This window comes from Pseudomonas helmanticensis (genome assembly GCF_900182985.1).
In the GTDB taxonomy this organism is placed as follows: domain Bacteria; phylum Pseudomonadota; class Gammaproteobacteria; order Pseudomonadales; family Pseudomonadaceae; genus Aquipseudomonas; species Aquipseudomonas helmanticensis.
On record NZ_FXUY01000002.1, the window covers coordinates 1,026,401 to 1,257,086 of the forward strand.

At 58.9% G+C, this 230,686-nt stretch carries 182 protein-coding genes and 3 pseudogenes (2 of these 185 cut by a window edge); 103 read left to right on the plus strand and 82 right to left on the minus strand.

The genetic code is table 11. The features are described from left to right. Positions 1–10 carry the final stretch of a sensor histidine kinase gene (locus QOL84_RS27490; protein WP_129395239.1) on the plus strand. Its footprint begins 2,027 nt before the window's first position, so only the last 10 of its 2,037 coding nucleotides appear in the window; the start codon falls outside the window, past its left edge; its stop codon occupies positions 8–10. Between the two features lie 3 nt (positions 11–13). After that, positions 14–589 carry a cob(I)yrinic acid a,c-diamide adenosyltransferase gene (locus QOL84_RS27495; RefSeq protein ID WP_283439253.1) on the plus strand — a complete coding sequence of 192 codons (576 nt, stop codon included), beginning with the start codon at positions 14–16 and terminating at the stop codon, positions 587–589. A 120-nt stretch (positions 590–709) separates the two neighbouring features. Here QOL84_RS27495 and QOL84_RS27500 read toward each other — a convergent pair whose 3' ends face one another. The 4 genes from QOL84_RS27500 to secA form a co-directional block, all read right to left on the minus strand. Next, positions 710–1,657, minus strand: a complete 948-nt coding sequence (locus QOL84_RS27500; RefSeq protein WP_283439254.1) for a Nudix family hydrolase — start codon at positions 1,655–1,657, stop codon at positions 710–712. Then, positions 1,654–2,286, minus strand: a complete 633-nt coding sequence (locus tag QOL84_RS27505) for a glutathione S-transferase family protein (RefSeq protein ID WP_283439255.1) — start codon at positions 2,284–2,286, stop codon at positions 1,654–1,656. Before QOL84_RS27505 ends, QOL84_RS27500 begins: the two co-directional genes overlap by 4 nt. Before the next feature lie 148 nt (positions 2,287–2,434). After that, positions 2,435–3,652, minus strand: coding sequence for a bifunctional glutamate N-acetyltransferase/amino-acid acetyltransferase ArgJ (gene argJ / locus QOL84_RS27510; RefSeq protein ID WP_283439256.1), 1,218 nt, complete (start codon positions 3,650–3,652; stop codon positions 2,435–2,437). Positions 3,653–3,774: 122 nt separating this feature from the next. Next, complete coding sequence (secA, locus tag QOL84_RS27515; protein WP_129395244.1) at positions 3,775–6,510, minus strand: preprotein translocase subunit SecA; 2,736 nt, start codon at positions 6,508–6,510, stop codon at positions 3,775–3,777. Between the two features lie 308 nt (positions 6,511–6,818). On the opposite strand from secA, the gene QOL84_RS27520 reads away from it, so the two are divergent. Further along, complete coding sequence (locus QOL84_RS27520; RefSeq protein ID WP_129395245.1) at positions 6,819–7,274, plus strand: DUF721 domain-containing protein; 456 nt, start codon at positions 6,819–6,821, stop codon at positions 7,272–7,274. A gap of 80 nt (positions 7,275–7,354) precedes the next feature. On the opposite strand, the gene QOL84_RS27525 is transcribed toward QOL84_RS27520, so the two are convergent. Then, positions 7,355–8,842 carry a helicase HerA-like domain-containing protein gene (locus QOL84_RS27525; RefSeq protein ID WP_283439257.1) on the minus strand — a complete coding sequence of 496 codons (1,488 nt, stop codon included), beginning with the start codon at positions 8,840–8,842 and terminating at the stop codon, positions 7,355–7,357. Between the two features lie 189 nt (positions 8,843–9,031). On the opposite strand from QOL84_RS27525, the pseudogene QOL84_RS29630 reads away from it, so the two are divergent. From QOL84_RS29630 to gpgF, 5 genes and pseudogenes are all read left to right on the plus strand, one after another. After that, positions 9,032–10,063 (plus strand): annotated as a pseudogene (locus tag QOL84_RS29630) (HAMP domain-containing protein); the annotation flags it as partial. Positions 10,064–10,156: 93 nt separating this feature from the next. Next, entirely contained in the window at positions 10,157–10,921 is a 765-nt protein-coding gene (locus tag QOL84_RS29635; protein WP_372238489.1) for a methyl-accepting chemotaxis protein, read from the plus strand. Positions 10,922–11,209: 288 nt separating this feature from the next. Next, entirely contained in the window at positions 11,210–12,322 is a 1,113-nt protein-coding gene (gene gpgS / locus QOL84_RS27535; RefSeq protein ID WP_488168966.1) for an N-acetylglucosaminyl phosphatidylglycerol synthase, read from the plus strand. Beyond that, a complete protein-coding gene (gene gpgD, locus QOL84_RS27540) occupies positions 12,315–13,091 on the plus strand; it encodes an N-acetylglucosaminyl phosphatidylglycerol deacetylase (RefSeq protein ID WP_283439259.1) in 777 nt (258 codons plus the stop codon). The genes gpgS and gpgD overlap by 8 nt, the downstream gene beginning before the upstream one ends. After that, positions 13,088–14,083, plus strand: coding sequence for a glucosaminyl phosphatidylglycerol flippase (gpgF, locus tag QOL84_RS27545; protein ID WP_283439260.1), 996 nt, complete (start codon positions 13,088–13,090; stop codon positions 14,081–14,083). The genes gpgD and gpgF overlap by 4 nt, the downstream gene beginning before the upstream one ends. Positions 14,084–14,169: 86 nt before the next feature. Here gpgF and QOL84_RS27550 read toward each other — a convergent pair whose 3' ends face one another. Both QOL84_RS27550 and purU read right to left on the minus strand, forming a co-directional pair. Continuing rightward, positions 14,170–14,346, minus strand: a complete 177-nt coding sequence (locus QOL84_RS27550; RefSeq protein WP_283439261.1) for a hypothetical protein — start codon at positions 14,344–14,346, stop codon at positions 14,170–14,172. 84 nt (positions 14,347–14,430) lie between these two features. Further along, positions 14,431–15,279, minus strand: a complete 849-nt coding sequence (gene purU, locus QOL84_RS27555) for a formyltetrahydrofolate deformylase (protein WP_016983125.1) — start codon at positions 15,277–15,279, stop codon at positions 14,431–14,433. A gap of 336 nt (positions 15,280–15,615) precedes the next feature. Between purU and mvaT the strand changes: the two genes are divergently transcribed. Continuing rightward, positions 15,616–15,993, plus strand: coding sequence for a histone-like nucleoid-structuring protein MvaT (mvaT, locus tag QOL84_RS27560; RefSeq protein WP_064391821.1), 378 nt, complete (start codon positions 15,616–15,618; stop codon positions 15,991–15,993). 99 nt (positions 15,994–16,092) lie between these two features. On the opposite strand, the gene sbcB is transcribed toward mvaT, so the two are convergent. Then, on the minus strand, positions 16,093–17,523 hold the full coding sequence (gene sbcB, locus QOL84_RS27565; RefSeq protein ID WP_283439262.1) for an exodeoxyribonuclease I: 1,431 nt from the start codon (positions 17,521–17,523) through the stop codon (positions 16,093–16,095). 181 nt (positions 17,524–17,704) lie between these two features. On the opposite strand from sbcB, the gene QOL84_RS27570 reads away from it, so the two are divergent. Genes QOL84_RS27570 through QOL84_RS27595 form a run of 6 tightly spaced genes read left to right on the plus strand, consistent with a single transcriptional unit; the run spans position 17,705 to position 24,433 of the window. Continuing rightward, a complete protein-coding gene (locus QOL84_RS27570) occupies positions 17,705–18,430 on the plus strand; it encodes an RDD family protein (protein WP_283439263.1) in 726 nt (241 codons plus the stop codon). Continuing rightward, positions 18,427–19,404, plus strand: a complete 978-nt coding sequence (locus QOL84_RS27575) for a stage II sporulation protein M (RefSeq protein WP_283439264.1) — start codon at positions 18,427–18,429, stop codon at positions 19,402–19,404. Before QOL84_RS27570 ends, QOL84_RS27575 begins: the two co-directional genes overlap by 4 nt. Further along, complete coding sequence (locus QOL84_RS27580) at positions 19,391–20,947, plus strand: DUF4129 domain-containing protein (RefSeq protein WP_283439265.1); 1,557 nt, start codon at positions 19,391–19,393, stop codon at positions 20,945–20,947. Before QOL84_RS27575 ends, QOL84_RS27580 begins: the two co-directional genes overlap by 14 nt. Further along, positions 20,944–22,107 carry a DUF4350 domain-containing protein gene (locus QOL84_RS27585; RefSeq protein WP_283439266.1) on the plus strand — a complete coding sequence of 388 codons (1,164 nt, stop codon included), beginning with the start codon at positions 20,944–20,946 and terminating at the stop codon, positions 22,105–22,107. Before QOL84_RS27580 ends, QOL84_RS27585 begins: the two co-directional genes overlap by 4 nt. After that, positions 22,104–23,105: an AAA family ATPase gene (locus QOL84_RS27590; protein ID WP_283439267.1), complete on the plus strand. Its 1,002-nt coding sequence runs from the start codon at positions 22,104–22,106 to the stop codon at positions 23,103–23,105. The genes QOL84_RS27585 and QOL84_RS27590 overlap by 4 nt, the downstream gene beginning before the upstream one ends. Next, positions 23,102–24,433: a DUF58 domain-containing protein gene (locus QOL84_RS27595; RefSeq protein ID WP_283439268.1), complete on the plus strand. Its 1,332-nt coding sequence runs from the start codon at positions 23,102–23,104 to the stop codon at positions 24,431–24,433. Before QOL84_RS27590 ends, QOL84_RS27595 begins: the two co-directional genes overlap by 4 nt. A gap of 30 nt (positions 24,434–24,463) precedes the next feature. Here the strand turns inward: QOL84_RS27595 and QOL84_RS27600 are convergent, their stop codons facing one another. The 4 genes from QOL84_RS27600 to QOL84_RS27615 form a co-directional block, all read right to left on the minus strand. Then, on the minus strand, positions 24,464–28,756 hold the full coding sequence (locus tag QOL84_RS27600) for a hypothetical protein (RefSeq protein ID WP_283439269.1): 4,293 nt from the start codon (positions 28,754–28,756) through the stop codon (positions 24,464–24,466). Next, positions 28,749–32,807 (minus strand): Tc toxin subunit A-related protein, encoded by a 4,059-nt coding sequence (locus QOL84_RS27605; protein WP_283439270.1) that lies wholly within the window; start codon positions 32,805–32,807, stop codon positions 28,749–28,751. The genes QOL84_RS27600 and QOL84_RS27605 overlap by 8 nt, the downstream gene beginning before the upstream one ends. Positions 32,808–32,856: 49 nt before the next feature. Continuing rightward, positions 32,857–36,480, minus strand: a complete 3,624-nt coding sequence (locus QOL84_RS27610) for a Tc toxin subunit A (RefSeq protein WP_283439271.1) — start codon at positions 36,478–36,480, stop codon at positions 32,857–32,859. A gap of 144 nt (positions 36,481–36,624) precedes the next feature. Beyond that, positions 36,625–39,984, minus strand: coding sequence for an Ig-like domain-containing protein (locus QOL84_RS27615; protein WP_283439272.1), 3,360 nt, complete (start codon positions 39,982–39,984; stop codon positions 36,625–36,627). A gap of 287 nt (positions 39,985–40,271) precedes the next feature. Here QOL84_RS27615 and QOL84_RS27620 point away from each other — a divergent pair. Then, positions 40,272–40,458 (plus strand): annotated as a pseudogene (locus QOL84_RS27620) (DUF6124 family protein); the annotation flags it as partial. Positions 40,459–40,571: 113 nt separating this feature from the next. Here QOL84_RS27620 and QOL84_RS27625 read toward each other — a convergent pair. Then, positions 40,572–40,931 (minus strand): PilZ domain-containing protein, encoded by a 360-nt coding sequence (locus QOL84_RS27625; protein ID WP_283439273.1) that lies wholly within the window; start codon positions 40,929–40,931, stop codon positions 40,572–40,574. A 229-nt stretch (positions 40,932–41,160) separates the two neighbouring features. Next, positions 41,161–41,547 carry a tetratricopeptide repeat protein gene (locus tag QOL84_RS27630; protein WP_283439274.1) on the minus strand — a complete coding sequence of 129 codons (387 nt, stop codon included), beginning with the start codon at positions 41,545–41,547 and terminating at the stop codon, positions 41,161–41,163. A 172-nt stretch (positions 41,548–41,719) separates the two neighbouring features. Between QOL84_RS27630 and pyk the strand changes: the two genes are divergently transcribed. Beyond that, entirely contained in the window at positions 41,720–43,171 is a 1,452-nt protein-coding gene (gene pyk, locus QOL84_RS27635) for a pyruvate kinase (RefSeq protein ID WP_129395264.1), read from the plus strand. A gap of 269 nt (positions 43,172–43,440) precedes the next feature. Here pyk and QOL84_RS27640 read toward each other — a convergent pair whose 3' ends face one another. The 3 genes from QOL84_RS27640 to QOL84_RS27650 form a co-directional block, all read right to left on the minus strand. After that, the gene (locus QOL84_RS27640) at positions 43,441–44,190 is read right to left on the minus strand and encodes an enoyl-CoA hydratase-related protein (protein ID WP_283439275.1); all 750 of its coding nucleotides are present in this window, start codon (positions 44,188–44,190) and stop codon (positions 43,441–43,443) included. 163 nt (positions 44,191–44,353) lie between these two features. Continuing rightward, positions 44,354–45,289: an iron-sulfur-binding ferredoxin reductase gene (locus tag QOL84_RS27645; RefSeq protein ID WP_283439276.1), complete on the minus strand. Its 936-nt coding sequence runs from the start codon at positions 45,287–45,289 to the stop codon at positions 44,354–44,356. Next, positions 45,282–46,388, minus strand: coding sequence for a GGDEF domain-containing protein (locus QOL84_RS27650; protein WP_283439277.1), 1,107 nt, complete (start codon positions 46,386–46,388; stop codon positions 45,282–45,284). The genes QOL84_RS27645 and QOL84_RS27650 overlap by 8 nt, the downstream gene beginning before the upstream one ends. 620 nt (positions 46,389–47,008) lie before the next feature. Between QOL84_RS27650 and QOL84_RS27655 the strand changes: the two genes are divergently transcribed. The 8 genes from QOL84_RS27655 to QOL84_RS27685 all read left to right on the plus strand — a co-directional run bounded on the left by QOL84_RS27655 (position 47,009) and on the right by QOL84_RS27685 (position 63,627). After that, a complete protein-coding gene (locus tag QOL84_RS27655; protein WP_283439278.1) occupies positions 47,009–48,532 on the plus strand; it encodes a fumarate hydratase in 1,524 nt (507 codons plus the stop codon). A 206-nt stretch (positions 48,533–48,738) separates the two neighbouring features. Further along, the gene (locus QOL84_RS29430) at positions 48,739–50,040 is read left to right on the plus strand and encodes a SpvB/TcaC N-terminal domain-containing protein (RefSeq protein ID WP_346772246.1); all 1,302 of its coding nucleotides are present in this window, start codon (positions 48,739–48,741) and stop codon (positions 50,038–50,040) included. Positions 50,041–50,055: 15 nt separating this feature from the next. Further along, positions 50,056–53,211: a toxin TcdB middle/C-terminal domain-containing protein gene (locus QOL84_RS27660; RefSeq protein WP_346772247.1), complete on the plus strand. Its 3,156-nt coding sequence runs from the start codon at positions 50,056–50,058 to the stop codon at positions 53,209–53,211. Further along, positions 53,208–55,952 carry an RHS repeat-associated core domain-containing protein gene (locus tag QOL84_RS27665; protein WP_283439279.1) on the plus strand — a complete coding sequence of 915 codons (2,745 nt, stop codon included), beginning with the start codon at positions 53,208–53,210 and terminating at the stop codon, positions 55,950–55,952. Before QOL84_RS27660 ends, QOL84_RS27665 begins: the two co-directional genes overlap by 4 nt. A gap of 43 nt (positions 55,953–55,995) precedes the next feature. Then, positions 55,996–58,827 (plus strand): RHS repeat-associated core domain-containing protein, encoded by a 2,832-nt coding sequence (locus QOL84_RS27670; RefSeq protein ID WP_283439280.1) that lies wholly within the window; start codon positions 55,996–55,998, stop codon positions 58,825–58,827. Positions 58,828–58,905: 78 nt separating this feature from the next. After that, positions 58,906–60,666 carry an ATP-binding protein gene (locus tag QOL84_RS27675; RefSeq protein ID WP_283439281.1) on the plus strand — a complete coding sequence of 587 codons (1,761 nt, stop codon included), beginning with the start codon at positions 58,906–58,908 and terminating at the stop codon, positions 60,664–60,666. Next, complete coding sequence (locus tag QOL84_RS27680; protein ID WP_129395272.1) at positions 60,666–61,997, plus strand: sigma-54-dependent transcriptional regulator; 1,332 nt, start codon at positions 60,666–60,668, stop codon at positions 61,995–61,997. Before QOL84_RS27675 ends, QOL84_RS27680 begins: the two co-directional genes overlap by 1 nt. A 310-nt stretch (positions 61,998–62,307) precedes the next feature. Then, positions 62,308–63,627 (plus strand): MFS transporter, encoded by a 1,320-nt coding sequence (locus QOL84_RS27685; protein ID WP_129395273.1) that lies wholly within the window; start codon positions 62,308–62,310, stop codon positions 63,625–63,627. A gap of 121 nt (positions 63,628–63,748) precedes the next feature. Here QOL84_RS27685 and QOL84_RS27690 read toward each other — a convergent pair whose 3' ends face one another. Next, positions 63,749–64,504, minus strand: a complete 756-nt coding sequence (locus QOL84_RS27690) for a COG4705 family protein (RefSeq protein WP_129395274.1) — start codon at positions 64,502–64,504, stop codon at positions 63,749–63,751. Positions 64,505–64,845: 341 nt separating this feature from the next. Here QOL84_RS27690 and QOL84_RS27695 point away from each other — a divergent pair, with 341 nt between their 5' ends. Together QOL84_RS27695 and QOL84_RS27700 are read left to right on the plus strand one after the other, a co-directional pair. Then, positions 64,846–65,037: a hypothetical protein gene (locus QOL84_RS27695; protein WP_283439282.1), complete on the plus strand. Its 192-nt coding sequence runs from the start codon at positions 64,846–64,848 to the stop codon at positions 65,035–65,037. Between the two features lie 164 nt (positions 65,038–65,201). Next, the gene (locus QOL84_RS27700; RefSeq protein ID WP_129395276.1) at positions 65,202–65,831 is read left to right on the plus strand and encodes a flavin reductase family protein; all 630 of its coding nucleotides are present in this window, start codon (positions 65,202–65,204) and stop codon (positions 65,829–65,831) included. A gap of 4 nt (positions 65,832–65,835) precedes the next feature. On the opposite strand, the gene QOL84_RS27705 is transcribed toward QOL84_RS27700, so the two are convergent. Further along, the gene (locus QOL84_RS27705) at positions 65,836–66,078 is read right to left on the minus strand and encodes a hypothetical protein (RefSeq protein WP_129395277.1); all 243 of its coding nucleotides are present in this window, start codon (positions 66,076–66,078) and stop codon (positions 65,836–65,838) included. Between the two features lie 44 nt (positions 66,079–66,122). After that, positions 66,123–66,476, minus strand: coding sequence for an antibiotic biosynthesis monooxygenase family protein (locus QOL84_RS27710; RefSeq protein ID WP_129395278.1), 354 nt, complete (start codon positions 66,474–66,476; stop codon positions 66,123–66,125). A gap of 370 nt (positions 66,477–66,846) precedes the next feature. On the opposite strand from QOL84_RS27710, the gene QOL84_RS27715 reads away from it, so the two are divergent. Further along, entirely contained in the window at positions 66,847–67,776 is a 930-nt protein-coding gene (locus QOL84_RS27715) for an AraC family transcriptional regulator (RefSeq protein WP_283439283.1), read from the plus strand. Between the two features lie 209 nt (positions 67,777–67,985). Here the strand turns inward: QOL84_RS27715 and QOL84_RS27720 are convergent, their stop codons facing one another. Beyond that, positions 67,986–69,437: an aldehyde dehydrogenase family protein gene (locus tag QOL84_RS27720; protein WP_283439284.1), complete on the minus strand. Its 1,452-nt coding sequence runs from the start codon at positions 69,435–69,437 to the stop codon at positions 67,986–67,988. Beyond that, complete coding sequence (locus QOL84_RS27725; protein WP_283439285.1) at positions 69,434–71,071, minus strand: 5-guanidino-2-oxopentanoate decarboxylase; 1,638 nt, start codon at positions 71,069–71,071, stop codon at positions 69,434–69,436. Before QOL84_RS27725 ends, QOL84_RS27720 begins: the two co-directional genes overlap by 4 nt. A gap of 229 nt (positions 71,072–71,300) precedes the next feature. Here QOL84_RS27725 and QOL84_RS27730 point away from each other — a divergent pair, with 229 nt between their 5' ends. Further along, positions 71,301–72,182 carry a LysR substrate-binding domain-containing protein gene (locus QOL84_RS27730; protein WP_283439286.1) on the plus strand — a complete coding sequence of 294 codons (882 nt, stop codon included), beginning with the start codon at positions 71,301–71,303 and terminating at the stop codon, positions 72,180–72,182. A 110-nt stretch (positions 72,183–72,292) separates the two neighbouring features. Here the strand turns inward: QOL84_RS27730 and QOL84_RS27735 are convergent, their stop codons facing one another. Together QOL84_RS27735 and QOL84_RS27740 are read right to left on the minus strand one after the other, a co-directional pair. Further along, entirely contained in the window at positions 72,293–72,907 is a 615-nt protein-coding gene (locus QOL84_RS27735; RefSeq protein ID WP_283439287.1) for an NAD(P)-dependent oxidoreductase, read from the minus strand. 262 nt (positions 72,908–73,169) lie between these two features. After that, entirely contained in the window at positions 73,170–74,048 is an 879-nt protein-coding gene (locus tag QOL84_RS27740) for an MBL fold metallo-hydrolase (protein WP_283439288.1), read from the minus strand. A 114-nt stretch (positions 74,049–74,162) separates the two neighbouring features. On the opposite strand from QOL84_RS27740, the gene QOL84_RS27745 reads away from it, so the two are divergent. Together QOL84_RS27745 and QOL84_RS27750 are read left to right on the plus strand one after the other, a co-directional pair. Continuing rightward, positions 74,163–75,068, plus strand: coding sequence for a LysR family transcriptional regulator (locus QOL84_RS27745; protein WP_283439289.1), 906 nt, complete (start codon positions 74,163–74,165; stop codon positions 75,066–75,068). A gap of 106 nt (positions 75,069–75,174) precedes the next feature. Further along, a complete protein-coding gene (locus tag QOL84_RS27750; RefSeq protein ID WP_164979450.1) occupies positions 75,175–75,351 on the plus strand; it encodes a hypothetical protein in 177 nt (58 codons plus the stop codon). Between the two features lie 138 nt (positions 75,352–75,489). On the opposite strand, the gene QOL84_RS27755 is transcribed toward QOL84_RS27750, so the two are convergent. Beyond that, a complete protein-coding gene (locus QOL84_RS27755; protein WP_129395285.1) occupies positions 75,490–76,374 on the minus strand; it encodes a helix-turn-helix domain-containing protein in 885 nt (294 codons plus the stop codon). Between the two features lie 177 nt (positions 76,375–76,551). On the opposite strand from QOL84_RS27755, the gene pobA reads away from it, so the two are divergent. Together pobA and QOL84_RS27765 are read left to right on the plus strand one after the other, a co-directional pair. Further along, a complete protein-coding gene (pobA, locus tag QOL84_RS27760) occupies positions 76,552–77,745 on the plus strand; it encodes a 4-hydroxybenzoate 3-monooxygenase (protein WP_283439290.1) in 1,194 nt (397 codons plus the stop codon). A gap of 79 nt (positions 77,746–77,824) precedes the next feature. Further along, a complete protein-coding gene (locus QOL84_RS27765) occupies positions 77,825–79,342 on the plus strand; it encodes an MDR family MFS transporter (protein WP_283439291.1) in 1,518 nt (505 codons plus the stop codon). An 83-nt stretch (positions 79,343–79,425) separates the two neighbouring features. On the opposite strand, the gene QOL84_RS27770 is transcribed toward QOL84_RS27765, so the two are convergent. The 4 genes from QOL84_RS27770 to QOL84_RS27785 form a co-directional block, all read right to left on the minus strand. Further along, entirely contained in the window at positions 79,426–80,274 is an 849-nt protein-coding gene (locus tag QOL84_RS27770) for a cache domain-containing protein (RefSeq protein ID WP_283439292.1), read from the minus strand. Positions 80,275–80,510: 236 nt separating this feature from the next. Continuing rightward, positions 80,511–81,368 (minus strand): ATPase, encoded by an 858-nt coding sequence (locus QOL84_RS27775; protein ID WP_283439293.1) that lies wholly within the window; start codon positions 81,366–81,368, stop codon positions 80,511–80,513. 126 nt (positions 81,369–81,494) lie between these two features. Beyond that, the gene (locus QOL84_RS27780) at positions 81,495–82,487 is read right to left on the minus strand and encodes an NAD-dependent epimerase/dehydratase family protein (protein ID WP_283439294.1); all 993 of its coding nucleotides are present in this window, start codon (positions 82,485–82,487) and stop codon (positions 81,495–81,497) included. Between the two features lie 97 nt (positions 82,488–82,584). Beyond that, a complete protein-coding gene (locus tag QOL84_RS27785) occupies positions 82,585–83,484 on the minus strand; it encodes a LysR family transcriptional regulator ArgP (protein WP_283439295.1) in 900 nt (299 codons plus the stop codon). A 96-nt stretch (positions 83,485–83,580) separates the two neighbouring features. Here QOL84_RS27785 and QOL84_RS27790 point away from each other — a divergent pair, with 96 nt between their 5' ends. The 10 genes from QOL84_RS27790 to QOL84_RS27835 all read left to right on the plus strand — a co-directional run bounded on the left by QOL84_RS27790 (position 83,581) and on the right by QOL84_RS27835 (position 97,841). Next, positions 83,581–83,982 carry an ACT domain-containing protein gene (locus QOL84_RS27790; protein ID WP_129395292.1) on the plus strand — a complete coding sequence of 134 codons (402 nt, stop codon included), beginning with the start codon at positions 83,581–83,583 and terminating at the stop codon, positions 83,980–83,982. Positions 83,983–83,987: 5 nt separating this feature from the next. Beyond that, complete coding sequence (locus QOL84_RS27795; protein ID WP_283439296.1) at positions 83,988–84,590, plus strand: LysE/ArgO family amino acid transporter; 603 nt, start codon at positions 83,988–83,990, stop codon at positions 84,588–84,590. A gap of 176 nt (positions 84,591–84,766) precedes the next feature. Continuing rightward, on the plus strand, positions 84,767–85,363 hold the full coding sequence (locus QOL84_RS27800; protein WP_007918933.1) for a superoxide dismutase: 597 nt from the start codon (positions 84,767–84,769) through the stop codon (positions 85,361–85,363). 436 nt (positions 85,364–85,799) lie between these two features. Further along, positions 85,800–87,851, plus strand: coding sequence for a putative bifunctional diguanylate cyclase/phosphodiesterase (locus QOL84_RS27805; RefSeq protein ID WP_283439297.1), 2,052 nt, complete (start codon positions 85,800–85,802; stop codon positions 87,849–87,851). A gap of 227 nt (positions 87,852–88,078) precedes the next feature. Beyond that, a complete protein-coding gene (locus QOL84_RS27810) occupies positions 88,079–89,425 on the plus strand; it encodes an imelysin family protein (protein WP_129395296.1) in 1,347 nt (448 codons plus the stop codon). 319 nt (positions 89,426–89,744) lie between these two features. Beyond that, positions 89,745–91,172: a di-heme oxidoreductase family protein gene (locus QOL84_RS27815; protein ID WP_283439298.1), complete on the plus strand. Its 1,428-nt coding sequence runs from the start codon at positions 89,745–89,747 to the stop codon at positions 91,170–91,172. Between the two features lie 27 nt (positions 91,173–91,199). Continuing rightward, positions 91,200–92,264 (plus strand): imelysin family protein, encoded by a 1,065-nt coding sequence (locus tag QOL84_RS27820; protein ID WP_283439299.1) that lies wholly within the window; start codon positions 91,200–91,202, stop codon positions 92,262–92,264. Positions 92,265–92,278: 14 nt separating this feature from the next. Then, positions 92,279–93,379, plus strand: a complete 1,101-nt coding sequence (locus tag QOL84_RS27825) for a DUF1513 domain-containing protein (RefSeq protein ID WP_283439300.1) — start codon at positions 92,279–92,281, stop codon at positions 93,377–93,379. Positions 93,380–93,643: 264 nt separating this feature from the next. Next, positions 93,644–94,792, plus strand: coding sequence for an efflux RND transporter periplasmic adaptor subunit (locus QOL84_RS27830; protein ID WP_283439301.1), 1,149 nt, complete (start codon positions 93,644–93,646; stop codon positions 94,790–94,792). 13 nt (positions 94,793–94,805) lie between these two features. Continuing rightward, complete coding sequence (locus QOL84_RS27835) at positions 94,806–97,841, plus strand: multidrug efflux RND transporter permease subunit (protein ID WP_283439302.1); 3,036 nt, start codon at positions 94,806–94,808, stop codon at positions 97,839–97,841. 166 nt (positions 97,842–98,007) lie between these two features. Here the strand turns inward: QOL84_RS27835 and QOL84_RS27840 are convergent, their stop codons facing one another. The 5 genes from QOL84_RS27840 to colR all read right to left on the minus strand — a co-directional run bounded on the left by QOL84_RS27840 (position 98,008) and on the right by colR (position 101,734). Then, positions 98,008–98,235 (minus strand): hypothetical protein, encoded by a 228-nt coding sequence (locus QOL84_RS27840; protein WP_129395302.1) that lies wholly within the window; start codon positions 98,233–98,235, stop codon positions 98,008–98,010. Positions 98,236–98,237: 2 nt separating this feature from the next. Then, positions 98,238–98,951 (minus strand): lipopolysaccharide kinase InaA family protein, encoded by a 714-nt coding sequence (locus tag QOL84_RS27845; protein WP_283439303.1) that lies wholly within the window; start codon positions 98,949–98,951, stop codon positions 98,238–98,240. 4 nt (positions 98,952–98,955) lie between these two features. Beyond that, on the minus strand, positions 98,956–99,624 hold the full coding sequence (locus QOL84_RS27850; RefSeq protein WP_129395304.1) for a class I SAM-dependent methyltransferase: 669 nt from the start codon (positions 99,622–99,624) through the stop codon (positions 98,956–98,958). A gap of 162 nt (positions 99,625–99,786) precedes the next feature. Next, a complete protein-coding gene (locus QOL84_RS27855) occupies positions 99,787–101,061 on the minus strand; it encodes a sensor histidine kinase (protein WP_283439304.1) in 1,275 nt (424 codons plus the stop codon). Then, positions 101,051–101,734, minus strand: coding sequence for a two-component system response regulator ColR (gene colR, locus QOL84_RS27860; protein ID WP_129395306.1), 684 nt, complete (start codon positions 101,732–101,734; stop codon positions 101,051–101,053). The genes QOL84_RS27855 and colR overlap by 11 nt, the downstream gene beginning before the upstream one ends. Before the next feature lie 202 nt (positions 101,735–101,936). Here colR and QOL84_RS27865 point away from each other — a divergent pair, with 202 nt between their 5' ends. After that, the gene (locus QOL84_RS27865) at positions 101,937–103,886 is read left to right on the plus strand and encodes an LTA synthase family protein (protein ID WP_283439305.1); all 1,950 of its coding nucleotides are present in this window, start codon (positions 101,937–101,939) and stop codon (positions 103,884–103,886) included. A 54-nt stretch (positions 103,887–103,940) separates the two neighbouring features. Continuing rightward, positions 103,941–104,684 carry a phosphatase PAP2 family protein gene (locus tag QOL84_RS27870; protein WP_283439306.1) on the plus strand — a complete coding sequence of 248 codons (744 nt, stop codon included), beginning with the start codon at positions 103,941–103,943 and terminating at the stop codon, positions 104,682–104,684. Between the two features lie 190 nt (positions 104,685–104,874). On the opposite strand, the gene groL is transcribed toward QOL84_RS27870, so the two are convergent. The 4 genes from groL to QOL84_RS27890 all read right to left on the minus strand — a co-directional run bounded on the left by groL (position 104,875) and on the right by QOL84_RS27890 (position 108,400). Next, a complete protein-coding gene (gene groL / locus QOL84_RS27875) occupies positions 104,875–106,521 on the minus strand; it encodes a chaperonin GroEL (protein WP_053123383.1) in 1,647 nt (548 codons plus the stop codon). A 51-nt stretch (positions 106,522–106,572) separates the two neighbouring features. Beyond that, positions 106,573–106,866 carry a co-chaperone GroES gene (locus tag QOL84_RS27880; RefSeq protein WP_007916610.1) on the minus strand — a complete coding sequence of 98 codons (294 nt, stop codon included), beginning with the start codon at positions 106,864–106,866 and terminating at the stop codon, positions 106,573–106,575. Positions 106,867–107,126: 260 nt separating this feature from the next. Beyond that, positions 107,127–107,603 (minus strand): FxsA family protein, encoded by a 477-nt coding sequence (locus QOL84_RS27885; protein WP_283439307.1) that lies wholly within the window; start codon positions 107,601–107,603, stop codon positions 107,127–107,129. A 65-nt stretch (positions 107,604–107,668) separates the two neighbouring features. After that, a complete protein-coding gene (locus tag QOL84_RS27890; RefSeq protein WP_283439308.1) occupies positions 107,669–108,400 on the minus strand; it encodes a HugZ family pyridoxamine 5'-phosphate oxidase in 732 nt (243 codons plus the stop codon). A gap of 163 nt (positions 108,401–108,563) precedes the next feature. Between QOL84_RS27890 and QOL84_RS27895 the strand changes: the two genes are divergently transcribed. Next, positions 108,564–109,322, plus strand: a complete 759-nt coding sequence (locus QOL84_RS27895) for an SDR family oxidoreductase (protein WP_064391936.1) — start codon at positions 108,564–108,566, stop codon at positions 109,320–109,322. Positions 109,323–109,453: 131 nt separating this feature from the next. Here the strand turns inward: QOL84_RS27895 and apbC are convergent, their stop codons facing one another. Next, positions 109,454–110,548, minus strand: coding sequence for an iron-sulfur cluster carrier protein ApbC (apbC, locus tag QOL84_RS27900; RefSeq protein WP_283439309.1), 1,095 nt, complete (start codon positions 110,546–110,548; stop codon positions 109,454–109,456). Positions 110,549–110,870: 322 nt separating this feature from the next. On the opposite strand from apbC, the gene metG reads away from it, so the two are divergent. The 8 genes from metG (at position 110,871) to QOL84_RS27940 (ending at position 117,681) form a co-directional block, all read left to right on the plus strand. Beyond that, positions 110,871–112,922, plus strand: coding sequence for a methionine--tRNA ligase (gene metG / locus QOL84_RS27905; protein WP_283439310.1), 2,052 nt, complete (start codon positions 110,871–110,873; stop codon positions 112,920–112,922). Positions 112,923–113,036: 114 nt separating this feature from the next. After that, positions 113,037–113,606, plus strand: coding sequence for an electron transport complex protein RnfA (locus QOL84_RS27910; protein WP_129395314.1), 570 nt, complete (start codon positions 113,037–113,039; stop codon positions 113,604–113,606). Further along, entirely contained in the window at positions 113,603–114,610 is a 1,008-nt protein-coding gene (rsxB, locus tag QOL84_RS27915; RefSeq protein WP_283439311.1) for an electron transport complex subunit RsxB, read from the plus strand. Before QOL84_RS27910 ends, rsxB begins: the two co-directional genes overlap by 4 nt. Then, positions 114,597–115,580, plus strand: a complete 984-nt coding sequence (locus QOL84_RS27920) for an RnfABCDGE type electron transport complex subunit D (RefSeq protein ID WP_283439312.1) — start codon at positions 114,597–114,599, stop codon at positions 115,578–115,580. The genes rsxB and QOL84_RS27920 overlap by 14 nt, the downstream gene beginning before the upstream one ends. Further along, a complete protein-coding gene (locus QOL84_RS27925; protein WP_283439313.1) occupies positions 115,577–116,182 on the plus strand; it encodes an RnfABCDGE type electron transport complex subunit G in 606 nt (201 codons plus the stop codon). The genes QOL84_RS27920 and QOL84_RS27925 overlap by 4 nt, the downstream gene beginning before the upstream one ends. Further along, a complete protein-coding gene (locus tag QOL84_RS27930; protein WP_129395318.1) occupies positions 116,179–116,760 on the plus strand; it encodes an Rnf-Nqr domain containing protein in 582 nt (193 codons plus the stop codon). The genes QOL84_RS27925 and QOL84_RS27930 overlap by 4 nt, the downstream gene beginning before the upstream one ends. Beyond that, positions 116,757–117,395: an endonuclease III gene (nth, locus tag QOL84_RS27935; protein ID WP_129395319.1), complete on the plus strand. Its 639-nt coding sequence runs from the start codon at positions 116,757–116,759 to the stop codon at positions 117,393–117,395. Before QOL84_RS27930 ends, nth begins: the two co-directional genes overlap by 4 nt. Positions 117,396–117,501: 106 nt before the next feature. Next, a complete protein-coding gene (locus tag QOL84_RS27940) occupies positions 117,502–117,681 on the plus strand; it encodes a PA3496 family putative envelope integrity protein (protein WP_283439314.1) in 180 nt (59 codons plus the stop codon). Between the two features lie 87 nt (positions 117,682–117,768). Here QOL84_RS27940 and QOL84_RS27945 read toward each other — a convergent pair whose 3' ends face one another. Then, positions 117,769–118,395, minus strand: a complete 627-nt coding sequence (locus tag QOL84_RS27945; protein WP_064391960.1) for a response regulator transcription factor — start codon at positions 118,393–118,395, stop codon at positions 117,769–117,771. A gap of 462 nt (positions 118,396–118,857) precedes the next feature. Here QOL84_RS27945 and QOL84_RS27950 point away from each other — a divergent pair, with 462 nt between their 5' ends. After that, a complete protein-coding gene (locus tag QOL84_RS27950; protein WP_283439315.1) occupies positions 118,858–119,565 on the plus strand; it encodes a hypothetical protein in 708 nt (235 codons plus the stop codon). An 85-nt stretch (positions 119,566–119,650) separates the two neighbouring features. On the opposite strand, the gene QOL84_RS27955 is transcribed toward QOL84_RS27950, so the two are convergent. Both QOL84_RS27955 and QOL84_RS27960 read right to left on the minus strand, forming a co-directional pair. After that, positions 119,651–120,868 carry an argininosuccinate synthase gene (locus QOL84_RS27955; RefSeq protein WP_129395322.1) on the minus strand — a complete coding sequence of 406 codons (1,218 nt, stop codon included), beginning with the start codon at positions 120,866–120,868 and terminating at the stop codon, positions 119,651–119,653. A gap of 129 nt (positions 120,869–120,997) precedes the next feature. Beyond that, positions 120,998–121,906 (minus strand): flagellar protein MotY, encoded by a 909-nt coding sequence (locus QOL84_RS27960; RefSeq protein WP_283439316.1) that lies wholly within the window; start codon positions 121,904–121,906, stop codon positions 120,998–121,000. A 160-nt stretch (positions 121,907–122,066) separates the two neighbouring features. Between QOL84_RS27960 and pyrC the strand changes: the two genes are divergently transcribed. Next, positions 122,067–123,113, plus strand: a complete 1,047-nt coding sequence (pyrC, locus tag QOL84_RS27965) for a dihydroorotase (RefSeq protein ID WP_283439317.1) — start codon at positions 122,067–122,069, stop codon at positions 123,111–123,113. Then, positions 123,110–123,787, plus strand: coding sequence for a ribonuclease T (gene rnt, locus QOL84_RS27970; RefSeq protein ID WP_007916667.1), 678 nt, complete (start codon positions 123,110–123,112; stop codon positions 123,785–123,787). Before pyrC ends, rnt begins: the two co-directional genes overlap by 4 nt. 74 nt (positions 123,788–123,861) lie before the next feature. On the opposite strand, the gene QOL84_RS27975 is transcribed toward rnt, so the two are convergent. After that, positions 123,862–124,464 carry a peroxiredoxin gene (locus tag QOL84_RS27975; protein WP_003227723.1) on the minus strand — a complete coding sequence of 201 codons (603 nt, stop codon included), beginning with the start codon at positions 124,462–124,464 and terminating at the stop codon, positions 123,862–123,864. Between the two features lie 314 nt (positions 124,465–124,778). Here QOL84_RS27975 and QOL84_RS27980 point away from each other — a divergent pair, with 314 nt between their 5' ends. Further along, on the plus strand, positions 124,779–124,997 hold the full coding sequence (locus QOL84_RS27980) for a bacterioferritin-associated ferredoxin (protein WP_003227725.1): 219 nt from the start codon (positions 124,779–124,781) through the stop codon (positions 124,995–124,997). 200 nt (positions 124,998–125,197) lie between these two features. Continuing rightward, positions 125,198–125,671: a bacterioferritin gene (gene bfr / locus QOL84_RS27985; RefSeq protein ID WP_095123255.1), complete on the plus strand. Its 474-nt coding sequence runs from the start codon at positions 125,198–125,200 to the stop codon at positions 125,669–125,671. Between the two features lie 194 nt (positions 125,672–125,865). Here bfr and grxD read toward each other — a convergent pair whose 3' ends face one another. From grxD to QOL84_RS28000, 3 genes are all read right to left on the minus strand, one after another. Further along, positions 125,866–126,207 (minus strand): Grx4 family monothiol glutaredoxin, encoded by a 342-nt coding sequence (gene grxD / locus QOL84_RS27990; protein WP_129395324.1) that lies wholly within the window; start codon positions 126,205–126,207, stop codon positions 125,866–125,868. A gap of 97 nt (positions 126,208–126,304) precedes the next feature. After that, entirely contained in the window at positions 126,305–128,410 is a 2,106-nt protein-coding gene (locus tag QOL84_RS27995; protein ID WP_283439318.1) for a molybdopterin oxidoreductase family protein, read from the minus strand. 134 nt (positions 128,411–128,544) lie between these two features. Next, positions 128,545–128,835, minus strand: coding sequence for a hypothetical protein (locus QOL84_RS28000; RefSeq protein ID WP_038369077.1), 291 nt, complete (start codon positions 128,833–128,835; stop codon positions 128,545–128,547). A 403-nt stretch (positions 128,836–129,238) separates the two neighbouring features. On the opposite strand from QOL84_RS28000, the gene argF reads away from it, so the two are divergent. Both argF and QOL84_RS28010 read left to right on the plus strand, forming a co-directional pair. Continuing rightward, a complete protein-coding gene (gene argF, locus QOL84_RS28005) occupies positions 129,239–130,159 on the plus strand; it encodes an ornithine carbamoyltransferase (RefSeq protein ID WP_100845205.1) in 921 nt (306 codons plus the stop codon). Then, a complete protein-coding gene (locus QOL84_RS28010) occupies positions 130,156–131,265 on the plus strand; it encodes an ABC transporter ATP-binding protein (RefSeq protein ID WP_129395326.1) in 1,110 nt (369 codons plus the stop codon). Before argF ends, QOL84_RS28010 begins: the two co-directional genes overlap by 4 nt. 78 nt (positions 131,266–131,343) lie before the next feature. Here QOL84_RS28010 and QOL84_RS28015 read toward each other — a convergent pair whose 3' ends face one another. After that, positions 131,344–132,126, minus strand: a complete 783-nt coding sequence (locus QOL84_RS28015) for a PhzF family phenazine biosynthesis protein (RefSeq protein ID WP_283439319.1) — start codon at positions 132,124–132,126, stop codon at positions 131,344–131,346. Between the two features lie 97 nt (positions 132,127–132,223). Continuing rightward, positions 132,224–132,694 (minus strand): Cys-tRNA(Pro) deacylase, encoded by a 471-nt coding sequence (gene ybaK, locus QOL84_RS28020; RefSeq protein ID WP_129395328.1) that lies wholly within the window; start codon positions 132,692–132,694, stop codon positions 132,224–132,226. 362 nt (positions 132,695–133,056) lie between these two features. Here ybaK and QOL84_RS28025 point away from each other — a divergent pair, with 362 nt between their 5' ends. From QOL84_RS28025 to QOL84_RS28075, 11 genes are all read left to right on the plus strand, one after another. Continuing rightward, positions 133,057–133,908 (plus strand): MIP/aquaporin family protein, encoded by an 852-nt coding sequence (locus QOL84_RS28025; protein WP_007916695.1) that lies wholly within the window; start codon positions 133,057–133,059, stop codon positions 133,906–133,908. 77 nt (positions 133,909–133,985) lie between these two features. Further along, complete coding sequence (gene glpK, locus QOL84_RS28030; RefSeq protein WP_129395329.1) at positions 133,986–135,488, plus strand: glycerol kinase GlpK; 1,503 nt, start codon at positions 133,986–133,988, stop codon at positions 135,486–135,488. A gap of 238 nt (positions 135,489–135,726) precedes the next feature. Further along, the gene (locus tag QOL84_RS28035) at positions 135,727–136,482 is read left to right on the plus strand and encodes a DeoR/GlpR family transcriptional regulator (protein ID WP_007916700.1); all 756 of its coding nucleotides are present in this window, start codon (positions 135,727–135,729) and stop codon (positions 136,480–136,482) included. A 293-nt stretch (positions 136,483–136,775) separates the two neighbouring features. Then, positions 136,776–138,314 (plus strand): glycerol-3-phosphate dehydrogenase, encoded by a 1,539-nt coding sequence (glpD, locus tag QOL84_RS28040; RefSeq protein WP_283439320.1) that lies wholly within the window; start codon positions 136,776–136,778, stop codon positions 138,312–138,314. 524 nt (positions 138,315–138,838) lie between these two features. Next, a complete protein-coding gene (locus QOL84_RS28045) occupies positions 138,839–139,765 on the plus strand; it encodes a glutamate/aspartate ABC transporter substrate-binding protein (RefSeq protein ID WP_283439321.1) in 927 nt (308 codons plus the stop codon). A gap of 194 nt (positions 139,766–139,959) precedes the next feature. Beyond that, the gene (locus tag QOL84_RS28050) at positions 139,960–140,706 is read left to right on the plus strand and encodes an amino acid ABC transporter permease (protein ID WP_129395332.1); all 747 of its coding nucleotides are present in this window, start codon (positions 139,960–139,962) and stop codon (positions 140,704–140,706) included. Beyond that, positions 140,706–141,377 (plus strand): amino acid ABC transporter permease, encoded by a 672-nt coding sequence (locus QOL84_RS28055; protein ID WP_129395333.1) that lies wholly within the window; start codon positions 140,706–140,708, stop codon positions 141,375–141,377. Before QOL84_RS28050 ends, QOL84_RS28055 begins: the two co-directional genes overlap by 1 nt. Next, entirely contained in the window at positions 141,374–142,108 is a 735-nt protein-coding gene (locus QOL84_RS28060) for an amino acid ABC transporter ATP-binding protein (protein ID WP_283439322.1), read from the plus strand. The genes QOL84_RS28055 and QOL84_RS28060 overlap by 4 nt, the downstream gene beginning before the upstream one ends. Before the next feature lie 145 nt (positions 142,109–142,253). After that, positions 142,254–144,155 carry a two-component sensor histidine kinase AauS gene (gene aauS, locus QOL84_RS28065; protein WP_283439323.1) on the plus strand — a complete coding sequence of 634 codons (1,902 nt, stop codon included), beginning with the start codon at positions 142,254–142,256 and terminating at the stop codon, positions 144,153–144,155. Further along, entirely contained in the window at positions 144,152–145,480 is a 1,329-nt protein-coding gene (aauR, locus tag QOL84_RS28070; RefSeq protein WP_283439324.1) for a two-component response regulator AauR, read from the plus strand. The genes aauS and aauR overlap by 4 nt, the downstream gene beginning before the upstream one ends. 20 nt (positions 145,481–145,500) lie before the next feature. Continuing rightward, complete coding sequence (locus QOL84_RS28075; RefSeq protein WP_283439488.1) at positions 145,501–145,830, plus strand: GlpM family protein; 330 nt, start codon at positions 145,501–145,503, stop codon at positions 145,828–145,830. Positions 145,831–146,017: 187 nt separating this feature from the next. On the opposite strand, the gene QOL84_RS28080 is transcribed toward QOL84_RS28075, so the two are convergent. Both QOL84_RS28080 and QOL84_RS28085 read right to left on the minus strand, forming a co-directional pair. Continuing rightward, complete coding sequence (locus QOL84_RS28080) at positions 146,018–146,683, minus strand: DsbA family oxidoreductase (RefSeq protein WP_283439325.1); 666 nt, start codon at positions 146,681–146,683, stop codon at positions 146,018–146,020. Positions 146,684–146,880: 197 nt separating this feature from the next. Then, positions 146,881–147,900: an alpha/beta fold hydrolase gene (locus tag QOL84_RS28085; RefSeq protein WP_283439326.1), complete on the minus strand. Its 1,020-nt coding sequence runs from the start codon at positions 147,898–147,900 to the stop codon at positions 146,881–146,883. A gap of 264 nt (positions 147,901–148,164) precedes the next feature. Between QOL84_RS28085 and QOL84_RS28090 the strand changes: the two genes are divergently transcribed. The 3 genes from QOL84_RS28090 to QOL84_RS28100 all read left to right on the plus strand — a co-directional run bounded on the left by QOL84_RS28090 (position 148,165) and on the right by QOL84_RS28100 (position 155,824). Next, positions 148,165–153,363, plus strand: coding sequence for a dermonecrotic toxin domain-containing protein (locus QOL84_RS28090; protein WP_283439327.1), 5,199 nt, complete (start codon positions 148,165–148,167; stop codon positions 153,361–153,363). Positions 153,364–153,504: 141 nt separating this feature from the next. After that, positions 153,505–154,422 (plus strand): transcriptional regulator MetR, encoded by a 918-nt coding sequence (gene metR / locus QOL84_RS28095; protein ID WP_129395340.1) that lies wholly within the window; start codon positions 153,505–153,507, stop codon positions 154,420–154,422. A gap of 151 nt (positions 154,423–154,573) precedes the next feature. Beyond that, complete coding sequence (locus QOL84_RS28100; protein WP_283439328.1) at positions 154,574–155,824, plus strand: Ig-like domain-containing protein; 1,251 nt, start codon at positions 154,574–154,576, stop codon at positions 155,822–155,824. Here QOL84_RS28100 and QOL84_RS28105 read toward each other — a convergent pair whose 3' ends face one another. The 5 genes from QOL84_RS28105 to QOL84_RS28125 form a co-directional block, all read right to left on the minus strand. Further along, positions 155,825–156,373, minus strand: coding sequence for a GNAT family N-acetyltransferase (locus QOL84_RS28105; RefSeq protein WP_283439329.1), 549 nt, complete (start codon positions 156,371–156,373; stop codon positions 155,825–155,827). 2 nt (positions 156,374–156,375) lie between these two features. After that, a complete protein-coding gene (locus QOL84_RS28110; protein ID WP_283439330.1) occupies positions 156,376–157,014 on the minus strand; it encodes a LysE family translocator in 639 nt (212 codons plus the stop codon). Between the two features lie 23 nt (positions 157,015–157,037). Next, on the minus strand, positions 157,038–157,472 hold the full coding sequence (locus tag QOL84_RS28115; RefSeq protein WP_283439331.1) for an NUDIX hydrolase: 435 nt from the start codon (positions 157,470–157,472) through the stop codon (positions 157,038–157,040). Between the two features lie 77 nt (positions 157,473–157,549). After that, a complete protein-coding gene (locus QOL84_RS28120) occupies positions 157,550–158,875 on the minus strand; it encodes an APC family permease (protein ID WP_283439332.1) in 1,326 nt (441 codons plus the stop codon). A 332-nt stretch (positions 158,876–159,207) separates the two neighbouring features. Next, entirely contained in the window at positions 159,208–160,029 is an 822-nt protein-coding gene (locus tag QOL84_RS28125; RefSeq protein WP_283439333.1) for a carbon-nitrogen hydrolase family protein, read from the minus strand. A gap of 125 nt (positions 160,030–160,154) precedes the next feature. Here QOL84_RS28125 and QOL84_RS28130 point away from each other — a divergent pair, with 125 nt between their 5' ends. Then, positions 160,155–160,955, plus strand: a complete 801-nt coding sequence (locus QOL84_RS28130; RefSeq protein WP_129395346.1) for a helix-turn-helix transcriptional regulator — start codon at positions 160,155–160,157, stop codon at positions 160,953–160,955. A gap of 212 nt (positions 160,956–161,167) precedes the next feature. Continuing rightward, positions 161,168–162,787 (plus strand): FMN-binding glutamate synthase family protein, encoded by a 1,620-nt coding sequence (locus QOL84_RS28135; protein WP_283439334.1) that lies wholly within the window; start codon positions 161,168–161,170, stop codon positions 162,785–162,787. Here the strand turns inward: QOL84_RS28135 and QOL84_RS28140 are convergent. From QOL84_RS28140 to QOL84_RS28155, 4 genes are all read right to left on the minus strand, one after another. After that, a complete protein-coding gene (locus QOL84_RS28140) occupies positions 162,696–164,360 on the minus strand; it encodes a glycosyltransferase family 39 protein (protein WP_283439335.1) in 1,665 nt (554 codons plus the stop codon). The genes QOL84_RS28135 and QOL84_RS28140 overlap by 92 nt on opposite strands. Then, the gene (locus QOL84_RS28145) at positions 164,357–164,719 is read right to left on the minus strand and encodes a GtrA family protein (RefSeq protein ID WP_283439336.1); all 363 of its coding nucleotides are present in this window, start codon (positions 164,717–164,719) and stop codon (positions 164,357–164,359) included. The genes QOL84_RS28140 and QOL84_RS28145 overlap by 4 nt, the downstream gene beginning before the upstream one ends. A 117-nt stretch (positions 164,720–164,836) precedes the next feature. Then, positions 164,837–166,321, minus strand: a complete 1,485-nt coding sequence (locus QOL84_RS28150; protein ID WP_283439337.1) for a glucosyltransferase domain-containing protein — start codon at positions 166,319–166,321, stop codon at positions 164,837–164,839. Positions 166,322–166,508: 187 nt separating this feature from the next. Beyond that, the gene (locus QOL84_RS28155) at positions 166,509–167,930 is read right to left on the minus strand and encodes an amino acid permease (RefSeq protein ID WP_283439338.1); all 1,422 of its coding nucleotides are present in this window, start codon (positions 167,928–167,930) and stop codon (positions 166,509–166,511) included. A 627-nt stretch (positions 167,931–168,557) separates the two neighbouring features. On the opposite strand from QOL84_RS28155, the gene QOL84_RS28160 reads away from it, so the two are divergent. The 3 genes from QOL84_RS28160 to QOL84_RS28170 all read left to right on the plus strand — a co-directional run bounded on the left by QOL84_RS28160 (position 168,558) and on the right by QOL84_RS28170 (position 177,267). Then, a complete protein-coding gene (locus QOL84_RS28160; protein ID WP_283439339.1) occupies positions 168,558–169,016 on the plus strand; it encodes an REP-associated tyrosine transposase in 459 nt (152 codons plus the stop codon). Between the two features lie 289 nt (positions 169,017–169,305). After that, positions 169,306–172,419, plus strand: a complete 3,114-nt coding sequence (locus tag QOL84_RS28165; protein WP_283439340.1) for a transglycosylase domain-containing protein — start codon at positions 169,306–169,308, stop codon at positions 172,417–172,419. 165 nt (positions 172,420–172,584) lie between these two features. Then, positions 172,585–177,267: a dermonecrotic toxin domain-containing protein gene (locus QOL84_RS28170; protein WP_283439341.1), complete on the plus strand. Its 4,683-nt coding sequence runs from the start codon at positions 172,585–172,587 to the stop codon at positions 177,265–177,267. A 52-nt stretch (positions 177,268–177,319) separates the two neighbouring features. Here QOL84_RS28170 and QOL84_RS28175 read toward each other — a convergent pair whose 3' ends face one another. The 5 genes and pseudogenes from QOL84_RS28175 to QOL84_RS28195 all read right to left on the minus strand — a co-directional run bounded on the left by QOL84_RS28175 (position 177,320) and on the right by QOL84_RS28195 (position 183,030). Further along, positions 177,320–177,811 (minus strand): CS1 type fimbrial major subunit, encoded by a 492-nt coding sequence (locus QOL84_RS28175; RefSeq protein ID WP_283439342.1) that lies wholly within the window; start codon positions 177,809–177,811, stop codon positions 177,320–177,322. Further along, positions 177,808–178,572: a molecular chaperone gene (locus tag QOL84_RS28180; protein ID WP_283439343.1), complete on the minus strand. Its 765-nt coding sequence runs from the start codon at positions 178,570–178,572 to the stop codon at positions 177,808–177,810. Before QOL84_RS28180 ends, QOL84_RS28175 begins: the two co-directional genes overlap by 4 nt. A 59-nt stretch (positions 178,573–178,631) precedes the next feature. Further along, positions 178,632–179,892 (minus strand): annotated as a pseudogene (locus QOL84_RS28185) (hypothetical protein). A 30-nt stretch (positions 179,893–179,922) separates the two neighbouring features. After that, positions 179,923–182,445: a CS1-pili formation C-terminal domain-containing protein gene (locus tag QOL84_RS28190; protein ID WP_283439344.1), complete on the minus strand. Its 2,523-nt coding sequence runs from the start codon at positions 182,443–182,445 to the stop codon at positions 179,923–179,925. A gap of 108 nt (positions 182,446–182,553) precedes the next feature. Then, positions 182,554–183,030, minus strand: a complete 477-nt coding sequence (locus QOL84_RS28195; protein ID WP_283439345.1) for a CS1 type fimbrial major subunit — start codon at positions 183,028–183,030, stop codon at positions 182,554–182,556. 513 nt (positions 183,031–183,543) lie between these two features. Between QOL84_RS28195 and QOL84_RS28200 the strand changes: the two genes are divergently transcribed. Together QOL84_RS28200 and QOL84_RS28205 are read left to right on the plus strand one after the other, a co-directional pair. Beyond that, a complete protein-coding gene (locus tag QOL84_RS28200) occupies positions 183,544–184,119 on the plus strand; it encodes a PadR family transcriptional regulator (RefSeq protein ID WP_283439346.1) in 576 nt (191 codons plus the stop codon). Beyond that, a complete protein-coding gene (locus QOL84_RS28205) occupies positions 184,116–184,904 on the plus strand; it encodes a siderophore-interacting protein (RefSeq protein ID WP_283439347.1) in 789 nt (262 codons plus the stop codon). Before QOL84_RS28200 ends, QOL84_RS28205 begins: the two co-directional genes overlap by 4 nt. A 140-nt stretch (positions 184,905–185,044) precedes the next feature. Here the strand turns inward: QOL84_RS28205 and QOL84_RS28210 are convergent, their stop codons facing one another. After that, positions 185,045–185,674: a Pr6Pr family membrane protein gene (locus QOL84_RS28210; protein WP_283439348.1), complete on the minus strand. Its 630-nt coding sequence runs from the start codon at positions 185,672–185,674 to the stop codon at positions 185,045–185,047. A 1-nt stretch (position 185,675) separates the two neighbouring features. Then, entirely contained in the window at positions 185,676–185,906 is a 231-nt protein-coding gene (locus tag QOL84_RS28215) for a VF530 family protein (protein ID WP_129395362.1), read from the minus strand. Positions 185,907–186,239: 333 nt separating this feature from the next. On the opposite strand from QOL84_RS28215, the gene QOL84_RS28220 reads away from it, so the two are divergent. The 8 genes from QOL84_RS28220 to cmoB all read left to right on the plus strand — a co-directional run bounded on the left by QOL84_RS28220 (position 186,240) and on the right by cmoB (position 197,452). Beyond that, on the plus strand, positions 186,240–187,601 hold the full coding sequence (locus QOL84_RS28220) for a carbohydrate porin (protein ID WP_283439349.1): 1,362 nt from the start codon (positions 186,240–186,242) through the stop codon (positions 187,599–187,601). Between the two features lie 218 nt (positions 187,602–187,819). Then, on the plus strand, positions 187,820–190,231 hold the full coding sequence (locus QOL84_RS28225; protein ID WP_283439350.1) for a glucose/quinate/shikimate family membrane-bound PQQ-dependent dehydrogenase: 2,412 nt from the start codon (positions 187,820–187,822) through the stop codon (positions 190,229–190,231). A 548-nt stretch (positions 190,232–190,779) separates the two neighbouring features. Further along, positions 190,780–191,151, plus strand: coding sequence for a DUF6124 family protein (locus QOL84_RS28230; RefSeq protein WP_283439351.1), 372 nt, complete (start codon positions 190,780–190,782; stop codon positions 191,149–191,151). 682 nt (positions 191,152–191,833) lie between these two features. Continuing rightward, positions 191,834–194,251 carry an endopeptidase La gene (gene lon / locus QOL84_RS28235; RefSeq protein ID WP_283439352.1) on the plus strand — a complete coding sequence of 806 codons (2,418 nt, stop codon included), beginning with the start codon at positions 191,834–191,836 and terminating at the stop codon, positions 194,249–194,251. Between the two features lie 264 nt (positions 194,252–194,515). Further along, positions 194,516–194,908: a protease inhibitor I42 family protein gene (locus QOL84_RS28240; protein WP_283439353.1), complete on the plus strand. Its 393-nt coding sequence runs from the start codon at positions 194,516–194,518 to the stop codon at positions 194,906–194,908. Between the two features lie 2 nt (positions 194,909–194,910). Then, on the plus strand, positions 194,911–195,546 hold the full coding sequence (locus QOL84_RS28245) for a lysoplasmalogenase (RefSeq protein ID WP_283439489.1): 636 nt from the start codon (positions 194,911–194,913) through the stop codon (positions 195,544–195,546). 209 nt (positions 195,547–195,755) lie between these two features. Next, the gene (cmoA, locus tag QOL84_RS28250) at positions 195,756–196,499 is read left to right on the plus strand and encodes a carboxy-S-adenosyl-L-methionine synthase CmoA (protein ID WP_283439354.1); all 744 of its coding nucleotides are present in this window, start codon (positions 195,756–195,758) and stop codon (positions 196,497–196,499) included. After that, the gene (cmoB, locus tag QOL84_RS28255) at positions 196,496–197,452 is read left to right on the plus strand and encodes a tRNA 5-methoxyuridine(34)/uridine 5-oxyacetic acid(34) synthase CmoB (protein WP_283439355.1); all 957 of its coding nucleotides are present in this window, start codon (positions 196,496–196,498) and stop codon (positions 197,450–197,452) included. Before cmoA ends, cmoB begins: the two co-directional genes overlap by 4 nt. A gap of 181 nt (positions 197,453–197,633) precedes the next feature. Here the strand turns inward: cmoB and tadA are convergent, their stop codons facing one another. Both tadA and QOL84_RS28265 read right to left on the minus strand, forming a co-directional pair. Next, entirely contained in the window at positions 197,634–198,134 is a 501-nt protein-coding gene (gene tadA / locus QOL84_RS28260) for a tRNA adenosine(34) deaminase TadA (protein WP_129395371.1), read from the minus strand. Beyond that, positions 198,134–199,510 carry a multicopper oxidase family protein gene (locus QOL84_RS28265; RefSeq protein ID WP_283439356.1) on the minus strand — a complete coding sequence of 459 codons (1,377 nt, stop codon included), beginning with the start codon at positions 199,508–199,510 and terminating at the stop codon, positions 198,134–198,136. Before QOL84_RS28265 ends, tadA begins: the two co-directional genes overlap by 1 nt. A gap of 218 nt (positions 199,511–199,728) precedes the next feature. Here QOL84_RS28265 and QOL84_RS28270 point away from each other — a divergent pair, with 218 nt between their 5' ends. Both QOL84_RS28270 and QOL84_RS28275 read left to right on the plus strand, forming a co-directional pair. Further along, positions 199,729–201,594, plus strand: a complete 1,866-nt coding sequence (locus QOL84_RS28270) for a dermonecrotic toxin domain-containing protein (protein WP_283439357.1) — start codon at positions 199,729–199,731, stop codon at positions 201,592–201,594. Continuing rightward, positions 201,579–202,760 (plus strand): membrane-targeted effector domain-containing toxin, encoded by a 1,182-nt coding sequence (locus tag QOL84_RS28275; RefSeq protein WP_283439358.1) that lies wholly within the window; start codon positions 201,579–201,581, stop codon positions 202,758–202,760. The genes QOL84_RS28270 and QOL84_RS28275 overlap by 16 nt, the downstream gene beginning before the upstream one ends. Before the next feature lie 174 nt (positions 202,761–202,934). On the opposite strand, the gene QOL84_RS28280 is transcribed toward QOL84_RS28275, so the two are convergent. Continuing rightward, positions 202,935–203,138 carry a hypothetical protein gene (locus tag QOL84_RS28280; protein ID WP_283439359.1) on the minus strand — a complete coding sequence of 68 codons (204 nt, stop codon included), beginning with the start codon at positions 203,136–203,138 and terminating at the stop codon, positions 202,935–202,937. A 328-nt stretch (positions 203,139–203,466) separates the two neighbouring features. Between QOL84_RS28280 and QOL84_RS28285 the strand changes: the two genes are divergently transcribed. Beyond that, positions 203,467–205,791 (plus strand): patatin-like phospholipase family protein, encoded by a 2,325-nt coding sequence (locus QOL84_RS28285; RefSeq protein WP_283439360.1) that lies wholly within the window; start codon positions 203,467–203,469, stop codon positions 205,789–205,791. Between the two features lie 58 nt (positions 205,792–205,849). Here the strand turns inward: QOL84_RS28285 and QOL84_RS28290 are convergent, their stop codons facing one another. The 4 genes from QOL84_RS28290 to QOL84_RS28305 form a co-directional block, all read right to left on the minus strand. Beyond that, the gene (locus QOL84_RS28290; protein WP_283439361.1) at positions 205,850–206,488 is read right to left on the minus strand and encodes an Nmad2 family putative nucleotide modification protein; all 639 of its coding nucleotides are present in this window, start codon (positions 206,486–206,488) and stop codon (positions 205,850–205,852) included. 2 nt (positions 206,489–206,490) lie between these two features. Next, positions 206,491–206,988, minus strand: a complete 498-nt coding sequence (locus QOL84_RS28295; RefSeq protein WP_252886761.1) for a TIR domain-containing protein — start codon at positions 206,986–206,988, stop codon at positions 206,491–206,493. Between the two features lie 63 nt (positions 206,989–207,051). Then, entirely contained in the window at positions 207,052–207,951 is a 900-nt protein-coding gene (locus QOL84_RS28300) for a nucleoside triphosphate pyrophosphohydrolase family protein (RefSeq protein ID WP_283439362.1), read from the minus strand. A gap of 2 nt (positions 207,952–207,953) precedes the next feature. Continuing rightward, on the minus strand, positions 207,954–209,072 hold the full coding sequence (locus QOL84_RS28305) for a nucleotide kinase domain-containing protein (RefSeq protein WP_283439490.1): 1,119 nt from the start codon (positions 209,070–209,072) through the stop codon (positions 207,954–207,956). An 846-nt stretch (positions 209,073–209,918) separates the two neighbouring features. On the opposite strand from QOL84_RS28305, the gene QOL84_RS28310 reads away from it, so the two are divergent. The 5 genes from QOL84_RS28310 to QOL84_RS28330 all read left to right on the plus strand — a co-directional run bounded on the left by QOL84_RS28310 (position 209,919) and on the right by QOL84_RS28330 (position 214,655). Then, positions 209,919–210,281, plus strand: a complete 363-nt coding sequence (locus tag QOL84_RS28310; protein WP_283439363.1) for a hypothetical protein — start codon at positions 209,919–209,921, stop codon at positions 210,279–210,281. A gap of 178 nt (positions 210,282–210,459) precedes the next feature. Continuing rightward, positions 210,460–211,353, plus strand: coding sequence for a P-type conjugative transfer protein TrbJ (trbJ, locus tag QOL84_RS28315; RefSeq protein ID WP_430458739.1), 894 nt, complete (start codon positions 210,460–210,462; stop codon positions 211,351–211,353). Between the two features lie 190 nt (positions 211,354–211,543). Further along, positions 211,544–213,154, plus strand: a complete 1,611-nt coding sequence (gene trbL, locus QOL84_RS28320; protein WP_283439364.1) for a P-type conjugative transfer protein TrbL — start codon at positions 211,544–211,546, stop codon at positions 213,152–213,154. A gap of 2 nt (positions 213,155–213,156) precedes the next feature. After that, positions 213,157–213,477 carry a hypothetical protein gene (locus QOL84_RS28325; protein WP_283439365.1) on the plus strand — a complete coding sequence of 107 codons (321 nt, stop codon included), beginning with the start codon at positions 213,157–213,159 and terminating at the stop codon, positions 213,475–213,477. A gap of 719 nt (positions 213,478–214,196) precedes the next feature. Further along, entirely contained in the window at positions 214,197–214,655 is a 459-nt protein-coding gene (locus QOL84_RS28330; RefSeq protein ID WP_252886767.1) for a toll/interleukin-1 receptor domain-containing protein, read from the plus strand. Between the two features lie 342 nt (positions 214,656–214,997). Here QOL84_RS28330 and QOL84_RS28335 read toward each other — a convergent pair whose 3' ends face one another. Next, positions 214,998–216,299 carry a replication protein gene (locus QOL84_RS28335; RefSeq protein WP_283439366.1) on the minus strand — a complete coding sequence of 434 codons (1,302 nt, stop codon included), beginning with the start codon at positions 216,297–216,299 and terminating at the stop codon, positions 214,998–215,000. A 72-nt stretch (positions 216,300–216,371) separates the two neighbouring features. Further along, positions 216,372–216,593: a helix-turn-helix transcriptional regulator gene (locus QOL84_RS28340; RefSeq protein ID WP_058423359.1), complete on the minus strand. Its 222-nt coding sequence runs from the start codon at positions 216,591–216,593 to the stop codon at positions 216,372–216,374. 83 nt (positions 216,594–216,676) lie between these two features. Between QOL84_RS28340 and QOL84_RS28345 the strand changes: the two genes are divergently transcribed. Next, complete coding sequence (locus QOL84_RS28345) at positions 216,677–217,651, plus strand: sigma-70 family RNA polymerase sigma factor (RefSeq protein ID WP_283439367.1); 975 nt, start codon at positions 216,677–216,679, stop codon at positions 217,649–217,651. Positions 217,652–217,715: 64 nt separating this feature from the next. On the opposite strand, the gene QOL84_RS28350 is transcribed toward QOL84_RS28345, so the two are convergent. The 5 genes from QOL84_RS28350 to QOL84_RS28370 all read right to left on the minus strand — a co-directional run bounded on the left by QOL84_RS28350 (position 217,716) and on the right by QOL84_RS28370 (position 224,042). After that, entirely contained in the window at positions 217,716–218,924 is a 1,209-nt protein-coding gene (locus QOL84_RS28350; protein WP_283439492.1) for a tyrosine-type recombinase/integrase, read from the minus strand. Positions 218,925–219,232: 308 nt separating this feature from the next. After that, positions 219,233–220,810, minus strand: a complete 1,578-nt coding sequence (gene guaA, locus QOL84_RS28355) for a glutamine-hydrolyzing GMP synthase (protein ID WP_053123501.1) — start codon at positions 220,808–220,810, stop codon at positions 219,233–219,235. Between the two features lie 99 nt (positions 220,811–220,909). Then, positions 220,910–222,379 carry an IMP dehydrogenase gene (gene guaB / locus QOL84_RS28360; protein WP_053123503.1) on the minus strand — a complete coding sequence of 490 codons (1,470 nt, stop codon included), beginning with the start codon at positions 222,377–222,379 and terminating at the stop codon, positions 220,910–220,912. A 207-nt stretch (positions 222,380–222,586) separates the two neighbouring features. Further along, positions 222,587–223,135: a sugar ABC transporter ATPase gene (locus tag QOL84_RS28365; RefSeq protein WP_283439368.1), complete on the minus strand. Its 549-nt coding sequence runs from the start codon at positions 223,133–223,135 to the stop codon at positions 222,587–222,589. 139 nt (positions 223,136–223,274) lie between these two features. After that, positions 223,275–224,042: a sulfite exporter TauE/SafE family protein gene (locus QOL84_RS28370; protein WP_283439369.1), complete on the minus strand. Its 768-nt coding sequence runs from the start codon at positions 224,040–224,042 to the stop codon at positions 223,275–223,277. 99 nt (positions 224,043–224,141) lie between these two features. Here QOL84_RS28370 and QOL84_RS28375 point away from each other — a divergent pair, with 99 nt between their 5' ends. The 4 genes from QOL84_RS28375 to leuA all read left to right on the plus strand — a co-directional run bounded on the left by QOL84_RS28375 (position 224,142) and on the right by leuA (position 229,507). Continuing rightward, positions 224,142–225,029: a LysR family transcriptional regulator gene (locus QOL84_RS28375; RefSeq protein WP_283439370.1), complete on the plus strand. Its 888-nt coding sequence runs from the start codon at positions 224,142–224,144 to the stop codon at positions 225,027–225,029. Between the two features lie 130 nt (positions 225,030–225,159). Further along, a complete protein-coding gene (gene xseA, locus QOL84_RS28380) occupies positions 225,160–226,539 on the plus strand; it encodes an exodeoxyribonuclease VII large subunit (RefSeq protein ID WP_008082520.1) in 1,380 nt (459 codons plus the stop codon). 3 nt (positions 226,540–226,542) lie between these two features. Further along, positions 226,543–227,364: a M23 family metallopeptidase gene (locus QOL84_RS28385; RefSeq protein ID WP_283439371.1), complete on the plus strand. Its 822-nt coding sequence runs from the start codon at positions 226,543–226,545 to the stop codon at positions 227,362–227,364. A 463-nt stretch (positions 227,365–227,827) separates the two neighbouring features. Further along, positions 227,828–229,507, plus strand: a complete 1,680-nt coding sequence (leuA, locus tag QOL84_RS28390) for a 2-isopropylmalate synthase (RefSeq protein ID WP_053123514.1) — start codon at positions 227,828–227,830, stop codon at positions 229,505–229,507. A 163-nt stretch (positions 229,508–229,670) separates the two neighbouring features. On the opposite strand, the gene QOL84_RS28395 is transcribed toward leuA, so the two are convergent. Beyond that, positions 229,671–230,462: an amidohydrolase gene (locus tag QOL84_RS28395; RefSeq protein WP_283439372.1), complete on the minus strand. Its 792-nt coding sequence runs from the start codon at positions 230,460–230,462 to the stop codon at positions 229,671–229,673. Further along, positions 230,450–230,686, minus strand: partial view of a pyridoxal phosphate-dependent aminotransferase gene (locus QOL84_RS28400; RefSeq protein ID WP_283439373.1) — the end only. 912 nt of this gene lie beyond the right edge of the window; 237 of the gene's 1,149 nt are visible here — the last part of the coding sequence; the start codon falls outside the window, past its right edge; the stop codon is at positions 230,450–230,452. The genes QOL84_RS28395 and QOL84_RS28400 overlap by 13 nt, the downstream gene beginning before the upstream one ends.

Here is a 230,686-nt window from a genome sequence, read left to right on the forward strand (position 1 = left end):
ACCGAGGTAACCCATGGGCTTTCGCTTGTCGAAGATCTACACCCGCACCGGCGACAAAGGCGAAACCGGCCTGGGCGACGGCCGTCGCGTGCCAAAGGATCACCCGCGCATCGAGGCGATTGGCGAGGTCGATACGCTGAACAGTCAGGTCGGCGTGCTGTTGGCCGGATTGATTGCCGAGCGAGAGGCGTTTCCGGGACTGGATGAATTGATCGAGGTGCTGACGCCTTGTCAGCATCGGCTGTTCGATCTCGGTGGCGAGCTGGCGATGCCGGAGTATCAGGCGTTGAACGCGGCGGAAATCGAACGGCTGGAAGCAGCGATCGATGTCTGGAATGAAGAGCTGGGGCCGCTGGAGAATTTCATTTTGCCGGGTGGATCGATGCTGATTGCACAGGCGCATGTGTGTCGCAGCCTGGCGCGCAGTGCCGAGCGGCGCTGTCAGCATTTGAATGCGCTTGAGCCGCTGGCCGGGGTTGGCCTGGCGTACATCAATCGGTTGTCGGATTTGTTGTTTGTCGCGGCGCGGTTGATTGCGCGGCGGCAGGGGATTGCGGAGATTCTCTGGCAACCTGCTGCCAAGCCTTAGATTTGCAGTGATTTGAAGGACGCCTTCGCGAGCAGGCTCACTCTTACAGTTGACCGCATTCCATCAGAAGAAACACGGTCCCTGTAGGAGTGAGCCTGCTCGCGATGAGGCCAGCAGCCTTTACAGCGAATCAGGCCAGAACGCGCGAATCCCGGCTACACCTTGAGCGCCATGATTCCAGGCCTTCTCACACTCCGCCGGGCCAACCCCGCCCAACAGAAACACCGGTTTACTGAAGCCTTCAATCAACGTCCCGGCCTGCTCCCAGCCCAACGGCTGCGCATCCGGGTGCGTCAGGGTCGGCTGCACCGGCGACAGGGTTACAAAATCCACGCCCATCTGTTCCGCCAACGCCAATTCCTCAGCGTTGTGGCATGACGCCGCCAACCAGCGTTCCGCCGGCAACGGACGCCCCGCCGCTGCGTATTTACGCAACTGTGCAGAGGTGATGTGCCAACCAGCCGAAGGGAAATCGCCGAGCCACTCGAACGGCCCCTTGATCATCAGTTGCGCCTTGCCTGCGCACAGACCCGCAGCATCCACCGCCAGATCACGGTACTTGGGGTCGTAACCGTTCGGGGCGCGCAGCTGGATCAATTTGATCCCGCCAGCGATCGCCTTCTGGATACCGCGCAGCAACGCCGGGGTTTCCAGATCTTCCGGGGTGATCAGGTATTGCGCCGGCAAACGCGCGGCCGCCACGATCGGCTGATTGGCTGCCGGGAACTCGTAGCTCACCAGTTCCTTCGCCGTGACCCAGGCCAATGGCTGACCTTCAGCACCGTGGGGTTCGCCGGTGAATGCCGAGACTTCCCAGACATCCAGCAACACCTGCTTGTCGGGGTAATCGTGACGCACCTTGATCAGCGGTCGGGCAGCACCAACGACGATGCCCAACTCTTCGTGCAGCTCGCGGGCCAGCGCGGTTTCGACTGACTCGTCAGCCTCGACCTTGCCACCGGGAAATTCCCACAAGCCGCCCTGATGCTGGGTATCGGCACGGCGGGCGATGAGGATTTTGCCACTCTCGTCACGAATGACGGAAGCGGCGACGTGTACGCGTTTCACGGGTTCAACTCCTCAAGTCCGGCCTTCTGCCAGGCTTTGAAGGCCGGCCATTGGTAGACGGTTTCAACATAGGCTTGATCGGCGGCCGGCAGCTGTACCTGATAGGTGCGCAGGCGCACGGTGATCGGTGCGAAAAATGCGTCGGCCAGACTCACGCGACCAAACAGGTACGGCCCGGCTTCGGTGGCCGCAGCACGGCATTCGGCCCACAGCGTCAGCATGCGTTCGATATCGACCTTCACCTCCGGCGGCACCGGGCTAAGCGGCGCGTCGTGGCTGAGGTTGAACGGCATGTGATTTCGCATGGCGAAAAAGCCGCTGTGCATTTGTGCGCAGGCGGATCGCGCCTGGGCACGGGCGAAGATATCGCTCGGCCAGAGCTGCTCGGACGGAAATTGTTCGGCGAGGTATTCGGCGATGGCCAACGAGTCGGCAATGGTCCCGCGTGCGGTTTGCAGCAGCGGCACCTTGGCGGTCGGTGAATGTTTGAGCAAAAGCTCGCGGGTGTCGGGCTTGCCGAGCTTGATCAGTTCTTCCGTGTAGGGAGCACCGGTCAGTTCCACCGCCAGTGCCGCGCGCAGGGACCAGGAGGAAAGCAGTTTGTCGCCGATGATCAGGTGCAAGGACATGGTGTGGCGCCTTTTCGTCAGAGGAAAGCTTCAAAACTTGCTGTGTCTGAACCATCGCTTTCGCGAGCAAGCCCGCTCCCACAGAAGATCTGTGGCAACTGTAGGAGTGAGCCTGCTCGCGAAGGCAGCGACTCGGTCTCAGGTTAGATCAAGTGCGGTATTCGGCGTTGATCTTCACATACTCATGCGACAGGTCGGTGGTCCAGATGGTTTCGCTGCAATCGCCGCGACCCAACTCGATACGGATGGTGATTTCTTCCTGCTGCATCACCGCCGAACCCTGCGCTTCAGTGTAGGTTGCCGCACGCGCGCCACGGCTGGCGATGCACACGTCTCCGAGGAACACGTCGATCTTGCTCACGTCCAGATCCGGCACGCCGGCACGGCCGACGGCCGCGAGGATACGGCCCCAGTTCGGGTCGGAAGCAAACAGCGCAGTCTTGATCAACGGCGAGTGCGCCACGGTGTAGCCGACGTCCAGGCATTCCTGATGATTGCCGCCGCCATTCACTTCAACGGTGACGAACTTGGTTGCGCCTTCGCCGTCACGCACGATGGCCTGGGCGACATCCATGCACACTTCAAACACCGCCTGCTTCAGTTTGGCGAACAACTCGCCTTCAGCGCGGGTGATTTGCGGCAATGCAGCCTTGCCGGTGGCAATCAGCATGCAGCAGTCGTTGGTCGAGGTGTCGCCGTCGATGGTGATGCGGTTGAACGACTTGTTGGCGCCGTCGAGCATCAAGTTTTGCAGCACGTCGCGGGAGACTTTGGCGTCAGTGGCAATGTAACCGAGCATGGTCGCCATGTTCGGGCGGATCATGCCCGCGCCTTTGCTGATGCCGGTCACGGTGATGGTCACGCCGTCATGCTCGAACTGGCGGCTGGCGCCCTTCGGCAAGGTGTCGGTGGTCATGATCCCGGTGGCGGCCGCTGCCCAGTTGTTTTCCGAGAGGTCGTCCAGCGCGGCTTGCAGCGCGCCTTCGATCTTCTCGACCGGCAGTGGCTCGCCGATCACACCGGTGGAGTACGGCAGAATCTGCTCGGCAGCAACGCCGGTCAGCTCAGCCAGTTTCGCCGTGGTGCGCTCAGCGGCGGCCAGACCCGGCTCGCCGGTGCCGGCATTGGCGTTACCGGTGTTGGTCAGCAGGTAACGCACAGCGTTCTGCACGCGCTTCTTGGCCAGAATCACCGGTGCTGCACAAAAGGCGTTCAACGTGAACACGCCCGCCACGGTCGAACCTTCGGCGCAGCGCATCACCACGACATCTTTGCGCCCAGGACGCTTGATGCCGGCCGAGGCGATACCGAGTTCAAAACCGGCAACCGGGTGCAACGTTGGCAAAGGACCAAGACCAACAGCCATGAATGCGCTCCTTACTCAATGATGTCAGCACCGCCGCTCGCAGCGACGGTGGTTTAAATGGCAAAACGCCGCGACGGCAGGAGCCGGTCGCGGCGCGGGTATTTCAGCGATTGAAACGGGTTTTACTGGATCTGCCCGTGGCAATGCTTGAATTTCTTGCCCGAACCGCAGTAGCACAGTTCGTTGCGGCCCAGCTTCTGTTCATTGCGAACCGGGGCAGCGGCGAGGGCCACATCGACCTCTTCACCGAGCAGTTCCGGTTGCTCCAGGCCTGGCGCTTCAGCGTGTTCGAACTGCATGCGGGCGGCCAGTGCTTCGGCTTCCTGACGCAGGCGCTGCTCTTCGGCTTCCGGATCTTCGCGGCGAACCTGAACGTGCGACAGCACACGGATCGAGTCGCGCTTGATCGAATCGAGCAGCTCGGAGAACAGCGTGAACGACTCGCGCTTGTATTCCTGCTTCGGGTTCTTCTGCGCGTAGCCACGCAAGTGGATGCCGTGACGCAGGTGATCCATGGTCGACAGGTGGTCTTTCCACAGGTCGTCCAGCACGCGCAGAACGATTTGCTTCTCGAAGGAGCGCAGTGCCTCGGCACCCGCCTGGTCTTCTTTCTCGTTGTACGCGGCAATCAGCTCGGCCATCAGCTTCTCGCGCAGGGTTTCTTCGTACAGGTGATCGTCTTCGTCGAGCCATTGCTGGATCGGCAGTTTCACGCCGAAGTCGCTGGCAATCGTCGCTTCCAGACCGGCCACGTCCCACTGCTCTGGCAGCGATTGCGGTGGAATGTGCGCGCTGACGGTGGCGTTGAGCACGTCCTGACGGAAGTCGGCGATGGTCTCACCGATGTTGTCAGCAGCCAGCAACGTGTTACGCATGTGATAGATCACTTTACGCTGTTCGTTGTTGACGTCGTCGAACTCGAGCAGTTGCTTGCGAATGTCGAAGTTGCGGCCTTCAACCTTGCGCTGGGCCTTCTCGATCGCGTTGGTCACCATGCGGTGCTCGATCGCTTCGCCCGGCTGCATGCCCAGGGCTTTCATGAAGTTCTTCACCCGGTCAGAGGCGAAGATGCGCATCAGGCTGTCTTCCAGCGACAGGTAGAAGCGGCTCGAACCGGCATCGCCCTGACGGCCGGCACGGCCACGCAGCTGGTTGTCGATACGGCGCGATTCGTGACGCTCGGACGCGATCACTTGCAAACCGCCGGACTCCAGCACTTGCTGGTGACGCTTCTGCCAGTCGGCCTTGATCTGGGCAATCTGCTCAGGGGTCGGGTCTTCCAGCGAAGCGACTTCAACTTCCCAGTTGCCGCCCAAGAGGATGTCGGTACCACGACCGGCCATGTTGGTGGCGATGGTCAGCGCGCCCGGACGACCGGCCTGCGCAATGATCTCGGCTTCTTTTTCGTGGAACTTGGCGTTGAGAACCTTGTGTTCGATGCCTTCCTTCACGAGCAATGCGGACATGTGCTCGGAAGTTTCGATGGTCGCAGTACCCACCAGCACCGGACGGCCAGCGGCCATGCTTTCCTTGATGTCCGCGACAATCGCCGTGTACTTCTCTTCGGCGGTCAGGAACACCAGGTCATTGAAGTCTTTACGCGCCAACGGTTTGTTCGGCGGAATGACCATGACTTCCAGACCATAGATCTGGTGGAATTCGAACGCTTCGGTGTCGGCGGTACCGGTCATGCCGGACAGCTTGGTGTACAGACGGAAGTAGTTCTGGAACGTGGTCGATGCCAGGGTCTGGCTCTCGGCCTGAATATTCAGGCCTTCCTTGGCTTCGATGGCCTGGTGCAGGCCTTCGGACAGACGACGGCCCGGCATGGTACGACCGGTGTGTTCGTCGACCAGGACGACCTGGCCGTCCTGCACGATGTATTCAATGTTGCGGTTGAACAGCTTGTGCGCACGCAGACCGGCATAAACGTGGGTCAACAGACCGAGGTTATGCGCCGAGTACAGGCTCTCGCCTTCGGCCAGCAGGCCGACGCCGGTGAGCATGTCTTCGATGAACTGGTGACCGGCTTCGTTGAGTTCGACCTGACGGGTCTTCTCGTCAACGGTGTAGTGCCCGGCCTTGGTGACTTCGCCTTCGACTTCTTCGATGTGCAGTTCCAGCTGCGGGATCAGTTTATTGATCTCCATGTACAGCTTGGAGCTGTCCTCGGCCTGACCGGAAATGATCAGCGGGGTACGCGCTTCGTCGATGAGGATGGAGTCGACTTCGTCGATCACGGCAAAATTGAGTTCGCGCTGGAATTTTTCTTCCATGCTGAACGCCATGTTGTCGCGCAGGTAGTCGAAACCGAATTCGTTGTTGGTGCCGTAGGTGATGTCGGCGGCGTAAGCGATACGCTTCTCTTCCGGCGGCTGGAACGGCGTCACGACGCCGACGGTCAGGCCGAGGAATTCATACAGCGGACGCATCCAGTTGGCGTCACGACGGGCCAGGTAGTCGTTCACCGTCACAACGTGCACGCCCTTGCCGGACAGCGCGTTGAGGTAAACACCCAGGGTCGCCACGAGGGTTTTACCCTCACCGGTGCGCATTTCGGCGATCTTGCCTTCGTGCAAGGTCATGCCACCGACGAGTTGCACGTCGAAGTGGCGCATACCCATGATGCGCTTGCCGGCTTCGCGGGCGACCGCAAAGGCTTCTGGCAACAGCTTGTCGAGGGTTTCCCCTTTGGCGATGCGGGCCTTGAACTCATCGGTCTTGGCGCGCAATTGATCGTCCGAAAGGGCCACCATTTGCTCTTCGAAGGCATTGACGAGCTGCACCGTCTTGAGCATGCGTTTGACTTCACGCTCGTTCTTGCTTCCAAAAAGTTTCTTTAACAAAGGCGCAAACATATCGGCAGGATCTTCCACACTAAAGGGATGGAGGGCGGCCCCGTGAGCGTCGCCCGTGCAGCCCTCATGGCCGCATGCGAACGAGCATTCTACCCGGAAACGGAAGTGAGGAAAGTGGCGATATTCCACGATGCTGGCACTGCGCTTTGACGGGGCTCACTTAAAATAGGGGCGTTTTGCTCAACTTCAAGTCATACAAGGCAGAAGTTAGTCGTTGATTTAATGGGTAAAGCGGGGGCAAAAGCAATGGGCGAGTGAGTTTGGCCTTTCTGCTACCATGGCGATTCTGTTACTTCAGGTGTTCGATCATGGCATTTCGCCCTCTTACGGCCAAAGCACCCGCCGTTCTCTTGCGCGAAGCCAAGCCGCTCAAAGCCATCCTCGGCCATGCCCAGCGCCTGGGGCATTTGCAGCGTCTGCTCGAAAGCCAACTGCAGCCTGCCGCCCGTGAACATTGCCATGTTGCCTCGTGGCGTGAGGGCAGTTTGTTGCTGATTGTCACCGATGGCCACTGGGCCACCCGCCTGCGCTATCAGCAAAAACGTTTGCAGCGGCAACTGCAGATGTTCGATGAGTTCGCCAGCTTGACGCGGATCCTGTTCAAGGTGCAACCGCCAACAGTGCAACGCGGCGCGGCCGGGCACACGATGGATTTGTCGACGGATGCGGCGGCGACGATTCAGGCAACGGCGGACGGGATAAGTGATCCGGGGTTGCGTGCCGCACTTGAGCGTCTTGCGGCGCACGCCAAAGACAAAACCTGAAGCAAGATCAAAAGATCGCAGCCTGTGGCAGCTCCTACATTAATTCCTGTAGGAGCTGCCGCAGGCTGCGATCTTTGCTTTCAGCGGCGTTTGCTGCCGCCCAGTAGTGAGCCCATCAAACCGCGCACCAATTGTTTGCCGAGGTTATTCGCGGCCTGGCGCATGGCGGATTTCAGCGCCTGGCCGGCAGCGGTGCCGAGAAACTCTCCGGCCCTGTCAGCCAAACTTGGTTCTTCAACCGCAGGCTTGCCGGCGGGTGCTTCGGCTTCCGGCGCCAGGCCCTTACGGCCCATGAGAATTTCATACGCCGATTCACGATCGATCGGCTTGTCATAGCGGCCCTTGAACGGTGACCCGGCGATCAGCACTGTGCGCTCGGTAGCGGTCAACGGCCCGATCCGCGATTGCGGTGGCGCCACCAGCACACGCTGGACCATTTCCGGCGTGCCCTTCTCGGCGAGGGTTCCGACCAACGCCTCGCCGATCCCCAGTTCGGTTAACACCGACAACGTATCAAACGCCGGATTGGGCCGGAAGCCGTCCGCCACCGCACGCAGGGATTTCTGCTCTTTGGCGGTGAAGGCGCGCAAGCCGTGCTGGATACGCAAACCCAACTGCGCGAGCACGTCATCCGGCAGGTCCGCCGGCGACTGGGTGACGAAATACACGCCAACGCCTTTCGAGCGAATCAGCCGCACCACTTGTTCCAGACGCTCCTGCAAAGCCTTGGGCGTGTCGCCGAACAACAAGTGCGCCTCATCGAAAAACAACGCCAGCAGCGGTTTGTCGGCATCGCCGCGTTCGGGCAGTTGCTCGAACAGTTCGGCCAGCAGCCACAACAGAAACGTCGCGTAGACCTTCGGCGCCTCGTGCACCAGACGGCTGGCGTCCAACAGATGAATGCGCCCACGGCCATCGGCGGTCGGTTGCAGGATGTCTTCCAGTTGCAGCGCCGGCTCGCCGAACAAGGCCTCAGCGCCTTGCTGTTCCAGCGTCGCCAGACGGCGCAACAACGCCTGACTGGAACCGGTGGTCATCAGCGCGGCGTCGTCGCCGAGCATCTGCGGATTGTCCTTGAGGTGATTGAGCAGCGCCTTCAGATCCTTCAGATCGAGCAGCAACAAGCCTTCGCGATCGGCGACTTTGAACGCGGCGTACAGGGCCGACTGCTGACTGTCGGTCAGTTCCAGCAGGCTGCCGATCAATAACGGGCCCATTTCACTCAACGTCGTGCGCAATGGATGACCGGACTCACCGTGGATATCCCACAACGTCACCGGATAAGCCTGCGCCTGGTAGTTGAGCCACGGCATCCCGGCGATGCGCTCGGCGACCTTGCCCTGCGGGTTGCCGGCGGCACCGAGGCCGCAGAGGTCGCCCTTGATGTCGGCGGCGAATACCGCGACGCCGGCGTCACTGAATGCTTCGGCGAGACGCTGCAAGGTCACGGTCTTGCCGGTACCGGTGGCGCCAGCGACCAGCCCGTGCCGGTTCGCCAGGCGCATGGCCTGGCCAATTTCCTGCCCCGCGAGGTCGGCGCCGATAACGAGTTGCGATGAGTCAGGCATTTTGTCACCCGTTGGTTAATCTTTGATTCTGCATGGCCGATAAAGAGAGGTGTAAGACCTGACCAAAAGTCAGGACGGACATTTCCCTAAGGAGAGACGGAAATATCAGCTTACTTTCAACCTTGCCCATTTTGCGCGCTTCTATAAAAGCACGCCCTGGACATTAAGACCTTAGCGGAACCCCAAGCCATGAACAAAAACCTGCGCTTCAGCCATAAAATTTTGCTTGCCGCCGCCCTCATCGTCATTGCCGCATTCGCCTCGTTTACCTTGTATAACGACTGGCTACAGCGCAACGCGATCCGCGCTGATCTGAACAACTACCTCAACGAAATGGGCGAGGTCACTGCCGGGAATATCCAGACCTGGCTCAACGGTCGCATTCTGTTGATCGAGAACGCCGCCCAGAACATCGCCATCAACCCGGAACCGGCCAACGTCGCCAGCCTGCTGGAACAGAAAACCCTGACCTCGACGTTCATGGCCACTTATCTGGGTGATGCCACCGGGCACTTCACCATCCGCCCGGACACGAAAATGCCCGACGGTTTCGATCCGCGCGTGCGCCCTTGGTATAAAGGTGCCGAGAGCAGCAGCACCTCGACCCTGACCGAACCGTACATCGACGCCGCCACCGGTCAGTTGATCATCTCGATTGCCACCGCCTCGAAAAAAGCCGGGCAGAGCGTCGGCGTAGTAGGCGGTGACTTGAGCCTGCAATCGCTGGTCGACACCCTCGCCGCACGTGATTTCGACGGCATGGGTTATGTGTTCCTGGTCAGCGCCGACGGCAAGATTCTGGTGCACCCGGACAAAGCCCTGGTGATGAAGTCACTGAAGGAAGCCTATCCACAGGACACCCCGCGCATCAGCAGCGACTTCAGTGAAGTCACGGTCGATGGCAAGACCCGTATCGTCACCTTCGCGCCGATCAAAGGCCTGCCGTCGGTGAACTGGTACATCGGTCTGTCGGTTGATAAAGACCAGGCCTTCGCAATGCTCAGCCAGTTCCGCACCTCGGCGGTAATTGCCACCGTGATTGCCGTGGCGATCATCCTCGCGCTGCTGGGCATGCTGATCCGCATCCTGATCCAGCCGTTGCACGTGATGACCCGCGCCATGGAAGACATTGCCGACGGCGAAGGTGACCTGACCAAGCGCCTGACCATCGTCAATAATGATGAGTTCGGTGTTCTGGGGACGGCGTTCAACCGCTTCGTCGAGCGTATCCACGGCTCGATCCGCGAAGTCTCGTCGGCCACCGGCCAGGTCAACGAAGTCGCCCTGCGTGTGGTCGCCGCGTCGAACTCGTCGATGTACAACTCCGATCAACAGGCTTCGCGCACCAGCAGCGTGGCTGCCGCGATCAATCAGCTCGGTGCCGCCGCTCAGGAAATCGCCCGCAACGCCGCGCAAGCTTCCAGTCAGGCCAGTGACGCGCGCGGCCTCGCCGAAGACGGCCAGCAAGTGGTGGATCGCAGCATCAAGGCGATGAATCAGCTGTCGAGCATGCTCAGCGCGTCGAGCAGCAACATCGAGTCGCTGAACAGCAAAACCGTGAACATCGGCCAGATTCTCGAAGTGATCACCAGCATTTCCCAGCAAACCAACCTGCTGGCACTCAATGCCGCGATCGAAGCGGCGCGGGCCGGTGAGGCCGGACGCGGGTTTGCCGTGGTTGCGGACGAGGTACGCAACCTCGCGCATCGCACTCAGGAATCGGCGCAGCAGGTGCAAACGATGATCGAGGAGCTGCAGGTCGGCGCGCGTGAATCGGTCAGTACCATGAGCGACAGCCAGCGCCACAGCCAGGACAGCGTAGAAATCGCCAACCTTGCCGGGGAGCGTTTGAACAGCGTGACTCAGCGCATTGGCGAGATCGACGGGATGAACCAGTCGGTGGCGACCGCGACCGAGGAACAGACGGCCGTGGTCGAGTCGATCAATGTCGATATCACCGAGATCAACACGCTGAACCAGGAAGGAGTGGAGAACTTGCAGGCGACGTTGCGCGCTTGCTCGGATCTTGAGCAGCAGGCTTCGCGCCTGAAACAGCTTGTGGGTAGTTTCCGGATTTAAGATCAAAAGCCTACCCCCTCACCCCAGCCCTCTCCCCCAGGGGGGCGAGGGGGAAAGGGAGCCGATCTTCATGCTGTTCAAAACCTGAGTTCGACTGAAGACGTTCAGCTCCATGAATCAAGCCCAGACACCTCGGTCAGTCCCCTCTCCCTCCGGGAGAGGGTTAGGGTTAGGGTGAGGGGCTCCTCCGCTCTGAAGCTCTTCAGCTCTACCGCGCAATCCCGACCGAACATCTATTCTTGATAAAGGTCAACCAAGGGAGAACACAGCTGCGGAGGGTTGATCACCGTGCATATCGCCGACATCACCATGTTCTACGCCCCGGCCAGCGGTGGCGTACGAACGTATCTGGATGCCAAACATCGTCGCCTCGGCTTCAAACCCGGCATTCGTCACAGCCTGCTGATCCCCGGCGCGGATTTCGGCGAACACGACGGCGTTTACACGGTTCCCGCCCCTGCCCTGCCCTTCGGCAAGGGATATCGCTTCCCCCTGCGTCTCGCGCCCTGGCGAAACGTCCTGCAGGATTTACAGCCTGATCTGATCGAAGTTGGCGATCCATACCTCACGGCGTGGGCCGCACTTGATGCGCGCCGGCAACTCGACGTGCCGGTGATCGGTTTCTATCACTCGGACCTGCCGCTGCTGGTCGGCAATCGCATGGGCCATTGGCTCACGCCGAATGTCGAAGCCTACGTCACCAAACTTTACGGCAATTTCGATCGGGTGCTGGCGCCAAGCCAAGTCATGGCCGACAAGCTCCGCAGCCTCGGCGTACGCAATGTCTTCGTGCAACCGCTGGGCGTCGATTTGCAAACTTTTCATCCGCACGCTGGCGACCGTAATCTGCGCGCCGAATTGGGCCTCGCCGAAGACACGCGCCTGCTGATCTTCGCTGGACGAGGCTCGAAAGAGAAAAACCTGCCAGTGCTGCTCAAATGCATGCAGCGGCTGGGCCCGCGTTATCACCTGTTGCTGGTTGGCTCGTCGATGCCCGCCGTGGTGCCGGACAACGTCAGTGTCATCGATGAGTTCTGCCCGGCCCCACGGGTCGCGCAATTGATGGCCAGTGCCGATGCGTTGCTGCATGCCGGCGATCAGGAAACCTTCGGCCTGGTGATTCTTGAAGCCATGGCCTGCGGCATTCCGGTGGTGGCCGTCGCGGCTGGCGCGTTTACCGAAATCGTCAATGAATCGTGCGGCCTGCTTTGCACGCCGAACAACCCGCAAGCCATGGCCAATGCGGTGCGTGAGCTATTCAGTCGTGGCAACACCCGGCTTGGCCAGCAAGCCCGCCAACATGTCGAACAGCATTACGCCTGGGACACGGTAGTGGACAGCCTGCTGGGTCACTATCACGCCGTGCTCGGTGATTCGTTACCCAGAGTTGCCAATGGCTGAGCCACTCACCAAACCCGCCGTGTTGCTGGTGCTGCACGATGTGGCACCTTCGACGTGGGCGGATTACCAGCCGTTTGTTGAAGTGATCGACGCCCTGGGCAACGTGCCGATGACGTGGCTGGTTGTGCCGGACTTCCACCGCCACGACACGCTCGACGCTCATCCGGCGTTTTCCCGAATGCTCAGCGAACGCGTGGCACGCGGTGATGAACTGGCGCTGCACGGTTATTACCATGACGATCAGGAACCCGGCCCGCACACCCCGCGAGACTGGTTTATGCGCCGCGTTTATACCCACGAAGGCGAGTTCTATCGGTTGTCCCACGACGCCGCCCTGACCCGACTGCGCGCCGGTATCGAAGTGTTCCATCGCCACAACTGGCCACTGCACGGTTTCGTCGCCCCGGCCTGGCTGATGAGCGATGGCACCCGCCAAGCCTTGCGCCAATTGCCGCTGCGTTACACCAGCGACCCGCAACATCTTTATCTTCTGCCGGACTTCACCCCCATAGCGGCCCCCGGTCTGGTCTGGAGCGCCCGCAGTGCCTGGCGTCGAGGCCTGTCGAAAATGCTCAGCGATCAGCGGCAACAGCGCTGGCGCCAGGCGCCGGTGATTCGGCTAGGCTTGCACCCCGTGGACATGCGTCACCGTTTTTCCCGTGATTATTGGCTGCACACTCTTCAACAACTGCTGGCGGATGGACGCGTACCGATGAGCAAAATCAACTGGCTGGCACAACAGCGCGGTCAACTGGAACATGTCGCATGAGTCGCGGCATTCTGTTACTGATCGGCTTGCTCGCGGCAGTGCTGATCCCGGTGGTGCTGGGCGGCGGCGAAATCTGGGCGCGTCTGCAAAGTTTTCCGCTGCACTGGCTGCTGGTCATGTTCGGCATGATCCTGCTTTGCTGGGGCATCAATACCTTGCGTTTACGCTTGTTGCTCGGCGATCAGTGCGAGCGCGTCACGCCACTGAAAAGTCTCGGCGTGGTCATGGCCGCTGAGTTCGCCTATTGCGCCACACCCGGCGGCAGTGGCGGGCCGCTGACGATCATGGCGTTACTGGCGCGCAGCGGCGTACGTCCGGCGCGTGGCAGTGCGGTGTTTGCCATGGACCAGCTCAGCGATTTGCTGTTCTTTCTCTGTGCGTTGAGTGGGATTCTGATTTACGCGCTGTTCCAGCACCTCAGCGATCGCCTCGAATGGCTGCTGATGGTCAGCGCCGTGTCGTTGTTTGGCGGCCTGTTCAGTTGCGTGTTGCTGGCACGTTACCACCGCGCCCTGATCCGGCTGAGCGGTCGTCTGTTGGCGAGGATGAACGTCAAGGCCGGTACCCGTCGCCGTTGGGCGCGCAAGCTGCTGCACTTTCTCGCCGCGTTTACCGACACGTTGAAATTGCCCTGGCAAACCCTGGCCAAGGTGTTCGCCCTGACCTGCGTGCATTGGCTGCTGCGCTATAGCGTGCTGTATCTGGCCCTGCGCGGGCTGGGCGCAGACTTGCAATGGGCGTGGAGTTTTCTGGTGCAGATGCTTTCGCTCGGCGCCGGGCAGTTCAGTCTGTTGCCGGGTGGCGCGGGGGCGGCGGAATTGACCTCGGCGGCGCTGTTGGCGCCGATGGTGGGGAAATCGACGGCAGCAGCGGCGATTCTGATCTGGCGGGTGGTGACGTATTACTTTTATCTGGTAGTAGGGGGACCGGTGTTTTTGTTGATGCTGGGGCGGCCGTTGTTGCGCAAACTGATGAAGGTGGGGCAAGCATAAAAGATCGTCCGATCGCGGCCCGAGCCTTCGGCAGCTCCTACACGGATAGGGGTTCGATGTAGGAGCTGCCGCAGGCTGCGATCTTTTCAGGCTTCGCCTGTTTCATCGTCCGACTCTGGTTTTACCTGCTCCCACAACTCGGCCGCACCGGGAAACTCGGTGCCATCCTCCGGGCTCATGTCCTCCGGGTCGTAGCGACTCAAACAACCCTCGCCCAACGTCGCCGGTGCTTTGGAAGTGGCTTTGTCCAGTGGATCGGTCATGGCTTTTCCTCAAAGCAGAAATGACAAAGGGCCTGGACGATTGAACGCCCAGACCCTTCGTTTTTCAAGCCTGTGTGAGTTCGATCAGAACACCACGGTCTTGTTGCCATGCACCAGCACGCGATCTTCGAGGTGATAACGCAGGCCTCGCGCCAACACCATTTTCTCGACGTCACGGCCGAAACGCACCATGTCTTCGATGCTGTCGCTGTGGCTGACGCGCACCACGTCCTGCTCGATGATCGGGCCGGCGTCCAGCTCTTCGGTCACGTAGTGGCAGGTCGCACCGATCAGTTTCACGCCACGCAGGGAAGCCTGGTGGTACGGCTTGGCGCCGACGAACGACGGCAGGAAGCTGTGGTGAATGTTGATGACCTTGTGCGCGTATTCGCGGCACATGTCCGGCGGCAGGATTTGCATGTAGCGCGCCAGCACCACCACTTCGGCGTCGTGCTGTTTGACCAGGCGCGACACTTCGTCGAAGGCCGGTTGCTTGTCCTGCGGATTGACCGGGACATGGTAATAAGGAATGCCGTGCCACTCGACCATGCTGCGCAGATCGTCATGGTTGGAAATAACACAGGAGATGTCGCAGTCCAGTTCGTCGCTGTGCCAGCGGTGCAGCAAGTCGGCGAGGCAGTGGGATTCGCGGCTGGCCATCAGCACCACGCGCTTTTTCTGCTCGGTATCGGTAATACGCCAGTCCATCGAGAACTCTTCGGCGATTGGCGCAAACTTCTCGCGCAATACTTCAATACCGAATGGCAGCGAATCGGCACGAATCTCGTGACGCATGAAGAACCAGCCGACCTGATTATCCGAGTGGTGGCTCGCTTCGGTGATCCAGCCATTGTGGGCTGCCAGAAAATTACTGACTTTGGCAACGATGCCAACGCGGTCCGGGCAAGATATCACCAGCCGAAAAGTGCGCATGAGGGGAAACTCCAGAACTTCGCAAAGGCCGCCATTCTAGCGACTGCGCAGGAAAACTGCAGTATTGATCAGCGCTGGCGTGGGCGCCGCCACGGCGTAAGGCGTTTTCACGGGGACGTTCGCCAGCATGATGGCGTGCTAATGGCGCTGCTTGATCAGACAAGTGTGAATATCTGTGATGACTGCATCACACTATTTAACTGAATATTCAATTTGCCGCTAATTCCCCGTAACTAATTCAAATAAAAACTCCGGTTAAATGTTTACTTGATGAAACAGCCTGACTATTATTGCGCCACTGTCCCTGCCATTCAGCACTCTACTAAGGTAGTAATCATGTCCTTGATCAACGAATACCGCGCCACCGAAGAAGCTATCAAAGAGCTGCAAGCCCGTTTGAAGAACCTGTCGCAAGACGACAAACTGCAAGCCGAGCTGGAATTCGAAGGCAAACTGCGCACCCTGATGGGCGAATACTCCAAGTCCCTGCGTGACATCATTGCCCTGCTGGATCCGGATGCAAAATCCAAAGCTCCACGTGGCGGCGCAGTAAAAACTACCGGCACCAAGCGTGCTCGCAAAGTTAAACAATACAAAAACCCGCACAACGGCGAAGTCATCGAAACCAAAGGTGGCAACCACAAAACTCTGAAAGAGTGGAAAGCCAAGTGGGGCGGTGACGTGGTTGAAGGCTGGGCTACCCTGCTGGGCTAAGCCGCAACGCCTTCGCAGAGCAATCTGCGATAAAAACAAACGCCAGCTTGCGCTGGCGTTTTTTTATGCCCGCCATTTGTGCGGCGGACATGTTCGATTTCAAAGATTCAAACGTTTGCGTAATGCCTCGACATAATTCTGCCATTCACCGAGTACCTGGTTTTGCATCGGCGTAGCATTTGGCAGCCATTGCTCTAGCGCCTGCGCAAAAGAATCGAGGGTATTCGGCGCGCCCATTTCGGCTTGCGACAAACGCTGCTGGCAAAATATTCTCCAGCGTTCCTGCTCTGCAAAATTCAAGGTATCGGGAAAGTTGCGTGCTCGATATCGAAAGAGCAACTCAGGCAAACGTTCATCATCGAAAGGCCATTGCTCTTGCGCTAATTGCGCAGGGTCTGCGGTTCTCACTTGCTCACATAGACGTCGATCGCGGTCACCGATAAATCCGTCGTACAACTGTTGTTCCGGATCCTCGCTCGGGGTGAAGTCTTCGCTGGCATAAATCGTCGCAACTTTATCTTTCCAGACTAGTTGTGCGTCAGTTAGCCGCAGTGCCCGTTCCTGATAAAGCGTCATGTCCAGGCCCAGGCGTTGCTGATCTGCCGGACGCAACACCGCCAGCGGTGCGACCACCGGGCAACGGTTGACGTGAATCAGCTTCAGCGGCACCGGCAACTCACCTTCCAGCAAGTCATCGCGGCGGGTGTACAGGCGCTGGCGCAGGGTTTGTGCGTCGAGGTCGAGCAAACCCTGCGGGTCGAGGTGCAGGTCGCAGACGATCAAGGCGTTACGGTTTTTCGGGTGCCAGGCCAGTGGCAGTACCACTCCGATGTAATTGCGCGCCGCTGAAAAACGCCCGGAAACATGCACCATCGGCTGCAAAAGACGAATCTGGTCCATGACTTTCTGCTTGCTGCGCAACTGGAACAGCCAGTCATACAGCTTGGGTTGTTTCTCGCGGATCAGCCGCGCCAGCGCGATGGTTGCGCGTACGTCCGACAACGCTTCGTGGGCATGGCCATGGTCAATATTGTTGGCGGCGGTCAGGCGTTCGAGCTTGAGGGTGACGCGGCCTTCGTCATCGGTCGGCCAGACCAGCCCGTCGGGGCGCAGTGCGTAGGCGGCGCGCACCACATCGATCAAGTCCCAGCGGCTGTTACCGCCTTGCCACTCACGGGCGTAGGGATCGAAGAAATTGCGATACAGGCTGTAGCGGGTCATCTCGTCGTCGAAACGCAAGGTGTTGTAACCGGCGCCGCAGGTACCGGGCGCCGCCAGTTGCGCATGCACCCGGGTCATGAAGTCGGCCTCGCTCAAACCCTTGTCGGCGAGCTGGCTCGGGGTGATGCCGGTAATCGCGCATGCCGCCGGATGCGGCAGGATGTCTTCGCTGGGCTGGCAATAGAGATTGACCGGCGCGTCGATTTCGTTGAGGTCGTGGTCGGTGCGAATCCCGGCAACCTGCAACGGGCGGTCGCTACGGGGATTGATGCCAGTGGTTTCGTAGTCGTACCAGAAGATGGAAGTCACGGGCGGTTCCTGAACTGAAGATCGGCGAAGTCTAGGCGCTCAACCGCGGTCGCGGCCAGCCTCGCGTCATTCAAGCACCTTGTGCCACACGATGTGCAATACATAGTTATGTCGTTTTCCCCCGAGAGGCTGCTAGCATCGGACCCACTTGCACCCCGAACAGGCGAACATCAGGTAGCCCATGCTCGAGACCACAGCACCGCCAAGGAAAGCACCGCTGACCCCGCCGCTCGATACGCGGCACCAGGTCGAAACGCCGGAAGGCATCGACCTGCCCTTGCGTCCGGCCGGGTTGATGGTGCGTGCGCTGGCTTTCACGATCGACCTGGGCCTGCGCGGGGTGATCCTCGGCGTGTTGTTCATTGCCCTCGCCTTCCTTGGCAAACTCGGCATGGGCCTCGGCTCGCTGCTGCTGTTTGCCGTGAGCTGGTGGTACATGGTGCTGTTCGAAGTGCTGCGCCAGGGACGCTCGCCGGGCAAACAGTGGATGGGCTTGCGGGTCGTCCATGATGACGGCACAGCGGTCGGCTGGTCAGCCTCGCTGCTGCGCAACCTGCTGCGATTCGTCGACTTGCTGCCCTTCGGCTATTTCTTCGGCGCCATCAGTTGCCTGCAACACCCGACGTTCAAACGCCTCGGCGACATCGCTGCCGGCACCCTGGTGGTTTACACCGAACGCCCTCTCAAGCGTCCGCAGTTGCCCGTCGCCGAACCTCGGCGCGCACCGGTCCCGCTGACCCTCAGCGAACAACGCGCGGTGCTCGGGTTTGCCGAGCGTCAGGGCGAGTTGTCGCCGGCAAGGGTCAATGAGCTGGCGGCACTGCTCGCCCAGCCCCTGCATATCTCCGCGCCGAAAGCGGTCACCGAACTCAACGGCATCGCTCGCGGCTTGTTGGGCCCGACATGAAACAGAGCCTTTTCGAAAGTCGTCACAAGGCCGAATGGGAGCGTTTTGCGCTGGCACTCGAACGCCTTGAACACGGCAAGCAAACCTCGCAGGTCAGCGGTTTCCCCAAGGCGTATCGCCGGCTGTGCCAGCACCTGGCGCTGGCGCAGGAACGTGGCTACAGCAGTTTTCTGATCGACTCGTTACAACAACAGGCGCTGCGCGGCCATCAGCAACTTTATCGCCATCGCAGTCGACTCGGCGCCAATCTGCTCAGTTTTGTCCTCGCGGACTTCCCGCGACTGGTGCGCGCCGAATGGCCCTTCGTACTGATTGCCGGCCTGTTGTTTTTCGGCAGTCTGATCGGTGTCGGTGTGCTGGTTTATGCATTTCCCGAACTGGTCTACAACCTGATTCCCGCCGATCAGGTGCGCGAGATGCAAGGCATGTACGACCCTGTCGCCGGGCACCTCGGGCGCACCGTCGAACGGGCGGCCAGCGAAGACTGGGTGATGTTCGGTTACTACGTGATGCACAACATCGGCATCGCTTTTCAGACCTTCGCCAGCGGATTGCTCGCCGGTGTCGGCAGTGCGTTCTTTCTGTTCTACAACGGTCTGGTGATCGGAGCCGTGGCCGGTCACCTGAGCGAAATCGGTTTCGGCCAGACCTTCTGGCCGTTTGTGATCGGCCATGGCGCCTTCGAACTCAGCGCCATTGCCCTGGCCGGCGCCGCTGGCTTGAAACTGGGTTGGGCACTGATTGCACCAGGGCGCCTGACTCGCGGCGAAGCGCTGCGCCTGGCCGCGCGCAAGAGCGTGTTGCTGATCTGCGGGGTCATGCTGTTCCTGCTGATCGCGGCGTTCATCGAGGCCTATTGGTCGTCGAAAACCGCTGTCACGCCGCTGACCAAATATGCCGTTGGCACAGGGCTTTGGGCGTTGGTGGCGATGTACCTGCTGTTCGCCGGAAGGATCCGCCATGCGCCTGAGTGACGCCACTGTGGTGATCCGCCCGCGCACCACTTGGGAAGCCATGGACCTCGGCGTGCTCATGAGTCAGCGTCATCGACGCCTGCTGATGACCAGTTGGGCGATCGTCACCCTGCCGCTGTTTGTCCTGCTCAGTCTGCTGCTGTGGGACTCGCCGTCGCTGGCGATCTTCATTTTCTGGTGGCTGAAACCTGCTTATGAACGCCTGCCGCTGTACATCCTGTCGAAAGCCCTGTTCGGCGAAACGCCCACACTCAAACAAGCCCTGCGCGCATGGCCGCGCCTGCTCAAGCCTCAACTGCTGGCCAGTCTGACCTGGCGACGGCTGAGTTTCAGCCGCAGCTTTCTGCTGCCGGTGATGCAGCTCGAGGGCCTCGACGGCGCTGCTCGGCAACAACGCCTGCAAGCGTTGTTGCAACGCAATGCGGGGGCCGCGCAATGGCTGACCATCATCGGCGTGCACCTGGAAACCGCGCTGTGGATCGGCTTGATGGTGCTGTTCTACATGTTGTTGCCCCAGCAGATCGAAACCGACTGGGACTGGCAGACTCTGATTCTCTCCGCCGATCATCACTGGCGTTGGCTGGAACATCTGACCAACGCTTTTTACGCGCTGATCCTCGTGGTCTGGGAACCGGTCTACGTCGCCTGCGGCTTCAGCCTTTACCTCAACCGCCGCACGCAACTGGAAGCCTGGGACATTGAACTGGTGTTCCGCCGCTTGCGCCAACGCCTGAACAACGGCGTACTCGGTGTGCTGTTGGCGATCTGTCTGGTGCTGCCGAATCTGCAACCGGCATGGGCCGCTGAAAACGCCAACGCTGACGATGCCCCGAGCGCTCCACGCCTGCTCAATCAGCCAGTGACCAGCCAGGCCGCGCACGACAGCATCAAGGCCCTGCTGGAGCAGGCACCGTTCAAGAACAAGCAATCCGTCACCCGCTACCGGTTTGGCGATGACCCGGCCGCACCGGCCACAGAGAACAAACCCGGTGAAGCTCCACAGTGGCTGAAAACCTTGCTGGGCTGGCTCGAGGGTCAGCATTTCAACGTTCTCGCCAAGGTCATTGAAGTGCTGCTGTGGGCCACGCTGATCGCCGCACTCGGCTGGCTGATCTGGCGCTATCGCGAGTTTCTGCGCACCTTCGTCAGTCGCCGGCCGAGTCTGCCAACACGCATCAAGCGACCGCAGCCACAACAAGCGTTTGGCCTGGACCTGAACCGAGAAACCCTGCCGGATGACATCGCCGGCAGCGCCGAACAACTCTGGCTGAGCGATCCGCGAGCAGCGTTGGGTCTGCTCTATCGAGGCTTGCTCAGCCATCTGCTGCATGACTATGCCCTGACACTGAAACCCGCCGACACGGAAAACCAGGTACTGGCGCGTATCGAACAAATGCAACGTCCAGAATTGCTGCTGTACAGCCGCAGCCTGACCCGGCACTGGCAAAACATGGCTTACGGGAATCGAATTCCGCCGGCACAGCTGCAACAAGAGCTGTGCAGCGGCTGGCGCGTGCTGTTCGACCGGGAATTGGCCCGTTGAACCGGCGCACGTTGTGGCTGGTTGGCGCCTTGATTGTCGTGCTGCTGGGCACGTTGAGCGTCTATCTGTTCCTCAAGGCGCGGCCTTATCAGGAAGTCGTCGATCACGGCCCCTCGCCAGCCGCGCAGGCCAATCCTTATCTGGCGGCAGAAATGTTCCTGCGTGAGCGCGGCCTCAACGTCAGCCATGCCGAGAGCCAGGCGGTACTCGCCGATATTGATCCGCGCGGGCATACGCTGTTGTTGTTCGGGGAGCGTTCGAAGATGCCACCGCGCCAGATCGATCAAGTCCTCAACTGGACCCGCGCGGGGGGGCGACTGGTGTTCGTCGCCGAATCGTTGTGGGATGAACGCAGCAAACAGAGCAACGACTTGCTGCTTGATCGGGTGCAGTTGCATCAGTCCCTGAGCAAGGACTTGAAGGATCCACCCGAAGATCAGGAACAAGACCGCTATCCGCAACTGACCAAGCTGTATCTGGAGGACGAAGACGCACCGGCCTACGCCGGTTTCGATACTGACTTTCACCTCGAAGACCCGAACAATCTCGCGCAGGCCTGGGCCAATAGCGCCAAGGCCACGCACATGATGCAACTGACCTATGGCCTCGGCACCGTCACCGTGGTCACCGATGCCGACCTGTGGAAAACCCCGTCGATTGGCGAATACGACAACGCCTGGCTGCTCTGGTATCTGAGCGCCGAGACTGACGTCACCCTGATCTACAACACTGAACACGAGGGTCTGTTGGCGCTGCTCTGGCGTTATTTCCCGCAGGCCATCGTCGCCCTGCTGGCGCTGATCGGCCTGTGGCTCTGGCACGTTGCTGTCCGCCACGGGCCTGTTCAGGCACCAGCGCCGACGGGCCGTCGCCAGTTGCAGGAACACCTGCGCGCCAGTGCCGATTTCATCCTGCGTCACAACGGCCAGCACACGCTGTTGCAAGCCTTGCAACAGGATGTACTGCGCCGCGCGCGACGCCGGCATCCCGGCTTCGACCAATTGAACGTTGCCGAACAATGGCTGGCGCTGTCGCGCCTGACCCGGCAACCGACCCGCGCCATCAGCCAGGCGCTGAGCCCGCCGCCGAAACAGCGCATGTCCGCCGCTGACTTCAGCCGTCAGGTCGCCCGCCTGCAAACCTTGAGGAACACGCTATGAGTGAACAGATCGAGCCCGGCAGCGCCAGCCACGCTGCCCAGCAACGCCAGCGTGCCAGCCAGTTGGCGCAAGCGTTGCGCAGCGAATTGCACAAGGCCGTGATCGGCCAGGAAGCAGTGATTGAAGATGTGCTGACTGCGCTGATTGCCGGCGGTCATGTGCTGCTCGAAGGCGTGCCCGGTTTGGGCAAGACCTTGCTGGTACGGGCGCTGGCGCGTTGCTTTGGCGGTGAGTTTGCGCGCATCCAGTTCACCCCCGACCTGATGCCCAGCGACGTCACCGGGCACGCGGTGTATGACCTGCACACCGAGCAGTTCAAGCTGCGCAAGGGACCGCTGTTCACCAACCTGCTGCTGGCCGACGAGATCAACCGGGCACCGGCGAAAACCCAGGCGGCGCTGCTCGAAGCCATGCAGGAGCGCCAGGTCACCCTCGAAGGTCGCGCCCTGCCGATCGCTCAACCGTTCATGGTGCTGGCCACGCAGAACCCGATCGAACAGGAAGGCACTTATCCGTTGCCGGAGGCAGAACTCGATCGCTTCATGCTCAAGGTGCGCATGGATTACCCCGATACCGATCAGGAGTTGAACATGGTGCGCCAGGTCAGCCGCTCGACTCGAGCCGACATGCTCGATGTGCAGCCGTTGCGCACGGTGTTGCAAGCCAAGGATGTGCAGGCCCTGCAACGGATTGCCAGTGATTTGCCGCTGGACGATCAGGTGCTCGACTATGCCGTGCGCCTGGCGCGCAGCACCCGCAGTTGGCCCGGCCTGACCCTCGGCGCCGGGCCTCGGGCGTCTATCGCTCTGGTGCGTTGCGGCCGGGCTCGTGCGTTGTTGCGCGGTGGTGAATTTGTGCTTCCCGACGACATCAAGGGCTGTGCACTGGCGGTGCTGCGTCATCGCGTGCGCATTGCGCCGGAGCTGGATATTGAAGGTTTGCAGGTTGATCAGGTGCTGCAGCAACTGCTCGACCAAGTGCCGGCGCCGCGCCTGTGAAACCGTCACGCCTGCTGCTGATGTGGCTGGCCGTTCTGCTGGCCGTCGGCACGCTGCTGGGCACCGTGCAGGCACTCGACATCCCGACACCCGCCAGCCTGTCGGCGGTCAGTTGGGGGTTGCTGCTGGCCCTGCTGGTATTGGCGCTGCTCGACGCCATCCGCCTCCAGCGCCTGCCCTCGCCCCGGGTGCAACGGCAGATGCCCGGGAGCCTCGCACTCGGCCGTTGGAGCGAGGTACGGTTGCAGGTCAGTCACGACTTCGGTGATCCCGTAACGGTAGAGGTCTTCGATCACGTGCCGCAGGGGCTGAGTGTCGAAAACCTGCCGCTGTCGGTCGAGCTGCAACCCGGTCAGTTCAGCGAGGTCGGCTATCGCCTGCGCCCGCTCAAGCGCGGTCATTTCACCTTCGAATTTTGCGAAATCAACCTGCCCAGCCCGCTGGGGCTGTGGTCCGGCAAACGCCTGCTCGCCGTGAGCGACGACATTCGCGTCTATCCGGACTTTGCAAAGCTCTACGACGGGCAGTTGCTGGCGGTGGACAACTGGCTCAGCCAGCTCGGTGTGCGCCAGCGCCAGCGTCGCGGGCAAGGCCTGGAATTTCATCAACTGCGCGAATTTCGCGAGGGCGACAGCCTGCGCCAGATCGACTGGAAGGCGACTGCCCGACAGCGCACGCCGATTGCCCGCGAGTACCAGGACGAGCGTGATCAGCAGATCATCTTCATGCTCGATTGCGGTCGACAAATGCGCAGCCAGGATGGCGAGCTGGCGCATTTCGACCATGCGCTGAATGCGTGTCTGCTGCTGAGTTACGTCGCGCTGCGGCAGGGCGATGCCGTGGGGTTGAGCACCTTCGCCGGCGATCAACCGCGATATCTCGCGCCGGTAAAAGGCGCCGGGCAACTGAACATTTTGCTTAACGCAGTCTACGATCTGGCGAGTAGCCAACGTCCGGCGGATTACCAGTCAGCCGTCCAACAGCTACTGACCCGTCAGAAACGCCGGGCACTGGTCATCCTGGTGACCAACCTGCGCGATGAAGACCATGGCGAACTGACCAACGCGGTCCAGCACCTGAACCGCCAGCATCAAGTGCTGGTGGTCAGCCTGCGCGAAGAAACGCTCGACCAGGTGCGCCAGGCCCCAGTGCAAACCCTGCCTGAAGCGCTGGCCTATTGCGGCACGGTGGATTACCTCAACGCCCGGGCTGAACTGCATGAGCGGTTGAATGCTCATGGAGTGCAGGTGCTGGATGTACGCTCTGGTGATTTGAGCACTGAGTTGGTGAACCGTTATTTGAGCTGGAAGCGGTCCGGCATTTTCTGACGCCGCTCCCATAGCCAATGAGAGACCTACTCATACAGGCATACTCATATTTGATCCTCCCCGAATTTTAGCAACGATGGTTCCCCTTGCAGGCAGAATGAATTTTACTTCTGCATAACCATCAGCGTTGGTCCTGGTAGAAGCGATTTCAGTATTGGGGAAGCTCCAGAAAACCTCCTCTCCCTGGATAGGTATGAAGGATCTGTTAGTCACTCGCGCACGCATGTGAGCCTCTCCACCAACACCGATCTGCCCGTGAAGCTTTGCAAGCTCAAACATCTGCGGCCTCGTTGCTGGATCAAACACTTCAAACTCGAGCAATCGCGAGCCACCCAAGACCACCGTTGCCTTCAGATCATGCTGACCCGTTTCACCCGGTCTGAAATCAATGCGTGACTTTCCGTCTTGTCCCGTGACCGTTGGCGGCAGCGACAGCTGCGGGTAGTCCCAGACGATCCTGACGCCAGCCAGCCCCCGGCCATCGTGGCGCGACACCACCCGGATTTCGGCCGTTGCATCCTGGCCCAGATTAATATTTGTATCGGGACTGGTAAGCGAATCAATCTCCGGCACTACGCCGACATATCCCAGTTGCGCCATATCCCAACCACCCAACCCACCCCGGACAGTTGCCGATAGGACGTCTTCGACTCCGGCCGGATACCTAAAGGTCAACCGAGCAATACCCTCCTCGTCCGTCACCGACGGGACCAAGGCATTACCAGCAAAATTCCACCGCACCTGCACACCAGCCAATGGCAAGCCGGTGCGTGCCGAAACCACTTTGGCAATGGCTACCGTCTGCTCCTCGTCCGGCGGCAACCGCGAACCTTGCGGCTCGTACAGTTCACTGATTTCGCGCGGTTCCTCAAGCGTGTACACCAGATCGACCGACTCCGAATAAACCGCATCCCCCACCGTTGCCGTCACCACCGCCGCACCTGGTGTCTGCGGTTTGAACCGTACACGGGCCACCCCATAAAAGTCGGTCAGGGTGGTCACCGTCCCCAAGGCTTCATTGCGCCAGGTCACTGCGATTCCCGCGATGCCCTTACCGGTGATGGACGAGACCACGGTCACCTGCTCGACCAGCTCCTGCTCCCATTCCAGCACCTGCTGAACACGACTATTGGCGAGAAGTTTCAACACTTGCTCGCCCACGCCCAACGACATCGCGTTGGCCGGTGACAGGCGCGCCAATCGCTCGGCGCTCAGGCGTAGCGCGAAACCGCCGTCCGTCACATCATCGCAGCGCAATGAGTAATGCAGGCCAAGCGCCGAGGGCCGGCGCGCAACGCCGAGCGCGGGTTCGAAGCGCAGCCCCAGCTCCGCAGGACCGCTACCGGTCAATCCCAAGGCCAGGTCTTGCTCGAACAATGGACTGCCATCCTCAAACAGCACTTCGACGACATGTGTGCCTCGGCGCCGCGGGAAGAAGGTTTGGCTGCCCCATGGCTGTTCGTCATGGCTATCGAAGCGCACCCGCACACCCTCCCAAGGGTCACGGGCGAGTGCCATAAAAGACAAGACGCGCTGCTCTTCGTAGCCGTCGAACGGGCTGAGCACACTGGCCAGCACCTGCTGCTGACCAGCGGTGCCCGGCGTCAAGCCAAAGCCCGACCAGCCAAGGTCATCGCTGGCGACTGTTTCGAGGCCGGCCGCCGTCTTCCACTGCACCGCCACCTGCGCCACCGCCTGGCCGGTGAATGCTGAAAACACCCTGACCCAACTCCAGGCTTTATCCTTGCCGATGACGGCATCAACCGCAAACTCGCGCCAGTCGCCAATGCGCAATTTGTTGTGGGCGAGCTGCATCGGGTTGGCGCTCATGGACAAACTCAATGCAGGCAAAAAAAGCCCGAGCGTAAAGTCACCGCAGACCTTGCTCGCAGTGAAGTCCAGACTCCATGCAATACCGCCATCGCTCAGCGTCTGGGTAACATGGAGCGGCGGTTCGACGCTTGCATCCAGCTCGCCGGCCGGTGTTCCCAGCCACATCAACGTTCCCTGCAGCCCCACCAAGGGGCTCAGCGCATTGGGTAAATAGCGCACGTTGTGTCTGGCGCCGAGGCATGGAAACAATCTCTGGCTGGCTATTGTCGCGGTCACCTGATCCAGCATCACCGTCAATTCGTCAAACAGCTCCGTAGCGATCAACCGACCGAACAACTCTCGGGGTGACGCCAGCACCGGGCTGCTCAATACCAGACTGAACAGGCTGCTGCTACTCGATGCGACTTGTGAACTGAACGTCCATTCCAGCCCCTTCGACTCCAGCTTCAAGGGCACGCCGATACCCGCGACGGTCAAGCCGATCCCCGGCGACTCACCGCGCCATTGCAGCGTTACCAACTGGTCGAGCAACGAACTGCCGGCCGTCGCTTCAATGCGCAGGGTGTGCGAAGCCCCACGCCAGCACAGCAACCCCAGCTCGGCCAGATCCACTTCAGTGTTGTCGAACAAGATCCTGATCTGATTCTTCCATGGACTGCTCGGCAATGCCTTGACTGCAAACGGCCGCTCGATTGCGAGCGCGTCGGCGTGCGCTCTGACGCGGGCGGTCACCACCAGGTCGCCACCCCGAGAGGGCTGGTAAAGCACGCTGGCCCAGCCACCGCTACCCGATTGGGTCGAGATCGTGCCTTCGGGCGTCAGCCAGTCGACCAATGCATTGTTGACCGGATCGCCGTCGCCACTGGTGACCACGTGCACCACTTGCACCACTTGAACCCGCAGCAGGACGCTTTCGCGCTCATCCACCACCGGAAACTTGTTAGCCTCCTGAACGTCACCGATGCGCACCAGGTTACGCGCGAGTGACATCGGTTTTCTGCTGGAGGGCGACAACAGCTTCGAACACGACAACAACAAATGGAAGCGACCGTCGAGTTTGTCCTGACAGATAAAATCCCAGCTCAGGTCTGTTGCCCCCACCGATACTGGCTCTTCCAGTTCAGGGCGCACCTGCACGCCCAACTGTGTCGCAGAATCCCCTTCCCAGCGCATGGCCAACTCAGTGCCGCGCAACACCTCAGGCAGCCGGACACTCAACTGATAGGTAGAACCACGATTGGGATATCCGGTCGTTTGCGCCCAAGGCAAGGCGTTGCCCTCGACCACCGCCAGCACGTCCTTCCATGGATCGGTCGCGAGTACCCGAACATCCAGCGTTGTAGTCTCGACGCCACTTGCATAGTACGGACTCGTTACCGAGGCCTTGATCGCAACATCGCCCGCAGTCGTGGGCAGGAAATCGAAATACGCCCACCCCTCGGGATCGGTGGGCGTAGTGCCGAGAATCCCCTGCCCGTCGATCGCCCAGGTCACCGTGCGCCCGGCCAGATATTGACCGGTGTACCAGGAGGCCACTCGCACGCCTAGCCGCACCGATTGCGCCAACTCCAGCACCGGGTAATACACGGCCTCCAGCTTCTCGCGAAACACCAGCCGGTGATGGCCCAGCGAGACCTGTATCGGGTAGGGCGCAGCGGTGTATTGGTTTACCAGTTTGATCGTGAACAGATACGGCCCCTGATCACCGATCAACGGGCACTGCAAAACCCACGGTAAATTCAGCGGATGATCGACGCCCCAGTCAGGCGTCGCGGTAACGGCGCCTTGCGGGTTATCGTCGCTGATCAACGCGGCTTTGGTGTATAGCCAGGGGCTGGCGGGTTCGGGAACACATTCAAGCCGATGCTGAAAGCCACCGTTTGAACCCAGGCACAGGTAGAGCAACCCGCTGGCCGGCAATTGCTCATCGTCCAGCTTCAGTGTCTGCAGCACTGCTGGCTCAAGGTGCAGGGCCAGATGAATGCGAGTGATCAGGATCCTCTGGTGATAGTCATCGGGATCAGCATTGGCCGGAGCGACCACCGTGACGCGGATCTTGTCCAGGCGCTGCAACGGCAGATCGAACGGAGCGTTGTACTCTATTGGCTCGAATACCAGCGGCGGTCTGCTGGCGACACTTGCCTGGTCCTCTGCAAGTTCGCGAGGGCTGGCCGGCGGCAACGAGATTTCTCTCAACACGGTTCCATCTTCAGCCGTGATGAGCATGCGGCCCGCTTCGGCATGCCGCGTTTCATACAGAAAACTCAATACATACCTGGCGCTGGCATCCGGCTCTACCGGTACGGTGACCTGCTGCCAGGCAGAACCAAGGTTGCCCGCAGAAAGCAGCCTGATCGGTACGCCGTCATACACCTCGCTGACGACTCTGACCTCACGCGGGTTGGCTCCTAGCGTCCAGTTTTCGATGCCCTGACTGAAATCACCATTGAGCAGCAGACTGTCATTGGCCTGAACGACTGGATCAAACATGATTGCCTGCTCCTTTGACATTGCGTGACTGACGGGAACTCATAGCCCGGGTGACCAGGTCTTTGACGGCAAGGGTAAACGTCGGCTCACCGGCCTTGGCCGTGTAGCGGATACGCACGATGACGTCGGTGAGCGATTTGAGCATCGGCGCTTGCCGCTCGCTCTTGGGCCACGGAAAGTGCAACTGCCAGCGCGAGACCGCCCCGGTGTTTTCGAACGGATTGAGCAAGCCTTCATCCGGTTTGCTGGCGTTCATTCCGGTGTCGGCGATGCCCACCGATAAACCGATCTGCTGGCCGCTGCGCAGATTGAACTGAACATCAGGTGGCGCCACTGCGCCTGTCGGCTGGTGCAGGTACTCAACCGAACGCGCCGTTGCCCGGGTGGCGGTCATGCTGCCGACCTGACGCAGCGTCGCCTGAACATCCTGGTAAGGGCCGGTCAGCACCGGAAGATCGACTTCGACCAGATTGATCAGCCGGCAGTACTCCCCCGGATGATCACGGTCGAACAGCAACTGCGTCAGCTGGAATTCCAGAGTGCCCTTGTCGATCAAGTCCTCCAGCGCCAGCGACCAGTTGGTAAATCCGCTCTGCGGATCGGCCGAATCATCGAACAGTTGCCGCAACGAAACGGTTTTTACCCGCTCCAGCCGACGCTCATGGCTTTGCAGATACAGGCGGTCCATGCGCAGCAGATATTCGCGCAGGTGCTCGCCGGCGGTCAGGCCGTGACGGTTGTCCAGCCAGACTTGTGGCAACGCATCGTCGGTATCGTCGTCACCGGTTTCGGCGCTCAGCGACGCGCGGGCGCTCAGACACAGGCTGACCACCGCGTCGTAGGCCTGATAGTGCAAGGCTTTGAGTTGCCCCAACAGCCAGCCGAACAATTCAGCGTTGCTGGCGCGCTTTTTCAGGTAGTTGTAGAGGGTCAATGCTTGAGCGTTGGCGCGTAAGGTCTGCTCCAGGCTGGCCTTGGCCGCTTCCAGCGCAAACGCCTGCGCGCTAAGTTGCTCGTCAATGGCTTGCACCTCGGACCGAGCCTGATCGCGTTGCAACTCCCACTCTCGGCGACGCAGGCGATAACTCTCGGTGAGTGCCTGTTTTTCCGCGTCGGTCTGCAAAGCCATGGCGCCGATTTGCAACCCGAAGACCACTGCATCGGTGATGGCATCCAGGCGACTGCCACCGACGGCCATGCCGAAAATATTCGGCAGATTGGCCAGCACTGCCCCTCCGCCCTTCAGCGCGACGGCGCCCAGATTAAGATCTTTGGAGATCTGCAGTTTTTCCATGACCTGATATTCAGCATCGGTCACGTTTTCGTCGTACCAGGCCTGATACCGGCCGGCCCGCTCCTGCACCATGCTGCGGCTCTGAGCCAGAGCGGTAACGCTCGCCTGTAAATGGGCAATCGATTGCTCCTGCACAATGCGTGCATAGTCGCCCAGCTCCTTCATGTGTTCCTGTTGCATTTCCTCCTGTTCAGCACGGTCACGTTGTTCGATCAGGCGCAAAACCTGACTGCCGTATTCCTGCAGGGTCTGCACCGCACGCAGTGCCGACTCGTAAGTGACACGCCAGCGAAACGCGCCCACCACCAGACGGCCGCCCATTGGCCGAGGCCCGCCGATACCGCCGTCGGCCAAGTCGCGCAACAGTTGATTGGGATCGGTGGGCGGGCTGAACAACGGAACGCTCAGCGGTTTGCCATCCAGGGTCAGATTGTTGCGCAAATTGTTCAGGCGCTGGCCGGGCCAGTCGTACAGTTCGAGCAACTGTTGATTGATTGGCGTTTTGAACGGCTCGTTCGCCAGTAATCCCATCAGCGGCGCCGCTTCGGCGACCGCTGGAATCTGCGCAAGGGAATACGCCAACTCACGTTCAAACTGCTCGAGCGCCGGACGTGTATTACCCTGTTTCAGCAAGCTGTCGACCGTCTGCACTTCCCAGCGATCCACAGTCCGGGCCAAGGGCGGTTCACCCATCAGAAATTCGGCCTGCACGTAACACAACTTCGCGGCCACCAGCGCATCGCGGGTAAGCTGGCGGTAATACCAGTCACCCCAGGCGATGAGGTTTTTTACATACTCGGTGAATACCAGTTTGCTGTAGTGCTCGGGCGCCGCGTAAGCAATCGCGTCCGGATCGGTGGGCATCCGCACTTCGTGGCCCAGATTGCCCGTCTCCTGAAGCGGACGGCAACGCCAGTAACGGGGTTTCGGTGGAGAGTCCGACGTTGCGATGGCTTGCGGATCGAACAGGTAATGCAGCCAGCTTTGTGCCTCGGCAAACCGGTCTTCGGCCCGCAGACGCGCGGAGACCAGGTGCGGCAAGTGAAAAAACAGCTCCCAGAAATACAAGCCATTCGCGCCGTTGAATGCCCCGTTCGGCTCAGTGAACTTATCGTCTGCCTCAGGGACGGGTTCTTGCAGAAACTGCGTGTTCCAATCCAGCACCGCATCGACCGAGATGTTGCTGCGCTGTACCAGATCGGGACCGAACAGCGAGTTCAATCGGGCGCGGGGCAGCATTGCGGTCTGCCTGAAAGCGATGAACTGCGCCGCATCCCGGGTGTTTTTTTCCAGTGTCGGCGGGAGTGAACGGACGAAATCCCCCAACGACACCTTAAAGACCCGATTGCCGTGGGTTGGGTTACTCAGCGTGAATGTGGCCCCGCCTACAAACCCTCCTTTATTCCGTTTCAGCAATAGCCAGTCCGTTGCCCAGCCACCGGCAATGGGGAATGATCCCTTGACCTCCGCCGGATCTTCGCCCGCCCCGTGACTCAGCGTCAAAGTGAACTCGGCACTGGCGCTGCTCGCCAGATTTCTTGCCCTGCATTGTCCTCGAACCCAGAGATAGTCCTGGTTACCCACCTCTGCAAACACCGCCTGCAAGGTGAAGTAAGGCGCCATAACGCCTGTCCCCGGCCCTTCGAGCGCAATCGTCGGCTGAGTCGCAGGGGTCAACGGGTGCTGAACGACCAGTGCATCGGTAAAGCGATGCGTCGCCAGGTGATCGAGCCAACTGCCATCGTCTTCAGGCAGCCGACGAAACAACACGTCGCGCGTCGCACCGACTTTCAAGTCGCTGCCGTTGGTGAGCCATACACCCAGCCGGCCCTTGGGGTGGTAAGCGTCGATCAGCGTGGTCGCAATCAGCCGCGCGCCCACGCTTTTATCGGTGTCTTGTTCACTGCTGTGCAGGCTCAAGGGCGCCGACCAATCCCCACTCTGGTTCATGAACGCCAGATTGATGTCCAGTCGGTTCGGCAGGCTACGCTCCCCTGCCTGCCCCTTCACCTCGTCGTGCCACTCGGTCCAGACCAGGCACAAACGTCCGCTCCAGAACACCGGTCGCACATCCAGCACCCGCCCCCCCACCGGAATCTCGATCGCTTGCCATTCATCCCAAGCTGCTGGATTGACCGGTTCACCCGCTGTGGTCAGTTCGATCCCGGCCTTGCGCCAGAAATACTGAAACGGCTGCACCCGCTGCCGACCGACAAAATAGTAGGTGGCGCGAACCGCCGAATCGCCGTCCAGACAGCCACTGATAACGTCCAGGTTGCAGGTTTGTTCGAACGCTTTCAAATAACCCTGCAAGGCACGTTGCACCGAATCGCCGCTGAGGCGTGTCTGGTTCAAGTCATTTTCCAGCGCCTTGAACAGATGGGTCTTGCGCTGCCGCACGAACGGGGTGATGAAGTTTTCCGGGTGGAGCGCAATCATCGTCAGCGCAGCCCAGTCCGGATAGTTGTTGTACAGCTCCCAGAGCTTCAGATCGGCCTTATCGAACTCGACCTTTTCGTATCCTGGTTCAAGCTTGCGATAGGCCGCATGAATGAATTGCTGTGCACAGCTCGTCGCTTCCGCCACCCAGGAACTTTGCACCGGGTAATTATCCTGCGGGTCAAGACGCAATAATTCGAACAGATCCTGCGGCGTTCTCACAAAGGCATAACGGTCTTTGGCGACATGGCCAATGCAATACTCGACCAAGGCGTTACGGCGTTTTTCCAACAGTTCAGCCAGATTGCTCTGAGTCATGGTCTGTTCTTCCTGCGTCCTGGAGCACACGCGCCGTCAACGGGCGCAGTCATGGGGTAACTGGCGGGGCGTCGAACGTGATGGGCTCAAAAAACGCCGCGTTGGAACTGGCCTCGCACACCACGCTGAAGATGAAGGTGCCACCCGACGGGCTGGACACAAACACCCGTGTGATGCCCTCGGCATCGGTGTAGCTCTGTTCAGGGCGAATCACCGCCACGGGGAGTCCTGTATCGTCCCGGGCCTCGGCAAACCAGCGCACCAGACGGTTGCGTCCGAGATTTTTATAGTCATCGCGCAGCGTGGCGGTCAGCTCGAACTCCTGCCCCGCCGGTATTGGCTCCTCGGGTACCAGAGACATCAATGGCCCAGGGAAAAACAGCGTCTGAGCGTCATCGGTGACAGCGACCAGCGGTGCCTGCTGCGCATCGATCAGGGCCACCCAGAATAAAGGCACCTCCTGCCCCATGACCTTGCCCGGCAGGTATTCGACCTGCACAGTGCCATCGACTTGCGTGGCTTTCGCAGCGACCGTGCCCAGGCTCGTCTGCCAGTGCACGTACACGCCGCTCAACGCTTTGCCGCCGGGAGTCTTGAGCGTCACGGTAAAGATGATTTTTTCATCAGGTTTGTTGGCCACTACGTCGGTCTTGTCCGCAGTACAGATCATGCTGAGCAGCGGTTCAGGCACCTCATCGGCGAAAGACACCATCGGTGCGCGGGTTTCCGAGAGGCTGAGCACGGCTCGTTCGGCGGCGAGTCGATAAGCGTCCTTGTCGATCGCTTCAGGCAAATTGCCCAGCAGAAAAATCGTCTGGGCATCCATGCCACTGTGCGCCGCCAGTACGCGTATGCGCAGCAACAGGTCCAGTTGACTGAGGTTCTTCAGAATCTTGAGAGCAGGGTCGATGTGAATGACGCACTCGTGCACTTCCTGCACGCTCCAGTCAAAAAATGCCGCGAGCCGCCGTAATGCCGCCTGCTGCGCGAGCCACAACGCATCGACAGACAGATCATCGGTCAGGGCATTGACCTCGCGCAGATAGTCGAGCAATTTCTCGGCAGGTTGCTCGCTCAACTCGAACGCACGAGTCAACGCGCTCAGGAAATACAGCGTGCGCACCGACAACAGATGCCGGTCTTGCTGATCCATCCAGGCCTTGTGGCCGTACTGCAGAAGGTCCTCCAGCAGCCGGGCACTCAGGTTCAGCTTGCTCACCACCGCAGCGCGCCGCCGCACATCGGCCAACAGGCTCAACAAGGGATCCGGCTGTTCGGACGCACGCGCCTGCGGTGCAGACTGCTCGGCACGTTCCAGCACCCGGGCCAACAGTTGATACACCGTGGACTGCGCCCAGGTCAGTATGCGTAGCGAACGTTCGGCGTCGAGTGCGGTGTAGACCGCCAGACACTCTCTGGCCACCGACACTTGAGCCTCCCGTGCCCTTATCAGCACGCTCAACATGCGTTCGACGATGATTGCCCGCACTCCGGCGTCGTTTTCACCGAGTCCGTCCCTGACCGCCTGATCAAGCTTTTCTCTGGCAAAGAGCAGGTAGTCCGCCTCAGGCAAATCCGAAGCAATGACCAGCCCCGTGGCGTCGACCAGCGCTACCAGTAATTGCAGCCAGTCCAGCCCGACCAGCAAGGGGACGCCGGCCGTCTGCAGTCCGGCATTGCTGAACAATGAGGCTGGCAGCAAGTTGCGAATCTGCTCGAACAACTGACGTTCAGCCTCGGTGACCACCGCCAATGCCTGAGGTGGTGAAACCTGCTGCAACATCCACAACACCGGCATGTCGCGATCCTTGCACCAGGACGCGCAGGAATGCATGGCATAAATCAGGTTGAGAACGTCGGGAGGGGTTTCATCATCGCGGCGCTCGACCATGCGTGGCAGGCCTGCCAACCCGTTGATCCAGCTCTTGCCGCCCAACAGGGTCAGCATCAGTACGCCTTCGACCGGCGTAATGCCCAGCAACCGCGGCAACTTCACCAACCGGTAAAAACTCGAGATCACCGCCGCGCTGCGCTTGAGTTTGTTCCCCAGCCCATGTGCCTCGGCAATGGCCGCCGCCAGGTAAGCGTAGGTCTGCAGATCGATACTCAAACCGCTGCATAGCTGACTGATCGTCAAATCGCTCTCGCCTTGCGTCGGCAGTGCCGAAAACTCGCCACCGTCCAGCCGCATTGGCTGGCGATAGTCACCCTGACTGTTGAAGGTGCGGTCAAACAGCGAGAGCACCTGCGCCCGGCCATAAATCGACACTTCATCGATAAACGCCGCGAAGTCCTGGGCCGTGCAACCGTAGCGCTCGCGCAGTGACTGAAACAACCCCAGCGCATGCACGCTGTGCGTGGAAATCCAGTACGGATGAGCGGGTGTTGCCCCTCGCGCCTCGGCATGGATGGCTGCTGCCAGAAGCGCATCCACCTGGTCGCTGGGCAGGTCCAGCCATTGGTCCAGTCGCAGCTTGCGATTCATTCGCTCGTAGCGATCAATCGTCGTCGGCGCTTGCGTCAAGCGATGAAGAAACCCTCCGCTGGTGTCCCTGTAGTCGATATCGAGCACCGGCGATGTGCCGGCGTTGACAAAGACCGATCCGCAACGATGACTTTCCGTTTCCCCCGGCTGGGAATCTCCGTAAACAGCCACATTGGCCGAACGGGTCGGGGCGAACTCGCGAATCGACAGCAACGCCTCCAGGCCCCGCGAGTCCTGTCGGGTACGCTCGCCGAAGAATTTCACCTGATTGAGGTTTTGCCATCCAGCGCCGACCGTGCCGAAATTACGCGCGTAGTACGCATCCCGTGCATCGTCGTCCTCTGGGTCAATGGGGGCTTCAGTCAGTAACTCACGCTGATACGGACCCAGTCGCGAGGCATGGCTCAGTGCGCGTCCGGCATCGGTGTCCCACGCTTCGGACTGCAAAAAATAGGGATAGGCCAGGTCCACCATGTGGGTGATATTGCCCACCGAAAAACCGTGTTGACGGGCGACGAAATCGAGCGTGACCCAATGCTGAAAATACGGTAATCCATTGGGGTAGCGTGCCTCGAAGAGGGCGTCCTCCAGGTCCAGCTTTTTGGGGCTGTTTTTAATGATAAAGGTTTCAAGCACCGGGATAATGACGTCCAGCGCCGAGATCGCTTGATGCACGGCGTTGAAGTCGACGAGCAACTGTTTGAGATCCTGGCGGCGCAGGTGCAAATCCAGTTTGCTCGCGTCACCTTCAGGAAAGATCCGCTGATCGATCCAGCGTAACAATTCGATCAGATAGGCCACTGGCGAGTTCATCGCTTCCAGTGCCTGAGGCGGACAAAACTCATCGAACTTCGGATAGAACAGTCGCTCGTAGCTCGGCCCGTCAACGATCGACAGCAAACCACTGCCAGGATGGACCGATTGTGTCGAAGAATGGCGCAACGAGTGCTCGATGAAACGACGTCGCACGAAGATCGCCAGACTGTTGGCCCTGCGCAAAAATGCCTGCGCGTCCTCGGGATGCATGCTGTATTCGTCGACCAACCCGCGAACGCCGTGCTCCACCACATGAAAAATGGACCCGCCGCGCTCCAGATAGGTGCAGAAATCGACATAGCTGTCGCGTTGCGCTTCGCTGAACACATGCTTCAGTAGTTGCTCAACGGGACGAATCACCGGGTTAGTCATGGTCGGGTTCCCTGTATCGTTTTCGTGTCAGGATGTTTTTTCGCCTGACGAGCCGATGCTTTCATGCATGAATCTGAGTCATGCGGCGGCTGGGTGTCTACTGTCATAAATGACAGTAGACACCACCACTCTTCGGAAAAGAGATCAATCCTCAGGCGGCGATGACACGTCGAAACGATCGCTTTCGATCCAGTCGGACAGGGTCGAACCGTCCGCTGCGTCGGTGATGGTCTGCTGGAATCGGCACCAGTGGCCGCCGGGACTCAGCGTTTGCGTCGCCTCGCCGCGCCAGCCTTGCGCGGTAACGGCAAGGCCTGCGCTCAGGGCTTGTTCCGGGTCGAACCAGGTCACCACGCGACCGACGCCGGTGCGCCCTTTACCGACGAAGAGAAGCGGATTTTCGACCCAGCGCCCCGGCGCCGGCTCATCGATGACAGGCAGGTAAGTGCCGAGCACCACTGGGTGTGCAGCCGAGGCGGCAGATTCGAAGCCGTCACGCGAGGACACCGCCACCATATCGCAGGTGCCGGCGGGCTGATCCGGCTCAAGCGTCAATGACCAGCTACGATCCCCAAGCACCGGACTACGACCGGACAGCGTGCCCTTGCTGCCTGTCAGCGTGACCGTAACGGTGTCTCCCGGGTATCCGAATCCGGACACGACAACCGACCGACCGACATGCACGCCCCGCCCGGGGCTCTCGATGAACGGCGCTGCCGGCACCACTTTATAAATGCGCGACGCAGTGTCCTTCGATTCATGGGACTGAAAGAATTGCCTGGCCTTCACGGTGTAGTTGCCGATCGGTAACGCCACCTCGGCCTGCCATTTCCCCTCGCCACTGACGGGGACTTTATCGAGCAGGATTTCGCTCGGATTTTCACGCCAGAGCGTCACCTGACCGAAGGGTTCTCCAGTACCTGAGAACCTGGAGATTCGCGCCAACGACTGATTGTGTGCCGGCACATCGATTTTCGGGGGCAACAGCACCACAAAATAGCTGCGCACATCGCTGCGCAGGGATTCCCTGCCGGCGATGGTTTGCGTGGCGTCGATCTGATACTTGCGAAAATCGAGTTTTTTCAGTTCGATGAACCAGTCACCATGCGCCGTCAGCCGTTTCGGATCGCCCAATGCCCGACCGTATTGGGCGTCGCACAATTGCAGCGTGGCACCGCTAAACCCGTTGGTTCCGCGCACGATCAGGTCATAGTGGGTGTCTGCGTTTTCATCCGGTTCGGTGATCAGCGGTTTTTCCGGGCTGACCCAGAACGTTTGCGTCGCTGCCGGCGAGGCGCGCCCTGCCACGGTCTGTATCACCGTGACGGTATGCTCCTTGTCCGGTGCAAACCCGATGTCTCGTTTGAAAGCCCACGTGCCGCTGCTGCCACTGGGTTCGTGTCCGGTCGTACTGTCGCTGTACTTCAGGCTAAGTGTCGCGCCGGGCCAGCAAGTGCCGGAGATTTTCGGCGACAGGCCATCATCCTCGACAGCAGTGATCTCCGGTGCCAGCAATGGCACGCTGATGGTCATCTCCACGGGGTCGGAGGCCAGAGCACCTTGTTTTTGCACCAACAGCACAACCTTGCTGGTGTTCGGCTCCCAGCGTGATGATGCCTGTGCCCGCCAGCCCTGAGCCGTGACCGCTGCCGGCGGTGCAAGCGACGCGCCGGTCGCTTTGTCTGTCACTTGCACCGTGGCTCCGCTCACCCCCTTGCCCGTCAGGATCGGCGTGTAATCGACCACGGTGTAAGCCAGGTCGGTCGGCGCAGGAAAATGGTCGATATTGATGATCCGTTCGACCGCTTGCGACACGGCATTACCCAGCTTCTGCCGCACCTGCACCGTGCGTGTCGAGCCCGCTGCCCAAGGCTGCGATGCACGGCTAGACCAGCCTTGCACCGTGACTGTCGCCGGCGGCGCGACCGCGCTGCCGTTCGCCTTGTCCGTGATCTCGACCGATGCGCCGGTAACGCCTCTACCGGTGAACGTCGGGGTGTAATTGGCAACGGTGTGGGTCACATCCGTGGGCGGCGGCAGTGTTGATGAAACCTTGAACAGGTACTCCAGCGAAGGAATCCAGCCGCCGGCATTATCGGAAACCTTCTGCACGGCTTTAAGATCGTAATCGCCGATGGGCCAGTTCTGTGAGGTCGTCGTCCAGCGTCCTCCCTGCACGCTCACGGTGGGCGGCGGCGTTGCGCCTGTCGGGCCTTTGACGATCGTGATCTCGACCGTGGCGCCGGTAAAACCTGCGCCGGAAAACCCGGCAGTAGTGAGGGTTGGGTAACTGACGCTGACGGCGGTCAGTGCTGGAGGGCGGATTTTGAACAACCGCGACAGGCTCCGGCCCGACTCAAGACCGTTTTTGATTTGCTCGGCAACCAGAGAAGCAGGCCCCGGAGGCAGCGTGACGGAAGCACTCCATTGCGCTCCAGTCAAGACACTGCTCTGGCCAACCTGAACAGACCCCAAGTCCTTGAACAGAAAAACGGTAGCCCCTGCTTCACCCTTGATACCTGACACCGTAAAGGTCGTTGCCTGCAGTGAAGCAGCCGCCGGAGAGATAATTTCAGGTATCGTCGGCCGCAACTGAACCGTCACGGGCACTTTGTTTGAATACCCGACGTGGTTACCGTTGAAACTTGACTGGGCGTGAAAGACAAAAGGGCCTTCGGGCAGATCCTTGCTCAGGTTGACTGTCCATGTGCCGTTTCTGACAGTTGTTTCCCCGTAGGATGGGCCCCCTCCCTCTCTGTATATCGTGACCACTACACCATCGTTGGCCCCGGTTCCAGAGAGTTGAGGTCTGGGCTCACGTATCACATCATTCGCGTTAGGCCGAGTGATCTGCGCCGGGGCGTAGGCCACTGTGAATCGGTAATCCGTACGCCCGGAGTCCTGCCCACTCCAAGGGATGTAGTACTGGACAGAAAAGGTGTGCGGCCCCGGAACCAAGTCCGTAACATGTTGATAACGCCATTGGCCAGGGGCTGGCTCGGTAACCCCCTGCTTCGAGCCGTCATCAAAAAACACGTGAACAACCGCCGACGCCCTAGGGTCTTTGGTGCCGCTGATAATTGGCCTGGGCCCCAACTGATCGCCACTCTGGAAAGAGGTCATCAGCGGTTTTGCTGCGATGACAAACGACACGAAACCCCAGTTCTGCCATTCGTTCCTGATTCTCGCCCGGAAACCGAAATGGCCCATACCGTCACGACTGCTGGCGGTAACGCTTCTGAACAACACGCCAGCACTATTGGTATTTCCCGTGTAACGCTGGTTACTGTACTGGTCATCCAGTTGATATTCGAAAGTGCCTGACTCGCCGGCCTCGATATGAAAATACACCGGTGATACCAGCGCGTAATTTGAGCTGGAGGGCTGATGAAAAACAGGCGTGGGCCGCGCCAACAGTTGATCTGTTTCAGCGTCAGTATCAGCCGCTGCGGGCGTAACTACCGGGTCGGTGTCGGAAGCGGACTTTTCGTGATCGTCTGCCATGAGAGCTCCCTCTGGTGATGTCATGGTCATTGATGCTGTTAATGACTTGATACCCCTGAGGTACAGCGCTCGCCTACCTGTAAAATCTGACAGTCCTGACGAACGGTAGTGTTGCGTGGCGGTGTATTTCGTGGTGCTTCTCCAGCACGCCAGGAGGCTACAACGCCTTGCGCCTTTGCCTACAGATCCGCCTGAATCCGCTGGCTTGTGCGCATTGCTGATGCCCCGTAACGAGCTCCGTGCCGCTGCCAATCAGTGGTCGGGTTTAGTCGCCCGGGGTTATACGAGAAACGTCTTCGCCGGTGAGCATTCTGCTGCTGGATCTGGCGGACAGCCTGGAAGACAAACCCCGGCATCTGGCGATGGCGAACTATCAGTTGAGCGAGATGGGGTTTGTTGCTGGCGCAGAAGACGCTGGACAGTGAGCCGGCGATTGCTGTGGCCCAGGCGTCGATGACGGGGCGTCTGTACTAACGCTTTCGCGGGCAAGCCCGCTCCCACAGTGGCCAGTAGTGATCACAAAAGTTGTGTACGCCAGCGATCCTTGTGGGAGCGGGCTTGCTCGCGAAGCTTCTGGCAATTTGAAGTCAGGCAGAAGCCGGCAATGGCTGAAAACTGAAGTACTGGCGCAACGCCTCGACCAGTTGCGCGTATTCCGCCGGTGGGCGCTGCAGGCTGAAGCCGGCGTCGTAATGCATCGGGGTGGCGTCTTCATGGCACCACAGGCAGCACGCGGTGAGGTCGATCACCTGCTGGAGGCCATCGCCGCACGGGAGTTTGAGACGCAGGCTGAAATCGACACCAATCATCATCGGCAACTGGCTGATCAGCATCAGTCCATCTTCGGACACGTTGCCGAGAAAACCGATGGGTTTGTCAGTGACGCTGTTGAACACTCTGAGGAAATACGGCAATTGATGCCGTTCGATCCGGCGGTCGGTAAACATGCGCAGTTCGCCATGCAAGGCTCCATCACAGAGCCGCGCTGTGCTTCGGAACAAACCTGTGGGGCAGGCTCGCTCTCCCCGCTTCCGGTGTGCCGGTCGCTACGTCGCCGTCACTTGACCACTTGCCAGTCGCAGGTGTTGCCCCGAATCAGCGCCAATGCGCTGGAACCGGATCATTCGACTATAGCTCAGCCTGTACAGTCGGCCAGAGTTTGTATGACAACTGTCATCAGAAACGTGTCGGGCGTACCACGGCTGCGGCGCTACGCGTAGGGTAATGGCCCAGGCTTTCCAGGGTTTCCAGACGGGCGCGGGCGCGGTAGGCGTATTCGCTGTTCGGGTAAGAGGCCATGATGAACTGATAGGTCTGCGCGGCATCGACAAACATCTTCTGCCGTTCCAGGCACTGGCCGCGCATCATCGACACTTCCGGCCACACGTACGGGCGGGCACGGCTGGCACGTTCGACCTTGGACAGTTCGAGCATCACTTGCTCGCAATTGCCGCGGTCGTAGGCGCTGTAGGCGTTGTTCAAATGATGGTTCATCGACCAACGGGTGCAGCCCGTGACGGCGAGGGCGCTGAGGGCAAGGGCGGCAATGGGTACGAATCGCATGAGGGTTCTCCTGTCTTGAGCAATGTATCGACCCAGGGTCGGAAATCTTCAGGCGCGTTTGTCCCAAAGTTGTCGCGTTCAATAAAGAAAGTATTAAGTAGTGCATTCGAACAATGACTACACCCCAAGAGCATAGTAGCCTTCGCTAGCGCTTGAACTCAGGAGTCTTTGCATGTCCGTCCGTCGTACCAAAATCGTCGCTACCCTTGGCCCGGCCAGTAACTCGCCGGAAGTTCTCGAACAGCTGATTCTGGCTGGCCTGGACGTTGCCCGTCTGAACTTCTCCCACGGCACCCCCGACGAGCACAAGGCTCGCGCGAAGCTGGTGCGTGACCTGGCTGCCAAGCACGGTCGCTTCGTCGCCCTGCTGGGTGACCTGCAAGGCCCGAAAATCCGTATCGCCAAATTCGCCAACAAGAAGATCGAGCTGAAGATCGGTGACCAGTTCACCTTCTCCACCAGCCATCCGTTGACCGAAGGCAACCAGCAAGTGGTCGGCATCGACTACCCGGACCTGGTCAAGGACTGCGGCGTGGGCGACGAGCTGCTGCTCGACGACGGCCGCGTGGTGATGCGCGTTGATACCGCCACCGCAACAGAATTGCATTGCACCGTGACCATCGGCGGCCCGCTGTCCGACCACAAAGGCATCAACCGTCGCGGTGGCGGCCTGACCGCTCCGGCCCTGACTGAAAAAGACAAGGCCGACATCAAGCTTGCTGCAGAAATGGAAGTCGACTACCTCGCGGTGTCCTTCCCGCGTGACGCTGCCGACATGAACTACGCCCGTCAACTGCGCGACGAAGCCGGCGGTACTGCCTGGCTGGTGGCGAAGATCGAACGCGCCGAAGCCGTGGCCGACGACGAAACCCTCGATGGTCTGATCCAGGCTTCCGACGCGGTGATGGTTGCTCGTGGTGACTTGGGTGTGGAAATCGGCGACGCCGAGCTGGTCGGCATTCAGAAGAAAATCATTCTGCACGCACGCCGCCACAACAAGGCTGTGATCGTCGCGACCCAGATGATGGAGTCGATGATCCAGAACCCGATGCCGACCCGCGCCGAAGTGTCCGACGTGGCCAACGCCGTGCTCGACTACACCGACGCCGTGATGCTCTCGGCTGAATCCGCTGCAGGTCTGTATCCGCTGGAAGCTGTTCAGGCGATGGCGCGCATCTGCGTCGGCGCTGAAAAGCACCCGACCGGCAAGACTTCGGGCCACCGCATCGGCACCGAATTCACTCGTTGCGACGAAAGCATCGCACTGGCGACCATGTACACCGCCAACCACTTCCCGGGCGTTAAAGCGATCATCGCCTTGACCGAAAGTGGCTACACCCCACTGATCATGTCGCGCATCCGTTCTTCGGTGCCGATCTACGCGTTTTCGCCGCACCGTGAAACCCAGGCGCGCGCAGCGATGTTCCGTGGCGTGTACACCGTACCGTTCGATCCGGCTTCGCTGGAACCGCACGAAGTCAGCCAGAAGGCCATCGACGAGTTGGTCAAGCGCGGCGTTGTGGAAAAAGGCGACTGGGTCATCCTGACCAAGGGCGACAGCTACCACACCACCGGCGGCACCAACGGCATGAAGATCCTGCACGTGGGCGACCCACAGGTCTGATTGATCGGTTGTTCGAAAAACAAAAGCCCCGGCATGTGAGTGTCGGGGCTTTTTGTTGTCTGCGTTGAATCGAAAGCCCCTCACCCTAGCCCTCTCCCAGAGGGAGAGGGAACCGATTGAGGGATATTGCAGAATTGCACCGACCTGATAGCTCTCCGCTGAATCCGACCGGTTCTTTCAAGTCGATGTATAGCGCATTACACCTCGGTCGGCTCCCTCTCCCTCTGGGAGAGGGCTGGGCGGGCGGCGTTCCGATGAGGGTTGGCTTTTCAATGCCGTTTGATAAATCCGGTCAACGCCGCCAATGCTTCCGGCGAACGCAGGCGCTGGGTGAACAGCATGCCCTCCTCCTCGATCACCTTGCGGATCAACTCGCGATCCGGTGCCTTCATCAATTGCTTGCTGATGCGCACCGCTTCGGCCGGCAGCTCGTCGAAGCGCAAGGCCATCTCCCGCGCCTTGCTCAACGCCGCGTCGCCGCTGCTTAGCGCTTCGGTGGCAATGCCCCACTGCGCCGCCTGTTCGCCACTAAAACCCTCGCCCAGCAACAATAGTTCCGCTGCTTTGGCTTGCCCGAGCAAACGCGGCAGGATCAGGCTTGAGCCGAACTCCGGGCACAGGCCAAGGTTGACGAATGGCATGCGCAGGCGTGCATCGCGGCTGACGTAGACCAGATCGCAGTGCAGCAACAGCGTAGTGCCGATACCCACCGCTGCACCGGCCACGGCGGCGATCACCGGTTTGCGGCATTCGAGCAGGTTGAGCATGAAGTGAAACACCGGGCTGTCGAGATCGCTCGGCGGTTGCTGGATGAAGTCGGCGATGTCGTTGCCGGCGGTGAAGCACTCGGCGCTGCCGGTGATCAGCACGGCATTGATTTGTGGATCGGTATCCGCCTGCTGCAACGCCTCTGCCATTCGACTGTACATCGCCCGGGTCAGGGCATTTTTCTTGTCCGGGCGATTGAGGCGCAGGGTCAGTAAACCGCGCTCGCGTTCCAGCAGGATGGCTTCGGTCATGGTGTGTCTCGACGATGTCGGGCTAACGAAGATCAACGGTGGCGAGGGAGCTTGCTCCCGCTGGGCTGCGCAGCGGTCCCAAAAATGTATCAGCGCTGCGCACTCAAGCGGGCGCAAGCTCCCTCGCCACAGGAAACGTCGCCGCCCTGGAAAAAGTCAGCGCTCAACCACGGGACAAAAATACGTCGGCCAGCAGTTGATTGCGCGGTAATCCGGCCAGATACAGACGCCGGGCGAAAGCGTCGACGCTGACCGTCGAGCCGCAGACTAAGGCCACGGTTTGCCGCGAGACAAGACGCAGTTGTGCCAAAGCGGCGGCTGACTCGGCCGTCGTCCACAGTTCGACGCTGAGGTTTTCGCGCTGTGCGGCCAGCGCTGCCAGGGGTTTGGCCAGATAGTGTTCGCGATCGTCATGAGCCAGGTGAATGATGCGGATCGCGCCTTGATGATCCTGCCGCAACGCTTCGCGCAGCACACCGAACAACGGGCCGAGACCGGTACCGGCAGCCAGCAGCCACAGCGGCCGGTCATGCCAGTCGGGGTCGTAATGCAGCGCACCGCCGCGCAACTCGCCGAGACGGATCGGGTCGCCGATCTGCAGGCGCCGCGCGGCATCGCTGAATTCGCCGGGTTGCCGGCAATCGAGGTGGAATTCGAGAAAGCGCTCTTCTTCCGGCAGGCTCGCCAACGAATACGGCCGGGCGATGTGCTCGAGCCACAGCACCAGATGCTGCCCGGCGCTGTAGCGCAAGGGCCGTTGCGGGGTCAGGCGCAAACGCAAAACGTTGTCGCTGAGCCAGTCCAGCGCCTCGACCACTGCCGGCCGCCCATCGGTAAGCGGGTCAAAGGTGTGCACCTGCAAATCTTCGCTGACCTGGCACTGACAGGCCAGCCGCCAGCCTTGCTGACGCTGCTCGGCACTCAGCGCATCCGGCCGGCTATCGGCGGGCAGGCCTTTCACGCATTGCACCAGGCAGGCATGGCAACTGCCGGCGCGGCAACTGTAGGGCACGGCGACACCGTTCTGGTTAAGGGCATCGAGCAGATTGCTGCCCGCCGCCACCGACCAGTGCCGCTCACCGACGCGTAGTTCAGGCATCGACGCTCTCCCAGGCTGCCGCGCAGCGATTGCGTCCATCACGTTTGGCCCGGTACAGCGCCTGATCGGCACGCTGCAAGGCGTCGTCGAGATCATCGCCCAGTTCCAGCAGGGTCATGCCCGCCGACAGACTGAGGTTGCGCACATTCAGGCCGATCAGTTCGACATCGGTGAACGCGATGCGCAGACGCTCACAACAGGCGGTCAGGCGTTCAGCGTCGCAATCGGGCAGCAGCACGACAAACTCCTCACCCCCATAGCGCGCCAGCACATCGCCGTCGCGCAGGCAGGCGCCAGCGACGCCGGCGAACGCCTGCAACACCTGATCGCCAGCGGCGTGGCCGTGCAGGTCATTGATGCGTTTGAAGTGATCAAGGTCGATCAGCGCCAGGCCGTGCATCACACCCGTGTCCATCGCGCCCAGTTCGCGCGAGGCCAGACGCAGGAAATGCCGACGATTGAACAGCCCGGTCAGCTCATCGGTGGCCACCAGGTCTTCGAGCTGGCGCATCATCCCGCGCAGGGTGTCCTGATGCGCCTGCAAAGCAAAGCGGCGTTGACGCATGCGTTGGCGCGAGACCTGGACAAAGCGCGCGTACAGCACCAGCCACGCCAGCACCATCGCCAGAATGCACACCTGCAGAGCGGCGAGCGCAGGCTCGGGCAGCAGGAAGTGGTAGCCGTCCCACAGGGTGATTGCGCAGAAACTGAAGAACACCAGCAGTGCGCAGCGAATGAACGCGCGTCGACTGAGGTGGAACAGGCCGAACAGCAGGATCAACACGTAGAAGACCAGAAACGCCCCGCGCGCTTCATCCAGATGCGCGATCAGCCAGGTTTGCCAGCCAAGCCCCAGCAGCACTTGCACTTCGGTCAGGCTGGGGTCGGCAAAACGTTGGTTACGCCCGGTCCAGAACAGCACGAACAGGCTCGCCTGGCTGATCACCACGAGGGCGCTGCCAATGGCCACAGAGCTCAGAGTCTGGTCGTAATGCCCGGTAAAAAACGCCAGCCACAGCAGCAGCAAAGCCAATCCGTAGGTGGCTGCAGCGAGGGCAAAACGTTTCAGTAAAAGACGTTGAATGGCGTTATGGGTCAATCGTTGACTCACCGTGCGATAGGAGGCTGACCGAGTGTCCTACTCTACAGACCGGCTGCCACTTTAGAGGCCCGGTCGATAAATGACCACCGATTTTCAGGCTCGAAAATTGACGTCAAAAGTGTGGCCTGCGTAAACCGTCAAAAGCCCCTCACCCTAGCCCTCTCCCGGAGGGAGAGGGGACTGACCGAGTCGTTTGTTGGCAATACGCCGACCTGAAATATCGAGCCGAACTCAGGTTAGAACAACATATGATCGGCTCCCTTTCCCGAGCTGAACTCAGGTTAGAACACATAAGATCGGCTCCCTCTCCCGAGCTGAACTCAGGTCTGAACAGCACGAAGATCGGCTCCCTCTCCCCCTCGCCCCCTTGGGGGAGAGGGTTGGGGTGAGGGGGTAAATGCTGAAGTGCAAACCCGCTGTCCGATATTCGCCCACCCATGCGACCAACGAATGACTGCCGGCGCGTGTATGCCCCACCGAGGCGCGGTATACTGCCGCGCCTTTTTAGCGTCGCGCCAGCAGCCCCGGCGTGCCTTGAAAGGTGTCTGCGACCGACCGATGCACCCAAGCCGCAGGCACCTTATTGAATGTTCCCGTCTTTTAGAGGAGCGCGACTCATGACCGTGATCAAGCAAGACGACCTGATTCAGAGCGTTGCCGACGCCCTGCAGTTCATTTCCTATTACCACCCCGTGGATTTCATCCAGGCGATGCACGAAGCCTACCTGCGCGAAGAATCGCCAGCGGCCCGTGACTCGATGGCGCAAATCCTGATCAACTCGCGCATGTGCGCCACCGGCCACCGCCCGATCTGCCAGGACACCGGTATCGTTACCGTGTTCGCGCGCGTCGGCATGGACGTGCGTTGGGATGGCGCCACCATGGGCCTGGACGACATGATCAACGAAGGCGTGCGCCGCGCCTACAACCTGCCGGAAAACGTCCTGCGTGCCTCGATCCTCGCCGATCCGGCTGGCGCTCGGAAAAACACCAAGGACAACACGCCGGCCGTGATTCACTATTCCATCGTCCCGGGCAACACCGTGGAAGTGGACGTGGCAGCCAAGGGCGGCGGTTCCGAGAACAAGTCGAAAATGGCCATGCTCAACCCGTCCGACTCGATCGTTGACTGGGTACTCAAGACCGTTCCGACCATGGGCGCCGGCTGGTGCCCACCGGGCATGCTCGGTATCGGCATCGGCGGCACCGCCGAGAAAGCTGCGGTCATGGCCAAAGAAGTGTTGATGGAATCCATCGACATCCACGAGCTGAAAGCCCGTGGCCCGCAGAACCGCATCGAAGAAATGCGTCTGGAACTGTTCGAGAAGGTCAACCAGCTGGGCATCGGCGCCCAGGGCCTCGGTGGCCTGACCACCGTGCTCGACGTGAAGATCATGGACTACCCGACTCACGCAGCCTCGCTGCCGGTGTGCATGATCCCGAACTGCGCCGCCACCCGTCACGCGCATTTCGTGCTTGATGGTTCCGGCCCGGCCTCGCTGGAAGCGCCGCCGCTGGACGCCTACCCGGAAATCGTCTGGGAAGCCGGCCCGTCGGCCCGTCGCGTCAACCTCGACACCCTGACCCCGGAAGACGTGCAGAGCTGGAAGCCGGGCGAAACCGTCCTGCTCAACGGCAAAATGCTCACCGGTCGCGACGCCGCGCACAAGCGCATGGTCGAGATGCTGAACAAGGGTGAAACCCTGCCGGTCGACCTCAAAGGTCGCTTCATCTACTACGTTGGCCCGGTTGATCCGGTCGGTGACGAAGTGGTTGGCCCGGCAGGCCCGACCACCGCGACGCGGATGGACAAGTTCACCCGGCAGATCCTCGAGCAAACCGGCCTGTTGGGCATGATCGGCAAATCCGAGCGCGGCCCGACCGCCATCGAAGCGATCAAGGACAACAAAGCCGTGTACCTGATGGCTGTCGGCGGCGCGGCTTACCTGGTTGCTCAGGCGATCAAGAAGTCGCAAGTGCTGGCGTTTGCCGAACTGGGCATGGAAGCGATCTACGAGTTCGAGGTCAAGGACATGCCGGTCACCGTTGCGGTGGACAGCAAAGGTGAGTCGGTACACATCACCGGCCCGGCGATCTGGCAACAGAAGATCAGCGAAAGCCTGGCGGTAGAAGTGCAGTAAGCGCTTCGCTGTTGTAAAAAGGGCCGGCCTGTCACACGACAGGTCGGCCCTTTTTTGTATTCATCAGCAAAAAGATCGGCGATAACACCTGCTGAAAGTCATACTTTTCGGCATAAAACACCTGTCAGATCTGACAGGTTACCCATCCCCTTTATCTTGATAGCGTCTGTCCAACTGCGCCCCCGCATTGTGCATTGGATCAGATCATGGCCGATCAAGAGTTGAGCATCGTTACCCCATCGATCGAGAAGAGTTCGACGATCGCCACCATCGGAAAAAGCTGGGGCGCGGTAGGTCCGACCGGTGCGGCGTCGTTTGAGCTGCCTGTCCCTGCGTCCGCCGGGCGTGGTTGGGATCCACAACTGTCATTGACCTACAGCAGCCAGGCCGGCAACGGGATATTTGGCGTTGGCTGGAATCTGGGGATCGGCCAGATCAGCCGTCGCACCCATAAAGGTGTACCGCGTTATACCGATCACGACGAAATCATCGGCCACGACGGCGAGGTGTGGATGCCCGAACTGGACGAAGACGGCGAACTGAAGTCGCGTGCAGAGTCGAGTTACAACGGGATGGCGATCGGCCCGCACACGGTCGTGCGTTACTGGCCGCTGGTCGAAAGCGATTTTGCTCTGCGCGAACGCTGGCAAGCAGAACCGCATATGCCGCCGTTCTGGTTGGTACACGGGGCTGATGGCTCATTGCACGTTTACGGGAAAACCGCCGCCAGCCGCCGCGCGGATCCCGACAATCCAATGCGAGTGAGCAGTTGGTTACTCTGCGAGAGCATGAACGCCCACGGCGAGCACATCTGCTTTGAGTACCTGAGCGACGATGATGACGCCGACCCGGTGCATGACTACCGCGCCCAGCGCTATCTGCACCGGGTGCTCTACGGTAACGCCAGCGCCAGCGCAAACTTGTATGCGTGGAGCAACGACGATCCCGCTGACCTGCACTGGCATTTCCACCTGCTGTTCGACTACGGCGAGCGCAGTCGCGACATGAGCGAAAAACCCGTGTATGACGGCATCGAATTGCGACCCTGGCTGCAACGCGGTGATCCGTTCTCGACGTACGGCCAGGGTTTTGAAATCGGCACCCGCAGGACTTGCCAACAAATGTTGATGTTTCATCACTTTGCGCAAGAAACCGGTCCCCGCCCGACACTCGTCCGACGCTTGTTGCTGGAGTACCGCAACGTCGAACCGGCATGGACGTACAGCCAGATCAGCGCCGCCCATTACCAGGCTTGGGATGCCGATGGCAGAGTGGAAAATACCCCACCGGTCGAGTTCGATTACACAGCGTTCGAGATCAACAAGACCGCGACACGCCTGTTTGCAACGGACACCATGCCTGGCATCGATGATGGCGCTAACTATCAATGTGTCGACCTGTACGGCGAAGGCGTTCCGGGGTTTCTCGCACGGTTTGACCAGTGCTGGTACTACCGCGAACCACAACGCGGCGAGTCGAGCCCGGAAGCCATCGATTACGGCCCCTAGACAGCGCTGCCGGCAGTGCCTGTCGCCAATCGCAGGCAGCCGGTGCAGCAGTGGCTGACCGATCTGACCGGTGATGGACGTCTGGACTGGATCAGCGCGCAACCGGGCAACAGCGGCTTTTTCACATTGAGTGCCGATCGCAAGTGGAGGTTGTTCAACACATTCAAAATGGTGCCAGTGGAGCTTACCCACACCCTTGCGCAGTTGGGCGATCTGGTCGGCGACGGACTCAGTTCACTGGCGCTGATCGGCCCACGCGCCGTGCGCCTGTACGCCAATCAACGTGAGGACGGTTTTGCCCGTGCCGAAGACGTCGCCCATGAAATCGATGACGACCGTCTGCCAGTGTTCAGTAACTCAGCCACTGAGCTGGTGTTTCTGGGCAACATGCTCGGCAGTGACATGAGCGAGCTGTGCCGGATTCGATACAACGAAATCAAATGCTGGCCCAACCTGGGACACGGCAAGTTCGGCAAAGGCCAGGTGATCAGCGCCCTGCCCTTTACGTATGCCGGGTTCAATGCGGCGCAGGTGCGAATAGCCGATCTCGACGGGTCTGGCGCACCGGCTCTGATCTACCTGAAATCCGACGCTTTCGAGATTTACCGCAATCACGGTGGTAATGGCCTGGAGCAAACACCCGTGATTGTTCCGTGGCCGGAAGGCATTCGTTACGACCAGTTGTCCCGAGTGACGCTGACTGATGCACAAGGCTTGGGCTGCGCCAGTCTGATTCTGAGCGTTACGCACATTGAACCGCAGCGCTGGCGTTATGACTTTGTCGCAGCCAAGCCTTATCTGCTCAATGCCACCAATAACAACATGGGCTGCAGCACTCGTGTCAGCTATCGCAGTTCCGCACAGGCATGGCTTGATGAAAAAAGCGAACGACTGGCAAAACAACCGCTGGTCGCTCCAGCCTGCTATCTGCCTTTTCCCGTGCAGGTGGTCAGTCAGCAATTGCAGGAAGACGAGGTCACTGGCAATCGCACAATGCAAATGACCGAATACCGTCACGGCGTCTATGACGGACGGGAGCGCGAGTTTCGCGGCTTCGGCCGGATCCAGCACACCGACAGCGAAAGCGCGACGGGAAATGACGAGGTCGGCTTCACCGCACCGGTCCGGGTGTGTACCTGGTTTCACACCGGGCAATCCATGACCGCACCCCGCGAAGGCTACTTCACGGAAGACTCCGAGGCCGTGGCACTGGGTGGCACCTTGTACAGCCGCTATCACCTCGGTGATGAATACGATGAGACGGTGACCCCGCCCGACGCCGATACCGAATATGAAATTGCCCGCACACTGGTGGGGTCGATCATCCGCAGCGAAACCTATGCCGCCGACGATGATTCGCTCCTGCCATATACCGTCCAGGAGCATCGCTATCTGGTGCGTGAAGTACGCCCTCGAGGTGAGCATGATCCCGCAGCCGTGCTGTTGCCGCTGGCACTGGAACACATCAGTTATGCCTACGATCGCTTCATCGACGACCCACAATGCCGGCACGAGATCACCTTGCGTCGTAACCGTTACGGCCTGCCGACTCACGCTCTGACGGTCAGTTATGCACGCCGCCGCGATCCGACGGATACGCCGCCCTTTACTGACCCGGATGAACAGCAATGGTGGCTCGATGCGCATGATCAGGCCCAGCAGTCTTACTACCTGAGCGAGGCCCGCGCACGCTACATCGACCTCGATGCAGACCCGCAGCAATGGCGGTTGGGTATGCCGTGGCAGCAACGCAACAATGCCCTGGTATTGCCCAAAGGGGAGCTACCCACAGGCCTCGACCCGCAACAGATCGGTTACGAGGCTTTGAACGCGCATCTGGACTCAGCCCACTGGAATACCGGGCGAGTACTGACGATGCAGTCAATACAGCGTTATCTCAAGAGTGCAGACATGTCGCCGCTGCCCGAGGGGCAGAGTGATTTCGAAGCGCTGGTCGCGCCGCTGGAACTGGCACAGATGGACAAGACCGCACTGGACGCCTACGGCGATCTGCCAGGTTTCGACATTCGCGCGGCACTGAAGGAAATCGGCTACACGGCGATGCCACCCCTGTTCGAACCGGCGCCCCTGCCAGACGCCGAGGAGAATCTCTGGTCCTCGCATTACGGCTACGCGCAATACGCAGGTCCCGACAGTTTCTACAAAGTCCTCAAGTACCGTGAAACCCTCAGCCACGGCTGGACGACGGCGCAATATGATGACTACTGCCTGGCAATCAACAGCGTCGAACTGCCGGACCAGTGCACGACCCGGATCATCTATGACTATCACGCGTTACAGCCGACCTGCATCGTCGATGCCAATGAAAACCTTCATGAAGCCCTCTACGAACCGTCCGGGCAACCACTGGCAACCAGTTTTCATGGCACCGAAAACGGCATTGCCGCCGGTTTCGAGTCCCTGAGTGAATACCTGCGCCCGGTGGATTATCGCCCCGATGCAGCGATCGACAACCCGGCGGCCGCCGTACAAAAAGCCGCCAGCACTTTGCGCAAGGATCTGTTCAGCTGGATGGGCCAGCTCCCGCCTGACACAGAAGGGGCAAGCCAATGGATTGCACAAGGTTACATCCTGCCCAGCGGACATATTCGCGCCAGCGCACGCCTGCGCCTGCATCGCAACGCATTCAAGACCCACACCGAACAAGTCTTGAGCCAGCGCATTGCCAGTGCTCGCCGTGAACCGGTGTACCGCGTTTTGCTGAGTGCCGACCGCTACCCCCATGACGACGTCCCGGCACAGATACAGATCATCAAGGCTTGTGTGGACGGTTTCGGCCGGGCGCTGCAAACCCAGCAGCTTGTCGCTCCTGGCCAGGCGTATGAGGTGAGCGCCGACGGCGCGCTGACACTTGATCGCGGTGAGCTGCGCGAGGTCTTTGCCGAGTCGCGCTGGCGCATCAGCGAACGGGTCGAATACAACAACAAAGGCCTGGCAGTGCGGCAATTCCGGCCGTTCTTTGCCGATAGCCATGGCTACGTCAACGATGTTTCCCTGCGCGAGCACGGCTATTTCGATCAGCAGTTCTACGACCCCATGGGCCGGCCGGTCAAACTGATCAATGCCCAGGGCCATTTTTCCCGTGAGACCTATCATCCTTGGTATCACACCAGTGAAGATTTCAACGATACCGACGAGTCCCGAGCATGAACGCCAATGTCGCCTGGCGTACGCCATCACTCGTCGTCAGTGATGGCCGCGGCTTGCCGGTGCGGCAGGTTGCCTATTTGCGCACGTTTGCCGCAGACGCGGCCGAAGTGCTGGTTTCACGTTTCCAGCATGACCCGGCAGGCAGAGCGGTAGCGCAGTGGGATCCGCGCCTGCCAATGGCCAGTCAGGTGACCGTGTATGGTTTGAGTGGCGAACCACTCGCTGTTCACAGCGTCGATGCCGGCTGGCGTCTGACATTGCCCGGGGTGGCCGGTGAGGCGCTCGAGCGTTGGGATGAGCGCGGCAGCCATTGGCGAACCACCTTCGATGAACAATTGCGCCTGTTGACGCAGGAAAACCTCACACAGGCAGATATCGAAACCTGCATCTATGCCGACGCGAACGCCGACCCTGCCCTCAACCTGCGAGGGCGATTGATCACGTTGAGGGACGCGTCAAGCTCCAGCGACTTCGAAAGTTTCAGCCTCGCCGGTCAGTCGCTGCGCGAGACCCGCACCTTTCATGACGACATGGCGTTTGTCAGTCAACGGGTCTACAGCCCGGCAGGCCGCCTGCTGGAACACACCGATGCCGGCGGACATCGCCAGCGACTGCGCTACGACGTTGCCGGGCAGCTCAACTTCAGCCAGTTGCGAATCAACGCCCAGCCCGACTGGAAACCGGTTTTGCGCTACGCCCAGTACGACGCCGCAGGGCAGATCACCGAACAACAGACCGCCAACGGAGTGGTCAGCCAATGGCTCTATGAACCTGAGAACGGCCGCCTGCGTCGGCAATCCTCTGCTATCGGCACGCAGCCGGCTCTGCAGGATCTTGAATACGCCTATGACGCGAAAGGCAATTGCACGCGCATCCTCGATCACGTTTTCAGTGTCAGTCACTTCGCCAACCAACGGGTCGACGGCGAACGCCTGTTCAGCTATGACTCGCTGGACCGCTTGCACAGCGCAAGCGGCTATGACGATGGCCCGCCCTCGGACATTCCCGGCTTGCCGCAGCCAACCGACCCGCACAACCGCCTCAATTACACACAGACTTATACCTACGACCACAGCGGCAACCTGATCAGGCTCCGCCATGTCCGCGCGGGTGCCAGCCATACGCGCGAGATGAGCATCGACCCCGCCAGCAATCGTGGCGTGCGCTGGAAGGCGGGCGATCCGCTACCGGACTTCGCCAGCCTGTTCGACCGCCACGGTAATCTGCTGGCCTTGCAACCCGGCCAGCCGCTGCAATGGAACACCCGCGACCAACTGGCTCGAATCACTCTGATCCATCGCGACAACAGCGCCGATGATCAAGAGCAGTACGGTTACAGCCAGGGCGTGCGGGTCTACAAGCGCCATGAGCGGCACACAACGTCCGTCAGCCACTTCGACGAAGTCCGTTATCTGCCCGGCCTGGAAATCCGCACCCGCGACAATGTCGAGGAACTGCACGTCATCATTGTCGCCAGCGGATTCGGCGACGCGCGTTGCCTGCACTGGACAGGCGAACCGCCGACAATCGATAGCGATCAATTGCGCTACACCCTCAACGATCATTGCGGTTCCAGCCTGATGGAACTGGATCAGCAGGCGCGTCTGATCAGTCACGAAGGTTATTACCCGTTTGGGGCGACCGCGTGGTTGCGCGCCCGCTCGGGGCTGGAGGTCAGTTACAAGACCGTACGTTATTCAGGCCGGGAAATGGACGTCAGCGGCCTTTATTACTATGGCGCAAGATATTACGCGCCGTGGTTGCAACGCTGGATCAGCGCGGACCCTGGAGGCGATGTCGACGGGCTGAACCTGTACGCATTCGTCGGCAATAACCCGATGAACTATTTCGATGACGCCGGGCTCAATCGCTCGCCCAACGAACTCAAGCGACTGATCAGCTGGAACATGCAGGCGTTGTCTTCCATAGATCAAAAAATGAGTACCCTTCAGGGCCAACTGATCAACCTGCAACATCCAGGGAAATGGCGCACGACGCTGGCCAGGAACGTTGCTTATCAAGTCGGCAGCGCCGCCACCGGCTGGTTTACCTCGTTCAATGCCGCCACGTTTGCCTCCGAAGCCATGCCCGGGCTTTCCGCTGATTTGATCGGCCTGACACTGGGCAACAACATCGCCGACCGGAGCGTTGGCACTTATGACACGCTGGTGGAACAACTGACGTTGAACTCGCCGATTGTCCCCCGCACCTCTACCTTCAACCGTGATGCCATTGCGGCAGAGCTGCAGCCACCATCCGCGCTCCCCTCCCGCGAAAAGTACGACGTGCGCAGCCGTGAGGGTTTGCAACAATTGGCGGTGGATGGCATCAGTAAAGTCGTCGGCGCCTATGTGCCCGGTGTGGGTGAGGCCATGGCCCTGGGCAGCCTTGCACAGCAAGCCAATGAGGCCGAGGAAGGCCTGTCATCGCTGAAACTGGCAAAAATCCACAGCACTCTCGATGAACTCGATGCGATGGTCACGCGATTGACCGCATCGACCAACACCGCGTTTGCCGAACTGGGAATTAACGAGTTTTACGATGAACAAAACGGAATGCGCAGCTACCTGGTTGACCTGGCACTCAATCGGGTAGGCACAGCCAAGGCGAAAATGTTACGCCAGTCTGATGCGAAGCAGCTTGTGGGATTCGCCCGTAATAATATCGGGACCACTCGAGAATTCCTCAACACCTATCAGCAAAAAGTCCCGATCATTCGCAATCGGTATCGGGGCAAATGAATTGCACAGACCTGAGGTCACCCCGGGTAATGGAGCGTCGGAGATGAGCGCCAACCTCCACTTTCGAACGCCTCGGTTGCAGGTAATCGATAACCGCGGATTGCCCGTGCGTGTCGTCGACTACTTGCGCACTGCGGCGGGTCAAACCAGTGAATCGCTCATCACTCGCCAAGTGTACGACTTCAACGCACGGTTAACGGCACAATGGGATCCGCGTCTGTTCGGCGCATCGCCGAAAGCCAACCTCAACACCGTTCACGGTTTGGCCGGCAGCCCGCTGAAAATCGACAGCGTCGATGCTGGCTGGCGCGTGACCCTGCCTGGGCTGGCAGATGAAGTGCTGCAACGCTGGGACCAGCGCGGCAACCACTGGCGCTATCACTACGACGCGCTGTTGCGGCCGATTGAAATTGTCGAGAATGAACAAACCCGGCACGAACAATTCACCTATGGCGATAACGACGCCAACGCCGGAGACAATCTGCGTGGGCAGTTGCTGACGTTGCAGGACTCTTCCGGTATTTCCAACTGGCCGAACTTCAGCCTGCTCGGCCAACCACTGGTTCAGATACGGGTCTTCGACGATGGCATCAGTCATCGGAGCGCACAAACCTACAGCCCGCTTAACCAGACATTGACGCAAACCGATGCCGGTGGTCATCGACAAAACCTGCACTTTGACCTCGCCGGGCAACTCAGGCAGGTGACACTTATGTGCCACGGTGCCAGCCAGTTGCAACCTGTCTGGCTGGATATGCAGTACAACGCCGCCGGACAACTTATCGAGCAGCACGCCGCCAATGACATGCGCAGCCGCTGTCATTACGACCCGCGCGATGGTCGGCTGAACCGATCACAAGCGTCGATTCCCGGACAGGCTGCGCAGCAGCATCTGGTGTATGGCTATGACCGTATCGGCAACGTATTGCATATCCAGGACCTGACCTTTCAGCCCGTGTACTTCGCCAACCAGCTGATCGATGGCGAGCGGCATTTCGAATATGACTCACTCTACCGGCTGACCCGCGCCAGCGGCCATGACGCCTCCCCGACCAGTGACCTGCCCGGTCGTCCGCTGCCCAGTGACCCGCAAAACCTGCGCAATTACACCCAGCACTTTGTTTACGATCAGGGCAATAACCTGACTCGACTGGTGCACGCGCGCGAAGTCGGTGGCTACACGCGGCAGATGCTCGTCGACCCTGCGAGCAACCGTGCGCTGCACTGGAAAGAGGCAGATCCGCTACCCGATTTCGCGGCATTTTTTGACGCCCACGGCAATCAGCGCAAACTCCAGCACGGTGCTGCTCTGTTCTGGAACGCGCACGACCAGTTGCGTCAGGTGACGTTGCTCGAACATGACAACGGCCTGGCGGATGACTGCGAAGTCTATGTCTACAGCCAGGGCGAGCGCGTCGGCAAACGCCACCAAACCCATACCGCCAGTGCAACGCATTATCTTCAGGTGCGTTATTTGCCAGGTCTGGAAATTCGCACCCGCGACAACGGCGAAGAACTGCATGTCATCACCCTGCCCGGCAGCGTGCGTTGTCTGCACTGGCGGGAAAAACCTCCCGCGCATGTCGAAAACAATCAGCTGCGTTACAGCCTCGATGATCATCTCGGCTCAAGCCTGATCGAGGTGGACCAACTCGGCCGGCTCATCAGCCGCGAAACCTACTATCCGTTCGGCGGCACGGCGCTGTGGCTCCCCAGCTCAAGCACGGCGGTGGACTACAAGACTCTGCGCTACAGCGGCAAGGAAATGGACGTCAGCGGTTTGTACTACTACGGCATGCGCTATTACGCGCCCTGGCTGCAGCGCTGGATCAGTGCCGACCCGGCGGGGGATGTCGACGGACTTAATTTTTATGCATTCGTGGGCAACGATCCGCTCGGCAATATTGACCTTGGGGGCACTGAAACCCTAAGGCTCAAAGGCTTGGATGCGATCATCGCCAGTAGCCTCAGGGGCGACGAACGCCGGCGCCAACGCAACGCTCCCGGCCTGGCCAGGCAATCACTTTCAAAAGCGATTGATCGGCACCTGAATATCCTCGCCATCTCGCTGCGGCGTGGCATCGATGCGCAACAGCAGATTCTCAATCACCGTTCGAGCACCGACTTCGCGGTGTCTTCCTTGCGCCGAGGCGGTGTCCACCTTACCGGGCAAATCGTTTCCTACGGTGCCGGAATAGCCGTCGGTATCGGCGCCCAGGCCTTGGGGGCCGTCGCTCCGGGGGCGGGCAACGTGGTGGGGGTTGCCATGGGATTCGCCGCGAAAAAAACCGTCAGTGCCTTATGGGATTATGCAGCAGAGCGCACCGGAGCCAGTGCTTCGATCAAGTTCAAGGCCAGCCGGATATCGATGGAAAAAATCATCCTGAAAGCCGAGTACAAAACCATGTCGCCCATCAACTACATCCAGCAGAAATATTCAAAAATGCTTCCCGACACGCAAAAGGGTGCATTGAAGGGCATCAAGGAAGGAGCCAGCACGGCCGTCGGACTGGCAGCCAAATCATTTGCTCCCGACATGGCGAGTGAAGTCAGTGCTACAGCCAGTGGCTTGCTCGGCGCGGTGGAAATAGTTCATGAAATGGTGGGTGGGAGCGGTGAACTTTCGGCAGAGAAAATCGCCAAGGGCGATCGCAACCTGACAAACCTGATCGGCGCATTGAACAGCAATCTGGCCGCGATCACCGCGCAGTTTGAGATGACTGGCGTCAGCGCCATGAACACCTTCAGTTTCTTTGGCGAGAACGCTGGCGACTCGGTCGAAAGCCTGACCCAGGCCACTCGCTCAGTGATCGGCGAACTGACCTACGCGCGCACCATGCTGCGTTCCCACTCGCGCAAATTCACTCAGGTCTGATCGGCTAACGAGTCATTCGAGAAGGATCGCCGGACCCATGCTATCGTGCCGGCCCGTCCCTTTATCCATTAGCCCAGCATGCTGCCGACTTCCCGTACCTTGCGTCTGTCGTTGTATACCTTGCTGATTGTCGCCGGTGCGGCGCTTGCCGCGACGCTTGCCATTCGCCACGCCGAACGTCAGGCGCAGGAGGAGGACGCGGCCCGCGCCAATCAGCAACTGGCGTTGTATGCCAATTCTCTGCACACCCTGATTGATCGCTATCGCGCCCTCCCCGCCGTGCTGGCGCTGGATCCGCAATTGCGCTCGGCACTGGCAGGTTCCGTCGATGCTGACGAACAGGCGGGGCTAAATCTCAAGCTGGAAAAGATCAACGGTGCGGCGCAGTCGTCGACCCTTGAGCTGCTCGATCACACTGGCCTCGCTGTCGCGGCGAGTAACTGGCGCCTGCCCAGCAGTTATGTTGGCCACAACTACGGTTTCCGCCCCTATTTCAGCCAGACCCGCACCCAAGGCACTGGACGTTTTTATGCGGTGGGCGTGACCAGTGGCATCCCCGGTTATTTCCTTTCCAGCGCGGTGCTCGGCGACCACGACGAGTTCCTCGGGGCGATGGTGGTCAAGCTGGAATTTCCGGAACTGGAACGCGAATGGGGCCAGGGCAACGACACGCTGCTGGTCAGCGATGCACGCGGAATCATCTTCATCGCCAATCAACCGGGCTGGCGTTACCGCGCCTTGCGTCCGCTGAGCGCCAGCGACATGGCCGAGATCCACAGCACGCGTCAGTACGACAAACAGGCACTGCTGCCGCTGACCTACCTGTCGCTGCGCAGCTTCGATGAAAACAGCGATCTGACTCGCGTCGAAGGCCCGCAAGGCACGGCGGATTACCTGTGGGAATCGCTGCCGCTGACCACCGAAGGCTGGACCCTGCATTTGCTCCGCCATCCACAGGTCGCCTTCGAAGATTTGCGCAACGCCGGGCTCGCTGCCGCCGGCGTATGGCTGGCGCTGGTGTTTCTGTTGCTGTTCCTCAATCAACGCTGGCGCCTGGCGAAAATGCGCCAGCGCAGCCGCGCAGAACTCGAGCAACTAGTCGAGGAACGCACGCGCGATTTGCGCACGGCGCAGGACGGTCTGGTGCAGTCGGCCAAACTCGCCGCTCTGGGGCAGATGTCTGCGGCGCTGGCCCACGAAATCAATCAGCCGCTGACCGCTCAGCGCATGCAACTGGCGACACTGCGCCTGCTGCTCGACCATGGCCGCGTCGACGATGCCTATAAAGCCCTGAAACCAGTGGACGAAATGCTCACGCGCATGGCCTCCCTCACCGGTCACTTGAAAACCTTTGCGCGCAAAAGCCCCAGCGGCCTGCGCGAGCGTCTGGACCTGGCGACGGTGGTCGACCAATCCCTGCAACTGCTCGATGCCCGGCTGCGCGATGAACAGGTCAGTCTGGTGCTCCACCTGGCGCGTCCGGCCTGGGTGCGCGGCGATGCGATTCGTCTCGAACAGGTGCTGATCAATCTGCTGCGCAACGCCCTCGATGCCATGCACGGCAAACCGTGCAAACGCCTGGAAATTCGCCTGGAAGCCGACGAACAACTGTGGCGCCTGAGCGTCAGCGACAATGGCGGCGGGATCGCCGAAGAACACCTGGGCCAGGTCTTCGACCCGTTCTTCACCACTAAACCGGTGGGTGACGGACTGGGCCTCGGGCTGGCGGTATCCTTTGCCATCGTGCATGAATCCGGCGGTCGCCTGAGCGCCGAGAATGGCGACAGCGGCGCAGTGTTCAGCCTGACTCTACCGATCGATCTGGAGGCGCATATCTGATGCTCAATTCGGTGATGGTGGTCGATGACGAAAGCAGCATTCGCAGCGCCGTCGAACAGTGGTTGAGCCTGTCGGGATTCGCGGTGCAATTGTTCAGTCGCGCCGAAGAATGCCTCGCCGCCCTGCCCGCGCATTTCCCCGGGGTGATTCTCAGCGACGTGCGCATGCCCGGCATGGGCGGGCTGCAACTGCTCGCCGAAGTGCAGCGCCGCGACGCCGATCTGCCGGTGATTCTGCTCACCGGGCATGGCGATGTCCCCATGGCGGTCGAAGCGATGCGCGACGGCGCCTACGATTTCCTCGAAAAGCCGTTCAGCCCGGAAAGCCTGCTCGGCAGTTTGCGCCGGGCCCTGGATAAACGACGCCTGGTCCTCGAAAACCGCGCGCTGCACGAACAGGCCGATCACCGCGCGAAACTCGATGCAACGTTGCTCGGCGTGTCGAAAGGCTTGCAGACTTTGCGCCGGCAGGTTCTGGATCTGGCGGCGCTGCCGGTCAACGTATTGATCCGTGGCGAAACCGGCAGCGGCAAAGAACTGGTTGCACGTTGCCTGCACGATTTCGGCCCACGTGCCGACAAGCCCTTCGTGGCGCTGAACTGCGCAGCGATCCCCGAGCAGTTGTTCGAAGCCGAGTTGTTCGGGCATGAGAGCGGCGCCTTCACCGGCGCCTCCGGCAAGCGCATCGGCAAACTGGAATACGCCGATGGCGGCACGCTGTTTCTCGATGAAATCGAAAGCATGCCGCTCGCCCAGCAAGTGAAATTGCTGCGGGTGTTGCAGGAGCAGAAACTGGAACGCCTGGGTTCGAACCAGAGCATTCGCGTCGACTTGCGCATCGTTGCGGCAACCAAACCCGACTTGCTCGACGAAGCCCGTGCCGGTCGCTTTCGGGAAGACCTGGCGTATCGCCTGAATGTCGCCGAACTGCGTTTACCGCCGTTGCGTGAGCGCCGCGAGGACATTCCGTTGTTGTTCGAAACCTTCGCACAGAGTGCGGCGCAGCGCCTGGGCCGAACCTTCCCGCCGCTGAGCGGTGCACAGTTGAGTCATCTGCTCAGCCATGACTGGCCGGGCAATGTCCGCGAGCTGGCGAACGTTGCCGAACGGCAGGTGCTGGGGCTGGACGAGCCGGCACCGGGGATCGATCCGGGGCAATCGCTGGCGGCGCAGCAGGAAGCGTTCGAGGCGCAGTGTTTGCGTGCAGCGCTGACCCGGCACAAGGGCGACGTCAAAGCGGTGCTTGAAGAGCTGCAACTGCCACGCCGCACGTTCAATGAAAAGCTGCAGCGGCATGGGTTGAGTCGGGAGATGTTTGTTTCAGGCAGTTGAGTTTTGTTGCGCCTGTAATGCCGTCTTCGCGAGCAAGCCCGCTCCCACAGTGGACCGTATTTCTCCTGATGAAATGCGGTTCACTGTGGGAGCGGGCTTGCTCGCGAAGAGGCCCGACCCAACACACAAAACCCATCCTGCGTAAGCGTTTTTCCGCTCATCCCATTCCAACAATAAGCGGATTTCCGCTCACCAAACCGCCCTGCCCCCTCTAAACCGGCTCTCTCGCCGTTGGCACAGCTCCTGCTATAGCCCACGCAGGCTGCGTTTTAACGCGCTCCACAAAAACAATTAAACGAAGGATCCTTCAATGGATAACTCCAACGCCCTGCCTCTTGGGTCGGCTGCCGCGCCCGCCAAAGAAAGAACCACCGCCAGCCGGATCAAATCGATCTTCAGCGGTTCCGTCGGCAACATGGTCGAGTGGTACGACTGGTACGTGTATGCCGCCTTCTCGCTGTACTTCGCTAAATCATTTTTCCCTGCCGGCTCCTCCACCGCACAACTGATGAACACCGCTGCGATCTTCGCCGTCGGCTTCCTCATGCGTCCGATCGGTGGCTGGCTGATGGGCCTCTACGCTGACAAGGTCGGACGCAAAAAAGCGCTGATGGCCTCGGTCTACCTGATGTGCTTCGGCTCACTGCTGATCGCCCTCAGCCCGAACTACGAAACCATCGGCATCGGCGCGCCGATCCTGCTGATCTTCGCCCGTCTGCTGCAAGGCCTGTCGGTCGGTGGCGAATACGGCACCTCGGCGACCTACCTGTCGGAGATGGCGACCAAGCAACGTCGCGGCTTCTTTTCCAGCTTCCAGTACGTGACCCTGATTTCGGGCCAGCTCATCGCGCTGGGTGTATTGATCGTTCTGCAAAACGTGCTGACCACCGAACAGCTGTACGCGTGGGGCTGGCGTATTCCGTTTGCCATCGGCGCACTGTGCGCAGTCGTTGCGCTGTACCTGCGTCGCGGCATGGAAGAAACCGAGTCGTTCACCAAGAAAGAAAAGTCCAAGGAAAGCGCCATGCGCACCTTGATGCGTCATCCAAAGGAATTGATGACCGTGGTCGGCCTGACCATGGGCGGTACGCTGGCGTTCTACACCTACACCACTTACATGCAGAAGTACCTGGTGAACACCGTCGGCATGAGCATCTCCGACTCGACCACCATTTCGGCGGCCACGCTGTTTCTGTTCATGTGCCTGCAACCGATCATCGGCGGTCTCTCGGACAAGATCGGTCGTCGTCCGATCCTGATCGCCTTCGGCGTGCTGGGGACGATCTTCACCGTGCCGATCCTGATGACCCTGCACACCATTCAAACCTGGTGGGGTGCGTTCTTCCTGATCATGGCGGCGCTGATCATCGTCAGCGGCTACACCTCGATCAACGCGGTGGTGAAAGCCGAGTTGTTCCCGACTGAAATCCGCGCCTTAGGCGTCGGCCTGCCGTATGCACTGACCGTGTCGATCTTCGGCGGTACCGCTGAATACATCGCACTGTGGTTCAAGAGCATCGGCATGGAAACCGGTTACTACTGGTATGTGACGGCGTGCATTGCGGTGTCGTTGCTGGTCTACGTGACCATGAAAGACACCCAGAAACATTCGCGCATCGTCACTGACTGATCGGGTTTTCACAGCCACTGCACCGGTGGCTGTGATGGCCTCATCGCTGGCAAGCCAGCTCCCACATTGGAATGCGTTCCTCTGTGGGAGCGGGCTTGCTCGCGAATGCCGCGACTCGGTATCAAGTCAACTCGCCAACATGCGGCCTGCCATAGCGCTTCTGCGCATACGAAGCGCCGACAATCATCACCAGCAGAATCCCCGCCAATACCGCCGACGAACCGATGGTGCCGAAATCCAGCCCGCCCTTCTCATGGGGTTTGGTCATCAAGTCACCCAAGGTCGCGCCGAACGGCCTGGTCAACACGAACGCCACCCAGAACAACACCACCGTCGAAATCTTCGTGAAATATTTCAGCAGCACGACCACCGCGATGGTCGAGCCGATCAGCAGCGCGCCACCGGCAAAACCCAACCCTGAATCGTCAGCAAGGTAATCGCCCAGTGCCGTGCCGAGGGTGTTGGAAAACAGAATCGCCATCCAGTAGAACATCTCGCCACGGAAGGTCTGCACCTTGCTGACGTTAAGCGAATCACCGCTCAGACGCCACGCGGCAAAGATCGCCAGCAGAATCGCGATGAGGATCATCGAGCCAGTGGCATAACCGAGTCCGAGGGTGCGATCCATGAAGTCCGACATGGTCGTGCCGGCGGTGCTGGTCGACAGGATCACCAGCCAGTACAGCAGAGGCTTGTAAGTCTTGGCCATCAACTGCGTGATCAGCGTCAGCACAAAGACGCTAATCAGAATCAGCGAGCTCAGCGCATAACCGACGTTGAGCGTCATCGACAGCAAATCCCCCGCGGTTTCCCCCAGGGTCGTCGCGCAGATTTTCATGACCCAGAAAGCCAGGGTGATTTGAGGAAGTTTGTTCATTGCAAGGAAAGCTCCAGTGTGTGACGGCCGGTTCTTGGTTTTCTGGCCGCAGGCAGACTGGCGTTGCGGCGGTGAAAAAGCGGTCGGCAAAGTATGAAAAATCTGTCACACACGACAAAACAGCGATTAATCGCTGATTAATGCTGCCCCCTCATTCTGCAATCACCTGATCGATGACCTGCGCGACGCTCGCTCCGACGACGAAAGCGAATTCAACACGCCGCCCTTAACATCAAGTTAATCGATTGTTTTTAGCATTAATTTGCGCTTTTCAATCAATTTAGTTGGCGTAGCATTAAACCCATGCAAGACACACCGCCAACGAATCTGGAGTAACAATCATGAAAACCCGACTGATCCTCGCCCTGACCCTTTCCGTGCTGGCCGCCAACACTTTCGCCGCCGACGGCTCGGATAAAACCAAATCCGCTGACTTCATTAACGGCGCCAGCGCTGCCATCGAAACCAGCCACACCGGCACCTACGCCGCTGACGGTTTTGATAAAACCGGCACTGCCGCTGCCATCAGCTGATCCTGCGCCCCCCCTGTAGGAGCTGCCGAAGGCTGCGATCTTTTGATCTTGCTTTAAAGATCGCAGCCTTCGGCAGCTCCTACAGGGGATTTGTATGGGTGGAAATATCGGGGGCGTCCTTGCACTATGGCTGCATTCGAAATGCAGCCTCAGGATCTTGCGCCATGCCCGATGACATCCACTTCTACGAACCCGCCAATGGCCACGGCCTGCCCCACGATCCGTTCAACGCCATCGTCGGCCCGCGCCCCATCGGCTGGATTTCCTCGCAGGATGCCCAAGGTCAGTTGAACCTCGCGCCGTACAGTTTCTTCAACGCCTTCAACTACATTCCGCCGATCATTGGCTTTTCCAGCGTCGGGCGCAAAGACAGCCTGAACAACATCGAGCAGACCGGCGAATTCGCCTGGAACCTCGCTACCCGCCCGCTGGCCGAGCAGATGAACCAGAGCTGCGCGATGGTCGCGCCGCAGGTCAACGAATTTGATTTGGCGGGATTGACCACCGTGGCGTCGAAGGTTATTTCGGTGCCGCGCGTGGCCGAAAGCCCGGTGTCCTTCGAATGCAAGGTCACGCAGATCATTCAGTTGCAGCGCGCCGATGGCGAAACCGTGCCGAGCTGGCTGATCCTCGGCGAAGTGGTCGCCGTACACATCGCCAAGTGGCTGTTGAAGGATGGCATCTACGACACCGCCGCGGCAGAACCGATTCTGCGCGGCGGCGGGCCGGCGGATTATTTCCAGCTGGGGCCTGAAGCCCTGTTCAAGATGTGGCGTCCGGGCGCAAACAAATAACGCGTTACCAGATCAACTCGGCGTCGTCGGTGACGCCTTTGAGTTTATCCAGCTCATTGATGGCCGCGTCATCAGCAGCAATGGCGCCGGGAAAAACCTGATCATTCAGCAGTTTGTGAAAGCGTGGTGCACCGCCATCGACCAAGGCCTTGACCGCGATTGCCGCGTGGTAACCCTTGTTGCCGCCCAACTCGACGGGAACGACTGCGGAGACTGCTTCGAAGTGTTCGAACTCTTTACGTGCCATGTCACACATCCCGGCTCAGACAAATTAAGCCGGACATTAAACCCTCAACCGGCGAGTTTGTGTACCGGTGCCGGGCATTGACCGAGGGCTTGCGCGACCGACACGTCTTTGAAAGTGTGGAAGTCGAGGCTGTTGACCACCAGCTCCTGCACCAGCTCGGCGAAGATTTCCATCGACGGGCTGTTGAAGTAGTTGGTCATCATTTGCTGGCTGCTCCAGAACCCGCAGACCAGCCACAACTCGGGATCACACTGTGAATGCTGCAAGGCAAAGCTCAGGCAACCGGGGGCAGCGCGGGACGGATCGATCAACGCGCTCAGGCGCACACCGAGTTCCGCCGAACGCCCGGCGCGCGCTCGAACGAAGGCCATATGACTGACGGGAATCTGCTTGGACATGTTCAACCCTCCCAGGGAGTCGCGTGGCAGCCGGGGGACGGGCTGCGACAGGATCCAAGGTTAAGGGCCATGTGCCAGATGCCGTTAGTCGATTCCTGCCGCCGCGTTGCACAATCCTGCGAGACTTGTCTGAACCGTCGTTGATGCGCGCTCCCCTGTAGGAGCTGCCGAAGGCTGCGATCTTTTGACCTTAAAGACAACAATCAAAAGATCGCAGCCTTCGGCAGCTCCTACAGGTCAGCATTCGTCCAGCGCTGATGGATATCGCGGTGCAGAATCAGGCAAGCATTTCGCAGGATGTGTCTACCGCTCGCGCTTGCACAAACATATGCTCTGCTCCATTCCACCTCCCTTGCCGAGGATGCCGTGCATGACGTCATTCGATCGTTTCCAAGCCCAACCCACCGCTGACATGGAAAAGCAGCGCGCGGAACTGGCGGCGATCATCCGCCGCAACACCACGGACGATGGCAGCTACGCCACGGCCGTCGGTTCGCTGTTCATGTCGCGCCACACCCAATCCCACGACTTTGCCCCGGTGCTCGCGCAACCGGCGCTGTGCATCATGGCGCAGGGGCGTAAAGAGGTGCGGCTGGCGGATGAATACTTCAATTACGACCCGCTGAATTATCTGGTGGTCTCGGTTTCGATGCCGCTGAGTGGGCGTGTGGTCAACGTGTCGCCGGAGAACCCGATCCTCGCCGTGCGCCTCGATATCGATCCGGCCGAAATCACCGCGCTGATCGCTGACGCTGGCCCGATGGGTGTGCCGACGCGGCCGACCGGTCGCGGTTTGTATGTCGAGCAAATCGACAGTTCGATGCTCGATGCCGTGCTGCGTCTGGCGCGTCTGCTCGATGCACCGAAAGACATCGCCATGCTCGCGCCGCTGATTCGTCGGGAGATTCTTTATCGCCTGTTGCGCAGTCCGCAGGGTCATCGTTTGTATGAGATCGCGATTGCCAACAGCCAGAGCCACCGCATCAGCCAGGCGATCAAATGGCTCAACGGCAACTTCGAGCAGCCGTTGCGCATCGATGATCTGGCCAAGGAAGTGAATCTGAGCGTGTCGACCCTGCATCACCGCTTCAAGGCGATGACGGCGATGAGTCCGCTGCAGTATCAGAAGCAACTGCGTTTGCAGGAGGCGCGGCGGTTGATGCTGGCCGAAGGGCTGGAAGCGTCGGCGGCGGGGTATCGCGTAGGGTATGAGAGTCCTTCGCAGTTCAGCCGCGAGTACAGCCGCTTGTTTGGGGCGCCGCCGTTGCGGGATTTGGCGCGGTTGCGGATTTCGGTGTAATCGTTGGAAGCCCCTCACCCTAGCCCTCCCGAAACGTCGGACCGCCCAAAGGGAGAGGGGACTGATTGGAGGATATTCAGGAAATACACCGACCTGAAAATGCTTCACCGAATCCATAATCGACTCGATTTTCCAGGTCGATGGACATCACCAGACACCTCGGTCGGCCCCCTCTCCCTCCGGGAGAGGGCTGGGGTGAGGGTAGACTTTTAAACCGCGCGAATCACATGCTTGATCTCTTGAAACGCCGCCAACCCCCAAGGCCCCAGCTCGCGACCGATGCTGCTCTGCTTGTACCCGCCCCACGCCGCCTGCGGGAAAATCACCTGCGGCGCATTGATCCAGACCATCCCCGCCTGCAACGCATTGGCGACGCGATCCGCCGCAACCGCATCGCTCGTCACCACGCTTGCGACCAGGCCAAACTGCGTGTCGTTGGCCAGTGAAATTGCCTCGGTTTCACTGCTGAAGCTGCGCACGCAAACCACCGGCCCGAAAATCTCTTCACGCCACAGCGCGCTGTCCAGCGGCACGTCGGTGAACACCGTCGGCTGCAAGAAGTAGCCACGCGGCAGATCCGCCGGACGATTGCCGCCGCAGAGCAAACGCGCACCGGCACTCAGTCCACGATCGATATGGCCGAGCACTCGCTGGTACTGCGCCTGATTGACCAGCGCGCCCATTTCCACTTCAGGATCGAACGGATCCGCCACTCGAATCCCCTGCGCACGCTTGTGCAAACGGCGGAGAAACTCCTCCTCCAGTTCCTCAGCGACCAGCACGCGACTGGTGGCCGAACACATCTGCCCGGCATTGAAAAACGCGCCGCCACAGGCCAGCTCAACCGCCAGATCGAGATCAGCATCCGCCAACACCAGCAGCGAAGATTTGCCGCCCAATTCCAGGCTAACGCCCTTCACCGTTTCCGCCGCGCGCTGCATGACCTGCACGCCAACCGCGTTGCTGCCGGTAAAGGAAATCTTGGCAATACGCGGATCCGCCGACAACGGCGCACCGACCGCCAGACCGGTACCGCAGACCAGATTGAACACGCCGTTGGGTAAACCCGATTCAGCAATGATCGCCGCCAGTTCCAGCTCCGGCAGCGGCGTCACTTCCGAAGGCTTGAGCACCACGCAGCAACCCGCTGCCAACGCTGGCGCAAGCTTCCACGCGGTGGTGACCATGGGGAAATTCCACGGCACGATCAGCCCGACCACACCACACGGTTCGCGGCGCAGGCGTGCGCTGAAATCATCGCTGGGCAGCGGCACGTTGCTGTCCTGTTGCGCGTCGAAGGCTTCGGCGAGTTCGGCGTAATACTCGAAGGTAGCGATCACGTCATCGACGTCGATGGCCGCTTCGAATTGCGGTTTGCCGTTGTTGCTCGACTGCAGTTTCATCAAATGCTCGCGGCCATTGCGCACGCCATTGGCGATGTTGCGCAGGATCGCCCCACGTTCGGCGCCGCTGGTTTGCGACCAGCGCTTGAACGCTTCACTGGCTGCGGCGACGGCTTGATCGACCGCGCTTTCATCTCCGCCATTGACCGTGGTCAGCAACGCTTCGGTGGCCGGGTTGATCACCCGCAGATGTTCACGCCCTGCCGACCATTGGCCGTTGATGTAGAGGCCGTCGAGTGTGGTTGGGAAATTGTTCATTGCGCCACCGCCTTCATCCATTGGCTCTGGTCGATTTCAATCAGGGTCGGCCCCTGACGATCAGTTGCACAACGCAGTGCGCTGCGCAGTTGTTCGATGCTGCTGATGGCTTCGGCCGCGCAACCGAGGCCCTTGGCCACGGCGACAAAGTCCGGGGTGTAGATGTCCACGCCGACCGGTTCGATGGCGCGGTTGACCATGTATTTCTTGATCTCTTCGTAACCCTGGTTATTCCACAGCAGAACGATCACCGGCACCCGCGCTTCGACGGCGCTGGCCAGTTCCGGCAGGGTGAATTGCAAGCCGCCGTCGCCGATCAGGCACACCACCGGAGGCCGCGCACCTTTGTCGAGTTGGCCGCCGAGCCACGCACCAATCGCGGCCGGCAAGGCGTAGCCAAGGGTGCCGTAACCGGTCGAGGCATTGAACCAGCGGCGTGGGTGATCGGGGTTGAACGTGAGGTTGCCGGTGTACACCGGTTGCGTGGAGTCGCCGACGAACACGGCGTTTGGCAGCTCATCGAGAACGGTGTCGAGGAAACGGGTTTGCGCCAGCGTCGGTGCATCCCAGCTCGCCGCCAGTTCGGCGCGCAGTTTGCCGGCGCGGACCTGACCCCAATCGCTGCTGCGCTCGTCGAGTTTTTCCTGCGACAAGACGTTAAGCAAGGCTTGTGCAGCGTTGCGCGCGTCGGCCACCAACGCCAGGTGCGGCGGGTAGTTGCGCACGGTCTGGTCGGCGTCGATATCGATGCGCAGCAGTTTGCCGGGAATCTCGAAACCGCCGGCGAAGGTCACGTCGTAATCGGTCTCGGCGAGTTCAGTGCCGATGGCCAAAACCACATCGGCATCAGCGACCAGCGCGCGGGTGGCGACCAGCGTCTGGGTCGAACCGATGAGCAGCGGATGGTTGCCCGGCAGCATGCCTTTGGCGTTGATGGTCAGCGCCACCGGAGCGTCGAGCAAATCGGCGAGTTTGGTCAGTTCCGGCGCGGCGTCGATGGCACCGCCACCGGCCAGAATCAGCGGACGTTTGGCTTCGGCGAGCAATTCGCTCATGCGCTTCACGGCACTTGGCGCAGCCCCGGCGCGGTCGATATTGACCGGCACACTGGCGAGCAAGTCGTCGGCGTTTTCTACAAGCACGTCCAACGGAATTTCGATGTGCACCGGACGCGGACGCCCGGCCTGAAACAATGCGAATGCACGCGCCAGTACCACCGGCAATTCAGCCGCCGACATCAAGGTATGCGAGAACGCCGCAACACCTGAAACCAGTGCGCTCTGGTTCGGCAGCTCATGCAGCTTGCCGCGCCCGCCACCCAACTGACTGCGCGACTGCACGCTGGAAATCACCAGCATCGGGATCGAATCGGCATACGCCTGGCCCATGGCGGTGGTGATGTTGGTCATGCCCGGGCCGGTGATGATGAAGCACACACCCGGTTTGCCAGCGATGCGCGCGTAGCCGTCAGCCATGAAACCGGCGCCCTGCTCATGCCGAGGGGTGACGTGACGAATGTTCGAACGCGCGAGCCCGCGATACAACTCCACGGTGTGCACGCCGGGAATGCCGAACACCTGCTCGACCCCGTAGCCTTCGAGTAACTTGACCAGTACTTCACCACACGTCGCCATGTCGATTGCCCTTCTTGTTCGCTGAATACACAAGGCTTTTCTGTAGGAGTGAGCCTGCTCGCGATGGCGTCTTTTCATTCACCATTGCGGTGACTGATTCACCCCAATCGCGAGCAGGCTCACTCCTACATAAAAGCCCTTCATGGCTTCATTGAACGGTCGGCAGGTAGCCGCAACAATCGATTAAAAGTCATACTAGCCATGTCCTCACGTCATACCTTGGATCCCCATGAAGCGCCTGCCTCCCCTGCCCGCCCTGCACACGTTTCTGATCACCGCGCAGTGCTGCAACTTCACTCGCGCCGCCGAACAGTTGCATATCACCCAAGGCGCGGTGAGCCGGCAGATCGCCGGACTTGAAGAACATCTCGGTTATCCGCTGTTCATCCGTCTGGCTCGCGGCCTGGCGCTGACCGCTGAAGGGCGCGAGTGGCTACCGCGCGTGGAAAAAGTCTTCGGATTGATCAGCGAAGCGAGCGAACAGATCGGCCTGCAGCGTCAGACCCTGCAACTCAAGGCACCCAGCTGCGTGATGCGCTGGCTGTTGCCGCGCTTGCTCCAATGGCAGAAGGAACGCCCGGACGTGCCGGTGAAACTCACGGCGTCGCTGCAACACGGCGTGGATTTTCAGCGTGAGCAATTCGATGCAGCGGTAATTTACGGCCCGCCACCGGACAACTCGCCGGGCGCCTTGCACCTGTTCGACGAGCAACTGACGCCAGTGTGCTCGCCGCTGTTGCTCAAGGGTTCACCGGCACTGAATGCTCCGGCGGATCTGCAACAGCATCTGCTGCTGCACCCGACGCACGATATTCAGGATTGGTCGGTGTGGCTGAACGCCGCGCGGCTGCAACTGGACAACATCAGCAGCGGCCAGCATTTCGAAACGCTGGATCAGGCGATGTCGATGGCGTCGCACGGGACGGGCGTGGCGATTGGGGACTGGTCGTTGATCGGCGACGACTTGCGCGCCGGACGGCTGGTGATGCCGTTTGATTTGAAAGTGAAAACAGGATTGGCGTACTACGTGGTGTTGCCACCAGGAACCGAGCCGTCGCCACCGCTCGAAGAACTAATGATCTGGCTCACAGAACAAGCCCACACCCGCTGAACACAAATCCCCTGGAGCTGCCGCAGGCTGCGATCTTTTGATCCTGGTTTTTTAAAATCAAAAACAAGATCAAAAGATCGCAGCCTGCGGCAGCTCCTACACGGGATGTATCAGTAGCCGACGGTGTAGCGTTGGCGTGAGTGTTTTGGCGTTTCCACTTCGTCGATCAGCGTGATCGCGTAGTCGGCAAAGGTGATCCAGCTACGGCCTTCGACGCTCACCAGCAAGTGCTCCTGGCCGATGCGGAATGTGCCGCTGCGCTCACCCTCAACAAACTCTGCCGATGGCGACAAAAACGTCCAGTCCAGTTCTTTCTCCTGACGCAATGCATCAAGAAACGCCGCACCGGCACTGGCCTCGGTTTTGTACTCGGCCGGGAAACCGGCGCTGTCGATCACTCGGGTGTCGTCCGGCAGCAACAACGAACCGGCACCGCCGACCACCAGCAAACGCTTGACCCCGGCCTGCTTCACCGGCCCGACAATCGCCGACGCTGGCACCGTGGTGAAATGCGCGGCGGTGATCACCACGTCGTGACCGGCCACCGCTTCCTGCAATGCCGCCGAATCGAGCACGTCGACATTCTTGCTGACTACACCGGCACGCGCGCCGATCTTCGAGGTATCGCGAGCGATGGCGGTAACGCTGTGACCGCGACGCAGGGCTTCTTCCAGCAGTTGGCTACCGGCACGGCCAGTGGCACCAATGATTGCGATCTTGCTCATGACGTTCTCCAATTGGCTTGAGTGTTTCAAATGAGGCACATATCTATTGAGTGAAGATATTCCCTGTGCTGAGGAAACTTTGTGGCGAGGGGATTTATCCCCGATGGAGTGCGAAGCGCTCCCCTGCTTTTTCCTGTGAAACCGCATTCTCAGGATTTGCGACTGCTGCGCAGCCGATCGGGGCGGTGCGACGATTCGCTAAATCCCCTCGCCACAAAGGCAATCAGCAATCCTTGAGACCTCAGTATTCAGATAGAGCGGGTTACCACTGCATCTCACCCTTGGCGACTTTCGCGCTCAGTTCCAGCGAGCTTTCTTCACCCAGTTTCGGGTAGCGCTTTTTCATCGCGGCGATCAGGGCCGTGGAGTCTTTGGCCTTCGCGGTTTCTTCGTCGAATGCCTTAATGTAGTCGGCGGTAAATTTCACGCTGGCCAGAGAACGGCGGCTATCACCCAGATAGTGACCCGGCACCACGGTGTTCGGTTTCAGGGTTTCGATCGAGTGCAGGGTCTCCAGCCAATCAGCGTGGGATTGTGCGGTCTGGGTATCGGCCATCCACACGTGAATATTCTCGGCAACCACTACGCCGCCGACCACGGCTTTGAGCGATGGAATCCACACAAAGCTGCGATCCGGTTGTTTGCCTTCAAGACCGACCACCTGCAATTTCTGCCCTTCGAGCATCAGGCTGTCGCCCTTGAGCACACCCGGCACGATGGTTTTCGCCGGTACATCGGTGCCCATTTTCGGCCCCCAGAACGCCAGTTTGCCGGCAACGGTTTTGTTGATGTGATCGACGGTCGGCTGCGAGGCCAATACCTTGGCGTCCGGGAAAGCTTTGGTCAGGGTGTCGAGGCCGAAATAGTAATCCGGGTCACCGTGGCTGATGTAGATGGTGGTCAGGTGCTTGCCGCTGGCGCGGATCTTTTCCACGACCTGCTCAGCCTGGGACTTGCCGAATTGTGCGTCGACCAGCACCGCATCTTTTTCACCGCTGACCAGGACCGAGGTCACCGGGAAGATGGCGTTAGTGCCCGGATTGTAGACATCGAGGGTCAGATTGGCAGCGGCAGCGTGGGCTGCAAAACCCAGTGCACTGATGGCGAGCAGAATGCGTTTGAATGGGGTGACGCCGATCATGTGTTGCTCCAGTGTCCGAATGCCGTGTTTGGCGATGGGACAGAGCTTAGTTGCCTGACTCAGTACAAAAAATGCGATGCTTGAACATAGTTTGTTTCTGAAAGCGGGCAAATCATGGATCGTCTCCAAGCAATGCGGGTGTTTGTCACCGTGGTAGATCTGGGCAGTCAGTCGGCGGCCGCCGATCATCTCGACCTGTCACGGCCGGTGGTGTCGCGTTATCTGGCGGAGCTGGAAGACTGGGTCGGCGCACGGCTGATGCACCGCACCACGCGCAAGTTGAGCCTGACCGCCGCCGGCAGTGAAATTCTGCCGCGCTGTCGGCAGATGATCGAACTGTCGAGCGACATGCAGGCCGCCGTCAGCGAACCGCACGATGCGCCGCGCGGCCTGCTGCGAATCAGCGTCAGCACTTCGTTCGGCCAGGCGCAATTGGCCGACGCGATGGCCGCGTATGTAAAACGCTATCCGGGTGTGAGCATCGATCTGCAAATGCTCGATCGCACGGTGAATCTGGTCGATGAGCGCATCGATCTGGCGATTCGCACCAGCAATGATCTCGATCCAAACCTGATCGCCCGGCGCTTGACCGTGTGTCGCTCGGTGGTGTGCGCGGCCCCGGAATATATAGGCGACAACCCGCCGCCGCAGCGGGTCGAAGACCTCAGCCGGCATAACTGCCTGACCCACTCGTATTTCGGCAAGAGCCTGTGGCATTTCGAAGAGGATGGCGAACCGGTATCGGTGCCGGTGCAGGGCAATATCAGCGCCAACGAGGCCAGTACATTGTTGCGCGCAACGCTGGCCGGCGCGGGGGTGGCGATGCTGCCGACTTATCAGGCCGGGGTGCATATTCACAACGGTGAACTGATCCGACTGCTGCCTCATGCCGAGCCACGGCAAATGAACATCTACGCGGTGTACGCCTCGCGCAAGCACATGCCGGCGGCGCTGCGCAGCATGCTGGATTTTCTGGTGCAGCGGTTTCCCGAGAACCCGGTGTGGGACGTGGGATTTTAAAATCAAAAGATCGCAGCCTGTGGCAGCTCTTGCATGGCTGCGATCTTTTGATCTTGTTCTATGCTGAAAGTAATACCGCAGGGTATTTCGTTCAGAGGTGAACGCCATGAACATCAAAACAAGAAGGTACTTCGCGATTTTCATCACCTGCGCCGCCACGCTGGCGCTGTACGGCACCGCTGCCTGGCGGGTCGAGCAACTGCGCCAGCTGCCGCGTGAATACGCGAGCTGCAATTTCGAGCGCTGCATTCCGCACAATGCTTCGCTGAACGCACTGCGCTGACCTTGAGGCTGAGGCAGACACAAAATCTGTGGGAGCTGGCTTGCCAGCGATTGCGGTCTGACATTCAGCATTTAAGGTGACTGAACCACCGCTATCGCTGGCAAGCCAGCTCCCACATTTTTTGCAGCGGCTTTGAGGTTACTGTTCGGTCTTCAAGCGATCGCGGAAGGCTTTTGGTGAGATCCCGACCCTGCGGCGGAACAGGCGCGTGAAGTTGGTCGGATCGGAAAACCCCAACAATTCCGACATCTCGTAAATCGTCATGCTGGTGTACGTCAGCAAACGCTTGGCTTCCAGCAACTGCCGCTCGTGCATGATCTGCAACGCCGGTTGCCCGGCCAGCTCACGGCACGTGCCGTTGAGGTGCGACACCGAAATCCCCAGGCGATGCGCCAGGTCTTCGACCTTGACGTGTTGGCGATAAGTCTCCTCGACCAACTGAATGAAGCCATTGAGGTATTCGCGCTGACGTTGCGGCCGCTGGCTGGCTTTGTGGCGGACGATCGCCTGGCGGCTGACCCAGACCATGATCACGCTGACCAGCGAATGCATGAGCATTTCCCGCGCCGGTTGATGGCCGTTGTACTCGGCCTGCAACGCCGAAAACAGACTGTTGAGATAATCGCCGTCGTGGCCGGCCGGGTAGCTGTCCGCGCAGGCCAGTGCCTGCACCGAATCACCCAATTGCGCCTGCAAGTGACTGATCAATGGCGTGGCCAGGGTAACGATGAAGCCTTCGACGTCCTCGGAAAAACGAAAGCCATGCACCGACAACGGTGGCAGGACCTGAATGGCCGGGGTGTCGAGTTGCGTGCGCTGACCTTCGATCTCAAGCTCTGCCTGACCTTTGAAGACGAAGAGCAACTGGCACAAATCGGCGTGGCGGTGGGGTTTGATTTCCCAATGATGTTCGCGGCTGCGTGAGGAAATGGTTTCACAGTGCAGCAAGTCAGGGGTCGGCCAGTCCAGGCTTTCACCGTAGAGCTTGAACACCGGAATCGAGGACAGCTCAGGCTTGTTCATCACTTCAATCCAGCCTCGGGGTTGTGGGGCGATAATCGCACCGATTGGCAGAATGTACAGGTATCGGCTCAGTTTTCACCTTCAATTGACAGACCCGCAAGGGAAAAATGCAAGCACTCGATCCATAAAAAACATTCGCCGGCATTTGCCGCGTGAAGCTTGCGAGTCATAAAAACAATGAAAACCCTGAAAACCCAACTCGTCATCATCGGCGCCGGTCCGTCCGGTTTGCTCCTCGGTCAATTGCTGCACAACGCCGGCATCGACACCCTGATCCTCGAACGTCAGACGCCTGATTATGTCCTCGGCCGCATCCGCGCCGGCGTCCTTGAACAAGGCATGGTAGAGCTGTTGCGTCAGGCCGGCGTGAGTCAGCGGATGGACGCCGAAGGTCTGGTTCACGGAGGCTTCGACCTGGCGCTGGACGGACGTCAGGTGCATATCGATCTGCAGGCGCTGACGGGCGGCAAGACCGTGATGATCTACGGCCAGACAGAAGTCACCCGTGACCTGATGGCCGCTCGTCGGGAGGCGGGAGCCGCGACGATTTACCAGGCGAGCAATGTCGTTCCCCACGGCATGAAAAGCGACGAAGCCTTTGTCACCTTCGAAAAGGACGGTGAAACCTGGCGTGTCGATTGCGATTACATCGCCGGTTGCGACGGTTTCCACGGTGTGGCCCGGCAGTCGATTCCGCCTGAATGTTTGAAGATCTTCGAGCGGGTTTATCCATTTGGCTGGCTGGGCATTCTTGCCGACACACCGCCGGTGCATGACGAATTGGTCTATGCCCGCCATGAGCGCGGTTTCGCTTTGTGCAGCATGCGTTCGGCGACACGCACGCGCTATTACCTGCAAGTGCCGGCCGATGAAAACGTCGAAGACTGGAGCGACCAGCGCTTCTGGGACGAGCTGAAAAGTCGCCTGCCTGCGCATCTCGCGGAGAAACTGGTCAGCGGCCCGTCAATTGAAAAAAGCATCGCGCCGCTGCGCAGTTTTGTCGTCGAGCCAATGCAATACGGGCGGATGTTTCTGGTCGGCGACGCCGCGCATATCGTCCCGCCAACCGGCGCCAAAGGCTTGAACCTCGCCGCCAGCGATGTCAGCACGTTGTTCAATATTCTGCTGAAGGTATACCGCGACGGTCGCACTGATCTGCTCGAGAAGTACTCGCAAATCTGTCTGCGCCGAGTGTGGAAGGCCGAGCGGTTTTCCTGGTGGATGACTTCGATGCTGCATCGTTTCGACGACCACGATGACTTCAGCCAGCGCATCAGCGCCTCGGAACTGGACTACTTTGTCAGTTCAGAAGCGGGACGAAAAACCATTGCAGAAAATTACGTCGGACTTCCTTATGAGGCTATCGAATAGCTTCCTACCGACTTACACTGGCGAGCATCCCCGCTCGCCTGACGATCTGCGGGACCTCAACTGCCCGCAGGTTCTGCCCGTGACCAATCTCAATCACCCCGAAACGCCCAAACCGGCCATTCGCAGCGTTCTCGTTGCTTTGATGATGGCGATCTTTCTGGGTGCTCTCGACCAGACCATCGTCGCGGTGTCGATGCCGGCCATCTCCGCCCAATTCAAGGACGTCAGCTTGCTGGCCTGGGTGATTTCCGGCTACATGGTGGCGATGACCGTGGCCGTGCCGATTTACGGCAAGCTCGGCGACTTGTACGGCCGGCGCAAACTGATGCTGTTCGGCATGGGCCTGTTCACCCTCGCCTCGCTGTTCTGCGGCATGGCGCAAAGCATGGAGCAACTGGTGCTGGCGCGGATCCTTCAGGGTATCGGCGCCGGCGGGATGATTTCGGTGAGTCAGGCGATCATCGGCGACATCGTCCCGCCGCGCGAACGCGGACGTTACCAGGGTTACTTCAGCAGCATGTACGCGGTGGCCAGCGTCGCCGGCCCGGTGCTTGGCGGCTACATGACCGAATACCTGTCGTGGCGCTGGGTGTTTCTGATTAACCTGCCACTGGGCCTTGGCGCCTACTGGGTGGCGCGGCGCAATCTGCGCGGGCTACCGATTCCGCAGCGCAAACCGATCATCGACTACCTCGGCACGCTGTTGATGATCATCGGCCTGACCGCGCTGCTATTGGGCATCACTCAGGTAGGTCAGGGTCATGCCTGGCGCAGCAGCGAAGTGCTTGGCCTGTTCGCTTGTGCGGTAGTCGTGCTGGCGGTGTTTGTCTGGCACGAGCGGCGGGCGCGGGAGCCGTTGCTGCCGATGCACCTGTTCGCCAACCGCAACGCCTTGCTGTGCTGGTGCACGATTTTCTTCACCAGTTTCCAGGCGATCTCCTTGATTGTGCTGATGCCGTTGCGCTTTCAGAGCGTTACCGGGGCCGGGGCCGACAGCGCAGCATTGCATTTGCTGCCGTTGGCGATGGGGCTGCCGATCGGTGCCTATTTCGCCGGACGTCGCACCTCGATCACCGGGCGCTACAAACCGCAGATCCTGACCGGCGCGATGCTCATGCCGATGTCGATTCTTGGCATGGCGTTCAGCCCGCCCGAGGCGACCGTGATCAGCGGCTTGTTCATGTTGCTTTGCGGCATTTCCAGCGGTATGCAGTTTCCGACGTCGCTGGTCGGCACGCAAAATTCGGTGGAACAACGCGACATCGGCGTGGCCACCAGCACCACCAACCTGTTCCGCTCGCTGGGCGGCGCGGTGGGTGTGGCGTTGATGTCGGCGCTGTTGCTGGCGTTGCTGCAGGATTCCACTTTCGCGCATCTGGCGAGCAGTTCGCTGATCAGCGAGGGGCATTCGGGCAACGTGCTGCTGGATGGCCTGAACGCCGCTCCGGGGGATGCACAGAATGCCTTGCGCGCGGAGTTGCTGGTGACGTTCCGGCATTTGTTGTGGGTGAGTGCGGCGGTGTCTTTGCTCGGGCTGGCGGCGGCGATTGCGATGCCCAACAGCCTGCTGCGCGGCCGCGAGCACGGCGCCAAATAAAACAGCAAAAGATCGCAGCCTGCGGCGGCTCCTACAGGGGAACAATCATGTAGGAGCTGCCGCAGGCTGCGATCTTCTGATCTTCAAGGGCTGTAGTAACCGACGGCCACGAGGAAATGCCCGGCCTTCTTCAGGTAGGCATGTTTGTCCTCGACCTTGCCGGTCACCGGGTTCTTCCAGCGGTACTCGTATTCACCGTCATCCTGCTTGCCGATCAGCGCCAGAATCGGCTCGCCGACCGGTTTGCCCTCCGGATCCCTGACCTTGCCGAAATCGGTATTGACCAGCCGCAGGTTGGTGCCGTGGGCAACGTAGCGCTGCGTGTTCAGATCGACCACGAACACATACAAGTCATCCTGCAGATAGCCGCCCTTGAGCGAATTGATCGCTGTCAGCGTGCCCTTCTCGTCCTTGCCCAAATCAACTGCCGCTTTATCCAGCAGGGCTTTGGCCTGCTCGGCCGACGCGCGCGGCAAGTAGTAACCGACCGCCAGAATGCGCTGGCCGATGCGCTGATAAAACACATGCTTGCGTTCGACCTTGCCGTCCGCCTGGTTCTGCCAACGGTATTCGGCTTGCTGGATGCCGTTGCCTTCAGGCACCAGCAACGCCTGCTTGAACGCCTTCTGCAAGTCCGGCCCGAGCACTTCGCTGACATCCCGCCCGATCAGCGCTGACGACGGCCCGCCGCTGGCGAGCATCACGCCTTTGGTGTCGACCACGAATACATAGCGATCCTTGTCGACAAACTCGCCCTGGCGGCTGAACGCGGCGAACGCCTTGTCGCCATTGTCGTGGTAATAGGCCAAGGCCTTTTCCAGCAAAGCGATGGCCGCCTGGCTGTCATCCTTGGCGGCGGTCGCGGCGCTGGCCGGGCCGAAACCGGCCAATAACAGCAAACAGAGACAGGCGAATTTATGCACAAACCCCATGACGCATCCCTCGTTCTTGTTGGTGTTTCAAGAGCGTAGACGGCTTGGGGTGATGTATGGATATTCAGAATGATGCAGGGGATTACAGGATCCCCTGTGGCGAGGGGGCTTGCCCCCGTTGGAGTGCGCAGCACTCCCCTGCAATTCCAGGTAAACCGCGTTTCGGATTTTAGGGCTGCTTCGCAACCCAACGGGGGCAAGCCCCCTCGCCACAGGAGTTCCCCAACGCTTAAGCCCTACGGGCGGGAATTGATCTGCTGCTGCAAGTTCTGGATCTGCGCCTGCAAGGTGTTGAGGTTGCGGGTCATCTGACCGCGAAACGCATCAAACTCAGCGGTATTCGCGGCGCCGCCCTGAGGCGCTGCCGGCCGGTTGTCCTGCTCGCTTTTGAGTACGACGATTTCCTGCTCCAGCCGATCGATCGCGGCACTCGGATTACCTTGCTTCTTCAACGCCGCGATATCGGCGCCGAGGCTTTTGAACTGCGCATCGAAAGCCTTCAACTGCGTGTCGACCTTGCTGGTATCGGCCGGGGTGCTTTTCAGCGTCGCCAATTCTGCACTCAAGGCTTTGACCTGCGCCTGCAACTGGCTGTTGGCGTTCTGCTGCTCGGAGGTCTGCGCGGTCATCTGCGCCAGGCGCTTGTCGAGATCGCTGGCCTGACCGGCCACGCCTTGCTGCTCTTTGCTCTGATCGAGCAACTTGCCTTCCAGCTGTTTGATCTGCAGTTTCAACGCTTCGCTGTCACTGGTGACGTTGCTCTGACTGGCCACCACCTTGCCGGAAATATCCTGCAGGCGCCCTGCCGCTTCTTCGCTGATGCGGGCAAAACTTTCCTGGGTCGCCACCAGTTGCTGCTCCATCAGGGAAATCTGCTGAAAACTCCACCAGGCCAGACCGATGAAGGCAAAAAACAACGCGCCGACCAGTGCCCACAGCGGCCCGGTGCTGGCCGCCTTGACCTTGACCACAGGCGGCGTGCGCGAATGCACGGAGGTGCGCGCGGTGGTCGGAATGTCATCGTCGTCGAAAGTGTCGGCACGCAGGCTCGGGACATCATCGAAATCGTCGTGGGCATCATTACGCATGGACATTGAGGCAACCTTTGTGAAACGCGGTGATGGCTAAATGCTGCGAAGTATAACCGGCGCAGCCGCAGGCATTGACCCTCAACCTGCGGTGCGGTTCATTGCCGGCCGGCCGATTCATTTCAACGCGTTTCAGCGAATGTCCTGCGCTTTCCACCATGCGCAGAACTCATCCAGCGCCGACCACAGGCTGACTTTCGGATCGTAGTCCAGATAATGCCGGGCGCGGCTGATGTCGAGGGTGAAATTTTTTTTCATCACTTGCATGCCCAAGCGCGACAGCGTTGGTTCCGGCCGGCCCGGCCAGAGTTTGCACGCACCTTCGTTGAGCGCCGCGAAGCTATAGGCCAATCCGTAGGAACGGTACTTGGTGACCTGTGGGACTTCCATCTTGCGCATCACGTAATTGACCACATCCCACAGCGGCACAGGCGCGCCGTTGCTGATGTTGTAGGCCTTGCCCAGCGCAGACCCCGCCGCCAGCAGACTGCTGAGCATGGCTTCGTTGAGGTTCTGCACGCTGGTGAAATCGACCTTGTTCAGACCGTTGCCGATGATCGCCAGCCGACCCTTGCGCTGCATGTTGAGCAGGCGCGGGAAGATACTCATGTCGCCGGCACCGGTGACGAAACGCGGGCGCAGGGCGATGGTTTCGAGACCGAATTCCTGCGCACCGAAGACTTTTTGCTCAGCCAGGTACTTGGTCGCGGCATAGTGATGCTTGAAGCGTTTGGGCACTTGCTCTTCGGTCAGGCCCAAATGGTCGCGGCCATCGAAGTAAATCGATGGCGACGACAGGTGCACCAAACGCCGGACGCGCTGCTTGAGGCAGGCTTCGACGACGTTTTCGGTGACCTGCACGTTGCCCTGATGGAAGTCCTGATAACGTCCCCAAAGCCCGACGGCGCCAGCGCAATGCACCACAGCTTCGACGTCGGAACACAGTTCGCGGACCAACTCGGGATCGGTCAGATCGCCGGGCACAAATTCGGCACCACGGCGTACCAGATGCTCGACGCTCTCGGCCCGGCGACCGTTGACCCGCACGTCCAGGCCCTGCTCCAGGGCGAAACGCGCAAAGCGTCCGCCAATGAAGCCGCTTGCGCCGGTGACCAGAATTTTCATGTAGAGCTCCAACAAAAAAACAGCTGCAAGCATCGAGCTTTTAGCTGCAAGTTTAAAACGGTGCGCAGCGCTGAACTTGCCGCTCGCAGCTTGACGCTTATGGCTGTTTTAAAGGCACTAGCCATTGCGCAGAAGCACGCACCAATTGCTCGGTCAGCAAGCCCAGCAACTGACCGCCATTGCGCCAATGATGCCAGTACAACGGCACGTCGATCGGTTTATCTGGCAACAGCTCGCGCAATTCGCCACGCTGCAACTGCTCGCGCACTTGCAGTTCCGGCACCAGGCCCCAGCCGAGTCCGGCTTCGGTCAGACGGATAAAACCTTCCGAGGACGGGCATAAATGGTGCTCGAAACCACCATCGACACCCAGCGATGCCAGATAGCGATGCTGGAGGAAGTCGTCCGGGCCGAACACCAGCGCCGGGGTGCGCGGCAATTGTTCGGCGCGCACGCCATCCGGGAAATGCCGTTCGATGAACGCCGGGCTGGCCAGTGCGCGATAACGCATCGCGCCGAGCAGCACACTGCGCGCGCCGGCCACCGGCCGTTCACTGGCGCAAAGGCATGCGGCCACTTCTCCGGCACGCATGCGTTTGAGGCCGACGGTCTGGTCTTCGACGATCAGATCCAGCAACAAATGCTGTTCTGCGCAGAAGTCGCCCACCGCTTGCGCCCACCACGTGGCGAGGCTGTCGGCGTTGAGCGCGATACGCAAACGCTCCGGCAGGCCCTCTTCGTCCAACGCTGGCACCAGCGTTTGCAAGTCACGCTCAAGCAATCGCACCTGCTGCACATGGTTAAGCAGCCGCCGGCCAATCTCGGTCGGCGACGGCGGTGTGCCGCGCACCAGCACCGGTTGGCCGACCCGCGCTTCGAGCAATTTGATCCGCTGCGAGATCGCCGATTGCGACAAACCCAGTACCTGCGCGGCACGTTCGAATCCAGCCTGCTCGACCACGGCGGCCAGAGCAGAAAGTAATTTGTAGTCGAACATCAGTTTTCCTAATGAGCGATCAGCACTATTGGTTTTTCTTATACAGCGTTCGACCGGAGAATAGCCAGCAAGCACTCTTTATCAAGGAACACCTCAATGGCTGGCGAAACCTCACTCACAACCCTGTTGCGCAGCATGAGCCCGCAACTCAATGCCGGCGAATACGTGTTCTGCACCCTGCGCGACGGCCAGTTGCCCAGTGGCCTGGAGATTGTCGGCAGCTTCCGCGAACAGGAAGGCCTGACGGTGATTGTCGAACGCGCCCACGCCGAGCAGGCCGGATTCAGCTTCGACTATGTCGCCGCGTGGATCACCCTCAACGTGCATTCGGCGCTGGAGGCGGTTGGCCTCACCGCCGCATTCGCCACGGCATTGGGCAAGGCCGGGATCAGTTGCAACGTGATCGCCGGTTACTACCACGACCATTTGTTCGTCGGCCAGGCCGATGCCGAGCGCGCCATGCAGGTGCTGCGCGACCTGGCAGCCAATGCGGAGTAATTCTTATGTGGCAAAGCTATGTGAACGGCTTGCTGGTGGCGTTCGGGCTGATCATGGCGATCGGTACGCAGAACGCGTTTGTGTTGGCGCAAAGCCTGCGCCGTGAACATCACCTGCCGGTGGCGGCATTGTGCGTGGTCTGCGATGCGCTGCTGGTCGCGGCCGGGGTATTCGGCCTGGCGACGGTTCTGGCGCAGAACCCGACGCTGCTGGCGATTGCCCGTTGGGGCGGCGCGACATTTTTGATCTGGTACGGCAGCCAGGCACTGCGCCGGGCCTGTTCGAAACAGAGCATGGATCAGGGTGAAAACCAGACCGTGCGTTCGCTGCGTGCGGTGATGCTCAGTGCGCTGGCAGTGACCTTGCTCAACCCGCACGTTTATCTCGATACGGTGTTGCTGATCGGCTCTCTCGGCGCGCAGCAATCGGTGCCGGGGGCCTATGTGGTCGGTGCTGCGAGTGCTTCGCTGTTGTGGTTTTTCACCTTGGCATTGGGTGCAGCGTGGTTGGCGCCGTGGCTGGCCCGGCCGAGTACCTGGCGGATCCTTGATCTGGTGGTGGCGCTGATGATGTTCACGGTCGCCGGACAACTGATATTGGCGTCCTGATTTATTCCAAACAGCTCTGGAACCTCTATCCCACACAGTTGTTGCGTGGTTATGCCGCAACCCCGGTGCTATGATCGAAACCCTGCGCCGCAAAGAGTAAAAACTCGCCGGTGCATTTCTGGCCGCCCGTGATCGGCCTTGCGCTCACCGCAACAGACCTGATTAGGAGAATCATCATGGCTTTCGAATTGCCGCCGCTGCCTTACGCACACGATGCCCTGCAGCCGCACATTTCCAAGGAAACCCTGGAATACCACCACGACAAGCACCACAACACCTACGTCGTGAACCTGAACAACCTGGTGCCAGGCACCGAGTTCGAAGGCAAGACCCTGGAAGAAATCGTCAAGACTTCCTCGGGCGGTATCTTCAACAACGCCGCTCAGGTCTGGAACCACACTTTCTACTGGAACTGCCTGGCGCCAAACGCCGGCGGTCAACCAACCGGCGCGCTGGCTGAAGCCATCAACGCAGCCTTCGGTTCGTTCGACAAGTTCAAGGAAGAGTTCAGCAAAACCTCGATCGGCACCTTCGGTTCCGGCTGGGGCTGGCTGGTGAAAAAGGCTGACGGTTCCCTGGCCCTGGCCAGCACCATCGGCGCCGGCAACCCGCTGACCAGCGGCGACACCCCGCTGCTGACCTGCGACGTCTGGGAACACGCTTACTACATCGACTACCGCAACGTTCGTCCGAAGTATGTCGAAGCGTTCTGGAACCTGGTCAACTGGAAGTTCGTTGCTGAGCAGTTCGAAGGCAAAACCTTCACCGCTTAAGCTGCGCGCCAGTCAAAAAACCCGGCTTTTGGCCGGGTTTTTTTATGGGCGTTCGATGATCGTTCCCACGCTCCTGCGTGGGAATGCATACCGTGACGCTCCGCGTCACTGGACGCAGAGCGTCCCTAGCGGCATTCCCACGTTGAGCGTGAGAACGATCAATGGCGTTTCTCTCACGATTAAAGCTGTCTGCCGCTGCTTGCCGCCATGCCACAGCGGGCTAACATCAAAAAGAGGAAAAAAAGCTGCGAACCGCTCAAGTTGAGGGCCAAAACTACCGACACAGTACAAATAGGGCTAATACTCCAGACAGCAGCATTTCGGCCAACGCCACAGGCAAATCATCCTGGGCCTGATTGTCCCTTTGACTGCCAACACGGGATTGCCAATACTCATGGCAACTTGACGCTACCCGCACGGATTAAGGAATAACCCTTTGAAGCTGGAACTCAAGAACAGCTTGTCGGTGAAGTTGCTCCGGGTCGTGCTCCTGTCGGCATTGATCGTCGGCGTAGTCTTGAGCTGCGCGCAGATTGTTTTCGATGCCTATAAAACCCGTCAGGCGGTTGCCGGCGACGCCGAACGCATCCTCGACATGTTCCGCGACCCCTCGACCCAGGCGGTTTACAGCCTCGATCGGGAGATGGGCATGCAGGTGATCGAAGGCCTGTTCCAGGACGACGCCGTGCGCCAGGCCTCCATCGGCCATCCCAACGAAGCCATGCTCGCGCAGAAATCCCGCGATCTGCAGCATTCCAACAGCCGCTGGCTGACCGACCTGATCCTCGGCCAAGAGCGCACCTTCACCACCCAACTGGTGGGGCGCGGCCCGTACAGCGAGTATTACGGCGACCTGAGCATCACCCTCGATACCGCGACCTATGGCGAAGGCTTTATCGTCAGCTCGGTGATCATCTTTATCTCCGGCGTGCTGCGTGCCCTGGCCATGGGCCTGGTGTTGTATCTGGTCTATCACTGGCTGCTGACCAAACCGCTGTCGCGGATCATCGAGCATCTCACCGAGATCAATCCGGACCGGCCCAGCGAACACAAGATTCCGCAACTGAAGGGCCACGAGAAAAACGAGTTGGGGATCTGGATCAACACCGCCAATCAGTTGCTCGAATCGATCGAACGCAACACCCATCTGCGCCACGAAGCGGAAAACAGCCTGCTGCGCATGGCCCAGTACGATTTCCTCACCGGTCTGCCCAACCGCCAGCAATTGCAGCAGCAACTGGACAAGATTCTGGTCGACGCCGGCAAGCTGCAACGCCGGGTCGCGGTGTTGTGTGTGGGGCTGGATGATTTCAAAGGCATCAACGAGCAGTTCAGCTACCAGACCGGGGACCAACTGTTGCTGGCACTGGCCGATCGCCTGCGCGCGCATAGCGGTCGCCTCGGCGCCCTCGCCCGTCTGGGTGGCGACCAGTTCGCGCTGGTGCAGGCCGATATCGAACAACCCTACGAAGCGGCGGAACTGGCGCAAAGCATCCTTGATGACCTCGAGGCGGCGTTCGCCCTCGATCATCAGGAAATCCGCCTGCGCGCGACCATCGGCATCACCCTGTTCCCGGAGGATGGCGACAGCACCGAGAAGCTGTTGCAGAAGGCCGAGCAGACCATGACCCTGGCCAAGACCCGTTCGCGCAACCGTTATCAGTTCTACATCGCCAGCGTCGACAGCGAGATGCGTCGCCGCCGCGAACTGGAAAAAGACCTGCGCGATGCCTTGCTGCGCGACCAGTTCTACCTCGTCTATCAGCCGCAGATCAGCTATCGCGACCACCGCGTGGTCGGCGTCGAAGCGCTGATTCGCTGGCAACATCCGGAGCACGGTCTGGTGCCGCCAGACCTGTTCATCCCGCTGGCGGAACAAAACGGCACGATCATCGCCATCGGCGAATGGGTGCTCGATCAGGCCTGCAAGCAATTGCGCGAATGGCACGATCAGGGCTTTGCCGATCTGCGCATGGCGGTCAACCTGTCGACGGTGCAACTGCACCACGCCGAGTTGCCACGGGTGGTCAACAACCTGATGCAGATGTACCGCCTGCCGCCGCGCAGCCTGGAGCTGGAAGTCACTGAAACCGGCCTGATGGAAGACATCAGCACCGCCGCCCAACACTTGCTCAGCCTGCGCCGCTCCGGAGCGTTGATCGCCATCGATGACTTCGGCACCGGCTATTCATCGTTGAGCTATCTGAAAAGCCTGCCACTGGACAAGATCAAGATCGACAAGAGCTTCGTTCAGGATCTGCTCGATGACGACGACGATGCAACGATCGTTCGCGCGATCATTCAACTGGGCAAAAGCCTTGGCATGCAGGTAATTGCCGAGGGCGTGGAAACGGCCGAGCAGGAAAGCTACATCATTTCCGAAGGCTGCCACGAAGGTCAGGGTTACCACTACAGCAAACCGCTGCCGGCGCGCGAGTTGAGCGTCTATCTCAAACAAGCACAACGCAGTAACGCGGCGATCCTTTAAAAGTCAAAAGATCGTCCGATCGCGGCCCGAGCCTGCGGCAGCTCCTACATGAATCGCATTCCCCTGTAGGAGCTGTCGAGTGAAACGAGGCTGCGATCTTTTGATCTGCGTAAATAAGAAATATTTCCAGCCACAACCCTTTACACATAATGCGAAAGATTTGCATTATGTCGCAGCTTTGCGCACCCCCGCGCCTGTCAATCAATCAACGAAGCAGGATGTTCGCCATGATTCGTATGCCTCTGGCTACCGCCAGTCTGCTGGCCATCGCTATTTCCCTCGCCGGTTGCGGCGAAGGCAAAGACAAGGCTGCCGCTCCGGCCGCACCGACACAAGCCGCCAGCACCACCGCACCTGCGGCGGCGCCTGCCGCTGCCGGTAAAGTCGACGAAGCCGCCGCCAAGGCTGTGGTCGCGCATTACGCCGACATGGTCTTCGCCGTCTACAGCGATGCCGAATCCACCGCGAAAACCCTGCAGACCGCCGTCGATGCCTTCCTCGCCAAGCCGAACGCCGACACCCTGAAAGCCGCCAAGGCTGCCTGGGTCGCCGCGCGCGTTCCGTACCTGCAGAGCGAAGTGTTCCGCTTCGGCAACACCATCATCGACGATTGGGAAGGTCAGGTTAACGCCTGGCCACTGGACGAGGGTCTGATCGACTACGTCGACAAATCCTACGAGCATGCACTGGGTAACCCGGGCGCCACCGCCAACATCATCGCCAACACCGAAGTTCAGGTCGGCGAAGACAAGGTCGACGTCAAGGACATCACCCCGGAAAAACTCGCCAGCCTCAACGAGCTGGGCGGCTCCGAAGCCAACGTCGCCACCGGCTACCACGCCATCGAATTCCTGCTGTGGGGCCAAGACCTCAACGGCACCGGCCCGGGCGCTGGCAACCGTCAGGCTTCCGACTATCTGGAAGGCGCCGGCGCTACTGGCGGGCACAACGACCGTCGTCGCGCGTACCTGAAGTCCGTGACCCAACTGCTGGTCAGCGACCTCGAAGAAATGGTCGGCAACTGGAAGCCGAACGTGGCTGACAACTACCGCGCCACCCTGGAAGCCGAGCCGGGCGAAACCGGTCTGCGCAAAATGCTCTTCGGCATGGGCAGCCTGTCGCTGGGCGAACTGGCGGGCGAGCGCATGAAGGTTTCGCTGGAAGCCAACTCCCCTGAAGACGAGCAGGATTGCTTTAGCGACAACACGCACAATTCGCACTTCTACGATGCCAAAGGCATTCGTAACGTCTATCTGGGCGAGTACACCCGCACTGACGGCACCAAAATGACCGGCGCCAGCCTGTCGTCGCTGGTGGCCAAGGCCGATCCGGCTGCCGACACCGCGCTGAAAGCCGATCTGGCCGCGACCGAAGCGAAGATCCAGGTCATGGTCGATCACGCCAACAAGGGTGAGCACTACGACCAGTTGATCGCGGCGGGCAACACCGCTGGCAACCAGATCGTCCGCGACGCCATCGCATCCTTGGTCAAGCAGACCGGATCGATCGAAGCCGCTGCCGGCAAACTGGGCATCAGCGACCTGAACCCGGACAACGCTGATCACGAGTTCTGATCACTTACGTCCGCTTCAAAAAAAGGCGACCTTCGGGTCGCCTTTTTCATGCATGCCAAACACAAACCCCTGCTTCAGGGTGTGTTCGATATCAGGTACACCACCCATCCCTGTGGGAGCGAGCCTGCTCGCGAAGGCTGTATCGGCCGCCACATTTTCAGCGCGTCGGACACCGCTTTCGCGAGCAGGCTCGCTCCCACAAGGTTTCCATGGTGTTCAAGGCTTGCGTCAAATCAAGCAAACGATAATTCCTCTTATTCAAACCCCCTCGCCCTGTTAGACTTTGCGCCTTTATTTTTGCCCGTCCGCAGGATGTCTGATGCCCTCGCTGCCTCTTCGCTTGTCCGCACTGTTGCTGGCCCTGGGCCTGAGTGCCTGCGATGACGCCCCGCGTTTCACCAAGGCCGAGCCCGGTGAAGCGCGTTCCGGCGGTGCGGCGACCGTGCGCAAGACTGATCAGAATGCGTTCTCGCTGCCCTCGGCGAACCTGCCACCGTCGCGGCGGGTGGACTTCAGCGTCGGTAACAGCTTCTTCCGCAGCCCGTGGGTGATCGCGCCGTCGACCACCACCGCGCGCGATGGCCTCGGCCCGTTGTTCAACACCAACGCCTGCCAGAACTGCCACATCAAGGACGGGCGCGGTCATCCGCCAACGCCGGATGCGGCCAACGCGGTGTCGATGCTGGTCCGGTTGTCGATTCCCGATGCGCCGGAATTTGCCAAAGTCATCGAGCAAGTCGGCGTGGTGCCAGAGCCAGTCTACGGCGGCCAGTTCCAGGACATGGCCGTGCCCGGCGTCGCGCCGGAAGGCAAAGTGCGCGTCGACTACACGCCGGTGCCGGTACGGTTCAAGGACGGCAGCGAAGTCGAACTGCGCAAACCGGTGTTGCAGATCACTCAGCTCGGCTACGGCCCGATGCACCCGGACACGCGTTTTTCCGCACGCGTCGCGCCGCCGATGATTGGCCTCGGCCTGCTCGAAGCGATCCCCGAAGAAGCGATCCTCGCCAACGCCGCCGCACAGGCCAAAGCGAAAAACGGTATCAATGGTCGCCCCAATCAGGTCTGGGATGATGCATTGCAAAAAACCGTCATGGGCAGGTTTGGCTGGAAGGCCGGGCAACCGAACCTCAATCAACAGAATGTTCACGCGTTTTCGGGTGATATGGGCCTCACGACCAGCCTGAGACCGTTCGATGACTGCACCGACGCGCAAACCGCCTGCAAACAGGCGCCAAACGGCAATGGCCCGGACGGTGAACCGGAAGTCAGCGACAACATTTTGCGTCTGGTGCTGTTCTACAGCCGTAACCTCGCCGTACCTGCGCGTCGTGGCATCAACGATGAACAGGTACTGGCCGGCAAGAACCTGTTTTTCCAGGCCGGCTGCGATTCGTGTCACACACCGAAATACACCACCGCCGCCAACGCGGCCGAACTTGAACTGGCCAATCAAGTGATTCGCCCGTACAGCGATCTGTTGCTGCATGACATGGGCGACGGTCTGGCCGACAACCGCACGGAATTCCAGGCCTCCGGCCGCGATTGGCGCACGCCGCCGTTGTGGGGGATTGGCCTGACACAAGCGGTCAGCGGTCACACCCAGTTTTTGCATGACGGTCGCGCGCGCAATCTGCTCGAAGCGGTGCTCTGGCACGGCGGCGAAGCAAAATCCGCGCAGCAGCAGGTTTTAGCTTTCAACGCCGAGCAGCGTGCCGCGCTGCTGGCGTTTTTGAACTCACTTTAAACACTGATAAAGAATCGGGAGCCCGACATGTTCCGTCCCAAGCTACTGTTCACCAGCCTTGCCGCGCTCGCCCTTGGCGCCTGCTCGCCGCAGGATCCGCAAGCGGTCACCTCGGCGGCCATCGCCAAATCGGTGATCCTGCCGACCTACACCCGTTGGGTCGAGGCCGACAAGCAACTGGCGGTCAGCGCCCTCGCCTACTGCCAGGGCAAAGAAACCCTGGAGACTGCCCGCGCCGACTTCCTGCACGCGCAGAAAGCCTGGGCCGAGCTGCAGCCGTTGCTGATCGGACCGCTCGCTGAAGGCAACCGCTCGTGGCAGGTGCAGTTCTGGCCGGACAAGAAAAACCTCGTCGGCCGTCAGGTCGAGCAATTGGTGGTCGCGCAGCCGCAAATCGATGCCGCCGGTCTGGTCAAATCGAGCGTCGTCGTGCAAGGTCTGTCGGCTTACGAATACATCCTCTTCGACGCCAAGCCTGACGTCGCCAACGCCGAGCAGAAAGCCAAGTACTGCCCTCTGCTGATCGCCATCGGCGAACGTCAGAAGCAACTGGCCGAAGAGATTCTGGCGAGCTGGAACAACAGCGACGGCATGCTTGCGCAGATGACCAAGTTCCCCAACCAGCGTTACGCCGATTCCCACGAAGCGATCGCCGATCTGCTGCGTGTGCAAGTGACCGCGCTGGACACCCTGAAGAAAAAACTCGGCACGCCAATGGGCCGCCAGAGCAAGGGCGTGCCGCAGCCGTTCCAGGCCGATGCCTGGCGCAGCCAGTCGTCCCTGACCGCGCTGGAAGCCAGTCTCGCCGCCGCCAAAACCGTGTGGGAAGGCGTCGACAACAAAGGCCTGCGCGGTCTGTTGCCAGCGGAGCAAAAGCCATTGGCCGACAAGATCGATGCCGCTTATGCCGCTTCGCTGAAACTGTTCGGCAGCACTCAGCGTTCGCTCGGCGAAATGCTTGAAGACGACGCCGGTCGTCAACAACTCAACGACATCTACGACAGCCTCAACGTCGTCCATCGCCTGCACGAAGGCGAACTGGCCAAGGCGCTGGGCATTCAACTGGGCTTTAACGCCAACGACGGTGACTGATGAGGGCAAGTGCCATGCTGCGACGCCAGGCTTTGGCTTTAGGTAGTGCGCTGCTGGGAGCAGTGACGCTGGGCGGCTGGACGCTGTTCAAACGCAAGGATCAGAGCCCGCTGCTGCTGTCGGCGCGCGACGACACCGACGGCAAGCACTACGCCGTCGGTTATCGGCTGGACGGCACGCGCGTGTTCGCCACCGAAGTCGGCCAGCGTTGCCACGACATCATCAACCACCCGACGCAGCCGATTGCACTGTTCGTCGCGCGTCGTCCGGGTACCGAGAGTTACCTGATCGACCTGCGCGACGGCACGTTGCTGCAGACGCTGACCTCGCAGCCGAACCGGCATTTCTACGGGCACGCCGTGGTGCACAAGGACGGCGAATACCTGTACGCCACCGAGAACGACACCACCGATCCTGGGCGTGGATTGCTCGGCGTGTACAAGTTCGAAGGCGAGCGGCTGGTGCACACGGGCGAGATTTCCACCCACGGCCTCGGCCCGCATCAGGTGTCGTGGATGCCCGATGGCGAGACGCTGGTGGTGGCCAACGGCGGGATTCGTACCGAAGCGGAAAGCCGCGTCGAGATGAACCTCAGTGCCATGGAGCCGAGTCTGGTGCTGATGCAGCGCGACGGTACGTTGCTAAGCAAGGAAACCCTCGCCCAGCAGATGAACAGCGTGCGCCATCTGGGTATCGCCAGCGACGGCACCATCGTCGCCGGCCAGCAATTCATGGGCGCGTCGCATGAGCGCTCGGAGTTACTGGCGATCAAGCGCCCGGGGCAACCGTTCGTGGCGTTCCCGGTACCGGAACAGCAGTTGCAGTCAATGGGGCATTACACCGCCAGTGTGGCGGTGCACAGCGATTTGCGCCTGGTCGCGCTGACGGCGCCGCGTGGCAACCGCTTCTTTATCTGGGATCTGGACAGCGGCGAAGTGCGCCTTGATGCACCGTTGCCGGATTGCGCCGGTGTCGGTGCGGTGCAGGACGGTTTCGTTGTGACGTCCGGCCAAGGGCGTTGCCGCTACTACGATTGCCGTCAGGATGAGCTGCTGGCCAAGCCGCTGGAATTGCCGGCGGGGCTCTGGGACAACCATCTACACCTGATGGCCTGAACCGCTAGTCAAAGTTAACACCGTCCCCGTGGCGAGGGGATTTATCCCCGTTCGGCTGCGCAGCAGTCGCAAAATCATCCGACGCGGTTTAACAGACAGACCGCGTTCGCAGGTTTTGGGGCGGCTTCGCCACCCAACGGGGATAAATCCCCTCGCCACAGGGGTCATGTCGTCTGAAGTGTAAAAAGTGGCAGTTGGATTCCCTGCCTGTCTCGGAGTAATGTTCGCGCCTGTCTCACCTGATTTATCCAAGGAACTGGAAATATGCTGCGTCGCCGCATGCTGATCATGTTGGGTGTTGTTTTGCTGATCGTCCTCGTGCTGGGCGGGTACAAAGCCTTTTCGATCTACACGATGATCCAGGGCTTTTCCAAGCCGAAACCGCCGATCAGCGTTGCCGTGGCCCATGCCACCGAGCAACCGTGGCAGATGCGTTTGCCCACCGTCGGCACACTGAAGGCGCTGCAAGGCGTCGAGCTGAGCCTGGAAGTGGCCGGCACTGTCACCGAACTCAAGTTCGAATCCGGACAGAAGGTCAAGGCCGGCCAGCCGCTGCTGCAACTCGACAGCGCCGTCGAGACCGCCCTGCTCGAAACCGCAAAAGCCGACCTCGGTCTGGCGCAACTGGATTTCGGCCGTGGTGCGCAACTGGTCGACAGCCGCGCCATCTCCAAAGGCGAATTCGACCGCCTCTCCGCCGTGCTGCAAAAGAACAAAGCTACGGTCAATCAACTCAACGCCTCGCTGGCAAAAAAACGCATTCTCGCGCCGTTCAGCGGCACCATCGGCATCCGTCAGGTCGACATCGGCGACTACCTCGCCAGCGGCACCAAAATCGCTACGTTGCAGGATTTGAGCAGCCTCTACGCCGACTTCTACCTGCCCGAACAATCGGTGCCGAAACTGGCCATCGGCCAACCCGTACAGATCTCGGTTTCGGCTTACCCCGGGCAAAACTTCGCCGGCAAGATCAGCGCGATCAACCCGATCGTCGAAAGCACCACGCGCAACATTCTGATCCGCGCCACCCTGGGCAACCCCGACGGCAAACTGCTGCCGGGCATGTTCACCAGCCTTGAAGTGCTGCTGCCCGATCCGCAGAAACACATCGTCGTGCCGGAAAGCGCGATCACCTACACCCTCTACGGCAACTCGATCTACGTGGTCGGGCAGAAAAAAGCCGAGGACGGCAGCGTCGAAAAAGACGACAAGGGCCAACCGGTGCTGATCGCCGAACGCCGCTTCATCGAAACCGGTGAACGCCGCGATGGCCTGGTGATGATCAACAAGGGCGTGCAGAGCGGCGAACAAGTGGTGACGGCCGGCCAGATCAAACTGGACAACGGCGCACACATTGCCATCAGCGACGACAAGACCCTCGGCGAGCAGAACAGTCCGCCTCGCGCCGACTGATCAAGGAATCCCCATGGCTTTTACTGATCCGTTCATCCGCCGCCCGGTGCTCGCCACTGTGGTCAGCCTGTTGATTGTGTTGCTCGGCTTTCAGGCCTGGAGCAAGTTGCCGCTGCGCCAATACCCGCAAATGGAAAACGCCCTGATCACGGTGACCACCGCTTATCCCGGGGCCAACGCCGAAACCATTCAGGGCTACATCACCCAGCCGATGCAGCAGAGTCTGGCCAGCGCCGAGGGCATCGACTACATGACCTCGGTCAGCCGGCAGAACTTCTCGGTGATTTCGATCTACGCGCGCATCGGCTCCAACACCGACCGCTTGTTCACCGAGTTGCTGGCCAAGGCCAACGAGGTCAAAAACAAGCTGCCGCAGGACGCCGAAGACCCGGTGCTGAGCAAGGAATCCGCTGACGCTTCGGCGCTGATGTACATCAGTTTCTTCAGCAAGGATTTAAGCAACCCGCAGATCACCGACTACCTGTCGCGGGTGATCCAGCCAAAACTGGCGACCCTGCCGGGTATGGCCGAAGCGGAGATTCTCGGCAATCAGGTGTTCGCCATGCGCCTGTGGCTCGACCCGATAAAACTCGCCGGTTTCGGCCTCAGCGCCAGCGACGTGACCAACGCCGTGCGCCAGTACAACTTCCTCTCCGCCGCTGGCGAAGTGAAAGGCGAGTACGTCGTCACCAGCATCAACGCCAACACCGAATTGAAATCCGCCGAAGCCTTTGCGGCGATTCCGCTCAAGGTCAGTGGCGACAGCCGCGTGCTGCTCAGCGATGTCGCGCGGGTGGAAATGGGTGCGGAAAACTACGATTCGATCAGCTCGTTCGGCGGCACGCCGTCGGTGTACATCGGCATCAAGGCGACACCGGGCGCCAACCCGCTGGACGTGATCAAGGAAGTGCGCAAGCTGATGCCGGAGCTGGAAGCGCAACTGCCGCCGAATCTGAAAAGCGAGATTGCCTACGACGCCACGCTGTTCATTCAGGCCTCTATCGATGAAGTGGTGAAAACCCTGTTCGAAGCGGTGCTGATCGTCATCGTCGTGGTGTTCCTGTTCCTCGGTGCGCTGCGTTCTGTGGTGATCCCGGTGGTGACCATTCCGCTGTCGATGATCGGCGTGATGTTCTTCATGCAGATGATGGGTTACTCGATCAACCTGCTGACGTTGCTGGCGATGGTGCTGGCCATCGGGCTGGTGGTGGACGATGCGATTGTCGTGGTGGAGAACATCCATCGGCATATCGAGGAAGGCAAGACGCCATTCGAGGCCGCGCTTGAGGGCGCGCGGGAAATCGCCATGCCGGTGGTGTCGATGACCATCACGCTGGCGGCGGTGTACGCGCCGATCGGCTTTCTCACCGGGCTGACCGGGGCGCTGTTCAAGGAGTTCGCGCTGACCCTGGCCGGTGCGGTGGTGATCTCCGGGATCGTCGCCCTGACCCTGTCGCCGATGATGTGCGCCTACTTGCTGCGCCACGAACAAAACCCCACAGGCCTGGCGCATCGTCTCGACCGGATCTTCGACAGCCTCAAGCGCCGCTACCAGAGCATGCTTCACGGCACGCTGAACACGCGGCCGGTGGTGCTGGTGTTTGCGGTGATCGTGTTGTGCCTGATCCCGGTGTTCCTCAAATTCACCAAATCGGAGCTGGCGCCGGACGAAGACCAAGGCATCATTTTCATGATGGCCAACGCGCCGCAGCCGACCAACCTCGATTACCTGAGCACCTACACCGACGAATTCATCAAGATCTTCAAGGAATTCCCGGAGTACTACTCCTCGTTCCAGATCAACGGCTACAACGGTGTGCAGGCGGGCATCGGGGGTTTCCTGCTGAAACCCTGGAACGAGCGCAGCCGCACGCAGATGCAGATCCTTCCCGAGGTGCAAGGCAAACTGGGGAACATCCCGGGCCTGCAGATTTTCGGTTTCAACCTGCCCTCCCTGCCCGGCACCGGCGAAGGGTTGCCGTTCGAATTCGTGATCAATACGGCCAACGATTACGAACTGCTGCTGCAAGTGGCCGACCGGATCAAGAAACGTGCGATGGAGTCGGGCAAGTTCGCCTTCGTCGACCTTGATCTGGCGTTCGACAAACCGGAAGTGGTGGTCGACATCGACCGCGCCAAGGCAGCGCAGATGGGCGTGTCGATGCAGGACCTCGGTGGCACGCTGGCAACATTGCTCGGTGAAGCTGAAATCAACCGCTTCACCATTGAAGGGCGCAGCTACAAGGTCATCGCCCAGGTCGAACGGCCGTACCGCGACAACCCGGACTGGCTGAACAATTACTACGTGAAAAACACTCAGGGCGAATTATTGCCGCTGTCGACGCTGATCAAGGTCAGCGACCGCGCCCGACCGCGTCAGCTCAACCAGTTCCAGCAACTCAACGCGGCGAAGATTTCCGGTTTCCCGCTGGTGAGCATGGGCGAAGCCATCGACACCGTGCTGCAGATCGCCCGCGAAGAAGCGCCGGCCGGCTTCGCCTTCGACTATGGCGGCGCATCAAGGCAATTCGTCCAGGAAGGCAGCGCCTTGTGGGTGACGTTTGCCTTGGCGCTGGCGATCATTTTTCTGGTGCTGGCGGCGCAGTTCGAAAGCTTCCGTGATCCGCTGGTGATTCTGGTGACGGTGCCGTTGTCGATCTGCGGCGCGTTGATTCCGCTGTTCCTCGGCTGGTCGAGCATGAACATCTACACCCAGGTCGGGCTGGTGACGCTGATCGGTCTGATCAGCAAGCACGGGATCCTGATCGTCGAGTTCGCCAACCAGTTGCGCAAGGACAAGGGCCTGACGGCACGTGAGGCGGTTGAAGAAGCGGCAGCGATTCGGCTACGTCCGGTGCTGATGACCACGGCAGCGATGGTGTTCGGCATGGTGCCGTTGATTCTGGCCACCGGTGCGGGGGCGGTCAGCCGCTTTGATATCGGCATGGTGATTGCCACGGGGATGTCGATCGGCACGTTGTTCACGCTGTTCGTCCTGCCGTGCGTTTACACCCTGCTGGCAAAACCCGATCCCAAACCAACCGCGTAACCCCTGTAGGAGTGAGCCTGCTCGCGATAGCGGTGTGCCATTCAAATCATTATTAACTGACAGGCCGCTATCGCGAGCAGGCTCACTCCTACACGGGATCTGTGTCGTCTCGGGCATAAAAAAAGGCCTCGCATCTGCGAGGCCTTTCATTTTGGCTTCAATCGGTTCAACTCTGCGGCCTCATCCCTTGGGAAAGTCCGAACATGAACAACAATAAATCATGGTCGGGTTTAGTCGCCACGGAGGCTTTCGCCACCCGTGGCATTGCGCAGTGAGCGTCGTCTACTGACGCGCCAACAACCTGCATGCGGGGCTGCTCCCAAGCCGCCACCGCCAATGATGCAACTGCCAAGGCTCCAACCAGAAACAAACCTCGTGCAATTTCTAGTTTCATCGCTATAAACCTTTGATAGCGCTGCCAAACGCCGTCTCATAAAAATAGACGAGTTTTTTCCAGTCCGTATCGCTGAACGACGAATGGCGGCGCAATTGCTTCATGTCATGGGAGGCGGCGCGATAAGCGGTCAGACGCTGGCGGCATTTCTCCAGGTCGATCAACGCTACTTCGACCTTGGCCGAATCGCCTTCGCCGGTTACCCGTACAAATACGTGTTTGATATAGATGCAGCTGTGCTGCCAACGGCCCTTGTGCATGCGCGCAAGGTTCTCGGCGAGGTCTTTGAGCACGCGTTCGTAAACGGCTTCGCCGTATTGCGCGCGACCACCCGCCGCTTCCCACTTTTCCAGTTCGTCAAAGCCGTCCAGCGACTTGGTCACCAGTAGCGCACGCCACTTGTACTGTGGATCAGGCTGCGCGCCGCAGAAGACGATTTCCGGCACGCGCACGCCAAGTTTGCTCACGCCGGTCAGGGCGTCCAACTCCCGCAACACCGTCGGGCGGCCGAACGGATGCAGCCAACTGCGGTAGATGTGTCCGGTCTGGCGTTTTGCATACAGCAATTGACCGTCACGTCCGGTGACTCGTTGCACACCACTTTCGCCACCACGCCGCACGTTGGGTTCTTCTACCCACTCACCACGCTGGTTCCAGTAATAGTCAAAACGATCCTGCGGAGCGACGTCCGTTTCTGCTGCAAATTGCACTGCCATCCCACTACCTCTTGCGTAATACGTAAACCCGCCACATGGCATAGAGCGGGATGAAATCCAGTTGTTCCTGTATGCGGAACCCTGCCTCTTCGAATTCTTTTTCCACCGTAACAGCCGGTAACACAAAACGGTTCTGGTAACCTTCCTGCCCACGCTTGGCCTCGGCCTTTTTGCGTTTCCAGGCCTTGAAGTTGCCATCCACCCACAGCGAAATGATCACGCTGTCGCGGGTTACGCGCTCGAATTCACGCAGAATGGCCCGTCGATGCTCGGCTTCACCGATGTGATGAAGCAACCGCATGCAAAAAATGCTGTCGACGGCGTTATCAGGCAAGGCAATGTCGAACGCAGAGGTGTGCAAGGGTTGTACCCGTTTCACCACATCCGCCGGTTGCGCTTGCATCGCCGTCCGGATCATCGACTCGGAGTTATCCGCACCGATGATCACCCGATTCGGTTTTTCCGCCAGCAAGGGCCAGAAGCGCCCCGCACCGCACGGCAAATCCAGCACCAGACCCGGTTCACCGGCCAACGTCAGCGCCTTGCGGGCCAACTGTTCGTCGCGCCAATGTGACAACCGGCGACCGAGATCGGCTTGATGCTTGCGCAAATATTTTTGCGCGTGGTTGTCGTCGTACTTTTCGGAAAAATCGAGTTTGATCGGGCCGGCCATCACCAGGACTCCTGAATTGCTGATGTCACCACCTTAGGGAGCGGCATGTCAGCGTCAGGTCATCCATTTGTGAAAAAAATGTCCGGTAAACCCGCAAACTATTTCAAGGTTATACAGGATTTAGACAGGTTGGCGGGAGTGGCTGGGTGCCACCACCGCCTGTCAGTCTTTGCCCAGATCCACTTCGAAACGGCAGCCATTGGGCTCCATGGTGCTCAAAGTCACCGTCCAGCCCTGGTTCTCGCAGATGCGCTGCACCAGCGACAAGCCAAGCCCGAGACCTTCACCACGATTTTCGCTGCCACGGACAAATGGCTGGAACATCGCCTCGCGTTTCTCCTCGGGAATACCCACACCCGAATCCTCAACGACGAACCCGTTAGCTTTCAGCGTCAGGCGAATGAAGCCCTGCTCGGTGTAGTGACAGGCATTGCGCAACAGATTGCCCATCACGGCGGTCAGCAACGTGGCGTTGAAACTGGTGTCCGGCGGGTTGCCGCGTTCGAACTGCAATTTCAGCCCTTTGCTTTCGATCGGCTCACGCCATACGCACAACAGATTGTCGGCGACATGCGCGAGATCGTGTTGCGGCGCCATGCCCGCATCTTCGCGCTGAGCACGGGCAAGCATCAGGAAGGTCTGCACCAGCTCGCGCATTTCCTCGCTGGCCCGGGCAATGCGCTCGACCTGCGAGCGGCCGCGTTGATCGATCGCCGGGTTTTCCATCAACAACTCACAAGAACTGGCCAGCACCATCAGCGGTGTACGCAACTCGTGGCTGACGTCACTGGTAAACAAGCGCTCGCGGGTCAGTGCCTGCCGCAGCCTGCCCAGCGTGGCGTCGAACGCCACCGCCAGTTCACCGACTTCATCAGCGGCGTAATCCGGCGCCAGCGGCGGCGCCAATCCGAGCAACTGGTCTCGGTGACGCACCTGCCGTGCGAGGCGCACCACCGGCGCCATCACTTTGCGCGCCAGCACCCAGCCGAGGAATACCGCCAGCGCCAGACTGAGCACGAAGCCCACCAGCACCACGGCAAACAGCACGCGCTCGCGCTCTTCAAAATCGCTTTGATCCTGCAGCAGCACATAACGGCGACCGTCGACGATTTCGACCATCGCGTGATACGACAGCTGCTCACGGAAGACTTCGTGGAAACCGGAATCGAGGTGACGCAAATCCTTCGGCAGCTCGAAATCACCGGGGCCGCCGCTGAAATAGAACAACTGATCCGGCTCCGGCCGATGGCTCCAGTCCGAAACGTTGTCCATCAGGAGCAGGCGCTGCAAGTCGCCGCCCAGGCCTGCTGAAATCAGTTTTTCTTCCACCAGGTGCACGGTGGCGACAATGCCCATGGCGAAGGCACCGGCCACCAGAGCGCTCATCAGCGCAAAGGCAATGATGATCCGCTGGGAAAGGCTTTGCTTAAACTCCATCACGCCCCTCGGCCAAGCGGTAACCGACGCCGTGCACGGTGTGCAGCAGCGGCTTGGCGAACGGTTTGTCGATCACCTGGCGCAATTGGTGAACGTGGCTGCGCAGGCTGTCGCTGTCCGGGCAATCATCGCCCCACAGGGCCTCTTCGAGAATTTCCCGGCGCAACACATGCGGGCTCTTCTGCATCAACACCGCGAGCAACTTGAGGCCGACCGGGTTGAGCTTGAGCAGCTTGCCTTCGCGGGTCACTTCGAGAGTGTCGAGGTCGTAGCTCAGGTCACCGACCTGCAAGGCACGGCGTCCGCCGCCCTGCGCCCGGCGCATCACCGCTTCCACGCGCGCGGCCAGCTCGGACAAGGCAAACGGCTTGACCAGATAGTCGTCGGCGCCGGACTTGAAGCCCTGCAAGCGATCATCGAGTTGATCACGCGCGGTGAGCATGATCACCGGTGTATCGCGACGGGCGTCTTCGCGCAGGCGTTTGCACAGGGTGTAGCCGTCGATTCCTGGCAACATGATGTCGAGCACGATCAGGTCGTAATGCTCGGTGGCGGCCAGATGCAGGCCCGACAGACCGTCCTGGGCGCAATCGACGGTATAGCCTTTGAGCCCCAGATAATCGGCCAGATTGGCCAGGATATCGCGGTTGTCTTCGACCAATAGAATTCGCATGGGCACTCCTCCGTACACAGTAACGGCCGTCATGGCCCGCGCAGCTTAAGGCCATCGCCAGCTCAGAGCTAGGGCTGAAAGCCGCGTAAATCAACTCTCTCAACCAAATTAAAGTCTTAACAAGTTTTTCACTATCGGTTCACAACCTGACTACAGTCCCCACGCGACACTCTCGCGCCATTAGATATAGGGAATGTAGACAATGGACTTTTTCAAGACGGCGCCCCTGCGCCTTTTGCTGCTGATCACCGGCGCCTGGCTGGTGATCTTTTCCGTAACCCGCGCCGTGTTGCTGCTGACGCATCTGGATGAGGCCGGTGGCGGAGCCTTTTCCGTGTTCGGCATCGGCCTGCTGTATGACCTCGGCTTTCTTGCCTATGCAGCATTGCCGATGGGCCTGTATTTGCTGCTGTGCCCGCCGGCGTTATGGCGGCGTCGCGGCCATCGCTGGTTTCTGCAAGGCCTGTTCACGGTCAGCCTGTTCGCCATGCTGTTCGTCTCGGTGGCCGAGTGGTTGTTCTGGGATGAGTTCGGCGTGCGCTTCAACTTCATCGCCGTCGACTACCTGGTGTATTCCGATGAAGTGCTGAACAACGTGCTGGAGTCGTATCCGATCGCTACGCTGCTGAGCATTCTGGCGCTGCTGGCGGTTGCCATCAGTTTTGCCCTGCGCAAGCCGTTCAATGCTGCACTGGACGCTCCGCTGCCGCCATTGCGTCGACGTTTGCTCAATGCATTGGCATTGCTGCTGGTAACGGGGTTGAGCCTGCAACTGCTCAGCCAGGATGCTCCCCGCGCCCAAGGCGGCAATGCCTATCAGAATGAGTTGGCGAGCAATGGCCCGTACCAGTTCTTCGCCGCCTTCCGTAACAACGAACTCGACTACACGCAGTTCTACAGCAGCCACGCGCCTGACGTGGTCGCCCGGCAGATTCGCGCCGAACTGAACGAACCCAACGCCCGCTTCATCGGCCAGGATCCGCAGGACATCCGCCGGATGATCGACAACCCTGGCACCGCGCGCACACCGAACATCGTCCTGGTGACCATCGAAAGCCTCAGCGCCAAGTATCTGGGCAGCAATGGTGACGATCGCAACCTGACGCCGAACCTCGATGCCCTGCGCAAGCAGAGCCTGTACTTCAACAATTTCTACGCCACCGGCACCCGTACCGACCGCGGTCTGGAAGCCATCACCCTGGCGATTCCGCCGACGCCGGGCCGTTCGATCGTCAAGCGCATCGGTCGTGAAAGCGGCTTTGCCAGCCTTGGCCAGCAACTGAGTGCGGTGGGTTACGACAGCGTGTTTGTCTACGGCGGACGCGGTTACTTCGACAACATGAACGCGTTCTTCAGCGGCAACGGTTACCGCGTGGTCGATCAGAGCAGCGTCGATGAAGCCGACATTCACTTCAAGAATGCCTGGGGCATGGCCGACGAGGATCTGTACAAACAGACGCTGAAGCTGGCCGATGCGGACTATGCGAAACAGCAGCCATTTTTGTTGCAGCTGATGACTACATCCAACCATCGTCCCTATACCTACCCGGATAATCGCATCGACATCAAATCCGGCAACGGTCGTGATGGTGCGGTGAAGTACACCGACTATGCGATCGGCCAGTTCCTTGAACAGGCACGGCAGAAACCGTGGTTCGACAACACGATTTTCATTTTCGTCGCCGACCACACTGCCGGGAGTGCGGGCAAGGAAGACTTGCCAATCGCCAACTATCAGATCCCGCTGTTCATCTATGCACCGAAGTTCATCGAGCCTCGCGAGAACGGCCAACTGGCCAGCCAGATCGACCTTGCGCCGACGCTGCTGGGCCTGTTGAACCTGGATTACCAATCGACGTTCTTTGGCCGCAACCTGTTGCAGGACAATCCGCTGCCACCGCGCGTGGTGGTCGGCAACTACCAGCATCTGGGCCTGTTCAACGGCAAGGATCTGGCGATTCTCAGCCCGCGCCAAGGCCTGCGTCGCCATGACGATGCGCTGAGCGAAAGCCGTGAATCCCGGGCGACCAGCGCTGATCCGCTGATCAGCCGCGCCATCACCTATTACCAATCTGCCAGTTATGGCTTCAAGCAACAGCTGCTTGGCTGGAAAGCACCCAAGGAGGGTGCCCCGCAAGTCAGCGAACGTTAATCGAACCGCCCCGGGCTGATGTTCCGGGGCGTTTTCTTTTGTGCAGGATCCGACATGTCATCAAACGTTGTACGTCCCACCCCTCGCCCGCTTAATTGGTGGTTGTGCCTGGGGATTCCCGTTGTCGCGGCGATCATTCTGGTACTGCTGGAACTGACCGATCTCGACATGGATCTGGCCCGACTGTTTTACGACCCGGCGGCTGGCGATTTCATCGGGCGGCACAGTTACTTCCTCGAAAATATCCTTCACGATCGCGCCAAAGAAGTGGTGATCGGCTTTTCGGTGTTTGCGGTACTGGGTTTTATTGCCTCGTTTTTCATCGAACGACTGAAACCGTTCAAGCGGGAATTGGGCTGTCTGGTGTTGTCGTTGGGGTTGGCGACTTCGTTCGTCACGCCGATGAAAGCGGTGACTGCCGTGCAGTGCCCTTGGAGCCTGGAGCAGTTTGGCGGCCATGAGACTTACAGCAAGTTGATGGAACATCGTCCGCAGACCAACAAGCCGGGGCGTTGCTGGCCGGGTGGTCATGCCGCTACGGGGTTCACCTTGTTTGCGTTGTTCTTTGTATTGCGTGACCGTCGTCCGCGCCTGGCCAAACAGGCGTTTATCTTTGCCTTTGCCTTGGGTTCGGTGTTCTCGATCAGCCGAATGATGCAGGGCGCGCACTTTTTCTCGCACAACGTGTGGACGGCGATTTTCTGCTGGCTGATCTGTCTGGGGTCGTATTACTGGGTGTTGTATCGTCCGACGGTGAGGGCCGAGACGGTCGTCAGAGCGCAACCAGTCGGCGCCTGAAACGCAAATCCAATGTAGGAGTGAGCCTGCTCGCGATAGCGGAGTGTCAGTTGCAATCATGTTGAATGACACACCGCTATCGCGAGCAGGCTCACTCCTACATGGGTTATGTGTGAAGCTGAAATCCGGGCAATAAAAAACCCCGCTGACTCGCGTCAACGGGGTTTTTGCGTTACGGGGTAAGGCTGGCTTACATCATGCCGCCCATGCCACCCATGCCACCCATGTCTGGCATGCCGCCGCCAGCGCCGCCGTCTTTCTTCGGCGCGTCAGCTACTGCCGCTTCGGTGGTCAGGATCAGACCGCCGATCGACGATGCAGCTTGCAGAGCGGAACGGGTTACCTTGGTTGGGTCCAGGATGCCCATTTCGATCATGTCGCCGTATTCGCCAGTTGCGGCGTTGTAACCGAAGTTACCGGTGCCGTTCTTGACTTCGTTGACCACAACGCTTGGCTCGTCGCCGCTGTTGGCAGCGATCTGACGCAGCGGCGCTTCAACAGCACGGCGCAGAACAGCGATACCGACGTCCTGATCAGCGTTGTCGCCTTTCAGGTCGTTCAGGGTTTGCAGAGCACGGATCAGCGCAACGCCACCGCCAGGTACCACGCCTTCTTCAACGGCTGCACGAGTTGCGTGCAGGGCGTCTTCAACGCGGGCTTTCTTCTCTTTCATTTCTACTTCGGAACCAGCGCCAACCTTGATCACTGCAACGCCGCCGGACAGCTTGGCCAGACGCTCTTGCAGTTTTTCACGGTCGTAGTCCGAGGAAGTTTCAGCAGCCTGGGCACGGATCTGAGTGATGCGCGCCTGGATGTCTGCTTCAACGCCAGCACCGTCAACGATGATGGTGTTTTCCTTGGAGATGCTGACCTTTTTAGCGCTACCCAGGTTTTCCAGGGTGGCCGCTTCCAGGCTCAGGCCGATTTCTTCGGAGATAACGGTACCGCCGGTCAGAACAGCGATGTCCTGCAGCATGGCCTTGCGACGGTCGCCGAAGCCTGGCGCCTTGACGGCTGCGACTTTAACGATGCCGCGCATGTTGTTCACAACCAGAGTCGCCAGGGCTTCGCCTTCAACGTCTTCGGAAACGATCAGCAGTGGACGGCCGGCTTTGGCAACGGCTTCCAGCACTGGCAGCATTTCGCGGATGTTCGAGATCTTTTTGTCGACCAGCAGGATCAGCGGGCTGTCCAGCTCGGCAACCATGGTCTCTGGCTTGTTGACGAAGTACGGGGACAGGTAGCCACGGTCGAACTGCATGCCTTCAACAACCGACAGTTCGTTTTCCAGGCCAGTGCCTTCTTCAACGGTGATCACGCCTTCTTTACCGACTTTTTCCATGGCTTCGGCAATGATGTCGCCGATGGAGCTGTCGGAGTTGGCGGAGATGGTACCGACCTGAGCGATTGCCTTGGTGTCAGCGCAAGGCTTGGACAGGTTCTTCAGCTCTTTGACGATAGCGATGGTCGCTTTGTCGATACCGCGCTTCAGGTCCATCGGGTTCATGCCGGCAGCGACGGCTTTCAGGCCTTCGTTGACGATCGACTGAGCCAGAACGGTAGCGGTAGTCGTACCGTCACCTGCGTCATCGTTGGCACGGGAGGCAACGTCTTTGACCAGCTGCGCGCCCATGTTTTCGAAACGGTCTTCGAGTTCGATTTCTTTGGCGACGGAAACGCCGTCCTTGGTGATGGTCGGAGCGCCGAAGCTCTTCTCGATGATCACGTTACGGCCTTTCGGGCCCAGGGTCGCTTTTACTGCGTCAGCCAGGACGTTGACGCCCTTGAGCATTTTTTTACGGGCGGAATCGCCAAACAGAACTTCTTTAGCAGCCATGATCGATATTCCTTAAATACTTTGTAGTAGCGGGAAAATGAACGGGGGGTATCAGCCTTCGATAACAGCGAGGATTTCGTTCTCGCTCATTACCAGCAGGTCTTCGCCGTCGACTTTCACAGTGTTGCTGCCGGAGTAAGGACCGAACACAACCTTGTCGCCTTCCTTCACGGACAGTGCGCGCACTTCGCCGTTTTCCAGAGCTTTGCCCGGGCCTACAGCGAGAATCACACCGTGGTTGGCTTTTTCAGCAGCCGAACCTGGCAGGACGATACCGCCAGCGGTTTTCTTTTCTTCTTCGCTGCGACGGATTACGACGCGGTCATGCAGAGGACGAAGCTTCATTGTCGATCTCTCCTAATTGTGGTTTTCATCGGCCGGTGTATTCCCGGCGGGTTTAACAAATCCGGCCTTCGCCGGTTGCGCCTCGTCGAGCGAGACGCGGAAGACTGACTGGCGCAAATGCCAGAAACCTTTCGGTGACCGATACATAAGGGCGCATAAGCTTATTACAAGGGCGAGGCGAAAAATTTTTCACCGAGGCTCTGCACAAAAGCAGCCCACAAATGAACACGGCACCCGCAGGTGCCGTGTCGATAACGCAGTTACTTGGTGTCGCGGTGTTCGAACTCGCCTTCGATCACATCACCCTCGCGGCCCAGAGGCTGACGCGGTGCAGGACCGCCACGGGGTTGCAGGTCGTCGGCGAACGCACGCTGGCGCATGGCCTGCTCTTCGGCGCGCTGGCGCATTTTGTTTGCCAGCAGGCGACGGCTGAACGGCAGCAGCATGACCAGGCCGACCACGTCGCTGATGAAACCCGGCAGGATCAACAGGCCACCGGCCAGCGCCAGCATCAGGCCTTCAAGCATGGTTTGCGCGGGCAGTTCGCCGCGGTTCAGGCTTTCACGGGCACGCAATGCCGTGGCCAGTCCGGCGACGCGCAGCACGAACACACCGAACATCGAGCCGAGAATGATCAGCAGCAGGGCCGGGAAAAACCCGATAGCCCCTGCCACTTTGACGAATACGAACAGCTCCAGCACCGGAAACAGCAGAAAGAGCAACAGAAAAGGGCGCATCAAAGTTTCCTCAACGCAAGAAATGCCTTGCAGTAAGCCTTAGATGACGTCGCCCTTTCGTGAATTCAAGCGTCAGCCAGCGCATTTTTTGGCCAGACCTCGGCGTGAGCCAGAGAAACCAAGGCTTCGCGCACTTGTGTCGGCGTATTACAAGGCGCTGGAAACGCCAGCCAGTACAGCGCCTGACCGATGCGCAGGTGCATGCCTTCGGTGTCGATGCCGGCCAGTTGCGCCGGCACGCTGTTCGGCAGATCGGCAAGGTCGACGTAGTGCGCGATGGCTTTGGTGTGATCGCTGTTCATGTGCTCGACCATGCTGATCTCGGCCTTGCCGGCGAACGGATTGGCCAGGGTCACTTGATCCACCCAGTGGATCGCGCCGAAACCGCCGATGTAGCGGTGACGCACCGGCGTCAGCACCCAGAAATCGAAATCGTGGGCCTTGTGGTAGTTCTGCGAATCCGGGAAATAACGGTAATAACGCTCGGCGGCAGCTTCGATAGCAGTGGCGTCTTCGAGCTTTTGCGCTTCAGCCAGATAAGTCAGGCGACCAACGGCTTGCACGTCGTCGGCTTCACGTTCCCCCACCAGCAGCGAGCACTTCGGATCTTTCTGCAGGTTGTGGGTGTGCTGGGCAATTCGGCTGATCAGGATCAGCGGGCGGCCCTGCTCGTCGAGGCAGTACGGCACGACGGAGCCAAAGGGAAAACCGGGCATCGATTTGGAGTGGGTCGACAACACTCCGCGGTATTCCTTGAGAAGCAATTCTCGGGCATTCTTCGCCACTTCAACGCTCAATTTATGACTCCTTAAATAGAATCCGTCGAAAAAACGGACGGGCGCCCGGGATCAAGTCCCGTCACGCCAGCGGGCAATTCTGATGTGCAACCCAGCCACGGCCGGTGCAGATCGAGAGTCGCTGAAAACAAAAACTACTCAGACCTGCTATCGGGGCATGCGAATGCAACTCAACGACAAAGTAATCATTATCACGGGCGGTTGCCAGGGTTTGGGCCGCTCCATGGCCGAGTATTTCGCCGGCAAAGGCGCGAAGCTCGCGCTGGTCGACCTCAATCAGGAAAAACTCGACGACGCGGTGGCGGCTTGCAAGGCCAAGGGCGTCGAGGCGCGCAGCTACCTGTGCAACGTCGCCAATGAAGAACAGGTCGAGCACATGGTCGCTCAGGTTGCTGCCGATTTCGGTGCAATCCACGGCCTGATCAACAACGCCGGGATTCTGCGTGATGGCCTGCTGTTGAAGGTCAAGGACGGCGAAATGACCAAGATGAGCCTGGCACAGTGGCAGGCTGTGATCGACGTCAACCTGACCGGCGTATTCCTCTGCACCCGTGAGGTGGCGGCGAAAATGGTCGAGCTGAAGACCAGCGGCGCGATCATCAACATTTCGTCGATCTCGCGGGCGGGTAACGTCGGGCAGACCAACTACTCCGCAGCCAAGGCCGGTGTTGCTGCAGCGACGGTGACCTGGGCGAAAGAACTAGCGCGTTATGGCATTCGCGTCGCGGGCATTGCGCCGGGCTTCATCGAGACCGAGATGACCCTGGGCATGAAGCCGGAAGCGCTGGAGAAAATGACCTCGGGAATTCCGCTCAAGCGCATGGGCAAGCCGGAAGAGATTGCGCATTCGGCGGCGTATATCTTCGAGAACGACTATTACACCGGACGGATTCTGGAGATGGATGGCGGTTTGCGTATCTAACTGCCAACCCAAAACAAATGTAGGAGTGAGCCTGCTCGCGATTGCGGTCATTCATTCAACAAATCTGTTGAATGTTATTCCGCTATCGCGAGCAGGCTCACTCCTACAGGGTTATCGGTGTTGCGGATGCATCAATCGTCGCTGATGGTGATGTTCGGCATCGCCGGCGTTGCCGCTTCCTGCAACACGATCCGTGCGCCGACGTGGCGGGCCAGTTCCTGATAGACCATGGCGATCTGGCTGTCCGGCTCGGCGATCACCGTTGGTTTGCCACGATCGGCTTGCTCGCGAATCAGCATCGACAATGGCAGCGAAGCCAGCAGCTCGACGCCATATTGGGTCGCCAGCTTCTCGCCCCCGCCTTCACCGAACAGATGCTCGGCATGCCCGCAGTTCGAGCAGATGTGCACCGCCATGTTTTCCACCACGCCCAGCACCGGAATGTTGACCTTGCGGAACATTTCCACGCCTTTGCGTGCGTCGAGCAGGGCCAGATCCTGCGGCGTAGTGACGATCACCGCACCGGCCACCGGGACTTTCTGCGCCAGGGTCAGCTGGATATCGCCGGTGCCTGGCGGCATGTCGATGACCAGATAATCGAGATCGCCCCACGCGGTTTGCGTGACCAGTTGCAGCAGCGCGCCGGAAACCATCGGCCCGCGCCAGACCATCGGCGTGTTGTCGTCGGTCAGGAACGCCATCGACATGACTTCGACACCGTGGGCCTTGAGCGGTACGAACCACTTCTGATCCTTGACCTCCGGGCGGGTGCGCTCGGGGATGCCGAACATGATGCCTTGGCTCGGGCCGTAGATATCGGCGTCGAGAATGCCGACCTTGGCGCCTTCACGGGCCAGGGCCAGGGCAAGGTTGGCCGCAGTGGTCGACTTGCCCACGCCGCCCTTGCCGGACGCCACGGCGACTACGTTCTTGACGTTGGCCAGCCCCGGAATCTGCGCCTGAGCCTTGTGCGCGGCGATGACACTGTTCACTTCAACCTTGGCGATAACCACACCGTCGAGGTTTTCGATGGCCAGTTGCAGGAGTTGCGCCCAGCCGCTTTTGAACAGGCCGGCGGCGTAACCGATTTCCAGCTGCACATTGACGCGGTCACCGACAATCTCGATGTTTTTCACGCATCCGGCGCTGACCGGGTCCTGATTCAGGTAAGGGTCGGTGTATTGGCTGAGGACGGCTTCCACCGCTGCGCGAGTGACGGCGCTCATGGGCAACTCCGATAACAAGACTGGGAAAAGATGGCGGGTATCGTACGCTGGACACCGATTTGAGGCGAACAGATTACTTGAGCTGGAAAACCATTGTGGCGAGGGGATTTATCCCCGCTGGGTGGCGAAGCCGCCCCAAAACCGCAAAGCTCGGTGTATCAGGTTGACCGAGCTCTCTGGTTTTACGACTGCTGCGCAGCCGGACGGGGATAAATCCCCTCGCCACAAATGCACTCAAAGTACCCAGCGGCGCAGGGGTGAAAAATATGCGCCAGCGCTTTATAGTGGCCGACCTCCGTTTCATCAAGTAGCGAAGCCCCACATGTCCGAACCACGCAAGATCCTCGTCACCAGCGCCCTGCCCTACGCCAACGGTTCGATTCACCTTGGCCATATGCTGGAATATATCCAGACCGATATGTGGGTGCGCTTCCAGAAGCATCGCGGCAATCAATGCATCTACGTCTGCGCCGACGACGCCCACGGTTCGGCGATCATGCTGCGCGCGGAAAAGGAAGGCATCACCCCGGAACAGCTGATCGCCAACGTGCAGGCTGAACACAGCGCCGACTTTGCCGAGTTCCTGGTTGATTTCGACAACTTCCACTCCACTCACGCTGAAGAAAACCGTGAGCTGTCGAGCCAGATCTACTTGAAGCTGCGTGACGCCGGGCACATCGCCCAACGCTCGATCACCCAGTATTTCGACCCAGAAAAGAAAATGTTCCTGGCCGACCGCTTCATCAAGGGCACTTGCCCGAAATGCGGCACCGAAGACCAGTACGGCGACAACTGCGAAAAGTGCGGTGCCACCTACGCGCCAACCGATTTGAAGGATCCGAAGTCGGCAATCTCTGGCGCCACCCCGGTGCTCAAGGATTCCCAGCACTTCTTCTTCAAGCTGCCAGACTTCCAGCAAATGCTGCAGACCTGGACCCGCAGCGGCACCCTGCAAGACGCCGTCGCCAACAAGATCGCCGAATGGCTGGATGCCGGCTTGCAACAGTGGGACATCTCCCGCGATGCGCCGTACTTCGGTTTCGAGATCCCGGACGAGCCGGGCAAGTATTTCTACGTGTGGCTGGACGCACCGATCGGCTACATGGCCAGCTTCAAGAACCTCTGCGACCGCACGCCGGAGCTGGACTTCGATGCGTTCTGGGCCAAGGACTCCACCGCCGAGCTCTACCACTTCATCGGCAAGGACATCGTCAACTTCCACGCGCTGTTCTGGCCAGCGATGCTCGAAGGCGCTGGCTACCGCAAGCCGACCGGCATCAACGTGCACGGCTACCTGACCGTCAACGGCCAGAAGATGTCGAAATCGCGCGGCACCTTCATCAAGGCGCGTACGTATCTGGATCACCTGTCGCCGGAATACCTGCGCTACTACTACGCGGCCAAACTGGGCCGTGGCGTCGATGACCTCGACCTGAACCTCGAAGATTTCGTGCAGAAGGTCAACTCCGACCTGGTCGGCAAAGTGGTCAACATCGCCAGCCGTTGTGCCGGTTTCATCCAGAAAGGTAACGCCGGCCTGCTGGTCGACACCAATGCTGCGCCGGAGCTGACCGAGGCTTTCCTCGCTGCCGCGCCAAGCATTGCCGATGCCTATGAAGCCCGCGACTTTGCCCGTGCCATGCGTGAAACCATGGCCCTGGCCGACCGCGCCAACGCCTGGATCGCCGACAAGGCGCCGTGGTCGTTGAACAAGCAGGAAGGCAAACAGGATGAAGTCCAGGCGATCTGCGCCACGGCCATCAACCTGTTCCGCCAATTGGTGATCTTCCTCAAGCCGGTCCTGCCGTTGCTGGCCGCCGATGCCGAGGCGTTCCTCAACGTCGCCCCGCTGACCTGGAACGACCACACCACGCTGCTGGCCAACCACCAGTTGAACGAATTCAAGCCGTTGATGACCCGCATCGACCCGGTAAAAGTGCAAGCCATGAGCGACGCCTCGAAAGAAGACCTCACCGCCAGCCAGACCGACACCGGTGCAGCCGCCCCGGCCGGTAATGGCGAACTGGCCAAGGATCCGCTGTCGCCGGAAATCGACTTCGACGCCTTCGCGGCCATCGACCTGCGCGTCGCGCTGATTGTCAAAGCCGAACATGTGGAAGGTGCCGACAAGCTGCTGCGCCTGACGCTGGACATCGGTGACGAGCAACGCAACGTGTTCTCCGGGATCAAGAGCGCGTATCCGGATCCGTCCAAACTCGACGGTCGCCTGACCATGATGATTGCCAACCTCAAGCCACGGAAAATGAAGTTCGGTATCTCCGAAGGCATGGTGATGGCGGCCGGCCCTGGCGGTGAAGAGATTTACCTGCTGAGCCCGGACAGCGGCGCCAAGCCGGGTCAACGCATCAAGTAACACTCGGCGGTGAATCGATCCCACAGGCGTGCCCGGCATGCCTGTGGGATTTTTCATATCTGGCCGGATAATGCCTAACCTTAAGAGACAGCCGCCCGTTTCGCTGGCAGAACCATGACCGAATTTGTGCTTACGCTCATCAGTGCTGCGCTACTCAACAACTTCGTGTTGCACTGGCCGCTGGGCGTCGATCCGTTGCTGGCGGGCCGTCGTCGCCAGGTGCATGCGTTGGGGCTGGCGACGATGTGCCTGATGTTGATCGTTGGCGTCATCGGTTACGCGATCTGGCATTGGCTGCTGGTGCCGCTGCAACTTGAATCCCTGCGCCTGCTGGTGTTTCTGCCGCTGAGTGTGTTGCTGATCGCACCACTGTTGAAACTGCTGGCGCGCTGGCTGCCGAATCTGCCTTTCGACGGATTATGGCCGCTGTTGTTGGGCAACGCCGGCGTACTTGGACTGGCGCTGATCAATGCGCAAAACGATCAAGGCCTGTTGCTTGCAACAGCCCTGAGCCTCGGTGCCGGGCTGGGGTTCTGGCTGGTGCTGAGCCTGTTCAGCGATTTACGTGAACGCACCGCCGACAGCAATATTCCCCTGCCCTTTCGCGGCCTGCCGATCGACCTGATCGGCGCCGGATTGATCGCAGTGATTTTTCTCGGATTCAGTGGACTGATCAAAACATGAGTCTGATTCAACGCATCGATGCCCTCCTGCCGCAGACCCAATGCGGCAAGTGTGGCCATCCCGGATGCAAGCCATACGCTGAAGGCCTCGCCGAGGGCGAGGCGATCAACAAGTGCCCGCCCGGTGGTGATGAAACCATTGCGGCGTTGGCCGAGCTGTTGAGAGTGCCGGTGCTGGAACTGGACATCAGCCGTGGTTCGGCACCGCCGCAGGTCGCCTATATCCGCGAAGCCGAATGCATCGGCTGCACCAAGTGCATCCAGGCCTGCCCGATCGATGCCATCGTCGGCGCCGCCAAGTTGATGCACACCGTGCTGATTGACGAGTGCACCGGTTGCGATCTGTGTGTCGCGCCGTGCCCGGTCGACTGCATCGAAATGCATCCGCTGCCGCCAAGCACATTGCCGGTGATCGGCGGCCTGGCATTCAGTCTTGAAGAACAGCGTGCCCGCGCGGCCAAACGCGATCATGCACGTCAGCGCTTCGAACAACGCAATGCCCGCTTGCAACGCGAAGAACAACAGAAACAGAACGAGCGTGAGGCGCGGGCCAAACGCGCGGCGCAACCCGAAGTCAGCACGCTTGATCCGGTGCAGGCGGCACTGGAACGCGTGCGTGCACAGAAGACTGCCAGCGCCGACGCTGCGCTGAAGAAAGCCAAGATCGATGTCGCGATGAGCCGCGCGCAGTTGCACAAATCGCTGAAAGCCTTCGGCCATCCACCGACCTTCGATCAACAATCGCAATTGATCGTGTTGCAGCAGCAGTTCGAAGCCGCCGAACAGGCGTTGGCAAAACTCGAAAGCAACACACCGGCCACTCCCGCCGTGACAACGGCGCCTGCGCCGGACGCCGATCTGAAACGCGCCAAAATCCAACTGGCCATGCGCCGCGCCGAACTGAAGAAGGCGCAGACCGCCGAAGCCGCGCCGGAGCAGATCGCCGCGCTGGAGCAAGCGCTGCACGACGCCGAGCGTCAGGTGCAAGACCATGTCGGCCCTTGAGACGCCGGACGATCGCCTGCAACAGGCGATGAAACGGGTGCTGCTCGCGCTGCTGCCGGGGCTGCTCGCGCTGTTCTGGTTGTACGGTTGGGGCGTGCTGATCAACCTGATGCTCTGCGTTGGCACGGCGCTGATCGTCGAAGTCGGTGTCGCACGACTGCGTCAGCAACAGTTGCAGCCGACGCTGAGCGATGGCAGCGCGGTGGTCAGCGCAACATTGCTGGCCGTGGCCCTGCCGGCTTATTGCCCTTGGTGGCTGACAGTGACCGCGATCGCCTCAGGTCTGCTGTTCGGCAAGCACTTGTACGGTGGCATCGGCAAGAATCCGTTCAACCCGGCCATGCTTGGTTTCGCCCTGATCATGGTGATGTTCCCGCAACCGATGACCCATTGGCCCGCGCACGGCTTGGATCTGCTCGCCGCCGTGCAGCAGGTGTTCAATCCGGCTCAGGCGCCGGATGCGTGGGTGCAGGCCACTGCTCTGGACAGTCTGCGCATCAACAAGAGCCTGACCATGGACGAGTTGTTCGCCGGCAATTCGGCGTTCGGTCGCTTCGGTGGGCGCGGTGTGGAATGGATCAATCTGGCATTTCTCGCCGGCGGAGTGTTTTTACTGCAACGGCGGGTCATCGCCTGGCACGCGCCGGTCGGCATGCTCGCCAGCCTGTTTGTCGTCAGCCTGTTGTGCTGGAACGGCTCGGGATCGGACTCGCATGGTTCGCCACTGTTTCACCTGTTGAGCGGCGCGACCATGCTGGGCGCGTTCTTCATCATTACCGAACCGGTCTCCGGCGCTAAAAGCGCACTCGCCCGCCTGCTGTTTGGTGTCGGCGTCGGCTTGCTGACTTATCTGATTCGCACATGGGGTGGCTACCCGGACGGGGTGGCGTTTGCGGTGCTGCTGATGAATCTTTGCGTGCCCGCACTGGAAAGGTTCGCCGCCACGCGACAGGCGCAGGTGACCCCATGAATCGCACCGCAAATATCGTCAGCGTGCTGGTCCTGACGATCATCGGCGTCAGCGTGACCTATCTGCTGCAACGCGCCAATGCACCGCAGATTACCGCCGAACAGCGTCGACTCGACAATCGCAAATTGCTCGATGTGCTCCCTGCCGAAACCTATGACAATCAACCGCTGGAACAACCGCTGTCGCTGGTCGATAGCGCTTTGGCGCATAGCCAGCTGAACGGCGCTTATCGCGCCACCAAGGCTGGACAACCGGTTGCGCTGTTGTTGCGCAGTGAAGCCCAGGGTTACGCCGGCAGCCTCGAACTGCTGATTGCCATTGATACCGGCGGCAAGCTGATTGGCGTGAAAACCCTCAGGCAAAACGAAACTCCGGCACTCGGCGGACATCTTGGCGACTGGCCGAACGCCTGGCTGCAAGCGTTTACCGGCAAGTCACGCGAAGATCCCACTGATAACGGCTGGGCGCTGAAAAAGGATCAGGGCCAATTCGACCAGATGGCGGGTGCGACCATTACCTCGCGTGCGACGATCAATGCCATCCACGATGCCTTGCGCTACTTCGATGAGCATCGCGCAGCCTTGCTGGGGAGTGGTACATGAACACATCAGCGCAGCTGTCGAACTCAATGGTGCTGGTGCTCCTGCTTGGCACCAGCCACTCGCTCGCCGGCGCATCAGGCATGCTGTTGATGTCGCTGCTGGTGGTGGGCGTCTACGGCTTGTGCATGTCACTGCTGCGCCCGCACCTGACGCCCCTGAGCGTGTTACTGAGCAGCGTGGTGCTCGCCGCCGCCCTGACCAGTTGCGCCGACACACTGGCGCAACGCTGGTCTGTGCAATGGCATCAGGCATTCAGTCTGTATATCGGCCTGATCGCTCTGCAGTGCGTGGTGCTGGAACATAATGGCTTCTTTCGCCAATCGCTGACCCGGCGCCTCAAACTCGGGATTCAGTTCGCCGGGCTCATGGTGATACTCGCGGCGCTGCGTGAAATCGCCGGTCATGGCAGCCTCGGTGGTGATCTGTCGGAACACTGGCGTGGGTTGCTGATTCTCAGCGAAGGGGTGCATTGGCTGACGCTGGTTCCCGGCGCACTGATTTTACTGGGGCTGCTGCTCGCAGCCCGTCAGGCGTGGACGCGCCCGAACTCTATATCGAAGGAAACGCATCGCCCATGAATGCCGCAAAACGTCTTGAGATTTTTCGCAGACTGCATGAAGACAATCCCGAGCCAAAAACCGAACTGGCGTACTCATCGCCGTTCGAGTTGTTGATCGCTGTGATTCTTTCGGCGCAATCGACCGACGTGGGCGTCAACAAGGCTACGGCCAGGCTTTTCCCGGTAGCCAATACGCCAGCAGCGATTCATGCCTTGGGCGTCGAGGGTCTGTCCGAATACATCAAGACCATCGGCCTGTACAACAGCAAGGCAAAAAACGTCATAGAAACCTGCCGCTTACTGGTCGAACGCCACGGCAGCGAGATTCCGCAAACCCGTGAAGAGCTGGAAGCCCTGCCCGGTGTCGGGCGCAAAACCGCGAACGTGGTGCTCAATACCGCTTTTCGCCAGCTGACCATGGCTGTCGACACGCACATCTTCCGCGTCAGCAATCGCACCGGCATTGCACCCGGCAAGAATGTCGTCGAAGTGGAAAAGAAATTGATGAAATTTGTGCCCAAGGATTACCTGCTCGATTCCCACCATTGGCTGATTTTGCATGGACGTTACGTGTGCCTGGCGCGCAAACCCCGCTGCGGCAGCTGCCGGATCGAGGATTTGTGCGAGTACAAGGACAAAACTTCAGACGATTGAGTAACTATTAGGTTTTTGTATCTATCGATTGAAAAAATCTTTTTTACCAGCCGCTGTATTGTCGATATAAGGAGCGCCAAAGGCAGTCTTAGCCGGGAGTTAACCTATGAGTACCGATAAAGAGCAATTGGACGTAGAAGACGATTTTGCTGCCGCTGAGACCGATGACGCAGAACCAGTGGTCGAGGTGGCAAAAACCAACCTCAGCAAACGCCGCACTATCGACAATCTGCTAGATGAGCGCCGGTTGAAAAGACAATTGGACGATTACGATTTTGATCTTTGACATCTGAAGCCTCCCGAAACGGAGGCTTTTTTCTGTCCGTTGCACGCTGGTATTGATCGGCCCACCACCCCTTCGCTCAAAATACCCTCAGACAAGTCCATTACGCTGTGCCAGTTCGATCAGATCAACCAGTGAACGGGCATTGAGTTTCAGCAGCAATCGAGTCTTGTAAGTACTCACGGTCTTGTTACTGAGAAACATGCCATCGGCAATTTCCTTGTTGGTCTTGCCCCGGGCCAATTGCTGCAACACCATCATTTCGCGCCCGGAAAGACGATCGACCATATCAGCTTCGCTGGCATTCCCCAGACTGGTGCGTACTGTGTGCAATGCCTGATTGGGAAAGTAACTGTAACCGGACAGTACCGCCTTGATGGCGCTCAGCAATTCAGTCAAATCCTGTTGTTTGCAAACATAGCCCGCAGCGCCAGACTGCATGCAGCGCATTGAAAAGTGCCCTGGGGCCTGGGAGGTCAACACGAGGACTTTCATTGGCATGGCAGTCGAAGCCAGACGCGCAATAACCTCCAGACCATCAAGCTTGGGTATGCCAATATCCAGAATGACAATATCCGGCATTTGTTCGCGCGCAAGTTGCAGGGCATCTACGCCATTATCCGTCTCTGCAATAACTTCGTAGCCATGACGTTCCATCAGCATACGCACAGCAAGACGAATGACGGGGTGATCATCCACGATCAGCACTTTATTCATGGGCAAGTCCAGTTTCGCTGTTCGAATTTTTAGAGCCGGCACAATAGCCTAGTCACTTGTGCCATGGCACAAGAGAGTTCCGTTGCACTCACAGCGAAAGACATTCCCTACGACAAACAAAGACTTTTCCTACAAAAATCCAGACTTCTGCAAGTGAAGTGTCACTCGGACGTGGTCTACATCCCTGCCAAGCCTTTAAAACGCCTACCGGCTAAGTCCGCGAGAACTATTGTACGGCCTGCGTTGCGATCCGTAATGTATTGGAGATACCTTGCCCGGCGCTATCGAAGATTCCAACGCCGCAAAAACGCATGTATTTTTCAACTAAAGTCCGTCAGCGCCCGGAACATAAACAACTGAAACAAGATACTTCTACCCAACGCTATGTTTTTAATATAAAAATGCACATCAACTAAAAAACGAATCACAAATGCGGACAACTACATTTCATGAGTACTGAATATGATGAAATTCAAAAAGAAAATCGCCAACCCGATGACGGTAATCGTTGTATTTGCTTTTATATCCGAATCCTCTGCCGCCGTGTCGCTGCCATTCCTTGGTGATCGTGAGCGCGAGATGTACATCTGGTTCCTTATGAGCTTTCCGTTTTACTTGCTGCTGCTATTCTTCATTACATTAAACTTTAACTACCGATCTCTTTACGCTCCTTCCGACTTCGACAAGGACGACAGTTTTTTAAAGCTTTCTGTGAACGCACAGGGCAGCGAAAACGGATTGCGCAACAGTTCAACGGGAGAATCCTCGATGACCGAAAACAATACGACGGAGGCTTTCTCCAGTAACGGATTGTCTGCAGGAGAAACGGTGCTGCATCCGCCCAGTCATCCATCAGAGTCCGGTGGTGCCGGTACAGAATGTTCATGGATCGAGCATAACGTTCAATGGCCGAAACCACTGGGCACCCTACGGGCCATCGACGTGCGCCAGATGAATAATCGAATGGAGTTTGACGCCTTGCTGGAAAACTTTTCCCTTCCTGGCAAACATTCGAAAGTCATCGTGTTGCTGACCGATCCGGCGTCTGAAGTATTGCTTATGCAAATCATGGCGGACTTTATCCGGCAGGCAAAAAAACGCGTTGGCGCGACCCATGTGATTACTTACAACGTATGTACGCAAGCCAGCACGATTCTGAAAGCAGCATGAAACACAGGCAGTTTTTTGAAGTGGATAAAAAAAGGCGGCATTGTCATAACGACAAGCCGCCTTTTTTATTGCGCGTCTGAAGGACTCAGAACAGCTTGCGGCCCTTGTTGGCGGCAATGCGCATGCGCAGCGCGTTGAGCTTGATGAAGCCCGCCGCGTCGGCCTGGTTGTAAGCACCGCCATCTTCTTCGAAGGTCGCGATGTTGGCATCGAACAGCGAATCGTCGGACTTGCGGCCGGTAACGATCACGTTGCCTTTGTACAGCTTCAGGCGAACCACACCGTTCACGTTGACCTGCGAAGCGTCGATCATCTGTTGCAGCATCAGACGCTCAGGGCTCCACCAGTAACCGGTATAGATCAGGCTGGCGTATTTCGGCATCAGCTCGTCTTTCAGGTGAGCGACTTCGCGGTCGAGGGTGATCGACTCAATGGCGCGGTGAGCGCGCAGCATGATGGTGCCGCCCGGGGTTTCGTAGCAGCCACGGGATTTCATGCCGACGTAACGGTTTTCGACGATGTCGAGACGACCGATACCGTGGGCACCACCGATCTTGTTCAGCGTCGCCAGCACGGTGGCCGGGGTCATTTCGACGCCGTCCAGTGCCACGATATCGCCGTTACGGTAGGTCAGTTCCAGATATTGTGGTTTGTCAGGAGCGTTCTCCGGGGAGACGGTCCATTTCCACATGTCTTCTTCGTGCTCGGTCCAGGTGTCTTCCAGCACGCCGCCTTCATAGGAGATGTGCAGCAGGTTGGCGTCCATCGAGTACGGTGACTTCTTCTTGCCGTGACGCTCGATAGGGATCGCGTGCTTCTCGGCGTAGTCCATCAGCTTCTCGCGGGACAGCAGGTCCCACTCACGCCATGGAGCAATGACTTTTACGCCAGGCTTGAGTGCGTAGGCACCCAGCTCGAAACGCACCTGGTCGTTGCCCTTGCCGGTGGCGCCATGGGAAATGGCGTCAGCGCCGGTTTCGTTGGCGATTTCGATCAGACGTTTGGCGATCAGCGGACGTGCGATGGAAGTACCCAGCAGGTACTCACCTTCGTAAACGGTGTTGGCGCGGAACATCGGGAACACGAAATCACGCACGAATTCTTCGCGCAGATCGTCGATGTAGATTTCTTTGACGCCCATGGCCTGAGCCTTGGCGCGGGCCGGCTCGACCTCTTCGCCTTGACCGAGATCAGCGGTGAAGGTCACCACTTCACAGTTATAAGTATCCTGCAGCCACTTGAGGATCACCGAAGTGTCCAGGCCGCCGGAATACGCCAGAACGACCTTGTTTACGTCCGCCATGCCATCACTCCACGGGGTTCTACGGAAAGCCGAGGAGTCTACCGCCCAAACGCGATAATTTACAGAGGCGCGACAGCTTAAGACGACAAAGCGACAGAATCTGTCGAGAGCGCGACGATGACCGGCGGGTCAGGAAGTCGCCGCAGTACTGGCTGGAGTGCTCGCTTGCGGTGCCGGAGTGGTGATGGGAGCCACGCGCGCCAGTTTGACATTGACCCGGCGGTTTTTCGCGCGATTGGCCGCATTGGTGTTCGGCACGATGGGGTATTGCTCGCCATGGAAACGCACGGTGATCTGCGATTCCTGAATGCCGTTGGCCTTGAAGAAGTCGACCACCGCCAGCGCCCGACGGCGCGACAGTTCACGATTGGTCAGGCGATTGCCGCTGTTGTCGGAATGGCCGTCGAGTTCGATGTGATTGACCGTCGGATCGGCCTTCATGTATTCGAGCATCACTTGCAGCCTGGCCTTGGCGGCGGCATCAAGGTCAACGCCCTCGCCGGGGAAGCCAATCTGCGACTGCTTGATCTGCTCGAAATTCTGCGGCAGCAATTTCGCCACGCAGGTCTGGTAATCGTTGAACGCCTTGCTGAACTTGACCGGCAATAAACGCACTTCCGAGACGCGGCCATCGCCCGAGGCACGGCGCACTACCGGGCTGCGCCCGTCCAGCAGACCACTGATCAGACCGCCGGCCTGCGACTGTGAGCTACTGAACAGCACGTTGCCACTGCCGAGCCTCACGGAGCCCAGATTGATGTCACCACGCCCCGGCTGCCAAGGTGCAGCCGCCGCGAGCAACGTCGCCGAACCACCGCCAAGCATGGCGTTGTAGGCGTTCAGACGAAAGATCGCCTGCTCGCCCGCTTTGCGCACGAATTCGCCCGAGCCGAAGTCGGTGATCGGCTGGGTCAGGCGGCATTCGAACTTGTCGCCGGCGACCGTCCACTCAATGTTCTCCAGACGGGTCTGGTACGTGAGCGCCATCGCGGGGAGGCTGGCAAACACACTGAGCAAGGCTAAATAACGCTGGCGCACGGGAGGCTCCATTGGCTTCTGAAACACAAAGACCGATTCACACTATGTTTACGGCATACCTACGGGATATCGGAAGCTTCCCGCAAAACTTGATAGCGAGTGCCTGCAAGAGTCTTTTCCGGTAGCATTCGCCTCAGTTTGACCCGCCTGGAATCCCCTCATGTCCGACCGCCTGACCCTGCTGCGTCCCGACGACTGGCATATTCATCTTCGCGATGGTGCCGTGTTGACCAATACCGTTGCCGATGTTGCGCGCACTTTTGGCCGCGCGATCATCATGCCCAACCTGGTACCTCCGGTGCGCAACGCCGCTGAAGCCGACGGCTATCGCCAGCGGATCCTCACTGCCCGCCCGGCCGGCAGTCGCTTTGAGCCGCTGATGGTGCTGTACCTCACCGACCGTACCCAGCCCGAAGAAATTCGTGAAGCCAAGGCCAGTGGTTTTGTCTACGCCGCCAAGCTCTACCCGGCCGGCGCGACCACCAACTCCGATTCCGGCGTGACCAGCATCGACAAGATTCTGCCGGCGATCGAGGCCATGGCCGAAGTCGGCATGCCGCTGTTGATCCACGGTGAAGTCACCCGTGGCGACGTCGATGTGTTCGACCGCGAAAAGATTTTCATCGATGAGCACATGCGCCGTGTCGTCGAGCGCTTTCCAACGCTCAAAGTGGTGTTCGAACACATCACCACCGCTGACGCCGTGCAGTTCGTCAACGAGGCTTCGGCCAACGTTGGTGCAACCATCACCGCGCATCACCTGCTCTACAACCGCAACCACATGCTGGTGGGCGGCATTCGGCCGCACTTCTATTGCCTGCCGATCCTCAAGCGCAACACGCATCAGGAGGCCCTGCTCGATGCCGCCACCAGCGGCAGCGCGAAGTTCTTTCTTGGCACCGATTCGGCACCGCACGCCCAGCACGCCAAGGAAGCCGCTTGCGGTTGCGCCGGCTGCTACACCGCGTACGCTGCCATCGAAATGTATGCCGAAGCCTTCGAACAGCGTAACGCGCTGGACAAGCTCGAAGCCTTCGCCAGCCTCAACGGCCCGCGTTTCTACGGCCTGCCGGCAAACACCGATCGCATCACCCTGGTTCGTGAAGAATGGACCGCCCCGACCAGCCTGCCATTCGGCGAGCTGACCGTTATCCCGCTGCGCGCCGGTGAAAAACTGCGCTGGCGCCTGCTGGAGGAACACGCGTGAGTGAAGACCATTTCGACGACGAACTGGACGGTCAAAGTGGCGGCGGCGGTTCCCGTCACCCGATGGCAGCACGTTTTCGTGGCTACCTGCCGGTTGTCGTCGACGTAGAAACCGGTGGCTTCAACTCGGCCACCGATGCGCTGCTGGAGATTGCTGCGACCACCATCGCCATGGATGAAAAGGGCTTTGTTTACCCGGATCACACCTACTTCTTCCGCGTTGAGCCGTTTGAAGGCGCCAATATCGAAGCAGCGGCGCTGGAATTCACCGGGATCAAACTCGATCACCCGCTGCGCATGGCCGTCAGCGAAGAAACCGCGCTGACCGACATCTTCCGTGGCATCCGCAAGGCGCTGAAGGCCAACGGCTGCAAGCGTGCGATTCTGGTTGGCCACAACAGCAGCTTCGACCTCGGCTTCCTCAACGCTGCGGTCGCGCGACTGGACATGAAGCGCAACCCGTTCCACCCGTTCTCCAGCTTCGACACCGCGACGCTGGCCGGTCTGGCGTACGGTCAAACCGTACTGGCGAAAGCCTGCCAGGCCGCCGACATCGATTTCGACGGCCGTGAAGCGCACTCCGCGCGTTACGACACCGAGAAAACCGCTGAGCTGTTCTGTGGCATCGTCAACCGCTGGAAACAGATGGGCGGCTGGGAAGATTTCGACGACTGATCCTCGTTGAGTAAATCCCGCGCATAAAAAAACCGGCCACGTGGGCCGGTTTTTTTCTACCTCGACGTTGCGCCTTACAGGGCAGCAGCGTTCTCGGTCAGGTAGGCAGCAACGCCTTCTGGCGAAGCGTTCATGCCTTTGTCGCCTTTTTTCCAGTTGGCAGGGCAGACTTCGCCGTGCTCTTCGTGGAATTGCAGAGCGTCGACCAGACGGATCAGCTCTTCCATGTTACGGCCCAGCGGCAGGTCGTTGATGATCTGCGAGCGGACAACGCCTTTGTCGTCGATCAGGAACGCGCCACGGAACGCTACGCCGCCTTCGGATTCAACGTCGTAGGCCTTGGCGATGTCGTGCTTCATGTCGGCAGCCATGGTGTATTTCACCTGGCCGATGCCGCCATTGTTCACTGGGGTGTTGCGCCATGCGTTGTGAGTGAAGTGCGAGTCGATCGACACAGCGATCACTTCAACGTTGCGTGCCTTGAAGTCAGCCATGCGGTTGTCCAGAGCGATCAGCTCGGACGGGCAGACGAAGGTGAAGTCCAGTGGGTAGAAGAACACCAGGCCGTATTTGCCTTTGATGGCCGAGGACAGGGTGAAGCTGTCAACGATCTCGCCATTGCCGAGTACGGCCGGGACGGTGAAGTCAGGGGCTTGTTTGCCTACGAGTACGCTCATTGATATCTCCTGGTGTAAAAACTTGAAGTTCAGGGTCCGGGCCAGCCTGCCACCCTCAGGCGACAGCCCTGTGACACGAACCCCCTTCGCAAGGGCCGACCATCATACACTGCGTTTTTCGCCTGTCCTTAACGGTTTTTGAAAGGAAGCGGATAACCCCGCTGCATTTACGGGGCCAGGCAAATTGCCAGTCACCACCGTTCGTCAGTCACCGCTGTCAATCGGCGAAAGCCTTCCGAAAGCACTTTGACAATCATTCTCGTTAACATTAAGATCCACCGCAATTGAGTCACAACCAGCGACGGTTCTCACTTATGTATGTTTGTCTCTGCACTGGCGTCACCGACGGACAGATCCGCGAAGCGATCTATGAAGGTTGCTGCAGCTATAAAGAAGTTCGCCAGGCTACCGGCGTCGCCAGCCAATGCGGCAAATGTGCCTGCCTTGCCAAGGAAGTCGTACGCGAAACCCTGACCAAGCTGCAAACCGCTCAGGCCGCGATCCCCTATCCGGTAGAATTTACCGCTGCGTAATTACCCCTATTTCAAAGAACCGGACTAATGTCCGGTTTTTTTATGCCTGCAAATCAATCGGTTACGCTCTAGACGCGGAACACAAACATTCTTATTCCGATTAATTTTCATATATTATTCAATAACTTAGGTTTGACACATATAAATACGAAGCTCAAACTCTGCCGTATATACAGCTATTACAGGGCAGGACTCCGATCATGAAAGGCGACATTACAGTCATCCAGCATCTCAACAAGATCCTTGCCAATGAGCTGGTCGCGATCAATCAGTACTTCCTGCATGCCCGCATGTATGAAGATTGGGGCCTGAACAAGCTCGGCAAGCACGAATACAAAGAATCCATCGATGAGATGAAGCACGCGGACAAGCTGATCAAGCGCATCCTGTTCCTCGAAGGCCTGCCGAACGTGCAGGATCTGGGCAAGCTGCACATCGGCGAGCACACCAAGGAAATGCTTGAGTGCGACCTGCGCATCGAGAAGACCGGCCACGCTGACCTGAAGACCGCGATCGCACATTGCGAAACCGTTGGCGACTTCGGCAGCCGTGAACTGCTCGAAGACATTCTCGAATCCGAAGAAGAACATATCGACTGGCTGGAAACCCAACTGGGCCTGATCGATAAAATCGGTCTTGAGAACTATCTGCAATCGCAGATGGGCGAAGAGTAAGTTAGCGCTCGCTAAACTCGAGACACTAAAAAGCCCCGCCCTCTTTCGAGGCGCGGGGCTTTTTATTGCCCGGATTGCGGTCAATACCATAATCCCTGTGGGAGCCAGCCTTCTGGCGATAGCGTCATGTCAGCCGACAACGTCGTCAGCGGCAGAAAGCATTCGCGAGCAGGCTCGCTCCCACAAAAGCCGGATCAGGCTTCGGACTTGTTCGCCGCTGCCGCTTCAACAGCCGCCTTGATGGTGCTTTGCAGCGAACCGTCTGCAGCCATCTCGGTCATGATGTCGCTACCGCCGACCAGCTCGCCGCCGACCCACAGTTGCGGGAAAGTCGGCCAGTTGGCGTACTTGGGCAGGTTGGCGCGGATTTCCGGGTTCTGCAGGATGTCCACGTACGCAAACTTTTCGCCACACGCCATCACAGACTGCGCAGCTTTCGCGGAGAAGCCGCACTGCGGGGCATTCGGCGAGCCTTTCATGTAAAGCAGAATGGTATTGTTGGCAATCTGCTCTTTAATCGTTTCGATGATATCCATGGAGCACCTCGGCTGAACTTTCCGACTCATGGGTCGGCACGGTGACGCATTGTAACGGAATCCCGAGCGCCATGCTCGGTCTCCCCGACAGACCTGCTCAAGCCGCCGCCACCGTCACCGGCACGCCATTGAGCGCCGCGTTGCCCGACAATTCGTCGAGCTGACATTCATCGGTCAGGTCATTGGCGCTCGAACCTGGCTGACCACTGGCAATCGCCATCTGCACGCCCGGTCGCGCATGGCCCCAACCGTGCGGCAGGCTGACCACGCCTTTCATCATGTCCAGACTGCCGAGCACTTCCACTTCAATCTGCCCGACCCGCGAGCTGACCCGCACCAACTGACCGTCGTTAAGGCCACGATTGGCAAGGTCTTCCGGGTGCATCAGCAGCTGGTGACGCGGCTTGCCCTTCACCAAACGGTGGTAGTTGTGCATCCACGAGTTGTTACTGCGCACATGGCGGCGGCCAATCATCAACAGTTCATCGGCCGCTGGCGCCTGCAAGGCAGCGAAGCGTGCGAGATCGCCAAGGATCTCTGGCGGCGCAGCCTGCACCCGCTGGTTCGGTGTTTTCAGGCGCGTCGCCAGATTCGCTTTCAACGCGCCCAGATCAATGCCGTGGGGATGATCGAACAGTGTCGCCAACGAAAGTTTCTGCTCGGAGGCGTCACCGTACAGGCCCATGCGCAAACCCATGTCGATCATCTTCGCCGGCGGCATCGTTGGCTTCAGTTCTTTACCGGTCTTCTCGGCGAAAGCCTTGGCCAGGCCAACAAAAATCTCCCAGTCGTGCAACGCGCCTTCGGGTTTGGCGAGGATCGCGCGATTGAAGCGAGTAACGTTACGCACCGCGAACAGGTTGAACGTGGTGTCGTAGTGATCATTCTCCAGCGCCGAGGTCGACGGCAGGATCAGGTCGGCGTAACGCGTGGTTTCATTGATGTACAGATCGATGCTGAGCATGAATTCCAGGCCGTCCAGTGCCTGTTCCAGTTGCCGCCCGTTCGGGGTCGACAACACCGGATTGCCGGCCACGGTGATCAGTGCACGGATCTGCCCCTCGCCTTCGGTGAGCATCTCTTCGGCCAGCGCCGAGACCGGTAGCTCGCCGCCGTATTCCGGACGCCCGGAAACCCGGCTCTGCCATTTGTTGAAATGCCCGCCGGAGGTTGACGCCACCAGATCCACGGCCGGCTCGGTGCACAACGCGCCGCCAACGCGGTCGAGGTTGCCGGTGACCAGATTGATCAACTGCACCACCCAGTGACACAGCGTGCCGAACGCCTGCGTGGAAACCCCCATACGTCCATAACAAACCGCACTCGGCGCCGCAGCGAAGTCACGGGCCAGTTGGCGGATCTGCTCGGCAGGAACCGCGCACAACGGGCTCATGGTCTCGGCCGTAAATGTCGCCACCGCAGCGCGGACCTCGTACAGGCCATCAACCGGCAAATGACTGTCGCGAGTCAGGCCTTCGCTGAACAAGGTGTTGAGCAGGCCAAACAACAACGCCGCATCACCGCCCGGACGGACGAACAGATGCTGATCGGCCATCGCCGCCGTCTCGCTGCGCCGAGGGTCGACCACCACGACCTTACCACCGCGTGCCTGAATCGCTTTTAAACGTTTCTCAACATCTGGCACGGTCATGATGCTGCCGTTGGAGGCCAGCGGATTACCGCCGAGGATCAGCATGAAATCGGTGTGGTCGATGTCCGGAATCGGCAGCAGCAGGCCGTGGCCGTACATCAGATAACTGCTCAGGTGATGCGGTAACTGATCGACCGACGTCGCCGAGAAGCGATTACGCGTCTTCAGCAAACCGAGGAAATAATTGCTGTGGGTCATCAACCCGTAATTGTGCACGCTCGGGTTGCCCTGATAGACCGCCACGGCGTTCTGCCCATGCCGCTCCTGGATCGTCGCCAGTTTCTCCGCCACCAGCGCAAACGCCTCGTCCCACTCGATCGGCAGCCACTCGCTGCCAACTCGGCGCATTGGCTGGCGCAGGCGGTCCGGATCGTTCTGGATATCTTGCAGCGCCACAGCCTTGGGGCAGATGTGGCCACGACTGAAGGTGTCGAGCGCATCGCCCTTGATCGAGGTGATCGCGACATTGCCATCGGTTTCGGTGGTCTCGATGGTCAGCCCGCAAATGGCTTCGCACAGGTGGCAGGCACGGTGATGGAGAGTCTTGGTCATGGCCAGTCTCTGTCTTGTTCTGGGCGGGCAATCACGCCCGCGGGAACAAAACTATGGCCCCGGCGCAGGTTAGGCGCCAGCGACGTTCGTCTTGTGAATCGCCGACTATCAGGTGCGCAGATACACCGCCATGTTCAACTGGAGGGCAGCTGAGGCGGCGCGGCCAGCTGGATTTCCTGGATGGTTTCGATCTGCTCGTGGGCGACGTGTACGCCGGTGAGTTCGCCGATCAACCGCCAGTGCTCGTCAAGCCCGGCACTGATGGTGGCCATGCGATCAATCATGTGGCGGCCGGCAGTCTTCACCACTTCGTCTTCGCTGCGCAGCAGTTCGAAGGACATAGAGGTGACCGACGCGGTGAGATGGGTCAGAGAGCGAGCCGTGTGGCCCAGCAATTCCATTAACAATTTTTCTTTCGATTCCATGCGGAGGCTTCCTGCGTCGCTCGAAAGGTATTTATAACCCAGCACTTTGCTTTAGCAAATGTTTCAGGCTGGCCATCCGACCAAGCGAATCCATAACCGGCCAGTCTTAAACCGACCAGAGTGGCACCATCCCCGCCACGCTGGATTGCCAAGCCCCGCGAGGCCAGTGTACAAAGGGGCTCGCTGCTGCCTGAACCCGGCTTCAAATGCGCGACTGCAACATCCAGTGCGCTCTTCGATTCCCGCAAAAACCGTAGCCTATTGGAAAAACGCGACATTTAGTGTCAATATCGCGCCTCCCCCTATTTCGTCGCCCCGTGCGGCTTACGCCGCAGGTCTCGCCCGTTGTTCCGTTAAACAAGGCCTTGAGCATCTGCGGTTTGTAGCAAAAAGGTAGTCAATGATGAGCGCAAGGCACTTTCTCTCCCTGATGGATTGCACGCCCGAAGAGCTGGTCAGCGTGATTCGTCGAGGCGTTGAGCTCAAGGACCTGCGTAACCGCGGCGTACTGTTCGAGCCTCTGAAAAACCGCGTGCTGGGCATGATTTTCGAGAAATCCTCGACCCGTACGCGGATTTCGTTCGAGGCGGGCATGATCCAGCTCGGTGGCCAGGCGATCTTCCTGTCGCCACGCGACACTCAACTGGGCCGTGGCGAGCCGATCGGTGATTGCGCCATCGTCATGTCGAGCATGCTCGACGCGGTGATGATCCGCACCTTTGCCCACAGCACATTGACCGAATTCGCTGCCAATTCGCGCGTGCCGGTAATCAACGGCCTGTCCGATGATCTGCACCCGTGCCAGTTGCTGGCCGACATGCAGACGTTCCTTGAGCACCGTGGTTCGATCCAGGGCAAGACCGTGGCCTGGATCGGCGACGGCAACAACATGTGCAACAGCTATATAGAAGCGGCCATCCAGTTCGACTTCCAGTTGCGCATTGCTTGCCCGGAAGGCTATGAACCCAACCCTGAATTCGTCGCCAAGGCTGGCGATCGCGTGACCATCGTCCGCGATCCGCAGGACGCCGTGCGCGGCGCACATCTGGTCAGCACCGACGTCTGGACTTCGATGGGCCAGGAAGAGGAAACTGCCAAGCGCCTCAAGCTGTTCGCCCCGTTCCAGGTCAACCGTGCCCTGCTCGACCTCGCTGCCGAGGACGTGCTGTTCATGCACTGCTTGCCTGCGCACCGTGGCGAAGAAATCAGCCTCGACCTGCTCGATGACCCGCGCTCCGTCGCCTGGGATCAGGCAGAAAACCGTCTCCACGCACAGAAGGCCCTGCTCGAGTTCCTCGTCGAACCGGCATATCACCACGCATGAGCCATGAATTACTGCTGAACCTGCGCAACCTCGCTTGCGGCTACCAAGATCAACGTGTGGTGCAGAACCTCAATCTGCACCTCAACGCCGGTGACATCGGCTGCCTGCTCGGCTCGTCCGGCTGCGGTAAGACCACCACCCTGCGCGCCATCGCCGGTTTCGAACCGGTGCACGAAGGTGAAATCACCCTCGGTGGCGAAACCATCTCCAGCGCCGGCTTTACCCTCGCTCCGGAGAAACGCCGGATCGGCATGGTATTCCAGGATTACGCGCTGTTTCCGCACCTGAGCGTCGCCGACAACATCGCCTTCGGTATCCGCAAGCATCCGAACAAGGCGCGCGTCACCGAAGAGCTGCTCGAACTGGTCAACCTGAAAAACCTCGGCAAGCGCTTCCCGCACGAGTTGTCCGGCGGCCAGCAGCAACGTGTCGCCCTCGCCCGCGCCTTGGCACCCGAGCCGCAATTGCTGCTGCTCGACGAACCCTTCTCCAACCTCGATGGCGAGTTGCGCCGCAAACTGAGTCATGAGGTGCGCGACATTCTCAAGGCCCGCGGCACCAGCGCGATTCTGGTGACCCACGACCAGGAAGAAGCCTTTGCCGTCAGCGATCACGTTGGTGTGTTCAAGGAAGGTCGACTGGAACAGTGGGACACGCCGTACAACCTGTATCACGAGCCGGCGACGCCATTCGTGGCCAGTTTCATCGGTCAGGGTTACTTCGTTCGCGGCCAGCTCGGCAGCCCCGAATCGGTGCAGACCGAACTGGGCGTACTGCGCGGCAACCGCGCGTATGGGTGGCCGATTGGCGGGGCTGTTGATGTATTACTGCGTCCGGATGACATTGTTTATGCGCCGGATAGTGAGTTGAAAGCACGGATTGTTGGCAAGACGTTCCTGGGGGCTTCGACCTTGTATCGCCTGCAACTGCCGACTGGAGCGCAGCTGGAATCGATTTTTCCGAGCCATGCGGATCATCAGGTCGGCGCGGAAGTAGGGATTCGGGTTGCGGCTGAACATCTCGTATTGTTTCAGGCATCCGGCAGCACCGCTGCGCAGATTCCGGCAGTTGAGAACGGCGTCCGCCGCTACAGCACTGCGCTTTAAAGATTAAAAGATCGCAGCCTTCGGCAGCTCCTACATTGATCCCTGCAGGAGCTGCCGAAGGCTGCGATCTTTTAGCGTTTAACCGAGGATCAGGGTGCCGCTCGCAACGAGCGTCGCATGTCCGCCGATCTTCACTCGCTCACCTTCCAGCCGACAGAACAACTCACCACCCCGCGCCGAACGCTGGCATGCGGTCAAACTGGATTTTCCCAGACGCTTGGACCAATACGGTATCAGGCTGCAATGCGTCGACCCGGTGACCGGATCCTCATTGATACCAATCGCCGGGGCGAAATAGCGCGAGACGAAATCATGCTGATTACCACGCGCTGTGACGATTGCGCCCAACCACGGCAGCTTGGCCAACGCGACCATGTCCGGCTTGCAATCAAGCACCGCCTGCTCCGACTCCAGCACCACAAACAGTTCGTTGGAGCCCAGCACATCAACCGCTTCGACCCCCAATGCGCGCCCGACATCCAGCGTCACGCCAATCTCTGACGGTACGATCGACGGGAAGTCCAGCCACAAGCGACCCGCTTCACGGCTGACACTCAACAGCCCGGACTTGCAGGTGAAGTCGATACGCTCGGCTGTTTCCTGGTAGATCTCGAACAGCACATAAGCACTGGCCAGCGTGGCGTGCCCGCACAGCGGCACTTCGGTGGTCGGGGTGAACCAGCGGATATGCCAGGCCGATCCCTCACGCACCAGAAACGCGGTTTCCGCCAGATTGTGTTCGGCAGCGATCTTCTGCATCAGCTCATCGGCGAGCCACGCATCGAGCCGATAGACCATCGCCGGGTTGCCACTGAACGGCCGATCACTGAATGCGTCGACCTGATGAAACTCGAGCTGCATAACTTTCTCCCTGGGTCAGTCGGCAAAGCATGCAGCGCGTGACGGATCAGCGCCAGTGACAGAACCGGCCAATTTTCTTCATACAGCGGGGCGAACGTCAGGCGCGGCCGATGTCGGCGAATTTGGCCTGGGTGTGTTCGGCGAGAATCGCCGGGGCCAACTCGACTTCCAGGCCACGCCGACCGGCACTGACATAAATAGTCGCAAAACCCTGAGCCGAGTTATCAATGAAGGTGCGCAGGCGTTTCTTCTGCCCCAACGGGCTGATGCCGCCCAGCAGATAACCGCTGGAACGCTGTGCTGCTGCGGGGTCAGCCATTTCGACTTTCTTCACTCCCGCGGCATGCGCCAGACCTTTCAGGTCGAGACTTCCGACGACCGGCACCACCGCCACCAGCAGCTCACCTTTTTCGCTGGCCGCCAGCAACGTTTTAAACACCTGCGCCGGCTCAAGTGCCAGTTTTTCTGCGGCCTCCAGCCCATAGGAGGCAGCCTTCGGGTCATGTTCGTAACTGTGCACGCGATGTTCGGCACGAACTTTTTTCAACAAGTCCAACGCAGGGGTCATGGCAGCTCCAGGCTCGGCAGTGACTGAAAAATCCTCCGGCGGATTCTAGGTGATCAGCCCTCAAAAGGCTCTATTCCAAGCCACGATTCCTGTGGCTTACAGGCATTTCGAGCGCGTCGTCCCAGCGCCATGGCAGAGGATCATTCACCCAGCGAATAGTTATATTGTGACCGGTAGTTCACTTTCGACCTTTGACAGGTTTGTTTCTTGTCTATATTTTTTCGAATCTGAATAATGTAAGAATTATCATCATTGCAGCACCCAGCAGTAAACCGGCAATGGAATGGGGATTCCTACCCGGCGAAAATCGCGCTCTGCCGTATCGGCAATGCGCCAGACAACAACAAAAACCGAGGTTTTCAATGACAACTGCTTTACAGCAACCATCGCTTTCGAGCCAATGCATGGCCGAGTTTCTGGGTACTGCACTGCTCATCTTTTTTGGTACCGGCTGTGTCGCCGCGCTCAAAGTCGCGGGCGCCAGCTTCGGCCTGTGGGAAATCAGCATCATTTGGGGCGTCGGCGTGAGCATGGCGATCTACCTCACGGCCGGGGTTTCCGGCGCGCACTTGAACCCGGCTGTCAGCATCGCCCTGGCAATCTTCGCCGACTTTGAAAAGCGCAAACTGCCCTTCTATATTCTTGCGCAGATCGCTGGCGCCTTCTGCGGTGCGCTGTTGGTTTACACGCTGTACAGCAATCTATTCTTCGATTACGAACAAACTCACCAAATGGTTCGTGGCTCGGCCGCCAGCCTTGAGTTGGCTTCGGTGTTCTCGACCTTCCCGAACCCGGTGCTGTCGACGGCCCAGGCTTTCCTGGTCGAGATGATCATCACCGCGATCCTGATGGGCGTGATCATGTCCCTCACCGACGACAACAACGGCTTGCCGAAAGGCCCGCTGGCGCCGCTGCTGATCGGCTTGCTGATCGCCGTGATCGGCAGTTCGATGGGCCCCCTGACCGGGTTCGCGATGAACCCGGCGCGTGACTTCGGTCCGAAACTGATGACTTTCTTCGCTGGCTGGGGTGAAATTTCCTTCACTGGCGGCCGCGATATTCCGTACTTCCTGATTCCGATTTTTGCACCGATTGTCGGTGCCTGCCTCGGCGCTGCCGGGTATCGCGGGCTCATCGCCCGTCACCTGACCGGCGCCACACCTGCTACAAAGGATGCAGAACCGGCCATTGACGGCAAACCAAGAACTTCTTGAAACAGTCGGCGCAGGCTCCTGCCAATCCGAGCCTGCGCCACGGCCCACTCTCCCTTATTTCGTCCAAGGCAATCGACATGACCGACATTCAGAATAAGAACTACATCATTGCCCTCGATCAGGGTACGACCAGCTCCCGCGCGATCATTTTCGACCGCGATGCGAACGTGGTCTGCACCGCGCAGCGCGAGTTCGCCCAGCATTACCCGCAAGCCGGTTGGGTCGAACACGATCCGATGGAAATCTTCGCCACCCAAAGCGCGGTGATGGTTGAAGCGCTGGCGCAAGCCGGTCTGCATCACGATCAGGTCGCCGCCATCGGCATCACCAACCAGCGTGAAACCACTGTGGTCTGGGACAAGACCACCGGTCGCCCGGTGTACAACGCCATTGTCTGGCAGTGCCGCCGCAGCACCGAGATCTGCCAGCAGCTCAAGCGCGATGGCCATGAGCAATACATCAGCGACACCACCGGTCTGGTCACCGACCCGTACTTCTCCGGCACCAAACTGAAGTGGATCCTCGACAACGTCGAAGGCAGCCGCGAGCGTGCGCGCAACGGCGAACTGCTGTTCGGCACCGTCGATAGCTGGCTGATCTGGAAATTCACCGGCGGCAAGGTACACGTCACCGACTACACCAACGCCTCGCGCACCATGCTCTTCAACATCCATTCGCTGGAGTGGGATTCGAAGATGCTGGAAATCCTCGACATCCCGCGCGAAATGCTCCCGGAAGTGAAGGCCTCTTCGGAAATCTACGGTCGCACTAAAAGCGGCATCGCCATCGGCGGTATCGCCGGCGATCAACAAGCCGCCCTGTTCGGCCAGATGTGCGTCGAGCCAGGCCAGGCGAAAAACACCTACGGCACCGGTTGCTTCCTGCTGATGAACACTGGCGACAAAGCGGTGAAATCGCAGCACGGCATGCTTACCACCATCGCTTGCGGCCCGCGTGGCGAAGTCGCTTATGCACTGGAAGGCGCGGTATTCAACGGCGGTTCGACCGTGCAGTGGCTGCGTGATGAACTGAAGATCATCAACGACGCCCACGACACCGAATACTTCGCCAATAAAGTGAAGGACAGCAATGGCGTATACCTGGTACCGGCATTCACCGGTCTCGGCGCTCCGTACTGGGACCCGTATGCCCGTGGCGCGCTGTTCGGCCTGACACGCGGTGTGCGCGTCGATCACATCATCCGCGCCGCACTGGAATCGATCGCCTACCAAACCCGCGACGTGCTCGACGCCATGCAACAGGACTCCGGCGAACGCCTCAAAGCCCTGCGCGTGGACGGCGGCGCGGTAGCGAACAACTTCCTCATGCAGTTCCAGGCCGACATCCTCGGCACCCAGGTTGAGCGCCCGCAAATGCGCGAAACCACGGCACTCGGAGCCGCGTATCTGGCCGGTCTGGCGTGCGGTTTCTGGGGCAGCCTGGAGGAACTGCGTGGCAAAGCGGTAATCGAGCGCGAGTTCGAACCGAGCCTCGACGAAGTCGCCAAGGAGAAGCTGTATAAAGGCTGGAAAAAAGCCGTCAGCCGCACCCGCGACTGGGCGCGTGAAGACGCTGAATAAGCCAACCTTAGGACTGGCTAAAGCGGTCCAAACAGCGTGAAAGCGTAGCGAGCGAAGGCAAGCCAAGGCAAAAACAGGCGAGGACGCGGAGTTTACGGGTTTGTAAATGAGCAGTCCGAGCCTGTTTTTAACGCAGGATGGCCGAGCGCAGTAGCTTTCACGTTGTTTGGAAACTGGTCGGGAGCGGATTCCTGCGTCATCATGGGCAAATTTTGCACGGCAGCCCAAAGGAAGCCCCATGAATCTGCCTCCCCGTCAGCAGCAAATCCTCGAGCTGGTCCGCGAACGCGGCTATGTGAGCATCGAGGAAATGGCCACGCTGTTCGTTGTTACCCCGCAAACCATCCGCCGCGACATCAATCAGCTCGCGGAAGCCAATCTGCTGCGTCGCTACCATGGCGGCGCCGCCTATGATTCCAGCGTCGAAAACACTGCCTATGCGATGCGCGCCGATCAGATGCGCGATGAAAAACAACGCATCGGTGAAGCCATCGCCGCACAGATTCCCGATCACGCCTCGCTGTTCATCAATATCGGCACGACGACCGAGTCGATCGCCCGCGCCCTGCTCAATCACAACCACCTGAAGATCATCACCAACAACCTGCACGTAGCGTCGATGCTCAGTGCCAAGGATGACTTCGACGTGCTGCTGACCGGCGGCAACGTGCGTCGTGATGGCGGTGTGGTCGGTCAGGCGAGCGTGGATTTCATCAATCAGTTCAAGGTTGATTTTGCCCTGGTCGGGATCAGCGGCATCGATGAAGACGGCAGCTTGCTCGACTTCGATTATCAGGAAGTGCGGGTTTCGCAGGCGATCATTGCCAATGCGCGACAGGTGATTCTGGCGGCGGACTCGAGCAAGTTCGGGCGTAATGCGATGATTCGGTTGGGGCCGATTAGTTTGATTGATTGTTTGGTGACGGATCAGCAGCCGGTGCCGGCGTTGGCGCAGTTGTTGAGTCAGCACAAGATTCGTCTGGAAGTGGTTTAACCCCCTCGATTCATTGTCTGCACCGTCGCCTTCGCGAGCAAGCCCGCTCCCACACGGGGTACGCATTCCAAATGTGGGAGCGGGCTTGCTCGCGAAGAGGCCTTCACAAACGGCACACCTCTAGCGCCTTCGCGCGCATTTAATGTTCGAAAATTTTCTTTTCCCTGCCCTTCGATGAGTTTTTTCAATCGAACGTGACTGGCTGCGCGCGTCTTTATGGGCTACCATTTTCGCAAATGAACATTAATGTTCGATTTCCAAGACAGAAAATCAAAAGAGCCCGAGGCCAGCCGATGTCCACCTCTACCTTGCGTACGCCCCCAATCTCCGAGATCTACGACATCGCCGTCATCGGCGGCGGGATCAATGGCGTGGGAATCGCAGCGGATGCCGCCGGTCGCGGTCTCTCGGTGTTCCTTTGCGAAAAGGACGACCTCGCCAGCCACACTTCGTCGGCCAGCAGCAAGCTGATCCACGGTGGCCTGCGCTACCTCGAACATTACGAATTCCGTCTGGTGCGTGAAGCGTTGGCCGAGCGCGAAGTGTTGCTGGCCAAGGCGCCGCACATCGTCAAGCCTATGCGTTTCGTGTTGCCGCACCGTCCGCACCTGCGTCCGGCGTGGATGATTCGTGCCGGCCTGTTCCTGTATGACAACCTCGGCAAACGCGAAAAACTGCCGGGTTCGAAAAGCCTGAAGTTCGGCGCCGACAGCGCGTTGAAAAGCGAAATCAAGAAAGGCTTCGAATACTCCGATTGCTGGGTCGACGACGCCCGCCTCGTAGTACTCAATGCCATGGCCGCCCGCGAAAAAGGCGCCCACGTGCACACCCAGACCCGTTGCGTTAGCGCCCGGCGCGCCAAAGGCCTGTGGCACCTGAACCTGGAACGTGCCGACGGCAGCCTGTTTTCGATCACCGCCAAGGCACTGGTCAACGCGGCAGGCCCGTGGGTTGCCAAGTTCATCCGTGATGACCTGAAGATGGAATCGCCGTACGGCATCCGTCTGATTCAGGGCAGCCACGTCATCGTGCCGAAACTGTACGAAGGCGATCACGCGCACATTCTGCAAAACGAAGATCAGCGCATCGTTTTCACCATTCCGTACCTGAACCACTTCACTCTGATCGGCACCACCGACCGTGAATACACCGGTGATCCGGCGAAAGTGGCAATCACCGATGGCGAAACCGAGTACTTGCTGAAAGTGGTCAACGCGCACTTCAAGCAGCAGATCAGCCGCGACGACATTCAACACAGCTACTCGGGCGTACGCCCGCTGTGCAACGACGAATCCGACAACCCGTCGGCCGTTACCCGCGACTACACCCTGGCCTTGTCGGGCAACAGCGAAGAAGCGCCACTGCTTTCGGTTTTTGGCGGCAAGCTGACCACCTACCGCAAACTCGCCGAATCGGCGATGGCGCAACTGCTGCCGTTCTTCACCCAGATGCGCCCGAGCTGGACAGCCACGGCCACCCTGCCCGGCGGCGAAGACATGACCACGCCACAGGCCTTGAGCGCACTGATTCGCGACAAGTTCGACTTCGTGCCGAGCGAGATCGCGCGTCGCTGGTCGACCACCTACGGCAGCCGCACCTGGCGCATGCTCGAAGGCGTGGAAACCCTCGCCGACATGGGCGAACACCTCGGTGGCGGGCTCTACACCCGCGAAGTCGACTACCTGTGCAGCGAAGAGTGGGCGACCACTGCGCACGACATTCTCTGGCGCCGTAGCAAGCTGGGGTTGTTCACCACTCCGGCTGAGCAGGAGAAGCTTGCGGCGTATCTGGGTAAGGTCGAACACAACCGTAGCAAGATTGAAGCGGCGTGATCTGAACATCGGTTAAACAAAAAGCCCCTGAATCGTAAGGTTCAGGGGCTTTTTTGTTTTGTGGGTTTTATTGAATCTGATTGAGTCAGTCAGATCTTTTTCCCCTCACCCCAGCCCTCTCCCCCAAGGGGTAGAGGGGGAAGGGAGCCGATCTTCATGGGCTTCAAGATCTAAGTTCGACTCGTTATCTCACGTCGGCGTAACTCCACCATCCACCCCGGTCAGTCCCCTCTCCCTCCGGGAGAGGGCTAGGGTGAGGGGCTCTTCACCGTTCGGTTTTCCGAACGAGACTCCCTGGTCAATTCGGTTAACCGGATCCACCCATACAAAAAAATCCGCCATAGAACTTTAATCACCTTATAAATCATCAACTTAACCAATCGAGACTGGTCTGGCACGACTCATGCTCTACACTCTCTCGACGAATGCCTGTTGAGCCAACACTTCAGGAGCCGTCAGGCATTCGAAGCACAAAAGGGCCGACGAACTGGCTCCATAAAAAAAACAATGTCGAGGAAAATTTGATGCGCATCGTTCCCCATATCCTGGGCGCAGCCATTGCTGCCGCTCTGATCAGCACGCCAGTTTTCGCCGCCGAACTCACCGGCACCCTGAAGAAAATCAACGAATCCGGCACCATCACGCTCGCTCACCGCGACAGCTCCATTCCGTTTTCCTACATTGCAGACGCTTCGGGCAAACCAGTGGGCTACTCCCACGACATTCAGATGGCTATCGTTGAAGCCCTGAAAAAAGACCTGAACAAACCCGACCTGCAAGCCAAGTACAACCTCGTCACCTCGCAAACCCGTATCCCGCTGATCCAGAACGGCACCGCGGACCTCGAGTGCGGCTCCACCACCAATAACACCGAACGCGCTCAGCAAGTCGACTTCACCGTCAACATCTTCGAAATCGGCACCCGTCTGCTGGTCAAGAAAGACAAGGATGGCAAGCCGTCCTACGCTGACTTTGCCGACCTGAAAGGCAAGAACGTCGTGACCACCGCCGGCACCACGTCCGAGCGCATCATCAAAGCGATGAACGCCGACAAGCAGATGGGCATGAACGTCATCTCCGCCAAGGACCACGGCGAATCCTTCAACATGCTGGAAAGCGGCCGCGCCGTTGCCTTCATGATGGACGACGCCCTGCTGGCCGGCGAAGAAGCCAAGGCCAAGAAGCCTGATGACTGGGTCATCACCGGTACTCCACAGTCCTTCGAAGCCTACGCCTGCATGGTTCGCAAAGACGACCCGGCCTTCAAGAAAGCCGTGGATGACGCAATTGTCGGCCTGTACAAGTCCGGCGAGATCAACAAGATCTACAGCAAGTGGTTCGAGAGCCCGATCCCACCTAAAGGCCTGAACCTCAACTTCCCGATGAGCGACAAGGTCAAGGAGCTGATCGCCAATCCGAGCGACAAGCCAGCGCCTGACGTAAAAATCTGACTCTGATCTAACCTTATCGCCTGAGGGAACCGACTCTCCCTCAGGCGTCAGTTACTACCTGCTGGCTTTGTTTTGGAACACTCGACCTGGCGGTTTCCGAGCCGATCGCGTGTGCCTGGCGTTCAACGTCGGGCGGGAAAGGATCTTCCCCAAACAGGTACTTGTACATCGATCGATCTCGAGGGGAGACCCTAATGAATTACAACTGGGACTGGGGCGTGTTCTTCAAGTCCACCGGCGTTGGCAGCGAGACTTATCTCGACTGGTACATCGCGGGTCTGGGCTGGACCATTGCTATCGCTGTCGTGGCATGGATTGTCGCCTTGTTGCTTGGCTCCGTTCTGGGGGTCATGCGTACCGTGCCGAACCGCATCGTATCGGGCATCGCGACCTGCTACGTCGAACTGTTTCGTAACGTGCCGCTGCTGGTTCAGCTGTTCATCTGGTACTTCCTGGTACCCGACCTGCTGCCGCAAAACCTGCAGGACTGGTACAAGCAAGACCTCAACCCGACCACCTCGGCGTACCTGAGCGTTGTCGTCTGCCTGGGTCTGTTCACCGCCGCCCGCGTCTGCGAGCAAGTGCGTACCGGCATCCAGGCGCTGCCTCGCGGCCAAGAGTCCGCCGCCCGCGCCATGGGCTTCAAGCTGCCGCAGATCTACTGGAACGTGCTGCTGCCCCAGGCCTACCGCATCATCATTCCGCCGCTTACCTCGGAATTCCTCAACGTCTTCAAGAACTCCTCCGTGGCGTCCTTGATCGGCCTGATGGAACTGCTGGCGCAAACCAAACAGACCGCCGAATTCTCGGCCAACCTGTTTGAAGCCTTCACCCTGGCCACGCTGATCTACTTCACCCTGAACATGAGCCTGATGTTGCTGATGCGCATGGTCGAGAAGAAAGTCGCGGTGCCCGGCCTGATCTCCGTGGGGGGTAAATAATGGACTTCGATTTCAGCGGCATCATCCCCGCTATCCCGGGCCTGTGGAACGGCATGGTCATGACCTTGCAGTTGATGGTCATGGGCGTGGTCGGCGGCATCGTGTTGGGGACGATCCTGGCACTGATGCGCCTGTCGTCCAGCAAACTGCTGTCACGCGTGGCCGGCGCTTATGTGAACTACTTCCGCTCGATCCCGCTGCTGCTGGTGATCACCTGGTTCTACCTGGCGGTGCCGTTCGTGCTGCGCTGGATCACCGGCGAAGACACGCCGATTGGCGCGTTCACCTCCTGCGTCGTGGCTTTCATGATGTTCGAAGCCGCGTACTTCTGTGAAATCGTCCGGGCCGGCGTGCAGTCGATCCCCAAAGGCCAGATGGCCGCCGCGCAGGCGATGGGCATGAGCTACGGCCAGACCATGCGCCTGATCATCCTGCCTCAGGCGTTCCGCAAGATGACCCCGTTGCTGCTGCAACAGTCGATCATTCTGTTCCAGGACACCTCGCTGGTTTACACCGTGGGCCTGGTGGACTTCCTCAACTCCGCCCGCTCCAACGGCGACATCATTGGCCGCTCCAACGAGTTCCTGATTTTCGCCGGTGTCGTCTACTTCATCATCAGCTTTTCCGCCTCGCTGCTGGTCAAGCGTCTGCAAAAAAGGTTCGCCGTATGATCTCTATCAAGAACATCAACAAGTGGTATGGGGACTTCCAGGTGCTGACTGATTGCAGCACCGAGGTCAAAAAAGGCGAAGTGATCGTGGTCTGCGGCCCGTCCGGTTCGGGTAAATCGACCCTGATCAAATGCGTCAATGCGCTGGAGCCGTTCCAGAAAGGCGACATCGTCGTCGACGGTACTTCAATTGCCGACCCAAAGACCAATCTGCCAAAACTGCGTTCGCGCGTGGGCATGGTGTTCCAGCATTTCGAACTGTTCCCGCACCTGACCATCACCGAAAACCTGACCATTGCGCAGATCAAAGTGTTGGGCCGCAGCAAGGAAGAGGCGACCAAGAAAGGTCTGCAGTTGCTTGAGCGCGTCGGCTTGTCCGCACACGCCCACAAATATCCGGGGCAACTGTCCGGTGGTCAGCAACAGCGCGTGGCGATTGCCCGTGCGCTGGCGATGGACCCGATCGTCATGCTGTTCGACGAACCGACCTCGGCGCTCGACCCGGAAATGGTTAACGAAGTACTCGACGTGATGGTGCAACTGGCCCACGAAGGCATGACCATGATGTGCGTGACCCACGAAATGGGCTTCGCCCGTAAAGTGGCCGACCGGGTGATTTTCATGGACGCCGGCAAGATCATCGAAGACTGCCCGAAAGAGGAATTCTTCGGCGACATCAGCGCCCGCTCCGAACGCGCGCAGCACTTCCTCGAGAAAATCCTGCAGCACTAAAACCACCACCGCCGGCCCCCTGTAGGAGCTGCCGCAGGCTGCGATCTTTTGACTTTGTTTTTAAAGATCAAAAGATCGCAGCCTACGGCAGTTCCTACAGGGGAATGGCAAGGTCTGTTGTGGTGGTTGACCCAAGGCATCTGTGATGAAATGCGACCCCAATCTCTATCGCGCCGCGCCGCCATCACTTGCCGTGAAGCCCCGTCTGATTCGTCATTTGTTCCTGCCGCCGCTGATCATCACCCTGATGATCGGACTGGGTTTCATCGGCTTCTGGACCAGTGAACATTTCGGCATCCGCAGCCTCGGCGAGAACGGCCAGCGTCAGTTGGAATTGCACGCCCGCGCCGTCGAAAGCGAGATCAGCAAATACACCTATCTGCCCAGCCTGCTGGAACTCGAAACCAGTGTCCCGCAGTTGCTGGCCGACCCGACCCCGGAACACCGGCAAACGGTCAACGCCTACCTTGAAGGCCTGAACCGGCGCAGCCGCAGTCGGGCCATCTACGTGATGGACACCACCGGCCGTGTCATGGCCACCAGCAACTGGCGCGATGTCGACAGTTATCTCGGTGAAGACCTGTCCTTCCGCGCCTACTTTCAGCGCGCCGTGCGTGGCGAACCTGGTCGTTTCTACGGGATCGGCAGCACCAATGGCGAGCCGGGTTACTACCTCGCCCACGGCCTCGAAGAACACGGCAAGATCATTGGCGTCGCCGTGGTCAAGGTGCGCCTGGAAGCCATGGAAGAACGCTGGCAGCGAGCGCGTCTCGAAGCGTTCGTCAGCGATGAAAACGGCATCATCATTCTCTCCAGCGATCCCGCCCGACGGCTCAAGTCAGTCATTCCGCTGAGCGAAGAGACCAAAGAGAAACTCGCCCGCAGCCTGCAGTATTACTGGTTCCCGCTCAATGAACTGCAACCGCTGGCGCGCGAGACGTTGTCTGAGGGTGTGGAGAAACTCACCTTCCCCGCCAACAGCGAACTGCAGTCCGACGAAGACGACATCAGCTATCTGGCGCAAACCCGGCCACTGACCGACACACCGTGGAATTTCACCCTGCTCACGCCGTTGCAGGATCTGCGCCGCGAAGCGATCAACCAGGGCATTCTCGTCGCCGTCGCGTTTGCGCTGGTGGCGTTCCTGCTGATCGCCTGGAACGAGCGGCGCAAGGTCATCGCCACCCGCCTCGCCGCCCGCGAGGCCTTGCAGGAAGCCAACAATCAACTGGAGCGTCGGATTACCGAACGCACCACCGACCTGCGCGCGAGCAACGAGCGTCTGAAGAGTCAGATCCGCGAACGCCGTCAGGCCGAAGAGACCTTACGCCGCGCGCAGGATGAGCTGGTGCAGGCCGGCAAGCTTGCGGCGATCGGCCAGATGTCGACCAGCATCGCCCACGAATTGAACCAGCCACTGGCAGCGATGCGCACGCTGTCCGGCAATACCATTCGCTTTCTGGAGCGCGGCCAACTCGATGTCGCCAGTACCAATCTGAAGACCATCAACGACTTGATCGATCGTATGGGCCGCATCACCGCCAGCCTGCGCTCGTTCGCCCGGCGCGGCGACAATCAGGGCCAGGCCAGCCTCGGCAAAGCTGTCGACGCGGCGCTGCAAGTGCTCGGCGCTCGGGTCGAAAGCGCCGCGTTGCAGGTGCATCGGCAATTCATCGACGTCCAGGTGCAGATCGACCAGACCCGCCTCGAACAGATTCTGGTCAACCTGATCGGCAACGCCCTCGACGCCATGCAGGCGCAACCACAACCTGAACTGTGGCTGGAGGGCGAAGAATTCAACGGCAAGTATCGCCTGCGTGTACGCGACAACGGGCACGGCATCGATGCCGAAGCGCGCAAGCATCTGTTCGAACCGTTCTTTACAACCAAACTTGGCGAACAGGGCCTGGGTCTCGGCTTGACCCTTTCCGCCAGCTTCGCCGCCGCCACCGGCGGGCATCTGGGTGTCGAACACCCGGCCAGCGGTGGTACCACCTTTGCCCTCAGTTTACCGTTGGTAAGCCCTACACCTGCCGAGCCAATATGAACCCCGAACTTAGTGTGCTGATCGTCGAAGACGACCCCCATGTGCTGCTCGGCTGCCAGCAGGCGCTGACGCTGGAAGACATTCCCTGCGTCGGCGTCGGCAGTGCCGAAGAAGCGCTGGAACGGGTCGGCGACAACTTTGCCGGCATCGTCATCAGCGACATTCGCCTGCCAGGCATCGATGGCCTGGAACTGCTGACCCGCCTCAAGCAACGTGATCGCAGCCTGCCGGTGGTATTGATCACCGGCCACGGCGACATTTCCATGGCTGTCGGCGCGATGCAGAAAGGCGCCTACGACTTCATGGAGAAACCGTTCTCGCCGGAACGTCTGGTCGATGTCGCACGGCGAGCGCTGGAGCAACGCAGCCTTGCCCGCGAAGTGTCGTCGCTGCGCCGGCAACTGGCCGAACGCGATTCCCTTGAAGGCCGCATCATCGGTCGCTCACCGGCCATGCAGAACCTGCGCGAACTGATCGCCAACGTCGCCGACACTTCGGCCAACGTATTGATCGAAGGCGAGACCGGCACCGGCAAGGAACTGGTCGCGCGTTGCCTGCACGATTTCAGTCGTCGTCACAGCAAACAGTTCGTCGCGCTGAACTGCGGCGGTCTGCCGGAGAACCTCTTCGAAAGCGAGATTTTCGGCCACGAGGCCAACGCCTTCACCGGCGCGGGCAAACGGCGCATCGGCAAGATCGAACACGCCGACGGCGGCACGCTGTTCCTCGACGAAGTGGAAAGCATGCCGCTGCCGTTGCAGATCAAATTGCTGCGCGTGTTGCAGGAGCGCACTCTCGAACGCCTCGGTTCGAACCAGAGCGTGGCGGTGGATTGCCGGGTGATCGCGGCGACCAAATCCGACCTCGACGAATCGAGCAAGTCCGGCGAATTCCGTAGCGATCTGTACTATCGACTCAACGTGGTGACGCTGGAATTGCCGCCACTGCGCGAGCGCCGCGAAGACATCCTGCAGCTGTTCGAACACTTCACCCAACAGTCGGCCTTGCGTTTTGATCGCGCGCTGCCGGAGCTGGACAACCAGACCCTGTCAAATTTGATGAGCCACGACTGGCCGGGCAACGTGCGTGAACTGCGCAACGTCGCCGAGCGTTTTGCCCTCGGTTTGCCAGCGTTCAAGAAGTCCGGTGCCAGCAGTGGCGCACAGGGCCTGGCATTCGCCGAAGCGGTGGAAGCGTTCGAGCGCAACCTGCTCAACGACGCCTTGCAGCGCAGCGGCGGCAACCTGACCCAGGCGAGTCTCGAGCTGGGCATGGCCAAGACCACGCTGTTCGACAAAGTCAAAAAATACGGCCTGAGCCATTAAGCGAGAACCACGTGGACCTGATTTTCAAAGCCTTGTTGGGCGCAGCGGTGGTGGTGATCATCGCAGCGCTGTCGAAAACCAGAAACTATTACATCGCCGGGCTGATACCGCTGTTTCCGACGTTTGCGCTGATTGCGCATTACATCGTTGGCAAGGGGCGCTCGATTGAAGATCTGAAGACCACGATCGTGTTCGGCATGTGGTCGATCATTCCGTACTTTATCTATCTGGCGACGCTGTACGTGATGGTTGATCGATTGCGGCTTGAAGCGTCACTGGCCGTGGCGGCGGTGGCGTGGTTGATGGCCGCCACTGTTTTGGTGACCGTTTGGGTTCGGCTGCACAGCTGACCCTCACCCCAGCCCTCTCCCAGAGGGAGAGGGGGCCGACCGAGGTGTCGCTCAAGTTACATCGACCTGAAAAACCGAGTCGATTATGGCTTCAGCGAAGCACCCTCAGGTCGGCGTATCACTCCAGCATCCCCCATTCAGTCCCCTCTCCCTCTGGGAGAGGGCTAGGGTGAGGGGCTTTTGCTCTTCAGTTGACGGTGCCGCCCTTGGACTCGGCCATGATCTGCCGAATCGCCCCGACAAATGTCTCCACCGGCTGCCCGCCCGTCACCGCGTACTGACCGTTGAACACCACCGTCGGCACCGAACTCACTCCGCGTTGCAGCCACAGCTGCTCTTCTTCACGCACCTCATCGGCGAACTTGTCCGACGCCAGAATCGTCTCCGCACGCTGGCGATCCAGGCCGACACTCTCGGCGATCTGCACCAGTTGCCGGTGATCCGACGGATTGCCGCCATCGCTGAAATAGGCCTTGAACAACGCCTCTTTCAACGGCAACTGCGCACCTTCAAGCGCCGCCCAATGCAACAAGCGGTGCGCATCGAAAGTGTTGTAGATGCGGCTGTTGCCATCGGTGCGAAAGGCAAATCCAAGCTCGGCACCCCGCGCACGAATCGCCTCGCGATTCTTTTGCGACTGCTCCGGCGTCGAGCCGTATTTTTCCTGGATGTGTTCGGCGATGTTCTGCCCGTCAGTGCCCATTTTCGGATTCAACTCGAACGGCTGGAAACGGATCTCGGCCTGCACTTCGTTGCGCAGAATCTCCAGCGCTTCAAGCAAGCCATACAAGCCGACGACACACCACGGGCAAGAGACGTCGCTGACAAAATCGATCTTCAAAGCAGAACTCATCACACACCTCGCAGGGGAATTCGTGAGGGAAAGTTCGCACGATACACCCTGACGCCCCTGTAGGAGCTGCCGCAGGCTGCGATCTTTTGACTTTGTTTTTCAAGATCAAAAGATCGCAGCCTGCGGCAGCTCCTACACGGGGAATGCGTTCCAATGTGGAAGCGAGCCTGCTCGCGATAAGGCGCCGCAACCCCTGGTTACAGCAGATTCCCGCCCACCACCGGCTCAATCTGCGCCCAGTGCGAAGTGTCTTCACGATGCGCCTGCAAATACGGCAGCACCGCCGCCAGCAACGGCTCTTTGAACGCCTCTTGAAAACGATGCGCCAGACCCGGAATCAGCTTCAACTGACTGCCGCGAATATGCGCCGCCAGATGCACGCCATGCATCACCGGCAGCAATGGATCTGCCGTGCCATGCACCACCAGCGTCGGCACCCGCAACTGATTGAGCAGCGCCACCCGGCTCGGTTCGGCGAGGATCGCCATGATCTGCCGCTTCACGCCCTCAGGATTGAACGCGCGGTCGTAGGACGCCGCCGCCTGTTGCAGCAATGCTTGCCGATCGTCACTGACCGCCGGGCTACCCAGTGCTGCCAACAAATCAGCCTGCTGCTCCAGCGCGGCCTGCCGATTCGGTGCGCCGCGTCGCGACAGCAATTGCACCAGCGCCGCGCTCGGCGCCGGCAACCCTTCGGCGCCGGAAGTGGTCATGATCAGCGTCAGGCTCTCGACTCGCTGCGGCGCCATCGCCGCCATGTGCTGGGCGATCATCCCGCCCATGCTGGCACCCAGCACATGAAATTGCTCGACGTGCAGCGCATCCATCAAACCCAACGCATCGTCGGCCATGTCGGTCAGGCTATAGGGCGCCGCCACTGGCAGACCAAGTTTGTAGCGCAGCACTTCAAACGTCAGGTTGGCCTCGGCCGGTGCCTGGCGCCAGGTCGACAGACCGACATCGCGGTTGTCGTAGCGGATCACCCGAAAGCCTTGCTGACACAGAGCCACCACGACTTCATCCGGCCAATGGATCAACTGCCCGCCCAGCCCCATCACCAACAGCAACGCCGGATCCGAGGCGCGACCGATGCTCTGGTACGCCAGGCTCACCTGCGCCAGATCGACCCTTTCGGTCGGTACATTGACATCGCAACGCGAAGCCGCCATCGACGGCAGGCCGAACATGAGCGCGGCCAACAGGAAAAATAAACGCATGAAAAACACCGAAACGCAGAACCCCAGTAGAGCGCGAGTCTGATGAAGTTTGTTCAAGCGCGCTGCCACAGTTGCGTGACAGTTTGATGAAGTTTGCCGAATGGTCATGCACTCATGCTCGCGACAACCCGCGTGACCTCGACACTTTTTGAAACGAACGCGGCAAAAAGCGATAAATATGTACCGCAGATGCCAGTGACGGCTCGCCTCTAATGGCATGAAGACCGGGATTAGCCGGCCTTCATGTTTTCTGGAGCCTGTCGCATGTCCGATACCCCTTCTACGGCCGATTTCGGCCTGGACCAGCCTCTGCGGTCGAACCTCGATCAAAACCTTTACCTGAGCGCTGGCGCACGTCTGCGTAACTGTCACCGCCAGTGGCTGGACCTCATGGCCCGGTTTCCGACCGGCAGCGACCGCGACTGGAGCCTGCGTGCAACCGGCACACCACTGTCGCGCCGGGATCAGGCCCTGCGCATCTACCGTCAGCATTTCGAGGCGGCCAGCCAGATCGCCTGTGCAGAAGGGGTGATCAGCATCGGACAATTGCAGACATTATCGGCGGCCGTCGATCCTTCAACAGCGGTCACACCCGACGTGCATATCGCGCAGCTTCAGCTCAAACGTGCCGATGACAGCCACGTCTCGTTGCCGGGTGCATTGCTATTGCGCATTGGCAACGATTCGCCCGGCTGTCATCTGTATCTGCCTTCATACTCGCCAGCCTTGAGTCTCTTCAGGCGACACGCCGATCTGCAGCGCTGGCTGATCGAACATTGCCAGAAACACAGCCGGCTGCCGCGACTGGAGGCAGTAATGCTGGCAGAAGTCGCGCTCGATCTCGACCCACTCAAGTGCAACCTCGAATTACTTTTCAATCTGTTGCCCAATGCGCACCCTTCGCCCACATGGCCCGACTTGTCGAGCCTGATCGCCGAACCACCCTTGCCAACTCCCGATGAAGCAGTGCCTGTCGACGACCCGGCCCTGTTCGGTCTGCTGAACCCCGACATTCCTTTCAGCCAGCGCAGCCAGGCATTGGCCCTTGAACAGAAAGCCCTCGAACAGTTACTCGGCGATGCCGTGGCTGCCAGCCTGAACACCCCGCAGCGGCAGAAACTGACGCAACAGTTCGACGCCTTGAGCGAGGCGCAAAACGCCAGCCATAACGCGGCTTCAGCGTTGCTCGAGCACCGCGCTCCGCTGAAAATGCTCGAACTGCGTCACGCCACCAATGCCCATTACCACTCCCTGCATCAGGCCCGCTTGCGCGGCTTGCGCGCCGAGGTCGAACTGCAACTGACGCTCAATCAGCTCTCCGTCGATGAGCACCAGCGAATCATTGCCTTGCTGGACGCGCCCGAGCAGACACTGAGTTCCCCGGAAACGGTAATTGCCCGTGTGACTCTGTCGGCAATGGCAGATGACCACTCGAAGGTTGAAGATCTAACCGGTGTCCTGGTCATCGCCGCACCCTGGGCGCTGGAGCCGGATGCCACTGAAAGCCTGTTGCTCTACTGGCCCGGGCAGTTCGGCGGACTGCAGCGGTTCAGTTCTCGCCAGGCGCTGGAACAAAAGCTGTTCAAGCACTCGGCCAATGACCAGAAATCACTGTTGCAACTGACGCCGGTAATCGGCAATCCGTTCGTTTGGGTACTTGAACAGCAGTTGTATCAATGCGAGCAGCAGGCAGCGACCGTCATCAGTGACAATCCACTGCCCTCCCATGCCAGAGAACGGGCGGCCGCGATGGAACAACTGCGCGAACAACATCTCACACGTCTGACCGTGCCCTCGTCCCAGGCACGCGAACTGGCATTCGCCTATCGTCTCGAACAGGAACGCACCGCTGCCCTGGCCGGGAACCTGCCGGCCTGGCTGGACAAACTGGAGAATGCACAAGTTACGCGCATCAAAACGTTGATCCGTGACTACCTCCACGCCATGCAGCGCTCCCATACATTGCTCGAACGCGATCTTCCAGCGCGATCTGCCTTCGGCAAAAAACGCATTGACGCTCGACTGCGCAAGGATTTCTCGCTCAAGCGAAGCGTGACCGTGACGCTGGATTTGCCCGACAGCACCGCCTGGCAGAAAACCCTGATCGACGGCGCAGCGCCCGGCACACCGCAACGCAACACTCTGGTAGGGAGTCTTCGGCGCAGCGAAATGCTGCTCGATGAACTGGCGCAAGACAACATAGACCAGGCGATGTGGTGGCGGCTGTCATTCCTGCGGGTCAAGGTCAGCGCCGAAGATGAGCAGGATCGAAAAGCGGTGGAAAGCGGATTGACTCCGGCTTATTTGCGCAAGTCATTAACGGATCTGGACCTGGCCGGAAATTATGAATCTCTTGTCCGTCAGGCCTTTCTGGGAGCGCCCGACGAATCAGCGTTCGACCTGGCGTATCGGCGCGAATGCCTTAGTGAGCCGTTGAGGCTGATGCTCAAGCTGCAAGGCGAGTTCGCCGTACTGCAACGGCATATCGACAGTGCCGGACACGCGTTGCTGAAGATTGCCATCGATGCCTCGACGCGGGAGGCGTATACCGTCAACGGCAAACGTATCGTGCTGTTGCCTGCACATCTGACCGTCGGCGGCACGGACACCGCCCATCAGGGACCGAGCACCCTGGCCGGGGTGACGTTTATCGTCGAACAGGTCAGCGGTTTGACGCTGCTGTATTTGCCGGACAGCACCGACGGCGTTTTCCTGCGCCAGTACGCCACGCTGGAAGAGGCACGTCTGGATCTGTTCAAACGTTGCGTAGACGCGAGCATGGTCAACTACTTGGCCGGGCGCACCTTGAGCGGCGATTTTGCCACCCATGTCAGCCGGATCAATGAGGCGCAACTGCGCAATTTCCACGCGCTGATCGGCACCGGGCTGGCCTGGCCAACCTCGACGTCACTGGCCACGCACCTGCTCGATGTGCACATGGGCCGAGTGCTGGAAGCTCATCGCAGCAGTTCTCGCTCCAATGACGCTTTGTATCTGGAAACATGCGCACTGAAGTCCGGCACGCTGTTCAACTACCTGAAAATGGCTGTGGGCATGCTGCCATTCATCGGCGCTTCGGTCGCCCTGTATGACGCTTGGAACAGCGCCAATCTGGCGGTTGCGGCGTTTCTGCGCGGAGACATCGGGCACGGTCTGGCGGAAGTCGAATCGGTGTTGTTGTCCCTGATCGATGCCGCCATGGATATTCTTCCAGGCACGGTCTCGGTACCCGCCGCCGTTCGCCTGATACCCCGCCAGCGCCGCGTGACAGCATTGACAACAAAGTCCGGTGCCATGCCGACCTCATGGCAATGGGCGCGCCAGTCACTCGATCGTTTCAAGGGCTACGAGTATGAGTTCGAGATTTCCCTGACGGGTCTGCGAACCGATAGCCACGGCATTTATCGCAATGTCTATCGCCATCCCGATGGGGACTTCATGGTGCGTCAGGGTCGCATCTACCGCATTGAGTTGCACGACACCCCGCGCGGCTGGAGGCTCTATGGCACGTGGGCGCGCTCCTATAAACAGCCGATCGCCCTTGATGAGGCCGGTCAATGGAACACCCATTACGCCGTGCATGGCACGTTGATGGACGGCGGCGGTGCCGGCGGTGGCGCGGCCATCGGGCATTTGGCCAATGGCCTCGACCCGCTCTGGCCCGAATCCATCCGTCAGTGGTTGCCGCGCTGGTGGACCGATCGCCAACTGCGCAGGCAACTGACCCTGACCAACACTGCCGATGCCTGTATCCGGCGCCTTGATAGCCAGACGCGAAGCTCCAACCAACTTCTGGAGCGTTACAACCAACTGTCCATTACCGAGCGAAAAACTCTGGAAGCGACGGTCGACGCAGCCTGTATCAACGATATCGAACTGGCTCAGGAGCTATACCAGAATGTTGCCGAACTAATGCCGCTGAGTCATGGTGGAAAACGCCAGCTCCTCAAAGACATTCAAAGTCGCTGCGCATGGATGCAGGTTGATCGGTCATTGCAGCGCGAGACCATTTCCCGCCAACGCCTGCTTGAGCATCTGGACAATGTCGATGAACTCGTGGCGCAGTCTGATGCGACGCCCGTCGATAACACTCCAGCCCATGTCAGCCTCATGGCACAACGCAAGATTGTGCGCAAAAACTTCCTCAAGGAGTTCGATCACCAGCACGGGCTCATCGAACAGGCCAATCTGTGGAATAGCCGCATCACCAACAAGACGCATAAAGCCAAAATGACGGCGGAACTCGCGCCGCTCAACCTGAGGTTTGGCGAAACCACGCACTATTACCTCAGAACCGCGCACCTTCTGGAGATCATTACCCACTACGAGGCGGTCGCCGACCTGTCCTGGGTCTACTTTCACGTGCAACTCAAAGAAGCCCGGGTCAAGGTCGGACGTGCGCTGCTGACGCAACATCATTTACCTCAAGTTCATGCCAGCCTTGCCCAACGCAACCGTGTGATCGAGGACTGCCTGGAAATCTACGCCGGCTTTCGCCGTCAGTTGAACGCCTGGACGCTGGGTTATCCGCAGCACCTGGATCTCGAGCAGGTCAAGGCGTTTCTCGACGGTCTGACCCAGGTTGAACAGCATGCCCGTCAAGCGATCAAGCAACGTCCCGCGATCAAACCCAAAGAAGCGGGCGGCAAGCAGTTGTTTGAAACCGAGGACAACCAATTGCTGATCGGTATCGAAAGTATTGATGCCGGGACCCGGCAAAAGCGGTTCACCATCGCAGGACTCGACGGTTACCGGGAAACCTGGCTGCCGCGTTCGAGCGGCAAGTACCATCTGGACGCGCAACCCGCGGCCTCTGCTCAATCCTTGCCAACCAACGTACAACCCCTGCTGAGCGAAGCCCGCAAGCGTCTCGCCGCCTTACCCGCCTATAACAGCAAAGTCACCGGTTACGCGCGCCAGGACATGCTGCCAATCGATCTGGAACACATGCTCGGCAGTGAATCGACAGAACTGAGTACCCGTGCGAACGCCATCGCGCGGCTTTCGCCAGACGAGCCGCTGGTCGTGCAATTGCAGGACAAGGCTCAGGAGTTGGTAAGCCTCGGCCGTACGTTGCGCATCGACCAGTCACTGCGCAGCAGAACACCTACCGAGGGATATCTGGACTATCTGCTGCAACAGAAAAAAGTCGATATCCGCAAGGAAGGCGCACTGCGCGCACTGGGCAAACGAGTCGACGGGCGCAAAGACTTTCTCCAGGAGTACGAGGTGCGCGATCTGACCGCTAATCCGCCACGCGCGCTCTGGTATGCGCACTTTCACTACACGTCGGACAAAGTACCTTTCGAGGACTTCGTCAAAGCCCACTTGAAACTGCCCGAGCAGCGCAACCTTGGTCTGCAATGGCAGCAGGCGCAGGCAGCAAGTGGCGCGCAGGTCGAGGCGATCTGGCGTGGCGATGTCGGTAGAGCGCTGGGCATTCGGCACTTTTCAAAGCTGTAGGTAAAAGCGGCGGAGCATCGCCGGTGCTCCGCCGACATACCCCCCGGACACGAAGAAAGGCATGCTGGTCGACAGCTTCACCAACATGAGACAAACTCACCGCAATCACTCTTATCACAAATTTGTTTCATGGAGCCTGCAGTGCTTGAAATCCGTCATCTGAAAACCCTGCACGCCCTGCGCGAAGCCGAAAGCCTGGTCGACGCCGCCGACCGTCTGCACCTGACCCAATCGGCCCTGTCCCACCAGTTCAAGGAACTGGAGGAACGCATGGGCATGCCCTTGTTCGTACGTAAAACCAAACCGGTGCGTTTCACCAGCGCCGGGTTGCGTTTGCTGCAACTGGCTGACGCGACACTGCCGCTGCTGCGCGCCGCCGAACGTGACATCAGCCGGCTGGCGGGTGGCACTGCCGGGCGTCTGCACATGGCCATCGAATGCCACAGCTGCTTTCAGTGGCTGATGCCGACCATCGACCAGTTCCGCGACGCGTGGCCGGAAGTCGAACTCGATCTGGCCTCGGGGTTTTCCTTCGCGCCGCTACCGGCACTCGCCCGTGGCGATCTCGATCTAGTGGTGACTTCCGATCCGCTGGAAATCGCCGGCATCACCTACGTGCCGCTGTTCACCTACGAAGCCATGCTCGCAGTGGCCAATCAACATGCATTGGCGAGCAAACCGTATATCGTCCCCGAAGACCTGCTCAGCGAAACCCTGATCACCTACCCGGTAGAACGCGATCGCCTGGACATCTTCACCCGTTTCCTTGAACCGGCCGACATCGAGCCTGCACAGGTACGCACTTCCGAGCTGACGGTGATGATGATGCAACTGGTTGCCAGCGGCCGTGGCGTCTGCGGCATGCCGCACTGGGCGCTGCATGAGTACAGCTCGCGTGGTTACGTAAAGGCCAAGCGCCTCGGCGAGAAAGGCCTGTTTGCCACCCTGTACGCGGCGATTCGTGCGGACATGCTCGATGCGCCGTACATGCGCGATTTCCTCCTGACCGCCAAGGACACCTCGTTCTCGACCCTGGACGGTGTCAGCGCGGTTCGCTGAGTGTCAAAAATGTTCACTGCAGGTGCTGAATGACCATTGGTCTTGAAACCACCCTCACCTGTCAGGTCTGACAGGTGACACACCGCTGCTATCGCGCTCTGATGGTGCCTGCCCCGAACCGGTTCCGGCACCCTTGGCCCGAGGATAGAAGATGAACAGCACGCTCCATTCATCGCAGGCGAACGAAGCGCTGGCGCTTCTGCCCATGTTCATTCCGGGATGGAGGACGCCCGTGCTGCCGGCTGGAACCCATCACGGCGGCATTCCCCTTAGCATTCATTCGCCGTCCAGCAGCCTGTACATGGTGATTGATCCGCTGACGACGCTTGCGACCACACTGGCCATCGGCGACTCCGTGGAATTGTGGGCCAACGGCAAGCAAACCTCGGTGATCAAGAACATCAGGAAAGGCGAAGAGAACGACCGGATAGAAATGGAATTGCCTTGGGGATGGCTGGTGGATGGCGCCAATACGCTGTTTTACCGGGTGACCCGGCCCAGCGGAAATCACAACGACTCGACCCCGGTGCTGAACGTGCTGTTCCATTACCCGGCTTGCGAAATCACCGTCAGCCATCCGCCCAGTGTCAGCCTGACACAGCTGCCCACATTCACTTTTACCCGCAGTTACCCGCGCCAATATGACGACGTGAGACTGACGGTCGGGACCTGGAGCAAAACAATCCCCTATGTTTTTCCAGCCAATCCGATCACGTACACCCTGACCGCGGCTGAACTCAAGGAGATCGGTGACGGCACGCATCAAGTAAATGCCCGGATCGTCGATCAATTGGGCAACAGCCAGGTGTCGGCGACGGGTTCTATCGTCATCAACACAAAACCGCGGGAATGGGAGGATCACTACACGTCGCTGGCCGATGCCGCCTATAACGGCTGGATCACCCATACCGGCGCGCGCTCCGGCTCTATCCGCCAGTTCCCCATGAGCAATCAATGGGTGACCGCGTTTTTCAACTTCACCGACGTCGGCGCCCCGACCGGTTTTGCCGGGGCGGTGCTCTATCGCGACTTCTCGTTCATCCCCGGACAGTACCGATTCACGTTTGAAGGCACCCATGTTGCCGACAGCCCAGATCCGCACTTGATCAACCCCATCCTGTGCGCAGCGACCAGTCTGGCGACGGCGCCTGGTGACCGCCGTGAAGTGCCCAAGAATGGCATCTGGTACCTTTTTCTGAATGCCTTCACCATCACCGAACGACAGGTGGCACGCCTGTACATCACCAATTCCCAGGATGGCAGCCACGGCAACGACTTCGGTATACGGAACATAAAAGTCGTGCGATTGAACACTGAAGCAGGCGGCGTCATGAGCGCGCCCGAGGCCGATCCCGAACTGCCGGTTTATACCGGACCATTGCCTGACCTTGAATACCCTTGATCAACAGCCGGACAAGGGCGGATCGATTGGTTCGTCCCTGTTCTGTTGCATGCTGACCTCGCGCCACATGTGGATCTTGTCGAAATAGTCTTCGCCCACCCTCACGGCCAAAGGTTCCAGACCAAACTGAATAAACCCGCAGCGCTGATAGAGGTTGAAGGCGGCCTCATTGCCGGCGGTGACCGTCAATTGAATGAGTTTCAAGGCAGGATGCTTCTGCGCTTCGGCGAGTGCCGCCTGGACCAGCTCGAATCCCAGGCCATGCTCGCGGAAGTCGGCCGAGACGTACATGCCGAACAAGGTGGCTTTATGTCGGGCTTTCTCGCGCGGCTCAAAGGCAAGGCCGACGATACCGGCCAGCGTGCCACCTTCAAAAGCGCCGAGCACCACGTCAAGCTTGCTGGTCAGGCGCCCTTCCCACCAGCTCAACGGCATCGCCGCGCGCTCGCGCACGCTGGAAGTGAACGCCTGCGGGTGACGGTCGTAAGCTTCGAGCATCAATTCTCGATAAGCCAGCGCGTGACTGGCGTCCAGCCGTTCGATCCACATGTTCACGCCGTCCTGCGTTGCTCAAGCATCAGCCGCACGGCCAGTGCGCCCAGCACGAACCCCATGAAATAACGCTGTACCGCCAGCCACGTCGGATAGCGTACGAACCAGGAGGCAATGCCTGCCGCAAACACTGCGATCAACAGGTTGACGCAGAAACTGACACTGATCTGGGTCAGGCCGAGGATGATGCTTTGGGTGAACACCGAGCCGTGTTCAGGGCTGATGAACTGTGGAAACACCGAAAGATAGAACACCGCGATTTTCGGGTTCAGCGCACTGGTGAGAAAGCCCATGGTAATCAGTTTGCGCGACGAGTCCGGTGGCAGTTGTTGCGCTTCGAACGGCGACCGCGCGCCGGGTTTTACCGCTTGCCAGGCCAGCCACAACAGGTAGAGCGCACCGGCCCACTTCAACACTTCATAAGCCATCGGCACCGCGAGGAAAACCGCAGTCAGACCGGCGGCCGCCGCAAACAGATGCACAAAGAACCCCGCCACCACGCCCAACAAGGATGTCACCCCGGCCCGGCGTCCCTGGCAGATCGAACGTGAAATCAGATAGATCATGTTCGGCCCCGGTGTCAGTACCATCAGCAACGCGGCGGCGGCGAAAATCAGCAGGTCTTGAAGCGGGATCATGGCAAAGTCCCTTGCGTGGATGATCAGGCAATTGCTGTGAGCGAATGGCGATAAAACGGCAGGATCAGGTCGCGTGTCAATGGCGCCAGATCAACCGCAGGATCAGTGGCCGGATCGATCCAGATGACCTCTTCGATTTCTGCTGCCGGTGTGACCTCAGCGTCGATGGTCAGCTGGAAGATCTCTGCTTGTACAACGAATCCCGGCTCGTTGGCGGCGGGGGCGGAAAACTGGCCGAGAAACGTCGCTTGCGCCGAATCGATCTGCAAACCCAATTCCTCTTCCAGCTCACGTGCCAGCGCATGCACCGGTAACTCGTGCGCTTCGATCTTGCCGCCCGGCTGCATGAACGCCGTGGTGCCGCGCTTGCGCACCAACAGGGTCTGGCCGTCAGTGTTAAGCAACAGCGCTGCGGCGATGCGAATCAGGGCAGGCGTTTGAGTAGAAAAAGTCGACATGGCAGAGAAAGCCTTTGGCGCAAAAACGGCAAGCATCACATGCCTGCCGTTTGTGCGCAAAGCCGTTGCCGACGATCTCAGGTCGCTTCCTGGAAATCCATTTCCGGCGGCTGGCGACGGAAACCGCCGGTGAGTACCGCCAGATACACCACGCCGATGGCCAGCCAGCTTAGCCCCAGATAGACCGCCAGATGATCGAGGCTGACCATCAGCCACAAATCCGCGACCAGACCGATGAACGGAAAGATCAAAAACAGCACCAGCTCACGCGGGCCCTTTTTCTCGCCAGCGATCCAGTAATGGAAGATCACCGACAGGTTGACCAGGCTGAACGCGAGGAACGCGCCGAAATTGATGAATGAAGTAGAAGTCGTCACATCGAGTTTCAGCGCCAATAGCGCCACCACCGCGCAGAGCAGGATGCTGTTGACCGGCGTGCCGAAACGCGCGTGCAGGGTGCCGAAAAACGACTTCGGTAACACCCCGTCGCGGCCCATGGCGAACAACAGCCGTGAACCGCTGGCCTGGGCGGACAGACCGGAGGCGAATTGGCCGACGATCAGACCGACGAGGAAAATCGACACGAACAGATCACCGCCGATGTTGCGGGCAATCTCGTAAGCCGCCGAGTCGACACTGTCGAACTGGAACGACGGATGCGCGATCTGCACAAAATACGACACGCCGACGAAGATCAATCCGCCGATCAAGGTGATCAACATGATTGCCCGGGGAATGGTGCGGCGCGGATCGCGGGTTTCTTCCGTCAGCGTGCTGACCGCGTCAAAACCGAGGAATGAATAACAGGCAATCGCCGCGCCGCTCATGATCAGTGGCATTTGCATGTCACCGTTGAAGAACGGCTTGATCGACCACAGCGGTGTGCTCGCATCGCCGCCGATGTAGTGCACGCAGAGCGCGACGAACGCGATCAGTACGAGGAACTGCACCAGCATCAACAGGGCGTTGATGCCGTTGGCCAGTTTCAGGCCGACGATGTTGATCGCGCTGGTGATGCCGATGAACGCCAGCACCCAGATCCATTGTGGAATCGAGGGGAACGCCGAAGCCAGGTAAGCAGCGCCGATCAGCCAGATCGCCATGGGCAGAAACAGGTAGTCGAGCAGCACCGCCCAACCGGCGATGAAGCCGAGTTTCGGGCTGATCGCCTTGCGCACGTAGCTGTAAGCCGAGCCGGCGACCGGGAACGCGGCCGCCATGCGCCCGTAGCTCATGGCGGTAAAGAACATTGCCACCAGTGCCGCCAGGTAAGCGGCCGGCACCATGCCAGCGGTGGATTGCGCAAGAATGCCGAAGGTGCCGAGGACAATGATCGGCGTCATGTAGGCGATGCCGAACAGCACCACCGACCCTAATGACAGGGTGCGTTGCAAACGAGCCATGAGCGACTTACTCCGAATTTTATTGGATTTATGGCAGAGCCGAGTTCGGCGAATGTTTCGGGTTTGTTTTGTTGTTCTGGTGTTGCTTGAGTTTTTTGTTCGACTTGAAATCTTCTCCCCCTCACCCCAGCCCTCCCGAAACGTCGGACCGCCCCCAAGGGGTAGAGGGGGAAAGGGAGCAGATCTCCATGGGTTTTCAAATCCTGGGTTCGGCCTTGAATTTGCGCTTTCAAATCCTCAGTTCGACTCGGTATTTCAGGTCGGCGTACCTCGAACAATCAACTCGGTCAGTCCCCTCTCCCCCTGGGAGAGGGTTAGGGTGAGGGCGGCAGTTAACGGTGTGGAATCAACAATTCGCGAACACCATCGCCGCGCTCCACCACCTGCCCCGGCAACTTCAATCGCTGGTCATCGAGATAACGGTAATCCTTGCGCGCAATGGCCAGCTGAGTGAAATCCAGCTCGACGCTGAACTGTCCTTGCTCACGTCCGGCTTCAAACAGCAGCGAACCGAGCGGATCCACCAGCGCACTGCCACCGGCAAACATCAAGCCGTCATCGCCTGCTTCCACGCGGTTGACCATCAGCGCAAACGCCTGGTTTTCCTGGGCGCGGGCCATGATCGCGGTGCGGTGCGTCGGGCCGTACGGGTCCATGTTGCCGTTGGTCACGATCAGCAACTCGACACCCAGTTGCGCCAGGGCACGCGCGGTTTCCGGGAACTCGATGTCGTAGCAGATCAACAGGCCGACGCGCACCCCGTTCCACTCGCAGGTGGCGTAACGGTCGCCGGCCTCGAACACACCGCGATCCGACGCCCACAGATGCGTCTTGCGGTATTTCAGGGCGATGCCTTCAGGCGTGATCAATAACGTGGTGTTGAAGAAGCGCCCGTTGTCGTTCTCGGCCATGCCGATCACCACCGCAATGTTGCGCTCGCGAGCGGCCGCCAGCACCGCACTGACGGTCGGCCCATCGACTGGCTCGGCGGTTTGCGCGACAGTCTCGGCGCTCGGGAAGCCCATCAGGTGGGTTTCCGGGAACACCAGCAATTGTGTGTCGGCAGCACACGCGGCAATCGCCGTCAGCGCGCGTTCGAGGTTGTATGCCGTGCCATTGTCACGGCCCGCCAGTTGGGCGAGTTCGACTTTCATGGGAGTTCCTTGTTATGAGCGTCGGGCGCTGAAAGATTGCCCGGTGGCTGTCTGTGGGCCAGTATGCGCAGCAAGCAGCCGGCCAGGGAATCACGCGGCCGGGGTAACCCGATAGGGGTAGTTGCATGACACTCTCGTTTGACGACATCACTTGGCACCGCGCCGTCGGGCAACTGATCGACGCGCTCGACAAGCCAAATTTCTGGGCGCAACTGGTGCGCCTGCTGGATCAGTACGTGCCGTTCGATAGCTGGGTAGCGTTGCTGTTCAGTGCCGATCAGCACCCGCAAGTCTTTGCCGAATGCCCCGGTGAAGATGGCAGTCCTGACCAGTTGTTTCAGGATTATCTGCGTGGTTTGTATCTGCTCGACCCGTTTTACATTGCCTGCCGCGAGCAATCGCGCACCGGTTTGTATCGCCTGTCGGAGGTTGCCCCGGAGCATTTCGAGCTGACCGAGTATTACCAGCGATACTTTCGTCTGAATGTGGTGGCCGACGAAATCCAGTTCAATTGCCAGCTCGAAGGTGAGCGCACGTTGTGCCTGTCACTGGGCAGCGAAAAGCGTTTCAGCGCTGAGCAGATTGCCCTGCTGTCGTTGATTCAGCCGTGGGTGCTCGGCCTGTTACGCCAGCGGCTACCCTATGAAATCAACGAAACCGTAGCGCTCGCCGCCACACCTGCGCAGCCAGACTGGCGCGTGCAACTGGAAGCGTCGGTGCAGCAACTCAAGGGCGCGCAACTGACCGCCCGGGAACTGGACGTCGGGCGTTTGATGCTCAGCGGTTGCTCCAGTAAAGAGATCGCCCGTAAGCTGGAAATCTCCGTAGAAACCGTGAAAGTCCATAAGAAACACATGTACAGCAAGCTGGGGATCAAATCCCAGTCCGAGCTGTTTTCGATTTTTCTTCAGGCACAAAACGCCTGACACGCTTTCCTGTGTCGATGAATCTCCCTGTGGCGAGGGGATTTATCCCCGTCCGGCTGCGCAGCAGTCGTAAAACCTGTGCATGCGGTCTTTCAGTTGAATCGCCGTGATGGTTTTGGGGCTGCTTCGCAACCCAACGGGGATAAATACCCTCGCCACAAAGGCCCATCCAATAGGTTTGCAATCCATTGAGTCCGAACCAAGGAAACCGTATGAGCCTGTCACTCCTGAGCCGCTACGCCTTCTTTGCCGTCTGCGTGATTTTCACCCTCGCCAGCCTGCCTTTCCTCGAACATGACTGGCTCTGGCCGATCACCGCCGTTACCGGTGTGCTGAGCCTGCTCGGCGTATTCGACCTGATGCAGAGCCCGCACGCAGTGCGACGCAACTACCCGATCCTCGGCAACATCCGCTACCTGGTCGAAGGCATCCGCCCGGAAATTCGCCAGTACCTGCTCGAATCCGACAGCGACGCCCTGCCCTTCTCCCGCGCCCAGCGCTCGCTGGTCTATTCGCGCGCGAAAAACGAAAGCGCCGACAAACCGTTTGGCACGCTGATCGATGTCTACCAGGCCGGTTTCGAATTCATCGGTCACTCGATGCGCCCGGCGCCGCTGAGCGATCCGAACAGTTTCCGCGTCACCGTCGGCGGCCCGCAATGCACACAGCCGTACTCGGCATCGCTGTTCAATATCTCGGCGATGAGCTTCGGCTCGCTCAGCGCCAACGCCATTCGCGCACTCAATCAGGGGGCGAAACTCGGCAACTTCGCCCACGACACTGGCGAAGGCAGCATCAGCCCGTATCATCGCGAACACGGTGGCGACCTGACCTGGGAACTGGGCAGCGGTTACTTCGGTTGCCGTAGCAGCGACGGCCGTTTCGACCCGGAACGCTTCGCCACCCAGGCGCAGGATCCACAAGTGCGGATGATCGAAATCAAGATGAGCCAAGGCGCCAAACCCGGCCACGGCGGCATCCTGCCCAAGCACAAAGTCACCAAAGAAATCGCTGAAACACGCGGCATCATGATGGGCGAAGACTGCGTGTCGCCCTCACGTCACAGCGCGTTTTCCACGCCGATCGAGATGATGCATTTCATCCAGCAACTGCGCGAACTGTCCGGCGGCAAACCGGTGGGTTTCAAGTTCTGCCTCGGCCATCCGTGGGAGTTCATGGGCATCGCCAAAGCCATGCTGGAAACCGGCATCCTTCCGGACTTCATTGTCGTCGACGGCAAGGAAGGCGGCACCGGCGCCGCTCCGGTGGAGTTCACCGACCACATCGGTGTACCGATGCGCGAAGGCCTGCTGTTCGTGCATAACACTCTGGTCGGCCTGAACCTGCGCGACAAGATCAAACTCGGCGCCAGCGGCAAGATCGTCAGCGCCTTCGACATCGCCAGCGTGCTGGCCATCGGCGCCGACTGGGCCAACTCCGCGCGCGGTTTCATGTTCGCCATCGGCTGCATTCAGTCGCAGTCTTGCCACACCAACAAATGCCCGACCGGCGTCGCCACCCAGGACGCCTTGCGCCAACGTGCCCTGGTCGTGCCGGACAAGGCGCAACGCGTCTTCAACTTCCATCGCAGCACCCTCAAGGCGCTGGCGGAAATGCTCGCCGCCGCAGGCCTTGAACATCCATCGCAACTGTCGGCCAAGCACCTGGTGCGACGCATGTCGGCGACCGAGATCAAACTGTTCTCGCAGCTGCATGTGTTCCTCAAACCCGGTGAGTTGCTCACTGGCGAGGTGAATGGCGAGTTCTATTCGCGGATGTGGCAGATGGCGCGGGCGGACAGTTTTGAGCCGAATGATCTGGTGACGGCATAGAAGCAACTGACGTGCTGGCCTCCCCTGGGGCCAGCACTGCGTCTGAACTGAACAGATACGCGAAAACATTCCCGCCGTTGAATACAAACGAAGGAGCACGGTCCTTTGCAAATAGCGGTCGGGCTTGCGACAAAGACTTATCGGTTACCCACCACACCCTCTGGCTACGACAATCCAGCGCCGTCACGCCGTCGATGTAGGCGCTCTTGGCAGGATCATTGATCAGGCTCAAGGCTCCCCGACTTGTAAGTCTCAAGAACTCATCCATCGATGAGCGGATCTCGTATTTTGGCTCAATGCCTGTGGTGTTGTAATAAGCGAAAGGCAAGAACCAGAACACACTGGCGATAATGATCTCGTCCCCCGGACGGGCTTTCTGATTCAACTGCGCCACCAATGAAGCCAGTCCAGTGTTTTGGCGCGCGCCCGTTCCATTCAATCCATCGGTTTGCCGATAGACCATTGTCAGCCCATGCAACTGCGCAGCTACGACAAGCATCAGCGCTATCATCGCCAGGAACGCCCGCCGTGTCCCCCCGGTATCCAACGCTGCGGCAATCATCATCGCCAGCGCGGGTGCCGAAAAAACCAGGTACCGAGGCACAAACAATGGAAGAACCAGGCTGATCAGATAAAGAGCGATCACCGGGACAAAAAAATAGCTGACCAGCAACACACTGAATCGACGCTCGCCGCTCGGTTTCCTAATGATTGTTGCCGCACACAGCAGCATCAGCGCAAACGGCATCACCTGCCAAAGGGAGCGACGCGAATCTCCCAGAACGATGAATTGCCATACCAGCGCCAAGCCATCTTGCAGCGTGACAGGCTGGATCCATTGCAAATTATTGGTGATGGAAAGCTGTTCGATGAGCGGCGGGATCCAGGGCAGATACCAGAACACGATGACAAGGTTGGCGACTGTCCAATGCCCCCACGGGATCGCAACGGCAGTGTTGGAGGACCGGCTCTGCCACCAGAACAACCAGTGCACCAGCACGCACAGTCCTGCGAAGTAATGGGTATAAAACGCAGCAACCATCAGCAACACGTAAATAAGCGAAAAGCGTTTTTGCTCCGGGGCTCTGACCCAGCACACCAACACCACGGTCGCCGCCATCAGCCAGAACCCGACCAAGGTATACATCCTGGCTTCCTGGCTATAACGCACCGAGATTGGCAAAAAAGCCAACAGCACAGCAGCGATCCACGTCGCTCTGCGTGTGGAGATCAGGCTCATCAACTTGATACTCAGCAGCAACGTGCCGACATCGGCCAGTGCACTCAAGGCTCTAACCGCAAACGGCGAATCGCCCCACAACAATATCCAGTAATGCAGTAGCACGTAGTAGAGCGGCGGATGTACATCCAACGCCGTCAACGCCCAGATTCGCGCGGGTGCTTCGCGTGCGAGCAACAGGCTGTAGGCTTCGTCGTACCAGATTGCCGGCACTGCAATGGCGTAGAACCGCACGAATAGCGCAATGAGCAAAACAGCTGCGAGAGCGAGTCGATCAACCTGCTCTGGCGCCAGCGATCGATTTAAAGTCGCAGCCGTCGTCCAGGGCTTCATCCTTTTTGCCCGCGAAACAGTACAAACCTGAAGAAGCCGTATCCCAGCAGCAGATTGATCAGCGTGAACACTGCCACGGTCATCAACCCCGGCAAGTCCCAGGCATCGGCGATCGCGCCAATGCTGAAGCTCAACCCGCCCATCAACAGGATGAACAGCAGATAGCCGAACACCGATGTCCGGCTTTCGAAGGTGTAGAGCATGTTCACGTAGAAAGAGAAGGCTGCCGCCACGCAAAACGCCGCAAAATTGCTCGCCGCCTGCGTCAGCCCGACGGCAGTGCACAGGACAAAAAACAGCTGCCAATGGATCAGTCCATCGGCAATTCCGATCACCGTCAACGCAGAGAATCCTTTCATCGCGGTTCCTTGCCATCGCCGTATTTGACGAAGGGTCACGCTAGGGCATGACGCAAGGTCGGTCTACTGTCATAAATTACAGGTGCGCGGCTGAAAACGATGAGCGGTCGTCGTCCTTCACCACTGCAACAACCTGCCATGCGGCGGTTCTTTCATGACGATGAAGGCGTAATCGCCGATCAGATAAATGCGGTAGTACAGGCTCTCTACTCGCGCTGGATACCCCAAGTAACCGACATGGGTGGCGTTGCGTCGCTCGCGTTCGGCGACCACGTTGGTGATGCCGACAGAGGGCAGGTTTTCCGCGAGCATGTAGTAGTCGACGTTCAGCAGGTAACGCAAAACCGGCAATTGCCTGAACGAGCCCTCGGCACTCGCCAGCCAGCGATCGGAGTAATTGATCGACAGGTAAATACGCTTGGCCTCACGCAACTCACGATCACCGCCGATATCGTGCCCCAGGCTGTACAGGGCTGCCGTCGCGAAGGTTTTCTGCAGCGTCAACACTCGGCCGTAGGCGAAGGAAAGCGTTAGCGTTGCCAGCAGCGGGATGATCAGCAGCAAAGGCAATCGGCGGTGATGTTGCGCCAATGCAAAATTGGCCAGGTAGAACAGCACAACCAGCAGTACGCCGAAGCCCATCAGCGTCCGCGCGCCTTCGTTGAAATCGCGGAACAGCAGCGTGATGCCGGGTACCAACAGTGCGATCAACGCCAGACACACTGAAGCTGAAAGCACATGTCGCCATGCTTGTGCTTGCCGTGCCACGCCGACCAGACCGACCAGTGCGCACAGCATCAGCGCCGCGAATATCCAGCTGTAGCCTCCGTGAAACAACAGCGCGAGTTTTTCCAGTATTCGCCCCAGGTTGATCGCGATCTGCAGCAGAGGATGCGCGCTCCAATCGAGCAAATCGGCTTGCCGTTGATGGGTCATGAACGGGTATGCGGTGATGCCATAGATCATAACGCCGAGGGTCAGTTGCGCCACTTTTCCAGCGAGCATTCGCCAGACGTCAGCACAGGGAGTTCGTTGTTGCACAGCCCTGAGCAACTCCACACAACACAAACCGAGAAATACATTAAGGCTGATCTGATACAGCCCGACGGCCAGTGCAATCAACGCTGCCGGCACCAGCCAGCGCTGCACCCGAGAGGCACCGACAAAGGTGATGGCGTAGATCATCGCCACCAGACTCAGGGCCATGTTCGGGCCGTCGTACTGATAGGAGAGGTTCTGCAGCAGAAAAGGGTTGTACCAGAGCGGCAACGGCAGCAGACAAGCGGCCAGGGTCGGTTCACGGAAGTAGTGAAACGTCAGGCGTGTCAGCGCCAGGCTGGTGGCCACGGTGGCGAGCAATAACGGCAGGGGAAAGATGTTGGGCGCGGCGCCGGTGAATGTCAGCAGTTGATACAACCAGTCGGCGAACAGACGACCCTGTCCGGCCCAGGCATTACCCGCCGCGAGGGCGCGCCAGTTGTCGTCGATATAGGCGAAGTCGGCAAGGATCAGCGGCAGGACGTAAAGCGCGGTCGCGAGCAGAAAGAACAGCAGCACCTGACGCCGGCCGAGTTCGCGCACGACAAAATCGCTGATCCTCATCGGTGCGCCTCTGTTCACTGCTGCGCGAAGTGATACCGATTTGAACCTGAGAAATTGTTTTGTATCGGTCTTTCAGACCGGTGGTAAATGTCAAAAGATCGCAGCCTGCGGCAGCTCCTGCATTGGGATGCGATTCCCTGTAGGAGCTGCCGCTGGTTGCGATCTTTTGCTTTTCAGGCGTTATGGATCAGGAAGCCGAACCCGTCGCACCGTGCGCAACGTTGGTCGGTTGCAGCTTGAACACGTAGAACAACACCGTCAGCAGCACCAGGAACGCAGGCCCCACATACAGCGCCACACGGGTGTCCGGGAAGTACGCCATCAGGCCGACCACCAGTACCAGAAATGCCAGCGCAAAGTACGAACTGACCGGGTACAGCCACATCTTGTATTGGAGGCCGGCACGTTCGCTGGCGCTCAGGCCTTTGCGGAATTTCAGTTGTGCCAGCAGGATCATCACCCAGGTCCAGATCGCGCCGAACGTTGCAATCGAGGTGACCCAGACGAAGACTTTTTCCGGTACCAGATAGTTGAGCAGAACGCCCAGCAGCAACGCGGCGATCGACAGCAGCAGCGCACGACGCGGCACACCGTTGTTCGAGGTCTTGGCAAAACCGGCCGGCGCCTGACCGTTTTGCGCCAGGCTGTAAAGCATGCGCCCGGTGCTGAAAATGCCGCCGTTGCACGACGACAGCGCGGCGGTGATCACCACGAAGTTGATGATACCGGCAGCGGTCTTGATGCCCAGACGCTCGAAAGTCATCACGAACGGGCTGCCTTGAGTGCCGATTTCGTTCCACGGGTAGATCGACAGAATCACGAACAGCGCGCCGACATAGAACAGCAGAATGCGCCAGAACACCGAGCCGATCGCGTTGGGAATGGTTTTCTGCGGGTTCTTCGCTTCACCGGCAGTCAGACCGATCATCTCGACACCGAGGTAGGCGAACATGACCATCTGCAGCGACATCAGCACACCCTGCACGCCGTTGGGCATGAAGCCGCCGTGGGCCCACAGATTGGAAATCCCCAGCGCCACGCCGTCGTTGCCGAAACCGAAGGCGATGATGCCGACGCCGCCGATGACCATGGCGATGATGGTGACGATCTTGATCAGAGCGAACCAGAATTCGAATTCACCGAAGGCTTTCACCGCGATCAGGTTGATCGAGCCCATGCTGACCAGCGCCGCGAGGGCCCAGATCCAGCGCGGCACATCGGGGAACCAGATGCCCATGTACACCGCCACTGCGGTGATTTCCGCGACGCAGGTCACCAGCCACAGGAACCAGTAGTTCCAGCCGGTGAGGAAGCCGGCCAAAGGCCCGAGATAATCTTGTGCGTAACGGCTGAACGAGCCAGCGACCGGATTGTGCACGGCCATCTCGCCGAGGGCGCGCATGATCACCAGGATCGCCAGACCGCCAAGAATGTAGGAAATCATGATCGCCGGGCCGGCCATTTCGATGGCCTTGGCCGAGCCTAGAAACAGACCGACACCGATACAGGCGCCGAGCGCCATCAGGCGAATATGCCGTTCGCCGAGTTCGCGTTTGAGCGGACCGCCCTGAGCGGTTTCGCCGTGAGGCAGGTGATTGCCGACTGGCATGGGGGTGCAACCTCGTCTTGTTATTGGATATGACCACCGAGTATCGAAGCGTCGGCCGATAAGCCTTGGCTGCCGTGAAACCGCGCCTGCCTCGTGGGCAAACGCGTCTTGTAGGACAAAACCTGCAAGATCAGCGGGGCGTGCAGTATAAAAAGCCTTGGGCAGGAGTTTTCACTCTATAAACCACAACATTCAGCGACAACTCTCGGCAAAAGCCCGGTTTGCGGAGAGGCATTCCCTGCGTTTTGTAGGAATTTTCGCCGCCGAAAAAGGCGCCGAGTATTGCACAGCATTGGTGCACCGTCATGCCCCTGACTTGGCAGTATTTACGGCTGGATAGCTCTAACCCGGTCATTTCCAGGCCTCTACCCATTCACAAGTAAGTGGATTTCCTGTGGCGAGGGGATTTATCCCCGTTCGGCTGCGCAGCAGTCGCAAAACCTGCAAATGCATTCTTACAGAAGGATTGAGGTGTCTGGATTTGGGGCTGCTTCGCGGCCCAACGGGGATAAATCCCCTCGCCACAGGTCCCTCACTCATTTCAGAAACTTCCTTCAGCATTGCAGATCCGAGTCGGACGACCTGGCACTAGTCTTGATGCGTGATCAATCAATGCAAGGAAGCAATATGACCGTCCAACCCAACTCTCATCGCCTGCGCCAAGGCCGATTCTCCGAACCCGGCCGCGCCTACTTCATCACCTCAGTGATTCACCAGCGCCAACCCGTTTTTGCAGACTGGCAAACAGGCCGATTACTGGTGGCAGAACTTCGCAAGGCGCATGACCAAGGCAAAGTTGAATCCATCGCGTGGGTGGTGATGCCGGATCATTTCCACCGGCTGGTACAGCTGCAAAGCGGCACGCTTGCTGACGTCATTGGCGGAATAAAGGCCCGCTGTACTCAGGCCCTCAATCACAAGACCGGACGCCAAGGCCCATTGTGGCAAAGCGGTTTTCACGACCGTGCAATTCGTGATGATGAGGACTTGCTGCCTTTTGCTCGGTATATCGTGGCCAATCCGCTGCGGGCGGGCTTGGTTGAAAACGTAGGTGATTACCCGCTCTGGGATGCTTGCTGGCTATAACCCCCCGCTTGTGGCGAGGGGATTTATCCCCGCTCGGCTGCGCAGCAGTCGTAACCCAGTCAACGCGGTGTATCAGACAAACTGCAGTGACTGGCCTTGGGGTTGCTTCGCAACCCAACGGGGATAAATCCCCTCGCCACAAAATTTCTAAACCTCAATGCCATCGGCCCCACTTCCAGATTTGTTCAGTACTTCCCCACCCTCAACCCTTCACAATTTTTTCACCATCGCCAACCACCGTCTAAGCTTCAGACAAGTCCGATCAATCTGCGTAATGGATCAGTCGACTATGGGCGCTTTGTGGCAAACCGATTCGAGTAAAACCGTGGTTCCGACTGAACGTGTGGATCAAGCGCCTGTCCCCGAAAAACCACGCCGTTCCCGGCATGGCTGGAAGGCTTTCTGGTTGTTGCTGCTGATTATTGCGATCGTGGTAGGACTGGCTGCGTCCAAGGAAATGCGCACCTCGCGCTTCCAGTCTGCTGAAGTCAGCAAATACGCGTCATCGCTCACCTACAAGCTGGAATCAGGCCCGAGTGAAGCGATTCACTACCCCGGCAACGGCCCGTTTGATTTGCGCCTGGGTTACAGCTCTCTCGATGAATTCCTGCCACGCCTGCTCAAGCGCAATTACGTGATCACCGAGCAAACGCGTTTCTCTCCGGCCCTGCTCAGCTATACAGACAAAGGTCTGTTCGTACCGTATTCGGAAAAAATCCAGGCCGGCCTGACCATCACCGATTGCCGCGCTGCGCCGCTGTACAAGTACAACTATCCGCAACAACTGTATTCCAGCTTCGCGGCCATTCCGCCGGTGGTGGTCAGCAGTCTGCTGTTCATTGAAAACCGCTTCCTGCTCGACCCCAAACAGCCCCGCGCCAACCCGGCGGTGGATTGGCCGCGTTTCGGCATGGCCGCGTGGTCACAGGTGGCGAAATTGCTGCACCTGCCCGGTCAATCGGCCGGCGGCAGTACGCTGGCGACGCAACTGGAAAAATACCGCCACTCACCGGACGGCCTGACGGTGTCCGGCGCGGAGAAGATCCGCCAGATGATTTCCGCCAGCGTGCGCGCCTATCAACCCGGCCCGGAAACTCTTGGTGCACGGCAGAACATCGTTCGCGATTACCTCAACAGCGTGCCTCTGTCGGCGGTGCCGGGGCATGGTGAAGTGCACGGCATGGCCGAAGGCTTGCGGGTCTGGTACGGCAGCGATTTCAACAAGGCCAACGAACAACTGAACAGCCCGGCCACCGATCCGAAAACCATGGCCGACAAAGGCCTGGCCCTGCGTGAAATGCTCTCGCTGATGATCGCCCAGCGCCGTCCGTCGCATTACCTGACCAAGGGCCGCGAAGAGCTCGCCGATCTCACCGACAGCCACTTGCGCCTGCTTAAACAGAACGCTGTGATCGACAGCGCCCTGGCCGATGCCGCACTGACCAGCAAAGTCACCTACCGCGACTGGCAGACCCAGCCGACGATTCAGCCAATCGAAACCAACAAGGGCATCAGCGTCGCCCGCAGTCGTCTGGCGACCATGCTCAACCGTCCGCTGTACGACCTTGATCGCCTCGATCTGTCGGCCACCAGTACCTTGCAGGGCGACCTGCAAACCCAGGCCACCGAGTACCTGAAAAAACTCGCCGACCCGGCCTTCGCCGCGCAGATCGGCTTGATGGGCGAGCGTCTGCTGACCCCGACCAGCACCACTCAGGTGCGCTATAGCTTCACACTGTTCGAACTGACTCCGGACGGCTCGCGGGTGCGCGTCCAGACCGACAGTACAGATCAGCCGTTCGACATCAACGAAGGCAGCAAGCTGGAACTCGGCTCTACGGCGAAGATGCGGGTGCTGACCACGTACCTGCAAATCATCTCCGAACTGCACGACAAATACGCCGGCATGTCAGTGCCGGAACTGAAGAAAATCGAAGTCCCCGATCAGGATCGCCTGAGCCAGTGGGTCATCGAATACCTGATGCAGAACAAGGATCGCGACCTGTCGAAAATGCTCGGCGCAGCGCTCGATCGCAAATACTCCGCCAGCCCCGGCGAGGCGTTTTTCACCGGTGGCGGTCTGCATGTGTTCCACAACTTTCGCAAGGAAGACAACGGTCGCATACCGACGTTGCGCGACGCTCTGCGAGAATCGATCAACCTGCCGTTCATTCGCCTGATGCGCGATGTGGTGCGCTACGTCACCTACTCCGGCCCCAACAGCAGCGCCGAATTGCTCAAGGATGATCGCGACCCGCGCCGTCAGGAATATCTGGCCAATTTCGCCGACCGCGAAGGCACCTCGTTCCTGCTCAAATTCTGGAAGAAATACAAAAACAAGGACACTCAGGCGCGGCTTGATACGTTCCTCGACAGCATGCGTCCAACGCCGATCCGCATGGCTGCGGTGCACCGTTATCTGTTGCCGGATGCCACTCAGGAAGACTTCAACACCTTCGTGCGCGCACACCTCAAAGGCGCCAAACTGACAGAAAAACTCACCGACGATCGCCTGATCCGCCTCTACGATTCCTATGGCCCCGGTAGCTACGACCTGCCTGATCAGGGCTTCATCGCCAAGGTTCACCCGCTCGACCTGTGGCTGATGGGCTACCTGTTGCACAACCCCGACGCGACGTTCAGCCAGATCGTCAAGGCCAGTCAGTTCGAGCGCCAGGAAGTCTACAGCTGGCTGTTCAAGAGCAAGCACAAGGGCGCCCGTGACAGTCGCATCCGCACCATGCTCGAAATCGAAGCGTTCCTCGAGATCCACCAGCGCTGGCAGAAAGTCGGCTATCCGTTCGACCACCTGGTGCCATCGCTGGCGACCGCGATCGGTAGCTCCGGCGACCGTCCCGCAGCGCTCGCCGAACTGATCGGCACCATCCTCAACGACGGCGTGCGCATGCCGACGCTGCGTATCGACAGCCTGCATTTTGCCGCCGACACCCCGTACGAAACACGCGTGACCAATGACCCCCACGTCGGCAAACGAGTGATGCCATCGGAAGTCGCCACGGCCATGCGCGAGGCGCTCTCGCAAGTGGTGGATTCAGGGACGGCGAAACGTGTTTCCGGCAGTTTCAAAACCGCCGACGGCACGCCACTGGTCATGGGCGGCAAGACCGGGACCGGCGACAACCGCATCGAAGCCATCGGCTCCGGCGGACGCATCCTCAGCTCGAAATCAATCAACCGCACGGCGACGTTTGTGTTCTACATCGGCAACAACCATTTCGGCACCCTGACCGCCTTCGTGCCTGGGCGCTCGGCGGAAAACTTCAAATTCACGTCGGCGCTGCCGGTGCAGGTACTCAAGGGTATGGCGCCGATCCTGTCGCCGTACCTGCAACCGGGCACGCACACGATGTGCCAGGCGCCGGAGGTCACCGCCGCGCGTTGAGGCACAGATCGCTCCCGGCGTGGCGATAACATTGTATTTTTTGCACCCTGATTTTCGAAGCAAGAAATCCAATTCATTAGCGTAACGAGCGGTTTTTTGCGCTTTTTCAGGCGCGTGTTGTTGCCTAGTCTGATCGTCCCATTCTGATCAAGGACGATCACCACGATGCCCCTCACTCCCTTGCCTGGGCGACCAACCGCCCCGTTGTCGCTGATGCCCGCCGATGTCAGCGTTCATTACGAAACCATCAAAAAAGCCCTGCCCGCGTGGCTGCTGTGCAGTAATGCAGCGCGCATCAAGCAGCTGAAAGCCCGCCGTGCAACACTTGCACAGTGGCATAGAGAGACTTCGCCCGACGATCACCAACGCCTGAAAAACGACTTGCAACTGGCCTGGAAAAGCCAGAACGGCATCGATAGCGCACTGAGTAATCTGCAAGACGTCTACGCCTTTGCCAAACCCCTGTTGCAAGAGGCACTGCAGCAGCGCTTCGCTGTCGAAGACGACGTCGAGCAAACCTGGCTGCGCCTCTACGCGCCAGCGAATACATCGTGGTGGACACATGACTTCGCTGCCGGCACGAACAGCCGCACCGTCTCTCTGCTGGATGCTGCGCTGCATAATTTTGCCAGTGACGAGTTCTTCAGCAAGGACTCGGAATTCATCACCCGCCCTGATGCCAATGGGCATTTCAGCGTCAGGCAGCTCAAACACAAACTGACAGTCGAGCAGTTCAAATCGCTGTGTCGGGAACTGGATCTCGGCGCTCGTTATGAAGAACATTTGCATGCTTTTTTACTGCCGTCCGACGGCGTTGCGAAACAGGTACTGCGGCACAAAGTCGTGCTCAGCCAAAAGTCCGCGCTGAATGTCGCCGCTCGCATGGCGCTGATGAAAAAGGACATTACCGAGGATGCCTACAACCTCGTGAAGGGCATGCTTGATGACCGCCGCAACCTGCAATGGCGCGGTCAACCAGTCGGTTATTACAACCTCGCGCTGATGGACGTGACGCTGACCGGGATTGTCCTCATTATTCCTGATACGCGCAGCGCGAAAATACCTGTCCCGATAATTGCCTACGTTCCCCACGACCCCGAACATCCGCTCAGGCAGTACGCCTCGGCGCTCGACTTCATGAGCGAACTCACCCGGCAATTGCGCGACAAGTCCTCGCCGGAGAGCTATCAGACGTTCTTCAGCCAGTTCATCAATCAGCAACAACGCGGGCATTTCTTTTCACGTTTGAATGAGCGTCTGAGCCAGGTTAAATGGCAACCGGCACCGGCAGGGTCCAACGCGCCAAGCTGGCGCGATACACCGGTGGACAATCCCAATCTGCAATTCAGCCTGTTGCGGTTCCAGGACGACCGCGAGACTCGTTTCAACGGTGATCTGTGGAGCTACCTGTATCGACAAAAACTAAACAAGATCCTCAATGACGCTGCAGAAATCGCGATTTCCACCGCCTACGCCGATCGAATGGCACGTTGGGCCTGGTGGGACAACCTGGAAAAAATACTCTCGGATATTTTCAACGCAGCACTGCTGGTGATAACACCGTTCGTACCGCTGGTGGGCGAACTGATGCTCGCCTACACCGCCTATCAATTGCTCGATAGCGCATTCGAAGGTGTGGTGGATATGGCCGAAGGACACTTTGCCGAGGCGGGTGAACAAGCGATCGGCATACTCGAAAGCATCGTGCAGTTTGGCGCGTTCGCCGCCGCTGCTACCCTTGGTGGCGTCGCCCGGCTCAAGTTGTCGTCGTTCATCGAAGGCATGAAGCCGGTGCAGTTGGCGGACGGCAAGACGCGCTTGTGGAATCCTGACCTGACGCCCTATCGCTTACCCGAAGATACCCTGCCGACCACCGCCACGCCCGATGCACAGGGATTGTATTCGGTGGGCGACAAACAGCTGTTGCGGCTGGATGACCATCTGTTTCAAGTAAAGCAGGATCCGCTGACCGGCGAGCATCGCATCCGCCACCCGCAAAGGCCCCGCGCCTACTCGCCCACTCTTCAAAACAACGCCCGTGGCGCCTGGGTCTGCGAAACGGAAAACCCGCGCCAGTGGTCCGCAGCGCAATTGATGCGTCGGGTCGTCCATGGCACCGAAGGTTCAAGCGATGCACAGCTGGAACAGATTCGCCTGTTTACCGGCACCGAAGAAAACATGCTGCGTCACATGCATGTTGAAAACACCCAGCCTCCGCCCTTGTTGCTCGACACCCTGATTCATCTTGGCATGGCGCCAGAGGAAGTCGCGCCGCCACTGTCGCCAGCCGCAAGACAAGTGTTGGTCGATTGTCCGCAGCTCTCGTCCGTCCTCGCAGAACGCGTGATCGCCCAGGCGCGTCCGCTGGAGTTACAGCAAATTACCCTGCAGCGACGTTTGCCGTTGCGCTTGCGAACGCTGGCGCGCGAAGTGCAATTCGAACTGCAATCGGTCCGGGCGGCGCAAGGCTTGCAACTCGAAACACTGAGCAACATCGACAGCGAACGTCTGATTCTCGGGACTTTGCGTCACTACAGTGACACCTTCGGAGCCCTACGGATTGAAGTCCGCGAAGGCACTTTCGATGGCGAACTGCGCTGCAGCGCCGGTGCCGAGTCAGCTGAACAGGTTCGAGTACTGGTGCGTATCGCGACAGACCGCTATCAAGTGCGCGATGGCGAAAACCGCCCCATTCACGACACGAGTGGTCTGTATGAAGCGATCCTCCACGCTATCGACAAGGACGGCGGCAGTGTCCTGGGTTATCAGCCCAGCGAAATCGAACCATTCAAACAATGGATCATCGCCAAGACCACGGCACCGAGTGAGCGCCGCACACTGCTCGCCAGCCCACCGATCCGCCCGGTGGTCGAACAGGGCACATTGTTCTTGGTACGCGGCGCGGGCTTGACCAAAAATGCCGCCACCTTGCAGGAGCGCATCGAGGATTTGCATCCGCATTTCAGCCCGCATGAGATCAACGTATTCGCTGAAGCCCTGACCGAGCAAGGCGAACCGCTCAAAGCCATTGAAACTCACGCAAAGGATCTCGACGAACTGCGCAACATCGTTCATCGCTGGCGCTACCAGCAGCCAGAGACCTGGGGGCCGCACAGTCAGAGCTTTCGCGACCAGGGTGGACTGCATATTTACGAACGTTTGCTCGACTGTTTCGAGCGCAAGAACGAAGACCTCGGCAATCGCGCAGACCCAGCCTCCTATAGCCTCGACCTCTCGCGGGAAATGCTTTCACTGGATCTGCAAACCTGGTGGGCAAAGCGCCCGGTGCTGAAGAAATTTCTCGATAAAGTCACCATACTGAAACTCGACAACACGCGGTTTGCCACTGACCCGAGCAGCCTGCTCAAAGACTTCCCGAACCTGCTCGAACTCAGTGCCAAAGGTTGTGAACTGACACGTTTGCCCGACCAGATAGGCGCTTCGGTACGTCGGCTGGAACGCCTTCGCTTGAGCGATAACCGGATCGTTCTGGATCCCGCCGCCGTCGCGCGCCTGCGCAGCCTGACTTATCTGGAAGTGTTGAAACTGGACGACAACCCATTGCACCTGTCGCCCGACCTCACACGCATGCCTCGCCTCAAGGTCATCACGCTGAGGAATACCGGAATGACCACGTGGCCCGAAGGAGCGCTGGCCAAACCCCGGCCGCGTGGTTTTCTCCTCGACCTGCGCGGCAATCCGCTTTCCCGGTTGCCCGAAGTGGCGACGGGGTCCGATGCCCAATGGCTGGTGGCGCGCACGCGACTGGACGTCGTCGGACTGTCGGAGGTCAACCAGTTGCGCTATCAGGCTCATCGGCGCGCGATGGCCTTGCCCCCCGAACCTCTCACACCGCTGGGTCAGGCAGAAAACACTTCGATCATCTCAACCTACGGCGCCGACTATTGGGGCGACGTGCCGGGCTGGGGTCTCAACCGCGAAACGCCCTGGGCTGAACTGGTCGAAGAACCTGCCGCGCAACCGTTCATGGCGACTTTATTGAGCGTGCGCGACTTCGCCGACTACCGCGCCGGAGGGGCAGTCCGCGATCAATTGATGCAGCGTGTCTGGCGCATGCTCGACGCCGTGCATGTCGACAGCCGTCTGCGCGAAAAACTGTTCACCATGGTGGTCGCACCGGTGGATTGCGCCGATGCCGGAGCACAATTGTTCAATCACATGGGCATCAACGTCCTGGCTTTCGAGGCACATGCCTACTCCATCGATCCGGCAGAGCTTGAGCTGAAACTGGTCACACTGGCCAAAGGCGCGGCGCGGCTGGAGCATGTCAACGAGATTGCCCGGGCCGATGTCGCAAGCCGTGGCGGCAATCCCGATGACGTCGAAGTCTATCTGGCGTATCAGACCGGACTGGCCAAACGCCTGAGTCTGCCCTGGCAGTCCGAAGGCATGCTCTACCGGCCGGTGTCCGGTGTTTCGGATGCGATGATTGATCAGGCGTACGGCACCGTGCTGGCGCTGGGTGAGGGCGACGGCCTGGTAAACGCCATGCTCGAACTCGACTTCTGGGCGCAGTACCTGCGTGACAAATACCCAGTGCGCAGCGAAAGCAACAAGCGCCTGTATCAGGCCAGGTATGAGCAGCTCGAAAGCCTGCGCGAAAACCAGCGTCAATGGGTTGAGTCAACCTCGGACGATGACCGCGCAACGCTGCGGGAACAACTCAATCTGTTGCTCCACGAACTCACGGTTCCACCGACCGTGGTGTTCGATGAGGCGCCCATCAGTGACAGCGTGTTCGACCGTCTGCTGATCGATCTGGGCGACGATGAAAAAGAGCTGGCGCGACGTCTGACCCGGGAAGCGTTAAAGCGCGCCGGACTTTGATTCTGACGTAAGGATTGCGGGCCTGTTCATTGAGCCGGACAGGCCCGCAAGCTCAGGGCGCCGCCGCATTGAATATCAGGTGCACGTTGCCGTAATAATTTCCCGATTTGTAGCCACCGGCGGGCACGATCGGCTGAATATCCAGCACGTAACGCCCTCCGGCCCTGGCCTGTTCGGCGGAAAGCACCTGACGCGGCGTCGCATGAGTCAGCACGGTGTCGGCGAAGCTCACACGCAGATAAATATTCTGCTCGTTGCGACCATTAGACAGGTAGGGCTCGCTGCCCAGCCGGGCCTCGATTGCACTGGTGTCATGCCGGACATCGAAGTGTTTGCGCACGCCGCCCAGGGTTTTCGTACTGACATTCCACGGCAAAATCTGCGCGCGATGAATCCAGTCCGTCTCGGCCGGTATGACGTAAAAACCCAGCGTCGGAATATCCACCGACACCTGGAACCGGTGCACCTCGCGCGCCGCAAACAGCGCAGCGCTGAATAATGTCAGAACGCCCGCGCACACGGCAATGAACGATTGCTTGATCATCTCAGGTCATCCCGTGATGAGTTGCCAGCGACGCGCAAAGTCTTTTTGCTGTCGCCCTCGACCAGATTGAATCGGTATTCGCGCCCCGGCTTTTTGTCGAACTCGAAACTGTTGCCGGCACGGATGTGGTGTTTGGTGGTCGGCTCGCAGGTGTTTTCGTCTTTCAGGGCACAATTGCGAAACTCATCGACCACGACCACGGTGTTGCCGTTGTTGCGCACTCGATACGTGGTAGGCGCCTCTTCAATCACACTGTCGAAACGGCTGTCTTTCGGGCGTACAAAGAACACCGTGCCGAAACCGGTCATGACGTTGACCCCGGCGGACAAGTTGTTTTTGTATTCGTCACGCTCTTCGGCGGAGACTGCGAATTCATCTTCCTTTTCCGGCACCACCGGGATGAAGCGCACACGAAAATAGCGCTCGGTGTCACGCGCGCCCATCAGCAGAAGGCGTGTGCCCTGCATGCCATTGGCCGGCACGATCAGCCGTGCGGGGCTGGCCATCAGGCCATCACGACTGCTCATGTCCGCCTGGTTTCTGACCTCTATTTCCCGGGACGTACCGTCGGCCTCGTAAACAATCTCGAGGATGTTGACCTTGACGAATGCAGTGCTGTCACCGCTGTTGAACACCCTTTTCAGGTAGGTGCTTTTGTCGCCGTCGAGGTAGTCGTATACCGTACCGACGTTGATCTGCGGCCCTGCATGAAGACCGAGGGAAAACCCGCTCAACCCCATTAATAACAACAGACGTTTCATCACCTTGCTTCCTTGGTCGTTTAACACAGTGCTGGCTCGACTCACCGATACGCAGCCCATCAGATATCCGAATCCCAATACACCACGACAACACCGGAATATCTGCCGCCTCTGCCTTCACCGGGCCGCAGCATGTTTGCCATCGAATGCGGCGGCACTTCGAAATGCAGGGTTCCCGGTGCCCGATCCACATAGAAGCCGGGTTTGAAATACTGCGCATTTCCCCCACCGCTCTTCAGCCGCAAACGCCTCACAGGTTGGCCGGAAAGGTCGGTTATGCCATTGGGCAGGCTGACAAAAACGAACAGCTCGACCCGTCGGTTCACCTCGGGATCCTCCAGAGCGCATTCGCCATTGATTCCAGGTCCACAACCTATGAACATCTTGAAACGTGACGACGCCGAGATATTGAAGATCTGGTCGCGGAGCAAGCTCACCGGCCGCCGTCCGGCCTGCAGCCAGCTCTGCCAGCCACCGACCGGCACTAACTGGACTTGCTCGCCACCGGGCGGAATCTCGACCTTGAGGGTGTGCCGTACATCCAGATTGAAGTTCAAGGTCAGAGAAGAACTATTGGGCAACATTACGTCGCCAAAATCGAAATCCGCGTTCGGCCCGACGGTGTACGTCAGCGCGCCGAGGTAATTGCCCGAGGACATACCCAAAGGGTTGGGCGTTTCCAGCTCATAAGCAAAATCCACGTATCCCAGGCGTACCCAAGGGATATCGAACTTCGCCTGCTTACCGCATACGGTGCTTGACGGGGTTTTCCAGAAAAAAAGCGTAGGTGTCATGGGTGTACCAGCCCACCCCGCTGTACAGGCAAGGTGCCGGAGCGTTGACCCAACTCGAGCCCCACAACAGGTTATGAGCGATACGGTAGTCAGCAGCACCGCCCACCAGATTGATCACGTCATCGGTCACGACCTTGGAGCCGACGCCGACGATGCGCACCCTGACCTTTTCCGGCTCTCGGGTGGTTTCGTGATAGACCGTCAGTTCCCGCCATTGCGTGGGTGCCTGAAACATCACGCCCTGTCGGGGTGAAGCGTGATTGGCTAAAACAGGCGTACGAGAATCGAACTGGATCGGCACCTGGAGGCTGAATATTTCGTTCTGTTCGCACTGCGCCGGATCGAAGGTGCAGTAACCACTGGACGGCGTAGTGTTGCGGAATTTGTTGCGGTGCGGATATGACGAGTCCGGCCTGAACTCGGCAGTAATCGAAACCTGTTCGGCACAGACCGGAAAAGCGATCGCAGCCAACGCAATAAAGGGCAGCGAGCGACCACGGGATGTAGCTGAGTGTGTGACGTTCATGTCTGAAGAATCTCCAGGGGCAGGCCGATATCAACCAGCGGTCTCTGTCTTGTGAATGGCTTCGGCCAACGTGTCCGGCGAGCAGCGCAGATCTCCGATCATCAGCACGTTGTTTTCACTGCGGTGCTTGTCGGTGTCGAGACGGAATTGACACAACAATTGGTCGGCGTAGCGCACTTGCAGGGTGGGCGAGCCAGCATGCATTTCCATCGAGAAAAACCCGTCGACTTCGCTGACGCCACGGCTGGCGTGATTGATCACGTGGTGGCCCTTGAGCGGCCGGCCTTGTGGATCGAGCAACCGGCCAAGAACGGTGAGGGTTTTCATCACTCTGACCTTTCTGTACTCCACGCCACCCTTGTTCAGGTGGTAACGGGTCCGCGACGGTTCGATACTCGCCGCCGGGACGTGGTTGCCCTCAAAGTCAAAGTTCACCGAGCTGTTTCGATAGGCTGTAAGCGGGATGAAGTTGCGTCCGGGGTGCAGTGCCGCGCTGCCGCCACTGAGGTCGTCGGCGCGCAGGGAAATACCGGCGATGTCCGACTCGACATCAACGATCATGCCCGCGCCACGCCCGTGGTATTGACTGGTCATCAACAGTCGCTGACCGCCGACGACAACCGTGCTGTCGAGGTTCACGCCACCGGTGTAATTGCCGTTGTATGAGGAGCGCTGCAGGAAACCGTCGCCATTGACCGTGTCAGTGCGAAAGTTCGCCAGGCTGGCGAGGCCGACACCATAAGTGTCGGTCAGCGCCGTCACCGAAACACTCTGCAGCACATGGTCTTGCAGGTTCTTGCGATAACCGACCGAGGCATTGTTGTCACGGCTGCCATCGCGCGCGGTGCGGCTGCCGATGCTGCCGGATATTTGCTGGCCAGCACCGCCCAGCGCCATGCTGACACTGAGGTCGACGCCGCGGTTGCGCGCATCGCCGCTGCTGTAACTGCCCGGCCGATCAAACAACGACAGCCGCCAATTGGCGTCGCTGCCGAATAGCTCGGTACGCTGCGACCAGCCCAGATCGGCGCCGACACCTTGAACATTGCCCTCGCTGTGGGAGACCCGCGCACTCAGCGAGTTTTTGCGGCTGATCCGGTGACTGAGCGCCAGCGACGAATTGCTGGTCTCGCCGGTGAAGACGTTGCGTTGGCGTACGCGCGTACCGTCGGGCAGCGTGTCATAGGTATTGCGGGTGTCGAGCCAACTGCGATTGTGGCTGATCACCAGACTCCCGGCGCCGTAGTTGTATAACCCCTGCAAATCAACGCCGGTGCCGTGATCCTCGGTCTGATAAAGATTGGCGTAAAAGCTGGTGTTGTCCGCGACACTCCAGTCGATCGAGCTGCCGTATTGCAGTTTTTCGCGTACCTGGCGCGCCGACAGTCCAAGAATCACCCGCGGATGCAGCAGATAATTGACCGAGGCGCCGGCGGTCATGTCGCCACTGTCCTGCTCATCCCAGTTGCTGAACAGTTTGCTTTCCTGTCCGGCGAACAGGTTGTAGCGCCAGCGGTCGTCGAGGTTGCTCCAGTTGACGGGTTTGTAGATCAGTTCCTGAGTGGTCGAGGTCGTCTGACCGTCTTCGATCAAACGCACTTCCACTTCGTAGATACCGCCAGGCAGGGGCCGGGTATCAAGTGTCTGCAAGCCTGCGGGAACCGCTTGGGTATTGATCAGCAGGCCATCGCGATAGATTTCCACTGACGCCTGCCGGTTGGCCGTGACAAAGATTGGATAAACACTTGGCCGGGGACTGTCCACCGCAAGGCTGTCGGAACTGCCGTACATCACGCCCACCGCCGTGTCGGGGCTGGTACCGAATGAACGCGGTTGACGGGTCAGGCCTTCGGAATTGGGGGTGAAATAACCCAGGCGGAAAAAACTGCCCTGCAGTTCGCGCTGGGTATAAAGCTCATGTACTGCGTGATAGGTCTTGTCGTCCGGCCCGCCGAGACGCGCCAATTGCATGTTGAGGGTCTGACTCCAGTTACCGAGGCTGCCACTGGCCTCCAAGCCCAGACGGCCACCCGGATCCTGGTCCTGACCGCCGTTGAAGTTGAGCTGGTTGCGCAAGATCAGTCCACTGCTGCCGCCCTCGGGCTGATCGTGAAAGCGCTGGGTCTGCAGATCGCGCTCGGCATTTTCCGTGGCAATCGAGAGCAAGGAGTTTTCCAGGTTGTAATGCACCGCCAGCAATTGCTCGGGGCATTGTCCGCTACACGCCCCCAACGCGACTCCGGGTTTGAGAATGCTCGCCCAGGTTTCACGCTCACTGGCGCTGAATCGACTGTCGCTGGTGTCGGTAAAGTCGAGCAAGGTAATACGATCATCGCGCGACAATACAATCATTGCCTCGCCCAACGGTTGTCTATCAAGTTCCACGCGAACCGCCAATGGAACATCAAAAAAGTGCTCTTCAAAGTCTGCCGGCAAACCTTTTGCCTGCGCCAGTAAGCTTCGCGGGGTGTTATCAACTGGTGCAGGCGCCGCCAGTACGCTGGTGCATGAAAGCAATGCAAGCGCAGCCGCGATGGGCGTCATCGGAAACATGAACGAATACTCTGGTTACCGAAAAGTAAAAGCCCGACCGGACAACAGACAAGTTGCCGGCCGGTTACGTTACTTGGAAAAGTAAGCGTTAGTTGCTGCCTGTAGCGATCAAACCGAAGGTTCTACGACCAGCATGACCACGCCGGTGTAATCGCCAGCGGTTGGCTTGGCGCCTGGCGCGCTGATTTTGAACGGTGCGCGGTAGCGTGTATTGGACTCTGCATCACCGACCACTTCCTGGGAGGTGGTGGTCAGCGTCTTGCCATTGAGTTCGACCTTGAGATCGATAGTCTGGCTGCCGGCGATAAGCTTCGGCACGCTTTCCAAGCGAGCGTGGACCTTGCCGGCCGTGTGCAGCACGTCGAAATGACCATTGACCTCACGCATCGAAGCAGTCGACGGGTTGTAGCTCATGTCCTGGTCCTTGTTGACCAGATCGGCATCGACCGGTACCGCATAGAAATCGTCGGCAGGCACATGCGCAACCAGACTGATCGAATGTTTTGCTTCGGTGGCGGCGAACGCGATGGAGGCACTCATGGCCAATACGGTCAGAGGTGCGGCAAAGGCGAGTTTCTTGAGCATCATTCAATACCTGTCTTATATAAAGGGGTTGATTCGTTACAAGTTTTTGGCGAGCGAAACGGTCACGAGCGATTTGCGCCCACCCCAACTTGCAACGCCAGACAAGCATCAACCAATTTATATTTAAAGTAAGCAGGCAACTTCCGAGGAACTTGTAGCCTGTCGACCATTACCCCGGAAAGAAAAAACCGTGATTTTCTTAAAAGTACCAGATCAACTGTAAGAGAGAGACTACAGCGTGCCAGTAATCTGTCTTGACGCGCCAACTTTTGCAGCAACTTCCGTAAGACCGATACCACACTTTCCTGATAATAAAGGCTGTCATCGGTTATTAGAGAGTTAGCACTAAACTGCGCCTTTAGCGGGCGCTTTAATATCGTTTTTTTTTGATCATTTGCGCGCCCCTGCGGCCGAAAATTCGATTGATGGAAATCCGCCGTCGGTCAGAAGGTCTTGCGCGGGCATTAAGATATATCTTAAGTTGTATCTAAACACGACGAGAGAGAAGGAAAAATGAGAGACCATCATTCCCCCCACCGCGAACACGGCGACGGCCGTGACGGCTTCGAGAAGCGCCCCGGCCGCGAACGCGGCGGTCGTGGCCCCCGCGTGTTCGCTCCAGGCGACTTGAAATTGCTGCTGCTGGCGCTGATCGCCGAACAGCCGTGCCACGGCTATGACCTGATCCGCCAGATTGAAGGCATGTTCGATGGCGCCTACAGCCCGAGCCCCGGTGTGATCTACCCGACCCTGACCTTTCTGGAAGAAAGCGACCTGATTGCCGGCGACGCCGAGGGCGGCAAAAAACGCTACAGCGTCACCGACGCCGGGCGTTTGTCCTTGAGCGAACAAGCCATCGCCCTCGACGGCGTACGCATGCGCATCGACGTCAGCAAACGCTCACTGCGCGGCCATGATCGGCCGGCAGAAATTCATGAAGCGGTGCACAACTTGCGCCACGCCCTGCAAATGCACCACGGGCGCTGGAGCCCGGAAGAAATCCTGCGTGTGCGTGACCTGCTCAACGACACCGCCAAAGCCATTGTCGACGGCCCTGCCGTTCAATCTGCCCAGGAGAAAGCCGAATGACCGCAGTCGATACCCAAACCATTCACCGCGTGATGCACGAAATCAAACGCCGCAAGCTTGAAGTGCTGCGCGTGGTCGACCTGACCCCGCGCATGCGCCGCATCACCCTTGGCGGCCCGGAGTTGGCCGGATTCATCAGTCTGGGCACGGACGATCACGTCAAATTGCTGTTCCCGCAGAACGCCGAGCAGGCCGCCGCACTGGAGACCATGGTGCTCGGCGCCGGCAAGGACGACGGGCCGAAACCCGAAATGCGCGACTACACGCCGCGCCGGTATGACCTCGATGCGCTGGAGCTGGACATCGATTTTGTCCTGCACGGCGACGGCCCTGCCTCCACTTGGGCAGAACAGGCCAAACCGGGACAGTTCCTGCACATCGGCGGCCCGCGCGGCTCGATGATCGTCCCGGACATTTTCGACAGCTATCTGCTGATCGGCGATGAAACCGCCCTGCCCGCCATCGCCCGACGTCTCGAAGGCATGGCGGCCAATCGCAAGGCACTGGTGGTGATCGAAGTGGAAAACGGCGCCGAACAGCAAGTGCTGGAGAGTGCAGCGCAGGTCAACGTGATCTGGGTATTGCGCGAAGGCGGTAAGGACAATCTGCTGACCACGGTGAAACACTTGCAGGTGCCGAAGGGCAATCTGTATGCGTGGGTCGCGACGGAGACCAAGGTTTCACGGCAGATTCGTCGGGTGCTGATCGACGAGCATGGGCTGGATGAGCAACTGATCAAAGCGGTCGGCTACTGGCGCGCCGAAGGCACTCCCGAGGAGGACTGAGCCCCCCCGTAGGAGTTGCCGCAGGCTGCGATCTTTTGACTTTGATTTTTCAAAAACAAGATCAAAAGATCGCAGCGTGCCGCAGCTCCAGGTGTACGCATCCAATGTAGGAGCTGCCGAAGGCTGCGATCTTTTGACTTTCATCGCCGAGTTCGGTCAAGGCCAATCAACAGCAGTCCAATCAGCACAAATCCCAGCAATATCCCCCCGGCATTGATGAACACCTGTGGATAACCCAACTGGCTAACACTGAGAAACCAATACGGATAAGCGCTGAGCAAATGCCCACGCAGCAAAGCATAGGCAAAGTACAAGACCGGGTAAATCAACCAAAGCGGCACGTGCCGAAGCTGCAAGGTTCCCTTGGGTACGCAGCCCCACCAATAAACGAGGTACACCAACGGCATGATGTCGTGCAGCAGTTCATCGGCAACAATCTGCACCCCTTCGGGCCGGAACAGGCTGCGCAACAACACGTTGTAGCCCAGGCTGACAACAACAATGCTGACAGCAATCCCACTGCTTACCCACGGTTGCAAAAACCAGCGGCGCGCAGCGGATTCTCGCTCAGTGACGGCGCAGGTCAGCACCGTTGCAACGCCAATGTTGGTCAGCACCGTGAAATAGCTGAAATAGCTCATCAGGCCGCCCATCAGGCTGCCACCACTGCTCAAGCGGTAATACAAAACCAGATACATCTGAATGCCCAATCCTGCCCAGCCCAATACGGCTGCGCAGGTGATCAGGCGTTGGCGCCCGACGGCGTCCACCTCAGAGCGGTCGCTTGGTGCGCATCAACTTCACGTACAGACGTTCGACCTTTTCCCGCGCCCACGGGGTTTTGCGCAGAAACGTCAGGCTCGACTTGATGCTCGGATCGCTCTTGAAACAGCGGATATCGATGCGCTCGGCCAGCCCCGACCATTCGTAATGGGCCACCAATGCGTTGAGGATCTGTTCGAGGGTGACGCCGTGCAGCGGATCGGGGGTTTGGTCGTTCATGCCAGGCCTTTGGGCGAAGTGAAAATGCAGAAGCCGCGCACCTTAGCCGAGGGGGTGGTTGGGTGGAAGGCCTTCCTTTCAAATGTAGGTCAAGGTCAAAAGATCGCAGCCTTCGGCAGCTCCTACACGTGTACGCATTTCAATGTAGGAGCTGCCGAAGGCTGCGATCTTTTAGCACTGTTACCAAATCCGAAAGGATGCATGTTCACAAAAGGCCTTTGTCTTTTTGTAACAGATCATTATCCTGCCGCCCTTCTGCTGAATCGCTTCACTGCCTGCGACATATTGAAGCGCTCGAATTGCACCCCGAAAACACCAAAAAAAGACTTATCCATGCCCGATTTTTCCTTCTCCCGAGACAGCGCTATCTCAACCCTGCGCGCCATCGGTGTCTGCACCGCCCTCGGTCTGGCCACTTGCGCCCAAGCGGCCCCCGCGTTCGACAGTGAGTCACCGTACATGCTCGGTGACTGGAACGGCACGCGCACCGAACTCTCGGAAAAAGGCTACGACTTCAAACTCGATTACACCGGCGAAATGGGCAGTAATCTGCACGGCGGCTACGACCATGATCGCACCGCGCGTTACAGCGATCAGTTCGGTCTGGGCACGCACCTCGATCTGCAAAAGATCCTCGGCTGGGACGACGCCGAGTTTCAACTGACCATCACCAAGCGCAGCGGCAACAACATCAGCAACGACCGCATCAACGATCCGCGCGTTGGTGGTTTCACCTCGGCGCAGGAAGTCTGGGGCCGTGGCCAGACCACCCGCCTGACGCAGATGTGGTATCAGCAGAAATTCTTCGATCAGAAACTCGACATCAAGGTTGGCCGTTTCGGCGAAGGCGAAGACTTCAACAGCTTCCCGTGCGACTTCCAGAACCTCGCGTTCTGCGGCTCGCAGGTCGGCAACTGGGTCGGCGGCATCTGGTACAACTGGCCGGTCAGCCAATGGGCGATGCGCGTCAAATATCACCTGACCCCAGAGTTGTACGCACAGGTCGGCGCCTACGAACAGAACCCGTCGAACCTTGATCGCGGCAACGGCTTCAAACTCAGCGGCAGCGGCACCCAGGGCGCGATCCTGCCGATCGAACTGGTGTGGACGCCGAAACTCAACGGCCTGCCGGGCGAATACCGCGCCGGTTACTACTACAGCAACGCCAAAGCCACTGACGCTTATAAAGATCAGAACGGCCAACCGGCGGCCCTCAGCGGCGAAGCCTACCGCAGCGCGTCAAGCAAACACGGGGTTTGGCTGGGTATTCAGCAGCAAGTCACCAGCGTGGCCAGCGATAACAGTCGCGGTTTGAGCGTGTTCGCCAACGGCACCATGCACGACAAGAAAACCAACGCGATCGACAACTACGTGCAGGCCGGCATCACCTACAAAGGCCCGTTCGATGCGCGCGCCAAGGACGACATCGGTTTCGCCCTCGCCCGCGTACACGTCAACCCGGCCTACCGCAAAAACGCCGAAGCGACGAATCAGGCCAACGCCGTTTACGACTATGACGATCCGTCCTTCCTGCCGCCGCAAGACACCGAATACAGCGCCGAGCTGTATTACGGCGTGCATGTAACCAACTGGCTGACCGTACGCCCGAACCTGCAATACATCCGCCACCCCGGTGGCGTGAACAACGTCGACGACGCCCTGATCGGCGGGATCAAAATCCAGTCTTCGTTCTAAAGCACACCACGGATCAAATGTAGGAGTGAGCCTGCTCGCGATAGCGGTGTTTCAGGCGACACCTCCAGAGACTGACACACCTCCATCGCGAGCAGGCGAAGGCCTACAAATGAATTTCGTTAGCTAGACAAGTTTTTATCTGAACCATGCCCACGCTCAATCGTCATCTACAGTGACTACTGCGCGGGACTATTTGAAACGTCACGGAGAATCACACTATGAGCACCGAAAGTGCTTCGAGTCGAAGCCGTCTGTTACCGAGCCTGCTCGGCATTCTGCTTCTGCTGATGGGCCTGGCCATGTTGGCCGGTGGGGTCAAGCTGAGCATGCTCGGCGGCTCGCTGTACTACCTGCTGGCCGGTATCGGCATTGCGCTGAGCGGCATCCTGCTGCTGATGCGCCGCCGCGCCGCGCTGAGCCTGTACGCTATCGTCCTGTTTGCCAGCACCGTTTGGGCGCTGTGGGAAGTCGGTCTGGACTGGTGGCAACTGGTGCCACGTCTGGCGCTGTGGTTTGTCCTCGGCTTCGTGATGTTGCTGCCGTGGTTCCGCCGTCCGCTACTGCTTGACGGCCCGGCGCCAATGGGCACTCGCGGCCTGACCGTGGCCGTGGTTCTCGCTGGTCTCACCGCGCTGATCAGCCTGTTCACCCACCCGGGCGAAACCTTCGGCGAACTGGGTCGCGACACCGCAGACACCACCAGCACCGCGCCAGCCATGCCCGATGGCGACTGGCAAGCTTACGGCCGCACCGAATTCGGTGACCGCTACTCGCCGCTGAAGCAGATCACCCCGGCCAACGTCGGCAAGCTGCAAGAAGCCTGGCGCATCCAGACCGGCGACCTGCCGACGGCGGATGACCCGGTCGAGCTGACCAACGAAAACACCCCGCTGAAAGCCAACGGCATGGTCTACGCCTGCACCGCGCACAGCAAAGTGTTGGCGCTGGATCCGGACACCGGCAAAGAACTGTGGCGCTTCGACCCGCAGATCAAGAGCCCGGTCGGCTTCAAAGGCTTCGCCCACATGACTTGCCGTGGCGTGTCGTACTACGACGAAGCCGCGTACGCCAAAACTGAAAACGCAGCCTCCGCGGTGATTTCCGAAGCCGGCAAAGCCGTTGCTCAGGCTTGCCCGCGTCGTCTGTACCTGCCAACCGCTGATGCCCGCCTGATCGCCCTGAACGCCGACACCGGCAAGATCTGCGAAGGCTTCGGCAAAAACGGTGTGGTCGACCTGACCCAAGGCATCGGCCCGTTCACCGCTGGCGGCTACTACTCCACCTCGCCAGCCGCGATCACGCGTGATCTGGTGATCATGGGCGGTCACGTGACCGACAACGAATCGACCAACGAGCCATCGGGCGTGATCCGCGCCTTCGACGTGCACGACGGTCACCTCGTATGGAACTGGGACAGCGACAAGCCAGACGCCACCGAGCCTTTGGCACCGGGTGAAACCTACAGCCGCAACTCGGCCAACATGTGGTCGCTGGCCAGCGTCGACGAAAAGATCGGCATGGTTTATCTGCCACTGGGCAACCAGACTCCAGACCAGTGGGGCGCTGACCGCACCCCGGGCGCCGAGAAATTCAGCGCCGGTATCGTTGCTCTGGACCTGGCCACCGGTAAAGTGCGCTGGAACTACCAGTTCACCCACCACGACCTGTGGGACATGGACGTTGGCAGCCAGCCAACCCTGCTCGACATGAAAACCGCCGACGGCGTGAAACCGGCGCTGATCGCTCCGACCAAACAGGGCAGCCTGTACGTCCTCGACCGTCGTGACGGCACGCCGATCATTCCGATCAAGGAGATCCCGGTCCCGCAAGGCGCCGTGAAAGGCGACCACACCGCACCGACCCAGGCCCGTTCGGACCTCAACCTGCTGGCCCCGGAACTGACCGAAAAAGCCATGTGGGGCGCGAGCCCGTTCGACCAGATGCTGTGCCGCATCCAGTTCAAAGAACTGCGTTATGAAGGCCAGTACACCCCGCCGTCGGAACAGGGCAGCCTGATCTACCCGGGTAACGTGGGTGTGTTCAACTGGGGCGGCGTCTCGGTCGATCCGGTTCGTCAGATCCTGTTCACCAGCCCGAACTACATGGCTTTCGTTTCGAAAATGGTGCCACGCGAGCAAGTCGCCGCCGGCAGCAAACGCGAAAGCGAAACCGCTGGCGTGCAACCGAACACCGGCGCGCCATACGCCGTGATCATGCACCCGTTCATGTCGCCACTCGGCGTACCGTGCCAGGCCCCGGCCTGGGGCTACGTTGCCGGTATCGACCTGACCACCGGCAAAGTCGTGTGGAAACGCAAAAACGGCACCAGCCGCGACAGCTCGCCAATCCCGATCGGCTTCACCTTGGGCGTGCCTAGCATGGGCGGCTCGATGGTCACGGCTGGCGGCGTCGGCTTCCTCAGCGGCACCCTCGACCAGTACCTGCGCGCGTACGACGTGAACAGCGGTAAAGAGCTGTGGAAATCGCGTCTGCCTGCGGGCGGTCAAGCGACCCCGATGACTTACACCGGCAAGGACGGCAAGCAATACGTGCTGTTGGTTGTCGGCGGTCACGGTTCGCTGGGCACCAAAATGGGCGACTACATCATTGCCTACAAACTGCCGGAATAAGCTTCAACGGCGGTAAAAAAAGGCGATGCCCCGCAAGGGACATCGCCTTTTTTGTGCCCACCCAATATCCAAGGAGCTGCCGAAGGCTCGGGCCGCGTTCGGACGATCTTTTGACTTTGATTTTTAAAAGCCAGATCAAAAGATCGTCCGAACGCGGCCCGAGCCTTCGGCAGCTCCTACAGGGTGAAATATGTTGGTTTGTGAGAAATGTGCTTGTCCTACAAATGCTGGTAATTGTGCGGAGTTTTTCCCACAAGTCGCGTCGGTTGTGCCTCGGAAGTGGGGTGGCTAGGCTCTGAGGGTCGCTGCAAATTCAGCGAACGGGCGTCGCGGCCCGAGCAGTTCATTCGATTTAATGCATAATCGCCGACCCAAACGGGAGCGCTCAGGTGCTTGTTGTTTGGTTTGATGGTGGCTGTGCGTGGGATACCTTCGGGTATGCCGAGATTGCCGAATGGCTCGGTCCGCGAACCTGCGTACAGCTGCCACCCTTTGTCGCGTCGCGGCGATTGAGAGTGACAGCCCCACTTATCATTCGGAGCTTCACCATGATCAAACCAACATCCAATCCGCCCGCAGACGACACCACCCCCTACGAATTCCCCGGCTCAAAAAGATTCCACGACGCCGCCGAACGCGCCCTCGACCACTACCTCAAACCCAACGCCCTAACCCTGCGCTTCCACAAACCCAGCACCATGTTCCAGGTCGCCCCCGATCAAGACAACGAAAGCCTGCTGGTCCACGCCTGCGAATCCCTGGCCCAAGCCAGCCTCATGACCAGCGACATCGCCGCCTACATCGAACTGCCGCAGCGGCGCACGATTCTGGCGATCCAGCAAATCATCATGCTCGCCGAACTGGCGGTGAATCGCGCACTGGATAACCACGAAATATCCCAACCCCCCACCCACAACTGAAAAGCCCCTCACCCTAACCCTCTCCCGGAGGGAGAGGGGACTGACCGAGGTGTTTGGGCGAGATACGCCGACGTGCAATACCGAGCCGAACTCACATTCTGAAAAGCCCAAAAACCGGCCCCCTCTCCCTCGGGAGAGGGCCGGGCGGGCGGCGTTCCGATGAGGGGCGAACCCACCAAAAAACCAAAGCCAAACACCCGCTCTTCACCACTCAATAGGCCGAGTGTCAGCTCGCCTGCTCTTGATCTTGATCCACGAGCGACGTCGGAAGGCTGAGTGGAGGGATTGATCCGGGGGTGGGAGCGCAGCGACCGTTTGGCGCAGCCAAACACAGCGAGAGGAGGTGCAGCGCAGCAAACCGTAGGCGCTGCCCCCCGGATCGATCCCGCAGCGAAGGAACCCCGAGCCCCAGCGAGCGGGCCGCACGCAGGAGCAAGCCTTTTCGGTTACCTTTTCGGCGTCTGGAAAAGGTGACTCGCCGTAAGGGCGAAACCTTAATCCGCCATCACCAAAAAAACGGATATACACACCAACCCCAAGAACATGGTCGGCCCAAAGGCTGCCAAGCCCAAAGCGTGACGCCTGTCAAAACCCTGAACACACAAGCAGAAACATCCCCTCCCATTGAAACCACCGAAAGCCTGCCCCATCTAAGACCCATACCCCATTGCGCAGGTGCCCCATGAGCGACCAGCAAGAATTCCCCGATCACCCCGACGACTACACCCAAACCGACCACATCGAACACACCTCCTCCGGCAAAGGCCTCGCACTGCCAGGCCAAAACCTGCCGGACAAGGTCTACATCATCCCGATCCACAACCGCCCGTTCTTCCCGGCGCAAGTCCTGCCGGTCATCGTCAACGAAGAACCCTGGGCCGAAACCCTCGACCTCGTCAGCAAATCCGAACACCACTCCCTGGCCCTGTTCTTCATGGACACGCCCCAGGAAGACCCGCGTCACTTCAACACCGGCGCCCTCCCCGAGTACGGCACGCTGGTCAAAGTCCATCACGCCAGCCGCGAGAACGGCAAACTGCAGTTCGTCGCCCAGGGCCTGAGCCGCGTGCGCATCAAAACCTGGCTCAAACACCACCGCCCACCGTATCTGGTGGAAGTCGAATACCCGCACCAGCCGACCGAGCCGACCGACGAGGTCAAGGCCTACGGTATGGCGCTGATCAACGCGATCAAGGAACTGCTGCCGCTCAACCCGCTGTACAGCGAAGAGCTGAAAAACTACCTCAATCGCTTCAGCCCCAACGATCCGTCGCCGCTGACCGACTTCGCCGCCGCCCTGACCTCCGCCACCGGCCCCGAGCTGCAAGAAGTGCTCGACTGCGTGCCGATGCTCAAGCGCATGGAGAAAGTCCTGCCGATGCTGCGCAAGGAAGTCGAAGTCGCGCGCCTGCAAAAAGAGATCTCGGCGGAAGTTAACCGCAAGATCGGCGAGCATCAGCGCGAGTTCTTCCTCAAGGAACAACTCAAGGTCATCCAGCAGGAACTGGGGCTGACCAAAGACGACCGCAGCGCCGACCTCGAACAGTTCGAACAACGCCTTGAAGGCAAAGTCCTGCCGGCGCAGGTGCAGAAACGCCTCGATGAAGAAATGAACAAACTGTCGATCCTCGAGACTGGCTCGCCAGAGTACGCGGTCACCCGCAACTACCTCGACTGGGCCACCTCGGTGCCGTGGGGCGTCTACGGCGAGGACAAACTCGATCTCAAGCACGCGCGCAAAATCCTCGACAAACACCACGCTGGCCTCGACGACATCAAGGATCGCATCCTCGAATTCCTCGCCGTCGGTGCTTATAAAGGTGAGATCAGCGGCTCCATCGTGTTGCTGGTCGGGCCGCCGGGCGTGGGTAAAACCAGCGTCGGCAAATCCATCGCCGAATCCCTCGGCCGGCCGTTCTATCGCTTCAGCCTCGGCGGCATGCGCGACGAAGCCGAGATCAAGGGCCACCGCCGCACCTACATCGGCGCACAGCCGGGCAAACTGGTGCAGGCGTTGAAAGACGTCGAAGTGATGAACCCGGTGATCATGCTCGACGAGATCGACAAGATGGGCCAGAGCTACCAGGGCGACCCGGCCTCGGCGTTGCTGGAAACCCTCGACCCGGAACAGAACGTCGAATTCCTCGACCATTACCTCGACCTGCGCATGGACTTGTCGAAAGTCCTCTTCGTCTGCACCGCCAACACCCTCGATTCGATCCCCGGCCCATTGCTCGACCGCATGGAAGTGATTCGCCTGTCGGGCTACATCACCGAAGAAAAAGTCGCCATCGCCAAGCGTCACCTGTGGCCGAAATTGCTGGAAAAGGCCGGCGTGTCCAAGGGCAGCCTGGCCATCAGTGACAGCGCGCTCAAAGCCTTGATCGACGGTTACGCCCGTGAAGCCGGCGTGCGTCAGCTTGAAAAGCAAATGGGCAAATTGGTGCGCAAAGCGGTGATGAAGCTGATCGACGACCCGAAAGCGGTGATCAAGCTCGGACCGAAAGACCTCGAAGCGTCACTGGGTCATCCGGTGTTCCGCAACGAACAAGTGCTGTCCGGCACCGGCGTGATTACTGGTCTGGCCTGGACCAGCATGGGCGGCGCGACGTTGCCGATCGAAGCGACGCGGATTCACACGCTCAACCGTGGTTTCAAACTCACCGGGCAACTGGGTGATGTGATGAAGGAATCGGCGGAGATCGCCTACAGCTACGTCAGCTCGCACCTGAAACAATTCGGCGGTGACGCGAAGTTCTTCGACGAAGCCTTCGTCCACCTGCACGTACCGGAAGGCGCGACACCGAAAGACGGCCCGAGCGCCGGCGTGACCATGGCCAGCGCCCTGCTTTCGCTCGCGCGTAATCAGCCGCCGAAGAAAGGCGTGGCGATGACCGGTGAACTGACGTTGACCGGGCATGTGCTGCCGATTGGCGGGGTACGCGAGAAGGTGATTGCGGCAAGAAGGCAGAAGATTTTCGAGTTGATTTTGCCGGAGCCGAATCGGGGGAATTTTGAGGAGCTGCCGGATTATTTGAAGGAGGGGATTACGGTGCACTTCGCGAAGAAGTTTGCGGATGTGGCGAAGGTACTTTTCTGACCGGTAGCCCGTAGCCCCTCACCCCAGCCCTCTCCCCGAGGGAGAGGGAGCCGACCGAGTTGTCTTGCGCTATACATCGACCTGAAAGACCGAGTCGATTATGGATTCAGCGATTTATTTCAGGTCGGTGTCTTTCTAAAATATCCCGCAATCGGTCCCCTCTCCCTCTGGGAGAGGGCTAGGGTGAGGGCTTGGCGTTGTCACACTTTGTCTCATCTTCAGTTATGCTCGCCGTTCGTCGCCAACGTCGGAGCCGCTGACCCTATGTCCCCCACTCGCCTGTTTCTCCCCCTCGCCCTCTCGCTGCTGGCCGCGTGCGCCACGCAACCGAAACACAACGTGACCGTGGAAAAACAAAGCGAATGCCCGGTACGCCTGACCAACGGGCAAAACCTCATCATCATGCTGCCAAGCAATCCAACCACCGGCTACCGCTGGGCCATTCAGGATTCCGCCGGCGGCGTGCTGCGCGCGCTTAGCCCAGAGGTTTACAGCAATCCGGAAGATGCCGGCGTGGTCGGCGCAGCGGGGCTTTCAACCTGGCGTTTCCAGGCGTTTGCTGCCGGCACCGGACGTTTGCGCCTGACCTCGCAACAACCATGGGCGCCAGAAGTGCTGCCAGTGGAAACTTTCGACTGCGCGATCTCGGTGAACTGATCGTGGGCTGGCTGATTCTGGCGCTGATGGGCGCGGTGACGTTTCTCTACGGTCTCAGCACGCATGCGGCGCTGCTGTGCTTGTTGGTTAAGCCGTTGCCGGTGCTGGCATTGCTTGGCTGGCTGCACGATGCGCCGCCCAGCGAGTATCGCCGCTGGATCAGTCTCGGTCTGATTTTCTCGCTGCTCGGTGATGTACTACTGGCGTGGCCAGTGGATTTGTTTGTGTTTGGCCTCGGCGCGTTTCTGGTTGCGCATCTGGCTTATCTGAAGGCTTATCTGAGTGACTGCAAGCGTCTGGCGATTCTGCCGTTGCTGCTTTCCCTCGGAGTTGGCGCGGTGCTGCTGGGCCTTCTGATTTCCAGCGGTCTCGGGCCTTTACTGGTTCCGGTCATCATCTATGGCGCGGCAATCAGCGCGATGCTCTGGCGCGCCCTCGCCCGCCTCGGCACCGACGTGCCCAAGCGTTCGGCGTTGTTGGCGGCGGGTGGTGCGTTAGCGTTTGTGTTTTCGGATAGCGTGATCGGCATTGATCGCTTCGTATCGCCATTCCATGCCGCCCCGTACGTCATCATCCTCAGCTACTGGCTCGGCCAGTGGGGCATCGCCGCTTCCGCGTTCTCCCAAAAACACCGCTAACCCTGTGGCGAGGGGATTTATCCCCGTCCGGCTGCGCAGCAGTCGTAAAACCTGCGCACGCGGATTGCCTGACACTCCTTGATGACTGGTTTTGGGGCTGCTTCGCAGCCCATCGGGGATAAATCCCCTCGCCACGTCGGACAACCCAAGCATCCCAGCGCCCTTTTGGCTAAAATGCCGGCCTTTCCATTTACACCGCCGGAACCGCCGTGAGCAAAGAACCCGATCGCATTTTCGCCAAGCCTTTGGCCCAGGTACCCGACTTCGCCTTCAACGAAGACGTCGTGCGGGTGTTCCCGGACATGATCAAGCGCTCGGTGCCGGGTTACCCGACCATCGTCGAAAACCTTGGTGTACTCGCAGCGCAGTTCGCTCAGCCAAACAGCGTGCTTTACGATCTCGGCTCATCGCTGGGCGCGGTCACTCAAGCGCTGCGTCGCCACGTGCGCACCGACGGTTGCCGCGTTATCGCTGTGGATAACTCGGCCGCCATGGTCGAACGCTGCCGCGAATACCTCAACGGTCAGGATTCGATGTTTCAGGAGCTGCTGCCGGTCGAAGTCATCGAAGGCGACATCCTGGCCCTTGAGTTTCATCCCGCCTCGGTGGTCGCGCTGAACTTCACCCTGCAATTCATCGCCCCGGATCAGCGCACCGCGTTGCTCTCGCGCATCCGCCAATCGCTGCTGCCCGGCGGCGCGCTGATTCTCTCGGAGAAGCTGCGTTTCAACGATACCGAAGAGCACGCGCTGCTTACTGATCTGCACGTCGCCTTCAAACGCGCCAACGGCTACAGCGAACTGGAAATTGCCCAGAAGCGCAGCGCCATCGAAAACGTCATGAAGCCCGACAGCCTCGAAGAACACCGCGAACGCCTGCTGGCCGCCGGGTTCTCGAAAGTCGTGCCGTGGTTCCAGTGTCTTAACTTTGCCTCGTTGATTGCCTTGCCATGATTGATCTGTCCCCCCTCGCCCGCCGTCTGGCCGGCACGCCGCTGGCCGAATGGGCCAACACCCTGCAAGCACAACTCGACAAGAAAATGGAGAAGGGCCACGGCGACCTGGAGCGCTGGCAAAGTGCGCTGGATGCTTTGCCGAAGATCCAGCCGAGCGAAGTCGATCTGCTCAACGGCCTGAAGCTCGACACCGATTGCGACGACGAAACCCGCGCACAAATGCGTACTGCGTTGATGGGCCTGTCGCCGTGGCGCAAAGGGCCGTTCGATCTGTTTGGCGTGCACGTCGACACTGAATGGCGTTCGGACTGGAAGTGGTCGCGTGTTGCTCCGCATCTGGATCTGAAAGGCAAACGCATCCTTGATGTCGGTTGCGGCAATGGCTATTACATGTGGCGCATGCTCGGTGCCGGGGCGAACAGCGTGATTGGCGTTGATCCAAACTGGCTGTTCTTCTGCCAGTTCCAGGCGGTGCAGCGTTATCTGTCCGAGCCGAATGCCTGGCACTTGCCGTTCCCGTTCGAAGACCTGCCGCCGAATCTCGAAGGCTTCGACACGGTGTTTTCCATGGGCGTGTTCTACCACCGCCGCTCACCGATCGAGCATTTGCTGGCGCTGAAGGATTGCCTGGTCAAGGGCGGCGAACTGGTGCTGGAAACGTTGGTGGTGGAAGGCGACAAGCATCAGGTGCTGGTGCCGGAAGACCGTTATGCGCAGATGCGTAACGTCTGGTTCCTGCCGTCGGTGCCGGCGCTGGAATTGTGGCTGCGTCGCGCAGGTTTCACCGATATTCGTTGTGTGGACGTCAGCACCACGACTGTTGAAGAGCAGCGCGGTACCGAGTGGATGAAGTACCAGTCGTTGAGTGACTTCCTTGATCCGGAAGACCACAGCAAAACCATCGAAGGTTTGCCGGCACCGATGCGTGCGGTGATCGTCGCCAAGAAGTAACCCAACCTCCCAAACACCGCGGTGAATTCACCCCTCACCCCAGCCCTCTCCCCAGGGAGAGGGAGCCGATCTTTGGGCTTTTCAAAACCTGAGTTCAACTCGATAACTCAGGTCGGCGGATCTCGCCTATTCAATCCGGTCAGTCCCCTCTCCCTCCGGGCGGTCCGACGTTTCGGGAGGGTTAGGGTGAGGGGCTTTTTGCTCTGCGGGCGCGGAAGAATTCGGTCAGCACCGCGCCACATTCCTCGGCCAACACCCCGCCTTCATACAACACCCGGTGATTCAAAAAGCCCTGGGTAAAAAACTGCCCCTGGCTCTGCACAATCCCTGCCTTCGGCTCCAGCGCCCCATACACCACGCGCGCCACCCGCGAATGCACGATCAAACCGGCGCACATGCTGCACGGCTCCAGCGTCACATACAGCGTGCTGCCCGGCAGCCGATAGTTATCCAGCGCCTGCGCGGCCGCACGGATCGCGACCATTTCGGCATGGGCACTCGGGTCGCTGGCACTGATCGGGCAATTGAAACCGCGACCAATGATCTCGCCATCCTGCACCAGCACCGCGCCTACCGGCACTTCGCCGAGGGCTGCGCCTTGCGCGGCGAGGGCGAGGGCCTCGCGCATGAAATCGCGGTCACGGCTGCGGTCGATGATCGCCGCAGGGCGAATCTGGCGCATCACTTCACCTCGATGGCGGCCATCAGGCCGGTTTCCATGTGGTCGATCACGTGGCAGTGGAACATCCACACCCCCGGGTTATCCGCCACCAGCGCCACTTGCGCGCGCTCGTTCTTGCCTAGCAGGTAAGTGTCGGTGAAGTACGGAATGATCTTGTGCCGGTTTGACGCAATCACCTTGAAGCTCATCCCGTGCAAGTGGATCGGGTGCTGGTATTGAGTCATGTTTTTCAGTTCGAAAATATAGCTTTGGCCCAGCTTCAGGCTGGCAATCGGCCGATCCGCACACGTCTTGTCGGTGATGTCCCAAGCCTTGCCGTTGATCTGCCACAGGCTCGGCGGCTTGCCGTTATCAACGTTGACCGACACCGAACCGACCCATTCGAAATTGAAGTTGAGTTTCTCGGCATTGGCCAGATCCGGCTCGGCCACCGGGTTGGCCGGCAGGGCTTTCGGCCAGTCAGTCGGCGCGTCGGTATTGGCCACAGAACGCAGCGTACCCAGACGCACCGGGCCGTTGCGCAGCGACAATTCTTCGCCAGCGGCCGGCGCTTTGATCGCCAGGCAAATGCGCATTCCCGGGCCCAGCCAATATTCCTTGCCCAGCGGTCGCGGCTCGACCGGGTTGCCGTCCAGCGCATAAATCTGTGCTTCGACCCCGGGAATATTGATGCGATACGTCAGGGTGTTGTCGAGGTTGAGCAAACGCACCCGCGTGATCTGCCCGGCCGGCAATTCGATCACCGGCAGCGGCACGCCATTGATCGTCGACAAACGCCCCGCCGTACCACCACGCGCCGCTTCACGAGGAATGCTGAACTCGACGAAATTGCCTACGTCATCGATGTGCCAGTTCTTCAGGCTCAAGGTCTTTTCATACACGAAACCGGTCGGCTCGCGTTCTTCGATGATCAGCGGCCCGACCAGCCCGCGCCCCAGCTCTTCGCTGCTGCTGACATGCGGGTGATACCAATAGCTGCCGGCATCCGGCACGCGGAATTTGTAATCAAAGTATTCGCCGGGCAATACCGGCAATTGCGAGACGTACGGCACGCCGTCCATCTCCAGTGGCAGACGAATGCCATGCCAGTGAATGGTGGTCGCCACCGGCAAATGGTTGATGAAGCGCACGCGCAGCCATTCACCCTGACGCACACGCAACTCGGTACCCGGCGCCGACGGGCCGAATGCCCAGGCTTCGGTTTTATGTCCGGGCACCAGCTCCACGTCCAGCGGCGCGGCAATCAGCTCGTAATCGTGGCCCGCTTCAGCATCGGCCATCTTGCCCAGCCAGTAACGCGACGCGCCACCGGCCCCCACGCCAACCACTACAAGACCGGCCAGACCACCGAGTATTTGTCGACGGGTAAAAGACATGAACTCAACCACCTCACGTATCAGCCACGGGCGTCAGGCCCGCAAAAGGCAAATACGATACACCTGCAATTGCGAAACAGTAAGGGCGGCGCGGCGGATGGACGCAGTCGCGCCCGCGCCATACAGCATTTTGATCGTACGCAGAGCATAACTATGTAGTGCACAGTCCTTGAGTGAACAGGTCATCCTGCGACACCCGTTTCTCAAGGATAGAGAGCATGAACGCACCAGCCCCCCTGCCCAATGCTGCCGACAAGGCTGCGCTTGAGGCCATTGCCGCTACCGTCATCCAGAACTGCCCCAGCCTGCTGGATGAGGCGCATCAGGTCGCCAGCGACTTACTAAAAAAACATGAGATCAACGGACTGGATCCGGATCAGGTCTACTTTCATCGCTTCGATGCTTCGCAAAGCAGCGCCAAAGCCTTTACTGGCTGGGAGCATGTGCACGCGACGCCCACCTCGACCATGACCCTGACCGAACTGGTGATCCACCGATTTCGCGTCGCCGATCAGGACAATGCCGATCTACTTGACGTGTACGGTGGTTTTTATACCGCAGGCCCGGGCGCCGGCACCTTCAATGAATCCAATGAAGTGCGCCTGCACGGAAGCGCGGTGCTGAAGGAATTCTGGAGCGCCGACTTCAGCTCGTTATACAGCGAAAAACTGACGGCATTCTGGAGTACCTCGAACAGCCATTTCCGCACATTGGCCAAATGCAACTTCCTCGTCAAAGCCGTGCAGGCACGCGACCAACGGCGATTGAGCGACGAAGACTTCCAGTTCGTCACGCAAGCGGTCATTGGCACACTCACTTGGCCTGTCAGCCTGCAAATGCTACAGGCCGCTCACCCTTGTAGCGGTAACGTCTTCACGCTAGACATTGACGGCTACTTCGCCATCAATGCGCTTCGGTTTATCGCTGCGAAGGGACGACAGATCGTTTATCTGCCAGGCGACACGGAGCCCTTCCAGGTATTGGAAAGTGCTACCGACATGCACTACTGGGTGCTGCTGCGGATGAACAACAACGCTACCCGGCAGAGATTGATGTCACATTTCTCCCTCGCTGACCGTCAGCAGGTCAGCGATAACCTCAGCGATCTGATGAACCGCCTGGTGAAAACCTGGGGCGTCTACGACCACTCAATGATCAACGGGCAAAGCCGCGCGATCGAAGGTGACGTCTTCACCTGGTTGAGCGATTCGACCCGCGATGCCATGTTCGCGGAGGCCAGCCTTTCGTTGACCTCAAACGGCGATCTGCGCAAGCAACTGTGGATCGGTTATCTCAGCGCAGGTGTCAAAGTATTTGGCCCGATGGCAGTGGTCGGATGGCCGATAGCGCTTCCAGTGATCGGCGCCAGCATTGCCGGCATGGGTTTGAACATCGATCAGGCGGTCAACGGAAAAACCACCGCGCAACGCAAGGCCGGGATCCTCGGTGCAGTGCTCAACGGCATCGACATGCTGTTCAATCTCCTGGTGCTCAAAGGGCCAGGGGCATTGACGGAGATCGGCCCTGAGGTCGATGCCGCAGAAGCTCGGGAAATGGCCGATCTGACTGGCGAATCTCCTGACATCGAACAACCCCCGCCTACTCCTGCGCAATTGCTCCCCGAGGCGATGGATTGGCCACAGATCAACACCCGGCCGCTGAGTTCCGCGTCATCGCTGGAAGACATCCCGCGACCGCCGGTACCGCAACACTGGCAAGCCAACGAGCTGTTGGAAGGACTGACGCCGGGCAGCGAGCCCGGCAAGCTTCAGGGGATTTACCTGCTCGACTCCACGCCCTCCACCGCCATCATGATCGATGACTGCGCCTACTACGTACGTTACGAGTCCGACCTCAACGGTGGTGGGCACTGGGCCATAATCGACCCGGAAAGCCCTGACAGTTTCACCCGTTCGGTTGCCGTACGCCTGAACGCCCAGGGTGAGTGGGAAACCATGCCGCGTGGCGGTCTCAAAGGTGGCGGAAAGACACCGCGCAGGTTGGATCCAGCACGCAACGTCAGCCCGTCCCAGCGCCGACCAGTGCACTGCCGGCATCGGAATACGACATGCCCGCTGCCCTGAAATCGCATCTGCAGCAAGGTGCTGCGGGGCTCGACGATGAGGCACTGCGCGATGTCTACGACAGCCTCAACGCGTTCGATGCCTACCGTGATTTCAAGGTCATCAGAAAACGTCTCTACCACGACGCGCTGCGGTTCTTTGCCACGCTGCAACTACCCGCTCGTCCTCCCATGCCGGTCCTGGCGGCGGATGCCTCTGCCGAGGAGATCATTGACAGGATTTTGCAACATGCCCGAGGGTTGGTCATCGGTGAAAGTCATACCGCCATTGGCAGTAAACAGTGGCTGATCGAAAACATGGAGTTACTCGCCAGCAAACAAGTGAAGACCCTGTACATGGAGCATCTGCTGACCGACTTTCACCAGGCGGCCCTCGACGAATTCTTCAGCACCGGGGTCATGCCCAGCGAGCTCGAGTCCTACCTCAACGCACTTGATGTCGGCAACATGACCGATCCGCTGCAGCGCTACACGTTTCTTGAACTGGTCAGGGAAGCCCGAAATCAAGGCATCCATATTCAGGCCATTGATTGCATGGCGAGCTACCGGCTTTACGGCATGGAGATCACCACCGCCCAGGCCCTTGCGATCGACGAGACAGCACGGCAGAAAATGATGAACTACTTCGCAAGGTCGGTCATTCGCGCCGATCAGACTGTGCGGGGGGCGCACAAGTGGGTGGCACTGATGGGCAACTCACACTCGAACACCTTCGACGGCGTTGCCGGCGTCAGTGAGCTGGAGGAAGCCATCGGCATTCGTGTCGAGGATGTCGCCGAAGGAGTATCACGTGGCATCGAAGTCGACCCGGGGAAAATCCTCCCTCTGGGCGGTACCGTGTTTGACCGCTCCGCACTGGTGCGAGGCGACCTGCGGCTACAAATGGAAACACCGTGGATCGCACAAACCATGGCGGAATTCGAAACGCTGCTGCCGCGTTACGGCATGTACTCCTTGAAACAACAACCCAACATGACATTTATCGTGCATCGCAGTCGCAGCAAAGAACTGGTGCGCACCATTATTGAAAATGACGGGAGACGCTTCTACATTGAACGCCCGCGCTGGCCTTCGGTCAGCGGCAAACGCTATGACAGCATCAAGACGTTGCTACAGGGACTGGATGAAATGGGCATGAGCCTCGCAGGCTGGTCGAAGCCGCTGTAACGCAGACACAAAAAAGCCGTGTGAAATCGAATTTCACACGGCTTTCGGTGACAGCGCTCAAGCCATCAAGGCTTGTGCGGGATCATTCCCACTCTATTATCAATTAGCCATAAAACGTCAATATTTTCGGGTGAATATCAGTACGTTTTTATGCAGTACCATTGAAAATACCATTTAGCTCTTGTTTATTGCATCCTCTATGGGCAGGAGCGCTGAATGTGCGGTGTCCCGGCTAAACGCAAGGTTCAACTGGCGCAAAAAAATTTTAAGCTCAGCTTCGCTGCCGTCCCGCTGCACCTCTCGAAGTAGCGCGGCGACATAGCGGGGGTCAGTGCGGAAGATTTCAGCCAATACCTCGTCATGGGACCGGTCTTTCATTCCAATGAACCTGTTATGTATCGAGGACCAATAGCCCCTCCGTCCTGATGAGCATCCCCCGGCACCAAAGCTCTCTCGCCATTTTACAGACCGGCGAGTAAGCTCAACGCTAGAGGCCAAAAGCCATCCGAAAAGATAAGCGGCAAAGGACGAATGATTAAGGATGACCAGTGTACCGTCACCGTTGACCCCAGACCAGTTGGCCGCGCACTCCCTGCTATCCGAGCTCCGAACCCGCATTGCCGTGCAGCCGCTACCATACCAATATGGGATTGAGACACGAGCATTGGAGAGCCTGTGGGAAATCTTTGGGCTGGCCAGAAATGTTATGAAAGCATTCCCTGGGTGCAAAGTTTTTTCACAAATCACCACGGACATGCTGAACACTGAACTTCGCCCAGTGACGGCGAAGTGGCATAGGGCGCATCAAGCCGGAGTGTTGGACTCAAAAGACGGGGCCAATGAATTTCGCATAGATCTTAATGCTCTAAGAGTTAAACTGATTGATTTCTGCGAACAGTTACAACTGATGGCCTATGGTGGAATTTGCAAGGATAAGATTACCCCACCAGTAGTAAATTTTGACGACTTGGAAAAATGCTTCATCCCGATAGAATTCGGTATTCCGAATGATACAGTTGGAAAGGTAAATAATTTCTGCGATATAAACACATCAGAAGCTGCTGAAATTCAATCCCGCCGAAAACATTACAGCATAAATAAAACTGAAAAAACTGACGCAGTTGGCTTATCGCTATCCGGAGGGGGTATCCGATCAGCGACATTTTGTCTCGGTGTCGTCCAAGTATTATCTGAAAAAAAGCTAATGAAAGACTTCGACTATCTTTCAACCGTATCCGGAGGCGGATACATAGGAAGCTTTATCACATCAACACTTAGTCAAAAAGAAGGCTACGAGGCAATAAGCAAGCCATACGGTCCAGACACAGACCCAGTCCGCCACATCAGACAAAACGCAAAATATTTAAGCGCTGCAAATTTAAAGCAACGATGGATGATGGTAACGGGGGCCCTAGCAGGACTTATACTAAACCTATCAGCACCGATAGGCATAATTGCAGCTATAGCTTTAATTAGCAATTATACTTCCATGCTAAACATCCCAAATTTTTGGCTTTGGATTGCTGGAGTTTCCGGTGGTGCTAGTATAATCGGAATAATCTCCTACGGTATAGGTTTGCGTTTCGGATGGGGTGCCAAAGCCGGAAGTATTATAGTTGCTGTAGGCTCAGGCACCATAACAATCGCACTATTAACGTTCATAGTAAGCAAGGGATATGATTCACTGGGGAAGGTCACCTCCGATAACTGGAAGACTGCAACTTACTTAGCCGCGCTAGCATTTGCAATCCCATTGATAGCGAAATTTATACCAATATTTAATAGCCTCCGCGCTAAAAACATACTTCTAAAATATTCCTTAATTTTAGCTGCTGTTATCGTCCCCCTAGTCTCACTTGCACTACTGTACAGTTTCAGAGCAGTGGGAAGTCTCTCCCAGGTTTCGACAATCTCTTGGCTTAGCGGGCAAGTGCTGCTTATATTAATTATTGCAACCTGTTCCATTATTTCACTATGCCTGAACATAAATCTGACCGGCCTACACAAACTTTATAGAGACCAGCTCGCAAAGACATTTGTGGAAAATGATAACAAATCTGACGATCTGCCATTGGAATTTGTCAACACCAGTTATAGAGCACCGTATCATTTAATCAACACGACTGTAAACTTACCCTCTAGCAAAAATCGCACTCTTAGAGATCGACGTGGAGATTTCTTTATTTTTTCAAAACATTGGTGCGGTTCAGCAGCGACCGGCTATTCCTCTACAGGCCAATGGAAAAGTAACGGTGCCGCAGTTGATCTAGCGACTGCAATGGCTATTTCCGGGGCAGCAGTTTCGCCCCAGATGGGCCCTAACTCTGTTTCTAGTGTGTCGGCACTGATGACATTATTGAACATAAGGCTGGGCTATTGGATAAGTAATCCTAAAATCGCAAGCAAGAATTCTCCCGGCTTTTTATGTCTTCTCCGTGAAATGACCGGCATCGGCATGAATGAAAATAATCCTTGGCTGAACCTCTCAGATGGCGGACATATTGAGAACATGGGCCTCTATGAGCTTCTCCGCCGCCGTTGTAAATTTATCGTGTGCGTGGACGGTGAGGCCGATCCGCGCTCAACATTTGAGGGACAATTGACATTAGTTAGGCACGCTCAGATTGATTTTGGTGTACGACTTGAACCGAGGCTTGATGACATCCGGCTTGATCCAAAGTCAACCCTTAGTAGAACTCACTCTCATCTTCTAAGAGTTCACTACCCTGACGCAGGGCCAGGGAAGCCGGAAGCTATTGGTCTGATGCTATACCTAAAACTATCGTTGACCGGAGACGAAACAGAACTGCTTAAGCGTTATCGCTCCATAAGCCCCGACTTCCCGCACGAATCTACTTTAGATCAATTTTACACTGAAGAGCAATTTGAAGCCTATAGACAGCTTGGGGTACACGTAGCGGAAGGAGTTTTCTCCAAAGCATTGTTGGACGAAAACACGACCCCTGCCGATGTCAGAGAGTGGTTCAAACAATTAGCTAAAAACATGCTCGAATCCGCTGATAATATTTAATCCAAAAGAATGCCCGAGCAATCCCGGGCATTTTGTAAAAAATCATCCTCAAAAAACCTTAAACCGTCACCTTATTATTTTCCGCCGAATAACGAGACTTCGCCAATTCGAAGTCATAAGGATCCCCATATAATCGATTGGCGTCATATTCACGTTCTAGATAATCAATTAGAGGCTGCGCCTGATGAAGCGGAAATTTACGATGATCTCTTCCATTAGCGTACCCCAGATCCTTAAGTATTTTTTCTGGAATTACAACCGCACCTGCGCCAAAGTAAAAAAAATAATCCGAAATTAAAACAACGTCAGTTTGCGTATCATTTTTTATATTGTGTGGATTAGGCGAGCCGTCTGGAAAGCTGTGATGCGAGTTAAGCTGCTGCCAGTTACCATCCTTTTTCCAATAGATGTTGTCCCCTACAATCATTTTCTTACTGCCATTTCTCAACGGTTTTTTATCTTTATATAAAGGATTGCTCCAATAACCATCAAAAGTTTCCGAATGAGAGACCTTCATTGCAAAAATACACTTACCAGTAGCCCTTAGTCTCCCTCCCCCCATCCCGACGATCCAGTCATTCACCTTGGCCACTCTTCGAGTACGAGGCTTACAGGTAGCTAACGTACAAAGACCATGGAACGGATTCGGAGCAAAACCAAAATCGCGATCCACTACATACATATATACTTTCGTCATCGCTAGCACTCTGAGTTCGCTGCTCCATTAACAGTGTCACGCACAGTTCCATCTGGATTTTGGAAAGCATTCTCCCCGGCATCAATAGCGCTCATAATACTATCTGAGTTCCAGCCAACTATTGCGGACGCATACTTCTCCAAACTTGCAGGTATATCCGACTCTTTGCCTCCCTGCTCGTAAACCCCCACAATCCGCTTACCCTGAGCGTGCGCTTGATCAATTTCCCAATTCACCCAAGGGCGCTGGTGTGTCTGCTGGCCAATCAAAACAACAACTGTTGATGCCCAGGAGACTTTCATTCGAAGAAGCCGCCTTATTGTCGATTCCCTGACCATTCCTTTATCAAGTCTTTCTTGGTTAGCAGGTTTGGCACGAATTGAGCTATTACGAATATCCCAACCCTTCGACCCAAGCAATTTGGCAAACTTGTCAACTAGCGCGTCGTCACGGTGGTGGTGACTTATAAACAAATGCCTACGACTTCCAGATTTGCTCATTACCGTACCCCTCAAGGTTATCCATAACTTAATAAACGAGGAATCAATAAAACAAGAACCGCTTTAAACCATGCTAGACTCTTCACCTTCAGCATAAGTTATAGACCTAGAATCCTGATCGATGAGTAATCGAGCACCATTAGATTTCAAAACTTTACGCCAAACTTCAAACCCGAGAAGAATAGCCTTCTGCCACTCTCCCGGCGAGCGCGCCTTCACTTCCAAAAGAGAAGTAACACCTTTGATAGTACGTAAGAGCTTATAGTCAAGCGCCGTTACCCCTTCAAGCCAATTGTGCTCTTTCGCATAATCGAACACGAGAGCAACAACAGCCTCATCTATAACCTGTGCGCGCCCTCCATCTTGCACTTCATCAATATCAGGTGCACTTTTTCTCTTACGCTTCATAAGACTACGGATCACGGGCGACCACCCCAGAACTGCGATATAGGCAAGGTGAAATACATCATGAAATCGATAGCCGTCAGGATCATCTGCATTGTCAGTTAGATAATCCCCAATTTGCACATCGTTCATTAGCATTCTTATCTTAACTTTACCCTCAACATTGACCTCATCCAACTTAATCTCAAATTTTCTAGGCAATTTTTCTTGTTCTGGAAAGCTTTCGTCAAATACCGTGGCACTGGTGTCGCCGTGTCCCCAACGCCCATTAGCCTTTTCTAGGTTTTTCTGCGCCACATCTTCAAGACTGAGCCCAGACTTTTCGGCCACGTTCGCGATATACCAAAGCAAATCGCCCAACTCCTCACAAATCTTTTCTTTAAACCGCAAATGCGAATCGCCGTCTCGCAGACGTTTTTTATATTCGCTAAGAAGCTCTCCTGTTTCGCCGGCCAAACCAAGCAACGGAACCATCAAGTCAATCCCCGCTGCTCCTGCACTCTTTGAAGGAACACGATCAGTTAATTGAGCAAGCTGCTGATAATAGTTAAAGTCCATTTTTAACACTCCAAGTTCAACGCTGCCTGGGTGGTAGCGCGAAAAGATGATCGGCCCTCTGAAAACTCAAGCGATCTAAAATCTGCAGCAACCCGGTCATTGATCCCCCATTTAGGTGGATACCATGGCATGTCCAACGAGCCAGTCGGAGAAAACTTCTGTTTAATACGAGTACGCCCTGAGACACCTAAAATCTCTGGATGAGCAACACGGGCGTACTTATCAACTTCGCAAAAAACGTTCTGACAATCTATTAGCTGAAGTGGCCTTCCCCACAATGAGTCAAACTCAATACCCAAGCGTTCAAATTCACGCTCCTGATTTTCAGCCATCATCCGTATTAGTTGAGCTTCATCGACCCCGGCTGTAGTTTTGAAGCATTTTTTTAAACCATCTAGAGCGCCAGGCCCAGGCATTACGAATTCCATTTCTGAAAAACATGTGACTTCAGAATAATTTATATCAGTCACAAATTGATATGCCAAAAAATTGCCGATAGTAGGATAGCTTCGGATGATTTCAAATGCTTTTTGCATATTGCCCAAGCCATGCAAAATTTTCGGAAGTTTTTCATCCATCATTCGTTCAAGCAGTTTGAGATGATTCTGATGCTTCGATGGATATCCAAATGCGGAACTCCCCGGAGGCATGATGTATGCGGCCGAGTAAATCCGTCCCCCTGCATGCATAGCTCGGCTTAGGACTCTATCGTATGTATCAAAACTATAACTTCGATACGTAATAGCTCCAATCTCTCTTTCCAAAAGCTCCCAAGTTTCGATTTTATTGAAAAACTTGAACAGCAGGATCCTGAAAACCACCTCCTCTGGAGAGTCGCAAAGATCAGTGCGATAAATTACATTCCTTATTAAATATTGGCTAACTCGATCTGAGGCGCGGTATGCGTTTGTGAACTTATGAGCCAAAATAACAGGATCAAAAGTCCAAGGCCCAGAAGATCCAATCAATCTTTTCCTAAAAACTTTTTGACGCTCAGCAGCAAACCTCCAATAGCTTTCATATACTGGAGTCACCTCAAGTTTTTTAGACACCTCAGATGTGCTACTTTGAACATTTGAGCGCAACTCAAAATACTTACCGTCGAACTCAATTGCAACCATCACGCGCCATCTCCATTGTGGTGGACTCGCCGTGGCGAATCGAGGCATCACCTACCAATATACTCTTCCCTGCATACAAGCGTGCGACGTAATCTGCAACACTTCCAGCCGAACCTTCCCATCATGTGCACCCTGTAAAAACAGCACGTAACTGCCTCAGCGCCGATTCACATCGGTTCCAGTACACCATCGCGTTCGTTGCTGCATGGATACCAGCTTGCAGCTCTCCAAACTCCACCATCACTAGCTCTACGTCAACCGCATTTGCGCGTTGGCTTCGCTTCTCTAAAAGCCGAAGCTTCAGCGGTCCAGTGCCCTGTCGGAGGTCGACAGTCACCTTGGCCAGATCAGCCCCTGCGGTATGGTCAACCACCGACCGGATGGGCGTGCTTAAACCGAGAGACGCAGGTAGCCCGACAAGGGCATACCAGCCTTGTTTGCCTTATCTGTGATCGCAGCCCTTTCCTCAGCATTTGCCGAACCTCAATTGACTTACCACCTCGGCAAGCCGGTGCCTTTTCTTTGGTGTCGGCTGTCATGGTGCTTCTGTTGTTGCCGTTGCGGTTTTTCCCTTAGACGCGGCAGCGGCTGCTGGCCTCGCAGAGCAAGATCCGTCGAGCCGCAGGCGAGTAAGGGTAGGTGGTGGAGGCCCTAGCTGCGGAGCAGCGTAGGCCTACAACACACATCTTGCCGTCCGATTCGACGCTAACGCATGCGTATCTCTGCGAACGGATCATATCTAGCATTCTTACGCATATCTGCGCATCTATACGCTGGATTACGCATGACAAGTAACTAATTTTTTGCGCATACTTGCGCAACCATGCTTAAGGGGAGTTTGCGATGATGAAGACACCAAAAGAAGGGCTTACTGGCGCGGGGCGGGTGGCTTTTTTAGCGCGCCTCGATGAATTTCGGGGTCTCATTCAAGCCGGTTGGCCGGTGACGGTCGTTTATAAGAACCACGGCGGAGATAACACGGGGCTGAGCTACAGCCAGTTCGCTCGGTACGTAGGAAAGTACATCCGCAAGCCGACCAAACGTGGCGCCCAGCAGCCCACAATTCCCGACGAAATAACAATTCCGGTAGCGCCGGTGCCAGAACAAATGCAGTCCGGCACCCCAACGGTACCAGCCCCTATGTCGAAGCCCCGACCTGGGTTCCGGCATGACCCAAGCAGCGGCAACAACCGTGATGATCTTATATAGCCTTCTAAGGGTTTAGCCTTTTCGGCTGCAAATCTTTCAAGCGGCCCGAAGCACGTACTGCAAGTAGAAGCCCAATATTCGGAACATTCCGAAAAGGGCGGATTGAACAAATAATCGCCACGAATTGATCTTCCCCATGTCAACCTAATTAGCCAATCATTCCATCGATGCAACCGGCATGTCCGGGCACGATCAGGCACTGATCAAAGTGACTGACAGAGGCCGGGAAATGCACCAAAAAATCATAACGTTCATGATCGGCAAAACGCCGCTGGCAACAATTCCCCTGCGCAAAACGACCGTTTCTCCTGCTTGGAAATTCCGTCGTCAGGCGGCCTATGGAGCCAAAATTGCCGTAGCCGCCTTTTTCGGATTGGCCATGTACATCGTTCCACCGCCGGCTTACGCCATCTATTGCTCGAACTGCTCGACGTTCTATCAGCAGATGTTCGAGTACGTCGAGGCCGTTGATACCGCCTTGAACACCGCCGAGACATTACAGACCCAGATTCAGCAGTATCAGAATATGGTCACTCAAGGCACCGGCTTGCCCAGCTCAATGTTCGGCAGCATCGCGGCCGATCTCAAAAACGTGGCCAACATCTACAACCGCTCGCAGTCCCTAGGCCGACAGATCCAGAACATGGACTCGCAGTTCAACACAGCTTTTCCTGGCTTTCAGTTCTACCTAAATCAAGCTGCAAACTCGGCGGAAGTACCAGCGCGTGAGCGCTATCAGAAGTGGTCAGAGCAAAACCGCGACAGCGTAAAAGCGGCCCTTGAAGCGGCCGACCTCAACACCAGCACTTTCGAGTCTGAGGATACCCAGCTCGATCACATGGTGGCTCGCTCACAGTCGGCCGTGGGCCGGATGCAAGCCATTCAGGCAGGCAACGAGATAGCCTCGCAGAACGTTCAGCAGTTGCAAAAACTGCGCGATCTACTGGCCACGCAAATAAACATGCAAGGCAACTATATGGCTCAGCAGGGCGACCGGAAGGCTGCTAGCGAAGCTGCAGAGCAAAAGTTTGAGGCCCGTAAAAATAACTGGGGGCCTTCCGAGGATTTCTAAACATGTTTATATCTAAAACTCTGATCGCTGGGTTATACATCGTCTCTGCTCTTGGTGGCTCTGCTCTATCTGGGTTCATTGTTTCTATCCGCACCGATTGCGTGGCTGTTGAGCGGTCGATGCAATCAGATACGGATAAGAACTTTGAAGCACGGAAAAACAACTGGGGCCCGTCTGAGGATTTTTAACTATGCAACGCTCAGCATTTCTACTACTCGTTAGTGCAATACTCTTGCTTTCGGCCGGTAGCGCGATGGCAGCAGGAGATGTAACTCAAAGCAATGAAATGAACGGGCTTTTGCGGATGCTCTATCAAGCCGCAAGTGAATGGTCACCACGGCTTCAGGGTTATGCACTCCACTTACTAGCATCTCTCGCTCTTATCCAATTGGTTTGGACGTTCATGCCTTTAGTGATGAAACAAGCGGACTTAGGCGAAGTTGTCGGTGAACTGATCCGCTTCTTCATGGTCATTGGCTTTTTCTACGCAGTCATTGAGCATTCCGTTCCATGGGCGACAGCCGTAGTGGACAGTTTCCGAGAAGCTGCGGGTACAGCTAGCGGATTGGGCCGTGCGCTTCAGCCTGGTGATATGTTCGCGGTGGCCGTCAACTTCTCACGCACCATCGTGGAGGGAATTTCACTTTTTTCTCCGGGTAAAGCAGTCCTTATCGCGCTTGTTGGCTGCTTGGTTTTACTGTGCTTCGCTTTTATCGCGGCATTCATGTTTGTGACGCTTGTAGAGTCATACGTCATCATCAATGCCTCCGTGCTGTTCTTCGGTTTCGGTGGTTCGCAATGGACTCGCGATTTTGCAATTGCACCACTCCGCTTCGTTGTTGCAGTAGGTGCCAAGCTGTTCGTCTTAACATTGATCGTAGGAATTATTGTCACGTCGGCTAAGTCCTGGTTAGCGGCTTATACCAATGACGAAGCGTCTCTGATGACCTTGGCGGGTTTGGCTCTGGTATGCGCCTATCTGACCAAGACTATTCCCGAACTGATTGGCGGGATGATCAGCGGCACGTCGATGGGCGGAGGTTCGGCCATTGGCGGAATGGCTGCGGCTGGCGCAGCCGGTGCTGCTGCCGCAGTCGCCACCATCGCCACGGCCGGTGCCGCAGCGCCCGTCGCCGCTGGTGCGCTTGGCGCTGCCGGTGGTGGTGCAAGTACCGCAGGGGCGGCTGGTAGTGGAGGATTGGCTGGCGCTATCAACTACAGCTTTGCAGGTGCGGCAAACTCCGGCACCGGTGCAGCATCGTCAATGGGCAACGCCGCATCCTCTGGAGTGGGTGCCAGCACTGGTGGCGGCGCAGCCCTCAAGGGCTCTACATCAGCAGGATCGAGCGTAGGGGGCAGTACCGCTAATGCGAGGCCTAGTCCTGCCCAGCAACATAACAGCGGCGTACAGCAGGCCGCCAAGCAGGCTGGAAAGGCAATGCAAAACAACGACGGCAAAGACAAACAGCAAGAGACACCAGAAAGGGGTACTGAAGGACCGGGAAATGTCCTTTCTCAAGCGGCGAATGGAGGTGCGAAGGTGCTCGGGGTGATGGCTTCAATGGCTGTACCGGGCATGGATAATGCGCACGGCCTATCCCTTGGTGCTGGATCAACCCCACCTTCAAATAGCGAGGCCAGTTCGGCCGCTCCAAACAGCGGCGGAGAGTTAGCCGCTAACTCCGAGCAGGGGGATTCCAACGTGATCCGTCCAGCCTCAGACGCAAGCCCTACTAATGGTCGCCTAGCCTCGCTGAGTGTGCCGGGTACGGCCTCCAACAACGAAAAAACGGAGAAATAATCATGATCGGCTTTCTGATGTTCGCTGGATTCGTAGTCTTCGCCTTTACGTTCGCCATCGGCATGTGGGCACTCGGCCGGTGGCTGCGTAGCAAGGGTTACGGACCGCAGCTAGATAAGTTGGATCGTCAGTACACGGCGTTGCAGCTTCGCGTTAGCCCGCTCGCCCTGTCAGCTTCATATCGCATGTTTGTCGGGGCAGAGGCTCTGAATCGCCTACCTTTGCTGGGCAACAAGAATAACGCCATCTTGAACCAGCAAGTTTTGATGGCCATCCGAACTGCACAGGAAGCACAGAAGCGAGAGAACACTGACAATTTCTAATCACTGGCCTGCGTCACAGACGCCCCGTCCAAGTGCTTGGATTTGGTTGCTCGCCCTAGATCTATCAGGCCGCTGTAGGGCGGTGTGGGACTATTTCGATTCCCTGATGCCCATCAAATAAGCTCCTTAAGATCGAGCGGTTTGGGCCGATCCAGCGGCGCTTCTGCAAATACGTTAGACGAATCTGTACATAGCTCTACGCTCTTTGGCAAGGGCAAGACCTGACCTCGCCAGCGCATTTTTATACCGCTATCGGCGTCCAGGATCAGTCCGAATGACCGGTGTGAGACAGACAGCGGACCTTGACATGATTCGAGCTTGCGTAGGCACAGTGATATCAGTGATCCTTCAGCAGATGCACTTGGAAGAGCCTTTTCTTCCTGGGGCGCCTAACCGTAGGGATTGTCCTGCCAATGCCATCGTCCTCGCCATTGCGTGAGGTTGGCCAGCGTACAAGGCGCAAACTCTGCGCTCTGGGAGATAGAACTGATATGGCGACATGCACAGCACCTAGAAACGGCCACCGCTCCGCGAGCGCGGCAGCTAATTGTCCCGCATGCAGAAATCGCTACAGTAGCTATGGGGCGCGCTCGCAACCCTACCCATCCTCAACATCATCCTCGTCGCGGGGTGGCGGTGGCGGTGGACGGACGTCGCGCGTACTGTCTAGTGCGGTGCCGGAAATATATCGGCGTCCACTATCAGAAGTACCAAGCCTCGTGCGTAGCGACGTTCCAACGCCGGCACAATCTGACGGGCAAACCTATGACGTATTCGTATCTCATGCGTCTGAGGACAAAGACGATTTTGTCAGGCCCCTTGCCAATGCCTTGGTTGCTGCTGGCCTCAAGGTGTGGTTCGACGAGATGACCCTACGCATAGGGGATAGCCTAAGACAGAAGATTGATAAAGGCCTCGCCAATAGCCGCGTAGGGCTTGTCGTTCTCTCCCCCGCCTTCATCAAGAAGGGATGGACCAACTACGAGCTTGACGGAATTGTCACCCGCTCTGTTTCAGGTGAACAGGTTCTTCTGCCGATTTGGCACAACATTACGAAGCAGCAGGTGATGGATTTCAGCTCCTCGATCGCTGATAAGGTAGCCCGTAGCACCGCGGTACATACCATTGATGAGATTGCTTCTGAGATCGCAGATTTGCTGAAATCTAGTGATGCGTAGGATCGCTAGCGTCGCCGCTACTAGCAGCTATCGGATTGGGCGTCCTGATCGGTAGAAGAAACGTATACAGACGGAGAAGTGGAGCACGATCTTCCGTCTGGTTGTGCCCGACAAAACCTGGAGAGCCTCTCCGCTAGTAGTAATACGCACGTACTTTGAACACCTTTCAGTCCCCCTATTGCCACACCTGAATATCCTCTGGGTCAATGCCAATGGGCAGCCCTCAACAGCACGGAGGCTTCGCCATTAGTAATACGCACGGACTTGTGCCAGCTACAAGTGCCCCCCTCAACAAACCTAAACCCGTTCTGGGGTAGCTTGGGCTGGCCCAGATCAACAGCCTCAAGACTTCGTTCTGGGTAATACGCATGGACTTGTCTCAGGCTCTACCACTACTGGTTTACCTGCTCGATACCAACTCCGGCGACTCATCCCAAGTGTCTCCCAAGGTTTTTGGCGGCTCAGGGAGGTAGATTCATAGGTCTGACGGTCTACGGCCCCGGCTGCGCGTCTGCGGCCTTCCTCGCGCCTCCTGTGACGCTCTGCGGCTTCGGCATGGCTAACGATAGTCTTTAGCTGCCGCTGCTCGTCTGCAGTGATTCTGAACAGGTTTATCAGGGTGTCGTTCTTGGGCGTGTAGAGCGGTGCGTATTCCTTCCCTCCGAAGCAGACCCGCTCCCCCGATTCGTAGGCTTTGGCCTTGCTGAATAGGGTCATCAGTTCTTGAGAGCGGCTATTCCACTGCGGATCTAGCTCGCGGGCCAGTGCCGAGGCTTCGTGATACATCTGCTTGCTGTTGGTCGCGCCCGACAGTAGCAGGAAGTTCAAACGCCAAAATAGGTGCTGCATCCGGCTGCCTTCGTTGACGCCGCCGCGCAGCTCGGCGAGCTTGCGGAGGTCTTCGAGGCGATCCCAGGCAAGCTGGCGGCCCGAGAATCCGCGGAGATGGTCAGCTTTACCGCCGGGCACCAAAAGGAAGGGCTTAAGCTTGCGTTTGACCCGCTCGGCCTGTTCCTGCCGCTGCTGCTCTATTGTCCAGCGGGCAGTTGGTAGCAGGGCCTCGGCCAGATACTCGAAGTTGTATCGGACAGGCTGACCATCGGTGTCGTTGGTGACGTGAACAACGCGACAGACTTCGCCGCTCTTGCTGTTGACTGTCTGGATGGTTCGCAGAACGCGGCTTGCGTCTTTGGCCATCGGATCGGCACCGACGTGTGCGAGGCGATCTACTAGGTAGCGTTGGCACGCATTCCAGCGGGGCAATGCCTGACGCGGGATAGTACCGTCGAGTAGCCATTTCGCTTGGATACCCCGGCCGCTGTAGATCAGTACGGACGGTTCCGGCAATCCTTCTTCGGCGCAGAAATACAGCACCGACATCGCCAGTTGGTCAGGCGTGCGACCGGCGAGAGCCGGTATGCGGTAGGTGTCAAGATCGGTGAACAACAGCCCCAAACGGGCAAGGTTCACGACCCGTCGGTTGGGCCGGATGAACTCTGCCTGTGACATCCATGTGTCGCGGGTTTTATCCACCAAATTGAGAACGGCGGGCATGTCCGCTAACCGGTGGGAGGACTGGCGTTTTTCGCCACGTACGTCAACCAGCAGCGAGAAGAAACCGCTCCTGCTGCTGTCGTGGTACATCCGCGCCTCGCCGTGAGAACTGAACAGCGCAAGCTGCGATATGGGCCCTACGTCGGGCCCGATCCGCACTATTCAGGCTCCAACTCCGGGTCTGGGAGCCGGGCCTGAACCCTTGCAAGCATCAATCCATTCTTCGACCTCAGCCAAATCCCAGACCACCTTACGACTGCTGATCGCAATGCGGCGAGGAAATCGACCTTTGCTTTCAAAGTTGTAAATCGTGCGCTCACACAGCGGGATCATCGCTAGAAGCGTCTTCTTGTCGATGAGCGTTCTGTTCGTCGATACGTGCATACCTTAGCCTCTATCAGTCACAGCAAATGTGTGCCTGATCGTGCCCCTATGTGCCGCTTGCTTCGACGGAATAATTGGCTAAAATGGTTGACATGAAAAATTGCTCAGCCATCGCCATTTGGAAGGGATGCGACCCAACCGTCGCAGATGCCATCAGACGATTTCGAGATTGCTGGGAGCCGTACTCCGCAGCATCGAAGCGTTACCCTATCGCTCGCCTTGTAGAAGAACTCATCGACCCCGTTGTTGCTACGTATACGGCAACACTCCCGTCGCGCTATCTAGGGCACGTACCAGGAGCCGGTACCGGCGTAGCATTCAGTGAGATCATGCGATTGGTTGGTGCTGAAGCAATGGTTCGCGTACAGCACCGATTGCTAAGAGCTTTTGTCTTAACAGAAGACCAGCAGTCCAAGAGAGATCAGCGATTTATCGCCACACTCGAAACGCTGATAGAGCTGGTATGGGCATGCAAGCGCAAGCAACCAGCGAAAAGAAATGTTCGTGGTTTGAATGGTCAACGCTTAAAAGTTTTTTGTAGATTTTGCGGCAAGCTTGCGGAGCTGGCCTCATTCGCCGAATCCGGCAATGACAATGACCAACGCGGCATGGATGAAAAACTGCGGCTCAGCAACCTGTACTGCGCGACTCATCGTCCTAAGTTGCCGGATGGCGAGTGGAATCCCGAGTACAGGAAAGCGAAACGGTCTGTAGCGCAATTCGACCTCGAGTTAATCAGGCTCAGCCGACAATGCGCCTCGCGAGTTACTCTGCAAGCGGAATCAGGGGACGAGCTGGTGGACGGCTACATACACAACTACATGCTTGGCCAAACGTTAACGCTAGCAGACGAAGCAGAGCTAAGGAACCTAGCGAGGCTGATGGTGGACTCGAGGCTGTCGGACAGAAAAAAACAAATACTGATGCTCCAACGGTTTGACTTAAATCAATCAGCGATTGCGCGGAGACTGGGTATCGAACGCCAAGCGGTTTCCAAAGCTGTCGCGTCAATTCCAGAGATATTTCGCCTGAGTCGGCCACAACGATCCGATAATTAGATTGTTTAGTGTCAACCAAAATAAACAACCAATAGAAATTCACCAGTCGAATCGGACTTTTAGATCAAACCTTCACTCGTGGTTTCTTTAGCGTCCATTCATCAATCATATCCGCCCAGTCCTGCAACATCGCCCGACGCTGATCACGGTATTCAGCCTTGTTGTAAACGGCACGTACGCCCTTCTGCTCGTGCGCAAGGCACTTCTCAATCCAATCTGAGTTGTAACCCGCCTCATGCAGCAGCGTGCTCGCTGTGCGCCTCAAATCATGCGGTCCGAACTTGCTCAACGGCTGCCCTTCTTTCTGCGCAAGCCGGTAGGTCAGCGTCAGCACCTGATTGATCGTCGCGGTACTCATCGGCAAATCAGAATCGTACCGAGAGGGAAAGACGTAATCCGAACCACCGGCAAACGTCTTCAGAGCAATGAAGAAATCCAGCGCCTGCTGAGATAAGAACACCAAATGGGGATTGCGCCGCTTCATCCGCTCTTTCGGAATGGTCCACAGGGCTTCGCTGAAATTGATTTCGTTCCAGGTAGCGTTGGTCAATTCACTTTTGCGAACCATGGTCAGCAACAGCAGCTTAGCGGCGACTCTCACGGATGAGGCAGTGCCGATGCGGTCCAGGTACTGATACATCAACGCGATTTCGTCAGGCCCTAAAGCGCGGTCACGTGGCTCGAATTTAGCGATGCTTGCAGGACGCACCAGATCAGCCGGATTCTCAACCTTCTGCCCACGCTCTATCGCCCATCGGAACACCTGCATCACAATCTCGCGGGAGTGCACGGCCGTGGCTGGAGCTCCACGCTCCACAATTGCATCTGTCAGGGTACGCAGATCCTCATGATTGATTTCCACCAGTTTCTGATTACCGAAGTGCGGCTTTAGCTCGCGCTCGTAAACCGATCGGCGCATGTCACGCGTCGAGTCAGCCATCTGATACCCACGCAGCCATTTCTCCGCCCACGCATCAAACGTCTCTGCCCCTTTGGTGCGTGCCTTGGCACGGGCTTTCTCTTTGGCAGGTGACTTACCCGCCGAAACCATCTTTTTAGCCTCGCCCAAGCGCTCTCTGGCTTCCGCAAGTGTGATGCCACCCACGCCATAACGACCGAACGTGATGGTCTCCTGACGGCCATTGATTGAGTAGTTGTAACGAAAGGAGATGGAACCGGCAGCAGTGACGGCCACGTACAGCCCGTCACGGTCGTTCACCTTGTAGAGTTTTTCTTGCGGTTTGAGGTTACGCAGCTTGGTATCGGTCAGCATGGCAGTTACGGATTCCATTGAAAAAATACCATGCTCAGAAAAGCACTCATGCACCACGATAAAACCCAATGAAACCGGGCTGATGATGAGATTTGATACCATGCCCTGCCCTACTAGGGCGACATGGTATCGAGCACCGAACATGGCATTTGGCTCAGTCAATGCCCCGTACCATGCCATACAAACACGGTGCTTGGCGATGCACAAAGCTGCCAGAATTTGCCAAACCCAAAAAGCCAAAAGCCCGCAATTACGCGGGCTTCAGGGCATTTCTTGCTAGATCGTGCCGGACAATGCCGGACGCCCAATCATTCCCACTCAATGGTCGCTGGCGGCTTGCTCGACACGTCGTAAGTGACGCGCGAAATACCTTCGATCTCATTGATGATGCGGCCGGAGACGGTTTCCAGCAGTTCGTAAGGCAGGTGCGCCCAACGTGCGGTCATGAAGTCGATGGTTTCTACGGCACGCAGGGCTACAACCCAGGCGTAACGACGGCCATCGCCAACCACGCCAACCGATTTCACTGGCTGGAACACCACGAAAGCCTGGCTGACTTTGTGGTACCAGTCGGCCTTGCGCAGCTCTTCGATGAAGATGTGGTCGGCGCGACGCAGCAGGTCGGCGTATTCCTTTTTCACTTCACCGAGGATGCGCACGCCCAGGCCCGGGCCCGGGAACGGGTGACGGTAGACCATGTCGTACGGCAGGCCGAGTTCCAGACCCAGACGACGGACTTCGTCCTTGAACAGTTCGCGCAGTGGCTCGACCAGTTTCAGGTTCATCTCTTCCGGCAGGCCGCCCACGTTGTGGTGCGACTTGATCACGTGAGCCTTGCCGCTTTTCGCGCCAGCCGATTCGATCACGTCCGGGTAGATGGTGCCCTGAGCGAGGTACTTGATGTTGTCCAGTTTGTTCGACTGGGCATCGAATACGTCGATGAAGGTACGACCGATGATTTTGCGCTTCTTCTCCGGATCGGCTTCGCCGGCCAGGTTGTTGAGGAATTGCTCTTCAGCGTTGGCGCGGATCACCTTGACGCCCATGTTCTCGGCGAACATGGCCATCACTTGCTCGCCTTCGTGCAGACGCAGCAGGCCGTTGTCGACGAAGACGCAGGTCAGTTGGTCGCCGATGGCTTTGTGCAGCAGCGCAGCGACTACCGAGGAGTCAACGCCGCCGGACAGACCCAGCAGCACGTTGTCGGTGCCGACCTGGGCGCGGATGTTGGCGATGGCGTCTTCAGCGATCTTCGACGGCGTCCACAGGGCTTCACAGCCGCAGATGTCGAGAACGAAGCGCGACAGGATGCGACCGCCCTGTTTGGTGTGGGTCACTTCCGGGTGGAACTGCACGCCGTAGTAGCCGCGAGCGTCGTTGAACATACCGGCGATCGGGCAGCTTGGGGTGCTGGCGAGGACGTGGAAGTCTTCCGGCATCTTGGTGACCTTGTCACCGTGGCTCATCCATACGTCGAGGCCGAACAGGCCGTCAGCGTCGATGTGGTCTTCGATGCCGTCGAGCAGGCGGCTCTTGCCGACCACGTCTACGCGGGCGTAACCGAACTCACGCAGTTCGGAACCTTCAACCTTGCCACCCAGTTGCTCGGCCATGGTCTGCATGCCGTAGCAGATACCGAAAACCGGTACGCCCAGATCGAACACTGCCTGTGGGCAGCGCGGGCTGTCGGCGACGTGTACGGACTCGGGGCCGCCGGCGAGGATGACGCCTTTAGGAGCGAATTCGCGGATCGCATCTTCGTCCATGTCGAACGGGTGCAATTCGCAGTACACACCGATCTCGCGCACGCGGCGGGCGATCAGTTGGGTGTATTGCGAACCGAAGTCGAGGATCAGGATGCGGTGAGCGTGAATATCGAGGGCCATGATTCAGTCTCGTCTAAGTCATTCAGAAACAGTCGTGATTCAGAAACAACTCGGGGCTGAATCAAACAGCCCCGGTTGCTTACTTTATTGCTTGAAGGCTCAACCTACGCGGTAGTTTGGCGCTTCTTTGGTGATCTGCACGTCGTGAACGTGGGATTCGGCCATGCCAGCGCCGGTGATCCGCACGAACTCAGGCTTGGTGCGCATTTCTTCGATGTCGGCGCTGCCGGTGTAACCCATCGAGGAACGCAGACCGCCCATCAGTTGGTGAATGATCGCGCTCAGGGTGCCTTTGTACGGCACACGGCCTTCGATGCCTTCCGGAACGAGTTTCTCGGCGCCTGCCGAGGAGTCCTGGAAGTAGCGGTCGGAAGAACCCTGGGCCTGGGACATGGCGCCCAGCGAACCCATGCCGCGATAAGCCTTGTACGAACGGCCCTGGAACAGTTCGATTTCGCCCGGCGCTTCTTCAGTACCGGCGAACATCGAGCCCATCATCACGCAGGAAGCACCGGCTACGATGGCCTTGGACAGGTCACCGGAGAAACGGATGCCGCCGTCGGCGATCAACGGAACGCCAGTGCCTTCAAGGGCAGCGGCGACGTTGGCGATGGCACTGATTTGCGGGACGCCGACACCGGCGACGATACGGGTGGTGCAGATCGAGCCAGGGCCGATACCGACCTTGACGGCGTCGGCGCCTGCTTCGGCGAGAGCCTTGGCAGCGGCGCCGGTGGCGATGTTGCCGCCGATCACCTGCACTTCAGGGAAATTCTGTTTGACCCAGCGAACACGGTCGATCACACCTTTGGAGTGACCGTGAGCGGTGTCGACTACCACCACGTCCACACCGGCATTGACCAGAGCGGCGACGCGGTCACCGGTGTCTTTACCGGTACCGACAGCAGCGCCAACGCGCAGACGACCTTGATCGTCCTTGCTGGCCAGCGGGTAGGCTTTGGCTTTTTCGATGTCGTTGACGGTCATCATGCCTTTGAGGGCGAATTTGTCGTCGACGATCAGTACGCGTTCGATGCGGTTTTTGTGCAGCAACTCGCGAACGTCGTTCTTGTCGGCGCCTTCCTTGACCGTGACCAGACGCTCTTTAGGCGTCATCACTTCACGGACAGTGGCTTCCAGACGGTTTTCGAAACGCACGTCACGGGAAGTGACGATGCCGACCAGGTCGCCATCGTGCAGTACCGGAACGCCGGAAATGTTGTGCAGACGGGTCAGTTCGAACAGTTCACGCACCGTGGCATCTGCCTCGATGGTGATCGGGTCCTTGACTACACCGGCTTCATAACGCTTGACCTTGCGAACTTCGGCAGCTTGCTGCTCGATGGTCATGTTCTTGTGGATAATGCCGATGCCACCTTCCTGAGCCATGGCAATTGCCAGACGGGCTTCAGTGACGGTGTCCATGGCGGCAGAAACCAGAGGAATATTCAGCTCGATGCCACGGGTTAGGCGGGTCTTGAGACTGACTTCGTTAGGAAGCACCTCGGAATAACCAGGCACTAGGAGAATGTCGTCGAATGTCAGAGCTTCTTGGCTGATACGCAGCATCGCGGGGGCTCCCGAGCGGGAAAATGGAAGCGCGCCATTATAGTCAGACACCCCCTGCTGTTCAATGTAAAACTCAGCCTAATTGATATACGGAAAAACCCGCGCCCTGTAGGAGCTGCCGAAGGCTGCGATCTTTCGATCTGGTTTTTAACAAACAACGTCAGAAGATCGCAGCCTGCGGCAGCTCCTACAGGGAATGTTTGGGGGTCAGAGTTCGACTTTTACCCAACTGACGGGCAGGTCGAGCCAGTCGGCGAATTCGTCGAGGAAGCTTTGCTTGAAACCGGCCTCGAGCCAGTTGTTGAAGATGAAGCCGAGGTTGGAGAACCCGCACTCCTGCAAGTACAGGAAGCCATTGATGTCGTCTTCGTGACCGCATTCCGGGCAGGTGAAGTTGTCGGTGCGCCCGGGCATCCAGTCCTCCAGGCTTTCGAACAGAGCTTCGCCGATCTCGCGGCGGCACTCGGCGCAGCCGGCCTCTTCAAGAAAACCTTTGGCCGGGGTGTATATGCAACGCTTGGTGACAATCTCCAACCCATTGATCGGCTCACCGAACGGCAACGCCTGCGGGTGCAGCACCACGGCCCGCGCGCCATCGGCGATCGCGTAAGCCATGCGATTGCCGGAGCGGCCACAGGTGCTCAGCTCTTCCTTGACGATGTTTTTGCGCACCAGCCAGCGCACGATCGCCCGCGCCCGGGGTTCGTGCACCGGCAGGGTGGAGATTTTCGGGACGATGATGCTTTGTGAATTCATGGAAAGTCCTGCGGTGTGGCTGCTGACGCCTTCGCGAGCAAGCCCGCTCCCACACTTTGAAATGCATTCCGAATGTGGGAGCGGGCTTGCTCGCGAAGATGCCCTAAAGGCCGGCAGCTTAATCCCTGACGAAATCCGGTCAAGTGCTGAGGTAACGCCCGATCAACGCCAGCCCGCTCGCCAGCACCAGCCACGTCACCAGCCGCACAAACGCCTCGCGCGACATTTTCATGGTCAACCGTCGCCCGACCCACAACCCCAGAGCCATGGCCGGCAACAGACACAACGCCAACATCAACAAGGGTAGCTCGGCATACACACCAGCGATGGCAAACAGGCTCAAACGCACCACCGTGCTGCAACTGATCAGCGCACTTTGCGTAGCGCGGGCCGCGTCCTTCGATAGTCGGCTGTTCAGATAAATCGCATAGAGAAAGCCGCCACTGCCAAACAGCGCACCGAACAATCCGCCGACCGTGCCCATCGGCAACGCCCAGGCGGCGGATAACTGCTCAGGTCGCTTTTTCACCCCCAAGCTGTAAATCGCATAAGCGCTGATGAACAACCCCATCAACAGCAGCAACAGATCGGATTTCAGATTCAGCAGAAAAATCACTCCCAGCGTGCAGCCCACCGCCATGCACGGCAGCAGCCGCCACAACTCGGGCTTGACCACATCCCGCCGCGACGGCAGCAGGTTGCCGAACGCCGCAACGAAATCCAGCAACACCAGCAGCGGCACAATCTTCGACAAAGGCATGAACAGAATCAAAATCGGCCCGGCCACCAGCGCCGTTCCAAATCCGGCAATCCCGAACACAATGTAAGCCAAGGCGATGCCCAGCCCGATCACCGCCCAACCGCCGACGCCCCACGACCACTCGCTCAATAATCCCACCACGCTCATCGATCTACTTCCTTAATAAGCCTGAGATGACTTTAGCCAGCGCCGAGCGTTGCGACTAATATCTTCAAAGCCGACAAGTCATCTCAAAAAGGCATACCTGTGCTTTCAACCCGTCAATTGCGCTACTTCGTGGAAATCGCTGAATGCGGCAGCTTCAGTGCGGCGGCCGAGCGCCTGTTTATCGCGCAGTCGGCGCTGAGCCGGCAGATCAAGGACATGGAGACGCGCCTGCAGACCCCGTTGTTCGAGCGCACGGCACGTCAGCCACGCCTCACCGCAGCGGGCGAAGCGTTTTTGCCTCGCGCACGCAATCTGCTCATCGAACTGAACAAGGCCAGCGTCATGGCCACCGAAGTCGGTAACGGGCAGCTCGGCACGTTGCGTTTAAGCCATTCCAGCACCGTTTCGATCAGCGGTCGTTTGCTCAGTGATATCGGCGCTTATCTTCAGCAGCAACCCGGCGTTTCGCTGGATATCGGCAAGCTGTCTTCTGAAGCGCAACTGGAGGAGTTGGCCGAGGGACGCCTTGATGTCGGTTTGCTGCGGTTGCCGGTTTTGCGCCAGCGCGAAGGCATTCAGATCGTGCCGCTATTCAGTGAACGTCTGCTGCTGGCTGTGCCGGCGGATCATCGATTGGCAACCTTGGAGACCGTCGAGCTGGCGCAACTCAGGGACGAAGCATTCATCTCCATTCCCCATCCGCAGCGCGGCGGCCTCAGCTATTTGTGCGCCGATCTGTGCATGCGCCAGGGTTTCTTCCCGAAAGCGTCGCGGGTGATGTCGCGTAAAACCACGCAGTTACAGTTAATTCAGGGCGGATTCGGCATCGCGCTGCTGCCGGAATCAATGCAAGACATTGCACCGAGCGGGGTACGATTTCTACCGCTGAGCGATCCGAACTGCGAAAGCACCGTCGCCCTCGCCTATCGCTATAATCCGCCCCCGCTGATTCAACACTTCATTCAGAACTTCACCCCTCCCCTGTAGGAGCTGCCGAAAGCCGCGATCTTTTGACCTGGATCTCAAAAACCAGATCAAAAGATCGCAGCCTCGTTGCACTCGACAGCTCCTACGGGGATCGTGCAATGATCAGGAGAATGCCTTTAAACTGCGCCCCATGATTAAAGATCCCTTTGCAAGACTTGGCCTGGACCGTGAAGTCCTGACCGTCAGCCAGCTCAACGGCCGCGCGCGGGTGTTGCTCGAAGACGTGTTCAGCAACATCTGGGTCGAAGGCGAAATCTCCAACCTCGCCCGTCCGGCGTCCGGGCACATCTATTTCACCCTCAAGGACAGCGGCGCGCAGGTGCGTTGCGCATTGTTCCGACAGAACGCGGCGCGCGTGCGCCAGGCGCTGAAGGATGGCCTGGCGGTGAAGGTGCGCGGCAAGGTCTCGTTGTTCGAGGGCCGCGGCGACTATCAACTGATTCTCGACACCGTCGAACCTGCAGGTGATGGCGCCCTGCGCTTGGCCTTCGATGCGCTGAAGGAAAAACTCAGCGCCGAAGGCTTGTTCAGTGCCGAACGCAAAGTACCGTTACCGGCGCATCCACAACGCATCGGCATCATCAGTTCGCCAACCGGCGCGGTGATTCGCGACATCATCAGTGTGTTCCGCCGCCGTGCGCCGCAGGTGCAACTGACGTTGATTCCCACCGCTGTGCAGGGCCGCGAAGCCACTGCGCAAATCGTCCGTGCGCTGAAAATGGCCGATGCCCGTGGATTCGACGCGCTGATCCTCGCCCGAGGCGGCGGCTCGCTGGAAGACCTCTGGTGCTTCAACGAAGAAGCCGTGGCACGTGCCGTTGATGCTTGCGTGACGCCGATTGTCAGCGCGGTTGGCCATGAAACCGACGTATCGATCAGCGATTTCGTTGCCGACGTACGCGCACCGACGCCTTCCGCCGCCGCCGAGTTACTCGCGCCCGATTCCAGCCATTTGATCCGTCAGGTCGAAAGTCTGCATCGCCGTTTGGTGATGCGCATGCGCGACCGTTTGATGCGTGATCGTCTGCGCCTCGAAGGCATGGCGCGTCGCCTGCGGCATCCCGGCGAGCGTCTGCGCCAGCAAGCGCAACGTCTGGACGATCTGGACATGCGCATGCGCCGCGCCTTCGAGCGCAGCCTCAATACTCGTCGCGAACGGCTGATTCGCCTGGAAACTCGTCTCGCCGGGCAACATCCGGGCCGCCAGTTGGCGATGTTGCGCCAGCGCCTCGACAGCCTCGCCGAACGTCTGCCGCGCGCCATGCGCGAAGGCCTGAAAAACCGTCGCCTGCAACTGCACAGTCAAATGCAGACGCTGCATGTGGTCAGCCCGTTGGCAACGCTCGGTCGGGGTTACAGCATTCTGCTCGATGAACGCGGCCACGCGATCCGCAACGCTGCGCAAACCCACACCGGCCAGCGTTTGAAAGCCAAACTGGGCGAAGGCGAACTGCAAGTGCGCGTCGAGGATAATCACCTGACGCCTGTCACTCTCTCTTTACTGGACTGATCCATGCCGCGTTTTCTGGCTCCACTGTTTTTGCTGTGCCTGACGTTCAATGCCCACGCCGACAGTTACATCACCCGGCTGCTGAACAAGCCTGTGCCGGGCGGCGTGGCGGTGGTTGATCTCGGCGCTGGCGCACAGGCGCCGAAAGCCACGTATCAAGGCAAACCGCTGCTGGTGGTAAAAGAACAGAACAATTGGCTGGCGATTGTTGGTGTGCCGTTGACCGTGAAGCCTGGCTCTCAGCAGATCAGCAGCGGCGGGCGTAATCTGCCGTTCACCGTGGGTAACAAGAAATACCCGGAGCAGCGCATCACCCTGAAGAACAAGCAGCAAGTCAATCCGGATCAGTCGAACCTCAAGCGCATCGAAGGCGAATTGGCCGAGCAGATCAAGGCTTACCGCAGCTTCAGCCCGAATACGCCGAGCAATCTGTTGCTGGACAAACCAGTGAACGGGCCGCTGTCGAGCAAGTTTGGTGTGCGCCGCTTCTTTAATGGTGAAGAGCGCAATCCCCACGCTGGCCTCGATTTCGCGGTGCCGGCAGGCACACCGATCAAGACTCCGGCGGCGGGTAAGGTGATCCTCACCGGCAACTACTTCTTCAACGGCAACACGGTATTTGTCGACCATGGGCAGGGCTTCATCAGCATGTTCTGCCATATGTCGAAGATTGACGTGAAGGTCGGCGATCAATTGGCGCGTGGCGCGGTGGTGGGCAAGGTTGGCATGACCGGTCGGGCGACCGGGCCGCACATGCACTGGAATGTCAGCCTGAATGATGCGCGGGTGGATCCGGCGATTTTCATTGGTGCGTTTCAACCTTAAGAAATTGAGTGAGGCTGATGGCCTCTTCGCGAGCAAGCCCGCTCCCACACTGGATTTGTGTTGAGAACACGCTCAACTGTGGGAGCGGGCTTGCTCGCGAAGGCGGCCTAGCCACCCCACAAACACCCCTGACACCCAACCACCCTCAATTGCGCCCGGATCTAACCTCACGCAAACATCGACAAGATCCACCGACTAAAGCGCAATAAAATCCTGCAAAATCCCGCTTTCCGGGTATTCCTCTCAATTTTTTTCGACTGCTTGCCATCCTCTGCCCTCGCGGTTAGGGTTGAAGGCATGAAAACCTCTCACACCCTCATTCAGCTTCGCCAGCACCGCAGCCTGTGCCTCGTCAGCGCACGACTGCCGGGCTGAATCGCTGCGCCTCGTCCGACGTTTTCCCACAACATTCGTTACACCGGCAGGCCGCCTCTTTTCGGCCCAGACAATAAGGAATTTCCCGATGAGCATGCTCAAAGATCCGTCTTCGAAATACCGCGCGTTTCCTGTCATCAATCTGCCGGATCGTACCTGGCCGTCGAAAACCATCGACACCGCGCCGATCTGGTGCAGCTCCGACCTTCGTGACGGTAACCAGTCGCTGATCGAGCCGATGGACGCGGTGAAGAAGCTGCGCTTCTGGAAAACCCTGGTTCAGGTCGGTGTGAAGGAAATCGAAGCGTCGTTCCCGGCCGCTTCGCAAACCGATTTCGACTTCGTGCGTACTCTTATCGAAGAAGGCCACATCCCGGACGACACCACTATTCAGGTGCTGACCCAAGGTCGTGAAGACCTGATCGAGCGTACTTTCGAATCCCTGCGCGGCGCGAAGAAAGCCATCGTTCACCTGTACAACGCCACCTCGCCTTCTTTCCGTCGCATCGTCTTCAACCAGGACAAGGACGGCATCAAGGCCATCGCGGTCAACGCGGCCAAACTGTTCGTCAAATACGCCGCCATGCAGCCGGACACCGAGTGGACCTTCGAATACTCGCCGGAAACCTTCAGCGCTACCGAGCTGGAGTTCGCCAAGGAAGTCTGTGACGCGGTGATCGAGGTGTGGAACCCGACGCCTGAGCACAAGATGATCCTCAACCTGCCCGCCACCGTTGAGTGCGCGACGCCGAACATCTACGCCGACCAGATCGAGTGGTTCGGCCGCAACATCAACCGTCGTGACAGCGTGATCATCAGCCTGCACACCCACAACGACCGCGGCACTGGCGTTGCCGCCACCGAGCTGGGTCTGATGGCCGGCGCTGATCGCGTCGAAGGCTGCCTGTTCGGCAACGGCGAGCGTACCGGCAACGTCGACCTCGTCACCGTCGCGCTGAACATGTACACCCAGGGTCTCGACCCGCAGCTGGACTTCTCCGACATCGACGGCGTGCGCAAAGTCGTCGAAGAGTGCAACCAGATTCAGGTTCACCCGCGTCACCCGTACGTTGGCGACCTGGTCCACACCGCGTTCTCCGGTTCGCACCAGGATGCGATCCGCAAAGGCTTCTCCCAGCAGAAACCGGATGCACTGTGGGAAGTGCCGTACTTGCCGATCGACCCGGCCGACATTGGTCGCAGCTACGAGGCGGTAATCCGCGTCAACAGCCAGTCGGGCAAGGGCGGCATCGCTTACTTGCTGGAGCAGGAATACGGCATCAGCCTGCCACGTCGCATGCAGATCGAGTTCAGCCAGGTGGTGCAGCGTGAAACCGATCGTCTCGGCCTGGAGATGACGGCCAAGCAGATTCACTCGCTGTTGATCAGCGAATACCTGCAAGCCAACACCCCGTACGCGCTGGTCAGCCATCGCCTGCAGGAAGAAAACGGCAACAGCAATGTTGAAGTGGAAGTGGCGAGCAAAGGTCAGGGCGAAACCAACCTGCACTGGCGCGGCAAGGGCAACGGTGCGCTGGAAGCACTGGTCGCCGGCCTGCCGATTCCGGTGGAAATCATGGACTACAACGAACACGCGATCGGCGCGGGCACCAACGCCAAAGCGGCGGCCTACATCGAGCTGCGCGTGAACGGTGAACGTGCGGTGCACGGCGTGGGTATCGATGAAAACATCACCACGGCCAGCTTCAAGGCACTGTTCAGCGCGCTGAACCGCTCGCTGAGCCAGCCTGAGGCGAAAGCGGCGTAATCGACTGCTGAAATGCAAAAGGCCCCGGCGTTTAAACGCCGGGGCCTTTTTTGCGATCGTTCCCATGCTCCGCGTGGGAATGCCTCAAGGGACGCTCCGCGTCCAGTGACGCGGAGCGTCACGGGCTGCATTCCCACGCAGAGCGTGGGAACGATCGGCTGCCTCAGGTGAGCTCGAACGTGTCGGCATCCAGATTCGCCGGGAAACGCTCGCGATAAGCCGCCAGTGGTGCGGCCTCCAGCACGACTTTGAACACGCCGTCCGCCTCCCCCGCCGCCAGCAAGGTTTCGCCCTGGAAATCCAGCACCTGACTGTCACCGGTGTAGGCAAAACCCTTGCCGTCGGTACCAATGCGATTCACCGCCGCCACATAACAAAGGTTTTCAATGGCTCGCGCCGGCAACAGGCGATTCCAGTGCAAACGCCGCGCACCCGGCCAGTTCGCGGTGTACAGCAGCAAATCGGTGTCCTGTGCATCACGGCTCCACACCGGGAAGCGCAGGTCATAGCAGATCAGCGGACGGATGCGCCAGCCCTTGAGTTCGAACTGCACCTGGCGTTCGCCGGGGGTGTAATGGTTGTGCTCGCCGGCCATGCGGAACAGATGACGCTTGTCGTAATGCAGCACTTCTCCATCCGGCCGCGCCCACAGCAGGCGATTGCGGTGGCTGCCGTCAGCGGCCTGAATGATCACGCTGCCGGTAATCACTGCATCGAGTTTCGCCGCCTGAACCCGCAGCCATTTGCTGGTCGGGCCGTTCTCGGCTTCGGCGAGGGTCTCGGACTCCATCGAAAAGCCGGTGGTGAACATCTCCGGCAGAATGATCAGGTCCGCACCACGCGCCTGCTCCAGCAATTGCTCGAAGTGCTCAAGGTTGGCCTGGCGATCATGCCAGGCCAGGGTGGTCTGGATCAGCGCCAGATTGAGATCGGGTAACGCACTCAGATCGCGCATAGTTTTGCCGCCGCTTCACGCAGCGTCTCCTCGCGTTTGGCGAAGCACAGCCGCACCAGGCGCTGGCCTGCGGGTGGGTTCTGATAGAAGACCGATACCGGAATACTTGCCACGCCGTGCTCACGGGTCATCCACATGGCCATTTCGACGTCATTCAAGTCCGGGCGGATCTGCGAATAATCGACCAGCTGGAAATAGGTGCCGGTGACACGGCTGAAAGTGAA

Excerpts from the sequence above, each read along its gene's own strand:
- QOL84_RS27495 (WP_283439253.1), top strand. The coding sequence starts at position 14 with ATGGGCTTTCGCTTGTCGAAGATCTACACCCGCACCGGCGACAAAGGC.
- QOL84_RS27505 (WP_283439255.1), bottom strand. The coding sequence starts at position 2,286 with ATGTCCTTGCACCTGATCATCGGCGACAAACTGCTTTCCTCCTGGTCC.
- argJ (WP_283439256.1), bottom strand. The coding sequence starts at position 3,652 with ATGGCTGTTGGTCTTGGTCCTTTGCCAACGTTGCACCCGGTTGCCGGT.
- secA (WP_129395244.1), bottom strand. The coding sequence starts at position 6,510 with ATGTTTGCGCCTTTGTTAAAGAAACTTTTTGGAAGCAAGAACGAGCGT.
- QOL84_RS27520 (WP_129395245.1), top strand. The coding sequence starts at position 6,819 with ATGGCATTTCGCCCTCTTACGGCCAAAGCACCCGCCGTTCTCTTGCGC.
- QOL84_RS27525 (WP_283439257.1), bottom strand. The coding sequence starts at position 8,842 with ATGCCTGACTCATCGCAACTCGTTATCGGCGCCGACCTCGCGGGGCAG.
- QOL84_RS29635 (WP_372238489.1), top strand. The coding sequence starts at position 10,157 with ATGTACAACTCCGATCAACAGGCTTCGCGCACCAGCAGCGTGGCTGCC.
- gpgD (WP_283439259.1), top strand. The coding sequence starts at position 12,315 with ATGGCTGAGCCACTCACCAAACCCGCCGTGTTGCTGGTGCTGCACGAT.
- gpgF (WP_283439260.1), top strand. The coding sequence starts at position 13,088 with ATGAGTCGCGGCATTCTGTTACTGATCGGCTTGCTCGCGGCAGTGCTG.
- QOL84_RS27550 (WP_283439261.1), bottom strand. The coding sequence starts at position 14,346 with ATGACCGATCCACTGGACAAAGCCACTTCCAAAGCACCGGCGACGTTG.
- purU (WP_016983125.1), bottom strand. The coding sequence starts at position 15,279 with ATGCGCACTTTTCGGCTGGTGATATCTTGCCCGGACCGCGTTGGCATC.
- mvaT (WP_064391821.1), top strand. The coding sequence starts at position 15,616 with ATGTCCTTGATCAACGAATACCGCGCCACCGAAGAAGCTATCAAAGAG.
- QOL84_RS27570 (WP_283439263.1), top strand. The coding sequence starts at position 17,705 with ATGCTCGAGACCACAGCACCGCCAAGGAAAGCACCGCTGACCCCGCCG.
- QOL84_RS27575 (WP_283439264.1), top strand. The coding sequence starts at position 18,427 with ATGAAACAGAGCCTTTTCGAAAGTCGTCACAAGGCCGAATGGGAGCGT.
- QOL84_RS27580 (WP_283439265.1), top strand. The coding sequence starts at position 19,391 with ATGCGCCTGAGTGACGCCACTGTGGTGATCCGCCCGCGCACCACTTGG.
- QOL84_RS27590 (WP_283439267.1), top strand. The coding sequence starts at position 22,104 with ATGAGTGAACAGATCGAGCCCGGCAGCGCCAGCCACGCTGCCCAGCAA.
- QOL84_RS27600 (WP_283439269.1), bottom strand. The coding sequence starts at position 28,756 with ATGTTTGATCCAGTCGTTCAGGCCAATGACAGTCTGCTGCTCAATGGT.
- QOL84_RS27605 (WP_283439270.1), bottom strand. The coding sequence starts at position 32,807 with ATGACTCAGAGCAATCTGGCTGAACTGTTGGAAAAACGCCGTAACGCC.
- QOL84_RS27610 (WP_283439271.1), bottom strand. The coding sequence starts at position 36,480 with ATGACTAACCCGGTGATTCGTCCCGTTGAGCAACTACTGAAGCATGTG.
- QOL84_RS27615 (WP_283439272.1), bottom strand. The coding sequence starts at position 39,984 with ATGGCAGACGATCACGAAAAGTCCGCTTCCGACACCGACCCGGTAGTT.
- QOL84_RS27625 (WP_283439273.1), bottom strand. The coding sequence starts at position 40,931 with ATGTTTACCGACCGCCGGATCGAACGGCATCAATTGCCGTATTTCCTC.
- QOL84_RS27630 (WP_283439274.1), bottom strand. The coding sequence starts at position 41,547 with ATGCGATTCGTACCCATTGCCGCCCTTGCCCTCAGCGCCCTCGCCGTC.
- pyk (WP_129395264.1), top strand. The coding sequence starts at position 41,720 with ATGTCCGTCCGTCGTACCAAAATCGTCGCTACCCTTGGCCCGGCCAGT.
- QOL84_RS27640 (WP_283439275.1), bottom strand. The coding sequence starts at position 44,190 with ATGACCGAAGCCATCCTGCTGGAACGCGAGCGCGGTTTACTGACCCTG.
- QOL84_RS27645 (WP_283439276.1), bottom strand. The coding sequence starts at position 45,289 with ATGCCTGAACTACGCGTCGGTGAGCGGCACTGGTCGGTGGCGGCGGGC.
- QOL84_RS27655 (WP_283439278.1), top strand. The coding sequence starts at position 47,009 with ATGACCGTGATCAAGCAAGACGACCTGATTCAGAGCGTTGCCGACGCC.
- QOL84_RS29430 (WP_346772246.1), top strand. The coding sequence starts at position 48,739 with ATGGCCGATCAAGAGTTGAGCATCGTTACCCCATCGATCGAGAAGAGT.
- QOL84_RS27665 (WP_283439279.1), top strand. The coding sequence starts at position 53,208 with ATGAACGCCAATGTCGCCTGGCGTACGCCATCACTCGTCGTCAGTGAT.
- QOL84_RS27670 (WP_283439280.1), top strand. The coding sequence starts at position 55,996 with ATGAGCGCCAACCTCCACTTTCGAACGCCTCGGTTGCAGGTAATCGAT.
- QOL84_RS27675 (WP_283439281.1), top strand. The coding sequence starts at position 58,906 with ATGCTGCCGACTTCCCGTACCTTGCGTCTGTCGTTGTATACCTTGCTG.
- QOL84_RS27680 (WP_129395272.1), top strand. The coding sequence starts at position 60,666 with ATGCTCAATTCGGTGATGGTGGTCGATGACGAAAGCAGCATTCGCAGC.
- QOL84_RS27685 (WP_129395273.1), top strand. The coding sequence starts at position 62,308 with ATGGATAACTCCAACGCCCTGCCTCTTGGGTCGGCTGCCGCGCCCGCC.
- QOL84_RS27690 (WP_129395274.1), bottom strand. The coding sequence starts at position 64,504 with ATGAACAAACTTCCTCAAATCACCCTGGCTTTCTGGGTCATGAAAATC.
- QOL84_RS27695 (WP_283439282.1), top strand. The coding sequence starts at position 64,846 with ATGAAAACCCGACTGATCCTCGCCCTGACCCTTTCCGTGCTGGCCGCC.
- QOL84_RS27700 (WP_129395276.1), top strand. The coding sequence starts at position 65,202 with ATGCCCGATGACATCCACTTCTACGAACCCGCCAATGGCCACGGCCTG.
- QOL84_RS27705 (WP_129395277.1), bottom strand. The coding sequence starts at position 66,078 with ATGGCACGTAAAGAGTTCGAACACTTCGAAGCAGTCTCCGCAGTCGTT.
- QOL84_RS27710 (WP_129395278.1), bottom strand. The coding sequence starts at position 66,476 with ATGTCCAAGCAGATTCCCGTCAGTCATATGGCCTTCGTTCGAGCGCGC.
- QOL84_RS27715 (WP_283439283.1), top strand. The coding sequence starts at position 66,847 with ATGACGTCATTCGATCGTTTCCAAGCCCAACCCACCGCTGACATGGAA.
- QOL84_RS27720 (WP_283439284.1), bottom strand. The coding sequence starts at position 69,437 with ATGAACAATTTCCCAACCACACTCGACGGCCTCTACATCAACGGCCAA.
- QOL84_RS27725 (WP_283439285.1), bottom strand. The coding sequence starts at position 71,071 with ATGGCGACGTGTGGTGAAGTACTGGTCAAGTTACTCGAAGGCTACGGG.
- QOL84_RS27730 (WP_283439286.1), top strand. The coding sequence starts at position 71,301 with ATGAAGCGCCTGCCTCCCCTGCCCGCCCTGCACACGTTTCTGATCACC.
- QOL84_RS27735 (WP_283439287.1), bottom strand. The coding sequence starts at position 72,907 with ATGAGCAAGATCGCAATCATTGGTGCCACTGGCCGTGCCGGTAGCCAA.
- QOL84_RS27740 (WP_283439288.1), bottom strand. The coding sequence starts at position 74,048 with ATGATCGGCGTCACCCCATTCAAACGCATTCTGCTCGCCATCAGTGCA.
- QOL84_RS27745 (WP_283439289.1), top strand. The coding sequence starts at position 74,163 with ATGGATCGTCTCCAAGCAATGCGGGTGTTTGTCACCGTGGTAGATCTG.
- QOL84_RS27750 (WP_164979450.1), top strand. The coding sequence starts at position 75,175 with ATGAACATCAAAACAAGAAGGTACTTCGCGATTTTCATCACCTGCGCC.
- QOL84_RS27755 (WP_129395285.1), bottom strand. The coding sequence starts at position 76,374 with ATGAACAAGCCTGAGCTGTCCTCGATTCCGGTGTTCAAGCTCTACGGT.
- pobA (WP_283439290.1), top strand. The coding sequence starts at position 76,552 with ATGAAAACCCTGAAAACCCAACTCGTCATCATCGGCGCCGGTCCGTCC.
- QOL84_RS27770 (WP_283439292.1), bottom strand. The coding sequence starts at position 80,274 with ATGGGGTTTGTGCATAAATTCGCCTGTCTCTGTTTGCTGTTATTGGCC.
- QOL84_RS27775 (WP_283439293.1), bottom strand. The coding sequence starts at position 81,368 with ATGTCCATGCGTAATGATGCCCACGACGATTTCGATGATGTCCCGAGC.
- QOL84_RS27780 (WP_283439294.1), bottom strand. The coding sequence starts at position 82,487 with ATGAAAATTCTGGTCACCGGCGCAAGCGGCTTCATTGGCGGACGCTTT.
- QOL84_RS27785 (WP_283439295.1), bottom strand. The coding sequence starts at position 83,484 with ATGTTCGACTACAAATTACTTTCTGCTCTGGCCGCCGTGGTCGAGCAG.
- QOL84_RS27790 (WP_129395292.1), top strand. The coding sequence starts at position 83,581 with ATGGCTGGCGAAACCTCACTCACAACCCTGTTGCGCAGCATGAGCCCG.
- QOL84_RS27795 (WP_283439296.1), top strand. The coding sequence starts at position 83,988 with ATGTGGCAAAGCTATGTGAACGGCTTGCTGGTGGCGTTCGGGCTGATC.
- QOL84_RS27800 (WP_007918933.1), top strand. The coding sequence starts at position 84,767 with ATGGCTTTCGAATTGCCGCCGCTGCCTTACGCACACGATGCCCTGCAG.
- QOL84_RS27810 (WP_129395296.1), top strand. The coding sequence starts at position 88,079 with ATGATTCGTATGCCTCTGGCTACCGCCAGTCTGCTGGCCATCGCTATT.
- QOL84_RS27815 (WP_283439298.1), top strand. The coding sequence starts at position 89,745 with ATGCCCTCGCTGCCTCTTCGCTTGTCCGCACTGTTGCTGGCCCTGGGC.
- QOL84_RS27820 (WP_283439299.1), top strand. The coding sequence starts at position 91,200 with ATGTTCCGTCCCAAGCTACTGTTCACCAGCCTTGCCGCGCTCGCCCTT.
- QOL84_RS27825 (WP_283439300.1), top strand. The coding sequence starts at position 92,279 with ATGCTGCGACGCCAGGCTTTGGCTTTAGGTAGTGCGCTGCTGGGAGCA.
- QOL84_RS27830 (WP_283439301.1), top strand. The coding sequence starts at position 93,644 with ATGCTGCGTCGCCGCATGCTGATCATGTTGGGTGTTGTTTTGCTGATC.
- QOL84_RS27835 (WP_283439302.1), top strand. The coding sequence starts at position 94,806 with ATGGCTTTTACTGATCCGTTCATCCGCCGCCCGGTGCTCGCCACTGTG.
- QOL84_RS27840 (WP_129395302.1), bottom strand. The coding sequence starts at position 98,235 with ATGAAACTAGAAATTGCACGAGGTTTGTTTCTGGTTGGAGCCTTGGCA.
- QOL84_RS27845 (WP_283439303.1), bottom strand. The coding sequence starts at position 98,951 with ATGGCAGTGCAATTTGCAGCAGAAACGGACGTCGCTCCGCAGGATCGT.
- QOL84_RS27850 (WP_129395304.1), bottom strand. The coding sequence starts at position 99,624 with ATGGCCGGCCCGATCAAACTCGATTTTTCCGAAAAGTACGACGACAAC.
- QOL84_RS27855 (WP_283439304.1), bottom strand. The coding sequence starts at position 101,061 with ATGGAGTTTAAGCAAAGCCTTTCCCAGCGGATCATCATTGCCTTTGCG.
- colR (WP_129395306.1), bottom strand. The coding sequence starts at position 101,734 with ATGCGAATTCTATTGGTCGAAGACAACCGCGATATCCTGGCCAATCTG.
- QOL84_RS27865 (WP_283439305.1), top strand. The coding sequence starts at position 101,937 with ATGGACTTTTTCAAGACGGCGCCCCTGCGCCTTTTGCTGCTGATCACC.
- QOL84_RS27870 (WP_283439306.1), top strand. The coding sequence starts at position 103,941 with ATGTCATCAAACGTTGTACGTCCCACCCCTCGCCCGCTTAATTGGTGG.
- groL (WP_053123383.1), bottom strand. The coding sequence starts at position 106,521 with ATGGCTGCTAAAGAAGTTCTGTTTGGCGATTCCGCCCGTAAAAAAATG.
- QOL84_RS27880 (WP_007916610.1), bottom strand. The coding sequence starts at position 106,866 with ATGAAGCTTCGTCCTCTGCATGACCGCGTCGTAATCCGTCGCAGCGAA.
- QOL84_RS27885 (WP_283439307.1), bottom strand. The coding sequence starts at position 107,603 with ATGCGCCCTTTTCTGTTGCTCTTTCTGCTGTTTCCGGTGCTGGAGCTG.
- QOL84_RS27895 (WP_064391936.1), top strand. The coding sequence starts at position 108,564 with ATGCAACTCAACGACAAAGTAATCATTATCACGGGCGGTTGCCAGGGT.
- apbC (WP_283439309.1), bottom strand. The coding sequence starts at position 110,548 with ATGAGCGCCGTCACTCGCGCAGCGGTGGAAGCCGTCCTCAGCCAATAC.
- metG (WP_283439310.1), top strand. The coding sequence starts at position 110,871 with ATGTCCGAACCACGCAAGATCCTCGTCACCAGCGCCCTGCCCTACGCC.
- QOL84_RS27910 (WP_129395314.1), top strand. The coding sequence starts at position 113,037 with ATGACCGAATTTGTGCTTACGCTCATCAGTGCTGCGCTACTCAACAAC.
- rsxB (WP_283439311.1), top strand. The coding sequence starts at position 113,603 with ATGAGTCTGATTCAACGCATCGATGCCCTCCTGCCGCAGACCCAATGC.
- QOL84_RS27920 (WP_283439312.1), top strand. The coding sequence starts at position 114,597 with ATGTCGGCCCTTGAGACGCCGGACGATCGCCTGCAACAGGCGATGAAA.
- QOL84_RS27925 (WP_283439313.1), top strand. The coding sequence starts at position 115,577 with ATGAATCGCACCGCAAATATCGTCAGCGTGCTGGTCCTGACGATCATC.
- QOL84_RS27930 (WP_129395318.1), top strand. The coding sequence starts at position 116,179 with ATGAACACATCAGCGCAGCTGTCGAACTCAATGGTGCTGGTGCTCCTG.
- nth (WP_129395319.1), top strand. The coding sequence starts at position 116,757 with ATGAATGCCGCAAAACGTCTTGAGATTTTTCGCAGACTGCATGAAGAC.
- QOL84_RS27940 (WP_283439314.1), top strand. The coding sequence starts at position 117,502 with ATGAGTACCGATAAAGAGCAATTGGACGTAGAAGACGATTTTGCTGCC.
- QOL84_RS27945 (WP_064391960.1), bottom strand. The coding sequence starts at position 118,395 with ATGAATAAAGTGCTGATCGTGGATGATCACCCCGTCATTCGTCTTGCT.
- QOL84_RS27950 (WP_283439315.1), top strand. The coding sequence starts at position 118,858 with ATGATGAAATTCAAAAAGAAAATCGCCAACCCGATGACGGTAATCGTT.
- QOL84_RS27955 (WP_129395322.1), bottom strand. The coding sequence starts at position 120,868 with ATGGCGGACGTAAACAAGGTCGTTCTGGCGTATTCCGGCGGCCTGGAC.
- pyrC (WP_283439317.1), top strand. The coding sequence starts at position 122,067 with ATGTCCGACCGCCTGACCCTGCTGCGTCCCGACGACTGGCATATTCAT.
- QOL84_RS27975 (WP_003227723.1), bottom strand. The coding sequence starts at position 124,464 with ATGAGCGTACTCGTAGGCAAACAAGCCCCTGACTTCACCGTCCCGGCC.
- QOL84_RS27980 (WP_003227725.1), top strand. The coding sequence starts at position 124,779 with ATGTATGTTTGTCTCTGCACTGGCGTCACCGACGGACAGATCCGCGAA.
- bfr (WP_095123255.1), top strand. The coding sequence starts at position 125,198 with ATGAAAGGCGACATTACAGTCATCCAGCATCTCAACAAGATCCTTGCC.
- grxD (WP_129395324.1), bottom strand. The coding sequence starts at position 126,207 with ATGGATATCATCGAAACGATTAAAGAGCAGATTGCCAACAATACCATT.
- QOL84_RS27995 (WP_283439318.1), bottom strand. The coding sequence starts at position 128,410 with ATGACCAAGACTCTCCATCACCGTGCCTGCCACCTGTGCGAAGCCATT.
- QOL84_RS28000 (WP_038369077.1), bottom strand. The coding sequence starts at position 128,835 with ATGGAATCGAAAGAAAAATTGTTAATGGAATTGCTGGGCCACACGGCT.
- argF (WP_100845205.1), top strand. The coding sequence starts at position 129,239 with ATGAGCGCAAGGCACTTTCTCTCCCTGATGGATTGCACGCCCGAAGAG.
- QOL84_RS28010 (WP_129395326.1), top strand. The coding sequence starts at position 130,156 with ATGAGCCATGAATTACTGCTGAACCTGCGCAACCTCGCTTGCGGCTAC.
- QOL84_RS28015 (WP_283439319.1), bottom strand. The coding sequence starts at position 132,126 with ATGCAGCTCGAGTTTCATCAGGTCGACGCATTCAGTGATCGGCCGTTC.
- ybaK (WP_129395328.1), bottom strand. The coding sequence starts at position 132,694 with ATGACCCCTGCGTTGGACTTGTTGAAAAAAGTTCGTGCCGAACATCGC.
- QOL84_RS28025 (WP_007916695.1), top strand. The coding sequence starts at position 133,057 with ATGACAACTGCTTTACAGCAACCATCGCTTTCGAGCCAATGCATGGCC.
- glpK (WP_129395329.1), top strand. The coding sequence starts at position 133,986 with ATGACCGACATTCAGAATAAGAACTACATCATTGCCCTCGATCAGGGT.
- QOL84_RS28035 (WP_007916700.1), top strand. The coding sequence starts at position 135,727 with ATGAATCTGCCTCCCCGTCAGCAGCAAATCCTCGAGCTGGTCCGCGAA.
- glpD (WP_283439320.1), top strand. The coding sequence starts at position 136,776 with ATGTCCACCTCTACCTTGCGTACGCCCCCAATCTCCGAGATCTACGAC.
- QOL84_RS28045 (WP_283439321.1), top strand. The coding sequence starts at position 138,839 with ATGCGCATCGTTCCCCATATCCTGGGCGCAGCCATTGCTGCCGCTCTG.
- QOL84_RS28050 (WP_129395332.1), top strand. The coding sequence starts at position 139,960 with ATGAATTACAACTGGGACTGGGGCGTGTTCTTCAAGTCCACCGGCGTT.
- QOL84_RS28055 (WP_129395333.1), top strand. The coding sequence starts at position 140,706 with ATGGACTTCGATTTCAGCGGCATCATCCCCGCTATCCCGGGCCTGTGG.
- QOL84_RS28060 (WP_283439322.1), top strand. The coding sequence starts at position 141,374 with ATGATCTCTATCAAGAACATCAACAAGTGGTATGGGGACTTCCAGGTG.
- aauS (WP_283439323.1), top strand. The coding sequence starts at position 142,254 with ATGAAATGCGACCCCAATCTCTATCGCGCCGCGCCGCCATCACTTGCC.
- aauR (WP_283439324.1), top strand. The coding sequence starts at position 144,152 with ATGAACCCCGAACTTAGTGTGCTGATCGTCGAAGACGACCCCCATGTG.
- QOL84_RS28080 (WP_283439325.1), bottom strand. The coding sequence starts at position 146,683 with ATGAGTTCTGCTTTGAAGATCGATTTTGTCAGCGACGTCTCTTGCCCG.
- QOL84_RS28085 (WP_283439326.1), bottom strand. The coding sequence starts at position 147,900 with ATGCGTTTATTTTTCCTGTTGGCCGCGCTCATGTTCGGCCTGCCGTCG.
- QOL84_RS28090 (WP_283439327.1), top strand. The coding sequence starts at position 148,165 with ATGTCCGATACCCCTTCTACGGCCGATTTCGGCCTGGACCAGCCTCTG.
- QOL84_RS28100 (WP_283439328.1), top strand. The coding sequence starts at position 154,574 with ATGAACAGCACGCTCCATTCATCGCAGGCGAACGAAGCGCTGGCGCTT.
- QOL84_RS28105 (WP_283439329.1), bottom strand. The coding sequence starts at position 156,373 with ATGTGGATCGAACGGCTGGACGCCAGTCACGCGCTGGCTTATCGAGAA.
- QOL84_RS28110 (WP_283439330.1), bottom strand. The coding sequence starts at position 157,014 with ATGATCCCGCTTCAAGACCTGCTGATTTTCGCCGCCGCCGCGTTGCTG.
- QOL84_RS28115 (WP_283439331.1), bottom strand. The coding sequence starts at position 157,472 with ATGTCGACTTTTTCTACTCAAACGCCTGCCCTGATTCGCATCGCCGCA.
- QOL84_RS28120 (WP_283439332.1), bottom strand. The coding sequence starts at position 158,875 with ATGGCTCGTTTGCAACGCACCCTGTCATTAGGGTCGGTGGTGCTGTTC.
- QOL84_RS28125 (WP_283439333.1), bottom strand. The coding sequence starts at position 160,029 with ATGAAAGTCGAACTCGCCCAACTGGCGGGCCGTGACAATGGCACGGCA.
- QOL84_RS28130 (WP_129395346.1), top strand. The coding sequence starts at position 160,155 with ATGACACTCTCGTTTGACGACATCACTTGGCACCGCGCCGTCGGGCAA.
- QOL84_RS28135 (WP_283439334.1), top strand. The coding sequence starts at position 161,168 with ATGAGCCTGTCACTCCTGAGCCGCTACGCCTTCTTTGCCGTCTGCGTG.
- QOL84_RS28140 (WP_283439335.1), bottom strand. The coding sequence starts at position 164,360 with ATGAAGCCCTGGACGACGGCTGCGACTTTAAATCGATCGCTGGCGCCA.
- QOL84_RS28145 (WP_283439336.1), bottom strand. The coding sequence starts at position 164,719 with ATGAAAGGATTCTCTGCGTTGACGGTGATCGGAATTGCCGATGGACTG.
- QOL84_RS28150 (WP_283439337.1), bottom strand. The coding sequence starts at position 166,321 with ATGAGGATCAGCGATTTTGTCGTGCGCGAACTCGGCCGGCGTCAGGTG.
- QOL84_RS28155 (WP_283439338.1), bottom strand. The coding sequence starts at position 167,930 with ATGCCAGTCGGCAATCACCTGCCTCACGGCGAAACCGCTCAGGGCGGT.
- QOL84_RS28160 (WP_283439339.1), top strand. The coding sequence starts at position 168,558 with ATGACCGTCCAACCCAACTCTCATCGCCTGCGCCAAGGCCGATTCTCC.
- QOL84_RS28165 (WP_283439340.1), top strand. The coding sequence starts at position 169,306 with ATGGGCGCTTTGTGGCAAACCGATTCGAGTAAAACCGTGGTTCCGACT.
- QOL84_RS28170 (WP_283439341.1), top strand. The coding sequence starts at position 172,585 with ATGCCCCTCACTCCCTTGCCTGGGCGACCAACCGCCCCGTTGTCGCTG.
- QOL84_RS28175 (WP_283439342.1), bottom strand. The coding sequence starts at position 177,811 with ATGATCAAGCAATCGTTCATTGCCGTGTGCGCGGGCGTTCTGACATTA.
- QOL84_RS28180 (WP_283439343.1), bottom strand. The coding sequence starts at position 178,572 with ATGAAACGTCTGTTGTTATTAATGGGGTTGAGCGGGTTTTCCCTCGGT.
- QOL84_RS28190 (WP_283439344.1), bottom strand. The coding sequence starts at position 182,445 with ATGTTTCCGATGACGCCCATCGCGGCTGCGCTTGCATTGCTTTCATGC.
- QOL84_RS28195 (WP_283439345.1), bottom strand. The coding sequence starts at position 183,030 with ATGCTCAAGAAACTCGCCTTTGCCGCACCTCTGACCGTATTGGCCATG.
- QOL84_RS28200 (WP_283439346.1), top strand. The coding sequence starts at position 183,544 with ATGAGAGACCATCATTCCCCCCACCGCGAACACGGCGACGGCCGTGAC.
- QOL84_RS28205 (WP_283439347.1), top strand. The coding sequence starts at position 184,116 with ATGACCGCAGTCGATACCCAAACCATTCACCGCGTGATGCACGAAATC.
- QOL84_RS28215 (WP_129395362.1), bottom strand. The coding sequence starts at position 185,906 with ATGAACGACCAAACCCCCGATCCGCTGCACGGCGTCACCCTCGAACAG.
- QOL84_RS28220 (WP_283439349.1), top strand. The coding sequence starts at position 186,240 with ATGCCCGATTTTTCCTTCTCCCGAGACAGCGCTATCTCAACCCTGCGC.
- QOL84_RS28225 (WP_283439350.1), top strand. The coding sequence starts at position 187,820 with ATGAGCACCGAAAGTGCTTCGAGTCGAAGCCGTCTGTTACCGAGCCTG.
- QOL84_RS28230 (WP_283439351.1), top strand. The coding sequence starts at position 190,780 with ATGATCAAACCAACATCCAATCCGCCCGCAGACGACACCACCCCCTAC.
- lon (WP_283439352.1), top strand. The coding sequence starts at position 191,834 with ATGAGCGACCAGCAAGAATTCCCCGATCACCCCGACGACTACACCCAA.
- QOL84_RS28240 (WP_283439353.1), top strand. The coding sequence starts at position 194,516 with ATGTCCCCCACTCGCCTGTTTCTCCCCCTCGCCCTCTCGCTGCTGGCC.
- cmoB (WP_283439355.1), top strand. The coding sequence starts at position 196,496 with ATGATTGATCTGTCCCCCCTCGCCCGCCGTCTGGCCGGCACGCCGCTG.
- tadA (WP_129395371.1), bottom strand. The coding sequence starts at position 198,134 with ATGCGCCAGATTCGCCCTGCGGCGATCATCGACCGCAGCCGTGACCGC.
- QOL84_RS28265 (WP_283439356.1), bottom strand. The coding sequence starts at position 199,510 with ATGTCTTTTACCCGTCGACAAATACTCGGTGGTCTGGCCGGTCTTGTA.
- QOL84_RS28270 (WP_283439357.1), top strand. The coding sequence starts at position 199,729 with ATGAACGCACCAGCCCCCCTGCCCAATGCTGCCGACAAGGCTGCGCTT.
- QOL84_RS28275 (WP_283439358.1), top strand. The coding sequence starts at position 201,579 with ATGCCCGCTGCCCTGAAATCGCATCTGCAGCAAGGTGCTGCGGGGCTC.
- QOL84_RS28280 (WP_283439359.1), bottom strand. The coding sequence starts at position 203,138 with ATGAAAGACCGGTCCCATGACGAGGTATTGGCTGAAATCTTCCGCACT.
- QOL84_RS28285 (WP_283439360.1), top strand. The coding sequence starts at position 203,467 with ATGAAAGCATTCCCTGGGTGCAAAGTTTTTTCACAAATCACCACGGAC.
- QOL84_RS28290 (WP_283439361.1), bottom strand. The coding sequence starts at position 206,488 with ATGACGAAAGTATATATGTATGTAGTGGATCGCGATTTTGGTTTTGCT.
- QOL84_RS28295 (WP_252886761.1), bottom strand. The coding sequence starts at position 206,988 with ATGAGCAAATCTGGAAGTCGTAGGCATTTGTTTATAAGTCACCACCAC.
- QOL84_RS28300 (WP_283439362.1), bottom strand. The coding sequence starts at position 207,951 with ATGGACTTTAACTATTATCAGCAGCTTGCTCAATTAACTGATCGTGTT.
- QOL84_RS28305 (WP_283439490.1), bottom strand. The coding sequence starts at position 209,072 with ATGGTTGCAATTGAGTTCGACGGTAAGTATTTTGAGTTGCGCTCAAAT.
- QOL84_RS28310 (WP_283439363.1), top strand. The coding sequence starts at position 209,919 with ATGAAGACACCAAAAGAAGGGCTTACTGGCGCGGGGCGGGTGGCTTTT.
- trbJ (WP_430458739.1), top strand. The coding sequence starts at position 210,460 with ATGTCCGGGCACGATCAGGCACTGATCAAAGTGACTGACAGAGGCCGG.
- trbL (WP_283439364.1), top strand. The coding sequence starts at position 211,544 with ATGCAACGCTCAGCATTTCTACTACTCGTTAGTGCAATACTCTTGCTT.
- QOL84_RS28325 (WP_283439365.1), top strand. The coding sequence starts at position 213,157 with ATGATCGGCTTTCTGATGTTCGCTGGATTCGTAGTCTTCGCCTTTACG.
- QOL84_RS28335 (WP_283439366.1), bottom strand. The coding sequence starts at position 216,299 with ATGTACCACGACAGCAGCAGGAGCGGTTTCTTCTCGCTGCTGGTTGAC.
- QOL84_RS28340 (WP_058423359.1), bottom strand. The coding sequence starts at position 216,593 with ATGCACGTATCGACGAACAGAACGCTCATCGACAAGAAGACGCTTCTA.
- QOL84_RS28345 (WP_283439367.1), top strand. The coding sequence starts at position 216,677 with ATGGTTGACATGAAAAATTGCTCAGCCATCGCCATTTGGAAGGGATGC.
- QOL84_RS28350 (WP_283439492.1), bottom strand. The coding sequence starts at position 218,924 with ATGCTGACCGATACCAAGCTGCGTAACCTCAAACCGCAAGAAAAACTC.
- guaA (WP_053123501.1), bottom strand. The coding sequence starts at position 220,810 with ATGGCCCTCGATATTCACGCTCACCGCATCCTGATCCTCGACTTCGGT.
- guaB (WP_053123503.1), bottom strand. The coding sequence starts at position 222,379 with ATGCTGCGTATCAGCCAAGAAGCTCTGACATTCGACGACATTCTCCTA.
- QOL84_RS28365 (WP_283439368.1), bottom strand. The coding sequence starts at position 223,135 with ATGAATTCACAAAGCATCATCGTCCCGAAAATCTCCACCCTGCCGGTG.
- QOL84_RS28370 (WP_283439369.1), bottom strand. The coding sequence starts at position 224,042 with ATGAGCGTGGTGGGATTATTGAGCGAGTGGTCGTGGGGCGTCGGCGGT.
- xseA (WP_008082520.1), top strand. The coding sequence starts at position 225,160 with ATGATTAAAGATCCCTTTGCAAGACTTGGCCTGGACCGTGAAGTCCTG.
- QOL84_RS28385 (WP_283439371.1), top strand. The coding sequence starts at position 226,543 with ATGCCGCGTTTTCTGGCTCCACTGTTTTTGCTGTGCCTGACGTTCAAT.
- leuA (WP_053123514.1), top strand. The coding sequence starts at position 227,828 with ATGAGCATGCTCAAAGATCCGTCTTCGAAATACCGCGCGTTTCCTGTC.
- QOL84_RS28395 (WP_283439372.1), bottom strand. The coding sequence starts at position 230,462 with ATGCGCGATCTGAGTGCGTTACCCGATCTCAATCTGGCGCTGATCCAG.